Here is a 230,686-nt window from a genome sequence, read left to right as displayed (position 1 = left end):
AAATTATCTAACAACTTTTTATAATAGGCTTCATTCCTCAAATGAATCTCTTTTCGCTTCTCGGTTTTTTTCATCAAAAAGGAAAAAGGCGCTAATAATTCAGTTCCACCAAATTGGATCTCTACTCCCTTATTTTGCGCTGTTCGAATAGCCTGTTTTGTTGACTTAGAAAGTTTATCTTCTTCAAAATTTTCCTTGTATATTTTCGCCTGAATACGAGGTTGAATAGTGTCTCCCATTTCCTCCGTTTTTCCTGACCACCTTACTCCCATTTGTTGCAAACTATCAATAATAGCCAAATTTTCAGGATATTCTGTCTTTTCCTGATTGATTAAACTTTGAGATAGGCAAATACTTGGGTCAAAAGTCACAAAAACCGCTCTCTTACTGCGAGCATAAGACTTAATAGACTGCAGGACAAACTTTAAAAGTTCTGTATCCCTATAATCCAATATGGGACCTCTTGGAATATAAAACATTTTATACCCCAAAGGCAGAGACTTAATGAGAATACTAGCCACAGCCAGTAATGTTTTCCCTTCATAAACACCAAGTCTCTCATGATTCCAATCAGATTTCACTTTTTCCCAAGCACTACTTTGTAATATATTGACCAACTCATGTTGTTCGATAAATCGATCATGCTCTAACGAAGAAATACCAATTTGATAACGATACATATCTCACTCTCTTTCACCTAGTATCTCATTACTATTTTACTACTTTCAATTAAAAAGTCTAGTGAAAATAAACTCTCATTTTCATTTTTAACCTTAGAGAAATAGTCTATATTATTTTATCGATAAAAAACTAGCTCAATCTCTCTTCCAAAACAAAATCAATCGGCAGTGTAGCCAAAAACCGTTCCAATTGTTTTTCCCAATAATACCATTCATGAGTTCCTGCACTATGGCTATAGGTCACATCAAAACCAAGCCTTTTGAGGTTCTTCACCGCTAGGTTATTGGCAGCATACAAGAAATCTTGCTCGCCACACCAAACCCAGAGCTTGGTCTTCTTGTCTGACTTTTTAGCAAGGGTTTCAAGTGAATAAGGACTAGTTTCCCAGTTATCAAGCTTGCCAAAAACTCCTCGCCAGTAAGCAAGCGTTCCAAGATTTTGACTCTCTGGAGAAAACTCTTCGAAACTAAGAGCACCAGAAAAACTAGCTGCGTGTGAGAAACGATTGGTTGACAAAGCCAACTTGAAGGAACCGTAGCCTCCCATTGAAAGGCCAGCGATGAAAGTTTTTTCACGCTTGCTAGACATATTAGGGAAGAAACGTTTGAGCACTTTAGGCAGTTCTTCTGCTAGAGCTGTATAGTAGTTATAGCCATACTGAGTATCTGTATACCAACCGTTACTTGTATTAGGCATGACAACAATCAGATTGGTCCCTCGCACCAAGCGCTCTACATTGGTCCGTTTGAGCCAACTGTTGTGATTTCCTGACATCCCATGAAGGAGATAAAGAACAGGAATATCCGTAGAATCTGGCTCCTCAACCCGAGACGCATCAGGGTAGAGAACATTCACTCCCCACTCCATATCTAAAACTTCTGAGTAATACTCAATCTTCATTACTGCCATAACTTGCTCCTTATTCGTTTGAGATAAGAAAAAGCCGAAACTCGACTTTCTCTTGCTATTTGATCCTATTTTGCTTCCATGACTACTGGTAAGATAGCTGGGCGACGCTTGGTTTGGTCAAAGAGGAACTTGGCCAAATGATCACGTACCTTACCTTTGAGTTCTGCCCAATCAAACTCTTCACCTTTTAGATAGTCTTCTACTGTTTGATTGACTAACTCTGTACTTTCGCGCAAGATATCACGGCTCTTCTTGAGATAGACAAATCCACGCGTGTGCACTCGAGCTTTAGCAATGATTTTTTTCTCACGACGGTTAACAGTGATAGCCACGATGAAAATCCCATCTTCTGACAAGACCTTACGGTCACGAAGGACGACATTACCAACATCTCCGATGGCATTCCCATCAATCAAGACATCGCCTGCTGTAACTGCACCAGATGGGACAAAATCTCCATGCTCATAAGACATGGTTGTTCCCTTTTTAGGGATAAAAATACGTTCTGGCAACATACCAACTGCCATAGCAGCCTTGGCATGGGCATCCAACTCACGGTATTCTCCTTGGATTGGGAAGAGATATTTAGGTTGCAAGAGATTGATCATCAATTGCAAATCACGCGCATTCCCATGTCCTGACACACGCAAGCTATGAGTAATTGGCTTGACAATTCCACCTGCTTGGTAGACCATATTTTCCACGCGTGCCATCACTGCTTCCTTGGCGATTGATGGTGTTGTAACGATATAAACTAGGTCACCTTCTTTGATTTCAACATAACGGTGACGACCGATAGACATCTTGCGTAATCCGTTAATAGGTTCACCCATACGTCCAGTTTCAAGGATAATTAATTCATGATCTTCAAAACGCGACATATCTTTTGACTTAATCAAAAGATTTTCACTTGCTAGAGACAATTTTTTCAAGCGAATCGCTGTACGGACGATATTTTCAATGTCAAATCCTGTCAAGACAACACGACGCCCTGTCTCCGCAGCTGCATCAAATACCTGCTGAATACGAGAAAGATTACTTGCAACTGCAGCAACGATGATACGTCCATCCCAATCAGAGATAGTTTGCGTGATTTCTACACCAACTTCATTTTCACTAGCTACTTGGATATTGCTATCTGCATTTGCTGAGTCACTAAGCAAAGCCAAGACACCTTCGCGACCAATCTCTGCTAAACGCCCAAAGTCAGTGGCGTAAGATTCACTAGCCGTTTGGTCAAACTTGAAATCTCCTGTGTAAACAACATTTCCTTCAGACGTTTTTAAGACCACACCCAAACTTTCTGGGATAGAGTGAGTTGTACGGAAGAAGGATACTACCGTTCCGCCAAAATCAATCTCTGTATTTTCGTCAATAACATGGAAATCATCAAATTTCTTGACACTGTCATTTCCCTTAACAAAGAGTTTAGCCAGTTCGATGGTCAACTCTGAGCCAAATACAGGAACCTTAGCTTCTGCCAAGAGATATGGAAGGGCTCCAATCGCATCCGCATGCCCGTGTGTCAAGAAAACCCCAGCAATACGGTCACTATTTTCAAACAGATAGTCCATGTTGGGAATAACGACATCGACACCCAACTGTTCATTTTCAGGGTATTTCAAACCTGCATCTAATACAAAAATCGAGTCGTTAATTTCTGCGATGTACATGTTCTTACCATTTTCACGTACACCTCCAAGTGTTGTTAATTTAATAGTATTCATTTTTCCTCCGAATAGTCACTTCAACTGTTTGTAGAGCTTTAAATGCTCTCTTTTTCTGAAAGTCCAATTCACTTTCAGCCGAATCTTTTCCATTCATTATACCATTTTTTTACTAATTTTCAAAATGAATCTTACAGATAATCGCACTTCAACTACCTCTTTCCGTTCAATAACGGACAAAGCAGCACTAATATGAGGATCAAATGAGACAATTGGTGCTCCCATCCTGTCTAATCTTCAAATAAGTCAGCAACATTATAAAGCACTTCGCAGTCACAGTAGGCTCCATTTGCTTCTAAAAATCCCAAAATCACTTCCACTTCTAATACTCAATGAAAATCAAAGAGCAAACTAGGAAACTAGCCGCAGGCTGTACTTAAGTACGGCAAGGCGACGTTGACGCGGTTTGAATTTGATTTTCGAAGAGTATAAATCACGCCCTTTTAGAAAGGATATAGTCAAGGTAAAATCAGCAGGACAAGTCAGCGACTCTAACTCCTGATTCAAAAAATCAAACAAATCTAAAAAGGTCTCCCTTGGTATCGGTAAACTTGCTTCAAAATCTTTCTTCTGTTGCTGCTTATACTCTGCCAGTAATTTCTTTTTCTTCTCTTTTTCCATTTTCTACTCCGACTAACTTCTCTGGTACTTTTGATACTAATACTCAATGAAAATCAAAGAGCAAACTAGGAAGCTAGCCGCAGGTTGCTCAAAGCACCGCTTTGAGGTTGCAGATAAAGCTGACGTGGTTTGAAGAGATTTTCGAAGAGTATAACTTTCTTCAACAAGGTTCAACAGTCCTTCACTCCTCTCATTATAGCACTAAATCCCTTTCATTGATGTAGTTTTTGATACCAAACAAAAAGAGTCAGCAAGCCAACTCTTTCTATCTCTATTCATTTTTTTCCATTAAGAAATCATAGATTTCCTGAACTGTTCCAAGAGCCATAATCTCTTGATCTTTAACAGTTTGTTTCAGCTTTTGATAAATCTGACTCTCAGCTATATCACGCTTTTCAGCCTCTTTATTCACCCTCATGACACCATTTTCAATGGTCACAAAGCCAAGCTCTTCAAATATCTGAATCATTTTGACTAACAAGATTTGCTCAATCTTGAGATAGGCCGCCAAATCCTTGAGTTTATAGCGAATGTCAAACTCTGGAAACTGATAGATGGTTTTATACAATTTTGCAAACTGCTCTCTCGTTCCATATCCCGTCAAATAGTAAGCCTTGGCTATATCATTTTTAAAGTAAAGAGCTGAAAATTCCTGCTCCTGACAGATTTTCTTAAGGAGGGATATATCCTCAGGGATATTTTTTACGACAATAGCTGAACAAGAGGTCACATCAGGTAACTCTTGCGTAAAGTCCAAAACGGCTACCCCTTCTGGCAACAGGGCATTCTTACCACGGATGTTAAAGAGCTGGACACCTTCTACACGGGCATCAACCATCATCAACTGCAAGGTTGTTTGTCCATTCCATTGGTTGACAGAGAGAGTCACTGCTAGTTCCAGTTGCTTGGTCTGTGAGAATTCAGTCGCCCATTTCCCTTGACCAAAAGCGACTACCTCAAAACTGGCCTCACCTTTTGAAATTTTCAGCTTGAGATGAGCATTACCAGCCCCCATAACGCGAGCATTTTCAACTTGAAAATCTCGAATGTAGAAGACAGGTTTTTGGTTATCCATCCCAAAAGGAGCGAGACGTTCAAAACTTTTCACCGTCTCCAAACTCAAGGCCTCTAAATCCAGTTCTTCATCTAAAAATAGATTGTTTTTACCTTGGGCATCTGCGCCTTTTTCTCGGATATAGGTTTCCAAAACATCAGACAAGACTTCCAGCTTATCCACTTCAAGGGTCATCCCTGCAGCACCTGCGTGACCACCAAAGGCGATAAAAAGTTCTCGATGTGGGTCCAAGGCTTCAAAGATATCGACTGCTTCTATGCTTCGAGCACTTCCCTTGGCGCGTCCATCTTCGATATTTAGCACAATAACTGTCTGACCTAGTTCTTCCAACAAGCGTCCAGCTACAATTCCAAGAACTCCCGGATTCCAGCCTTCTTTAGCCAAAACTTGAACACTTTTATCAGGATCCACCATGCCCTTGGCTTCATCGTAAATCGACTGAACAACTTCCTTACGTTCTTCATTCTTTTGATGAATCAAAAGGGCGATTTCATGCACTTCCTCATCGTCAAATCCAGTCAACAAATCAATAGCTGGATTGGGATCATCCAAACGTCCTAGAGCATTTAAACGAGGTGCTAACTGAAAACCAACCGTCTCTTCTGTCACATCACTACTCGAAATCCCAGCGATTTCAATCATTTCTTGCAGGCCCATTCGTTGAGTATTGCGCAAGATTTCAAGACCATATTGGACCATGATGCGATTTTCGTCAGTCAAGCTGACCATATCGGCAATTGTACCGATAGCAACCAAGTCTAACAACTCAACCTGCACTTCTTCCAAAAGGGCACAAGCTAGCTTAAAAGCAACTCCACAACCCGCTAGATGCTTGAAAGGATAGTCCGCCCCTGGATGTTCAGGATGAATAATAGCATAGGCATCTGGTAAAACTTCAGGCATAGAATGGTGGTCGGTCACAATAACGTCCACTCCCATAGACTGAGCCAAATCAATGGCTTCATGCCCCGCCACACCATTGTCCACCGTCACAATCAAAGACACACCCTGCTGTTCGATAAAATATTTGTAGACACTGGCATTTGGACCATAACCATCTGTAAAGCGATTGGGAAGATAGACCAGGCACTCAGCACCTATCTGCTCTAAACTTTCCTTAACAATGGAAGCCGAAGTCATCCCATCCGCATCGTAGTCCCCGTAAATCAGAATCAGTTCCCCTTGCTCAATAGCATGGCGAATCCGCTCCACTGCCTTTTCCATATCATTTAAAAGGTAGGGATCATGTAATTCCTCCAAAGAAGGTTCTAAAAATTTTTTTAGACTAGTTTCATCCTTGATGCCTCGTTCAAATAACAAACGAGCTACTTCAGGTCCCAAACCAGCTTTCTTAGCTATCTTTGTAAAATCCGCATCCTCAACTTGCGGAGCGAATTGCCAATTATAAGTAGGAATTATCAAAAAAATCATCCACTCTTTCTTACGATTCTATCTTTTTATTATAACATGATTTCCAGTTTTTCTCTTGATTTTCTAACTAATTTGATGATTCTTCATCGCTCTAAACAGCCACTTATAAAACATATACATGCCAAAGTGTCATTCCTTTTTTTTTACTTGATTTTTGCAATTTTCCCTCAGATAAGGTATAATAATTGTATTGTCTTTTGGGGTCGTTACGGATTCGACAGGCATTATGAGGCATATTTTGCGACTCGTGTGGCGACGTAAACGCTCAGTTAAATATAACTGCAAAAAATAACACTTCTTACGCTCTAGCTGCCTAAAAACCAGCAGGCGTGACCCGATTTGGATTGCTCGTGTTCAATGACAGGTCTTATTATTAGCGAGATACGATCAAGCTTTGTCTAGCAGTTTGATAAGAGATTTATAGACTCGCAGTTTCTAGGCTTGAGTTATGTGTCGAGAGGCTGTTAAATCAATACATAACCTATGGTTGTAGACAAATATGTTAGCAGGTGTTTGGACGTGGGTTCGACTCCCACCGGCTCCATTATATTTTAAAAAGGCGGTGGGACAGAAATCGATAGACAAAGTCTCGATTTCGTAGTCCCAACCCCGCGAGGATGATTAGGAGCTTTTTGGAGTCTAAAAGACGAACAAAAAGTTCAATCAGCTACCGCGTCAAAGTTTGATTGCTAATAAAAAGTGAGGTCGGGATCTTTTATCCCAACCTCTTTTTTGTTTGCTTAGTTTACAAGGCTCTATCTCCATATTTTAAAAATAAATAGTTAACTTTTATTTTATAGCAATCATCCTAATGATACTCGATAGGAATTCTCCACTTTAATTTCTATAATTTTCTATCATTTTAGAAATTTACTTTTTACCACTTTTCCATTAAGTAGCCCAATCAAAAAACCGTAAGAATTTCTTCTTACGGTTTTTCTGGCAATCTCATAGAATCAAGATTCTTAGATTTGCTCTATTTGAGTAATGGCTTACTCTTCTTCCTTACGTTTTTTAGAGATAAGGAGTCCTCCTGTCACTGCTGCAAGAAGTGCTAGTCCAAGTGAAGCGTTAGATTGTTTAGTACCAGTGTTTGGCAATTCTTTCGCTCCTGCTTTCTTAGCTGGTGCTTGAGCAGGTGACTCTTTAGTTGCTTCCTTAACAACTTTATTAGCTGCAATTGTTGCTACTGATCCGTCCGCAAAGGTTACAACTACTGATCCGTCATTGTTAACCTTAACATCTGTCGCAGTTGGGTTAACTTTCTTAACTTCTTCAGCTACTTTAGCTTTTTCTGCGTCTGTCAAGTTGCTTGGATCTACTACTGGAGTAAGAACTGGTACTTTAGCATTATCAGCATCTTTACCACCTACATTAACTTTACTTACTGTTACTGTAGTTGTAGCTGATGTATTTCCTGCTTCGTCTGTTGTTGTTACAGAAACTGTATCTCCAGCATTCAAACCACTAACTGGAATACTGAATTTACCATCTTTATCTGCTTTCGCTGATACTTTAGTTCCATCTGGAAGAGTAACTTCTACTGTTGAACCTGCTTCGGCTGTACCTGTTACGGCTGTGTCACCAGCCTTAACTGGGTTCACAACTGGTGCATCTGGAGCTGTGATATCAGCTTGAGTAACTGTCTTATCACCTGTAAGTGTTGCTGTTGAGCCATCTGGGAACGTTACTTTCGTTGTTCCGTCTTGACCTACTTCTGCTTTTGAGCCTGGGTTCGCTGCTTCTACGGCTTCTTTAACTTTAGCTTTTTCCGCATCAGTCAAGTTCGCTGTATCTTTAACTGGTGTCTTAGTTGATGGAGCTTGAACGCCATTTGAATCTGCAGTCTTAACAGTTTGATCACCTGTAAGTGTTGCTGTTGAGCCATCTGGGAACGTTACTTTCGTTGTTCCGTCTTGACCTACTTCTGCTTTTGAGCCTGGGTTCGCTGCTTCTACGGCTTCTTTAACTTTAGCTTTTTCCGCATCAGTCAAGTTCGCTGTATCTTTAACTGGTGTCTTAGTTGATGGAGCTTGAACGCCATTTGAATCTGCAGTCTTAACAGTTTGATCACCTGTAAGTGTTGCTGTTGAGCCATCTGGGAACGTTACTTTCGTTGTTCCGTCTTGACCTACTTCTGCTTTAGAGCCTGGGTTCGCTGCTTCTACGGCTTCTTTAACTTTAGCTTTTTCTGCATCAGTCAAGTTCGCTGTATCTTTAACTGGTGTCTTAGTTGATGGAGCTTGAATGCCGTCTGCATCTGCAGTCTTAACAGTTTGATCACCTGTAAGTGTTGCTGTTGAACCATCTGGGAACGTTACTTTCGTTGTTCCATCTTGACCTACTTCTGCTTTAGATCCTGAGTTCGTTGCTTCTACGGCTTCTTTAACTTTTACTTTTTCTGCATCAGTCAAGTTTGCTGTATCTTTAACTGGTGTCTTAGTTGATGGAACTTGAACGCCATTTGAATCTGCAGTCTTAACAGTTTGATCACCTGTAAGTGTTGCTGTTGAGCCATCTGGGAATGTTACTGTTGTTGTTCCGTCTTGACCTACCTCTGCTTTAGATCCTGGGTTCGCTGCTTCTACGGCTTCTTTAACTTTAGCTTTTTCCGCAACAGTCAAGTTCGCTGTATCTTTAACCGGTGTCTTAGTTGATGGAGCTTGAACACCATTTGCATCTGCAGTCTTAACAGTTTGATCACCTGTAAGTGTTGCTGTTGAGCCATCTGGGAACGTTACTTTCGTTGTTCCGTCTTGACCTACTTCTGCTTTAGAGCCTGGGTTCGCTGCTTCTACGGCTTCTTTAACTTTAGCTTTTTCTGCATCAGTCAAGTTCGCTGTATCTTTAACTGGTGTCTTAGTTGATGGAGCTTGAATGCCGTCTGCATCCTTAACATCACGTTTACCAACTGTTTTCTCTGTTGGAGTTGATGCATTTCCTGATGCATCTTTTGCTACGGCAGTCACTTTATCTCCAGCTTTCAAGCCGCTAACTGGAACGCTGAAGTTACCATCTTGGTCAGCTGTTGCTGATGCTTTAGTGCCATCTGGAAGGGTTACTTCTACTGTTGAACCTGCTTCAGCTGTACCTGTGACTGCTGTGTCACCTGCTTTAACTGGGTTCACAACTGGTGCTGCTGGTGCTGTCTTATCATCAGCTTTCGCTACAGTTGCTGTAGTTGGAGTTGATGTATTGTTTGAAGCGTCTTTCGCTGTAACAGAGACTGTTTGACCTTCTTCCAAGCCGCTAACTGGAACGCTGAAGTTGCCATCTTGGTCAGCTGTTGCTGATGCTTTAGTGCCATCTGGAAGGGTTACTTCTACTGTTGATCCTGCTTCAGCTGTACCTGTGACTGCTGTGTCACCTGCTTTAACTGGGTTCACAACTGGTGCATCTGGAGCTGTCTTATCATCAGCTTTCGCTACAGTTGCTGTAGTTGGAGTTGATGTATTGTTTGAAGCGTCTTTCGCTGTAACAGAGACTGTTTGACCTTCTTCCAAGCCGCTAACTGGAACGCTGAAGTTACCATCTTGGTCAGCTGTTGCTGATGCTTTAGTGCCATCTGGAAGAGTGACTTCTACTGTTGAACCTGCTTCAGCTGTACCGGTTACTGCTGTGTCACCTGCTTTAACTGGGTTCACAACTGGTGCATCTGGAGCTGTCTTATCATCAGCTTTCGCTACAGTTGCTGTAGTTGGAGTTGATGTATTGTTTGAAGCGTCTTTCGCTGTAACAGAGACTGTTTGACCTTCTTCCAAGCCGCTAACTGGAACGCTGAAGTTGCCATCTTGGTCAGCTGTTGCTGAGGCTTTGGTGCCATCTAGAAGGGTTACTTCGACGGTTGATCCTGCTTCGGCTGTACCTGTGACTGCTGTGTCACCTGCTTTAACTGGGTTCACAACTGGTGCATCTGGAGCTGTCTTATCATCAGCTTTCGCTACAGTTGCTGTAGTTGGAGTTGATGTATTGTTTGAAGCGTCTTTCGCTGTAACAGAGACTGTTTGACCTTCTTCCAAGCCGCTAACTGGAACGCTGAAGTTACCATCTTGGTCAGCTGTTGCTGAGGCTTTAGTGCCATCTGGAAGGGTTACTTCTACTGTTGAACCAGCTTCGGCTGTTCCTGTTACTGCTGTGTCACCTGCTTTAACTGGGTTCACAACTGGTGCATCTGGAGCTGTCTTATCATCAGCTTTCGCTACAGTTGCTGTAGTTGGAGTTGATGTATTGTTTGAAGCGTCTTTCGCTGTAACAGAGACTGTTTGACCTTCTTCCAAGCCGCTAACTGGAACGCTGAAGTTGCCATCTTGGTCAGCTGTTGCTGAGGCTTTAGTGCCATCTGGAAGGGTTACTTCTACTGTTGAACCAGCTTCGGCTGTTCCTGTTACTGCTGTGTCACCTGCTTTAACTGGGTTCACAACTGGTGCTGCTGGAGCTGTCTTATCATCAGCTTTCGCTACAGTTGCTGTAGTTGGAGTTGATGTATTGTTTGAAGCGTCTTTCGCTGTAACAGAGACTGTTTGACCTTCTTCCAAGCCGCTAACTGGAACGCTGAAGTTACCATCTTGGTCAGCTGTTGCTGATGCTTTAGTGCCATCTGGAAGAGTGACTTCTACTGTTGAACCTGCTTCAGCTGTACCGGTTACTGCTGTGTCACCTGCTTTAACTGGGTTCACAACTGGTGCTGCTGGAGCTGTCTTATCATCAGCTTTCGCTACAGTTGCTGTAGTTGGAGTTGATGTATTGTTTGAAGCGTCTTTCGCTGTAACAGAGACTGTTTGACCTTCTTCCAAGCCGCTAACTGGAACGCTGAAGTTACCATCTTGGTCAGCTGTTGCTGATGCTTTAGTGCCATCTGGAAGAGTGACTTCTACTGTTGAACCTGCTTCAGCTGTACCGGTTACTGCTGTGTCACCTGCTTTAACTGGGTTCACAACTGGTGCATCTGGAGCTGTCTTATCATCAGCTTTCGCTACAGTTGCTGTAGTTGGAGTTGATGTATTGTTTGAAGCGTCTTTCGCTGTAACAGAGACTGTTTGACCTTCTTCCAAGCCGCTAACTGGAACGCTGAAGTTACCATCTTGGTCAGCTGTTGCTGATGCTTTAGTGCCATCTGGAAGAGTGACTTCTACTGTTGAACCTGCTTCAGCTGTACCGGTTACTGCTGTGTCACCTGCTTTAACTGGGTTCACAACTGGTGCATCTGGAGCTGTCTTATCATCAGCTTTCGCTACAGTTGCTGTAGTTGGAGTTGATGTATTGTTTGAAGCATCTTTCGCTGTAACAGAGACGGTTTGACCTTCTTCCAAGCCACTTACTGGAACGCTGAAGTTGCCATCTTGGTCAGCTGTTGCTGAGGCTTTAGTGCCATCTGGAAGGGTTACTTCTACTGTTGAACCTGCTTCGGCTGTTCCTGTTACTGCTGTGTCACCTGCTTTAACTGGGTTCACAACTGGTGCTGCTGGAGCTGTCTTATCATCAGCTTTCGCTACAGTTGCTGTAGTTGGAGTTGATGTATTGTTTGAAGCGTCTTTCGCTGTAACAGAGACTGTTTGACCTTCTTCCAAGCCGCTAACTGGAACGCTGAAGTTACCATCTTGGTCAGCTGTTGCTGATGCTTTAGTGCCATCTGGAAGGGTTACTTCTACTGTTGAACCTGCTTCAGCTGTACCGGTTACTGCTGTGTCACCTGCTTTAACTGGGTTCACAACTGGTGCTGCTGGAGCTGTCTTATCATCAGCTTTCGCTACAGTTGCTGTAGTTGGAGTTGATGTATTGTTTGAAGCGTCTTTCGCTGTAACAGAGACTGTTTGACCTTCTTCCAAGCCGCTAACTGGAACGCTGAAGTTACCATCTTGGTCAGCTGTTGCTGATGCTTTAGTGCCATCTGGAAGGGTTACTTCTACTGTTGATCCTGCTTCAGCTGTACCGGTTACTGCTGTGTCACCTGCTTTAACTGGGTTCACAACTGGTGCTGCTGGAGCTGTCTTATCATCAGCTTTCGCTACAGTTGCTGTAGTTGGAGTTGATGTATTGTTTGAAGCGTCTTTCGCTGTAACAGAGACTGTTTGACCTTCTTCCAAGCCGCTAACTGGAACGCTGAAGTTACCATCTTGGTCAGCTGTTGCTGATGCTTTAGTGCCATCTGGAAGAGTGACTTCTACTGTTGAACCTGCTTCAGCTGTACCGGTTACTGCTGTGTCACCTGCTTTAACTGGGTTCACAACTGGTGCTGCTGGAGCTGTCTTATCATCAGCTTTCGCTACAGTTGCTGTAGTTGGAGTTGATGTATTGTTTGAAGCGTCTTTCGCTGTAACAGAGACTGTTTGACCTTCTTCCAAGCCGCTAACTGGAACGCTGAAGTTACCATCTTGGTCAGCTGTTGCTGATGCTTTAGTGCCATCTGGAAGAGTGACTTCTACTGTTGAACCTGCTTCAGCTGTACCGGTTACTGCTGTGTCACCTGCTTTAACTGGGTTCACAACTGGTGCATCTGGAGCTGTCTTATCATCAGCTTTCGCTACAGTTGCTGTAGTTGGAGTTGATGTATTGTTTGAAGCGTCTTTCGCTGTAACAGAGACTGTTTGACCTTCTTCCAAGCCGCTAACTGGAACGCTGAAGTTGCCATCTTGGTCAGCTGTTGCTGATGCTTTAGTGCCATCTGGAAGAGTGACTTCTACTGTTGAACCTGCTTCAGCTGTACCGGTTACTGCTGTGTCACCTGCTTTAACTGGGTTCACAACTGGTGCATCTGGAGCTGTCTTATCATCAGCTTTCGCTACAGTTGCTGTAGTTGGAGTTGATGTATTGTTTGAAGCATCTTTCGCTGTAACAGAGACGGTTTGACCTTCTTCCAAGCCACTTACTGGAACGCTGAAGTTGCCATCTTGGTCAGCTGTTGCTGAGGCTTTAGTGCCATCTGGAAGGGTTACTTCTACTGTTGAACCTGCTTCGGCTGTTCCTGTTACTGCTGTGTCACCTGCTTTAACTGGGTTCACAACTGGTGCTGCTGGAGCTGTCTTATCATCAGCTTTCGCTACAGTTGCTGTAGTTGGAGTTGATGTATTGTTTGAAGCGTCTTTCGCTGTAACAGAGACTGTTTGACCTTCTTCCAAGCCGCTAACTGGAACGCTGAAGTTACCATCTTGGTCAGCTGTTGCTGAGGCTTTAGTGCCATCTGGAAGGGTTACTTCTACTGTTGATCCTGCTTCGGCTGTACCGGTTACGGCTGTGTCACCAGCCTTAACTGGGTTCACAACTGGTGCATCTGGAGCTGTCTTATCATCAGCTTCCTTAACAGTCTTATCGCCTGTAAGAGTTGCTGTTGATCCATCTGGGAACGTTACGGTTGCTGATCCATCGTTTCCTACTTCAACCTTAGTTGCTGTTGGGTTAGCGTCTTCTACTGCTTTCTTAACGGCATCTTTTTCTGGTTGAGTTAAGGCTGATGTGTTTTGAACTGGTGTCTTAGCAGCTGGTTCTTGAACACCTTTAGAATCTGCTTCCTTAACAGTCTTATCGCCTGTAAGAGTTGCTGTTGATCCATCTGGGAACGTTACGGTCGCTGATCCATCGTTTCCTACTTCAACCTTAGTTGCTGTTGGGTTAGCGTCTTCTACTGCTTTCTTAACGGCATCTTTTTCTGGTTGAGTTAAGGCTGATGTGTTTTGAACTGGTGTCTTAGCAGCTGGTTCTTGAACACCTTTAGAATCTGCTTCCTTAACAGTCTTATCGCCTGTAAGAGTTGCTGTTGATCCATCTGGGAACGTTACGGTCGCTGATCCATCGTTTCCTACTTCAACCTTAGTTGCTGTTGGGTTAGCGTCTTCTACTGCTTTCTTAACGGCATCTTTTTCTGGTTGAGTTAAGGCTGATGTGTTTTGAACTGGTGTCTTAGCAGCTGGTTCTTGAACACCTTTAGAATCTGCTTCCTTAACAGTCTTATCGCCTGTAAGAGTTGCTGTTGATCCATCTGGGAACGTTACGGTCGCTGATCCATCGTTTCCTACTTCAACCTTAGTTGCTGTTGGGTTAGCGTCTTCTACTGCTTTCTTAACGGCATCTTTTTCTGGTTGAGTTAAGGCTGATGTGTTTTGAACTGGTGTCTTAGCAGCTGGTTCTTGAACACCTTTAGAATCTGCTTCCTTAACAGTCTTATCGCCTGTAAGAGTTGCTGTTGATCCATCTGGGAACGTTACGGTCGCTGATCCATCGTTTCCTACTTCAACCTTAGTTGCTGTTGGGTTAGCGTCTTCTACTGCTTTCTTAACGGCATCTTTTTCTGGTTGAGTTAAGGCTGATGTGTTTTGAACTGGTGTCTTAGCAGCTGGTTCTTGAACACCTTTAGAATCTGCTTCCTTAACAGTCTTATCGCCTGGAAGGCTTGCTGTTGATCCATCTGGGAACGTTACGGTTGCTGATCCATCGTTTCCTACTTCAACTTTCGTTGCACTTGGGTTCGCTGTTTCTACTGCTTTCTTAACGGCATCTTTTTCTGGTTGAGTTAAGGCTGATGTGTTTTGAACTGGTGTCTTAGCAGCTGGTTCTTGAACGCCCTTAGAATCTGCTTCCTTAACAGTCTTAGCGCCTGGAAGGGTTGCTGTTGTGCCATCTGGGAACGTTACTGTTGTGTCACCATTGTCGCCTACTTCAACTTTCGTTGCACTTGGGTTCGCTGTTTCTACTGCTTTCTTAACGGCATCTTTTTCTGGTTGAGTTAAGGCTGATGTGTTTTGAACTGGTGTCTTAGCAGCTGGTTCTTGAACGCCCTTAGAATCTGCTTCCTTAACAGTCTTAGCGCCTGGAAGGGTTGCTGTTGTGCCATCTGGGAACGTTACTGTTGTGTCACCATTGTCGCCTACTTCAACTTTCGTTGCACTTGGGTTCGCTGTTTCTACTGCTTTCTTAACGGCATCTTTTTCTGGTTGAGTTAAGGCTGATGTGTTTTGAACTGGTGTCTTAGCAGCTGGTTCTTGAACGCCCTTAGAATCTGCTTCCTTAACAGTTTGTGCTGGTGTCAATTTAGCTGTTGATCCATTTGAGTAAGTTAATGTTGTTGAACCATCATTTCCAACTACTACTGTTGTCGCATCTGGGTTAGCCGTTCTTACTGCTGCTTCCACAGCTTGTTTTTCTGGCGTAGTTAAGGCTGATGTATTCTTAACTGGTGTTACTGTAGGTGCAGTTGGTACAATTTTGAATACTGAGTCTGCTGGAATGACATCTGTACTTCCATCCTTGTAAGTAACCTTAACATTAGTACCATCTACAGAAACACTTTCGATCTTGTCGCTGAAAGTTGGGTTAGCATCTTTAACAGCTTTTTCAATAGCACTCGCTTCTGGAACAGCACTTGCTGTAATAGGTGTTGATGGCGCTACTGCAGTATACTTGAACGTTTGTGGTTTCCACATAAAACGGATACGCCCGAGTTGTCCTGGTGTAGTCGCATCACCAACATGTTCATAACCTGTATTACCCGCCGCATCTTCAGCAAAGAGGTAACGAGTGAATTGTCCGTTACTTTCTGTGTAAGTGTTTTTAGGAACTTCACCAGTTACGCGAACGATAGCTGGAGTTGACTCTGTAGCAGGAGTTTCTACATGAATACCTTCACTCTTAAGATACAAACCACCTCTAGTTCTACCGTTTAAGAAGGTAGTGTCTTCTGCACCAAGCCCACTACGGTTATCTTGTGGCAAAGCTAGATAAGCTTTTACAATCTTACCTGAATTATCAGTTACCTTTAGCTCAATATTATTTTCTTCACCAGAGTAAACATAAATGGCTTGTGTCGCAGGATCATCATATGGAATGTGCAAGGTCGGACGAACATTCTCTTTTACAGTTACAGTTGTGGCATCTGATTTGTTGTCAGCAGCATCTGTTGCTGTAACACTAATTGTATCTCCTTCATTTAAACCTGAAACTGGGATAGTGAAGCTTCCATCTGCACCTGCTGTTGCAGTTGCTTTACTACCATTTGGTAATGTAGCTTCTACTTTAGAATTAGCTTCTGCTGTACCAGTAATACTAGTAGCACCTGCCTTAACGGCGTTTACAGTTGGTGCTGCTGGTGGTGTTGTGTCAGGTTTTGCTTCTACATTAATTTCTTTCCACCCAGTTGGACTTGAGTATTTAGTTTCTTTAATATTTGAAATGACCTTAGCTTTACCTGCTTGGATTTTATCCTTCATTTCAAGAACAACTGTATCAAAGAAACCATCACTAGAGTATGAGGTAACAACTGCTTTTGATTCGTCTTTTGAAGTCCATGCCCCAGGAATTGAATCGCGTTTAATAGCTACTTCACTTCTACCATTGTTTGCATTAGGGTAATCAAAGTAAGTAATTCCTGCATCATGAGGGACTTTTAATGTAACTGTCGTAGTTTCCGCAACAATACTTTGTTGATCTTTTGAATCAGTTGAAGGTTGCACACTTGATTCACCAAGTGCAACATCTACTGCTGCTTCTTCACTTTCACTGACACCTATTTTTTGTGTAACTACTAAACTGTTTTTTGGAACTAATTGATCTTGTGTCGTTACATTACTATTTAATCCAGTTGGAAGTGTCGCTGTCCACTTACCGTTACTTTCTACTGTTACGTTGTCTACAACTGTGTTTCCTGCAACTTTAATATTAATAGTTGCACCAGGTGTTCCTGTCCCTGATAATGTATTATCAGTTGATTTAATACCTCCATTTCGCAGCATACCACCATCTGAAGGTAATGTTTTAGTTACCTCTGGAGTAGGCACTGCAAATACATACTTCAGTAACTGTCCACCACTTCTAAGTGTTACAGTGTTGGCTCCCGAGTTATATGTTTCTGCTCTATCAGAATTAACTTCCTTAAGTGTATAGCCTTTAGCTGTTATTTTCGTAATAGCTTTTTGTACTGCTTCGATATTACTCAAATTAACAACTTGATCTCTATCTCCTGGGATCGCACTACTTGCTGCGAGCTCATTACCCGCTTCATCATAGAAGGCTACTTGTACAATTTGTGGTGCAGTAAACACAAATTTTTCAATTTGTACACGTTGCAAGTTGGTACCCGAACCCGTACTTCCTAAGAATGACAACGCATAAGTTGCATTTGAGTTGTTAAGAGCAGTCTTAGCAGTTGGTTCCATGATTGAAGCATTCGCAGTCTTCAAATTAGTTGACCATTTTTCAGAACCGTAAGTTACAATAAACTCTTTTGATTGACCTTTATATTCAATTTTAAAGTCTACCCATTGGCCACTTGGAGCTGGATTTAGAGCTTTTGCTGCTGAGCTACTTGTCGTTACCCTACCAGCATTATTTGATGAGTAGAATGAACCGAAGGCATTACTTCTCCATGCATTTCCACCATATCTTGGATCGGCTGATGCATTTTGGTTAGCATTTGGGTTAGAAGTGTTGTGCCATGAGTCTAGTTTGAAACCAAAGGCATTTTTGATAGTACCCATACCAATAGACGCTCCAGATTGTCCAATAGTATCTACCTTACCTGTATGGAAGACGAAACCGACTCCATCACCACCTGGACGACCAGCTACAGTATGACCTTCGTATTTATCACCAATATCTACCTTACCAGTAAAGGTGAAGTCTTCCTTAGGATCAATTTTAAAACGAAGGTAAGCACTACCAACTTGACCAGATACATCATCTGTTAATTTAATTGTGCCTGACGTTTCATCATAATTTGCCGTACCACCTTCTTTAAAGAAACTATCAAAGTTATCTTTCGTTACTGTAACACGATCAAGTCTCGATTCATCAACTGCACGTGATGTTCCTTCAGAAGTCGCACGTTTGTTTCTGACTTTAGGAGTTTCTGAAGAATCTGTAGTTTCTTCAGATGCTGCTTCAGTTGTTGTTTCAACTGTTGCTTCAGTAACTTCCTTCACACTTGCCACTGCTTGAGTCAAACGTTCAACACTTTGGTTGACTTGTTCTTGGCTTGCAGTTCCGTTCGCAACTAATGCTTCTGCTTCTGCAATTGCAGCTGCTACTTCAGCTTTAACTGATGCTTCTTGACCATCCAAATTTTTAGCTTTAGCTTGTGCCAAAACAGCTTCTAGTTGAGATTTGTCAGCTGAAACTGCAGTTGTTGCTGAATTTGCTTCTACTGTTTCAGTCGCAACTGGGCTAGTTGCAGCTGGTGCCGTATAGGTCGGCACCTCTGCAGTAGGTTCAGCTTGTGTTGTTGAAGTTGTAGTTTCTGCCTTAGCTTCTACACTGTCAGCATGGACTGCTGGAGTAGCTAAAGTCGCTCCAACTGCAAAGACTAGCGAACAACCAAACAAGAAATGTTTTCCTTTTTTGATCATTCGCCAGTTCTTTTGTTCCGCATTTTTACGGTTAAAATACATCGCGTATTCCCCTTTTTTATAATTATTATAGTGTTTTTTGCACACTGATTTATTATACGTTATTTACTTAAATATTTCAAATTATTTGATTTCTTTTTTCAAACGAACCATTTTATATAAATATATCACTAAAATCCTTTACATTTTGTGGATTTAGGTGCTTTTAAACCGTAATTTGATAATATTTGACATTAATAGGATGATAACAAAATGTGAAAAAATCTTGAAAATATCAATCACTTTAATTCTCTTTTACTTTTTTTGTTTCTTATATCTTTTATTTTAATTCATTTGTAAATATTTACTTGTTTTTTATAAAATGTCAATTTGTTCTTATTTTTAAAAATTATGAACTTTTTCTATTTAACATCGAAATAATATTCACTCCATAAAAAAGGCGGTGGGACAGAAATCGATAGACAAAGTCTCGATTTCGTAGTCCCAGCCCCGCGAGGATGATTAGGAGCTTTTTGAGTCCAAAAGGCGAACAAAAAGTTCAATCAGCTACCACGTCAAAGTTTGATTCCTAATAAAAAAAGAGGTCGGGATCTTTTGTCCCAACCTCCAGTATATAAAATTATTTAGCTTCAAATCCTTCAGCAACTGCTTCCGCAAAGTTTTCTTCAACGATACTTGCACAGTGGTCACAGATGATTGCATGGTAGTGACGTTCTGCTGTTGTTGGATCTATGCGACGGCAACGGTCACACACTTCACCAGATGCACGTTCTACAGTGAAAGCTACATCTTCAAAGGCTACTGCACCTTCTGGAGCTGCACCTTCTGCGATAGTCAATTCTGAGACGATCAAAAGTTGAGCAACATTGCTATCAACAGCTCCAAGAAGAGTTCTCACAACTTCGTTTGGATAAACTGTCAAATGAGCTTCAAGGGATTTACCGATGACTTTAGCATTACGAGCTTCTTCCAAGGCTTTTTGAGCTTGACCACGGAAGTCCATGAAGGCTGCCCATGTGTCCAAGATTTCCTCTTGGTTAGCAAATGTTTGAGCTTCTGGCAATTCTGACAATTGAACAAAGTCTTCGACTTCAAACTCAAGGTATGACCAGATTTCTTCCGCAGTGTGAGGAAGGATTGGAGTCAAGAGTTTGGTAATTTTTACAAGGATATCGTAGAAGACAGTTTGCATTTGACGGCGTTCCAATGATTTGGCTCCTTCGATGTAGACAACATCTTTGGCAAAATCAAGGTAGAAGGCTGACAAGTCAACATTGATAAAGTTAACAAGTGCTTTATAGATTGTCAAAAATTCAAAGTTAGCATAAGCATCACGAATTGTCTCAACAAGTTGGTTAAAGCGAATGGTCATGTACTTGTCTACTGAACGAAGCTCTTCGTAAGCAACTGCATCCTCAGCTGGATTAAAGTCCGATGTGTTAGCAATCAAGAAACGAAGAGTGTTACGGATCTTACGGTAAGTTTCAGAAACTTGGCTCAAGATATCCATAGAGATACGCACGTCATTGCTTGAGTCAACACTGGTTACCCAGAGACGCAAGATTTCCGCACCAAATTGTTTTTCAACATCGCTTGGAGCAATGGTATTTCCAAGAGATTTAGACATCTTCTCACCTTTACCGTCAAGGGCAAAACCTTGTGACAAGATTTGTTTGTATGGTGCAACCCCATGGTTAGCCACAGATGTGATGAGTGATGAGTTAAACCAACCACGGTATTGGTCAGAACCTTCAAGATAAAGATCTGCTGGATATTTAAGTTCTGGACGGTTAACCACGACACCATTCCATGATGAACCCGAGTCGAACCAAACGTCCATGATATCTGTTTCTTTCTTGAACTCGCCATTTGGTGAACCTGGATGGGTAAATCCTTCCGGCAAGAGGTCTTTGGCATCACGTTCCCACCAGATGATGGAACCATGCTCTTCAAAGAGTTGAGCTACATGCTCAATGGTTTCAGCTGTCATGATTGGTGTGCCGTCTTCTGCATAGAAGATCGGAAGTGGAACACCCCAAGCACGTTGACGAGAGATAACCCAGTCACCACGGTCACGAATCATGTTGTAAAGACGGACTTTACCCCATTCTGAATGGAATTTCACTTTTTCAATTTCATCCAAGATTTCTTGGCGGAATTTAGATACAGAAGCAAACCATTGAGGCACTGCACGCCAGATGATTGGTTTTTTCGTACGCCAGTCAAATGGGTATGAGTGAGAGATTTCTTCTTGAGCAAGAAGGAGGTTGCCTAGTTTCTCGATAACAGTTGGAACCACCTTGTCATAGAATTGACCTTCGAACTCAGCGCCAGCATTAGCCATCATGATTCCGCGTTCGTTAACTGTCACAGCAACTTCAAGACCATTAGCCACACCAACATTGTAGTCGTCCTCACCAAAACCTGGGGCTGTATGGACGATACCAGTACCTGAGTCTGTTGTAACGTGGTCACCAAGGATAACAAGTTCATCTACTGCAGTATCCCATGGGTGTTCTGTCACGATGTGGTTCAATTCTGAACCACGGTATGTAGCCAAAACTTGAACATCCGCCCAACCAAATTTTTCAGACAAGCTGTTCAACAATTCAGCAGCAACCACAAACTTACGAGCTTCACCAGCAGGTTGTACCAAAACGTAATCAATATCCGCACCAACAGTCAAACCACGAGAAGCAGTGATGGTGAATGGAGTTGTTGTCCAAACGACGATATAAGTATCTGTATCAAGAACACCTTTGCCATCTTTAACCTTGTTGGCATAGTAAAGTGATGTTGATACCAAGTCATGGTATTCAATTTCCGCTTCAGCAAGTGCTGACTCAGATGACCAAGACCAGTAAACTGGCTTAGCACCACGGTAGATGTAGCCCTTGTTAGCCATCTCACCGAAGACACGGATTTGCGCTGCTTCATAATCAGGTGTCAAAGTTACATATGGATTTTCCCAGTCACCAGAAACACCTAAACGTTTGAAGTCTTCGCGTTGTTTATCTACTTGAGAAAGAGCGTATTCACGGCAAAGTTTCAAGTATTCAACCAAATCCATCTCTTTGCGTTTGACACCTTGTTTGGCCAAAACTTGCTCGATTGGCAGACCATGTGTATCCCAACCTGGGATGTATGGTGCGTAAAATCCTGACATAGATTTAGAACGAACAATGATATCTTTTGAAATCTTGTTCATAGCATGACCAACGTGGATATTTCCGTTAGCGTACGGAGGTCCATCATGAAGAGTGAAGTGAGGTTTCCCTTCATTCAACTCTTGACGACGTTGATACAATTTTGCTTCTTCCCACTCTTTTTGCCAGACTGGCTCTTTGGTTGGAAGTCCTGCACGCATTGGGAAATCTGTTTTCCCTAGATTTAAAGTTTCTTTGAGTTTCATGATATCTCCTTTATGATATAGACAAAATAAAAACCACGACTCGCTAAAAAGGACGAAAATCGTGGTACCACCTTTGTTCGGAAAAAGAACTAGTCTTTCTCCCTCTTTTCCCGTAACGTGGGCAACGTCAAATCTTACTAACTTCAGACTTGATAACTTGAGAGGATAATCTCATCAACAGGGATTGTAGGACTTCCACCATCTCCTACTCGCTGAAAATATGTTAAATTAGATCTTGTTCTCAGATTTTCTTTCTTATAAAAGATTAATAGATTCTGTCAAGGGTGTTTGTTGAGAATCTTCTTGGTTTGAAGAATCAACTTCTTCTACTACTGAGCTAGCAGTAGCTGGCTTTTCTTCTTTTTGTGATTCAGCCAATTCTCTATTAGCTGCTTCAATGCGGGCTTGGAGCTCTGCTACTTCCTCAGGTGAAAACTGACGGGTCATATCAATCGGCTCTTCATCCTGATAGGTAGAAACATCTTCACCCAAAACTTCTCCAACAACTTCTTTAAAGGCTTCGTCACTTGTTTGAAGGTAAGTTGCTGTTGGACGCAAAATTTCTTCCCAGTCAGAAGAGTCTACAATAGCTAATTGACTCTCAATCGTAGATTTCAAACGTTGATGGAAGACACGGCTCTTATTCTTCAATTCTTCCGTCTCTACAGCAACCTTCTTAGCATTATCTGTAGCTTGACGCAAGATTTCATTAGCCTTATACTTAGCCTCATCAAGCAGACGCTGGGCATCTTGTTCAGCCTGTTTAAGGATATTTTGAGAGCGTTCATTAGCAGCTTGTTTGACACGTTCTGCAGTATCTTGAGCAATCAATACAGACTGGCTCAATGACTCCTTAATCTCATCAAAATAAGACAAACGTTCCTCTAAATTTTTAATGTGTTGTTCTTTTTCGTGATTGCTACGAACAAGTGTTTCATAGTCACGAACAACAATATCTAGAAATTCATCAACTTCTTCAGGATTAAAACCTCTGAATTTGGTACTAAAGGTTTTATCCTTGATTTCTAACGATGTAATTGGCATATTTTCCCCTCACTTACTTAATAATAGTTGAACTATCAATTTTTTCTTATCTTTTTTAGTCTGGCCATTTTCTTTGAGTAAGATCATTCGTCCAAAGCGTCTGACACTTACTAAATCACCAATCTGAACCTGATAATCAGATTTTTCAACCAGATGGTAATTTACCTGAACATATTTTCTTTCTAATAAATCGGCTGTCTGGGAGCGAGATAATTTCAGAACATTCGATAAGAAGGCATCCAAGCGCATGCTCGGAACTAAAACTTCTCTTTCCTGATAGTCATTTTTGGATTCTAATAATTCTTCAAAAGGCCTTACTTCTAGTTTTACAGGTAATCTAGCAACCTTTTGAATTCCATCCTGGAAGAGGGAAACAAATTTCCGGTCCACAATGATTTGCGCTCTATTCTCCGTTACTAATATATCACCAAATAACTTGCGATCAATTCCCAGACGATTCAGAACGGTTCCTAAAATCTTGGAATGAGTCAATTGGTCAAACTTACTAGAATAAACAATCTCGAGTAATTCCATTTCAAAATCCGCCAAAGTCGGTACGAAATAATCTGGTGCAAGAAGCACACGACTATACTCGCTAGGTACAAAATCATTGCTTGAAAAAACTTGAATCCCTTGATGATTCCCCAATGTCTTTAAAATAAAGACCTGATGGGGATTGATAAAGGGAGTTAGGATGGGAGCGTAGTGCTCTTCGACCTGCCTAAGCCACTCCAATCCTTTATCAATGAAAGGAATATCCTCGACTGAGAAATGCTGATAAATATCTTTTCTCATGCTAGTATATAAAGAAAACGGATCAAATAGTTTCCAAGTAAATGAACTAAAATGACAGCCACCCAAACTGAAAAATCAATACCACCAATACTTAGGGGCAGACGTCTCAAGGGTTGAAGGATCGGTTTGACTAAGCTAGTCAACAAACGACCTAGTGCTGTATCATAGGCATTGGGAAACCAAGATAATAGAGCAAAAGCTACAAGTATCCATGAATAGATAGTTGCAGCATTCTGAATAAAACGAATTAGAAAAATCATTACTTCACTCGATTTCTCTTCATATCAAAATCAAACTCTTCGCCATGACTTCCATCAGGTAAGCGAATGTCTTCAATATTAACAACAACTCCTACTGGTGTCAAAAGGTACATAGTATTTGCGACTTTCCTTAATTCACCAGCCAGCACATAACGAGCACCATCTAAGTAATCTAGACAACGACGCGCTTGTACTTCAGTCATATATTGGAAATCAATTAGAATACTTTCATTTCCTGTTAACAAATCAACAATATCAGTTGCATCTTCGTAGCGGCGAGGATAACGAACAGCAATGGTTACCTTTTCTGCACCTCGGTGACTCTGCATCGCCAATTCTTGTTGACGAGCGTGAAGACGGGTAATATTTTTTTCTTTCGAATTCACTTGTGAAGGTTGTGGTAACTGTTGAGCTCGTGGAAGTTCTTCCTTTGGAGCCGAAACTGAAGTTAAGGTTTGTTCAGACTTTAACTCAGCAACGTTCGGTGCCACCTCTTCTCCATCTTCAGTGAAATAATCTATAAACTTATCAAATTTATCTTTTAGTGACATGGTTATTTCCTATTTAAAAAATGCTGTACCGATTCGAACGAAAGTTGAACCACATTGAATCGCTTCTTTGAAGTCTCGACTCATACCCATACTTAGTTCTGTCATCGGCATATTGGGGAGATGTTTTTCTTGAATGGTTTTTTGCAATTCTTGCGTTTCTTTAAATATCTCTAGCAATTCTTGACTAGTCGCTTCAAATGGAGCCATGGTCATCAGACCCACATACTCAATCTGGTCTAATTCTGAAAGTTCTGGTAAGAGGGCTAACAATTCTTCTTTCGAAAAACCGTGCTTACTTTCTTCCTGAGAAATATTTACTTGCAAAAAGCACTTAATCTTGTGGTCCGCTCGTTTTTGAATTTCCTGAGCTAGTTTTAAGGAATCTAAAGCATGAAAATAATCCACATAAGAAATCACTTCCTTGACTTTACGTCTCTGTAAGGTTCCGATCAAATGCCAGGTAAGATTCTTATCACTTAGAGCATGATACTTGTCAAGAAATTTATCAACACGGTTCTCACCAATGTGTTGCACTCCTTGCGAAACCAAAGCTGAGGCTGTTTCAACATCTACATATTTGGTCACCGCAATCACAGAAACCGAATCGTTTTCACGACCGGCTTCCTGAACTGCATTCGATATCTGTTGAAAAACAAGGTTCGTATTTTCTTTTAAATTCATCTTCATTAACGATTTTTAAAGAATGGTGGTGTTTCCAACTCGTCTTCATCTGTCGCTACTGGAACTTCAAAACGTTCCACTGGAGAAACAACTGGTTCTCCTTGACGAACGATGGCATCGCGTCTCAAGTCCCAGTCACCAAAGGCTGATGTCTTTGGTGCTTCTTGACGGCGATAACTTGGAGTTGGAATTTCTACTGTATCAGCCATATCAAAATTTCGATCAAAAGTTTGTGCATGGCTAGTTCGAGCAGGTTCACGGTGGGTTGCTTGGCGTGGTTGAGCAGTTACAACTTTCTCAACTTTATCCTGACGTACTCCTGTCGCAACAACAGTCACGCGGATTTCGTCTTTCATTGTCTCATCAATAGATGTTCCAAGCCAGATGTTAACGCCATGACCAGCTGCTTGGTTAACAATTTCTGATGCTTCTTCAGCTTCAATCAAAGTCAAGTCCAAACCACCAGTTACGTTAACAATAACATCCTCAGCTCCATCGATAGTTGTTTCAAGAAGTGGTGAGTAGATTGCTTTACGAGCAGCTTCTACAACACGTTCTTCACCGCTACCGATACCAATCCCCATAAGGGCATTCCCTTTATTGGCCATAACAGTTTTAACGTCTGCAAAGTCCAAGTTGATCAAGCCAGGATTTGTAATCAAATCTGTAATCCCTTGAACACCTTGACGAAGAACGTTGTCTGCTTCACTCAATGCTTCAAGAAGTGGAGTCTTCTTGTCAACGATTTCTAGCAAGTTGTTGTTTGAGATAATCAAGAGTGTATCAACATGTTCACGAAGTTCGTTAATCCCTTCGATAGCAAATTGTCCACGTTTGCTTCCTTCAAAACCAAATGGACGAGTTACAACACCTACTGTCAAAGCTCCGAGGCTTTTTGCAATACGAGCGATAACTGGTGCAGCACCTGTACCAGAACCACCACCCATACCAGCAGTGATGAAGACCATATCAGCACCGCTGATTGCTTCTGTCAATACTTCTTCGCTTTCTTCTGCAGCTTTACGACCAACTTCAGGTTGACCTCCTGCACCAAGTCCGCGAGTCAATTTAGGACCGAGCTGAATAACTGTTTCAGCTTTTGTACTGCTCAAAGCCTGCACATCTGTATTGGCTGCGATAAATTCAACGCCGGAAACGCCTTCGTCAACCATACGGTTGATGGCATTTCCACCACCACCGCCGACACCGATTACTTTAATGACTGCACCTTGTGCAGCTGCTGTATCAAATGAAAATGTCATATTTATATTCCTCTATTTTATTCGTCAAACATGCTTCCAATCAAGCTACGGAAACGATCCGTTAATTTACCTTTGCTCTTTTCTTCTGATTGAAGAGGAGCTACTGGTTCAACAGATTGAGTTGTTTCAGGCTCGGGAGTTGTCACTGTATTAAATACTGGCCGTGGAGAAACAGGTGAAACTGGTTGAGCTGAACTTCTAAAGTCAATCGGTTGGTGGCGTAAACTTTCGTCACCTCGAATTGCTCGTTGTGCCAAAATATTCACTTCAGTAAGACTACCAGCGAATTCTGACAAGCTGATGACATGGGCAAAAGCAGGATTGCGAATACCTACTTGATTTGGTACGAATAACTTAACGCGTACTCCAAATACTTCTTGGGCCAATTCAACGACACCTGGAAGAAGAGCATTTCCACCAATCAAGACAATACCACCTGGCAAGTCTAATAGGTGACGTCTTTCCAAGTCTTGCTTAATTTGCTCAAAAATGTGCTTGATTCTTGCTGAAATAATCTCAGCCAAGTATTCTTCAGTCACTTCAACCGGTTCAACTTCACCGATCACTTCAACTTGGAAAGTTTCCTTGCTAGCTAGTGGTGGATAAGCTTCACCGTAGTTCAATTTTAGACCTTCTGCAATTTTCTTAGAAGTCTTGAGAACTTTTGAAATGTCTTTTGTGACATAATCGCCACCCTCTTGGTTGACATTTGTATATTGAAGTTCTTGGTTGCGAATAGTGGCGACAGTCGTTTGGCCACCACCCATGTCGATAACAGTCGCACCAAACTCACGTTCACCTTCATTCAAGACAGAGTGAACCATTGCAAGAGGTGAAATAATCACGTTCTCGACTTGAATGCCTACACGCTCAACAGTTTTACGAAGATTGTGGAGGATCGTACGTGGGCCAGTGTACAAGAGACCGCGCATTTCCAAACGCACACCCATCATGCCGCGAGGATCACGAATTCCTTGGAATCCATCAACGACAAATTCCTCTGGAATAAAGGTGATAACTTCACGATCTGGAGTCATACTTTTAGTCAAGGCTGATTTGACAACATTTTCGACATCTTGATCCGTAATTTCTCTTGTATCTGATGTCACTGGAATCATGCCTTGAGTTGGCTCCACTTGTAGCAAATTAGCTGGCAGGCCAACGTTTACAGACTTGATTGAAATTCCTGCTTTTTCTTCTGCTTGAGAAATTGCAGACTTAATAGCAGTCGCTGCTGCTTCGATGTCAACGATAATCCCATCTTTGACACCTTTACTTTTGGCATTGCTCACGCCAATTACATTTACTTCACCATTTACAAGCTCTGCAACCAACACTTTAATAGAGCTAGTTCCGATATCTAAGCCTGTAAAAAAACCATTTCTAGTCATTACACTGCGTCCTCTCTATCTTCCCAGTTTCACACTTCTATTTTTAATAGCTACACCAAGGCATAACTACTCACAAAATATTATAACACAAAAAAAACATTCGTGCTCGAATTTTCTAACATTTAAACAAGCTTTTTCTTGAATTTTTATAATTATCCGACGATTGCATAAACGAGTAAACAAAAAAGAAAGAGAAACCTTTTTCTCTCTCTTTGTGTAACCATTTTTTCTAAAGTAAGGCTATTTTTTAAGGTCTTGTTTATAAAATTCTTTCAAGGCATCTTGCCAAGTTGGGATGACAAATCCAGTAGCTTTGGCTTTAGCCAGACTCATTGTTGAGTTTAGTGGACGTTTAGCTTTTGCAGGAAATTGGCTCGAGTCTACTGGCTTGACTTCGACTTCTGTATCCTTCAAAATTTCAACCGCAAAGTCATACCAAGTTGTGTTTTCCTTCGCATCATTTGACAAATGGTAATAACCAAATTCCTTGCGATTTTCAGCTAGGAAAGTCATGAACTCAGCCAAGGTACGCGTCCAGGTTGGTCGACCATGTTGGTCATTTACAACTGTCAAAGTCTTATGAGTTTTAGCAAGATTTTGCATCGTGAAGACAAAGTTTTTGCCGTAATTTCCAAAAACCCAGGCAGTACGGATAATATAGAAGTTTGAAACGTGTTTTTCTACAAGCTCTTCTCCCATACGCTTAGTACGACCATATTCAGTTTGAGGATCTGGTTTGTCATCTACTTCCCACTCTTGCCCGACTGGTTTCTTACCGTCAAAGACATAATCTGTAGAGATGTAGACTAGAGTTGCACCATGCTTTTCGGATGCTTTTGCGACATTTTCTGTCCCCGTAACATTGATGGCAAAGTCCAGTTCTTTTCCTTCATCCTCAGCTGCATCAACAGCTGTGTAGGCTGCACAATGGTAAACTAAAGTCGGTTTCACCTCTTCAAAAACTTTCTCAACCATTTCTGCATCGGTAATATCCATCTCAGCCACATCAACAGCAACGTATTCTTCATTACGCTCATCTAATAAATAACGAAGTTCCGTTCCTAATTGACCATTTGCTCCTGTAATTAAAATCATTTTTCTTCCTTTCAACTGATTCACAATTCTTCGGTATAGCAATAAAAAGCAGAAAGTTTCTGCCTTTTATTTTTCAAGAACCTCTTGTGTTTTAGCGTAGTTGGCTTCAACAGCTTCTTTTTCTCCCTGCCACCATTCTTGGTTATCTTTGTACCATTGAATGGTTTCTTTGAGACCTTGTTCGAAGTTGGTGAATTCTGGTTTCCAGCCCAACTCATCACGGAGCTTGCTTGCGTCAATCGCATAACGAAGGTCATGTCCTGCACGGTCAGTCACATGATCATAGGCATCGGCAGGTTGTCCCATTTCCTTAAGGATTAGTTCCAAAACTTCCTTGTTGTTCTTTTCACCATCAGCACCAATCAAGTAGGTTTCACCAATTTGACCTTTTGTCAAGATTGTCCAAACACCTGAAGAATGGTCATTGGTATGAATCCAGTCACGAACGTTCTTTCCTTCACCATACAGTTTTGGCTTAATTCCACTTAGAATGTTGGTAATCTGACGTGGAATGAATTTTTCAATGTGCTGATAAGGACCGTAGTTATTTGAACAGTTAGAAATAGTCGCTTTGACACCAAATGATCGTACCCAGGCTTTCACAATCAAGTCCGAAGCTGCCTTAGTTGATGAGTAAGGAGAGCTTGGGTTATATTTAGTTTCAGCGGTAAATTTCTCACCTGGACCTTCACCATGACCTGGCAAATCCTCACGTAGAGGGAGATCCCCATAAACTTCATCTGTCGATACATGGTGGAAGCGAATATCATACTTACGAGCAGCTTCTAAAAGAGTATAGGTTCCGATGAAGTTAGTATGGATAAATGGTGATGGATCATTGAGCGAATTGTCATTGTGACTTTCCGCGGCATAGTGCACAATAGCATCTGCTTGAGCTGCTAACTTGTCTACCAACTCTGCATCCGCAATGTCACCAACAACTAATTCAACACGATCGCCTAAAATTTCCTCAATATTAGCGCGGTTCCCAGCATAAGTCAACTTGTCCAAGACTGTCACATGAACATCTGGAAAATTATTGTAAACATAGTGGACAAAGTTGGAACCGATAAAACCAGCTCCACCCGTCACGATAATTTTTTTGTATTCAGTCATATTCTTTCCTTTTTACAAATCTTCTTTTTTCAAAGGTTTTACATCCTTGAGTAGTGGATGATTTTTATCTGCTTCTGAAACCTCTGCTTCTGCAAGATTTTCCCATTCAATACCAAGGCTTAGATCAGCGTAGTTTACAAAGGCATACTTGGGTTTGAGTTCAAGAGCCCAGTAATCATTGACCAGATAACTATAAGAAACTGTATCTGATAGGACTTGGAAGCCATTGGCCACCCCTCGAGGAACAAAGATTCCCTTGCTAGCATCAATGACTGTCTGGTAGGTATTTCCGAAGGTTTCGCCCTCACGTAAATCAACCCAAGAACCTAGAACTTTCCCACCATCTGCCACAGAGATGTACTTATCCCAAGGTTCTGCGTGGAGACCACGAAGAACATTTTTGCGTGAGAAGGATACATTGTTTTGCAATTTTCCTTCTGCAAAGAAAGACTCTGGAAATCCAAGTGGAATCATTTTTTCCTTTTGGAAATTTTCTTTAAACCAGCCACGATTATCACCATGAACGGGGATATCAAACTCCAACATACCTGGAATTGCATCAACCTTGCGTGCTGCAAGCGTCTTACCGAAAAAATTATCTGTCATCTATGCTTCTCCAATCAAACGGAGCAGATACTGTCCGTATTCATTTTTCTTAAGCGGTTGAGCTAAGGCCAACACATCTTCTCGACTGATATAGCCCATACGGTAAGCAATTTCTTCCAAGTTTGCCACCTGAACATTTTGCATCCGTTGGACTGTTTCGATGTACTGTGAAGCCTCTAGCAAACTTTCATGAGTGCCAGTATCCAACCAAGCAAAGCCACGTCCCATAACCTCAACGGATAAATCTCCGCGATCTAGGTAAGCCTTGTTTACATCTGTAATTTCCAATTCCCCACGAGGGCTTGGTTTTATATTTTTTGCAATTTCTACTACATCATTATCATAGAAATAGAGGCCTGTAACTGCATAATTTGAGCGAGGGTGTTCTGGCTTTTCTTCGATAGAAATAGCGTTCATGTCATCATCAAACTCAACAACACCAAAACGTTCTGGATCCTTCACATGGTAGCCAAACACAGTTGCTCCTGACTCCTTGCTTGCGGCCTTTTGTAGCATCTTCGAAAGGCCAGGACCATGATAGATATTGTCACCTAAGATCAGAGCAACGCTATCATCGCCAATAAACTCTTCCCCAATGATAAAGGCTTGGGCCAAACCGTCTGGACTCGGTTGCTCCGCGTAAGAAAGTTTAATCCCGAACTCAGATCCGTCTTGAAGTAATTCTTTAAATCGAGGCAAATCTTGAGGAGTTGAGATAATCAAAATATCCCTAATACCAGCCAACATCAATGTTGAAAGTGGATAGTAAATCATCGGTTTATCATAAACCGGCATCAGTTGTTTTGATGCAGCTCGAGTCAAAGGATATAAACGTGTCCCCGAACCACCCGCGAGAATAATACCTTTCATAATAGGGTACCTTTCTATATTATTACTTTACCTAGCCTCGCTTAAATTCCGCGTAAAATACGAACTATCTGTTTACTAGCATCACCATTTCCATAAGGATTACTAGCTTGACTCATTTTTTTATATTCTTCAGAATCGTCTAAAAGCATCTTAAAGTTTTGATAAATAGTCTCTTCATCAGTTCCAACCAATTTCAATGTTCCGGCAGCTACTCCTTCTGGTCTTTCTGTCGTATCTCGCATGACCAATACAGGCTTTCCTAAAGAAGGAGCCTCTTCCTGAACTCCTCCTGAATCAGTTAAAATCATGTAACTGTGATTCATGAAATTATGAAAATCAAGAACATCCAAAGGTTCAATAATCTGAATACGTTCTGTGTCTCCAAAAATTTCCGCAGCTGTTTCACGCACCAAGGGATTTTTATGAATTGGATAAATTACCTTAACATCATCATATTCATTTAAAACTCGTTTAACAGCTCTAAACATGTGTTTCATAGGTTCTCCGAGATTTTCACGTCTATGAGCAGTTAGTAGAATAAGACGGGTGTCAACGTTTAAATCTAAATCAGGGTGTGTATAATCCTTTTGTACTGTAGTTGTAAGTGCATCAATAACTGTATTTCCAGTTACATAAACATTCTCTCTACCCTCTTTTAAAAGATTTTCTTTAGCCAATTCAGTTGGAGCAAAATGATAATTTGCAATAATAGAAGTCGATTGTCTATTAAATTCTTCTGGGAAGGGACTTTGCAGGTTGTAAGTTCGTAACCCAGCTTCAACATGGCCAACCTTAATTCCAAGATAAAATGCTGCCAAAGCTGCTGCATATGTTGTAGTAGTGTCACCGTGAACTAGAACAATATCTGGTTGTTCTTCTTCTAAAACAGGTTTAATTTTTTCTAAAATACTTGTTGTTATAGAGAACAAGGTTTGATTAGCTTTCATTATTTCTAAATCATAGTCTGGTTGAACTCCAAACAATTCCAAAACAGGGCTAACCATCTCCTTGTGCTGACCAGTTACACAAACAACTGTTTCCATATCTGCCTGTTTTTTCAACTCATTCACTAATGGACACATTTTTATCGCTTCTGGACGTGTACCAAAAACTAGCATTATCTTCATGATTTCCTCCTAAATCAATAATTAAATTCTTTATTTGTTTATACATTTCAATTTCTGACCAATTTACTTCTTCTTTGCAATAAGAGAAAATAATTGAATCGTCACTTCCTCCTTTAATAAAAGCAGAATTACTAAATATAATGAAAAGAAAGCAACACCTGCTAGCATTAGAGAATAAAATGGTATAGTTATCGTTATCAGCTGATTCAAAATGATTAGTGGTATTGTAGAAACAACTGTTGCAATTATCACATTAACCAAACTCTTTATCGATATATTTGATACTAAATATTCTTTTGAAAAATGTAGTTGTACCATCATCTGCGACAATTCCGCAAAAAGAGTTGCGACAGAAGCACCAATAATTCCAAACTTAGGCATTAACAGTAGATTCAAAATAAGATTAATCACAGCACCAATCGTTACTGCAACCATAAAATATTTTTCTCTATTCATTGGAATCAATATTTGATTTCCTGTAATATTCGAGAAACCAGAAATAAGTAAAATTGGCATAAGTATTTGCATGGCTAAAGTCGCAGGAAGATACTGACTTCCTCCTAGTAATAAGATACTATCTTTTGCCTCTACAATAAAGAATACCATCAATGGAATCGCAATAAAAAATATAACCGCAGATGACTCCTTTAATATTTTTCTAAAATTCGAGGTGTCATTTTTACTAATATAAAATGAAAGTCTCGGTAGTAAAACTGCACTAATAGATGTAATAAGAGAAAGCAAAATCCACTTAACCTTTGATGCCACAGAATAGTATCCCACAGCCTCATTACCATTAATAAAACCGAGCATAACTGTATCTAAATTAGTATAAATATTTACCGCAAGTAATGATGCAAATAAATACCACATTGGTTTAAAATGATGTTTAAATTGTAAATTTTTATATAATTTAATATTAATGAAATGTCGGCTATGCCATAGATTTAAGATATTTGAACTTAGAGAAGAAAACAATGAAATACTAGCAAAAACAATATAATCCTCTGGCCTTTTCACAAGTAGAAAAATCAATATTAATGATAGAATTTTAAACACTACTGACCGGGTAGTAATATAAGTATATTCTTCCATTCCACTATACAACCAATTTAAGGCAAAAGGAGAAGATAAAATTGTCCCACATGTGAGCAATAAGAGTGAAAATTCTTTATTCAATTGTGTTATAAATATAGTCAAAAATAATAGTATTGCAGTTGTTATTATAGACATAGCAACGTTTATAATCATTAACTCCTGCACTACCTTTGACAACTTGTCTCTATCATCTCTAACACTTGCTACTGCTTTGATACCATAAGTTGAAATTCCCAGAGAAGCAAGTAAAATACCATAATTCCCTATTGAACTAAAAAATGAAGTTAAACCTATACCAGTTGGATTCAATATTCTAGATATATAAGGAAAAGTGATTAATGGGAAGATGATATTTGATAGCGTCAGGACAATATTTAATAATGCATTCAACTTTATGGATTTATTCCCCATAATTTTTCAACCTCAATTTCAAATCTAAATATTTCAATAAAAATATAACTCTTGTATATAATTCTGGAATAAATAGGAAATTGACACCACCAAACAATCTATAAACGAAATCAACCCAAAGTAGATCGCTTTTCTCTCTTAATAATGTTTTTAAAGATTTTTTCGTAGTCTTAAGAGTTACTATCTCACCAAAATTTTCAACAACTTTTTCTTTTAAAGATTCAGAAAATGATTGTAACTTAGGTATATAAATACATTCTTTTTTTAGCGACATCATTAGCCATAGATTTTTTTGTTCAAAAGGGAGAAACTTCATTTTCTTATAAGCTTCCAAAATTTCTGAAAACCCAAATACTAACTCTTCTTGATAATCTTTAACTGCCTGATAAATACTCACATGTTTCTTATCATCTTCAAGAATAGGAATAATTTCACTATCTTTTTTATATTTCAAAACTGGACCATGATCTGCTACAAAAATATCTTCATAAAATTCAAAATTTCTACTCACAATATCATAAAATTCCGATTTATTTGGATAATCAGAAAATAATAAACCAGTTTTATCCGTTTTATTTTCTACTGAGTAAACATTAAGCATCAATCCTAGATAATAACCTACTATTCTCTTATCTGGAAGAGCCTTTTTGATACTATCTTGTATCGTTCCTTTCCAACCCACATCGACTAAATATACTTCATTTTGGTTTTTAGTTAAACGTTCTATATAATCACGTAGTAATTGACTGTCTTTTTTCTCTTTATTGAACTTCGTAATGAACTGAGGATGTTTTTTTAGTTTCTCTAATAAATGATCGTCTACTGTTAATACATATGTTGGTTTCTCTTTTAAATCTTGACAAATCAATATGATTTCATTATCAGAAAAGTTTAAATTTAACAAGAAATTTTGTAATGTAATTTTTTTATATTGGCGAAAAATCATCTCAAATTCTTCATCCTCTAAAGAAGTAAAAGAAGAATATAATGTCGATCGTCTAGAAACATAAAAATATTCTGTACAAATCTTTTGATTTTTCTCAAAAAAAGTATCTTGATATATATCAAAAAGTCTTTTCAATAACTGTCCTTCTCTTGAGCAAAAGAGTGCTATTTGAACATCATCTTGAATCATCTTTTTATGCAATTTCGAAATAAAGAATACGATGTCAGCTAAAAAAATATTAAACGGTGCTTTTTTACTGTTAGAAAATAAAATTTGATTATAGAGTCTTACCAACTCTTTCTCTGCTACTGTTGTATTTTTATCTATGTATTGTCTATAAATAGCATTTAATCCTAGAGAACGTGGCACTTCATAATCAGATTTATAATTATCTCCTATCATGGTAATTTCTATAGGTTTTAAGCCTAATTCTTTTAAAATTAACTTATATAAATTTCCTGTGGATTTACGGCAAGCTTTCTCACTCGAAATATAGATAGAAGAGAAATAATCCAAAATTTCAAACTTTTTTAATACAGTTTCTATTAATTCTTTATCAGTATAAAAATCAGAAACTAAAATAATCTGTTTTGAATCACTTTTCAATCTTTTTAAAACTTCTTGAATTTTCGAATCCAAGTAAATATGTTGTAATTCAATTTTCAACTCTAGAGTTTTAGCTCTATGAATAAACTCTTCTTTTGATAAAATTTTTATCTTATCTTTAATTTTATCGTATATTCCAGACAAAAGATCTGTATAACACATTTCTTCAGTGCCTAACTCTTTATTGTTTTCGACACTTTTTCTAATCTGGTATAATATTGCAGGAGATACATCAAAATTCAGCTCCAAAGCCATTTCCTTAGCCCACTGATACAAAGTTTGCTCAGGATGACAATTCCTATGTACAACAGTATCAAAAAAATCAAATGCAACTATTTTTGTTTTTATTTGAGATATATCAAACACTTCCATGTTTCACCTAACTATTTAAAATTATGATCCTATAATGACCACTCTATTTGCTTATTTAATCTAATTATCTTGGTACATCTACAGTTATAAGCAGTAACTCATTCGTTTATGAAAATAAATGGGTAGGATGGATCAATTCTATTAAACACACCATCTAAATATGATTTATACTTTCTTTTAGAACAATCCCTTCTCGAGAAACAATGATAAAGTTGTTGCATGAATAAATAGATCAAGAAAACAGTATACCTTAGTTTACTATTTACATTTCTACGAACAAATACAACTCTATTTCTCGCCATTAAATATTCTTGAAGTCCATTGACCGCTTTTATAGAGACCGAACCTTTATGATAAACATAACTTTGAGTAAGACATATATTCTTATAGCCTAATTTTTTAGCTCTATAACACCATTCTGTTTCTTCATAAAATAGAAAATAGCTTTCAGGTATATATCCAATAATTTTCAAGATAGAGGTTTTAAACATCAAACATGCTCCCCCAATATAGTCACTTTCGATTTTAGAAGGAAGTTTGTCTCTCTGAGCACCATGATTTTTTAAAGTTACAATTCCTCTATTAATAAAAATATCACCACCTGTAGATTGTACCAAGTTATTATTTTTATATTCAACTAACACTGGACTAACAAAAGCAACAGAGGAATCATCTTCTAGTTCTCGTTTACACGATTCCAAAAAATCAACTTCAATTAGTGTATCGTTGTTTAATATACAAATGTAATCATATCCATTATCCTCAGCATACTTTATTCCAATATTGTTTCCATTCGCATATCCTCTATTTTCTAAACTAGTAATAATCTTAATAGGGGATAGCGCCCTAGATAACTCTTTGACACTATCATTAACCGAATTATTATCTACAATCACGATGTCATACTCATTTGAATTTATAGTACTTCTCAAACTTTGTACACATTCAATCGTATCTTCATAATTATTATAATTGAGAATAACTATACATACTTTATCCATTATACACCTAATTTTCTATGTCATTTTTTAGCCTATAGTCATAGTAGAATATTAATGCAAGAACAATTGCCAATGAGAAACTTCTCTGCGCTCCAAAGATATTTAAAGAAATTGAAGTAATTATTAAATTAGTTAAGAGTGCAATAAAAAAGGCTCGGTCAACTCTATATTTATCATTTGACATTCTTAGAATTAAATTAATTATCTTATAAAATATATAACCATACATAAAAATTGCAGCCACACCAAATTGAACGAATAACTCTAAAAAACCTAAATCATCTAGATACATCTTAACGGCACCTGGCCCAGCCAAAATAAAATTACTATTTATGTTGCTTGATGTTAGAATTCCAACCCCAAGTTTCCATACATCATTAGCTAATAAACCAAGATAGTATTTCAACTCCCAGTATCTAAATCCTAACCCCATATCAAATGATCCAGTGTCGATATTTAAATATGCTTTAATATAATCCAATCCACCTCCATAAACGAATACTATAATTACAGTTATAAAACTTAAAGAGGTGAGCAATCTAGAAGTTCTTCTAGAATATACAAACATGAGAAAAATTGAAATCAAAACAGAAACCAGTAGCATCCTTGTCTGATTTACAAATGTTATATACATTAATATCGAGAATAAATAATAAAAGTATTTCCTATTTCCAAATTTAAAATAGAAAAAAGTGGAGATTAACAAACCTATTATAATTAATGGTGTTCCATCTATTCGTACAGAAAATTCATTTCGATACCACAAATCTCCGAATTCTCTTAAAATAGATGGAAATAGTTCAAATTGAAATACTGTATATAAAAACCATGTGAATGCTCTAATCCCAAGAGAAAACATAAAAATATTGAGTGTATTATCTAAAATTTTTCTCATGTTTTCTTGTTTGTTCTTAAAAAGGTAAATCAATACAAAAAATAGAAAAATCCATATATATTGTCGGGATGCCAAAAAAATATTACTCACACTATAATTATAAAGAGTTTTAGCTCTTGATATCTCGTATATAATACATATAGATAAAAAAGTACCATAGATAAAAGCTGATTTAGAAATTCTTTTAGCATTAACAATCAGTATAGGAATCATTAAAAATAAGAGTGCAATAGATAAAATAGTTAATAAGTTTCTGTGCCAATATAAGTTGAGGGAAAACATAAGAAACATTCCCACTGATAGCATCACTGTAAAATAGTATAGAATCTCTATAAATTCAAACTTCTGTCTCTTCATTCATCTCTCCACAAAAAATTACAACTGATTAATCAGCTGATGAATCATCTCCGCTCTTTTTTCCCAAGTATTACTTTTCAAAAAATCTTCTCTAGCTATACTGTCATATTTCAAATTATTATTTTCAATCAATTGCACCAGATTCATTTGGTAATCTGAATAATTTGAATACATGTATACAAATGGTTCAAATCTCAGAATTTCCTTATAACATACCGTAAGTATATTTTTGCTAAAGTTAATATATTCATATAACTTAACCGGATCCACTGCTTCAACAATATCATTAATTTGAAACGGCATAATAAGAACATCTGCATTCTCAATATACTGATAAATCTTCTCGTGTGGTACACTTCCTAAATAATGAATTCTATCATGTTCAGGAATAACAGCTTTGCTAATCGGACCAATCAACTTATATTCAATATTATCAAAATCTTCTAAACTTCGTAAAATGATATCAAAATCAAACCAATGACTGATAGTTCCAACATATGCAAGTACAAGCTTTTGGTTATTCTTTTTATGCTGAGTAGGAATGCTTAAGATTTTACCATTATAACCATTTCTAACCACCACTATTTTATCAACCTGTTCTTCCAAGTTATAATCAGAAATAATATTTTCTCTTAATTTCTCACTCGAAACTAAGATTAAATTAGCTCTATTGACCAGTTTCTCTTCTAAATCCTTTAATCGCTGGCGTTCTTCTCTATCTTCTATAAAAGCCACATGATAATCCATACAATCATATATTATTTTTTGTTCTGAATTGTCTACAAGAGATGCAAACTGCATTGGATTTGTCAAATATACATATTCTGGTTTAAAAGCCTTAACTTTTCTTCGAATATTCCAAGCAACAATTTTATCATTCAGTTGCTTTAGTTTAGGTGATCTATTAACAAAAGGTAAGGCATAAATACGTGATATATTTGTAATGTTAGTATTTCTATCCTCAGTCAATCCTTTTCTATTATACCAATAGCGATACAGAACTAGTATCTCATAAAAATTAGATAAGCTTTCTGCAATAAATTGTGGACGCTGTTTTATCCAATTCCAATCAACATTTGTCACATATAAAATTTTTTTCATCATTTTTTTATTCATTTTTAATAATTACCGACTAATTTTATTTTTCTCCATTAAAGTTAAAAAATAACTAGTGGATTCAAAGTTGCATTTGTTTGAAAACAAAGTTTTTTCTACTAAGTTTGTATAAACCTGATTAGTTGCAACATTTTGATGGTGCAATACCTTAATCTTCGGTGTGTAAATTCTCTTGTATCCTTTTAATTCAGCTTCATAATCTAATATCTCTGTTTCATAATAGAAGAAGGTGTTAGGGTTAAAAGCATACTCCTCTTTTTCGATAAAATCTCTCGAATATACAATAAACGAACCATGAAGAATTGGATTTTCTACCTGTTTTCTATAGTCTACTGATCCTTTTTTACGTCTATTTTGATAGATTGCTGTTCGAAGAGCTTTACTAGCTTTCAACCAACATTTGATTTTTAAAGCAAGACTAACTTGGCTCCCTTTTTTAAATTTTTCATTTAGAGCTTTAACTTCTTCATAAGTATAATGTGTCAACCGTTTTGGGTTTTGGTGAAGTTGGTAAGTAGTCGAGAAGATATCTGGCCCGAGCAAATGGAATTTCTCCTCACTATAGATATCTGTCACGATTTTTTCAAAATCTTCTGTTTCTATCTCAATATCGTTATTCATGATAACCATGAAATCGGGGTTATACTTTTCCTTAGCAAATTGATAAGCTACATTATTTCCACGAGCAAAACCAGCATTTTCATGGTTAATCAAAACATCAATTTCTGAATCTGATTCATAAAGCTCTTGTAGTTTTTCACCAGTACCATTATTAGAGAAATTATCAATAATAACGATTTGCTTTGCATTAGAATTGCCTTCTTTTATAGATTTAACACAAGAAATAGTTTCTTCTAAGACTTTGTAATGCAAAATAATATAACAAAACAAATTAGTGTCCTCCTAAATGCGATTTCTTTTCATCATCACTAGGCTCTTCGTGAAGATAGTTTTCTCCGTAAAGTCTTTTAAGGTAGCGGTCATACTCCGTTGGAACTTTAAAAAAGGTATCCTCAAAAGGCTTATCTACTCCTTCTCCCCAAATCTCTACCGGCATAACTTCTTTAGCAAATAAAGAAGCATTGATAGTCCCAGCATACTGCTGCTTTTTCCAATCATACTTTTTATAGAGATTATCTAAACGTCTGTATACAGAATTTTGAGGAAATAGTTTTGCAAATCCTAGTTTTTTAAAGAAACCAATAATTAGTTTTTGCTTAGCGGAATGCATATCCACATGGTCGCCAACATAGGTTGTTCCTAAACTTGCTAAAAAACGATACCAGTATACTTTACCAAAGTAAAGCTTTCTTAAAAACGAATGATTTGGGGCACCGTCCAAAGGAATGATATCAATCAAATGCAATCCTAAATTTGTATTTCGTGGCAAGCCCAAACGTTTTCTTTCATTTTCCAAAAGGAATAGGCGAGGAAAGTAGCAATGCAAAGTGTCGCAATATTGATAAGCAAGAACCTGATATTTGCCTGCGATAATTCTATCCTTAAAAATTTCCGGAAGTCTATCGTAGCCTTCACGAGGTACTGCGATATCCATATCGTCATCCCATGGAATAAAGCCATCGTATTTGACTGCCCCAAGTACACTACCTCCACGGAGGAAAAAGTCTATATTATTCTCTTTACAAATTTTTTGAAACTCTTTTATAGCATCTAATTCAACTTGCTGAATCAATTTTACCATTTCTGTTTGGTTCAATATTTTACACCTCTTTTTGCTTTTAAAACTTTTCCTATGAATGAAACATTCCCTACAAAATAACGCTTAAAGAGGCGTTTAGGCTCATTTGCTACACGAAACAACCACTCAAGGTTTGACTTTTGCATCCATAGAGGTGCTCGTTGGATATGACCAGACAAGACATCAAAACTACCACCAACTCCCATAAATACCGAATTGACACCGTTATCCATAAATTTTTGAATAATATATTCTTTTTTAGGAGACGTAATGCCAACAAACACAAAATCAGGGTTCTTTTCACGAATATCTTCTTGAATATCTTGCTCATCATCTGCAGAAAAATAACCATTTCTGTATCCAACAACTATCAAATTAGGATAATCATTCTTAAATGCTTTGAGCATATCTTGCAAAACCTCTTCTTTTGCTCCAAAAAAGTATACTGAATATCCTTTATTATTCGATAACTCTAAAAGAGATTGCATCAAATCAATCCCTGCTACTCGTTCAGGAACAGGTGTTCCTAAAAACTTACTTGCAAGAACAACGGAAGCGCCGTCGGCATTTATGATTCCTGAGTCATTAACAATTTTTTTGATTTTCTCATCTGTATGGCACTGATTAATTTTATCAGCATTAACTCCCATTAAGTGTAATGCTCTTTTCCCCAGTACGTATCGTTCAACAGCATCCACTGTTTCCCTCATCGTAAGAGGATCAATGTTAATACCTAAAACTTTGATTCTATTTGTCATCCCTTACTTCGCTCCATCTCTCATCAATACAACTTTTACAGTTTTTAGCAATATTTCAAAATCTTTCCAGATGGTCCAATCATCGATATAAGCCACATCCAGTTTCACGACTTCATCGAAGTTTGTAATTTCACTTCGACCACTAATTTGCCACAGACCTGTAATACCAGGTTTGAAACTGAGACGACGTTTTTGTTCAGGTGTGTATTTTTCGTACTCATCTACAGTTGGTGGGCGTGTACCGACCAGACTCATGTCTCCAATTAAAACATTCCAAAATTGTGGTAATTCATCCAGGCTGGTTTTTCGGATAAATTGTCCGATCTTAGTCACTCGAGGATCGTTATCGATTTTAAACATACCACCTTGCATGGTATTTTGATCCATCAACTGCTCCTTGATAGCTTCTGCATCGACTCGCATCGAGCGGAATTTATAAAAGGTAAAGTGACGACCATTTTTTCCGACACGAGTTTGTGAAAAGATTGCAGGTCCGCCATCTTTACGAATCATGGGAACTAGAAATAGACTAGCAATTCCACAAAGGATCAACCCAACGATAGCACCACAAATGTCAAGGATGCGTTTAGCAATCACATGGCTCGGATTGTAAAAATTTGTAGAAAATGTCACTACGTTCAAGCCCGCCATCTCATGGATTTGTTTATCACGACCTAAGTTTTTGTCGAAAGCATTGAGATTGACTGTGACAGCGATTCCCATGGTTTCAAACTGAGAAATAATGGCTCCAATGTCGTAGTCTTCACTTGGAAGATTGACAAAGACTTCATCCACTACCTCGTGCGTTGCATAAGAGATCAACTGTTCCCTCGGAACAACCGTCACCTTTTCATGAGTAAAGTCTGGCATGTCTAAAACACTGACTGCAACCAGTTTCCCTTGAACATCGTTAGCGGTTAACAAACGGTCCAACACTTTTTCAGTACGTGATGTCGCTGTGATCAACAAAATATTACGACTGCTCTTCAAATTATGGTTAAAGGTTTTCCAATAACGCTTCAAAAAGAAACAGAGGAGATAATTCAAAACACCATACAAAGAAAGTAAATAGAGCATCCCTCGTCTAGAAATCACAAATTTTTCTTTTAAGAAGAAACTTGAAAAACTAATCAACAAGGCATAAAAGAGGATGTATTTAATCGTTTCTACTAACTCAACATACTGGCCTCGTTTGAAAAAATCTTTACCATAATCACTAATGTAGAAGGCTGCAAAGTGAAGAAAAAATAAGACGAATACTGTATTTGGAACAATATCAGTTTCTGAAATTGCAATCAGTATATAAGCTAATACACTAACAAGTATACTCTGTAAGAATGCCAGAGTTACATTGTAGAAACCCCTTCCTTCCATACTGGACTCCCTAACTTCATTTTATCTTTTTTCATAATTGCCATAGCCACCATAAGAACCATATTTTTCACGTTGAACATCAAATTTATTCAAAACTACACCTAGAAATGGTTTTCCAGTGTGTTCTAACTGACTTTTAGCTTTTTGCACTTCTCTTCGTTTTGCTACACCAGCTTCTGCTACTAAAACGGATGCATCACATTTTTGGACAATAATGGCTGCATCAATTACAACCCCTATAGGGGCAGTATCAACGATGATATAATCAAAATATTTGCGTAAAGTCTCAATCATTCTTTCAAAGTTAGCGCTTTGTAAGAGAGCTGTTGGATTCGGTGAAACTGCTCCTGATTGAACTACAAATAAATTTTCAACGTCTGTTTCACAGAGACCATGTGACAAGTCCTGAGTCCCAGCTAGATAATCTGTCAAACCAGTGATTTTTTCTCTTGACTTGAATACTCCAGACATGACTGAATTTCGGATGTCGGCATCAATCAATAGCGTTTTGTAGCCTGCACGCGCAAAAGCCCAAGCGATATTTGTAGAAGTTGTAGATTTTCCTTCACTCGGATCGACCGATGTAACTGCAATAACCTTTAAGTTATTCCCACTCAGTTGTATATTTGTACGTAAAGCATTGTAATACTCTTCCGCCTTTTTTAAAGAGTTCAGTTTTTGTTGTGCTAATTCTAACTTTACCATATGTTCTCCCTTACTTTAATTTATCCAGGTCTGGAATGACTCCAAGGAGTGAGATTTTCATAACGTCTTCGATATCTTCTGGACGTTTAACACGGTCGTCTAGAAGTTCAACCAATAGAACCACGACAATCACCAAGCCTGCACCAGCACCGATTCCCATTAAGGTATTGCGACGGATATTTGGTGATGACGGACCAGTAGCTGGACGGGCCTCCTCCAGAGTCGTTACGTCCGAAACTCGAGTAACTGCGATAATTTTTTGTGCTGCAACGTCTCGCAGTGCATTTGCAATACGACTAGCTTCGTCAGGTTTATGATCACTAACTGAAATAGATACGATACGTGTATCTGCAGGGACCGTTACTTGAACCTTTTTAGCCAATGCTTTTGCATTAACGTTCAAGCCAAGATCAGCAACTACTTTCTCTAGGACATCTTGGGATAGAATGATTTCACGATAGTCCTTGACCAAGTAGGCCCCTGCTTGTAAGTCCTGATTTGTTAGTCCTGATTTATCGTTTTGATTTCGATTAACCACATAGATTCGCGTTGTACTTCTATACTCAGGTTTGACCACAAAACTACTATACGCAAAGGAAGCAGCTCCTGCTACGATGGCTACAAGAAGGATTAGCAGTTTCTTTTTCCATAGCGCCTTTAATAACTGAATAACGTTGATTTCAATAGTATCTTGTTCTTTCATTTTAACTCCTATATTATTTGATCTTTAATGACTTTTTCGGGATTTTTCACGAATAGTTCCCGAGCCTTATCTTGGCCATACCTTTTACTCACTATCTCATAAGCCTCTCGCATATAAGGTGGACGACTCTCTAGATTATGCATATCACTAGCAACTATATGAACCAAGTCCCTCTCCAAAAAATAGCGAGCACGCTTTTTCATGAATTTATAGGTGTCGCCAAACAGTTTTGGTTTGAGGACACTTGAACTATTGACCTGGGTATAACATCCCATGTTGATGAGGTCGTGCACCCTTTTTTCATTATTTTCCAAAGCATCATAACGTTCTATATGGGCAATAACAGGGGTTATTCCCAACATCAAAATATTGGTCAATGCGCTATGGATTTCACGATAAGGGGTATTCATACTAAATTCTATCAAGGCATAGCGAGTGCCATTTAATTGAGGAATCTGTTGATTCTCTAATTTGTTTAAAGCATCACTGCTGTAATAGATTTCTGCTCCATACAAGATGGTTAAGTCGGGAGCAATTTCTTTAGCCAATTCCTTGACAACTTTAAAATTTCTTGCAATGTCCTCTTCTGGTGTTTCAAACATCCCCTTCCGACGATGGGAAGTCGAAACGATGATACGGACTCCTTGAGCATAGGCTTCCTTCAGAAGCGCTATGCTTTCTGCCTTATCCTTAGGACCATCATCTACATCAAAAACTATGTGTGAATGGATGTCAATCATCTTATTTTCCTTCCATGATATCTTTAATTTCTGTTTTGAGTGTCTCTAAGCTATTTGGATCTACCTCTAACATATAAAGGCTGCTGTCAGGCATGGCATAGGAAGGAAGATCCATACGACCAGTTCCCTTTAGATCTCGAGTGATGACAGTATATTTCCCTCCACTTACTAGTTGGGCGTTCACTAAACTAACCATTGTTTCAGGAGGCATATTGGTTTGGACAGAATCCTGTAAACTTTGCATAATATCATCAAAATTTTTCAATGCTTCTGCCGAAGTTAGTTTCTGGACAATTGCAGAAATGACTTTCTGTTGATTGCGCCCACGGTCTCCATCGCCATTTGCTAATGAATACCGCTCGCGTACAAAGCCTAGGGCCTGCTCAGAGTCTAGATGAACATTTCCAACAGGAAAATGGTAATTACCATGAAGCGAGGTGAATTCTTGGTCATTATTAACATCGACACCACCTAAGAGATCAATTAATTTCAAGAAGGAAGTGAAGTTGAGTCGTGCATAGTAATTTAGGTCAATTCCATAAAGATTTTCCAAAGTATGAATCGAAGCATCCACACCATAAATACCTGCATGGGTCAATTTATCATTTTGGTTATTGCCTCCATCAGCTATGGGCACATAAGCATCCCTAGGCGTTGTTGTCAAGAGAATTTTCTTGGTTTCTTGATTAACCGTCATGATGATATTGACATCCGAACGAGAAACGGAGCTAATCGGTCCGTATGTGTCAATCCCACTAATATAGATATTAAAAGCCTTGTTTTGAGAAGACTTAGGTGCCTCAACAGTTTTGGTTAGTTCTTTGGTATAAATCTTCTTGATCTTTTTGGCATGATCTGGATACTCTTGTTCAATCAGATTTTCAAAGACACTATTCAAAACAATTGCCTTGGTCTCTCCAGCTAAGAGACTCTTATAAGCCGCAAGATACGAAGAACTATCCTCAACCTTTATGTCTTTATTCTGACTTGTCTTAATATCATCAAGCAATTTTTTGATATTCTCCGCATCTGTTTTTGTCGGAGCTGTCACACTGGATAGTTGGGACACATTACCAATCTCACTATCCGCCAAAACTGCAACACTGATGGAGTAACTAGAATAGTTAGATGTTGCATTTAAATGATTAGCCAAACTAACGAACTGATGAACTCCAACCAAGGCTAGTGAACTAGCTACAATAGATAGCAAGAGCATGATTAAAGTCAACTTCTTAGCTTTTCTATTTGATATTAAAAATAAAGCTACTAGCGCAATGAACACCATAATAGCTGCTAGAATAAGATTGAAATAACTAACGGCTAAGATATGATATCTGAATATTAAAAACAGCAAAAAACAAGTAAGCACTATATATAGAAACAACAAAATAATATTGAAACTTTGCTGAAACTTGCTCGTTTTGCTTCCTTTTGAATGTCTACTCAACTTACACCTCTACAAAGTATTTTTCATTTTCATTATATCACAAAGTATTGCTGGATACCATCAACACATGTTAAGTAACCGTTTTTATTCACCTTAAAAACATGAATAGTAAATTCCAATGATAAAATGGCTAAAATGTCGCTTGAAAGAGGTATCTAATCTAAAAAAGACGGGGTTATAAACTGTTAAATCAAACCTCGACTTCCTAGTTCCAAATCTACGATGTTTTAACAATCGACTGGGTTATCAAATATTGTAAGTAAGGAATACAAGATTTTCCCCCAAAAAAGATTTCTAGAATCCAAAAAATTAACAAAAAAATCCAACCAGCTGTCACATCGAAAACTTATCGCTAATAAAAAGTAAGGCTGGGATGTTTGTCCCAACCTCTTCTTATACTTATTTCACGTGACTTTCAAAGTCTTTTTGACTCTTTTCGACAGAATTTTTACGTTCTTGTTCCCATTTAGCCTTCGCTTCAGCAAATTGAGAGCTTGTAACAACATCTGTCTGCAATCTCATGTACTTGTAGTTACTTCCAGTTCCTTTGATACCAACTAGTGAGTAAGCGCGTGTAAATGGTGTCACACGAGTCACTGAAGCACCACCACCGTTTGACACAACTGGGATTAGAAGGGAACTATCAATCAACCAAGCTTGTGCGTCTGCATAGTTTTCATAGCGCTTAGCTACATCTGTATTTTCTGCATCTGCTGTTTTTAATTTTTGAGTAAATTGGTCCAAACCTAGACTAGTAATCTTATTTGCATCCTTGCTTGGATCAAGTCCCAAAATCTTGAGATAGAATCCATCTTCAGCGTTGAAAGGATTGAGGTAAGTTGAAGGATCTTGATAGTCAGCTGACCATCCATCCAAATTCAAATCATAGTCGTGATCTGCAGGAGTTGGTGCTTGAACTGTTGCGTTTGTATAATCATCCGTCGATAATTGGATAACGTCAACCACTACATTTTCAGAACCAAGTGTTGATTCAATTGATTGTTTGATTGAGTTTGTTCCAGAAAGCAAGGTCTTGTTAACCTGGTCTACAGGCAAGTCCAAATGAATTGGGAAGCTCACACCTTGGGCTTCTAATTCTTTTTTAGCTTCAGCAAACTTGGCTTGTGCTTTTTCTTTATTGAAATAACCGTCTTGAGCATCTTCAAGATTCATATTCGACCATTGTGTACCATAGTTGACCAATTTTGAAGCAACTGTTTCACCAAAAGTCTTGTCTCCAACTTGTACGAAAGTTGGTGGTACAAGCGAGTTACGAAGGGTGTTCTTAGCTGCTTCTTCACCATTTGATTGAGCTGAGTAGGCTGTACGATCAATGGCGAAGTTAATTGCCTGACGGAAGTTTTTATTCAAAACTGCAGCTTGAGTTGCTTGTTTTTGTTCATCGCTTGTTTTTGCAGTATGGCTATAAGCACCACGATTAACGTTAAAGTTATAGTACCAAGATGTTGCATCTTGCAAGCTATAAACGATATTGTCCTTGTATTTTTCCTTTGTCTTAGCAAAGTTTGAGCTATTTGGATAAACACCTGCAGATGAGTAAGCACCACTTTCAAAGTTACGAATTGTCAAGTCTTGGTCTGAACCATCAAAGTAGGCCAATTTTACCTTTTCAATCGTTACTTTTTCTTGGTCATAGTAATGTGGGTTTTTCACATATTCGATAGAAGACTTAGATGTAAAATCTTTTAACAAATATGGTCCGCTATAAAGAATGCTATCTGGTTTCAGGGTTCCGAAGTCTTTACCTTTAGAAGCAAGGAATTCTTCGTTTACAGGGAATAAGATACTGTTGGTTGTTTTTGAGTTCCAGAATGGCTCTGGACGAGTCAAGGTATATTGGACAGTATAGTCATCTAAGGCTTTGACACCAACATTTGAGAAGTCAGTATTTGCACCTGTTACATAATCATCCAAGCCCTTGATAGAGTTCTGAATCAAGTCCAAAGCTTGTCCCTTGTTGTCAGCAGCATACTTGATACCAGTTACAAAGTCTTGTGCTTTAAGGGGAGCGTATTCTTCACCGTCAGCTGTAAACCACTTGGCATCTTGGCGAAGTTTGTAGGTATAAGTTAAACCATCCTTAGAAACACTCCAATCTTCTGCAAGGGCAGGAATGAGGTTTCCGTAGTTATCATTTTCAAGCAAACCATCAATCAAGTTGGTTACAATAGCAGTGTTATCACCAGCGTAGTCCAAGAGATAGTTGAAGGTTGTTGGATCTGCACCAAAGGTAGACGAGTATGTCTTGCCGTCTGATGCTGACTGGCCACATGCTGTCAATAGGACCGCAGCAGCAAGTGTCAACCCCGCTCCAATCAAACGTTTTTTAAGTTTCATGTTTTATTTCTCCTCGTATGTTAGGTTTTGTAACATGGTTATATTTTAACAAATTTTGTCCAAAAAGTAAAGTTATATACTGATTTGACCTCTCATTGAAAATCAAAAAATAAAGAAATCCCGCTTCAAAACAGGATTTCTTTATTCATTACAAAAGACTATTTAACGTGATTTGCTAGTTCTTTTTGGTATTTGGCATTTGTTTCAATTTTCTCTTTTTGCCATTTCTTGAGAGCTTCTTCGTATTCTTTAGCTGTTACAATATCGTTTTGCAATTCTAAACCTTTAAATACAAATGGATCTCCCTTAATACCAACTTGAGAGTAAGCTTTTGTGAATGGCACTGTACGGCTAACTGTCGGAGAACCACCTGAAGAAGCTACAGGGATAAGAAGTGAGCTATCTGAAACCCAAGCTTGTGCTTTGGCATATTTTTCATAGCGTTTGTTAAGATCGCTTGTTTCTGATGCTGCATCATCCAAGAGTTTCTTGTACTCATCAAGTCCAACTTGAGCCATAACTTCTGAATCTTTACCTTTTGTGATACCCAAGTGTTTAAGAGCAGAACCCTTCTTAGCATCTAAGATATTGAGGTAGGTTGCTGGGTCTTGATAGTCTGGCCCCCAACCAGTTCCGTTCAAGTCATAGTCTTTTTGAGAAGGAACTTTAGCTTGAGATGTAATGCTCATTTTCTCATTGTCAGTCATTTGAAGTACATCGATGACAACATTTTCACTTCCAAGTGCTGCTTCGACAGACTGTTTGAGAGAGTTGGTTTGCTGTACAGCAATGACATCAGTCTGCTCAACTGGAATATCCAAATGGATTGGGAAGGTTACACCTTTAGCTTGCAATTCTGATTTTGCTTTTTCAAAAGCAGCTTTTGCTTTTGTTGGATTGTAAAGGGTATCTTTACCATCTGTCAAAGCTACATCCTTCCACTGGTCTCCGTATGTTACCAATTGTTCTTGAGCCAATTCACCGAAGGTCTTTTCACCAACTTGAACATAGTCATAAGGCACAAGGCTAGTACGGATAATCTTGTCTGCACCTTCTTCGCCATTCATCTGTGCAGAGTAAGCATGACGGTCAAGAGCGAAGTTGATAGCTTGACGGAAGTTTTTATTGAGAAGCGCTTCTTTAGTTGATGTTTTTTGGGCTTCATCTGTCTTAGCTGTTTTATTGTAAGACTGACGATTTACGTTGAAAGTAAAGTAATAGCTTGTCGCTTCTTGCGGACTATAAACGATCTTATCGCCGTATTCTTTCTTAGTTGAATCAAAGCTTGAGCTAGTTGGGAAGAGACGAGCTGTTGTATAGGCTCCTGATGAGAAACTACGAATCAATGATTCTTGGTCAGATCCATCGTAGAAAGTAAGTTTGACGTGGTCAATTTTAACATTGTCTTTGTCCCAATAATTTGGGTTCTTTTCGTACTCGATCACGGATTTTGAAGTGAAGTTTTTCAAAATATACGGACCATTGTAGAGAATACCTGAAGGAGCTGCCGCACCGTAATCTTTTCCTTGAGAATTTAAGAATTCTTCATTAACAGGGAGCATAGTCGCTGTTGTCACCTTAGAATTCCAGAAGCTTTCTGGTTGGTTCAAGGTGTATTGAACAGTGTAGTCGTCAATTGCTTTAACTCCAACTGTTGAGAAGTCATTTGTTTCACCGCTGACATACTCTGCCAAACCTTTGATAGAGTCTTGGATAAGAGTTAGGCCATCTGATTTACCATCTGCAGCATGCTTCAAACCTGTCACAAAGTCTTGGGCCTTTACTTCAGCATACTCTTCTCCTTCTGAAGTATACCATTTGACACCTTTACGTAGCTTGTAGGTGTAGGTCAAACCGTCCTGTGAAACAGACCAGTCTTCAGCAAGCGATGGAATCAAGTTCCCATATTTGTCATTTTCCAAGAGTCCGTCGACCAAGTTGGCAATGACGTCTGATGTTGAACTTTTACTAGTAACACTATAGTCCAATGTTGTTGGATCAATGGCATATACATACGAAAATGTTGTTGGAGCATCTGCTTTTTTCTCAGTCTTGCCACAAGCTGTCAAAAGAAGAGCTGCGCTCATCGTTATCCCTGCTACTGCGAGCCACTTTTTCGATTTCATCGGTATTCTCCTTTAAAATACTATTTTTCACCATTATACCCTATTTTTATATAAAAGCAAGGGTTTCAAGGTATTTTTTTAGAAAATTCAAACTAATATTTATTAAAGAAGTTTTTACACTTATTTTAGAAAAAAGCTCAAGCATCTTTGGACACTTGAGTTTTTATGGGTTTAATTTGTTAATTCAACACAGAAGGCATCCCAAGGAGCCAAGGTCTGTGTAGTCATAGCTTTTTCTACTGAGGTGTTTTCAATCAAGATAGACTTGACTGATTCTTCAACTGCGAACTCTTGCTTTTGGTTGGACAAGTTTGCCACAACTAGGAATCGACGGTCGCCATCTTTGCGGATGTATGCAAAGACTTTTTCAGCCGTTTCAAGGAGTTCAAAATCAGCTCTCACCAACCAGCTATTTCCCTTACGAATGTTTACCAATTTTTGATAAGTATAGAAAATAGAATCCGGGTTTGCCAGTGCTTCCTGAACGTTGATTGCTTCGTAGTTTGGATTAACAGCCAACCAAGGTTGTCCGTCTGAGAAACCAGCATTTTTTGTCTCATCCCACTGCATTGGAGTACGCGCATTGTCACGTCCAATCACACGAATGCTATCCATGATTGTTTCCATTGAAACACCTTTTTCAAGGGCTTCACGCGCATAGTTGAGGGATTCAATATCTTCTACTTGCTCCAAGTTTTCAAATGGGAAATTGGTCATCCCAATCTCCTCCCCTTGGTAAATATAAGGAGTCCCTCTCATGAGATGAAGCAAGATTGCATACGCTTTAGCAGATTTTTCGCGGTATTCTCGGTCATTTCCCCAGATTGAGACGATACGAGGGAGGTCATGGTTGTTCCAGAAGAGCGAATTCCAGCCGTCCTCAACTCCTAATTCTGTCTGCCATTTGTTGAAAATCTTTTTTAATTTCCCAACATTTAGCTCTTTTTGGTACTGCCACTTAGGTTGTCCTTCCTGATACTGAAGACAGATATGTTCAAACTGGAAGACCATAGACAGTTCTTGTCCTTTTGGATCTGAATAGAGTTTTGCGATTTCTGGTGTCGCTCCCCATGTCTCCCCTACTGTCAAGAGCTCTTTGTCGCCGAAAGTAGCCTGATTCATTTCCTTGAGATAAGGATGGAGCATAGGACCATTGTTGACAATCTTCTGATCAGGTATCTTCCCAATCATGTCAATAACGTCCATACGAAATCCACCGATCCCTTTATCAATCCAGAAATTCATCATTTCATAGATTTTTTGGCGTAGTTCTTCATTTTCCCAGTTAAGGTCTGGTTGTTTCTTACTGAAAAAGTGCAGATAATATTGACCAGCCTTTTCGTCATATTGCCAGGCAGAACCACTGAAAATTGACTCCAATTCGTTAGGTTCATCACGCCAGATATAGTAGTCTCGCTCAGGACTATCAGGATTTTCACAAGCTTCGATAAACCAAGCATGCTCATCTGATGTATGATTGACCACCAAATCCATAATGATTCGGATATCTCGTTTTTTAGCCTCAGCAATCAGCTCATCCATATCTTCCATGGTTCCAAAGATAGCCGCGATATCTTGATAATTGGCAATATCATAACCATTGTCATCCATGGGGCTATCATAGACTGGAGAAAGCCAGATCGCTGTGATCCCTAACTTAGCTAGATAGTCTAGCTTACTGGTAATTCCAGGTAAATCACCAATCCCATCTCCATTGCTATCCTTAAAACTTTTTGGATAGACCTGATAAACAACGGCATTGTGCCACCATTTTTCTTGCATCTTTTTTCCCCTTTTAACATTCACTTTATTCCATCATAGACCTTTTCTTAATTTTATGCAAGCGTTTGCTTTAATCTTTTTCCTTATTTCGAACCTCCGTTGTTTCTTATCTTCCATTTTTTTTATATAATAGAGATCAGAGGTAAAAAAATGAAAAAACAAGCTTTTAGTTCTGAACAATACTTAAATCTACAACGCGACCATATCTTGGAGCGCATCAACCAATTTGACGGCAAACTCTACTTGGAGTTTGGTGGCAAAATGTTAGAAGATTTCCACGCTGCTCGTGTCCTTCCTGGATATGAACCAGATAACAAAATCAAACTCTTACAAGAATTGAAGGAGCAAGTAGAGGTTGTTATCGCTATTAACGCTAGCAATATCGAGCACTCAAAAGCTCGTGGAGACTTGGGCATTTCTTATGACCAAGAAGTGCTTCGTTTGATCGATAAATTCAATGAACTCGGTATCTTTGTTGGTTCAGTCGTCATCACTCAATATGCAGGCCAACCGGCAGCTGATGCCTTCCGTAATCAATTAGAGAAAAATGGTATCGACTCTTATCTCCACTACCCTATCAAGGGGTATCCGACAGATATGGATCACATCATTTCTCCTGAAGGTATGGGGAAAAACGACTATATCAAAACTAGTCGTAACTTGATTGTCGTGACTGCTCCTGGGCCTGGTTCAGGTAAGTTGGCAACTTGTATGTCTAACATGTACCACGACCAAATCAATGGTATCAAGTCTGGTTATGCAAAATTTGAAACCTTCCCAGTTTGGAATCTCCCACTTCATCACCCAGTCAACTTGGCTTATGAAGCTGCTACAGCAGACCTAGATGATGTCAACATGATTGACCCATTCCATCTCCAAACTTATGGAGAAACCACAGTCAACTACAACCGCGACATTGAAATTTTCCCTGTTCTTAAGCGTATGCTGGAACGTATCTTGGGTGAGTCTCCTTATGCATCTCCAACTGACATGGGTGTTAATATGGTTGGTTTTGCAATCACTGATAACGACGCTGCCATTGAAGCATCTAAACAGGAAATTATCCGTCGCTACTATCAAACTGTTCTTGATTTCAAGGCTGAAAAAGTCGGTGAAACTGCCGTTAAGAAAATTGAGCTTCTCATGAATGACCTAGGTATCACACCCGCTGATAGAAAGGTTGCTGTTGCCGCACGTCAAAAAGCAGAAGAAACAGGCGGACCTGCTCTCGCTCTTGAATTACCTTCTGGTGAAATCGTTACTGGTAAGAACTCAGAACTCTTTGGTCCAACAGCCGCTGCTTTGATCAATGCAATCAAGAAATCAGCTAACATCGATGCTGAAACAAAATTAATCGAACCAGAAGTGGTGAAACCAATCCAAGGTTTGAAAATCAATCACTTGGGTAGCCGCAATCCCCGACTCCACTCAAATGAAATCCTTATCGCACTTGCAATCACAGCTATGCAGAATCCTGATGCTGACCGCGCCATGAAGGAGCTAGGAAATCTCAAGGGTAGCGAAGCTCATTCTACAATCATCCTGACAGATGAAGATAAAAACGTTCTTCGTAAACTAGGAATCAACGTAACCTTTGATCCTTACTACCAATACGATCGTTTGTATCGCAAATAAAGCATGACAAACTCTCTAAGAATTGGATACTTATCATCCAGCTCTTGGAGTTTTTTATATCTTGCAAGTCTTCCACAAGCATATCTTTCAAAAAGAATTCTCATTTTCATAGAAACTGGGATAACATTTAATTTTAGATTTATTTCTAATGAATCCTTAAAAGGAGTGATACTCAATGAAAATCAAAGAGCAAACTAGGAAACTAGCCGCAGGTTGCTCAAAGCACTGCTTTGAGGTTGTAGATGAAACTGACGAAGTCAGCTCAAAACACTGTTTTGAGGTTGTGGATAGAACTGACGAAGTCAGCTCAAAGCACTGTTTTGAAGTTGTGGATAGAACTGACGAAGTCAGTAACCATACCTACGGCAAGGCGACGTTGACGCGGTTTGAAGAGATTTTCGAAGAGTATGAATCAATCCTCTTCAATCTTGACTTGAACTACCTTGGCTGAGGTCTTGATCCGTTTTCTCTACAATATCAAATTGGTGTAATCAGACTGACTTCGTCACTCTTATCTAGAACCTCAAAGCGATGCTTGGAGACATCTACACAAGAGAACTAGTTTGGTCATTGATTTTCATTAAGTATACAAAAAAGTGAACAAGATAGCATTCTGATTTCCAGAAAACTATTTTGTTCACTTTTGCTTATGATTTAAACTTTGGGTTTATTCTACCGTTACTGACTTAGCAAGGTTACGTGGTTTGTCCACATCAAGTCCACGGTGTAGAGTTGCAAAGTAAGCGACCAATTGTGTTGGTACGACCATTGAGATTGGTGAGAGGTAAGGGTGTACGGTCGTAAGAACGATGTCGTCTGTATCTTTGGCAACATTTTCTTCTGCGATAGTGAGGACCTTAGCGCCACGCGCTGCCACTTCTTGGATATTTCCGCGAGTGTGATTAGCAAGAACCGGATCTGACAAGAGGGCCAATACAGGCGTTCCTTCTTCAATCAAAGCAATAGTTCCGTGCTTGAGCTCTCCAGCCGCAAAACCTTCACATTGGATATAAGAAATCTCTTTGAGTTTGAGACTGGCTTCCATGGCTACATAGTAATCTTGACCACGTCCGATATAAAAGGCGTTACGTGTTGTTTCAAGAAGATCACGAACCTTGCTATCAATCAATTCTTTTTCTGAGAGAGTTGATTCGATAGACTGAGCCACGATAGACAATTCGTGAACCAAATCGAAAGCTTTGGCTTTTTCATTGCCATTTGCTTCACCGACCGCTTTCGCAAGGAAGGCAAGAGCTGCGATTTGCGCAGTATATGCCTTGGTTGAAGCAACGGCAATTTCAGGACCTGCGTGAAGCAACATAGTATGGTTGGCTTCACGTGACAGAGTTGATCCTGGCACATTTGTCACTGTCAAGCTTGGAATTCCCATTTCATTGGCCTTGACCAAAACCTGACGGCTATCAGCTGTTTCACCAGATTGGCTGATAAAGATGAAGAGTGGTTTCTTGCTGAGTAGTGGCATACCGTAGCCCCACTCAGATGAGATACCAAGTTCAACTGGCGTATCTGTCAATTCTTCCAACATTTTCTTAGAAGCAAATCCTGCGTGGTAAGAAGTCCCAGCTGCTAGAATGTAGATGCGGTCTGAGTCTTGAACAGCCTTGATGATAGCAGGGTCCACCACTACTTGACCAGCCTCATCTGTATAGGCTTGGATCAACTTACGCATCACTGTTGGTTGCTCATCGATTTCTTTAAGCATGTAGTAAGGGTAAGTTCCCTTACCGATATCTGACAAGTCGAGCTCTGCAGTGTAGCTAGCACGCTCACGACTGTTGCCATCATAGTCTTGCACTTCAACGCTATCAGCTTTCACGATAACCAACTCTTGGTCATGGATCTCCATATATTGGTTAGTTTCACGAATCATAGCCATAGCATCTGAGCAGACCATATTGTAACCATCTCCAAGACCAATCAAAAGTGGTGATTTATTCTTAGCCACATAGATAACTTCAGGATCTTGTGAGTCAACCAAGGCAAAGGCATAAGAACCACGGATGATGTGAAGAGCTTTTTTGAAGGCTTCAAGTACTGACATGCCGTCTTCTTCAACAAATTTTCCAATCAAGTGTACAGCGATTTCTGTATCTGTTTGTCCCTTGAAGTGGTGTCCTGCAAGGTAGTCTTCCTTGATTTCAAGGTAATTTTCAATCACCCCATTGTGGACCAAGACAAAACGTCCTGTCTCAGAGCGATGTGGGTGAGCATTGTCTTCTGTTGGTTTACCGTGAGTGGCCCAACGAGTATGTCCAATACCAGTTGTCCCCTCAACGCCAGCAGTTTTAGCAGACAATTCTGCAATACGACCAACAGCCTTCACCAAATGGTTTTCAGCACCACCTAGGACAAAAATTCCCGCAGAATCATAACCACGGTATTCGAGCTTTTCAAGCCCTTGAATCAAAATATCAGTTGCATTTGTGTTTCCAACAACACCAACAATTCCACACATAGTATATACGACACAGACAAGCTGTGCTTTCCCCTTAAATTGGTATAGTCTAATTCTCGCTTTACAGAATCAGCAAAAACAGTATATACTTGTTTCTTTTCCTTGTCAAGAATAAAAATTGGTATAGCGTGATTCTGCAGATTCTATCTACTAAAAATCTATCATATTTCGCCTAATACTCAATGAAAATCAAAGAGCAAACTAGAAAGCTAGCCACAGGTTGCTCAAAGCACTGCTTTGAGGTTGTAGATGAAACTGACGAAGTCAGTAACCACACATACGGCAAGGCGAAGCTGACGTGGTTTGAAGAGATTTTTGAAGAGTATAAAGCAAGTATTTAAAAAGGGCTCTATCGCCCTTAATAACTACTATTTTGTAGCAAGCTTGTCTGCCTTTACTACTTCTTGAAAGGTTTTTTTATAATTTACTTTAATCGTCATTGTCATGTGAGAGTCCTCGTTTCTTTTTGATGAACCCAGTATAAAATCCCTTCCTAAAACATAGCTTATATTTTCCTTAGAAAAAACTAAAAGTAACTTCTGACTCAATGAAAACGAAAGAGCAAACTAGAAAGCTAGTTACAGGTTTCTCAAAGCACTGCTTTTAGATTGCCTGTTAAGACTAAGGTGTTGTTTGAAGTGATGTTGAAGTTTATACATTCAGTAAATCAAATGAACTTAAGCATTTTTCTAAATCCCGTACCTGAGAATCCCATACAAAAAGAGCGTTCGTTACCGCTCTTTTACTTAGTATTTAGGAGAAGGTGTTTGTTCCTGTTGAAACGTTTTTTGGTAATTTACTTTAATTGTCATTGTCATCTGAGAGTCCTCGTTTCTTTTTGATGACTCTAGTATAGGCAATAACCCTAAAAGCAAACTTAAGATTTTCTTAGAGAAAGCTTAGTCTAAATGTTCTTTCTTTTCTAGATTTAGGGCAATCATATGCCACTCTGGGTCCTCCTGCCAGTTAGGAAGAGAGCTGATATAACCAGCTACCTTACGCGCTTCCTCAAGAATAGGAAAATCTTCGATAATATCAGCCACTTGAAACTCTGGTAGACCTGACTGTCTGGTTCCAAAAATCTCACCAGAGCCACGCATTTTCAAATCTTCTTCTGCAAGGACAAATCCATTAGTCGTTTCCGTCATGATGCGCATGCGATCCTTTCCAGAGTCAGTTTTGGGATTGGCCACAAGTACCGCATAGGACTGCTTATCCCCACGACCTACACGACCCCGAAGCTGATGGAGTTGACTAAGCCCAAAACGATCAGCATCCATGATAATCATAACCGTCGCATTGGGAACATTGACCCCGACTTCGATAACCGTTGTCGAAACCAGAATATCTGTTTTTCTATCTTTGAACTCCTGCATAATCTGATCTTTTTCATCACTCTTCATCTTACCGTGTAAGAGAGCAACTTTTGCCTTTTCTGCAAAATGAGCCGTCAATTCTTCCGATAAAGCAATAGCATTTTTAAGATCCAGGGCTTCAGATTCTTCAATCAAGGGAGAAATAACATAGGCTTGTGAACCTTTCTGAATCTCACCCTCCAACCAAGTCAAGACCTGGGGCAGTTGTTCATGCTTGATCCAGCGTGTTACGATCGGTTTTCGTCCCGCTGGCATCTGGTCAATAATGGAAACATCCATATCTCCAAAAGCTGTGATGGCTAAGGTTCGTGGAATCGGAGTCGCCGTCATCATAAGGACATCTGGATTTTCTCCTTTTTCCCGTAAAATACGCCTTTGTCCCACACCAAATCGGTGTTGTTCATCGATGATAATCAAACCAAGTCGAGCGTATTCCACCCCATCCTGTATGAGGGCATGGGTACCGACGATCACATCAACCTCGCCCTTGGCAATCGTTTCCAAAACCGTGCGTTTTTCTGCAGCTTTCAGTGAACCTGTTAGGAGGGCTAGTTTCAAATCTGGAAAGAGACTCTCTAAACTTTCAAAATGCTGCTCTGCAAGGATCTCTGTGGGAACCATTAGAGCTGCCTGATAACCAGCCGTTACAGCCGCGTACATCGCTAAACCCGCAACCACTGTCTTCCCACTACCAACATCCCCTTGTAAGAGTCGATTCATGTGATGGTCCGACTTCATATCTGTTAGAATTTCTTGTAGGCTTTTTTCTTGGGCTTGGGTTAAGGCAAAAGGCAATTTCTCTTTAACGGCAGTTAGTTTTTCCTGGGACCAATTCAGGACCAATCCACTTCCGTGAATCTTATTTTCAGATTTGAGGGTCTGTAACTGCATTTGGAAATAAAAGAGCTCCTCAAACTTGATTCGACGAAGGGCCTGTTTGTATTCTGCTAAATCCTTAGGAAAATGCATGGCACGAACAGCCTGACAGCGAGACATGAGTTTGTATTTATCAAGCAAGGACTGAGGGATATTTTCCTCTATCAAGAGATCTAGACCCTGGTCAAAGGCGGTTTTAATGACTTTAACAAGGCCTGCTTGACTAACTCCTTGTGCGAGACGATAGACAGGTTGGAGATCATCCTCCACTTGGGCTAAAACCTTCATGCCTGTGAGACTAGCTTTAGCACGATCCCACTTTCCAAAGACAGCCAAGGTTGCTCCTAGTTCAATCTTGTCAGCCAGGTAGGGTTGGTTAAAGAAATTGACCGCAAACACAACTTCTCCCTGTTTAAGGCTAAAGCGAAGACGATTGCGCTTAAATCCATAATACTGAACACTAGCTGGCGTTACCACCTGACCAGATAGGACAGCCTTTTCACCATCTTCTAGTTCTAGCACCTGCTTGGTCTTAAAATCTTCATAACGGAAAGGAAAGTAGAGCAAGAGGTCTTGCAGATTTTCAATTCCTAGTTTGACATATTTTTCTGCTGATTTAGGTCCCACGCCTGGCAAGACATGCAAGGGTTGGTGTAAATTCATGCTACTCTCCTTTCCTTCTTTCTTTTAATGATATTCTCTCGGAATTCGATCACTGAGGAGACAAACCACCTCATAATTGATGGTTCCACGGTAAACCGCTACATCTGTTGCAGTAATCTCCTTGTCCCCGTTTGAGCCAATCAAGGTTACCTTGGTACCCAATGGATAAAGCTTAGGCAAACGAATGGTGATTTGGTCCATGGATACACGTCCTACGATGGGGCACAATTGTCCATCCACCAGAACTGAGAAATTCTGCATATCTCGTGTCCAACCATCTGCATAACCTATCGGTACCGTTGCAATGACTTGCTCACCGTCTGCTTGATAAGTTGCTCCGTAACCCATACAAGCCCCAGCTGGGACTGTTTTAACATGAACAATAGCTGACTCCAAAGTTAAGGCTGTTTTTAGTTCATAAGGCAATTCCAAAACTTGTCCACTTGGATTGAGACCATACATGGAATCTCCCATTCGAACAGCACTGAAAATAGTTTCTGCATGCCATAGAGTCGTTGCGGAGTTACTAGCATGAACCAATTCTGGTACTTCTTGCAAGCCAGCAAGTATTTCCTTGAAACACTCTAACTGTTCCTTAAAATAGCTATCCGACTCTTCATCAGCAGTTGCAAAGTGTGTAAAGATTCCCTCAACATTTGCTCCATGCTCCTTGAGTAAAGTTTGAGCTTCTTCAGCCTCGCTTGCACTTCTAAAACCAATTCGTCCCATACCTGAGTCAATTTTAAGGTGAACAGTTAAACCTGATAAGTCTGACTCTGTGGCTATGAGTTTCTGGATCCATTCCAATCCAGCCACTGTCAAGGTAATATCAAAGTCTTTAGCCAATGAAAGAGATTCAACCTCAGATACTCCTAAAATAAGAATCTTCTTAGAAATTCCTGCCTGACGAAGCTCGATGGCTTCATCGATATTAGAAACGCAAAAACCATCAACGTCACCCTGGATAGCCGTCGCAACAGCTACCGCTCCGTGTCCATAGGCATTGGCTTTCACAACCGCCCATTTTAGGGTATCTTTGGGAATATGCGCACCCATTTGTTGGATATTGTAGCGAATAGCACCCAGATCGATGAGGGCCTTGGTTGGTCTATGTGGACTAGTTTTCATAATCTTCCTCCAAAATAACACTAGCTGTCACAAACTGATCTGTATGGCTGATCGATAGCCACACTTTTCCTGAAAACGGGGATTTACTGAAGTAGGGTGCCCCTCTTTCATTGTTCAAAACTTCCAAATCCTGAAAACCTAATTTCCCAATTCCCGTTCCCATAGCCTTTGAGAAGGCTTCTTTAGCTGACCAACGCCCAGCCAAATACTCGATTTGTCTACGACCTTTGAGACTGGCAAAACGCTCCATTTCCTTGTCTGTCAAGACACGCCGTGCAAATCCTTCTCTTTTTTCAACTGCATTTTGTATGGAAGCTAATTCTTCAATATCAATTCCGTGTCCAACTATCATTTTCGTCAAAAGGAGTTGAGATACCCCCAACTCCATCCTTTTCACTTATTTTGTTAAGGTAGTATAGATTTCTTCTACCAAGGCTACTGTATTTTCCCATCCTAGACATGGGTCTGTAATGGAGCAACCAAAGATTTCTGGTTGGTTTTGGCGACCATCTGCCAAGTAGGATTCAATCATGAAACCTCGAACTGTTTTCTTAATCTTTTCATTCCAGTCACGATTGAGCAGAGCTTGACGAACAATTCGAACTTGCTCCATATATTGTTTCCCTGAATTATCATGGTTAGTATCAATCATGATAAAGGGATTTTCAAGCCCCATAGACTCGTAACGCCCGATAGCATTTAAGAGAGTTTCATAGTAGAAGTTTGGTTCATTTTTCCCATATTCATTCATAGCTCCACGAAGGATAACGTGAGCTAGGGGATTACCTGAAGTCTCAACTTCTTGTCCATGGTAAAGAAATGTTTGCTTGTTTTGTGCAGCATAGATGGCATTAAACATAACAGATAGATTTCCTGAGGTTGGATTTTTCATCCCCACTGGTGCATCAATCCCTGAAGCTACAAAACGGTGTTCTTGGTCTTCGACTGAACGCGCACCCACAGCATGATAACTGACTAAATCGTCAACTAAGACAAGATTGGATGGATAAAGCATTTCATCTGCTGTAGTCAATCCAGTTTCTGTAATCACTCGATAATGAAGCTGACGTACAGCCTGCAAACCATTAATCAAACTTGGTGCTTTAGAAGTATCTGGCTGATGAACCAAACCCTTGTAGCCATCTCCATTGGTGCGTGGCTTGGCTGTGTAAACACGCATGACCATGAAAATCTTATCCGCAACTTTTTTCTGCAAGTCTGCCAAACGGCGAGCATACTCAAGAACTGCTTCTTCATTGTCAGACGAACAAGGTCCAATGACCAACAAGATTCGGTCATCCTTTCCTGAAAGAATGTCTGCTAGTTCCTGGTCACGGCTTTCCTTATGTTGCAAGGCTTTTGCAGATAACTGTGTTTCCGCCTTAATCGCTTCAATATCGATTTCTTGACCTTTTTCAATAAATGCCATATTATTCTCCTAGTCTTTGGTAGATTTCGCGCACAAGAGACTCAGTATTTTCCCATCCTAGACATGGATCGGTGATAGATTTCCCAAAGACCTCTGGTTCATTTTGACGACCGTCTTCTAGATAAGACTCAATCATGAAACCACGAACATATTTTTTAATCTTTTCATTCCAATCGCGGTTAATCAAGGTCTGACGAACGATGCGAATCTGATCCATATACTGCTTGCCTGAGTTATCATGGTTGGTATCAATGATGATAAAGGGATTTTCAAGGCCCATCTTTTCATACTGGGCAATGGTATCCATCAAATTATCATAGTAGTAGTTAGGGATATTTTTCCCGTATTCATTGAGGGCACCACGGAGAATGGCATGTGATAGAGGATTTCCAGTAGTTTCGACTTCTTTTCCTAGGAAAAGAAAACTCTGCTTGTTTTGCGCTGCATAAATACCGTTGAACATGACATTGAGATTTCCAGACGTTGGATTTTTAAAACCTGTCGCAAAATCTGCTCCACTAGCTACAAAACGGTGTTGTTGGTCTTCAACCGAACGAGCTCCAACTGCCATATAAGAAATCAAATCATCTACCAAAGGAAGGTTCTCTGGGTACAACATTTCATCCGCTGTCGTCATTCCTGTTTCAGAAATCACACGGTAATGCAGGTGACGAACCGCCTTAATCCCATTGATGAGACTAGGTGCTTCTTTGGCATTTGGTTGGTGAATCAAGCCCTTATAGCCGTCACCATTAGTACGTGGTTTAGCAGTGTAGACGCGCATCACCATAAAGACGCGATCTTTGACTTCTTCTTGCAGTTTTGACAAACGCTTAGCATACTCAAGAACTGCTTCTTCATTGTCAGATGAACAAGGACCAATCACCAACAAAATTCGTTGATCTTCACCACGAATAATCGCTTCAAGTTCTTGATCGCGTTGTTGTTTATTGGCAAGTGCTTGTCCTTCTAATTTAGACAAACTACGAACTTCTTCAATATTAATTTTAGGGCTTTTGGCTGTAAATACCATGATTCATCCTCCTTATAAAGCAAACGGACGCCAAGCGAAAATTCACTTTTCACTAGGCATCCGCCTGAAAATTAGTCATTCTTAATGTCGTTTACCATGACAGTTTTTAAATTTCTTACCAGAACCACATGGGCACAAGTCGTTACGCTTAACTTGACTAAGATCCAAATCTGCAGGAAGCTCAGCCTGTTGCGCAGCGATATTACGAGTAGCTGTCGTACTGATATGACGCTCTGCTTGTGGACGCTCTTGTTCATGAATTTGTGCTTTCATCATCAAACGAGTCACATCAAACTCAATGGAACCAATCATATCATTAAACATACGGAAACCTTCTGCTTGATACTCAACGACAGGGTTATTCTGAGCATAACCACGGAGACCAACAGCATTACGCAACTGATCAAGAGCATCGATATGGTCTGTCCACTTGTTATCTACAACACGTAGGATCAAGACTTTTTGGAATTCTTTGACGGCTTCCTCATCACGAAGCTTAGCAACTTGACTATCGTAGACTTTCAAGGCACGTTGGTAAAGTTCATCTTTGATCACTTGGTCTGACAAACCTTCTAGGTCTGAAAGTGAAATTGAATCTTCTGGAAGCAAGTTATATCTTGCAAAATTCAAGATAGCTTCTAGTTTTTCATCTTGTTTAGCACGCGCATGATTATCAACAACACGATTAATAGTGCGTTTAATCATTGCATGAATCTCAGGAGCCAAGTCGCGATCAGCAGTGATGACATCGTAACGTTGTGAGTAGATAATCTCACGTTGCTCACGCATGACATCATCGTATTGAAGGACTTGTTTACGTGTGTCATAGTTGTTTCCTTCAACACGTTTTTGTGCTGCTTCAACCTGACGTGTCAACATACGAGATTTGATCGCTTCGTCTGACATATTGAGACGTTCAAAGACTCCCTTCAAGCGCTCTGAGCCGAAACGTTTCATCAAATCATCTTCCAGAGAAAGGTAGAATTGTGACTCCCCTGGGTCTCCTTGACGTCCTGAACGTCCACGAAGCTGGTTATCGATACGACGACTTTCATGGCGTTCTGTACCAATAACACAAAGTCCACCAAGTTCACGAACACCTTCACCAAGCTTAATATCAGTACCACGACCGGCCATGTTGGTCGCGATTGTAACTGCACCACGTTGGCCAGCATTCATGATAATTTGAGCTTCTTTGTAGTGGTTCTTAGCATTCAATACTTCGTGAGGAACGCCTGCGGCTACCAATTTTTTAGAAATATAATCACTGGTTTCAACAGCAACAGTACCTACCAAGACTGGTTGGCCTTTTTGGTAGCGAGCTTTTACATCTTCGACAACAGCCTTAAATTTAGCTTCAAGACTAGCAAAAAGTAAATCCGAATGGTCGATACGTTGAACTGGACGGTTTGTCGGGATTGGAATAACACGAATATTATAGATTTCGCGGAATTCTTCTTCCTCTGTCTTACCAGTACCTGTCATCCCTGACAATTTCTTATACATACGGAAAAGGTTTTGATAGGTAATGGAAGCTGAAGTCTTAGTTTCATCTTGGATTGGCACACCTTCTTTGGCTTCAATCGCTTGGTGCAAACCATCAGAATAACGACGACCTTCCATGGTACGACCTGTAAATTGGTCGACAATCAAGATTTCCTGCTCTTCGCTGACCACATAGTCAATATCAAGAATCATGATGTAGTTAGCACGAAGGGCATTGTCGATAAAGTGAGTCAAGGCTACGTTTTCGATATCGTAGAGATTTTCTAGTTTGAAGTAGCTTTCAGCCTTGTCAATACCAGAATCAGATAGACCAATTGTCTTAGACTGAATATCAATGATATAGTCATCCTTATCCAAAGACTTCACAAAATGGTCTGCCATATGGTAGAGTTGGCTAGTTTCAACTGCATTGGCTCCTGAAACGATCAAAGGAGTACGAGCTTCGTCAATCAAGATAGAGTCAACCTCATCGACCAAGGCATAGTTGAGTGGACGTTGAACCATATTCTCCGCACGAACAACCATGTTATCACGGAGGTAGTCAAATCCAATCTCTGAGTTTGTTGAATAAGTGATATCACACTCATAAGCTTCTTTTTTCTCCATTGGAGATTTGGCTGCCAAGTTAATCCCTACTGACAAACCAAGCCATGAGTACAACTCACCCATCTCAGTCGCGTCACGTTCTGATAGGTATTCATTGACCGTAACTACGTGAACCCCTTTACCTGAAAGAGCATTGAGGTATACAGGCATAGTCGCTGTCAAGGTTTTACCCTCACCTGTACGCATCTCAGGTACGTCACCATGGTGAAGAACGATCCCTCCCATAACCTGAACCTTATAAGGGAAGAGACCAAGAACACGCTTAGCTCCCTCGCGTACAACAGCAAACGCCTCATACAAAAGTTGGTCAAGAGTCTCACCATTTTGATAGCGTTGTTTGAATTCTTCTGTTTTTGCTTGCAATTGCTCGTCTGTTAACGCAGCCATTTCATCTTCATATCTTAAGACTTTGTCCGCCATCTTTTCCAAGCGACGGAGTTCGCCTTTATCATTTTCGATGATTGTTTTTAGTAAATTTGCCATTTTTTTCCTTACTTTAAATTCTGAATATTTTAGAATGTTCTTTTTATTGTAGCATATTTGCCCAATTTTTTCAAGAAATATTCCGTTTTCCCTTAGGGCAAAAAAGGGCTAATCATCAAGATTAGTTCCCTTTAAAATTCCTACTCTTAGCTTCATTTTCTCCTAATTTGAACTTCTACTTAACTTAGCATTGAGAAACGAATCATCTTCAGTTATTAGACAAGAATTTCCTCAGTTCTCTCAAGGAAGATTAGCCTTCTTCTTTTCCAACTTCAGTTTTTTCATAAATTTTAGACCAGTATAAACTATCCAGTCATTGAGTAAGGACAAAAGGACTAAAACTATCCATATCAACCACCTAGCTAGATCCTTGGGTTCTAGTAAAATAAAATTAAATAAGATTAGCGAAAAAAGAGTGAAAGCTAGACTAAACAAGGCCATGAGAGGTAAATAAATCCAGTAAAAATAGTAAAGGAGTGAAAAGTGCTTTCTTCCTGGTCGTGCCTTCCTTTGCCAACTAAAAAAGTAAAAATAGGGCACTAAAACTAGCAATTGTAGCAACTTCTCCATCTCCTCACCTCCAGAACTGTTTCCTATTTTTATTATAGCAAAAAGACCTGGAAAGTAGTTTCCAGATCTTGCAAGTCTTAGAAATAAACAACCAGTCTACTGTTTTGATGTAGAAGTACTAAAATCAACCTTTGGAACTGTCTTGGCTTCTTCGCTTTCTTTGAAGGTTTCTGCTTCTTTAAAGTTCATCATATTAGCAAAGAGAATAGTTGGGAAGCTTCTTAATTTTTGATTGTAGTCAGTTGCTGCCTGGTTGTAATCCTTGCGAGCTACAAAAATACGATTTTCGCTTCCAGCCAACTCCGTCATGAGTTGTTCCACATTTTGATTGCTCTTAAGTTCAGGATAGTTCTCCGTCAACACAAGCAGGCGTGAAATAGCTGAACTCAACTCACCTTGAGCCTCTTGGTTTTCCTTTGAAGTAACAGAGCCATTCCCAATTTTTGCACGTGCTTCTGCAATCTGGGTAAAGACCTCTGTCTCATGGTTCATTTGTCCCTTTACAGACTCTACCAGATTTCCAATCAAGTCTGAACGACGTTGAAGGGCTGTCGCTACATTTGCTTGAGCTTGTTCTACCTTGGTCTGTTCGGAGACAAGACCGTTATAAGTACCTACGACCGAGCAACCTCCCAGCAAGATAATTGCTAGTAAAATGCTCAATACATAAATGATTCCTTTATTTTTCATATCTAAACCTACTCATTTCTTTAAATTCAACACTAAAGAGAAAGAATTACCAATCATCAGATGAACCTCCACCATCAAAGCCACCACCGTCCCAGCCACCAGAAGAATCTGAGCCTGAGTCTGACCAAGACGAGTCCGAATCGGATGAGTCACTGAACCACCAGCCGCCATCAGAGGAGTCTCCTCCTCCGCCACCTCTACCTCTGATAATGGCAATAATGACTCCAATGAAATATATTACCGTCAGGAACATAAAGAAATCTTTTATGGGGTCATTTTTTTGTCGGCGACTTGATGAATCGCTTCTTTCTCGATTAGATTTTTTTCCACTGATGCTATCGGAGTAACGTCTGATTTTTGCAGAAGCATCTGCAAATGACGTATCATCAGATGAAAAGGTTCCAGTTCCCTTATAAAACTGATTATCCAAACCTTTGGCAATCGCTAGAATTCCCTTACTATAGTCCCCATTTTTAAAATCTGTACGACTGGCTGCCAACAATTGCTTGGTTTGGTAGTCCGTTATTCTAATTGCGGTATTATTACTGGTTTCAATTCTTGATTTACGATCTTGAACAGCTACCACAATCAAACTTCCAAAATTATCTCCTGAATAACCTACCTTCCAGGCTCTAGCCGTCTCATTAGCGACCGTTTCAATACTTTCTCCTTCAAGACTATCTACGATATAGACACCCACTTGAAGCTTTTCTGCCTTTTTACTATTGGCTTCATTCAAATCACGAATTTGTGTGATAGTGTCCTCTGTCAAATAATGATTTGGATCGTAGATACCATAGTCTGGTTTTTCAGGTGCGGTGAATGCTGATAGGAAGAGAAATACCATCAGCAATCCAAGCAGACGCGCCAAGAAAGGATTCTTAAACAATCTATATTTTTTCATAATAACCTCCCTGTTCAAGGAAAATTGTTTAGAGAATTATAGCATTTTGATTTTTACAAAGAAAGTACATTTTCATTACAAATCCATGACGCGAACTAAGAAAAAGATGTTATTTTGATGACAAATCGGACTCTCTAGAATGCATTAAATGGTCTAAATTTCCACCATATTGACTGCAACCTCTATAAGGAGCAAGCACAAGCACTCGGAACCAAGCTTAGATAAATTTCACATAGGGTGGATCTGTTGGCAAGTATTATTGCTTGGCATTATAGTTCAGAAGATTTGCATCTCTTGATATCGAAGGATGATCACACAACTCATGACAAAAGAGAGGATTTGAGAAGGAGGAATTCCTGAAGGTCGATTTTTTGCGCTTTTTTTACTGTTTTTTTCAAATAAAATGCCCAGCTACTAGAGCTGGGTTTTTGCGTTAACTCAAGATCAAATTGGCTACGATCGGACTTACAAATACGTAGAGAATACCTGTAACACCGATGGCTAGTCCTCCCATAGCACCTGCAACTGGTCCATAGCGAAAGGCCGTTCCAGTTCCAACGGCGTGACCTGTTCCACCCAGGGCTAGTCCAGCCGCTACTGGATCGTCTATTTTTAGCCACTTTAGAAGTGTTGGGCCGATAACGCTGGTCAAAATCCCCGTCGCTACTACAACTACTAGGGTCACGGTAGTCAAGCCTTGCAACTTTTCTGTAATTCCTACTGCCATAGCGGTCGTTACTGACTTAGGAAAGAGGGAAATGGCTAGGAAAAAGTCCATGCCAAAGATTTTTGCGACTAGGGCTGTAAAAGAGGTATTGACGATGACAGCTAAGAAACTCCCCAGCAAAATACTCCTAGCATGATGCTTCATCAAGTGGAAACTCTTATAGAGGGGAATTCCTAGAGCCACTGTTGAAGGAACAATCAAGTTATTAAGATAAACCCCACCTTGGTAGTAATCTTGGTAGGAAATGCCAGTCACCTTTAGAAAGATGATAATAAAAATAGCTGACAGCAACAAGGGAGTCGTTAAGGGATGAGGATAGCGTCTGAAAATCATCATTCCCCCAAGATAGGCTAAGATTGACAAGGCAATCCCAAATAGGGGATTGGATACAAATTCGCTCATTTAGCACCTCTTTCTTCGTAGTCACCTTCATAGCGTTTTTTGATAAATTGAACCACAAGCGCAATCAAGATGATATTGATTACTGCTGCAAAAAAGACAATCAAGACAATAGGTAGGAGATAGGGAGCAATCACATCAAACTTTTCCATAATTCCAACCGCAGGAGGTAGAAAGAGGATGGTCATGTTGGCCAGCAAAAAGTTCCCCACCATATTGACATGGCGGATACGCAGCCACTTGAACTGCAAGGCTAGAAACAGAATAATCAAGCCGATGATACTTCCAGGGATCGGCAAATGAAAAAAACTGGAGATTCCTTCACCGATTAAAGAAATCACAAAGAGAATCATTAACTGAACATATAACTTCATCGTAAACTCCACAAATAGACTTTCTGCATACCAGTTTACTCTTTTTTCAGAAAATTTCAAGGAAATATATAAGAAACATCCTTCTTGCTATCCAAACCAAAAAGGTGTATACTAATTGCGTGCGCAAGCATCATAGATGCACTAGTATGATTACACTATTATAGAGGGAAAGGAGATGGACATGACTTACTTAGAAAAATGGTTTGACTTCAACCGTAGGCAAGTAGAGCTAGAAGCTATTTTAGAAGAGACCATCGCTGAGCAGAGTGAACAAACCTTGACACTCAAGGAATTTTACCTCTTGCACTTTCTAAATCAGGCTGAAGGCAAATCCCTACGACAAATCGACTTGCCAGACAAACTCCACCTGAGTCCTAGTGCTGTTTCACGGATGGTGGCTCGCTTAGAAGCAAAAAACTGCGGTTTACTTAGTCGGAGATGCTGCGACCAGGACAAGCGAGCTAGTTTTATCTGCCTGACAAGCGAAGGACAGACTACCTTGGCTTATTTACAAACAGCTGTTGAAGAAAGCTTAGCAACAAAATCAAACTGGTTGGCCTAACATATTTTTTTAAAAAAACTTGCGTGCGCAATCATTTTTCTTGACATTCCTTTTTTCAAGGAGTAAAATGAAAACATGATTTAGCAAAGGAGAATCCTATGATTGAAATCACCTATCTTGATGCCAGCAAGCAAGAGAGAACCATGACCTTCGAGTCATACGAAGAATTTGAACGTTCTCAACAGGCCTGCTTGATCGGTGTCGCAGACTATTACCCCGTCCAAAAAGTAACCTACAAGGGGCATGATTTGGACTACCATGGGACTTACGGAGATGTCTTCTTCTATCTCATGAAACAAGATTTAAGCCAATATAACTAAAAAGGAGAAATACTATGGCAAAAGCAATTACAGACGCAACATTCGAACAAGAAACTAAAGACGGATTGGTCTTGGTAGACTTCTGGGCAACTTGGTGTGGCCCATGTCGTATGCAAGGTCCAATCTTAGACAAATTGTCTGAAGAACTTTCAGAAGATGTCTTGAAGATCGTTAAAATGGACGTTGATGAAAATCCAAACACAGCTCGTTCATTCGGTATCATGTCTATCCCTACTCTTCTTTTCAAAAAAGATGGACAAGTGGTGAAACAAGTTGCTGGTGTTCACACTGCAGAACAAATCAAGGCAATCGTTGCTGAATTGAGTTAATCATACTAGAGGCCAAGTGCATTCATTTGGTCTCTTTTTTCTTGTCCTTTGCCATTTTTCAAAAAATATGCTAGACTGTAGGTAGAATATTACGATGTTTGGGACATGCCATCGCTAAAAAAAACCTCTACTTGGTATTTTTTAGCTCCCTCATGGGAGCTTTTTGCGTGCTCTGAACATTTCCCATTTTGGAAGGAGTACTATGAAACGTCAATCAGCCTTGGTCGTCTTTAGCGGCGGTCAAGATTCCACAACCTGCCTCTTTTGGGCCAAAGAACACTATGAAACAGTCGAAGCTGTCACCTTTGCCTACGGTCAACGTCATCATCTCGAAATTCAAGTTGCCCAAGAAATCGCTAAGGAACAAGGCATTCGTCATCACATCTTAGATATGTCTCTGCTGGGGCAAATCACTGAAAATGCCTTGACCTCTGATATGGATATCGAGCAAAAAGAGGGAGAGGTTCCCAATACCTTTGTTGACGGTCGCAACCACCTCTTTCTATCCTTTGCGGCTGTTCTTGCCAAGCAACGTGGTATTAAAGACATCGTGACAGGTGTTTGCGAGACAGACTTCTCAGGCTACCCTGATTGTCGAGATGTCTTTGTCAAATCTCTCAATGTTACTCTCAACCTTGCCATGGATTACGACTTTGTTATCCAAACACCTCTCATGTGGCTAGACAAGGCTGAAACTTGGGAATTAGCCGACCAACTCGGTGCCTTTGACTATGTTCGCGAAAAGACCTTGACCTGCTACAATGGGATTATCGGAAGTGGCTGTGGAGATTGCCCAGCCTGCCACCTACGTCAGCATGGTTTAGATGTCTATCTCTCACAGAAAGGAGAGGTCTAATGTTTTTTGCACCCAAAGAAATCAAACAGGAAACAGGGGAGTCTCTTGTCTACAATCCTCACAGAACCTTGGTATCAAAAGAATTCACCTTCGATGCTGCCCACCACCTCTTTCACTATGAAGGAAAATGCAAATCCCTACACGGTCACACCTATCATCTGCAAATCGCGGTCAGTGGATTTTTAGATGAACGTGGCATGACCTACGATTTTGGGGATATCAAACAAATCTACAAGGACTACTTAGAGCCCCACTTGGATCATCGCTATCTCAATGAAACCCTGCCCTACATGAATACGACTGCTGAAAATATGGTTTACTGGATTTTCCAAACCATGAGCCAAGAGTTGCCAGAAGAGCGCGGTCTCCGTTTGGAATATGTTCGCCTCTATGAAACTCCGACTGCCTTTGCAGAGTTTAGACGGGAGTGGTTAGATGACTAAGGAACGTGTCCTCAAACTACCAGTTCTGGAAATTTTCGGCCCTACCTTTCAAGGCGAAGGTCGTGCTATCGGCCAAAAAACCATGTTTGTCCGCACTGCTGGTTGCGACTACCACTGCGACTGGTGCGACTCTGCCTTTACTTGGGATGGTTCTGAAAAACCAACTCGCATGACAGCTGATGAAGTAATCGCTGAGTTAGATAAACTAGGAAGCTACGACTATGTCACCCTATCTGGGGGAAATCCTGCTATCCTAGCAGCCAATATGGCTCAACTGGTCACCAAACTCAAGGAACGTGGGGTCACTCTAGCTGTTGAGACCCAGGGATCCCGCTGGCAAAATTGGTTAAAAGATATCGACCAAGTCACTCTGAGTCCTAAACCTCCTTCCTCCAAGATGGAAGTCAACTTTGAGACCTTGGACTTTATCGTTTCCCAACTAGACCCAGACAAAGTAACCTTTAAAATCCCTGTCTTTGATGATGCAGATCTGGCATTTGCCAAAGGTATTCAAGAACGCTACCAACCAGATGTCCTCTTCTTATCGGCAGGAAATCCTGAGCCCAAGGCTAGAGGCAATATTGTCCAAGACCAACTGGACCGCCTCAAAGAACTCTGGGAACGTGTCGCTGCCGACGATAGCTGGGGCAATGTCCGCGTCCTTCCTCAACTCCATACCCTCCTCTACGACAACCAACGTGGTGTTTAAGATTAGAAAGAAAAAATCATGTCACAACAAGAAGAAATGAAGAACCTAAGCCTACTGGGCAATAAAGAAACAACCTATATCTTTGACTATCAACCAGAAGTCCTGGAATCCTTTGACAATCGTCATGTGGAAAATGACTATTTCATCAAATTCAACTGCCCTGAATTTACCTCACTGTGTCCAATTACCGCTCAGCCAGACTTTGCAACGATTTATATTTCCTACATTCCTGACAAGCTCTGTGTCGAGTCAAAATCCCTCAAACTCTACCTCTTTAGCTATCGAAACCATGGAGATTTTCACGAAAACTGCATCAACACTATCGGAAAAGACTTGGTCAACTTGCTAGATCCTCGCTACTTAGAGGTTTGGGGGAAATTTACACCTCGCGGTGGTATTTCAATCGACCCTTACTACAACTACGGTAGACCTGGAACCAAGTATGAAGGATTGGCAGAACAACGCCTCTTCCAACATGATCTCTATCCAGAGAAAATTGACAACCGTTAAACTCATACTCAATGAAAATCAAAGAGCAAACTAGGAAGCTAGCCGCAGATTGCTCAAAGTACTGCTTTGAGGTTATAGATAAGACTGACGAAGTCAGCTCAAAACACTGTTTTGAGGTTGCAGATAGACGCTGACGTGGTTTGAAGAGATTTTCGAAGAGTATAATACGAAAAAGCCCTGTTCCTCAAGCTGAGGAGCAGGGCTTTTTGAGTTTCAATTATTCTTCAGTTCCAAGGAAGTTTTTAGCAACAAGAGCTGCAAGAACTCCACCAACGATTGGTGCAAGGATGAAAATCCAAACTTGTTGAAGAGCTGCGCCACCTACCAAGATAGCAGGTGCCAAGCTACGAGCGGGGTTTACTGAAAGTCCAGTGATGTTCAAGCCAGCTAAAATCAAAGCTGTCAATGATAAACCAATTACCAAACCAGCGATTGCACCATTACCTTTGCTTGCTGAAGTTACAGTCATAATCACCAAAACAAACAAGAAAGTTGCAATTGTTTCAAACAAGAAACCACCAAAGACAGTTACACCATTTGCCAAGGCATTTTCACCAAGACTTGCAGTTGACATTCCTGAGTTAGACAAGAGGAAGAATACCGCTGCTGACGCAAAGAAAGCACCAACCACTTGACCAAGGATGTAGTTTACAAGCTCTGAAGATGACAAACGTTTGTTTACAAACATAGCGATAGAAACAGCTGGGTTCAAGTGAGCACCTGAAACAGTTCCGATTGAGAAGGCTGCGACTACGATTGCCAAACCAAAAGCAAGAGCAATTCCAAGGTGTCCAAGTCCTTCAACACCATTTCCAAAAACAACAGCTCCTGTTCCAATGAACACAAGCATAAAAGTACCGATTAATTCAGCAACAAATTTTTTCATGTTAAATCTCCTTTTTTCAAACTATGTATTAGTCTATCAGAAGAAGGAAAGGGTTTCAAGAAATGTGCTTGGAACTTTTGTGCAAGTTTTCACATTTGATAATCAAAATCTAATATTGGAAAGATTGAATAGCTTCTTTCAAGTCATCTTGTAAACTATTTCTCTGGTCGAGTTGAACATAGACTTCTAAGAGACAGGATCTGAAATTGGAAAATTTATAAAAATCTTCCCTCTCTTCTATCGGGAAATCAAGTGATTTTATCCAAGAAGCCAGTGTCGCTTGCTCCACCTTTCCTTGCAAAATAGGTTCGTAAAGGACTCTGGCCAAGCGCCAGTCCTCATCATCTATAAACCGAATCGTAATTCTTTTAAATAGTTGGCCAAGTATGTCAAATACTTCATGAACTCTGTTTTTAGGAAAGTCTGGATGACAAACAACTTCAGTCAAAAGATCAGCCCCATGAGCAAAAGCATGCACCCAACCATATTGACTTGAAAAACCTGTCGTATCCTCTTCTTTTTCAAGGTAGTGCAACCCTTGATCGAGCAACGTATTTCTGATATCAGTTTTTAGCTCTCGATAAAAAAGAGAGTGTTGATTGCCATCAGCAGATAAGAGATAGGCATAAATAAGTGCCCTAAAAGAACGTTCAAGCGTGAGAACTCCGATCTTATCAAGCTCTTTATCTAGTCCACCATCAGAAACAATCACATCAGCGATCAACTGAAATTGCTCCTTGGTAAATAACTCTTCTTGAATCCCTCTAGCCAGACTAGTAAAAACCAATTCATCGCGAATCTCTGGACTAGTATCCCCTAAGTGCTCAAGCAACCACAGGATTTCTTCTTGACGATAACTCGGTTCTTCTTCTACTACTTTTCTTTTCAATTCTGGATACATCTGCCTACCTCCAATCATACACATCTATTATACAACATTCTTTTCTAGCTATCTTCATTATAAGAGATAAATATGTTAGTCTCAGATTTTTTTTCACTCTTAGAGGGTTAATTTTTTCCAAAAACCAAGTATTTGTTTGACACAAATTTCACAAAGGTGTATACTAAAACGTGATAGGACTTCTTTTAGAAACCTATCACGACTCACTTATAAACCTTTTGCTGTTCTTTTATGAACGTTTGAATGGTATCACAGATACCGAGGAGGAATCATATGTCTAAAGTAGCTATCGTTACAGGTGCAGGTCAAGGGATCGGTTTTGCAATCGCAAAACGCTTAGTTCAAGATGGTTTTAAGGTTGGAGTTTTAGACTACAACGCTGAAACAGCTGAGAAAGCAGTTGCTGAATTGTCAGCAGATAAAGCTTTTGCTGTTGTAGCTGATGTGTCTAAACAAGCAGAAGTTGCTGCAGCTTTCCAAAAAGTTGTCGATCATTTCGGAGACTTGAACGTTGTTGTAAACAATGCTGGTGTCGCTCCTACTACACCTCTGGATACAATTACAGAGGAACAATTCGCTCGCACATTTGCTATTAACGTCGGTGGTGTGATTTGGGGAGCACAAGCTGCTCAAGCTCAGTTCAAAGCACTTGGTCACGGTGGTAAAATCATCAATGCTACTTCTCAAGCAGGTGTTGTCGGAAATCCAAACTTGACTGTTTACGGCGGTACAAAATTCGCTGTTCGTGGTATTACTCAAACATTGGCGCGTGATTTAGCAGAGTCAGGTATCACTGTCAACGCCTATGCTCCAGGTATCGTTAAAACACCAATGATGTATGATATCGCTCATGAAGTTGGAAAAAATGCAGGAAAAGACGACGAGTGGGGTATGCAAACATTCGCAAAAGATATTACATTGAAACGCCTATCTGAACCAGAAGATGTAGCTGCAGCAGTTAGCTTCCTTGCTGGACCAGATTCAAACTACATTACAGGTCAAACCATTATCGTTGATGGTGGTATGCAATTCCATTAAGATTAAGAAAGTGAGGTTGGAAAAAAATCCAACCTCTTTTTTCATCTCTACGATTCCAATTTTCGGAGTCATTTTTTATCATTTATAAGAATTCTTCAGAACTATTCATTCTTTAAAAATGACAGTATTTCTTCAAGACTAGCAGTACTCCCCTGCTCTAAATAGCGTGATTTACTACCATTTTGATAGACTGAAAGATTCGGAACCGTTTGGATATCCATTTCTTTTGCAAAGGCTGTAATCTCATCCTTTTCATCAGAAGCACTATCCAAATAATAGACCGTCTGGTGACTTTTTTGAATCGCTAGAGCCAAATTGGGCACAAACTTTTGACAGTAAGGACAGGATTCTCTTCCAATGTAGACGACAAACTCGTCGCCATTTGCAAGTTTGGAGCGCATTTCTTTCATATTGATTGCTTTAGTATACTGAACAGCCTCCTGATAAGTTTTTGGAAGAACAGGTTGACTGAATTTCCAAATCATAAACAAAATCGGCATAGCAATTCCAATGATAAACAAGCTAAGTTTTTTATTGACACGCACTAGCATCTCCGTCCTTTTCTAAGTATTTTCCCCTAGTCTAATCGCCCACGACAAGATATAAAATCCAACCGATAGATCTATAATGATGCAGAGTCTGAAGACAAAGTCTTCAGCAAACTTTATGAAATAAATGTCATTCTAAAATCTCAACAATATAGCTCTATTGTTGCACTTTTATGATTTTACTCTCCCAACTGGGCACTGTAGGCGATAATTTGATCAACCGTGTCTGACAAGAATTGAATGGTATCACGGAGTGGTTTATCTGTTGAAATATCGGCTCCAATAATCATAGCTGACTCAAGTGGTGTTTTGCTACCTCCTGACTTGAGGAGATTGAGCCAGTCTTCAGCTCCAGTTTCTGATTGTTTCAGATGGAGATAGCCAGCAGTTGAAATTACAAGACCGGCAGAGTAGGTGTAGCTATACAAGCCCATGTAATAGTGAGCTTGGCGCATCCAAGTCAAGGCCGCATCATCATCAATCTCAATAGCATCTCCCCAGAAATCTGTCAAAACTTCCTTCATAATGCTGTTGAGCTTGCTTGCTCCAAAGGTTTCCCCTTCTTCAATCAGTGTATAAACCTTACGCTGAAAGGCTGCTTCCAAGAGGTGGGTGATGAAATTATGGAAGTAAGTATCTGTCAAGCGGTGAGCAAGGGCAAAACGTTTTTGACGTGGATCGTCAGACTGATGTTCCAAGTAATCACTTAAAAGCAATTCATTAAAGGTTGATGGTGCTTCGACATAGTAGGTCGACATGTGGGCGTTAAAATAGCTTTGGTGATTATCTGAAAAGATAAATTGACCAGAATGCCCGATTTCATGAATCAAGGTATAGACATCACTCAAACGACCTGTCCAGCTCATGAGAACATAAGGATGCACACGGTATGGATCAGCTGCATAGCCACCAGAATCCTTGCCACTATTGGCAGCAAAGTCCACCCAGCGTTCTTCTTGATAGCGAGCAACTTCCTGACAATATTCTTGTCCCAAAGGTTCTACCGACTTCATGACCAAATCATAGGCATCATCAATGCTAACCTCTGGATTCAGAGCACTATCCAAGTCCAATTTCCAATCAGCAAATGTCATCTTCTCAAGACCATTCACCTTGGCAACATGCTTGAGATATCGCTGAGCAACTGGCGCAAAGTCCTTCATGATGAGGTCAATCTGACGATCAAACATGGCACGGTCTACTTCTTGTTCAGCCAGAAGATAATCAAAAACTGAGCCGTATCCCTTCATATCTGCCAATAGTTTTTCAGACTTGACTTGAGCAAGGTAGTCTGCAGCTGCCGTATTTTGGTGCTTACGTAGTCCTTCTGAGAAAGAACGGAAGGATTTCTCACGAACCTCAGCGTCCTCGTGGTTTTGATAGAAGTTTTCATAGGTCACAAAACTGTTTTTATAGGTTTTTCCATGGGCTTCAAAATTGGCCATTTCAAAGTCCCCAGCTCGCATTTTAGTATAGATATCCTGTGGACTGTAGAAAACTTCACCCAGATTGGTCAAGGCCTTCTCCACATCAGCCCCAAGATAGTGGGCTTTTTTGATTTTGGCTTGACGAATGGCGGCCGTCAAATGTGGCAATTCACCCAAACGATCCAAGACTTCTTCATCTGCTTCTACCAAGGCATCATCAAAGAAGGTCAAAGCTACGCTGGCATCTGTCTCAAAGTCCATCCCAGCCTGAGCAATATTGGCAAAATCTTCATTACCATAGTCTGTCGTCTGAGGCATAAAGCTGTAATTGCCAATATGACTCATCTGAATGTATATTTGTTCCAATTCTGCAAAGGCCTTCTCGAAATCCTCAAAAGTGTGAAGATTTCCCTTGTAGTCACGGCTAAATTGATTGATGTCTTCACGCGCCTTCTCTATCGCACGCAAGAAATCCTCACGGTCTTGGTATAGGGCTGTTAAATCCCAAAGTTCCTTTTCAGGAAATTCTGAACGGTGTTTTTGTTCCATCTTCTTCCTCTTATTTCTCTAATTCTAGTAATACACTGATGGCTGATAAGGCATAAAGCGGGGCTGTTTCTGCTCGAAGAATACGAGGCCCAAGTCCTGCCAGAACAGCTCCTTTAGCCTCAAAACTTTCTATTTCCGCAGGTGAAAGGCCACCTTCTGGACCAAAGATGAAGAGAAGTTTTGCTCCTTTTTCCAGTCCAGCAACAGCTTGGATGAGGGCAGCTGCCTCTCCCTCTTTAGCCGACTCTTCATAGGCCACCACGATGCGGTCAAACTGGTCCAGTTGTGCTAGAAAATCTGCCTTTTTCTCAAAAAGGGTGATGCTTGGAACGAAGTTACGCTTGCTTTGCTCGGCTGCTCCAAGGGCGATTTTTTTTAATTTTTCAACCTTTTTGCCCAATTTTTTGCCATCCCATTTGGCAACGGACCAGTCAGCAGGGAAGGCCCAGATCTGGCTAGCACCTAGCTCTGTCACTTTTTGAGTGACGAACTCCAGCTTGTCTCCCTTGGGAAAGCCAGATGCGATGGTTACTTGGACTGGCAGTTCCACATTGTCAGCTAATTCCTCAATTACCTCAAACTGACGAGCCTCTACATTTACCACACGCGCCAAACGCTTAATGCCATCATCAAAGACCAATGTCACTTCATCGTCTTCTTTCAAGCGCATCACCTGAAACATGTGCTTACTGGTTTCCTTGTCCTCGATGGTGACTGGTGATGTGGCAAGACTTTTTACAAAATACTGTTGCATGCTAGCCTCCAATCACACCAGAAATATCCTTGGTCTTCTTGAAGACACAGGCATTCCACTCCCCTTGAATCATGTGAGTTTCAAGGAAAAATCCTGCTGACTCAGCCGACTCACGCACCATGTCCCACTTGTCCTTGATAATGCCACTCATGATGAGATAACCTTCATCCTTAACCAAACGATAAGCATCCTCTGTCAGATGAATGAGGATATCCGCCAAGATATTAGCCACGATAACATCTGCTTCAATCTCCACACCCTTAAGCAAATCGCCTGGGGCTACATGGATGTTTTCCATGCCCGGGTTGAGCTCAATGTTTTCCTGAGCGACACGAACCGCCACATCGTCGAGATCATAGGCAAAAATCTCCTTGGCACCAAGAAGAGAACTAGCAATAGAAAGAACACCAGAACCTGTCCCCACATCTAGCACTGTTTCGCCACCACGAAGGACCTGCTCCAAGGCAAAAAGGCTCATCTTGGTCGTCGGGTGAGTTCCTGTCCCAAAGGCCATCCCTGGATCTAGCTTGATAATTTTCTCGCCAGCAGTCGCTTCATAATCCGTCCATGACGGTACGATGGTCAGGTCATGGGTGATGCGTGCCGGTTCATAGTATTTCTTCCAGTTGTCGGCCCAGTCTTCCTCAGCCAAGGCAGTCGTGCCAATCTTGATTTCTCCTAGATCCATAAAGTCTGTCAATTCTGCTAAATGAGCCTGCAAATCTGCCTCAACCACTGCTACATCAACTGTGTCAGGGTAGTAGGCAGTCACCACGATTTCTTCCTGTTGCTCGACTTCTGGGAAAATCTCACCGAAGCGGTCCACATTTCCCACATAGTCCATGCTATCTTCAATTGCAACCCCTTGGGCGCCTAACTCGATCAAAAGGTTGGAAACCAACTCCTCCCCCTCACGCTTCACTGTAACTTTTAATTCTTGCCATGTTTCCATCATTAAGATACCAAGCCCTTAAAACACAAAGCCAAAATAGGAAACTCTCTTAAGACGCTTGTTTCTAAGAGAAGTTTATCTTTTTGGCACCGTGTTTAGGGCAGGTTCAGTTTAGAAATTTAACCGAACCATCCTTTCTATTTCTCTATCAATTTTTTCATGTAGACCATATCCATACCTTCTTTTTCAGGCTCGATATGGGTTTGACGGTAACCGTTTTTCTCATAAAAAGCAACCATGCCTGCATCCTGTAACACCGTACACAAATCCCATTGTCTAACGGTTGAAAATTCCTCTTCTAGCAGGCGCAATCCCTCAGAGCCATAACCTTTTCCTTGATACTGGGGCAAAATCGCTGCCGTTCCCACCCAAGCTTTCGTTAACTCGTCATTGGTCTGAATTCGTAGAAATCCGATTTTATCTTCGTTTTCTTTCACAAAGTAGTAATAGCTATTGGGACGCTCGACTAGTTTCCACTTAATTCGTTCACGGTCCTCCAGATAAGGATCGTATTCATCTTGATATTTGTCATAAACTGCTTTAAAACTAGCTCTTTGAATGGCAATAATGGTTTCTAAATCCTCTGTTCCTGCTCGTTCAAGTCTTATCATAAACTCTCCTCCAAATAATCCCTCAATCTCGCCTGTAGCTGAGGCACTGCCTGTTTAGAATTGAGAAATTCCTCAATGCTCATCAGTTTGTAAGTCTGTCCTTCATCTCCAAAGTTGATCTTGTCGAATTGTTCTTGACTTATCTGACTAACCATAAAGACAGACTGCTGACCTTCAAAGAGCATGCTGGGATAGACCTTGCTCCAGAGCAGGCAATCCTCATTTAAATGAATTCCCACTTCTTCATAAACTTCACGTGCCGCACACTCGAAAGGACTTTCATCCCCTTCACGGCCCCCACCTGGCAACTCCCACATATTGGGCCAAGGGATATTTTCCTTGTCATCACGCAAAATCGTCAGTAGCTTATCTCCACAAAATAGAGCAATTTTGCAGCCTGTGAAATCGAACTTTTTATTCAAGAATTCCATGATGTTTACTCTTTCCTATGATAACAACTAGAGTCTGTAAAAGACCGAACTAGCCTTCTGCTATTTCCTTTTGGCACTCTGCATCCCAGTACGCCTGCCATCTGCCATGTTTTTTAGCAAAATAAACCGTAAACTCATCATTGACATAATCTGCAACATAGCGAAGATTAGGAGGATTTTCATCAAAACTTAATATCCAAGGATGGAAGTAAAAGGTTTTCTCCCACCTCTTCTGAGTATAGCCGAGATTCTTGGCAAACTGAGGGATAGGTTGTTGCAACTCGCTTTCCAAATGGGACTGAATGGCATTGTCAAAACTATTCAAACGAGCTAATAGTTGCTTAAACTGATCTTCCTCCTCAATTTTGAAATCACCTATGAACTCAAATTCTGCAAAGTCTATAGAAAATTCAAATAATGTGATTTTACCATCCTCAACATAGTGCCCATCTTCATCAACACAACAACGAGTTCCTGACTTCAATACTCGCTCGAAATCTAGATCCGCAAAGCGATTTCGGGGAAGAAACGACTCACGTTCTTGAGATTCTTGGGATTTCTTACTAAATAACCGCTTAAATTTCTGAAGCATCGGACAGCTCCCTTTTCTATTTCTCAGCTAACCTGAGTCTCTTCTTCCTGTATGGCTTGTTCCAACTCATCTAACCACTGCTGGTAGTAGGCTTTCTCATCCCGCAGCATTCGGCTGCTATTCATTTTCTGTCTAGCAATCTTCATAGCCTTGTGAGTTTGAACTACATCTTTCTTTACCTTAAATTGATACCAAGCTTGAATGACCTGCATATCTGCTGTTTTTAGAGATAAAAAGGATTTGACTCCTCGAATGCTTGCATATTCTTCCGCTTTCTTATTATCTCCTTCTAGCAAGGTTACTTGAAGAAGGTATAACTGAGAAATTGTTCTAATCATTGAGTTATCTGTATTTTCAAGTAAAGTTTGCAAGTGCTTTTTAGCTGACTCAAGCTTACCCTCCATGATAAAAACTAATCCCTGTAGTGCTGATACACTACCAACAAAGCTCCCTTTTGCATCCTCAGGAACTGGTTGAACAAAATCTTTCAAATCATATTCTTGAGGAGCCAGCAAAGTTTGAGCAGAATGCCTCAACATCACATAAGCATAAGTCACATTCTCAGGATGCCGCATCATTTCTACTATTTTTGCTCCATCGGTGATGCCGACTGGCAAAATGTTATTTAGGAAGAAAGACAAATTAAGAAAAATCCAAGTCCCTGCAAAATACCAGCTTCTTGTCAAAAATCCAAACACTATCGCCAATAATATCAAGCTGAGATGAAGCATCAAGCCTCCTGAAAGCATCAGGATGATTCTTTGATCGTTTTCATCCTCTTTTAAACCAATGTATTGAGCGCCAACATTTTTGAGAACAGCTGTTCGGCTAAGATAAAACTTGCCTGACTTTTTAACCAAAAGAAAGTTGCCTAATCCAAAAGCTACTAGCCTATAGCCTGTCAAGTAACCACAAAAGGCATGTCCCAGCTCATGAAGAATAAAGATCACATACATGCTTAGAAGAGCGAAGGCATAACCAAAAGTAAAGGCTAAAACTGCGGAATATCCCAACTCTGCAAATGCGATGGTTCCACAAGCAAAAGCTAGCATAATAAAGGCAAAAGCTAGCACATAAACCAAATAAGTCCCAATTTTCTTCATAAAAATCTCCAACCAACTCCTAATATCTCGGATAAGGGTAAAATTCTCCCTCTTCCAAGCCTGCTTTTCCTTCTTCAAAGACTTCTTGGTTCCATTCCATGACGAATTCTTCTGCTTCTGGGTCTTCCAAAAAGTCCATGAGAGCATCAAGTCCAACCTCTGCAGTATCTTTGAGAAATAGGACAAAATAGGCTAAAAATTCACGAGAAAAACCTTTTTTAGGCAGATAAGGGATGACTGTGAGATAGTCTTCTGCATTAACTGTTGACTTGGCAGGGTTGTAAAAAAGTACCGCTTCTTCAAAAAGGATATCATCTGACGAAACCTCTCCATCTTCATCTAACATCTCCACCCCTGCAGCATTTTGCGCTTCTAGTAAAAAGCTCACTTCTACTGCATGATTGCGCTTGTCCCAGCTAATCTCATAATCAAAGGGAAAGTTCTTGTCCAACTCTTCTTGTAAAACATCTAAAAATCCGTATGTTGCCATTTTGTCCTCTTTCTATACGACTCTTAAATCGCCCCGAATACTCGGAAATATGCTAAAATAGATACTACCATATTACCACATTAGTATCAGAAAATCCATGTTAGAAAGGACTGCTATGCCAGACAATCTCGCGCTTCGTATGCGCCCCAAAACCATCGACCAGGTTATAGGTCAGGAGCATCTGGTAGGCCCAGGAAAAATCATCCGTCGCATGGTGGAGGCCAATCGACTGTCATCCATGATTCTCTATGGACCTCCAGGCATCGGAAAAACCAGTATCGCTTCAGCAATCGCTGGAACGACCAAGTATGCCTTTCGGACCTTTAATGCGACAGTTGATAGCAAAAAACGTCTCCAAGAAATTGCCGAGGAAGCTAAATTTTCAGGTGGTCTAGTTCTCCTACTAGACGAGATCCATCGTCTCGACAAAACCAAGCAAGACTTTCTCCTTCCTCTCTTAGAAAGCGGACTAGTCATCATGATTGGGGCAACAACTGAAAATCCTTTCTTTTCTGTCACCCCAGCCATCCGTAGTCGTGTTCAGATTTTTGAGTTGGAACCCTTGTCTAACCAAGATGTCAAAGAAGCCATTCAAATCGCCCTGACTGACCCTGAACGAGGTTTTGATTTCCCAGTTGAGTTAGATGCTGATGCCCTTAATTTTATCGCGACATCTACCAATGGAGATCTCCGTTCTGCCTTCAATTCGCTTGATTTGGCAGTTCTCTCCACCCCAGAAAATGATGACGGTGTCCGCCATATCACGCTCGATATTATGGAAAATAGTCTGCAGAGAAGCTACATTACTATGGACAAGGATGGAGATGGACATTACGACGTTCTCTCTGCTCTTCAGAAATCCATTCGAGGTTCGGATGTGGATGCTAGTCTCCACTATGCTGCTCGCCTGATAGAGGCTGGTGACCTACCTAGCCTGGCACGTCGTTTGACTGTGATTGCTTATGAAGATATTGGCTTGGCTAATCCCGATGCCCAGATCCATACCGTAACTGCTTTAGATGCTGCACAGAGGATTGGGTTTCCAGAAGCTCGAATTCTCATTGCCAATGTCGTCATTGATCTGGCACTCTCGCCCAAGTCAAACACAGCCTATGTGGCTATGGATAAGGCTCTGGCTGACCTTAAAACGTCTGGTCACTTACCAATCCCAAGACACCTGAGAGATGGTCACTACAGCGGTAGCAAGGAGCTAGGCAACGCTCAAAACTACCTCTATCCTCATAGCTATCCCGGCCACTGGGTTAAGCAAGATTATTTGCCAGAAAAAATTCGCGACCATAGCTACTTCTCACCAGAAGATACTGGGAAATACGAACGTGCCCTAGCTCAACGCAAGGAAACCATTGATAAATTACGAAAATTGTGAAATCCTTTCCAAATAATTACATTTACCCCTTGATTTTTTTTGAAAAAGTGGTATTATATAAACATAGAAACGCTGTGGTGTACGACCTCACACTTAAGTGTTGACCGACTATTTTTTGTATTATTAGGGAAACAAAAGTCTTCTAACAGCATGTAGGCCGTCTCACACGGAAACAGCTTCAGTTAGAGCGAGTTGCCCACCTGCTTAATTGCGCGGGTTCAATACAAACCGTGAAGTTTCGGCACCAATACAGCTTTTTTGTTTGCCTCCTTAGCTCAGCTGGCAGAGCAGCGGACTCTTAATCCGTGGGTCACAGGTTCGATCCCTGTAGGGGGCATCTAATACAACAGGAAAAAGCCTTGGGTTCAAGGTTTTTTTGTTCGGCATTAAAAATCTCATCTACAATTTTTACAATTCAAAAAGTGAGCCATCAGTTTGGCTCACTTCTTTTTTTCCATCCTTAGTTACGGTAAAAATGACTATCTTTGTATTTTGGTGATTGGCCAATTGCCAAGACGTATTGGCTTCTATCCTTACCTGTCAATTCATTTTGGACTCCAGCTGAGGTAAAAATCAGACGCGCACCCTCTCCACCATCGTGCGTATTGCTCGAGATAACTAACTTTTAACGCATATCATTCAAGACAATAGACAAAGCAACTGGTGCCCATTTTGTGAAAACTGATTTTGAATACAGAGCATTTAAGTACCGGCCTCTACGCTACTATTGGTGGTGTTCATCCCAACTCGATAATTTATCCGCTATCCATTAAAGATTCCTAACTTAAGCAGTCACCCAGAATTGTCTAGATTTCTTTTCCAACCATTTCAAGTTAGTTAAAAACTAATCTATTCAATAAATATATTAATAATTTTTAAATAGAACTAATTTAAATATCTAGAATAAAATCTTGATTCATTCTATATATATCAAGCTTCATCTTCTTTTTTACGTTTTGCAACCAAACCTAGACCTACAAGACCAAGCGCAGCACCAAGTGCAGCAACTCCAGATTTAGATTGTCCACCAGTGTTTGGCAACTCAGGACCTTTAGGTTTTTCTGGAGTTGGTGGTGTTGACAGTGTTGGCGGTGTTGGCGGTGTTGGCGGTGTTGGCGGTGTTGGCGGTGTTGGCGGTGTTGGCGGTGTTACCTTGTTGTTAAACTCAGTATCTTCCGGCATTTGTGAAGTAAGAGTCAACACTTTACCTTCTTTCGTCACAGTAACTCCAATGGTCGCAACCATCTTATCGTACTCAATTCCAGCCTCTGTACCTTTCACTTCTTCCACGTGATAGATATAAGTACCTTCTTGACCACGTCTGAATTCAAGAGCTGAGAACTTGATCTTACCTTCAGCATCGTTGCTCACATTTTCAATCACATTCCCTTTTTCGTCCTTCAGAACAAAACTAAACTCACCAGCTCTCAATTCACGACCATCAAGTTTCTTAGTAAAATTAAACTGTGCTTTAACTGGAGCTACAACGTAGTTATTGAAAATTTTGTCATCTGTACCAGTTGCTTCACCTCCCGATGCAGTCATTTCAGTCTTAGCACTTAAAAGACCTGTAGTAATATCTTTAGTAACAGTAACTTTTACTGCGATAGTCATACTATCATAATCAATGTCTGTATCTGTTCCAGCTACTTCACGAACGGTGTAAGTATAGGTTCCTTCTTTGTCATATGAAATGGCATCAAATTGGATGTTCCCATTAACGTCATTCTTCTTCGTTTGAATGGCAGTGCCATTTTCAAGCAATTCAAAGGTAAAGGCATCTGCTTCAAGCGTTTTTCCTTCCAATTTCTTAGTGAAATTGAATTGGGCACTTGTCGCTGCTGGTGTGAAGGTATTATTGAACTCAGTATCTGTTGGAAGGGCTTTGGTTGCTGTAAGGGTATGACCTGCTTTCGTTACAGTCACTGTAACCTCTGCCTTCATTGGATCATAAGTCATTCCTGCTTCTGAACCAGCGACTTCTTCTACTGTATACTTATGAACACCTACTTCCTTGTTCTTGTAAGTAAGAGCATCGAACGAAACTTTACCATCGGCGTCATTCTTCTTCGTTTGAAGAACCGTACCATTTTCATCTTTCAAGACAAAACTGAATTCACCATCTTTAAGGATACGGCCTGCAAGAGCCTTACTAAAGTCAAATTGGGCAGTGACTGGGGCTACAATGTAGTTATTGAAAGTTGTATCATCTGTACCAGTTGCTTCACCACCTGTTGATATCATTTCGGTTTGGGCAGTTAACAAACCAGAGTCTTCATCTTTTGTTACAGTCACCTTCACTGCGATAGTCATATCATCGTAGTCTACATCAGTCTTATCACCCTTCACTTCTTTAACAGTGTAGTTGTATACACCCACTTGATCAAACGACAATTCGTTGAAGTTAATCTTCCCATCAGCCTTGTTAGTCACCGTTTCATTAACATTGTTATCACCAATCAATGTAAAACTGAAATCCCCTGCATTTAAATTACCGTTCGAAAGCGCTTTATTGAATTCCAGATTTACTTTAACAGGAGATGATTTAAAGGTATTGTTGAACTCGGTATCAGTTGGCATAGTTGTTTGAGCTACATAGGAATCTCCACTAGCGCTTACCGTGATAATCACATCAGCTTTCATTTTATCGTAAGTCATACCAGTTTCAGAACCCGCCACTTCTTCAACCGTATAATGATAAGTTCCTGCAGAGTTGAACAACTGCGGAATAAAGGTTATATGTCCAAAACTATCATTTTTCTGAGTATCAACTACTTGACCCGTCTGATCTATTAAATTAAAGGTGAATTCACCAGCTTTTAACTTTCTTCCTTCAAGACTTTTTGTAAATGATAAATCGACTCTTGCTGGTTGTTTTGCTTTTGATGCTGAACCAGAACCACCCGCCTTAAATGCAAAAGTTGCTTGATAAGCTTGTTCCTCACCATTATTATAAGTTATTTTGATGTTATTACCATGTTTTTCTTGTAATTCCTCATTGGTATTTGGTACCTTTTTCAATCTCGTCATATAACGAATGTAAATAAGTTCATTTAATCGCGCTATCTTGAAAGAAAAGCCAGTTGGACTTTCTTTTATATTTTCTAATAACTGAATGGCGTTCCCTTTGGAAATCCACGGAGAAATCGACTGAACTCTTTCAGCTCTAAGAGCTTTTCCATTCCATAAATCTACATGATCTGAAGGAATAGATGCTGCACGACCTAAACGCCATGTTTCTTTCGTTTCTGCATCAAATTCGTCCAAAATAGGATCTCCATCTTGAACCAATTCTTGATCATCCGGAAGCGTATCAATTAATTGGTAATTAGTCAAAACCTGAGGAGCTACTAGACTACCTGAATTTAGACGAATGGTCCATTTGATTAGTTCAGGATGACCAATTACTGCCTCACCGTATTTTGTGACCTTGGTCTTTTCAACCGGTACAGGAGCACTCTCCGGTCCTACTGTTACTGTAATCTTTCGTCCGCTGAAATTAAGTTCCGTTGGTACATTTGGTTTAACATATGATTTCCAACCAGTACTAAATGTTAATGTGAATTGTTTAGCAACCTTGTTTTTCTCGAAATAATCTGTAAAAGTGGTTATCACTTTGTTACTAACTGAATCAAGAAGAACATTACCAATCACTTCTCCACTGGGACCAGTTACATCATAATGTAGGCTCGTAGGAATTCTAATTTCATCTGGAATATCAACAACGACCTTATCATTTTGTTTAATTTCTAGCTCATCGGGTATTTCCATATGAATGATAGTTTCTGTTGGAGCATATAAACTATTTCAATTTGGAAAATTGACTTCAACATCTGGATTTTGTACAGTAATCGTATCACCTGTTTTAACGTAGGTTGTTTCACTACCTGAAGAAGGCGTCTCCCTTTTAGTTCGTCTTAATTTTTCTGTAGATTGCGTCTCCGTCTTTATCTCACTATCTACATTTTCAGGATCTTCTGTAAACTTTTTAGACGATGTAGAATTCAACTCAGTAGGAGCAACACTATTGTTAGTAGTAATTACAGCCTCATTTGGTTGATTTTCATCCTTCTTTAATGTTGATATCTCATTTCGTTCAAGGTCATACTCTTTATTTTTATCTCCCTGATTTTCTGCTGTAACAATTGAGGTTTCTGTATTTGTAAGAGCCTTTACCTCATCCGCACAAACATTTCCTCCAGCAAATACCAGCGTTGACAATAAAACGGAAGCAACACCAACAGTATATTTACGGATCGAGAAACGTTCCTTTGATTCATAAAAGTTATTTTTCATCTATATTCTCCTGTTTTTATAGCTGCATTTCATTTTGATTATAACATTATTAGATTTATGATGCAATTTTTTTCTTATTTATTTGTTTTTAATTTATTTGAATAATTTAAAAATCTCTGGAAACATTCTAGTCAACAATTAATATTTATTTAAAAATTTATTCAAATGATTTTTCAAATTCTATAGTCAAGTTACATTCTCTGTCCTATATTTGCCCCACTCTGAAATAGTTGCACTCAAGGTAATCTCAATTGTTCTATTATTAGAACCCGTTAGAAAAGCTTTGAAACAGCGCTTCAGAATGTAGACCAATCCCATCCAGTAATTAAAGAATTTTCTTTTTGGAGGCAGCGAAAACTCTTAGAAATACTGAGGTATTTCTTTTTAAGATTTTTTATCTAGTAAAAGAAAAAGAATGAAGAAAATTGTCCAAAATGGACTTTTTCTTCATTCTGAAGCTTTGAATTTGGCTTGTTTGATATTGTCCTTATTATCTTTCAATTTTAAGTTGGCTTGTTCATTATCCAACTTAAACGTCGTATAAACTCGAATGATTTAAAATGTATGCTTCGAGAACATAAAAAAAGCAAGGGCGATTACGCACCCTTACTTCCAGTTCTCATGCTTAATTACGGTAAAAATGACTATCTTTGTCGCTTGGTGATTGGCCGATTGCCAAGACGTCTTGGCTACCATCCGTACCAGTCAATTCATTTGCTACACCTGCTGGTGTAAAGATGAGGCGTGCACCTTCTCCACCATCGACAAGATGGATTCCTGTTGAGTAGTAACCATCTTTTTCCTCTACTTGACCCATTTCATACTGGAAGGTTCCTTTTGAACTTTGAATAGTCACGATTCCATCCGCTGTAACTGTCGCAGTTGTTCCAGCATAGTTTTCCCACGTTCCAAGGAATTTTGCGTAAGCTTCTGGCGATTTTTTCTTCTCTTCCTTCTTATCCGTTTGAGTGCTTGCGGAACTTGATGGGCTCGTCTCAGACTTCTGCTCCTCTTTTTGACTAGCTCCTGTTTTACTTGATGATTCCTTAGTTACTTTAGAGGATGAAGCCTCTTTGCTTGAAGATGCTGTAGTTTTTTCAGTATTTCCTCCACAAGCAGCAAGTGTCACCGCAGCCAACAAGGCAAGAGCTGAAAGACTGGTGTAGTGCAATGTTTTTTTCATGATAATCTCCTTTTAAAATGATGATACAGTTTCATCTGCATCTAAAATAGCTAGCCTGAAATTACATATATTTTTGACGGCTAACCTGTAGTTTTCAGTGTATCATTTATTTCCATATAATTCAATAGCTATTTGACATCAAAAAAGGCTAATCCAATCAGGAATTAGCTCTTCTATTTTTAGTAGATAAACATGGCATCACCAAAGCTAAAGAAACGGTATTTTTCATCGATAGCATGCTGGTAGGCTTCGAGGACCAATTCACGCCCTGCAAAGGCAGAAACAAGCATGACCAAGGTAGACTTAGGCAAATGGAAATTAGTAGAAAAAGCATCCACAACCTTCCAGTCATATCCTGGCTTGATAAAGATATTGGTCCAACCAGAGTCTGCTTGGATCTGACCGTCAAACTTGCTTCCGATGGTCTCTAGCGTACGGATTGAGGTTGTCCCCACGGCAATCACGCGGCCACCATTTTCTTTGACCTGACGCAAGGTCGCAGCAGCTTCCTCAGACAATTGATAAAACTCTGAGTGCATCTCGTGTTCATCCAGGTTATCTACCGAAACAGGCCTAAAGGTTCCAAGCCCAACGTGCAAGGTCAAGTAAACTAGGTGAACTCCTTTTTGCTGGATTTCTTCTAGTAATTCTTTGGTAAAATGCAGACCTGCAGTTGGAGCAGCGGCTGAGCCACTTTCCTTGGCATAGACGGTCTGGTAACGTTCACGGTCATCCAACTTTTCGTGGATATAAGGAGGAAGCGGCATTTCTCCCAGACTTTCAAGTACCTCTAGGAAAATCCCCTCATACTCAAAGCGAACAATACGGCCTCCATGGGTTAACTCCTCGGTCACAACTGCGCTGAGGCGACCATCACCAAAGACAACACGGGCACCGACCTTGAGACGCTTAGCAGGTTTTGCCAAGACTTCCCATTCGTCTCCAGCTGTATTTTTCAAAAGTAAGAGTTCAACGTGGCCACCTGTTTCTTCCTTTTGACCATGAAGTCGAGCTGGCAGAACGCGTGTATCATTCATAACTAGAGCATCACCTGGCTCTAGCATTTCAATAATGGAGTGAAAATGGCTATCTTGAAATTCTCCTGTTTTGCGATTGACCATCAAAAGCTTAGAAGCATCGCGCTTTTCCAAAGGAGTTTGAGCAATTAGCTCCTCTGGCAAGTGAAAATCAAAATCATTGGTATTCATTGGTGTCATTTTTCCTTTTCTTTTCTAATAGAGTTGCATTAGCTGTCAAAGCGAACTTCTTCAAGAAGGTATTCGATGAAGCGTTCACCCATCTTAGACAAGCTTGTCTTTTCATGCTGGATATAAACCAGCTCAATCGGATCATCAATATCAAGTGGAATCGAAACGATATTGTCCCCATTAAGGTTACTATTGAGGATACCAGTCGCGATGGTATAGCCGTCCAAACCAATCAAGAGATTGAACAAGGTCGCACGGTCACTAACAACGATAGATTTCTTGTGGTGTTCCTGAGACAAAATCTCCTCTGAGAAATAGAAGGAATTATGGGTACCTTGGTCATAGCTCAAATATGGGAAGTCTTCTAGGTCTGCCAACTGCACCTTGTCTTTCTTAGCAAGAGGGTTGGACTTGCTGACAAAGATATGGGGTTGGGCTGTAAAGAGATGGTGGGCAACTAGATGGTTATCATCCAACATCTTAGAAAGGACATCACGGTTATAGCTATTTAAAAAGAGGACTCCCACTTCACTGCGGAAGTTCTTGACGTCGTCGATGATTTCCCAGGTTCTGGTTTCACGCAAAAAAAGCTCGTACTTTTCCATATCGCTTTTCTTAAGCAAGGAAACAAAAGCGTTAACCACAAAAGCATAGTGCTGCGAAGACACACTAAAAAGCTCGCGATGAGCGATTGGGTTCTTATAACGTTCTTCTAGGAGTTGGGTTTGTTCGACAACCTGACGGGCATAGGATAAAAACTCCATCCCATCACGTGTGAGGGTAATTCCCTTAGGATTTCGGATAAAAATCTCAATCCCCATCTCATTTTCTAGGTCACGAACTGCATTTGATAGACTGGGCTGCGTAATGAAGAGTTGCTTGGCAGCCTCATTCATCGACCCAGTCTCTACAATTTTGATAATATAGTGTAATTGTTGAATTCTCATGCTTTTATTGTACCATACTTGACGCAATATAAAAAGAACCAGTCACTGAAAGCTCTGTGGCTAAGCTTAGATGAGCGCTTTCAAAGGACTTTATAGAGCGGCCAAAAGAGAGAGGGGGGACAGAAATCGGTAATTCGTTAGAATTCGATTTCATCGTCCCACCTCCGCACAGTTGAGTAGGGCTGTAAAAGCTGATGAAATCAGCGTAGTAGAGGCCACTCAACCACTGCGTCTTGATCGACAATCCAAAGACAATTGAGAGGCTAGGAATTTTGTCCCAGCCTCTCTCTTATTCTTTAGAGTTAATCTGCCTTCTAAATCTAAACTTAGCTTCCTCTTTCCCAGAAGATGGCTAGCAAAATCATGGCACCGAGAACTGATGGGATAATGGCTGTACCGTTTAGGCTTGGTCCCCAAGAACCAAAGAGTAATTGTCCTAGAAAGGCACCAATCCAGCCGAGAAACATTTTCCCGAAGCATCCCATACGTTCGCCACGATTGGTGATAGCTCCTGCTAGTAGTCCGATTAAAAGACCGACAAACATACTTCCAAGCATAGATTCTCCTTAAATTGCCCAATCTCCATTGCGGAAGAGTGGTACGCGTGTTCCATCCTCACGGATACCATCGATATCCATTTGGTTAGAACCAATCATAAAGTCAACATGAACATCTGAACGGTTAAGCCCTGCAGCTTCAAGCTCTTCTTCGCTCATCTCTGCTCCACCAACAACGCTAGTTGCATAGGCTGCACCGATAGCCAAGTGGTTCGAAGCATTCTCATCGAAAAGAGTATTAAAGAAGGTAATACCTGACTGAGAAATTGGGCTTGGATCTGGTACCAAGGCACATTCACCCAAAGCACGCGCACCTGCATTCTTAAAGACAAGGTCCTTCATAACCTGGTCACCCTTCTCAGCTGTAATATCTACAATTTCTCCATTTTCAAAGGTTACTTTGATGCCTTCGATGATGTTTCCATTATAGCTAAGTGGTTTTGTTGAAGTCACATAACCATCTGCGCGACGGAAGTCAGGAGCTGTAAAGACTTCTTCTGTTGGCATATTTGGCAAGAATCCTTCACCTTGGGCATTGATGGCTCCAGCAGATTCCCAAACGTGGTTCTTAGGCAAGCCAAGTGTCAAATCAGTTCCAGGTGCTGTGTAGTGAAGAGCTGAGAATTGTTCTTTATTGAGCATTTCCGCCTTGCTCTTGAGGATAGCAGCATGTTCTTCCCAAGCCTTAACTGGGTCTTCTTCGTAGATACGGCAAGTCTTGAAGATTTGGTCCCAAAGGAGGTCCACTGCTTCTTCGTCACTCGCAGCATTTGGAAAGACCTTCTTAGCCCACTCGAGTCCAGCTGCAGCAGCAACAGTCCAACTAACCTTGTTGGATTGAGTTGCGATACGCATTGGTTTCATGGCAATTCCCATAGCTTTGGCAGAAGCTGAAAGTTTTTCTGCATCAACTCCGTTCAAGGCACCTGGGTCAGAAGAACGAACACCGAGACGACTTGCTTTGTTTTCAAGAAGGTAATTCATCTCAGCAATCTTGTATTCTGGTACATTGTCCAAACGCTCTAGTGGCGCGTGAAGGAATTTCTCACGATTCACAAAGTCGTCAGCCCATTGAACGATAACTTCGTGTGCACCAAGTGCATAAGCCTCTTTAACGATTAAGTGAGCCAACTCACGTTGCTCCACATCGATTGAGAGAGCCAAGGTATGACCAGGTTGCACATTTACACCGTTAGCAACCAACAACTTAGCATATTTTTCTAGATTTTCTTTAAAATTTGGTAAAACCATTTTGTTTTCTCTTTTCTATTTTTATTTTTCTTTCAAAGCAGAAAATAATCCTGCCAAAGCAATAGCACCTGACAAGAGTGCTGTCGATAGAAGAATTGTCTGATCAGCAAGCTCTAACTGATATTCAAAAACCTTTTGAGCAGGCTTGTCTTCCGCAAAAATTCTTAGTTTCATGAAATGTCCTCCGTTACTAGTATATCACATATGATGTAAATTTAAAAACAAGCCTAATAAAGCTTGTTTTTATTTAACTATCCAAGAATTGAGAATGTAATATACAGCTATATTGACACTCTTTATTTATATTGACATAAAAAATATAAGGTGATATTCTATAGATATACACTAAAAATACACAGGAGCGAAAGATAATGGACGAAATCTTTAACAATGAAATTGCAAAACAATTTACTAGTGCTATTCTGGATAAATACTTTTCACCTATTATTTCCAAAACAACTGACAAATTTAAAACGCTCTACAATGAAGCAAAAATTAATCTAGAGATTCCTTTCCAAGATTATTTAACAAATTCTTATGAAAAATACAGTAAAATCAAAACGATTATCTACGGAATCGAACCTAAAAGACTGTATGACTTTTTTGAAATCCCATTTTTAAAAAAAGGCTCAGACATCATCAAGCCCACTACAACAAGAGTACTAACTGATCTCTCAAAATTTTTAATCATTGAAGGTTCTGGTGGAATTGGTAAATCCACTCTCATGAAACACCTTTTTCTAAGTGAGTTAGAATTAAAAGACTATATTCCTATTTTTATTGAATTAAAAGATTTCAACGACGAGGAGCATTTAGACCTTGAAAAATTACTGTTAAAAAAGCTAAATCAATTTCACAATACATTTCAAGAAGAATACTTAGATTATGCACTTCAATCTGGATGCTTTTTATTCCTATTGGATGGCTATGATGAATTGTATAGCGAAAACCAAAAAGAATTTTTCAATAAGTTAAATGATTTTTGTGACAAATATCCTGAAAACCATTATATCCTTTCTTCCAGACCTTATAGCGAATCCGAATTCATTGAATTTCAACGTTTCACAGTTTTAAAAGCTGTTCCTTTTACTAAGGAACAAGCTATAAGTCTTATTACAAAAATTGAATATCCAGATGAGGAACTAAAAGATAAATTTATTCGTGATCTAGAGAGTATTTTATATGATAGACATAAATCCTTTGCTTCAAATCCTCTCTTACTAAATATTATGCTCTCCACTTACAATGACTATGCAGAAATCCCGCAAAAATTACACCTATTCTACTATCAAGCCTTTGATACCATGCTCTCGAAGCACGATGCTACGAAAAGTTATCGACGAAAAATGCTATCAGATTTAAGTTCAGATACTTTTAAAGAATGTTTTGCAATCTTCTGTTTTCTAACATACCAAAAAGCAAAAACAGAGTTTACCTTCCCAGAGATTGAGGAAATTTTTAAAAAATTTCCTCCTCGAATTAAAAAGATTCTCAATATACGCAATTTTATAGACGATTTAGAAAACTGCCTATGTGTACTATACAAGGAAGGAAACAGATACAAGTTCTCCCATCGTTCTTTCCAAGAATATTTTGTTGCTTACTTTCTAAATATACAAACGGATAGTAAGATGCAGGACTACAGCTTTCTTCTAATAGAATCGGGAAAATTTAGCATTCGTGCAGATTCAGTATTTTTTATGTTAGAGGATATGAGTACTCAACGCTTTAATAATAATATCTTAATCCCTTTATTAACTAAGTTTGAAGAAGCCAAATCTAAAGACGAGGACTTATTTGAATATTACATTCTCAATTTTCCAGTAAAAATTGAAATTTCTCCTAGACCTAGCGACTCATCTCTTGGATTAGGATTCTACGAACCAACAGGTAAACTTCAGAGTTTTATTTATTATTTTTTCGACAATACTATTGATTATACAGTCTACAGTACAAGTGATAATAATCCCCTAATATCATTCTGCGAAGATAATCATTTAATAGAAAAGGTTATAGGACCAGAAGACCTCATTAAAAACAAAGAATTATTGGACTTATTTAAAAAATCTTGGGTCGGTCAACATACACTCTCTCTGACTCATTATAAGCAGAATCTGATAGAAGACCTAAAAGAAGAGGATATAGTCTTAGAGGATTAGTAATCTAGCCGTTGTATATTTATGTTCACAATTAAAAAATAACAGGATTGTCCAATGTCCTGTTATTTTTTTAATTATCAAACATCTCTGTTAAATTGGGGCTAATCTGCCTTCTTAAAACAAATCATCAAACAGACTCAGCTGGTTATCCTCTGGCATATTGCCGAGAATCCCCATTTCATCCATCTTTTCAACCAAGGTTGATGAGAGCCCACCACGCTTGCGGAGTTCAGTTTTAGAGAGGAATTCACCCTCTTGACGAGCACGAACCAATTGCTTAGCAACGTTCTCTCCCAGTCCATCCATAGCAACAAACGGTGGGATGAGAGTATCTCCATCGATGATAAATTCAGTCGCATCACTACGGTAGAGATCCAACTTTCCAAATTTGAAGCCACGTTCCCACATCTCGTTAACAATTTCAAGCGTTGTATAGAGGTCAATTTCTACGTTGGAAGCTTCATTGTTCTTGCGCTTTTCAGTAATTTCTTGCATCTTGCGTTTGATAGCATCCAAGCCTGCACCCATGGTCTTGATATCAAAGGCCTTGGCACGGATGGAGAAGTAAGCACAGTAGTAATAAATCGGATGGTGAACCTTGAAGTAGGCTACACGCAAGGCCATCATAACGTAGGCTGCCGCGTGGGCTTTAGGGAACATGTACTTGATTTTTCCACAAGATTCGATATACCACTCAGGTACATTGTTAGCCTTCATAGCTTCGATATAACCATTGCGCTCTTCTTCAGAGATTTTGAGCCACATTCCCTTACGTACACGCTCCATAATAGTAAAGGCCATCTTTGGATCTAGACCAGCGTGCATGAGGTAAACCATGATGTCATCCCGACATCCGATAACAGTTGACAAGTCCGCAATTCCAGCCTTAATCAAGTCTTGGGCATTTCCCAACCAAACGTCGGTACCGTGAGACAGACCAGAAAGCTGAAGCAACTCCGCAAAGGTCGTCGGATGGGTTTCATCCACCATTCCACGAACAAAGTTGGTCCCAAACTCTGGAATACCAAGCATACCAGTTGAAGTCCCGATTTGCTCTGGCGTGACTCCTAGGATATCCGTACCTGAGAAGAGGGCCATGACACCTGGATCATCCATAGGGATATCGTTTGGATCAATACCTGACAAGTCTTGAAGTTTTCGAATCATGGTCGGATCATCATGACCAAGGACATCGAGCTTGAGGACGTTCTCATCGATATCGTGGAAGTTAAAGTGAGTAGTCTGCCATTCAGCAGTCACATCATCTGCAGGATACTGTACTGGTGTAAAATCATAGACATCCATATAGTTAGGGATAACAACGATTCCCCCTGGGTGCTGACCAGTCGTCCGTTTAACACCAGCAGCTCCTTGGGCTAGGCGCTCTACTTCGGCTTCACGGTAGAACTTGCCATAGTCACGCTCGTAACCCTTGACAAATCCATAGGCTGTCTTAGCAGCCACCGTACCTACCGTTCCTGCACGGAAGGCATATTCTTCCCCAAAGATATCACGTACATCCAAGTGGGCGCTCGGCTGATCCTCCCCTGAGAAGTTCAAATCGATATCGGGAACCTTATCCCCGTCAAAACCAAGGAAGGTCTCGAAAGGAATATCCTGTCCATTCTTGCTGAGTTTGTGGCCACAGTTTGGACAGTCTTTATTTGGCATATCAAAACCTGAACCGTAGGAACCATCCGTGATAAACTCACTGTACTGACACTGACCACAGACATAGTGAGGAGAGAGAGGATTGACCTCGGTAATCCCAATCATGGTCGCAACGAAACTGGATCCAACAGACCCACGGGAACCAACCAAGTAACCCCGTTCGTTGGAACGGTGCACTAGCATCTGTGAAGCCAGATAAATCACGGCAAAACCATTCCCTAGGATAGAAGTCAATTCCTTTTCAATCCGTAAATCAACAATATCTGGCAGTGGATTTCCATAAATTTCAAAAGCTTTTTTATAGGTTAATTCAGCAACTGTTTCTTCGGCTTGGTCAATGAAAGGTGTATACAAATCACCTTTAACGACCTCAACAGGCTCAAAGATTTCTGCCAAGGCATTGGTATTTTCAATGACAATCTTACGAGCCAAATCTTCCCCTAGAAAGGCAAATTCATCCAACATTTCATTGGTTGTTCTAAAGTGTGCCTTGGGTAGTGGAGCTGGTTGAGCAGCTTCTCCGTGGCCGATTGTTCGGTTAATCATGGCTCCCTGACCTAGACTGCGGACGATGATTTCACGATAAATTTCATCCTCAGGTTCGAGATAGTGGACATTTCCTGTCGCAAGAACTGGCTTGTCTAGACGATCTCCAACCTCTATCAAACTCTTGATAATGGTGTGGAGCTCCTCCATGTCCTTGACCTGCTCTTTGGCAATCAGAGGTGCATAGATTGCCGGAGGCATCACCTCGATAAAGTCATAGTATTTAGCAACTTCGACCGCTGCATCAACACCTTGTGATACGACTGCATCAAAGACTTCCCCTTCCGTACAAGCGGAGCCCAAGATTAACCCTTCTCGCTGGGCATCCAGTACCGTACGTGGAATCCGCGGTACTCCTTCAAAATACTGGGTATTAGAGAGGGAAACCAGCTTAAAGATATTTTTCAAGCCCACTTGATTTTTCACATAGATGGTTGCATGCTTGACACGAGCTTTTTTATATGAATCTGGACTGATTAAATCAAGGTTTAATCGTGCTAAGTCCGTCACACCGTGTTTTTCTGCTACTTCTTTGATAAAGATAAAGAGCAGACGGCCAGTTGCTTCCGCATCATAGTTGGCCATATGGTGGTGTTCTAGAGCTACACCAAAACGTTTGGTCAAGGGGCCCAAACCATGTCGCTTGTACTCTGGATAGAGATTTCTAGCGAACTCTAGCGTATCGATGACAGGTTGAGTAATTTTTGGAAGACCGTGACGCTCATAGTTGGCATTCATAAAGCCAACGTCAAAGGTCGCATTATGGGCTACCAGAACTGTATCTTTACAGAATTCTTGGAATTCTTTCAGAACTTGAACCAAGGGTTTAGCATTTTTTACATGGTCATCGGTAATACCTGTCAATTCCGTTGTAAAGGCTGATAAGGGATGTCCTGGATTGATAAATTCATCAAACTCAGCGATGATATTACCCTTATACATCTTTGAAGCGGCCACCTGAATCAAGTCATTATAGATAGCTGACAGACCTGTCGTTTCCACGTCAAAGACTACATAGGTAGCCTCAGAAAGATCCATCTCCACTTCGTTATAGACGATAGGAACACGATCCTCAACGATATTGGCTTCCATTCCATAAATGAGCTGAATACCAGCTTTCTTGGCAGCCTTATAGCCGTGAGGGAAGGACTGAACATTTCCATGGTCTGTGATTGCCACTGCTTTGTGTCCCCATTTGGCTGCTGTTCCAACGATTTCTTCGACCTCAGGAAGAGCATCCATGGTCGACATGTTGGTATGGGCATGAAATTCAACGCGACGCTCACCCTCTGGCATCAAGTCCTTACGCTCATAGTGGACTACTTCCTGCACATCTTGCACATTCATGGTCAAATCTCGTGTGAAATTATTAACCTCGACATTTCCTCGAACACGGAGCCAAGAGTTTTTCTTGATCATGTCAAATTTTTGGGCTTCTTCTTCATTCTTGACCCATTTTTGCATAGAGAAACTAGAAGTATAGTCCGTCATCTTGAAGTTAATCAAGACACGACCCGTTCTAGTCACCTTCTTCTCAATATCAAAGACAACTCCTTCAAAAACCAATCTATTTTCTTCGGTATTGACCTCGATCATAGGAGTAATCTCTGCCTTATCAAGTTTAGGCTTAGCAGCTGCCTTCTTGGCTTGAAAATCAAAGACAGGTTTCTCCTCAACTGGAGGAGGCGGTGCTATCTGTTCTAACTGTTCCATGGCTCGAAGTGTCTCGTCATTAGCAGCCTGAACAATCATTTGATTCTCTGTACGGAAGGCTTCTTGTTCTTCCCTTGTCAGCTCTTCATTTTTTTCTAAGATGCAAGAAAGTTTAGGAAAACCAAAAAGTTCCAGCTGTTTACTAAGATTCGGGAGATGATTTTTCTTAAAATGCTCTGTATCTGCAGCTTCAGAGGCTTCGATAATCAACTGATCATTTTCAAAGCGAACCTGAAAATTCTGATAAATAGAACGAAAACCTTGACTAGCACAAGGACCTTCCGAAAAAGCCTCTCGATAGTAGGCTTGTAAAAGTTCTCTAGAAAAATCTTGATTTCTCGTTTTTATCTCAAAACTAGCCTGATTTCCTGTTTTTGAAAATTCTTCCTTCAAACCTCTTTTTAACTCAAGAAATAGCTCAAAAGGTAAAATATTCTCAAAGACAAAACGGAATTCCCAAACCTTGCTTCGTTTGTGAACAATAACTTGTTCTATTTCAGCCTGAGAGAAGGCCTCATGTTTTCTCATTTCAGCGGGTATTCCCAACTGATTCATTAAAATTTCAAAAGTGGTTGACATCCATTTTCCTCACAATATACTCCTTCTATTTTACCATATTTGAGGCACTTTTACCTATTTCTACCAAACAGAAAAAGAAGCCACAAAGTGACTTCTTTTAAAGTGACGGTGAATTATTCTTCACCTTTGTTTTTCTTAATGATTTCTTCTTGTACTGACTTAGGTACATCTTCGTAGTGGTCGAATACCATCATGAATGTACCACGTCCTTGTGATGCAGAACGAAGAACTGTTGCGTAACCGAACATTTCAGCAAGTGGAACATAAGCACGAACGATTTGGCTGTTACCGTGTGCTTCCATACCATCTACACGTCCACGACGAGCAGTTACGTGACCCATAACATCACCAAGGTTTTCTTCTGGAACAGTGATTGTTACAAGCATCATTGGTTCAAGGATAGCTGGTTGTGCAGTCTTAGCAGCTTCTTTAAGTGCAAGAGATGCAGCGATCTTGAAGGCAGTTTCAGATGAGTCGACATCGTGGTATGAACCATCGTAAAGCTTAGCTTTAACGTCAACCATTGGGTAACCAGCAAGAACACCGTTAGCCATAGATTCTACCAAACCTTTTTCAACCGCTGGGATAAATTCACGAGGAACCACACCACCGACGATTGCGTTTTCGAATTCGAATCCTTTTCCTTCTTCGTTTGGAGTAAATTCAATCCATACATCACCGAACTGACCTTTACCACCAGACTGACGTTTGAAGAATCCACGTGCTTGAGTAGAAGCGCGGAATGTTTCACGGTAAGATACTTGAGGAGCACCTACGTTCGCTTCAACTTTGAACTCACGACGCATACGGTCAACAAGGACGTCAAGGTGAAGCTCACCCATACCAGAGATAACTGTTTCACCAGTTTCAACGTTAGTTTCAACGCGGAATGTTGGATCTTCTTCAGCCAATTTTTGAAGGGCGATACCCATCTTATCTTGGTCTGCTTTAGATTTAGGCTCAACCATCAATTGGATAACTGGTTCTGGAACGTTGATTGACTCAAGGATGATTTTAGCTTTTTCATCTGTCAATGAGTCACCAGTTGTAGTGTCTTTCAAACCAACGGCAGCAGCGATATCACCTGAGTAAACAGTGTCGATTTCTTGACGGCTGTTAGCGTGCATTTGAAGGATACGTCCGATACGTTCACGTTTACCTTTAGAAGTATTCAATACGTAAGAACCTGATTGAAGAACACCTGAGTAAACACGGAAGAATGTCAAACGACCTACGAATGGGTCAGTCATGATCTTGAAGGCAAGAGCTGCAAATGGCTCTTCATCAGATGCAGGACGAGTTTCTTCTTCATCTGTATCTGGGTTGATACCTTTGATCGCTGGGATGTCAAGTGGGCTTGGAAGGTAGTCGATAACCGCATCAAGCATCAATTGAACACCTTTGTTCTTGAAGGCAGAACCACACAATACTGGGAAGAATTCAACGTTGATAGTCGCTTTACGGATACCAGCTTTCAATTCTTCGTTAGTGATTTCTTCACCTTCGAGGTATTTCATCATCAATTCTTCATCAGTTTCAGCAACTGCTTCGATCAATTTTTCACGGTACTCTTGAGCTTGGTCAAGGTATTCAGCTGGAATGTCTTCTTCAAGGATATCTGTACCAAGGTCATTAGTATAGATTTCAGCTTTCATCTTGATCAAGTCGATGATACCACGGAAGTCATCTTCAGCACCGATTGGCAATTGAATTGGGTGTGCATTTGCTTGAAGACGATCGTGAAGTGTGCTTACTGAGTAAAGGAAGTCAGCACCGATTTTGTCCATTTTGTTGGCAAATACGATACGAGGAACTCCGTACTCAGTTGCTTGACGCCAAACTGTTTCAGTTTGAGGCTCAACACCTGATTGTGAGTCAAGAACTGTAACCGCACCGTCCAATACACGAAGAGAACGTTGTACTTCGATTGTGAAGTCCACGTGTCCTGGTGTGTCGATGATGTTTACGCGGTGGTTGTTCCATTGAGCTGTTGTCGCAGCAGATGTGATAGTGATACCACGTTCTTGCTCTTGCTCCATCCAGTCCATTTGTGACGCACCTTCGTGAGTTTCACCGATTTTGTGGATTTTACCAGTGTAGTAAAGGATACGCTCAGTTGTAGTTGTTTTACCAGCATCGACGTGAGCCATGATACCGATATTACGAGTTTTTTCAAGTGAAAATTCGCGTGCCATGAGGTTTGTTTCTCCTATATTTTTTTATTTCTATTCTATTAGAACACGATTTAATAAAAACGGATAGGCAGGACCTACCCGTTCTCAATGTTTTCATGTTATTGTTGGCTTCAACTTGTGGAATGGTAAGTTGAGTTGAACTTAAGAGCGGACCGAGCTCAATTGAACCCGGGCTAAAAGCTCAAGTTATCTGATTCGAACCCGAGCGAGGCCCGGTGCAAAAAAGATTAACTGCTTTGTGTTCACGGAACACTGCATCAGTTTCCTATTTTTGCCTTGGGCCTTTTCCGCTCTTGGTATCATTTTATTACCAACGGAAGTGTGCGAAGGCACGGTTAGCTTCAGCCATACGGTGAGTGTCTTCACGTTTCTTAACTGCTGCACCAGTGTTGTTAGCAGCATCCAAGATTTCTTTTGCAAGACGGTCTTGCATTGTGTGTTCACCACGAAGGCGAGCGATTGTTACCAACCAACGAAGTCCAAGTGTTGTACGACGTTCTGGACGAACTTCAACTGGGACTTGGTAGTTAGAACCACCAACACGACGTGCACGTACTTCAAGTACAGGCATGATGTTTTCCATAGCTGTTTCAAATACTTCAAGTGCATCGTTACCAGTAACTTCTTTGATTTGTTCAAAAGCACCGTAAACGATTGAAGCAGCTGTACCACGTTTACCGTCAAGCATAACGCGGTTGATAAGACGAGTAACTAATTGTGAATTGTAAAGCGGATCTGGCAATACGTCACGTTTTGGAGCTCTATTTTTACGACTCATTTCTCTTTATCCCCTTTCCTTATGCTTTTTTCGGACGTTTAGTACCGTATTTAGAACGGCCTTGTTTACGATCGTTAACACCTGCAGTATCAAGTGCACCACGGACGATATGGTAACGTACCCCTGGAAGGTCTTTTACACGTCCACCGCGAAGAAGCACCACACTGTGCTCTTGCAAGTTGTGTCCGATACCTGGGATGTAGGCAGTAACTTCGATAAGGTTGCTCAAACGTACACGAGCAAATTTACGAAGGGCAGAGTTAGGTTTTTTAGGTGTCATTGTTCCAACACGAGTTGCAACACCACGTTTTTGTGGTGAAGAAACGTTTGTTTGAACTTTTTTATGACTGTTGTAACCAACGTTCAAAGCTGGTGATTTAGATTTTTCTACTTTTGATTTACGCGGTTTGCGAACCAATTGGTTAATTGTAGGCATCTACATTCTCCTGTGTTTTTTTATTTTTGGTGATGATACACTTGGTGACAGCTATCATCTGTGTGTACTTTTGCAACATTTGTCAGCACGTCCCTGTACACTCTTGAGAGACCAAAAGTAAAAAGTACCGTCTGTTATTGTACCACGTTTTTTCTATTTTTGTCAATATATTTCTTCTTATTTTTTGACTTCTTTACTCTAAAAATTCTATGAAAACGGTCACCTGCCAGATAGACTCTTCAACCGACCACATAGACAAAGCTTCTTGTAATTGTCAACAAAATGGTGTTTAATAGATTTGTAAGTAAGAGATCTCTATTACAACTTTTACAAAGGAGAAAATATGAAAGTTAGACTTGACATTGATCAACAATACGCCGAAGAACAAATCATCATAGAAGCACCATCTTTGTCCCCTAGAGTTCAAAAAGTTCAAGACTTTGTTCAATCACTGGATCAAAACGAAACTCTTAAAGGAAAATTCCAAGACCAGGTCTACTTGATTCAGATTAGTAAGATTCAACGTATATATATTGAAAATCGCAAAGTCTTAGCTGAAACGGATAGCCAAACCTATGCGCTCGACATTCGTCTTTACCAAGCAAGTGAAATTTTACCTGCTTCCTTTATCCAAATTTCCCAATCGGAAATTGTCAACATCGATGCTATTAGTCATCTAAAACTAACCTCTAACGGCTTGATTGAAATCTATCTAAAAAATGACAGTTTCACCTACTCATCTCGCCGTTACCTCAAAGCTATTAAGGAGAAATTAGAACTATGAAAAAACAAATTTTCCACGATGCCACAACTGGTGTCCTCATCGGCCTCATCCTATCTATTATCTTTTCTTTTATCTATTCGCCAAGCAACTATGCACCACTTAGCCCCAACTCTTTGATTGGCCAATTCATGATCCAACAACAGGTACATGGCGCTCTAGTATTGCTCTACTGTTCTATCATCTGGGCAGCTATCGGAGTCCTCTTTAGTTTTGGTAGCCGTCTCTTTGCCAAAGACTGGAGCCTTCTTCGTGCTACTGTCACTCACTTCTTCCTCATGCTATTAGGTTTTGTTCCTCTAGCAATTCTGGCAGGTTGGTTTCCACTTCGCTGGACTTTCATCCTTCAACTCATCCCAGAATTTGCCATCGTCTATCTCATCATCTGGGCGATTCTCTATAAAAGAGAATCAAAGAAGGTTGCCCACATCAACCAATTATTGGCTCAGAAGAAATAATGAAACAGAAACCCACTCACAGGACTGAGTGGGTTTTGATTTATAATTTTTGTTTCCATTCTAACAAGAGATTCATGGCCTGCATCGGTGTCATATTGTACACATCTACTTTAGCCAATTCTGCTAGAATAGGATTTTCTTCCGCCGAGTCAAATAGGGAAATTTGTTCAGAAACTGCATGTGTTTGTTTCATTGGAGCAGGACTTTCCTGACCTTGACTCTCTAATTGAGTTAAAATTTCATCTGCTCTTTTCAGCAAGTCTACCGGTAAACCTGCAATCTTAGCAACGTGAATTCCGTATGATTTGTCTGCTGGTCCTGCTTCTATCTTATGAAGGAAGGTAACCTGACCATTTTGCTCAAGCGTAGCCACGTGAACGTTAACCAGATGTCCCAGACTAGTCTCCAAACTAGTCAATTCATGGTAATGAGTCGCAAAGAGAGTCTTGGCTCCGATATGTTCATGGATATACTCGATAATCGCTTGGGCCAAGGCCATGCCATCATAAGTTGCCGTTCCACGTCCCAACTCATCAAAGAGAATGAGAGAATTCTCAGTCGCGTGCGCAATGGCATTATTGGCTTCCATCATCTCGACCATAAAGGTTGACTGACCGGAAACCAAGTCATCTGCTGCCCCGATACGGGTAAAAATCGCATCAAAGATAGGCAAGTGAGCACTTTCTGCAGGAACATAAGATCCTATCTGGGCCATGACTGCTGTCATAGCTAGCTGACGCATATAGGTTGACTTCCCGCTCATATTAGGCCCTGTAATCAGCTGGATACTAGTATCTTCACCCATTTGGATGCTGTTGGGAATATAGGTTTGGGCTCCCATGACCTTCTCAACAACTGCGTGACGTCCCTTTTGGATGTCAATTCGTGAATCCTCTCCGAACTCTGGCCGAATCAAGTGCTGATTTTCTGCTACCACTGCCAAACCTTGTAAGACATCGACAGTAGCGATTCCTTGGGCTAGGGCTTGCAGGCGTTGGATATACTTGCCAACCTCCTCACGGATCCGCATAAAAATTTCGTATTCAAGATTGGCTGATTTCTCACGCGCTTCTAACATTTCTCCTTCGATACGCGCCAACTCCTCTGTCCCAAAACGCTCCGAGTTTTTCAGCGTAGCCTTACGGAAAAAGTGGGCTGGTACGTTACCAAGCTGCGAATTGGTCACATGGAAATAGTAGCCGTCTTTTTTATTGTAGTCAATCTTGAGCGTACTGATGCCAGAGTTTTCTCTTTCCTTGGCCTCAATCTCAGCAATCCAGCTGGTTCCTTCTCTCAGTACCCGACGATACTTATCCAAGGTCTCATCAAAGCCAGTCCGGATAATGCCACCCTCTGTAATTACATGAGGAGCTTCTGGAGCAATGGCTGCGCTAATGAGACTTTCCAACTCAGGAATAGGATCTAATTGTTCAATCAGACAGGCAAGAGCTGGTTGCTCCATTCCTTCTAAAATTGCTCGAATTCGTGGAACACTTCCCAAGGTAGTCGCTAATTGCAAGAGGTCTTTAGGATTACTTTTCCCAAAAGACACACGACTAGCCAGACGCTCGATATCGTAGACTCCCTTGAGGCTTTCTGTCAAATCACTACGTTCAAAGAAATAATCCAGAAAGACCTGTACAACCTCCTGACGTTCAAGGATACGATCCTTGTCAATCAAGGGACGGTGGATCCAAGAGCGCAAAAGACGCATTCCCATGGCAGTCTTGGTTTCATCTAGCAACCAGAAAAGACTGCCTTGTTTCTTGCCAGAACGAGCATTTTCTACTAGATCTAAACTAGCCTTGGTTGCATAATCCATCTGCAAGAAATCCTTAATTTCATAACGGACAACTGGCTTCAAGTGATTCAACTCTCTCATCTGAGTCCGATGAACGTACTGAAGAAGCTTACTGCTGGCAGCTTGTTCAATAGGCGCCAAGCGTGGATCCAACAGATGTATGTCTTCAAATGATTCTTTCTCATAAGAAAGCACCAAATTCATTTGACGGCTGAGAATCTGTTCTTCCTCTTCAGTTAAGGCATAGCCGATGACAACTTCTCTTGCCTTAAGATTTCGGATTTCACCACAGACCAGGGTAAAATCCAATAAACCTGTCACATAGAAATCACCCGTCACTAAGTCCATGTATGCCAAACCAAATTGCTGACCGTCACGGTCGATAGCCACCAAAAAGTTGTTTTGACTATCTGGTTTACTACTATCAACGACTGTACCTGGTGTAATCACCTGCACAACCTCACGCTTAACAACCCCTACTGCCTGCTTAGGATCCTCCATCTGCTCAGCAATGGCAACCTTGTAGCCACGCTCAACTAGGACATCAATATACTGTTGAGCAGAGTGATAGGGAACTCCAGCCATGGGAATAGGATTGTCAGCATTTTTATTGCGACTGGTTAGTGAAATTTCTAGTATCTGGGCAGCATTAACTGCATCTTCGTAAAATAACTCATAAAAATCACCCATACGAAAGAGCAAAAAAGCATCTGGATATTGTTTTTTAATATCCACATACTGTTGCATGCCAGGTGATAATTTTTCTGTCGTCATCCATTCTCTCCTTGTTAAAAATAGTCTTGAGAGAGACTCCCAAGACCTTATCTATCCTTCATCAAATCTAACAAACGATCTTCCATGAGTTTAGCGACATGCTGATCTCGGCAAATCACCAATAGGGTATTGGCACCAGCAACTGTCCCTAAAATCCATTCATCCTTGTTGGCATCGACAACATTGGCTAAAACTGCGGCTTCACCCAATTTTGTGTGCAAAACTAAGGTAAACTCAGCTCTTGCTACACCTTCCAAATGATGGGATAAAAACTCAACCAGGTCAATCTTCTCTGTCTCATTTGCTAGTACGTAGTAGACCTTATCATTTTTCTTAACCTTGGTCAAGCCCAGTTCGCGAAGGTCACGCGACAATGTCGTTTGCGTTACAAAAACATTGCGTGCTTCCAAACGATCTTGAATCTCCTTTTGAGTTCCTAATTTTTCCTCAGTGATCATTTGTTTGATTAACTGATGGCGTTCTCTTTTTCTCATAACATCCTCTCGAGTGAATATTTATAACATTTTACAACTATTTAATTAAGAACATTATACCAAAAAAACCGAATATTTCAAAAAAATTCTTATCATTCCTCAAAATTGTGATAAAATAGAAGAAAAGTCCAAAGGAGTTTATAATGAATACAAAACAATTGATTGCTAGCGAATTGGCTAGCGTCATTGAGAGCCTGGATCAAGAGGCTATTTTAAATTTACTAGAACAACCCAGAAACTCTGACATGGGAGACATCGCCTTCCCTGCCTTTACTCTAGCAAAAGTTGAGAGAAAAGCTCCACAAATGATTGCAGCAGATATCGCTGAAAAAATCAATAGCCAAGCCTTTGAAAAAGTCGTCGCTACTGGACCTTATGTTAACTTCTTCCTTGATAAAAATGCCATTTCTGCTCAAGTATTACAAGCTGTTATCACTGAAAAAGAACACTATGCTGACCAAAATATTGGTAAACAAGAAAATGTTGTTATCGACATGTCTAGTCCCAATATTGCTAAACCATTCTCTATTGGTCACCTGCGCTCAACTGTTATCGGAGATAGCTTGTCACATATCTTCCAAAAAATCGGCTATAAAACGGTCAAGGTCAACCATTTGGGAGACTGGGGTAAACAGTTTGGGATGCTGATCGTTGCCTACAAAAAATGGGGCGACGAAGAAGCTGTAAAAGCTCATCCGATTGATGAACTTCTTAAACTCTACGTTCGCATCAATGCTGAAGCTGAAAATGACCCTAGCTTGGATGAAGAAGCACGCGAATGGTTCCGTAAACTTGAAAATGGAGATGAGGAAGCTCTCGCACTTTGGCAATGGTTCCGTGATGAAAGTTTGGTGGAATTTAACCGCCTTTACAATGAATTGAAGGTTGAATTCGACAGCTACAACGGGGAAGCCTTTTACAATGACAAGATGGATGCAGTTGTAGATATCCTTTCTGAAAAAGGACTTTTGGTCGAATCAGAAGGTGCCCAAGTTGTTAATCTTGAAAAATATGGAATTGAACACCCAGCTCTTATCAAGAAATCTGACGGTGCAACTCTCTACATCACACGTGACTTGGCTGCAGCCCTTTACCGTAAAAACGAATATCAATTTGCCAAATCGATCTATGTCGTTGGTCAAGAACAATCTGCTCACTTTAAACAACTCAAGGCTGTCTTGCAAGAGATGGGTTACGATTGGAGTCAAGATATTGTCCATGTTCCTTTTGGATTGGTAACAAAAGAAGGGAAGAAACTCTCTACTCGTAAAGGGAATGTTATCTTGTTAGAGCCTACTGTCGCAGAAGCCATCAGTCGTGCCAAAGCGCAAATTGAAGCCAAAAATCCGGAACTTGAAAATAAAGACCAGGTTGCTCATGCTGTTGGAGTTGGAGCCATTAAATTCTATGACCTTAAAACTGACCGTACAAATGGATACGACTTCGATCTTGAAGCTATGGTATCCTTTGAAGGCGAGACTGGTCCTTATGTTCAATACGCCTATGCTCGTATCCAATCCATCTTGCGCAAAGCCGATTTCAAACCTGAAGCAGATGCCAACTATAGCTTGAATGATACTGAAAGCTGGGAAATCATTAAACTCATCCAAGATTTCCCACGTATTATCAACCGTGCGGCGGATAACTTTGAACCTTCTATCATTGCTAAATTTGCAATTAGCTTAGCCCAAGCCTTTAACAAATACTATGCCCACACTCGTATCTTGGATGAAAGTCCAGAACGCGACAGTCGTTTAGCCCTCAGCTATGCAACAGCAGTTGTCCTCAAAGAAGCCCTTCGTTTGTTGGGTGTAGAAGCACCAGAGAAGATGTAATTCGTTACAAGAGACTGGAACTAAAGTTCCTAGTCTCTTGACGGCAATCGCTATCGGGCGATTTGCCTAAACGCCTTACTAATGCATCCAAATAATTAATATCGATTTATTTGGATGCATGTCGTGATCTATTAAATTAATTTATTACTAAGCAGTCTAAGTAACTAACGCCAAATCCTATTCGGACTTTGGCTAGGTGCTTCACTAGTCTTTCGATAGAAATATGATCGATTTCTACCGAAAAAAGTCGCAATCTTAAAGTTACTGGAATTAAAGTTCCTAATTGTTGGACGCTAGCTGCTTTTATGCGGACTAGCTAACTGCTTCACTAGTCATGGCCCCTAAATATAATCGATTTAGGGGCCACGACGTCGTAAATGAGGCGATTTGCCTAAACGCTTCACTAATTCACCTAACCAAATAATATCGATTTGGTTAGGCTCATGTCGTAGGCTTTTAATCACTTTATTGTAATGCAGTCTAAGTAACTAACGCCAAATCCTATTCAGAGTTTGGCTAGGCGCTTCACTAGTCTTTCGATAGAAATATTATCGATTTCTACCGAAAGACGTCGCAATCTTAAAGTTACGGGATTACAGAGCGATTTAAGCAACCAATCCTAAACCTCTATGACTTTTATTTGGTACTAGGGGCGGAGGGCTTTACATCCACTATTTTAGATTAGCGATTACTTGCCTAGTTTTTATATTGTCATTACTTGAAAAGCGAAAAATCTTTTTCGCTTTTCTCTTGCTATTAATTTCTTTATCACTTAGGGAGAGATTTTATGAGCCAATATGCTTATATTTTAGTTGTCATCAGTCTTGTCGCTCTTTTTCTCATCAACAAATACGAAAAGGAAAAACTACAAAGACTTCTACAAGAACAGCTGTTAAAGGATGAAGCTTTTCGAGCTACTATCAAGGAAAAAATTCAAACAACAGAAAACATCAACGATGTCATCGACTACATCAATAAAGGATATCGTTTGGGAATCATGATTTCAAAGGAAATTGTGGAAGACATCAGAAAATGAAAAAGGATTCGAGATGCATTTCTCGAGTCTTTTTATTTATTTCTGACAGCTAAGATTTCTACCAGGATAACAATCCCTAAGGATACCATGGTTCCAAATGGTGCTGCATCTTCATCAAAAATTTTCTCAGAGAACAGTAGCAGAGCAATCGCTAATAGTAGCAAAGCACTGCATAGCATAATATCCTTGAAGCTTGGTTTGCGTTTTATATACTTTAAAAATGATTTCTGTAGTTTACTCATTTCGATTGTTCCCTTTTTAAGTAAATCCTTTATTCATGGAATAAAACTCTTCCTCAGAAAATCTGACCTCTTACAAAGCTTCTAATTCATAGAGTTCCGCAATAATCCCTGCGACCTTCTTGATATCTCCCAGCATTCCACGCATCTCAAAGTCTGCTAGAACGGGGAATCCGAAGCGTTGGCTGTATTGTTTAGCCGTCAAACAGTATTGGTTGTTGAAGTTACGATTGCCTGATCCTACGACACCAAAACACTTGCTGGCATTGTCACCGTAAGCGATAAAGTCCCCTACTGGAGTGGTCAAAATCTCCACATCACCATTGTCAACTCCATTGCCACCTTCTAGATAAGTTGGTAGGAAAGCGACATAAGGATTGGTCATCTCAAAGAAATTCTCCTCCTCCTTGACCAAATCTTTAATATGGATCTTTTCCACTTCAATATTCTCATACTGTTCTAATAAGTAAGCTTTCAGACGTGTGACGAAACTTTCCGTGTTTCCACTCAGACTGATATAGACTAAGGAAATTTTTTTCATGCTCTCCTCCTTCTTTTTTGAATTCAAAAAAATAACTACCAAGATTGTATCTTGATAGTTATCCTTTGTCAACTCTTAGGCCAGTTCTTCCTCTTCTTGAGCTTCTGTTAATTCTTTTTGCTGACGCCACATTTTATAGAAGACGATTGCTAGGAAGATAACATTGAGTACGATCCCAAAAATGGCTGAACCTTTGGCACCAAGCTCCGCTCCCATACGGATGTTAGGATCTGTAAAAAGTGAAACCGCATCCTGAACGCCGATAAAGTTGTAGATAGAACCAACGATGGCAACGAAGACATAAGCAAGATAAGTGTAGTTAGCCAATTGAAGGTTTTTACGAATAAGGAAAACCAAAGCCACAACAACTAGAATAACAGATAAGACAACCAAGAGAATGCTGAAGACAGAATGACCATGCTCCGATACCTTAATGGTGTAATCAACGAGCTCCTTAGCATAAGTAGCATTAACACCTGATGCTGATGTTTCTAGATTGCTCATACCCTCCGCAGTAGGTACTGGAGATATGATTCCAAATAGTGACATTGCTGAGAGTAAGGCTGAAAAAATCAGTAATACCCATAGATAGATTGGTTTCTTTTTCATCAAAGCAACCCCCTTATGTTTTTTTAGTTTATTATAGCATATTTTAACAAGCAAAACAAATGCTACAAGTTTGCTTCCACCTGTTTACGGTAGGCCTTAGGAGACTTCCCACATAGTTTTCGAAAGACCTTATAGAAATAGCCTACATTACTGTAACCAACCGTATAGCAAATATCCTCAATACTATCATTTGTAGATAGCAAGAGCTGCTGAGCTGCCTTGATACGTTGCTTATTGAGAAGCTCTGCAAAGGTGGAATTGGTTTCCTTCTTGATCAACTGCCCCAAATAAACGGGATTGATAAAGAGATCCTTGCTGATATCCTTGAGAGAAAGCTCTTTTTGGTAATCTCTACCAATAACTTCAAGTACACTGACCACATTTTCATTCATGCGGTATTGGCCAAAGAAGGCTGTCAAGGTTTCCTTGGTATAAGCGACTAAGTCCTCAAAAGTTGTAATGGCATGGATGTTTTTGACAATATCTGTCATGTCATCTGCCTTCAGATGTTCAAAAAGATGGAAGACATCCATGACAAACTGGGTAAAGAGTTGCTTTGTGATAGATACTCTCGGTGTGTTTTCAAGGACAATCTTCTCAAGCAAGGTCAATTCATCAATAATTTGCTGGAGATTTCCTTGAATAATCACTCGATAGATGGGCTCGTAATAAGAAAAGAGACTTTCAGACTGATCTAAATTGACCGATCCATAAAAGAGAGTCTTTTCAACATCACGCTTCCACTTTTCAAAGTTGATTTGATAAGGTGCTTCAAAAGGCATGACCAATAAGCCCTCAAATTCCTGATCTGCAAGGACGATCTGCCAATCCTGACCTAGAACATAGTAGGGAATAACAAAATCCCCTTGTTTTTCTTTTGAAAGTCCAATCCACCAGTTTTCTTTTTGGCTGAGATGAGTCTTGAAGGCTTCTTCATCGAGTTGCTGACTCAATATTTCGGGCTCATGAGATTTTTCACCAAGCTGACTGGCAATCTTTTCAAGCAAGCGTTCCAGTTCAACCTTATCGACTGGTTTGACCAGATAATCAACGACATTGAGATTCATGGCTTTTTTGACATAGTCAAATTCTTGGTAGCCTGAAAGGAGGATATAGTAAGCATTTGGCAACAACTCCTTCATCTCCCCAATCATTTCAAGTCCTGTCTTGTCAGGCATATTGACATCTGAAATAACAATATCGACGGAATGTTCTCGAACGTAGTCCAGAGCATCATCAGCATGATTGGCTGTTGCAACGACTTCCATATCCCACTTATCAAAAGGAATCAAACGTTTGAGACCTTCTGTAATCATGTACTCGTCGTCCACTAAAAGTACTTTATACATCTTTATCCTTTCTCTTCGTTTTGAATGGTGATTTGATAGCGAACACCTTCTTTTTCAACAGATTCTACACTGATATCATACCGGTCACTAAAGTAGAGCACAAAGCGCTCATGCACATTGACAATCCCAATGGACTGGCGTTTCCCACTATAATCCACTATATGTTCAAAGGTTCTTTGAGCTAATTTATCCTGGATCTCTGCTAATTTTTCGGCAGGCATTCCACGCCCATTATCGGTTACCAAAATCTCAACATAGCCTTCTTTTTTCAAGGCCTTGATACTGATAACATTATCCGTTCTTCTGTGGTCAACTCCGTGGGCAAAATAATTCTCCACCAAGGGTTGGAGGGTGAATTTTGGAATGCGCATTTCTTCCAAGTCAGGGTCGATCTTAAATCCGTAAGCAATGGATTTTGGATAGCGAACCATACAGAGATAACTGTACTTCCGACAAAACTCCACTTCTTGCTTTAATGTTGTTTCTCGCTCATCAGAGATGTTGTTGCGCAGGAGACTACTGAATTCGTAGATAATATCCGCTAGTTCATTTTGGTTTTCCATGACCGCGTACATCCGTATAAACTCGAGGGTATTGTACATGAAATGTGGATTTATCTGAGCTTGTAGAGCGCGCATATGGGCATCTTTTTGACTCAGTTCAAGCTGGTAAATATCATGGATATTTCTCTCCAGTCGGTCCAACATATCATTTGTCGTCTCAGCGATTAAAAGCAATTCCTGGTCTTTTTTCGTGAGATCAATTCTTTTACCCTGCTCCCCTTGCGCAATATCATGGATTGTTTCCACTAGGTCAACAACCTGTGTTTGATACTTCGAAAATGTTTTTTTCAAGGTTACATATAAAATAACGATAAAGAGGAGACTCAAAGCAAGAATAAAGACAGAGCTAGAGATACTGCCACTAAGGACATAACCTCGTGGAACAGCAACCTGAACCTGATAACCATGAGCAGTCTCATCTTGCAACCATTCCTCTCGATCACTTTTTTCACCTTGGTGAAACATTTCCGTTTCAAAAGGAGAGGTTATGTTCACAGCAATTGGGATATTTCCTCTGGTATTGTCAATAGCCTTATAAAAAACATCGGAAGATACAGAAACATAAATAACTCCAAGAGCTTGATCCGATACTGGATCGGATACGGGAACGGCAAAACTATTAGCATCTGGCTTAAAGGCATCTGCAGAAACCTTGTAACCACTACGATTGTCCCTAGTCGAAACATAAACTTCTGTTGAGTCTTGCAAGACAATGGCTACACCCGTTACAAAATCATTGCGCACATAAAGGTCATCGATATTTTCATAAATGGATACAGAAATATAGGGTGATGCTTTACGTTCCAGTTGCCAGTAAAAATAATCCGGTGTACTAAGGCTAAAATACTTATAAATCCCCTCGATTCGCGCTTGATTATCTACTAAACTTTGGGCTGAACGCGCTGATTCTCGATAATAATACTCAACCTCGCTCACCATCCGAGTCAAAACCCGCTGGGAAACCTGTCTTGCTTCTTTTTCGCGACTATCCCAGTTTACATAGGAGATCAAAAGAGCAAAACTAGCAATGATGACAATCATCACCCAACTATAGGTTCTAAGGAGCGAATGAAGCCAAAACTGTTTCATTCTATTTGGACGCCAATTTTTCATGAATGTTTTCATAAACAGGCTCCAATAAATCACTAATAAAGAAATGCCACATTCCAATCCCTACAAAAATAATGAGGGCTGGCATATAGAAGCCAATGATGGCTAACAAGACGCTACCAAGAAGAACCTTGGCCACTGCTGACAAGCTCATAAAAATTCCGATAAAGGCTAGCTTCAAGGTGTTTTGATAGGATAAGTCAAAATAAACTTGCAATTTTAAAGACACAGTATAGGCCAAAAATACCAAAGCTACCAAAAAGATATTTAAAAATGTTGCTGCCAAGTGGATAATGGTCTGATGCGGCAATTGGATCATGAGATATAAGCCATAAATCAAGATCAAGTCAAGTCCCATAAAGGTGTAGAAACTGAGATTGCTTTTAACAAAATTGCTCTTAAATAAAGCCCATGCTTCCTTGAAACGATAAGCACGGTAAGAATAGCCGTGTTCTGCAAATAAACTCATGAGAGTCGCACTAGCTGGTGCTATACCAAAGACTACTCCTCCTGCTAGTGTCAATAACCAAAAATAAACCGTTGCAATCATCCCCAAAAAGAAACGATGAAAGACTAGCTCAATAAAATTTCCCACGGTTTGCCTCCAAAAAAATAATCTAGAACTATTATAACATATTTCAAGCGCTCTCAAAAATAGGAGGAGAGAAAAGGCAGCGAGAGTTGAACTTGCTACCTGTTTACTAACTATATTTTTCGAAACTTAAAACCAATGGCCGAAACCATTGGTTTTAAGATGTTTAAAATAAGTTAACTCTTATTTAACTTCTGTTACAACAGACATTTTTCTTCAAGAAAACACTTATTTTTCGGAAAGTTTATAATCTATCCTTTGTATGGGGATGGTTTGATATCTTTGGATAGATAGAGTGGGTGATGAGGGGTTCCGTTTTTATTCCTCTTTAAGCAATGTAAGTTAGGTATCAATGAAATAACTTCTTTATCACGATCAAGAAGCCTTCCTGGATTTCCCCAGCAAGCAATAATTAAATCTGCTTCAGATGCAGACTTTAGGATATAAGCATCATTTTCTGGGCCGACTGGATCTAGTTGGTGATTAAGATTTTTTGGATCAGTACTTCTGAAAGCAAAAAGATTTGCCATTAGAATTTTTCCATAGCCCCAGTATTTGGCGTAGTTGATACACTTGCGAATTGTGGGATCATCTGTTTCTTCGTCAGCCGTAGATGGGTTCAAACCAATAAACAACACTGTAGGTTTTGCTTCATCCCAAGCACGGGAAAGTAAATAGCGATATTTCCTATCTTCAGATAGAAGAGCGTCTTTTTTCATAGTTTTCCTCCATTTTCTCTATTATAAACTATATTTAATGAATTGTATTAGTAACTGATAAGAGCCAAGTGATTATTTAGGAAATTTTCCAATTACAATCCACTTATCTGATTAGGTCTTACGAAAAAGGTAGAGATTGAACTGAAATATAGTGAAATGTATTGAAATTGAAAAAAAGAAAAAACGCTTAAAATCAGCGTTTTTCTTATGTATTGATTCGTATTGAATGCTTACTTCACTTCTGTAAGGAATACTTAAAATCTATTTTAGTTGCTAGAAACCTTATTAAATCAACGTTTAAGGATTGTTGGTTTTGATAAAACTATCAAAGGTTGCCAAAAAGGTTGCCACAGACTTAAGAGGTCAGCTCAGCTATTTTGTTTAAATAGATATCGACCGCCTGAGTTTGATTCTTAGGAGCAAGTTCAGCATAAATGTCCATTGTAGTCTTGATTGATTTGTGTCCCATCCGAACTTGTAATTCTTTCCAATTCATTCCAGCATTCAACATCATGGATGCGTGAGTGTGGCGGAATAAGTGAAAACCATAATCTGGCAGACTAGCTTCACGCAGTCGCTTTTTGAGTGTTGCACGTTCGTTTCTGTCGCACATATAGTTACCATAAATAGTAGGAAAGATTAACTTACTTTTTGGAAGATTATTTTTCTTGAAATAGAGATTCATCTCATCGTGGAAATTTTGAAGCTCCTCAATGATTTGGTACGGAACAGCTATTCGTCTGTTACCTGAATCAGATTTTGGTGTGTTTTTACAAACGACTTCGCCTTTCAAACCTAATTTTGGTTTTGCATTTTTCCAAACAAGTGTTTTATTAACTAGTATTTCGGAATTATCAAAATCAAGGTCATAGATAGTCAATGCTAATAGTTCATTGATTCTCATACCTGAAGCAAGTAAACTATCGCAAATAACTTTAAATCGGCGATTAGCCCTAGTATTAGGCAGACTATCAACGATGCTTAACCAAGTAGATAGATCCTCATCATGAAGGACCATAATACGTTTTTGGTTGCTTTTGGGCTTTGGCGGGATTTTGATAGACTGAGCGGGGTTAAATTTGAGCTCAAGATGTGTTATTCCAAAATCAAAAATATCACTTAATTTATGGGCAATAGCTCCAAAATCTTTAGCTGAACCCTTTTCAGCTCTCTTTATACCTGCATCCACAGATTCTTTAGATTTTTTTGCTAATTGGTTGATCCAAGTCTGTATATCTGACGAGGTAATTTTTTCAGGTTGATACTCTCCGAATCGTGGTAGTATATAGGTGTCAAGATAGTTCCTAACTCGGTTCAGTGTATTATCTGAACTAACCCATGTCTCATAATTTAAAAACCAAAGTTCTGCTAAGTCTGAGAAGGTAGCAACATTGAAAGTTTCTTTCCTTGTTGAGTCATTTTCCTCAAAGTCAATTTTAGCTTGAATAATTTTACGGTCTAAAGAACGTAAGGTTTTAGCGGTAATAGTTGTTTTGACTGGTTTTCCAGTTTTAGAATCAAGTCCTAAGTAGATACTTTTAGCTGAATAACTAATTTCGCCATTGTTCTTTATTCTCTTTAAAACACTTTTCCCTTTATGGATAATTTTTTCTGTATTCATGGTTGCTCTCTTCAATCAATCGAAGAATGAAAAAAGCTAAAATAGATTGTATCGCTCACTTTCTTTTTTGATACTCTTATTCTAGCATATTTCTCTTCTAGTTACAGCTTAGAAATTCGATGACATCACTGATACTGTAATATACTGTTCTAGTACCCTCAATGGGTGGTTCTAGTCGCTTTAGACCCTTACTTTCCCACGATTTAAGAGTATTGGGAGAAATGCTGAGTAGGGAAAGAAGTTCTTTTTGAGTATAGATACCTGACTTACTTTTCTCATTATTTAAGTGCTTTAGTAATTCAATGATGCTATGAAGCATGTGTTCAATTTGCTTAAATTCAAAATTATTACTAGCCATACTAGTCTCACTTTCTTTGGAAAAATTTATTGAAATATGAGATACTAGCAGTAGGGGTAAGCTACTGCCTATCTCTTAATTCTTATTTGCTACTACTTTCTGCTTTGGTCGGCTTTTGAGTAGTAGCTTTATTTTTTTGGTTGTTAATCGGAGTCATGGAATGATGAAAAGCATCTTGTTCAAAGTTATAGACTAGCTTTTCCCTGTTCCATTTATCAAACAAATAAGCATGTTGCTCAATTTGTTGTAGTGTATGGTTATCAAAGTCTTCAGAACTATAGGTTATTGATTTGTATAGAAATCTACCATCGTTTTCCTTGGTTTTGAAATGGTAGATTACTTTTGTAAGCCTACGCTGTAATTGTTCATAGGGATCAATTTCTTGTTGTCCCTCAGGAACCATTAAGTTATAAGCATGCTTGGGTGTGAAAATAGAAGCAATGTGTATTTCATTCCATAATGCTACAGTATTAGTGTAGCGGGCATGGAGTTGAGCTGGATAAACATCTGTTACCTTTAAGAACTCTTTGTATGCCATTCCTTTGAATTCATCCAGAAAGAGAATAGGTTCAGCACAATACAGGTCTAAACCACCATTATCATGGTCGGTCCATACATAGACATTTTCTCGACCATAAATTTGTTTTAGTTGAACTTGTGTATGAGACTTCCCAGAGCCACTATCACCAACATGCCAAACAACCTTCAATTCTTTGGTATCAGGAGTCTGAGATAATCTGTGCTGAAAGAAATGCTCACGAATCATCTTAGAGTATTTACGAAATTCCAGATTACCTCGCATAATCTCCTCAGGGGTTGCACCATTCTCAATCTGATTTTGAATAAAATGCAGTTCTGACCTAAATCCTTGGTTTCCAGCCCTCAATTCTCCGTGCACTTTCATGGGGACTACTATCGTATGGGCCTTTTCCTCATGCTTACCAGATTTTTCAAGATAAGTGATAACTTCTTCCTTGGTGCCTCGTGTCAGTTCGGCATGAATTGTAGGATAAAGTTTCTGTAAGGCAGAAAATCGAAAGGCTTTTTTATCTTCTAGTATCATGTGGCAATGGTGTGTGCCATTTTCACCAATTTCATAATTGACAGCACAAACAACATTTTCGTTGCGAGCAATCCATCGTTCCATTAAGAAATCAACGATTTCTTCAGGACTAAGAGGAACATCAGTATCTGGAAGAAGTTTACGGAACTCCTGAATTCGTCTTTTTGTTTTGAGCTTGAAATTGTCGTTGTCAAAAAAATCCGATTTTTTATCAAATAATTTGTCAACGTTATTTAACACGCAACAGAAGCTATTAGCACGATAATCTGATGAAATATTATTTGCTTTTGTCATGATTTTTCTCCTTTGTCATATATAAGTTGTGACAATTATAATGCTGAAACTTATTGATATATCAGTATTTAGTAGGTAATGTCATATTGTCATGAAGTCGGGGTAATACTAGCCCGACTTAGCCAGCTAAAGCTGGCGAGGCTGTAAGCCAAACCTCCGCCTAAGGGCTACGGGCAACAGCCTCATCAGTTAGTGGAAGTCCTCGACTAAGTAAGTCAGTAATTAATCGCTCCGCCTTATCCATATCCCTGATGATATATGTTCTAGCTTCAATAACGTGTTGACCATCAAATTGAATGTTAACCTCTCCCTGTCCTTTGTTCCGATTAACCTCATCATCGGGGAACAGCATCTGTTTGGCTTGAGGACTTAATCGCCCTATGGAGACTTTAGTAGAAAAGTTCTCGCGACCACCAGAAGGAAATACAATAGCATCTATCCGTTGACAAACACACAAAAAATGAAAATTGACCTGTCTCGATAGGCGTAATAAATTCCCTACCTTTTGTAAGAACTCCTCTTTATCGGCTTTTTTGGGAATACTTTCCACTGTGCTCTGATACTCTTCAAAAATCAAAAAGAACGGAGGGTACTTTTTATCAGGATTGGCTCTACGGTTTTCAAAGATGCTATAAGCTTGCCGAAAACCATTGTAAACGGAATCACCAAGATACACATTATCAAATTGTCTCCACTGCCAATAGTCTATCCCTTGTTTGTAATCAAGTATCATGATAGAAGCATCATCTGAATGGATTGTTAATATACTTAACATATATTTAACGAAGTAAGATTTCCCGCTATTTGTGGGTGCTGAAATGAGGAGATGTGGAAAGCGGTTGCAGTTCCATTCAATAGGTTCGTTGCTGCTTTCTTTTCTCAGTACATTCAATTTAAGTGTCATCAAATTTCTCCTTCGTCACTGTAGAGGGGTTTAGCCTGACTATGTTTAAGACGATTTAAATCTTCCTTAGTGATCAGATTAATTTTGAGTTTTAAATAAGGTTCTTCCTCTACCATGTTAAATATAACATCAAGGTTATCATTGTAACTACGTACCGTTTGACGTAGCTGAATTTTCCAATCATCAAAGTCTTGTTGAACTGGCATTTTTGATAACCAGAGATAGAAATCTTGACCCTCTCGTTGTATCCCATTTGGAAAATGAATTGTGTTCAGATATATGCTGAGCTTTGAAGCTTGATGTATAAGCTCAGCATGAAAATCTGAATAATAGTTTTGTTCTTCTTGAGAGTTAATAAATAACTTTAACAAATGTTGAATTTGCAAGTTTGTGTTTTTGATAGCTTTCGGAAGTAGCTCTTCGCTAGGCAATGTATAGATAAGAATAATCATATTAACAAATACAAACCCTGAGTATAGTATTGAAAAGATGGATATTAAGTAGAGTACTAACTGTAAAATGTATATCATTAAAGTTTATCTCCTGTTAAACGCATCGTTATACTCTAACGTAATGTTCAAACGTAACTTATCATCCGTCCACGCTTCAAAATCGTAATAAATTATCATCCCATAGGGGTAGCTATTCGTTTTATAAGAAACCAAATCATATAGTTTTTGAGCATGCTGTTGTTGAGCTGTTGTGATAAAAGGATTTTCTCTGTGTTTTAATAGCAGAGAGTCTTTTTTTACAGCATAACTAGGGACAAGTGCTTGTAAGTGTAGATATCCTTTGCTCTCATAAGATATATATTCAAACTTACTCACTAGATTCAAACGATCTTCTAGACTTAAGTTAACTAGTTGATCGCTCCCCAGTATTCCTAGCAACTTTTCACACTCTTTGACACATCGATCAAAAGTAATAGAAGGATTTTGTCTGATTGCTTCTTCAAAAATTGTTTTCATTTTTGCTCTCCTTGTAAATATTTTTTTGTCAGCACGAAATAACTTAAGCAGTTGGTGATCTAGCTCTTTTTAGAATCATACTTATTCCTCTACCGTTGCTTTCTCAGCTTTAATAGATAACGCTGCTCTATTATTAGATAGATAAGCTGAGAATGTTACATTTTGTAATCTCAGATTGATTTTTTCATCTAGATACGAAGTGTATTCTGAAACTGTCGAGTTGTTAACTTTTATGACTCTAGTAATATATTTTCCAGTATCATTTCGAAAACCAACGTCCAGTTTTACGTTTCCAGTTGCCTGCTTCGTTTCAAAGTCTAGTTCTTGACTCAAACCTAATAAAGTTACAGTTACAACAACCTCTTCACAAGAAATCATTCTTTTATTCCTTTCGCCGCAATCTTTAAATACTATTGCTTTGTGGGACTTGTTAAGCAATAATAATCACTAAGTAACAGAGTGTTAGGCTATTTTACATTGGAATCACCCCCTTTATAATCATTTTATGTTTGAATTAGTTAGCTAACTTATGACACTATTTTATACGAATAAAAACATTTATTCAATAAGGTTTTGTTATTGTTTGGTGTCGTAAAATACATTACTTTTGACACTTTTTTAAAAAGATGTTATAATGGTGAAAAAGGAGGAGATATATGTTTCATTTTTCTGATTTAAAGAAAGAAAAACAGATAGATTTTATCTCTAAAAATCTATCTGAAATTTTATTTAAGCAACGACATGAACTTAATCTATCACAAGAACAATTTTTAAAAAAATTCTTTGATTATAATATCTATACTAAAAAATCTGGTTATTTATCCTTATCACAATTAAAACGATATGAAAAAGAATATAAAAAGCAAGTTCCTTTCACTGTACCTAAAAAAAATAGTAAAATATTTGATATAATTCTAAATTTCTCTGTTGTAGATACGATATATAAAGAAAAAATATTTCAGGATTATTTAAAAGAAGATTCACTTAGATTTGCTAAGCAATTAGAAGAACTAGGTTTATTAGATTGTCTAGAAAAAGCAACTAGTGGGATAGTTGCAATGAATTATTACAATTCTCTAACAGGTAAAAATTATGATAAATATTTTCTATTGGATTGGTTATTCAATAATGCGAGACAAGGCTTGGCTGGGGAGCAGATACCTGAACTAATTTACGATGGTATTAAAACAAGGCATGATATAAAGGGAGCAACTAAAAACTAAATTAGCAAATTTAAAAAAGCCAAGTTCAAAAATGCTTGGCTTAATTTATTTGTTTCAATATATCTCTGAGAGCTTTTATAGTAGGTTCTCTTTTTTCTGTTGGTAGGTTTCTAATGTCTTCAATGAGTTGTGAAAACTCTCCGCTTTGATTTTGATTTTCAATATTAAAAAAAGTATTCATATCAACTTCAAGCGCTTGTATGATTTTTTCAATAGTTTCCAGCTTAACGTTTAATTGTTTATTTTCTAACCTATAAATATAGTTGAATCCCAGATCAGCTTTTTCTGCTAGATATTCCTGTGTCATTCCGCTTTTCAGTCTTAAAAGTCTGATTTGTTTTGCAACAAATTCTCTTAAATTTATTTTTTCAGTCATGATAGTACCTCATAACTATCATACAAGTTTATCTCATTGAATAAATCGTTATCAAAAGACTGAAATTCTTTAAAAAATAATATTTGAAAGACTGTAAAATATGGTATAATATTATTCATAAAACAGTCTTTTAAGACATAAAGGAGTTTACATGCTAGAATCAAACACTCAAGGTCACGGCACCATCAAGAAATTGCGCACAGGCGCTGTCGTTTCTACTTTAGCGCTTACAGCTTTTGGGGTATCTACTACGGTATCAGCTAATGAGACCGAAGTAGCCGTTAACGAACCTGCAACTAGGGTAGTTGCTAAGGACGAGGTAGTCCCTAAAGTTCCTACTCAATCGGACGTAGATAAGGCTAAGGCTGAATCAGATAAGGCTAGTCAGGACGTAGCTAAGCAAAAAGAAGTTGTTGCATCTACTGAAGCAAACATCACCACTGCTGAAAAGACTATCGCTGATACTAATAAAAAGATAGAAGAGGCTAAGGCGGTTACACCTGAAAAGGTAGCTGAGGCTAAGGCTGACGCTGACAAGAAGGCAGATGAATTGGCTACGGCTGAAAAGACTGTAGCTGACGCTGATAAGTCTGTATCTGCGACTGCTGAAAAGGTAGCTGACCAAACTAAGGTAGTATCTAATGCTGAGAAAACTGCCACTGATACTGCTAATAAGGTAGCTGACGCTGAGAAGAAAGTAGATACTCTTTCATCTAATACTGACACCACCCAACTTGAAAAAGAGGTAGCTACGCTTACTGACCAAGTTAAATCTGACACTCAAGCAGTAGCGACTGCTCAGACTAACCTTGATAACGCTAAAAAGGCTCAATCTAACAAAGACCAAGCTATCAAAGACGCCCAAAGTGGGGTATCTAGTGCTGAAACTAAACTTTCTCAAGCTACTACAGCCCTTGCTAATGCTAAAGCTGACCAATCTAACAAAGATAAGGCAGTTAACTCAGCTAAATCAGCTCTTGATGTAGCTAAACAAGGTGTTACTGAAACAACTACATCTTCTGAAACAATGTACGATGTTCCAAAGGCAACTTACTCTCCAGCCTTGTCTGATGAGTATATTCAGGCAATTAAAGCCCTTGCTAACGGTACAGGTACTGCAGATGCAGTCCGTAAGGCAGCTCTTAAGACACCTTATACGGACGAAGAAACTGGGGTAGGTGCTAAATCACTTCGTGATTTCAACTCTACAGGTAAGTACTCTACAGGTGGTTTAGATTTTGTCGCTTATGGTTCAGAAGACAAAGACGCAACTGAGATTGCTGACTTCCAACACCTTAATAAAGACCAACAAATCCGTTTGGCAATCTATGCAGCATCTATCGTTAATGATTTGCGTGCTAAGTTTGGTACTGCTCCTGTTACAGTAGGTGGTAGTTCTCTTAAATTGGCTGAAGCATTCAATAACTATGCTAATTCTTTCATCAATTCTAATAGTGCAGTTCATAGTGAACACAACCTTAAAAGCCTTAAAGAGAAGTTTGAGCTTGCTAAGGAAGAGTCTAATGTAACTACTCCATCTCTTGCAATCCGTTCTAAGATGATTCCAGACTTTTTGGAACTAAATCAAAAAGTAAATACTATGGCACGTATCAAACAAGTTATGTATCAGGGTATTGTCAATGCTTTAATGGGTGTTAATGAGAATACATCAAGCACAGAACAGTATAGTAGTGCACTTTCTCTTCTTGGATTGCGTGATGCTGATAAATCTAATATTGGTGTTGGTATTGGGCAAATGGGTAGCTACACAACTAAGGGCTACGAAGCATCAATTACCTTGTCAGTTCCTCAAGAAATTACTACAACTACCCAGAAGGTAGACACTAAGGCAGTAGAAACTGCTCAAAAAGCGTATGACGACGCACTCAAAGCCTCTGAAGAAGCTAAATCAACTGTCCAATTAGCCCAAACTGACTACACTAACGCTGAGACAGCTCTTGCTAATGCTCGTAAACAGCTCTCTGATTTGGTAGGTAACAAGATTGATGTTCCGTCACTTGAAAAGGCTCTTGCTGATGCTAAAGATAAACTAGCGCAGGACACTCAAGCTTTGCAAACTGCTAAGGAATCGCTTGCTCTAGCTAAATCAAATGCTACTGACAAAGCTAAGGCTCTTGCTGATGCTAAGACAGCTCTTGAGACTGCTAAGGAAGAACAATCAGATGCAGATAAGGCTCTTGCTACTGCTAAGGGTGAGTTGGAAGTACTTACTAAAGCTCATGATGTAGCAGTATTGGCTCGTAAGTCAGCTGGTCAAGACCTTGCTCGCAAACGTGAAGCATCTAAAGAGGCTACTGACACTCATACAGTACTTGAACTCGCTCTCTCACACCGTGATGAAGTTCTTAAAGCTTTGGATAAAGAGCTTACTGATGCTAATGCTAAACTTGGTGTACTCCGTGCTGAGTTGGAGACTGCTAAGGAAGAGTTGGCTCGTCTTGAGGGTATCGCAGAAGCTAAGGCTCGTGGGTATGAGAACTTTAAGCAACTTAAAGCCGACCATGACGCATACCTTGCTGAACAACAACGCTTGCAGGCTTTGAAAGACAGAGCAGAAGAAATCCATAATGCAGGTGGAGAGGTTAAACCTGTCCTTGACGCTAACGGTAAGGTAGTTGATGTTGTGGATGCTAAGGCTCAAAACAAACCTGTAAACGTGGCTATAGTAGGAACTAAAGACGATAAAACATATCAAGCTCCTGCACAAGCTACAAATGCAAAAGCAGAATCTAAGAAACAACTTCCAAATACAGGAACTAAGGGATCGATGCTAGGCTTATTAGGTTTGGGGTTACTAGCAGGTTTAGGATTAGGGTATACCAAAAAGAACTTAAGAAAGTAAAAATAAAAAATCTTCTTACTTATTGTAGGAAGATTTTTTTAGATTCCTAAAATTTATTGAAAAGACTACGCTATTCCAACAATTTTTAGGAATGAAAAAAGTCCTAGAAAATTCTTAGGACTTTACATTCTTCGATTGTTGACTTTCTTTTTTATTTCAAAAAAGGTTGCCAAAAAGGTTGCCATAGAACTGATTTCAAATGATTTGTAATGAAATTCAATATTTTAAAAATCGCATGAAATCAATGTTTTTCAGTATGTACTGAAATGTAATGAAACCTTATTTAACTTCTGTAAACACAACGTGTTTGCGAAGTTTTGGTGAGTATTTCTTCAATTGAAGACGGTCTGGAGTATTACGTTTGTTTTTAGAAGTAAGGTACAAGCGTTCACCAGATTCTTTGTGTTCAAGTGTAATATTTACGCGCATGGTATCTCCCTTCTATTATTCAGCTGATGCAGCTTTAGCGATCTTACGTCCTTTGTAGTATCCTTTAAGTGATACACGGTGAGAACGTGAGTAATCTCCAGTAGTTTCGTCAAAGTTTACAGATGGAGCTGTTACTTTGTAGTGTGTACGACGTTTGTTTTTCTTCGCTTTTGAAGTGCGACGTGCAGGTACTGCCATTTTGATTTCTCCTTTTAAGATATAAATTCAGTTAGGTTTGATTTTCATCAACTTTAATAGTATATCAAAACTTTTTTGTAAAGTAAAGTTACTTGACAAAAAAAGATTAAAAAATTTTCCTATCCAATCTTATGGATAGGAAAATACATTAAATATCAATCTCAAATGGTTCATCAATGGTTTCTGAGACGTATTTCCCGTCTTTCTTCCGTTGCTTGACACATTCTGTGAGAAGATATTCGATTTGCCCATTGACTGATCGGAAGTCATCTTCTGCCCATGATGCGAGTGCAGCATATAACTTATTCGAGAGTCGAAGGGGGATTTGCTTTTTTTTAGCTTCTGCCATTTCTAATAAAGGCTTCCTGTATTGACAATTGGTTGTGCATCATGATTGCCACAGAGAACGACTAGAAGATTTGAAACCATGGCAGCTTTACGCTCTTCATCTAGTTCAACCAACTCTCCTTCATTTAGACGTTCCAGTGCCATTTCAACCATTCCTACAGCGCCGTCTACAATCATCTTTCGTGCATCGATAATAGCAGATGCTTGTTGACGTTGAAGCATGACAGCAGCAATTTCTGGTGCATAAGCTAAGTAAGTAATACGTGCTTCAAGGATTTCCAGACCAGCATCCTCTACGCGACTTTGAATTTCCTCACGAATGCGACTAGCTACAATCTCACTAGAACCGCGGAGGCTTCCTTCATCAGCTTGCCCATCACCTGTAGTATCCACATTCGGAGACACATCGTAAGGATAGATGCGGACAATATTACGAAGGGCGCTATCACACTGCAATGAGAGATATTCTTTATAGTTATCAACGTTGAAGACTGCTTTGGCTGTATCGACAACTCTCCAAGTCACCGCGATTCCAATTTCAACTGGGTTCCCTAAGCAATCGTTAATCTTTTGACGAGAATTACTCAAAGTCATAACTTTGAGAGAAATCTGTTTCTTGCCAATCTCAATGTTTACATCATTGCCATTGGATGATTTCATCCCTGAAAAAGGAGATTTTGTGCTAACATCACCACTTTGACCAAGTCGAGTGTGGTTTGCAGGATTGACCGCTATACTGAAGGGATTGACAAAGTAAAAGCCAGGTTCTTTGATGGTACCTGTATAGTTACCAAAGAGGGTCAAAACCAGTGCTTCCTGAGGTTTGACAACTTTTAAACCAGCATGAGCTAGAGCTGCAATTAAGATTAATAAAAGCCCGATAATAATTCCAAAAACGTTTTCCGAACCAGCACCCATGATAAATATAAAGAAGCCAAGTACGAGTGCCAACTCAATGAGAATCAATGCTACTACACCATTTGGTTTTGAATTGATTAGTTTTTCAGTCATCAGAATGACCTCCTACATTTGATATCTAAATGATATCACTTTAATTTTAAATGTCAACAAAAATATGTAAAAATTATTAAGAGAATTTTAATGTATTGAATTTTCTGAAAATTCAAGAATTTTCTTCTGTTATTCAGGCGAAAATTGTGCTATAATGGTAAAAACTGAAATGGGAGGGAACTTAATGACAGAATTAGATAAACGTCACCGCAGCAGCATTTATGACAGCATGGTTAAATCACCAAACCGTGCCATGCTTCGTGCGACTGGTATGACAGATAAGGACTTTGAAACACCGATTGTGGGAGTCATTTCGACTTGGGCAGAAAATACACCATGTAATATCCACTTGCATGACTTCGGTAAGCTTGCAAAAGAAGGTGTCAAATCTGCTGGTGCTTGGCCGGTTCAATTTGGAACCATTACGGTAGCAGACGGGATTGCCATGGGAACGCCTGGTATGCGCTTCTCTCTAACGTCACGTGATATCATTGCGGATTCTATCGAAGCTGCTATGGGTGGTCACAACGTGGATGCCTTTGTGGCTATCGGTGGTTGTGACAAGAACATGCCTGGTTCTATGATTGCCATTGCCAATATGGATATCCCAGCTATTTTCGCTTACGGTGGTACTATCGCCCCTGGAAAACTGGATGGCAAAGACATCGACTTGGTTTCTGTATTTGAAGGAATCGGTAAATGGAACCACGGTGATATGACAGCTGAGGACGTGAAACGTCTGGAATGTAATGCCTGCCCTGGGCCTGGTGGTTGTGGTGGTATGTATACTGCCAATACTATGGCGACTGCTATCGAAGTTTTGGGGATGAGCTTGCCAGGTTCTTCTTCTCACCCAGCAGAATCTGCTGATAAGAAAGAAGACATTGAAGCAGCTGGACGTGCTGTTGTTAAGATGCTGGAGCTCGGTCTCAAACCGTCTGATATCTTGACTCGTGAAGCCTTTGAAGATGCCATTACTGTGACTATGGCTCTAGGTGGTTCTACAAATGCTACTCTTCACTTGCTCGCCATTGCCCACGCAGCTAATGTTGACTTGTCACTTGAGGACTTCAATACCATCCAAGAACGTGTGCCTCACTTGGCCGATTTGAAACCTTCTGGTCAATATGTCTTCCAAGATCTTTACGAGGTTGGTGGTGTACCTGCAGTTATGAAGTACTTGTTGGCAAATGGATTCCTTCACGGAGACCGTATCACATGTACTGGTAAGACTGTCGCTGAAAACTTGGCTGACTTTGCAGATCTTACTCCAGGTCAAAAAGTCATCATGCCACTTGAAAATCCAAAACGTGCAGACGGTCCGCTTATCATCTTGAACGGTAATCTTGCTCCTGACGGTGCAGTTGCCAAGGTGTCAGGTGTTAAAGTGCGTCGTCACGTTGGTCCAGCTAAGGTCTTTGACTCAGAAGAAGATGCTATCCAAGCTGTCTTGTCAGATGAAATCGTTGATGGCGACGTTGTCGTTGTTCGTTTCGTTGGACCTAAGGGTGGTCCTGGTATGCCTGAGATGCTATCACTTTCATCAATGATCGTTGGTAAGGGACAAGGAGACAAGGTTGCCCTCTTGACAGACGGACGCTTCTCTGGTGGTACTTATGGATTGGTTGTTGGACATATCGCTCCTGAAGCTCAGGATGGTGGACCAATTGCCTATCTCCGTACAGGCGATATCGTCACTGTCGACCAAGATACAAAAGAAATTTCCATGGCCGTTTCCGATGAAGAGCTTGAAAAACGCAAGGCAGAAACAACCTTGCCACCACTCTATAGCCGTGGTGTCCTTGGTAAGTATGCCCATACCGTATCTTCTGCATCACGTGGTGCCGTTACAGATTTCTGGAATATGGAACAATCGGGTAAAAAATAACTAGAAAATAAGCAGTCGCTAAATGACTGCTTTTTCTAGTTATTTGTATTTTCTCATAGAATGTTATAAAATCTTTGCTCTAACTATGATTACAAAGGAGAAATGATGTTTTCACAAAATACAGGAATTATGCTCTACGTAGATGATGTAGCAGTGGAGAGAGACTTTTGGTCTGCTTTCGGTTTTGAAATTGTGAACCACTCTGGAATCCTGGGATTTGAAACTTTTGAGATGAAACCTCACACTGACAGTACGCTGCCTTTCACTGTCTATGCTAAGGATTTTATTGGTCAAGTATCACCGGAGGTAGTCGATATGAAACCCAGCCTACTCTTTGAGTCAGCAGACCTTCACGGTCTTCATCAACGCCTAGCTACAGTGACTGATACCACTAGTTCGATCAATACTCAGCCTTTCCCTAACTTTAACTTTACAAATCCAAGCGGACACTATTTTGCAGTTAGAGGAATCTAATAACAAAAAGGAGCCTGGGACAAAAGTCCTAGCCTCTCAATTGTCGTTGGATTGTCGAGCAAGACGCAGTGGTTGAGTGGGCTCTACTACGCTGATTTCATCAGCTTTTACAGCCCTACTCAACTGTGCGGAGGTGGGACGACGAAATCGAATTCTAACGAATTACCGATTTCTGTCCCACTCTCTCTTGTTTTTTAGCGCGGTGGTAGTCCAAGTGCTATACGCCCATAACGACTAATACGTGTAATCTTCCAAGCAGGTGACCAGGTAACTTCAACCCTGACATCTTCAATCCCTTCAATCTGTTTTAAACCTGCAACGATTTCGATGGGTAAACTTTCTGCACAGTCACAGGCAGTATCGGTGAAGGTCATGACAATTGTACAAAGACCAGCCTCGTCCAAATGAATCTCGTAAATCAAGCCAAGATTATAGACATCTAGTTCCACATCTGTATCGTAAACTTTTTCTAGCTTGTCAATGATTTGATCCCCTAATGCTAAAGCACGATCATTGATTTTGATATCTTCTCTCATTGCATTCCCTCCATTTGTAAACTGCACCTATTTTCTCATAATTCTGACAATTTGGCAAGTCTTTCCCAATCAAGACTGGATACGACATAAAAACTACTGACTAGAAATTAGTCATAGTTTGGACCAAACTGCCCAAAAACCTAGCAACCCAGAGCAAGAGGATATTGGCATAGGTTAAAGAGATAAACTTAGAGAATGATTGAGCTTCTAAGAAATACTTTCTAAAAAGAAAAAGTAGAGAACAGTCATCTCTACTTTTTAAATATTATTTTGACTTCACAGGCTTATCTGCCAAGGCCTTGATAGCTGATGCTATCGTTTCTGCGTAGAGCTTAGCACCCTCTTCTAGTTTGGTATTATCACTTCCAAAGTGAACCTGGTCCGTTCCTTTCCAGATGTCTGGATGATCTTTAGACACCTGATTCCAGTCTGCAACCTCAATGTAAGGATACTTTTGAGCTACTTCACGCACATAGCTAGCATACTGTTCTACATAAGGCTGAGTTGCTTGAGTTTTGTCCCCTTCATAAGGTGTCACAAGTACAAGCTGATGGCCCTTAGGTAGATTTGTTATCAAAGAATCAATATCAGCCTTATAATCCTCAGGGTTATTCACTCCAGTAGCAATAACGACTATTTTAGGGAGGACTTTATTCTGACTGTGGTTGAGCATAATAGCATTGGCTTGCTTGGTATTTCTACTTACTTGACCATCTGTCTGAGCGTCTGGTAGAACCTCTTTAAGTCCAGGTGTTGCACGCAAGGTTACAGAATCTCCGATGATGGATACACCATCGGCAATATTGTAGCGACTTGCTTCTGCTTGATCCGCCATGGTTTTTGTACGGGTAATATTGGTTTGAGCTTGATTGAGGCCATTTACCATCAAATCCGTTTCAAAAGCGCCTACTTGGGGAGCAATAAGCATCACAATCAGTGTCAGCAAGCTAAGGAAACCGACGCTACCCGCAAAGATTGGTTGAATATGCGGAATTTCTTTTACCTTTTGCAATAAGCTACTGTTCTTCCCTGCAATGAAAGGTTCAATCACATAGAAAGAAAGGCTTGCAAAGAGATAAGAGAAGATAGTGGTGAGAATCACAGCTGGTAGATTGCTCATCAACTGAGAGAAAATGATATAAAACGGCCAGTGGAAAAGATAAACGGCATAGCTGGTGTCAGCTAAGAAGCTAATTACTTTTGGCTCTTCAATCGTCGGAGTTTTCTCATGCAAAAGTCGTGCTGCAACGATCATCAAAAGAGCAGCTAAACTTGCCAACAAGAAGCCAAGCAAGTAGGCAAAGAGATAATTGAATTTCACGAAGAAGGTCAATAAGAGTAAAACTCCGAGACCAGCTGAAAAAACTAACAAGGTCTGTTTCAAGTCCAAGGTTTGATTCAAACGTTTGAGAAGAGGTGTCGTATGACGGACCCCTATCAAGGTAGCTAGGACACTACCTAGGAAGAACGGATAAACATGAGTTAGACTTGAAAAGTAAAGCGTTGAGTAGGAAGAAACGATAAAGCTACCAATAAACATTGAAAGGAAGCTAACAACAAAGGTAATTGAAGATAGTAGAAAAACCATTCCCCGTAGTTGCCCACCTGTTTTGGCTTGCTTAGACATGAGCCAAATTGCCAAGCCCCACAAAATATAGTAATGAACTTCAACTGCTAAACTCCAGTTATGAACAAAGAGATGAGGAATGAACTGAGATTCATAACTTCCCCCTGTTAACATTTCATAGAAATTGGTCATAAAACCAAGGACACCAGCAATCTGACCACCAATCCCGGCTACATAATCCTGCCGAACCAAGAAAGTAAAGGGCATAACGACAAGGATCATCAAGACAACTGGTGGAAAAATCCGATAGAAACGTCTTCTGAAAAATCCTAGGATATCAATCTTACCTTTTTGTCCAAATTCTTCTAACAGGAGTGACGTAATTAGGAAACCTGAGAAGGTGAAGAAGACATCAACCCCGAAGAATCCTCCTGGAAAAATCGTCTGAAAGAAATGGTACAAAAGCACCAAGAGTAAGCCTGTAATCCTAATTAAGGAAAACCATTTAATACGCATACGAGTTTATTCTCCGTTCATTAGATTAGTAAAAAAAAACCATCTAATGTTCATTCCATATTACCTTTATTTTATCAAAAAAAGCAGAAAAATCCTAAGAGAAAACTTAGGATTTTAGCTTCAGCCTACTAAACTTAGAAATTGCGCCCGGACTTGTTATAGCCATATTTTTCAACAAAATGCTCACGGAATTCCAAGAGATTGTCATCCATAATAGCCTGACGAACCTGCTTCATCAGATTGAGCAAGAAGTAGAGATTATGGTAACTTGTCAAGCGGATACCAAAGGTTTCATCAGCCTTGAGCAAGTGACGAAGGTAGGCACGGGTGTAGTTCTTACATGTGTAGCAATCGCATTCAGGATCAAGTGGGGTAAAGTCCTCAGCAAACTGGGCATTCTTGACAACCAAACGTCCTTGGCTAGTCATACAAGTTCCGTTACGAGCGATACGAGTCGGCAAGACACAGTCAAACATATCCACACCACGAATCACTCCATCAATCAAGCTATCTGGTGCCCCTACCCCCATAAGATAGCGAGGTTTGTTTTCAGGAAGGAGTTGAGTGGTGAAGTCCAAAACTGCATTCATCTCTTCGTGAGTTTCTCCAACTGCCAACCCTCCGATAGAGTATCCTGGGAAATCCATGCTGACAAGGTCATGAGCTGACTGACGACGAAGATCTTCAAATCCTGCACCTTGTACAATCCCAAACAAACCTTGGTCATGGGGACGACAATGAGCTTTTAATCCACGCTCTGCCCAACGGCTGGTACGTTCGATTGACTTCTTCACATAATCATAAGGCTGATAAAATTGAGGGCATTCATCAAAGGACATCATGATATCTGAGCCCAGATTGTTCTGGATAGAAATAGCTTTTTCAGGTGATAGAAACATTTTAGAGCCATTGAGGTGGTTCTTGAAGGTCACCCCTTCTTCAGTAATATTTCTGCTATCAGCCAATGAATATACCTGGAAGCCACCACTATCTGTCAAGATAGGCTGATCCCAGTTCATGAACTTATGAAGCCCACCTGCTTGAGCAATCAACTCATCTCCAGGACGTAGCCACAAGTGATAGGTATTAGAGAGAATAATCCCTGACCCCATCTCTTTCAATTCTTCTGGCGATTGGGTTTTGACCGTTGCTTGAGTCCCAACCGGCATAAACATAGGAGTTGGGAAGGTTCCGTGTGGCGTGATAATCTCACCCAGACGAGCTCCCGTGTGTTTTTCTTTCTTAATCAAACGATATTTGATTGGTGAATCTGACATTTTTTACCTCCGAAGCTGGGAAAGACAGTCCCAGTTCTTACTTTGTGCCCAAGGGCATACTGTATGATTCTATCAAAAAAAACAGGAACTGTCACGAACTATGGTATAATGAAAGAATGAAATACCAAAAAATTGATTTAAAAGAAGTTCGTCAACAAGCTAAACAGTTTCAAGCTGAACATCCACGTTTATTGCTTGTCTTTTTATTACCAAGCATTTTCCTGATTCTATCCAGCTTCATAAGTCCGTTATCCCTACTTGATGAGGGGATTCTTGAGCAATCATTCTTTACTTTTTTGATGAGCTTGATCCAGTCTTCACTCTTTCCTCTAGCAGTTGGATTCACAAGTTCTATTATCCTAGCTGGTGCCCTTTTTACAACTATTAATCTTTACAGAATTTCTGAGATAGAGCTTTCTTTTAAAGATAGTCTGTCCTTACTTGACAATCGCTTCTTCACCCAGACCTTTCTGACTCTCTTGCTCAAGCGTTTCTATCTCTTTTTGTGGAGCATCCCTAATCTTTTTGGAGTTTACTTGCTCTTTTACAGCAGTGCCATGGCTCGTAAATTTGTAGAACTTCATCCCGAATTTCCAGCTGTCGACGTCACCAATTCAGATATCGAACATTTTCTGCTCACTTTTGCACTCTACTTCTTTGGTAGCGTCTTTCTGATGATTTTGGGAACCATTGCCTATCTGCCGCAATACTACGCTTATTCCCAAGTAGAGCTGCTCCTTTGTGATACCCTTGCAATTGGAATTGCCAAGCCAAGTCGCGTACTCAAAACCAGTCGCTTCCTTATGAAAGGCTATAAGTTCCAACGCTTCGTACTTGATTTACAACTCCTACCATGGTATCTTCTTATCTGGATCAGCTTTGGAATTGCGAGCATCCCTTCTTTCCCTTATATCTATAGTAGTCAATTCTTCTTCTATCAAAGATTACTCGAAATCAAGCGGAGAAAAGTTTAATGTGAATGATTAAAACCAGCACCTTCTATGGAAAGTGCTGGTTGTTTTTATTTTAAGAAAAGGATACTCAAGAGTGCTAGGATTGCTGGTCCGCCTTGCTTTAGAATGATTTTTTTATCTGCTGTTAAAGCACCATAAGTCGCTGCTCCTATGACAAACAACACAAAGATTGTTACGATTTCTAAGCTATGCGAGAAATAAATCCCATACAAGAGAAACACACCCAGCAAAGCATTATAAATCCCTTGGTTTTTAAACAGTGAGGTGACAGAGGGTCGAGTCAACTCTTCCTTGTCCATATTAAAGACTCAGCTGGTTGCATCTGATTGGGTTGCCATACTCTCCAAATAAAAGATATAAAAATGTTCGAGGGCAACAAGGGGCGCTAAAATAGTAGTAATGATTGACATCGTTTTCTCCTTAAAATTCTATTTTTTCTAGACCTGACACTAGTTTCGTCAGTAAAGTTGTTAGCTCTTTCTGCTCGGCTGTCGATAAGATGCTCTCCATCTGTTCCTTCACTCGCAAATGATGTTTAGGCGGACTGACTAAGAGTTGATTCTTGGCTTCTTGGGTTAATTCAACTAAGACTTCTCGCTGATTGATTGGATTACGCTTGCGACTGACATAGCCCTCTGACTCTAGTATCTTAAAATGACGGGTCAAGGCCGCCTGGTCGATTTGCAACTTCTCCTGAACGGCAATCTGGTTGCAGGGTGACTGCTGCAGTAAAAACTGCAGGATTTGATAGCGGGTCAAACTAATTCCCAATTGTTTCTCAAAAAGTTGAGTAATGGTCTGATCTACTAAATGGAGCTGGTAGAGTAATTCATTGATTTCTGACATTTCTATTCCCTTGTTAACATTTGATTTGTCAACTATTGACTAATCAAATATAATACAAGCAGATTAAAAACTCAACTATTTTGCTCACTCCGAAAAAATAGCCTCTTGGTTTCAATCCCAAAAGGCTATTATTTCTATATTCTAGATAAAATCCAGCACTAACCTACCAAATCTGCTCGAAGGATTTCTCCCTCTTTATCAATGACAACTTCTATGGCATGGCCTGCAAAAATTTCTTCACGATCATCATAGTAGAGGGTCAATTCTCCGTCTTCGTTAATCGATAGTTCACTCAAGGAAAGTGAGTTGGTAAAATACTCTTCTGTTAACTCCACATCATTTTCATCTGAATCTATCCAGTCTTGAGCTGTTTCCCACAGTTCTTTGACAATATAGTCTTTAATCCGAGTATCTTGAACTTGGAAAGTTCCCATAAATTTCTTTAGATCATCAAAAGAACTTGGAGGGAGACTTTCATCTGCACTCGCAGCAAAGATAGCATGAATCTTACCACCTTGATAGGTGATGAAGCCTTCAAACCAAGAATAGGCTCTGTTTAAGGTGAATTCGCCAATATCGTCTTGAATGATGACCGGTTTTTGATAGGTTTCAATCAAGGTCTCTAACCTAGAGTCTGAGGATTGGTCATCTAGGTATTCCAGCAAGTGGTAGCAGTTATTAGCTACTTCTGACATATATGGCTCTAACTCCATGAAGGGGCGTTTTTGGCATTTGATATGATGAATTTTGTAGGGTTCAAAACTAAAGCCCCATCTCTTTTCTTCAAATTCCTCAGGAGTCAATACCCATTCCAAACGTCCCTCACGTTCAGAGAAGTCCTGAGTTTCAACATTGATACTAGCTTTAAAATGAACGGACGGCATTTTACAACCATCTTTTAAAGAAGCAGCCCCATTTACATTTTGGAGGGTAAAAATCAAGAGCTCAACAATTTCTCCAGTAAATTCCTGTTCAAAATCATCTCTTGTTTTCTCAAATGGAGTTTTTAATCGATTTGTCATTCACTTCATCCTTTCTCTCTATGCTTAAAAGCGTTATCTTAATTTTGTATTCGCTTACATTCTAACATGTTTTAGATTTTATTTCACTTATCAATACTATTTTACACAAAAAGAAGCTACACTTTTAAATGTATAGCTTCTTATTACTCTTAGTTCATAGATACGTGAACGTGGTCATAGTGGTTTTCTGTGATACTACCACGGTCTGGCATTGGATTCCAAGTGTAAGCCGGTCCATATTTACTTGGGTATGGTGCGTAGAAACGTTGTTTCCAGATGATGTAGCTAATGCCACGGGTCGCCATGTTCTGGATCGCATAATCTGCAATTTGGTCTCCAAGAGCTGAGCTTACTGGAACCATAAAGTCAATTGCAAGGCCTTTTCCGTGGTCTCCGCTATCTCCAGGACGGTAGCCGCTAAATGATGTGATACCAAACAAGTTAGCAATTTCTTCTTTAAAGGCAGCCGTTTGTGGTTGTAGACCTGCATTTTCTGATTTTGAAGCTGCAATACTTGCATAATCAGGTGCTGCTGGTGCTGCATAAGTCGCTGATGAACCTTGACTTGCTTCAGCTTGGTAAGTTGATGGTGTTGATTGAGTCTCTGCTACAGTTTCTGTAACAGGGGCTTCTGTTGTAGTGGTTTCTTCCACTACAGGTGTTTCTGCTACTGCTTCTTCTGCTGGTGCTGAAACTTCTGCCGTAGTTTCTGTCACTGGTTCTGCTGCTGGTACTGAGGCTTCTGTTGTAGTTTCTGCTACTGCTTCTTCAGTCACTTGTGGTGCTACTGCTTCAACTTGAGCTTCTGTTTCTTCAACTGGTTGAGTTAAATCTTCAACCTGTACAGTTTGGTCATCTACAGTGACTTGGTTGGTTGTCAAATCTGCTCTTGCAGTTGTACCTTCACCTGCCTGAGCTGTGTCAGGGGTTTGGATTTCAACTTCCGTCACTTCTTCCTCATCATTAACAGTTGTAGTAAGCACTGTCTCAGGGAAAATCAGATCAATATTGCTGATCTTGTTCAAGTTAGCAAGAACGGTCACATCCACTCCCAAAGCTTCGGCAATGGTACTTAGAGTATCTCCATACTGAATCGTATAGCTTGTTTTATTCTCATTCTTAGTAACATCGTTTTGAATTTGCTCAACACTGCGCGCTGTCCATACTAGTTCTTCTGCTTGAGTTGCCAATACAGGGGCAAAGGACAAGGCTACTGTTGATGCTAAAATAATTCTTTTCTTCATACTATCAAACTCCTTTTCAAATGTAGTACCTGTCTATCATAACACAAAGAAAATAGAAAAAAAGCCCTTTTGGGGCTATTTAACAGAACTGTACATTCGTTGTAACAAATCACATTACTTGAAATAGTTTGTTAGTTTCTTGTCATCAGGCTGACACATTCTTCTTAAAGAAAGTTCTAGAAAGAAAGCGAGCTAATGTCTTCTAAATGCTCTATCTGTTGATTACAAGCTGCAGATGAGGCAAGGAAATTGATACTCTGAATTCCACTGTTTTGAGCAAATTCTATATCCAAAGTCCGATCGCCGATATAATAAGTCTGCTGAGGATTTAATCCATACTTATCTAAAAGATAAATCGCAGCTTCTGGACTAGGCTTCCGAGCAAAGCCACTTTGATTGGTTAAAATTTCTGTGAAATAGTGGGCCAAACCCAAATTCTCCAAAATTGTAAAAGCATTGTCCCCTTTATGGGTATAAACAAACTGCTCAATTCCTTGCTGGTCTGCCCAAGCTAAGATTTCACGCGCCCCTGGCATCAGAACCACTTGAGCATTCTTCTCAGCCAAGCTCTGAGCACGAACCTGATTGAGCATGTCTGCATCCAAGCCTCTTTCTTCTCCCACCTTTTCCAACAGATCTTGAACGGAAGTTTGTAGAATAAAGGCACGAACCTCAGCCTTATCATAAGGAATGTCAAACTGGGCAAAAGTCTCTTCGATTCCTGCTAAAATAGCCTCATAAGAGTCCAATAAAGTTCCATCTAAATCCCAGATAAATCCAATTTTTTTCATATGTCATCCTTTCAAAGAGATATATTGCTTATAACGATAGTGCAGGAAGAACCATCGAAAACCATTATCCAAAAGCGTTCCTGCCCAAATACCAGGCAAGCCCCAACCAAGAACAATTCCCATCAGATACCCTGTTCCGATACGGATACACCACATTCCGATACTTGTAGCATAAAAGGGGAGGCGTGCATTTCCCAAACCCTGCCAGACAGCTGTATAAATGACTGTTCCCGTCGTCATAGGGGTTCCTAGTAGAGAGAACAGCGTCACCATAACACTGGCTTCAATAGCCACAGGATCACTAGTGTAGAGGTGGCTTAGGGGCGTTCCGAGAGCATAGATACTAAGTGTTAAGGGCAACATAAGAAAGAGGGAAAGCCAAAAAGTTTGCTTACTTAAGTTGTCTACCCTTGCCCAATCATCTTCTCCAACTGCTCGAGCCACCTGCATGACAGTTGCTGTAGCGACACCAAAGGCTGGCATATAGTTAAACTGAGTCAAGACTTCACCGATAGCATTTCCTGCGACTGCCTCAGTTCCGAAAGAAACCACCAAGGCAATAATGACTACATCACCAGCCCTCATCATGAGACGTTCTCCCGCTGCAGGTAAAGCCAAAGTCAGCAAGTCTTTATCCAGTCCAAACCTTGGTCTCGTATATGGAAGTTTTAATTGTGACCACAAAATCACAACCCCGATCAAACGAGATAGGATGGTCCCCCAAGCAACACCAGCTATGCCCATATCAAGAACAAAAATAGCGATACTTGAAAAGACAATATTTAAGGCATTGGATAAAAGACTTACATAGAGAGGAAGCCGAGGATTATGAGTGGCGCGAATCAAGGCACCCAAACTAGTCATCAAGCCCAAGAGGACGATTGTCCCACCGACCAAAGCTAGGTATAGTCCACCACTCTCAGCTACAGACGCTTCTGTCCCCAAAAGACCTATCATCTCTTGTCCTACAAAGATGGACAAGCCCCCTAAAACTAAACTCAGTAGTAGGGTAATCTTAAGTGCTTCTGTCACATGATAGGCTAGTCTAGATTGATCTTTCTGTCCCACACTTTTTGAAATGACACTGGAAATAGCCGCTCCCAAAGCAATAAAAATCGCTTGGTAAATGGTGATAATATTGCCCGCTACAGATACACCCGAAATGGCTATCAAACCTAGATGGGCTACCAGATAGCTGTCCACCATTCCCATGAGCATCTGCAAGAAATTTTCACCCATGGCTGGCAGAGCTATGTCGAGAATGTCTTTATATTTCTTAAACAATCCTTCCTCCTGATGAAAAGAAACTCAGTTAGTTTCCCAACCGAGTTTACTTCCTCTCTTTTAAAGTCCTAGATAAGATTCTACTGCAGTCTGCATCTCTGCTGCTGCAACAGTTGTCTTGTGACGAACTGGAGCTGTTTCAAGGCCATCCACTGCTGGTGGCACTGCTACTCCTGAAATTTCGTGTAATTGAGCCAAGGCTTCAAAGTCGCTAAGGCCTGATTTTCCTGTCACAGCTTCTACTGCAACGACTGGGAATTTGTAAGGACTAGCTGTTGAAGCAATCACCGTCTTAGTCACATCGCCTGTTGCTGCTTGGTATTTTTTATAAACTGCTGAAGCAACTGCTGTATGAGGGTCCTCGATATAAGAATCTGACTCGTAGACACGCTTGATTTCTGCTGCTGTTTCTGCTTCAGTCGCATACTCTGCTGCAAAGAGGTCCAAGATCTCTGTATCAAAATCTGTCAATTCATACTGACCTTGAGTGTTCAAAGCATCCATGAGTTCAGCTGTCTTAACCGCATCATTACCCAAAAGGTGGAAAATCAAGCGCTCCAAGTTTGAAGATACCAAGATATCCATAGACGGACTAGTGGTAACCTTAAACTCACGCTTCTTGTCATAGACACGAGTTTTAAAGAAGTCTGTCAAAACATTGTTGTCATTTGAAGCACAGATCAGTTTCCCAACTGGTAGACCGATTTGCTTAGCGTAAAAGGCAGCCAAGATATTTCCAAAGTTTCCTGTCGGAACGGTGAAGTTGACCTTGTCACCAGCCTTAATCTCACCAGTTTTAACAAGCTGAGCGTAAGCATACACATAATAGACAATCTGTGGTACCAAACGGCCAATATTCATAGAGTTGGCTGATGAGAACTGGAGCTTGTTAGCTGCTAATTTTTCACGAAGGGCCACATCGTTGAACATATGCTTGACGTTGGTTTGAGCATCGTCAAAGTTTCCATCGATAGCGATAACATGAGTGTTGTCCCCAGTTTGAGTGGTCATTTGCAACTCTTGTACCTTGCTGACACCATCTTTTGGATAAAAGACGATAATTTCAGTTCCAGGAACATCCGCAAATCCTGCCATAGCAGCTTTCCCAGTGTCCCCAGATGTCGCTGTCAAAATGACAATCTTGTTTTCCAAGCCATGTTTCTTAGCTGCCGTTGTCATAAAGTATGGCAAGATAGACAAGGCCATATCCTTAAAGGCAATGGTTGAACCGTGGAAAAGTTCCAAGTTGTATTGGCCATCAAGTTTGACAAGAGGAGCAATAGCTGGTGTATCAAACTTGCTGTCATAGGCGTTGGTAATACAGTAGTCCAACTCCTCTGCTGTAAAGTCATCCAAGAAAGCTGACAAGACCAGCTTAGCCACTTCTTGGTAAGAAGCATCTTTTAATGTGTCAAAATCCAAATCTACCTTTGGATAACTAACCGGAGTAAATAAGCCTCCATCTGTTGCCAAACCTTGCAAAATCGCCTGGCTGGCTGTTACGGTATTTTTTGCGTCTCGCGTTGATTGATAAACTAATGTCATAAATCTCTATCCTTTATCTATAGTCTCATCCATTATAACATGATTTTTCAGAAAATTCTTCCTTTATAAGAAAATTATAGAGTCAATTTTTCTTTCAAAGGCTCTAAATAGGTTGTTTCTTGCTGACCTCTCATTTCAAGACCTTGCTCTGCTATAGCTAGCAAATCTTTTGAGAATTGAACAATTCCAGCTGTCTCCTCATCTGAAAGCTGTTTCTGAGAAAACTGGCGTCTCAATGACTTGTAGTCACGACCAAAGTGTTCAAAGAAAGGAGCTGTCTCTAGGTAAGCTTCAAGCTTGTCTAGATTTACCAACAAACCTAGATGAAAGGCTGCTGAAGCAAAGGTTCGGTCTAGGGGTTGCGTACAAACACTACGGAATTCAACCGTCCCTCGAGTTGTTAGGTCTTGATATTGGTAACTACGGTGCGTTTGAAAATCCTTCTCTTGAGGAACAAGCAGAGTTTCTTTTCCATTTAGAGTATAGGCCGAAACTTCCTCAGTAGCTAGGTAATCTCTAGCCCGAATCGGAGAAAAATAGTAGGTTTCCCCATCTCGTTCTGCTGTAAAAATCGCAGAGCGGTCTAGATAATCAAAGAAATCATCCTCATCTTTGAAGAGTTTTGCATTGACACCAACATTCTCTGGATAAATCCCATGCATGGAAGCTTCCCAAAAAATATCCCGTGAAATCTTAGTATCCCATTCTGCTCCCGAAAACTCAGAATTGGCAAATAAGTAAGCTTTTGCTGCTTCAATCTGAGTGAAAGCATTGATAACTCGTAGGTAGTTAACAGTCGATACATCCAACTGAACTTGACTCCCACAGATAAAAGCACCGTATTGTGGAAAGTCATGCAAATCAGCTCTATCTTGGCGACTTCCCATCTGTAGGTAATCCATCAGCATCTGGTAGCGTGGATAAGCCACCGGTCGATTGTCATTGATATCCCAGTTTGGATGAATTCCCCACCCCTGGATAGCATGATCCTTTTGGCCTAGTTTTTCCTGAATGACCTTCATATAAGCTTGAAATCGTCCTTCGACCTCTTGGATTTTCTGGGCTCTACCAAAGGCAAACTCCAAGGTCGTGTAGGAAACCTCAAACAGAATCCGATCCTGACTTTTTGGTTCTACAAGTTGAATCGGATTTCCGTCCTGGTCCTCCTTTTCAACTTCCAAGCTGAGAGCATCCACCAGAAAGCGCATCAAGTCCTTACTGACTTCAATGTCTGTCGCTTGCCCATTTACATGAACGATAGGAAACTCCAACTCAATCCCAATATAGAGATCTGGATTTTCTTTTATATTTTTTAAATAACGGTTTTTCAATAACTGAACAGAAGGGGACATAGATACCTCTCACTCTAAATTCTCTTACTAGAAAGATCAATTGCTTTCTATATTATACCAAAATCCCCTCGAGAAGAAACTCAGAAAATTTGCTGAAAACCTTAAAGAGGCGATCTAAAGTCAACTTTTCTAGTATTTATAGGTATTTACTCGTCAATGCATCAATCTTACTTGTTCAATTTTCACAGTCTTATCAACCGGTTAAGCGATTACATGGTTTTTTACCTCAAAACCATTGTACTATAGTAAATATAGTGATATACTTCACATATAAGTAAATAAGAGGGCAGTTCAAATTCGACTTCACTTGAAAACCTCTCAAGCCAAGCCCCTTTTCCACTGCACCTTAACGACTAATCAAGGAGGATAGCTATGAAAGCTGTTGTTGTAAATCCAGAAGGCACTGGTGTTGCTATTGAAGAAAAAGTTCTCCGTCCACTCGAAAATGGGGAAGCTCTTGTAGAAGTTGAGTACTGTGGTGTCTGCCACACTGACCTCCACGTTGCCCATGGTGACTTTGGTAAAGTTCCAGGACGCGTTCTCGGTCACGAAGGTATCGGTATCGTCAAAGAAGTTGCTCCTGATGTAAAAAGCCTCAAAGTTGGCGACCGTGTCAGCGTAGCTTGGTTCTTTGAAGGCTGTGGTATGTGTGAATACTGTACAACCGGACGAGAAACTCTTTGCCGTTCCGTAAAAAATGCAGGCTACTCAGTTGACGGCGGTATGGCTGAACAATGTATCGTAACTGCAGATTATGCTGTTAAGGTTCCAGATGGTCTCGATCCAGCCCAAGCTTCTTCTATCACTTGTGCCGGTGTTACTACATACAAGGCTATCAAAGAAGCAAAAGTTGAACCAGGCCAATGGGTTGTCCTCTATGGTGCTGGAGGCCTTGGTAACTTGGCTGTCCAATACGCTAAAAAAGTATTCAACGCTCACGTTATCGCAGTTGATATTAACAATGATAAACTTGCCCTAGCTAAAGAAGTTGGTGCAGATATCGTGATTAACGGTCTTGAAGTCGAAGACGTTCCAGGTCTTATCAAAGAAAAAACAAACGGTGGTGCTCACTCAGCTGTCGTAACAGCTGTATCAAAAGTTGCCTTCAACCAAGCAGTTGACTCTGTTCGTGCAGGTGGTCGTGTAGTAGCTGTTGGACTCCCATCTGAAATGATGGATCTAAGCATCGTCAAAACAGTTCTTGACGGTATTCAAGTCATCGGATCCCTTGTTGGAACACGTAAAGACTTGGAAGAAGCCTTCCAATTTGGTGCTGAAGGTCTTGTTGTTCCAGTCGTTCAAAAACGCCCTGTGGAAGATGCCATTGCTGTCTTTGATGAAATGGCTGCTGGAACCATCCAAGGTCGTATGGTTCTAGACTTTACTCACTAAGATAGAAATTAAGCAAAGAATCGAGGTCGGGACAGAAAATCCCACCTCGTTTTTTTGTAATAAAATTTTGACACGACAACTAATTGGACTTGGGGCATTTTTTAGACGCCCAAGAGCACTACTGACGTAAACTTCCTAGTCCCTCTGCTTTTTTATATTAAATTTTTTTACCATTTTATAGATGATTTTATAAAAAATTGATATATCAATATTTGTAAAAATGAAAATTTGAGATTTTTTTCACTCTTTATTATAATTAGTTGCTTTTTTTCTGAAATCGATTTATACTTAAGGAGTCTTAAAGTTTTCTTAAACTACAAGTCAAACATTTTATAAGGAGGAATGACAATAATGAGTATCGGAATCATTATTGCGAGCCACGGTGAATTTGCTGCGGGTATTCATCAGTCAGGATCTATGATCTTTGGTGAACAAGAAAAGGTTCAAGTTGTAACCTTTATGCCAAACGAAGGTCCAGATGATTTATACGCCAAGTTCAACAATGCTGTGGCTGCATTTGACGCAGAAGATGAGGTTCTAGTCTTGGCTGACCTTTGGAGTGGTTCTCCATTTAACCAAGCTAGCCGCGTAATGGGAGAAAACCCTGAGCGTAAATTTGCCATCATCACAGGACTTAACTTGCCGATGTTGATTCAAGCCTACACAGAGCGCCTTATGGATGCTAATGCTGGAGTGGATAAAGTCGCTGCGAACATCATTAAAGAAGCCAAAGATGGCATCAAGGCTCTTCCAGAAGAGCTAAACCCAGCTGAGGAAGTTACAACTGCTGCAGCTGCTCCTGTAGCCCAAGCTGCTATTCCAGAAGGAACAGTTATCGGAGACGGTAAATTGAAAATCAATCTTGCTCGTCTTGACACACGTCTTCTTCATGGACAAGTCGCAACTGCTTGGACACCAGATTCAAAAGCTAACCGTATCATCGTTGCTTCAGATAACGTTGCAAACGACGATCTTCGTAAAGAGTTGATCAAACAAGCTGCTCCTAACGGAGTAAAAGCTAACGTTGTACCAATCAAAAAATTGATTGAGGTTGCAAAAGATCCTCGTTTTGGTGAAACACACGCCCTTATCTTGTTTGAAACACCTCAAGATGCCCTTCGTGCTATCGAAGGCGGTGTGCCAATCAAGACTCTTAACGTTGGTTCAATGGCTCACTCAACTGGTAAAACAATGGTCAATAACGTATTGTCAATGGACAAAGACGACGTTGCTACATTTGAAAAAATGCGCGACCTTGGCGTTGAATTTGATGTACGTAAAGTACCAAACGACACTAAAAAAGATTTGTTTGACTTGATTAGCAAAGCTAACGTTCAATAATTAAAACTAAATAGAAAAGGAATAAAACCATGTCAGATATTTCATTCATTTCTGCTATCTTGGTTGTAGTTGTTGCCTTCTTCGCAGGTCTTGAAGGTATCCTCGACCAATTCCAATTCCATCAACCAATCGTAGCATGTACCCTTATCGGTCTTGTAACTGGTAACCTCGAAGCAGGGGTTATGCTTGGTGGATCACTTCAAATGATCGCCCTTGGTTGGGCTAACATCGGAGCTGCCGTAGCTCCTGACGCTGCCCTTGCCTCTGTTGCTGCTGCAATCATCATGATCAAAGGTGGTAACTTTACTACTGAAGGTATCGCAGTCGCAACTGCAACTGCAATCCCTCTTGCCGTAGCTGGACTTTTCTTGACTATGATCGTTCGTACAATCTCAGTTGGTTTGGTTCACACTGCTGACGCTGCTGCTAAAGAAGGAAACATTGCTGCTGTTGAACGCGCTCACTACTTTGCCCTTGCTCTTCAAGGTCTACGTATTGCTATCCCAGCTGCACTCTTGCTTGCAATGCCAACTGAAGCCGTTCAAGGCGTATTGGAACTTATGCCAGAATGGCTTAAAGGTGGTATGGCTGTCGGTGGTGCTATGGTCGTTGCCGTTGGTTACGCTTTGGTTATCAACATGATGGCTACTCGTGAAGTATGGCCATTCTTCGCTATCGGTTTTGCTCTTGCAGCAATCTCTCAATTGACTTTGATTGCCCTTGGTGTCATCGGTGTTGCCCTTGCCTTCATCTACCTCAACCTTTCTAAACAAGGTGGAAACGGAGGAGGAGGAGCTGCAACTTCTAACGATCCAATCGGTGATATCCTAGAAGACTACTAGAAAGGGGAACAATCATGGCTGAAAAAATTCAATTATCAAAATCAGATCGCCAAAAAGTTTGGTGGCGTTCACAATTCCTTCAAGGTTCTTGGAACTACGAACGTATGCAAAACTTGGGTTGGGCTTACTCTTTGATCCCAGCTATCAAGAAACTTTACACTAAAAAAGAAGACCAAGCTGCTGCTCTTGAACGTCACCTTGAGTTCTTCAACACTCACCCATACGTAGCTGCTCCAATCATGGGGGTTACTCTTGCACTTGAAGAAGAACGCGCAAACGGTACTGATATCGATGACGCTGCTATCCAAGGTGTTAAGATTGGTATGATGGGACCTCTTGCTGGTATCGGTGACCCAGTCTTCTGGTTTACAGTACGTCCTATCCTCGGTGCCCTTGGTGCATCACTTGCTGCGACTGGTAATATCGTCGGACCACTTCTCTTCTTCTTTGGATGGAATGCAATCCGTATGTCTTTCCTTTGGTATACACAAGAGTTTGGTTACAAGGCTGGATCTGAAATCACTAAAGACATGTCAGGTGGTATCTTGAAAGACATCACTAAAGGAGCTTCTATCCTTGGTATGTTCATCCTTGCCGTTCTTGTACAACGTTGGGTGTCAATCAACTTCACTATCAACCTTCCGGGTAAACAATTGTCAGAAGGTGCCTACATCGTCTTCCCAGAAGGTCCTGTTACAGGTGGAGAATTGAAGGGAATCCTCGGCCAAGCACTTAGCGGATTGAGCTTGGATAGCGTTCAACCACAAACCCTTCAAGGACAGTTGAACTCATTGATCCCAGGATTGATGGGACTTCTCCTTACTTTCCTTTGCATGTGGTTGCTTAAGAAAAAAGTATCTCCAATCACAATCATTCTTGCCCTCTTTGTAGTTGGTATCGCAGCTCGTTTCTTCGGTATCATGTAATCTCGGTGAGAATTTACAAACAAAAAAAGAATCAGGTTTATCACCTGATTCTTTTGGCTCTTTGTCAAATAGTGTTGATGAAGAACCTAATGAAAAAAGAATCCAACAAAAATTGGACTACCTGTCTCCGGTTGGATACCGAAGACGGTAGCCCTAGGGTGTTTTTATTAAATTCTCACTTTTTGGGGTCAGTCCCTAAGCCTGATAGTAATTTTTTGTTCATACTATTCCCCTTTAGTCATTTACTACTTTAAGTTGCATTGCTTTAGCTACTTCTTCTGCCTTTGATCCCTTAGGTGTATGGATTTCTACATCTGGGTTACAGTTATCCACAAAATAGAAGTATTCTGTAATTTCTGTTACACTTGCTGGAATTGTAATAGATTTAATTGATGATGTCCCCCAGAATACTAATGTTCCAATACTCTTTGTTCCTTCTGGGAATACAACTGATTCTAATGAACTGTCAGAGTTGAAAACATCATCTTCTACTGTTTCTATTGACTTACCAAAGTGGACATACTTTAACTTATTGTCAATCGTAAACGCACCTTTTCCAATATATCGTACTGTATCTGGTAAAACGATTGCCTCACAATGTTTCAAGTTCGCAAGACCACGTTCTCCAATTGCGATAACAGGTTTACCTTTAATTTCCTTTGGTACACGAACAACCTTATCGTCAGAAGTACAACTATAGATGACATAACCTTCTTCCCATAAATATACGCATGTTAATATATTAATATCTTTAAGGATTTATAACTATAGTTCCTTAATTTTCCCAGTAAAAAAACGAAAGGCACCACAAGTTATTTATGTGTTTTCTTTAAACGATTCATGTACTTCTGTCGCAACTTCTCACCCGCCTTTAATTGCGGTTGCGATAGATTGAGGACCTAAATATGCATCCCCTGTTATTAGTTCATTTCTATTGTATTCTGATGTTGACCGAAAGTCAAATTTTTACCTTTCATCTAGAACACTAAAGTCTACTTTTGTTCAATTGCTGCAACGACAAGGTCACATGGAATAATATGTTCACTACCTGCCACTTCATGCGTTGATCTTCTTCCACTTTCATCTGATTCACCAAGTTCCATTGTAATAACCTTTACACCAGTTACTTTCCCACTCTCATCACGCAATACTTCTTTAATATTCTCTAAGAAATGGAATGTAACACCTTCATTGTGTGCATCTTTGATTTGTAGTGTAGCTTCTAGTATATTGTTCATATGGTCATCATTCTTTTGTTTTAGGTTTCAGCGCTTTTAATATAATGGATGTTGGCCTTTTTGTATACACTAAAATAGGGTTGGTGGAAAATTTCCATCAACCCTAAAAATTATAGAACCACACAAAACCCTGACCAGAGATGGCCAGGGTTTTGTATTTCAAAAATTATTCTGTAAATTCTATAGTTACTTTTACTTCAGAATCCATTGAAGAAAATATTGTTTTATAATAATTGATTGCAGATTCTTTAATTTCACTCTTAAATTTATCTAAATACTCTGCTTGTTTATCACTAGAAAGTTGGTTAGCGACCAATTTCCCAGTATCAATATCTTCTGTAGTTCCACTTAATAACTCTCCATGACTATCATATAAATCATAAGGATTATCTTTTGAAAGTTCAACACCAATTACTTCCAATTTTGGAACAATAACCTTATATTCTTTTTCGCTTATTTGTTCAACCTTTACACTACTTTTAATTCCAAATTTAGCTTTATAATTTAAAATTACTAATGCTGCTTTTTTAGAGAACGGCACATCAAACCCAAAAACTTGAGTTGTTTTTGTTTCAGAAATAATTTCATTAATTCCCGCATTCAAAAATACAACTTCATTCACTTTTTCAATACTTTCGATATTAATTGACGATTTGACTTCTGATTTATGTTCCTTAGGTAAGAAAAATAGCACTCCAATAGCTATAATAGCTATTAATACCACATTCAATAGTACACTAAACATATTAACTTTCTTCTTTAATATAGACAAGATAAAAAAACCTCACTTTAAATAATCTATCTAAATTTTACACATTCTAAAGAAAATAGTCAATATTTTTTCGTACTATCTTCTAAAATTAATTGTGCCTATTAAAAATGAAATTAGTTTGTTGCATTTGATTATATTTTTTGAACACCAAATCCATTTAAAATTGAGTGCTATTTTGAGCACTAAAAAAGGGCTCTTTGTCAAATAGTGTTGATGAAGAAATTTAGGAAGGGATTAAGCAACTAATTGTTGCTTAATTCCTTTTTGTTTTGGGCCAAACATTTTTGTTATTAAAATAATCCTATTTCTAAAATGGTAATAGTTTCTAAAGCCGTAGGCATTTCTTTTAAGCACTTTTATTTTATTGTTTATTCCTTCAATAGGGCCATTTGTTCTAGTTGGATACTCACAAGTATTTTGAATATATGGCAAGTAAGTCATAAGAGTCTTTAATACTCTTTTTAAACCAGGAGATAGGTCTAATTGCGTAGCTGCTTCAATCGTTTCCTTGAATTCTATATAATCTCTATCCTGTATACATTCACGAAGTGAATGTACAACCTCATAATCATTTTTAAGAGATGGATTTTTTTCTAAGATATAATCTACGATTCCTTTACTTGTTATGAAGCTTTCAAAAAGCTTATAACGATTATATTTATAGTTCTGAAGTTCATTAGAGTTCTTTAAAATTAACTTCCAATAATGTTTTAACTTTCGATATAATTTAGAGTCTTTATAGCGATGCTTATTCATGACACGTACCCGAGTTCGATTTAATTCTCTATTTAAGGCTTGTACGATATGAAAAGGATCAATGATAATTTTAGCGTTAGGAAACATTTCTTTTATTAATTGAATGTACGGTAAGTACATGTCGATGGAGATAGTTTTTACCTTTAATCTAGTCTTAGGCTCAAAACGATGAAAATACTTTTTCAAGCTGTAAGATTTTCTATCTCGTACAACATCGACCAGCTTGTGTGTAGTGCTATCACAAATAATGAAGCTCATATTACTATCGGAAGATTTGACGGATTTAAATTCATCAAAACACAAATGCTCAGGTAAATCGTGTAATGGTTTAATCTTTAGTAAACGTGTTGTATCATCTATGATACGTCTTACCGTATGAACTGAAACATTTGTTTCTTTTGCGATATAGGTTTCAGATACTGTTTCACTTATTTTTGATTTAATTTCGTTTTTTAAGCGTTTAGAGATATGACAGTGTTTTTCTACGATTCGACTAGTGTCTGCGGTAAATGAAGAGCCGCATTCTCTACAGAGAAATCTCTGCTTGCGTAGATTTAAGTAGGCCGCTAGGCCTGAAACAGAACAGAGAGTGATACGAGATGTTTTCGTGCCGTTTTTAACGATATTATTATTTCGGCTAACACACCCACAAACGGTACAAAATTCTGGTTTATGCGTATAAGTAGCTGCATAAAATAAAGATTTTCTCTTTTTAAATATCTTCTCTTGAACTTTATTATCCCAAATAATGTTTTTATCTTTGATTTGTAGTGTAGCTTCTAGTATATTGTTCATATGGTCATCATCCTTTTGTTTTAGGTTTCAGCGCTTTTAATATAATGGATGTTGGCCTTTTTGTATACACTAAAATAGGGTTGGTGGAAAATTTCCATCAACCCTAAAAATTATAGAACCGTTCTTTTTATATCTCATTTATTCAGCCAAGGCACCCATTGGATCCCATGGTGCAAGGACGATTGGTTCTGCTTCATAGGCAGCTTGTTCTTCTGCTGTTAGTAATTCTTTACGAACAACGATTTGGTAAGTGTATTCGTCCATCCAGGCATCTGAGGCAACAAAGTAACCATCTGTCCCAACCTTGTCTCCCCAAGAGTTTTCAACTTTCCACTTGATTGATTTACCATTTTCATCCAAATCAACACCTGTCAAGACCATGGCGTGAGTCATCAAGCTCTCGCTGTAGTCCAAACGTCCTGCCTTGTCTTGAGTGAGTTGAATGTCCATGCTTGATTCAAAGTCATAGACATCTGTCGCAAGGATTCCGGCTTTACGGTTGCTGAGCTGGCCAACATCTGAACCAAACCAAACAGTTTCTCCTGTCTGCATTTGGGCAATCGCCAATTCTTTCAAGCGTTCCATCGGTACGTTAATGTAACGAACTGCAAGGCTACCAACCACATTTCCCAACATCTCAACTGTATAAGATTTACCGTAAGGTTTATCAGCAGTTGGAGCATTGATCACAGAAACATAGTCTTCTAGTGGAAGGTCAACGTATTTCTTGTAAAATTCTTGTGGAGTGATGCCTTTTTCGCTTTGGTAGTTGTTGTCCTTATCACGATAAGCAAAGTCAAATTTACGTGGTGGAAGACCTAGTGACATAGCAAGGAAGTTAAAGATTTCTTGCAAGAGGTCTTCTTTCTTAGCTTGAACAGTCGCTTGGTCTGCACCAGAAGCGAGCAAGTCACGCAAGATTTGAGCATCTTGACGAAGCAATTTGTTAAGAATTGCATTGAGCTCACGGCTGTTGCTAGATGAAACTGACTCAGGATAAACAGACTTGGGAACGACACCGTATTTCTCAAAGAGGGCAACCACCATATCCCACTGTCCACCGTCTTGTTGAGGGGTTTGAAGTAGGAAGCTAACCTTGCGGCTTGTCAATTCTTGGTCTGCAGTCGCAATGACTTGCTCCAAGAACCAGTTTGATTTTTCATACTTGTCCCAGAAGAAGGTGTGGGCTTGTGACAATTCAAAGTTTTCAAGTTTGTATTGAGAGATGAGTTTGTGACGGAAAGTGTTGAGGGCCGCAAACATCCAGCAACGACCAGAAGCCTTCTGGTTAGTGACCTTGTCCTTTGTCAAATCAAGTGAGAAAACAGGTGTGTTATCTACATGGCTTTGACGACGCTCAAGGGCTGAAAAAATTCCATTGTGGCTGGCAGCATTTTCGATAGCTTGGTATTTGACATTTGCTTCATAATTAGCAAATAATTTATCTGTAAATGATTCTTGAATCGCGTTCATAAAATCCTCCTTTTATTCTACAGTCTATTATAACTCTTTTCACAAAGGAAGCAACCAAAAACTGAAAAAGGTAAGGATATTTTCCTCACCTTTTTCAAAGATTACACAGTTTACCCAACACTTTCGAGCAAACCTTCTAATTCCTCTTTGGTCAAGCGACGCCATTCCCCACGCTTCAGATTTTCATCCAAGGTCAAAGTTCCCATGGTCAGACGTTGCAAGTCCACGACTTCCTTACCGCAGTATGCCACCATACGCTTGACCTGATGAAACTTCCCTTCTGCAATGGTCACACGGATTTGGCTTTGATTCTTTTCTGTATCTATGGTTACAAGCTCCAGTCTAGCAGGTTGGCAGGTAAAGTCTTTCAGCGGAATCCCCTGAGCAAATTTCTCTACATCCTCTTGGGTCATGATTCCCTTGACCTGTGCCAGATAAGTCTTATCCACATGACGTTTAGGAGAAAGAAGAGCATGAGCTAACTTGCCATCATTGGTCAAGAGTAAGAGTCCATGCGTATCAATGTCCAAACGCCCCACTGGGAAAACTTCCTTTGAACGAGCTAAATCATCCAACAAATCCAAAACAGTCTTGTGTTTAGGATCTTCAGTTGCTGAAATAACACCCTGGGGCTTGTTCATCATATAGTAAACAAACTCCTCGTAGTCTAACTTTTGCCCATCAAAACAAATCTCGTCTGTGTCTTCATTGACTTGCAGCTTGGCAGATTTTTCCTTTTTGCCATTGACCGTCACGCGCCCAGCCTTTAGAAAGTTTTTGACCTCTGTCCGACTTCCTACGGCGCAGGCAACCAAATATTTATCTAATCTCATAAAGATATTATACCATGAAAAATCTTAATCTTATACTCTTCGAAAATCTCTTCAAACCACGTCATCGTCCCCTTGCCGTACTCAAGTACAGCCTGCGGCTAGCTTCCTAGTTTGCTCTTTGATTTTCATTGAGTATTAGTACAAAAATAAGCCGCCTGATTGGGCGACTTGATTTTTTATAGGGAGATTATTATGAAAAATTTTTAGGAGTTAAAGTTAAGTTCTCCTTAACTTATGCTTATAGTATAAACTAGATTCCTAAAAGTTTTCTTAAAATTTTCTCCTCAAACTTAAATTTCTTTAAATCTTCACTGTTAAAATCAAACGTTCTAGCAATACAGTTAACGATTAGTTAAAAGTTAAAACCATAAAGAGGAGCAACAACACAAATAGTGATATGCTAACAAGCAAGGTTAAGACTTTAACAAGCGTATTGCTTTGCCAATAGCTTGGCTTTCCGATATTACTAGTAGCATCCATAGAAAAGATTTGAGTTTGCCTTGGTTGAATGGTTACAAGAATAATTAAGAAAATAGCTAGTATAATGGTTAAAATTATCAATAATTCAGTCATTTAACTACCTCAAAAGTCCTATCAAGGTAAATAATAAACCTATCAAAATAACTAACCCCAACAAGAAGGAGAAAGTTTTACTAATCTTTTCACCACGTGTAGCTTTTTCTTTTTTGATGGGTTGTTGTTTCATCTCTTCCATACGACCTTCAACATCCTCATAAAATAAATCTTTTTTAGTCATGGCTTTCTCCTAAAATCGTTTGCATCCTATCTTGGTATGTAATTGGATCTACATAATTAGCATAATATCCTTGCTTACCTAGCGCCTGTCCCATCTCTGTAACGTTAGAAAGAGCTAACTCAATGGTTTGAATCATGTCATCAACTGATTCCTTAGCGAAAATATGATTTGGGGCAATATAGCGACGATTATGCGCTGTTTCTTCAAAGGCTAGAATCAGTTGGTTGTTCTCAAAGGCCTGGCGAACAGCCTGGAGAAGTTCATTACCGTAGTTGATATCCAAATAGATATCTGATAACTGATAAAGCTCCTGAATCTTTTGGGGACTGGCATTTTGATAGAGTACGACATTGGGGTAGCGGATCATATCCAGTAACTTGGTCGACATTTCTGTTACTGCTGCGATTCGGAAAGTAACCTTTGGCAGACTTTCCACTAGCTTTTCGACTTGCTCTAGTTGATCCGAATTGGTCACTATCAAGGCATCAGGACGAACAAAATTATCGCGCTTAAAGTGATAATGATAACCCAAGTGACTAAACTTATGATGGAATTTTTCATCCGTCAATTGCAGAGCGCGTTCATAAGTCGCATAATCTGGAATGATAATGGTCTTAGCTCGAAGTTGATCATTCTCCAAGATCAGTTGCATATTTCCTGGTATATCATTATGCAATGGTTCTTGCCAAACCAGGATATCCTGACCTGATTTTTCTGGAAAATGGAAGGAAGTCAAAAACGATGTAGATAGGGTATTAAAGAGAATATGGTCAAGATTCACCCTCAAACCTTGCAAGAAGTCTATGATAAAGGCCACTCGACCAGAAAAATGGCGCAATCCTTGACCTTCCAAGGTCAAAAGAATATCACCTGTGACATGGTTTTCCAAAATAACTTCTTTTTGATCTACGTTCCGATAAGAAGTCATAATAGCTTGACCAGATCCATCAAAGGTAGTCTTAGCAAAGCAAACTCCAAAACGATTGTAGTGATCTACTTGAAAGATTCGGCCTGCTGGTGTTTTCCATTCGACTTTTTTCACCAAACGAGCCTGTAAGCCATCTGCAAAATGAATCACTGCTCGTTCTTGATTGAGGTCATTGATGGTCCCAAATTGATTATTCCCTGCAATCTCCCAAAAATCTGGAACGGGAACTTGGTTAAAGTACAAGGGTTTACCACTGTCATACCCCAAATAATAGGTGAAAGGTGAGACAACTCCATCTGGTAAAAATCCATCGGGTTCAATAACCACAGCCAAATCAGACAGTCCTGCTTCAGTCAGACTATAGTGCAAATCTTGGCTTTCTTGATTGTATACATCAAATAACTGAATCATCCACTACCTCCTTGATTGTATTTTCCCATTTGTTCAAAATCTCTTGAGTCAAGAATTTCTCAGCAATCTGGTAGGATTTTTCTCTCATACTTCCCAAACGATTTTCCAAATACAATTGGCAGATTTTTTCTGCATAAGCTTTCTTGATTTCATCTTCTACATGGTCAAATGAGCTTGGAATCAAGTAACCATTTTCGCCATCTTCGATGAAGGTTTGATTTCCATAAGGAACATCAAAACCAATCAATGGCAAGCCAGAACCAATTGCTTCCATGAGTGTCAAACCAAATCCTTCACTTGTAGAAGCGGTTAGATAAACTTCATACTGTGAATAGATTTGAGAAAGTTCTGCATGGCCCTTGAGTTTAATATACTCTTCTGCCTGACCTGCAGCAATAATCTCATGTAGACGTCCTTCTTCGCCACCACTACCGTAGATATCAAAGGTTAATTCTGGCAATTCCTTATGAGCCTCAATCACAGCCTTGACAAGCCAGTCAATATGCTTTTCCTTGGCTAGACGCGAAGCTGTAATGAGAGAAAATGGTTTCCGACTCTTTTGTGGTTTTATTAATTGGTCAACACTTCCAACTGGAATGGTCACAATCTTAGGAGCATGTGTGGTATAGTGAGCAAACTGTTGCTCTAAAACTTCCTTTTGACGATCCGTTGAAACGATAAAAAGATCGACCTTATCTGCATTGGTAAACTGGTAATCATAATAGTTGTTCCAAAGGATATAATCATCATTGGTCGCATTTTCACTGTAATGCTCCGCATGAACAACTACCGCTAGATGCGCCGCCTGCGCTTCCTCAAAGACCACCTGCCCAATACCTGTCTCACGATCTAAAATCACTAGATCTGATTTACTTAACTGAAGTGTCTGCATGAAGTAACGGAGCAAGGCAGGCTTCCCGTATAAAATGCGATCCTTGAAACGGTAGACTTCCTCAGTCCCTTGATTCATGAACATCTCATAAGCTGGAGTCCCATCTTCATTGTAGAAGGTTCTTTGGTAGAGATTCGCTGCATTGTCTTTAGGAGCAAAATACTCTGTGCAGTAGCGTGTATATGAGAAGTAATCCTTGCGGATCAATTTGCCAGCATACACATACTCCACATGTTGGACAAAATCTTTTTCCTCATCTACCAAATAACAAGTGATAAACTTGTCTTCATCTGAGAAGAAGATTCGTTCAATTTTCCCGTTTCTTTCACGACGGCTTTCTACACCTTCAAAATAAGCCAAAACATCATCTACAGTCACACTGGTCGGTGCAATCTTGATGTCTGTGAAGTGAGTGTAAAGCCAGATGATCTGATCATCATCAAAACCGATATTTGCGGTTAAATGCTGGATATTATCGCCCAAAATCATGTCTGTAAAGATAAACTTCGACGGCAGATTCAGGCTGCGAAAAATACCCGCACGATAAGCTTGGGCATATTCAACACCACTGCTGGCCCAACCAATTCCTAAATTTATATTGTAAATTGTCATATTGTCCCCTTTTTATGGAAAATAAGTCATAATTTCCCCATCAGGCGAAATGTCTACTCGACTCAATAGAAGATTTCGAACCATATCCTTCTTGACCTGCTTTTTCATCTCTTCAAAGCCATTGTAAGCTTCTTGATAATACTCAACGATAGGATTCTTTTGAGCAGCTGATTGACCACCAATCGCTAGACTCAATTGTTGCAGGTAGTCTACCTGCTCTACCCAGTTATCATCTATTGCTTTTAGCAATGCTAAACGCTGAAAATGAGAAAAGAGATCAAGTGTTTCTAGAAGTGTTCGTTTCTCTTGTAGACTCTTTTGAACTGTTGTCTCCAGAACTAGCTTAATCGCATCCTTATCCGTCATATCTAACTCTCGCGGAACTGCATGGTAAAGAAAACTGATATTTTTAACGATAAAATGATACAGTTCTTCTCTACTTTCAAAGGATTCTTCTGACAAGCTTTTTCTTACGAACTCATCTAGTACATCTACCACAAAACCATCTAGATCCTCAGTTCCATCAATCAAGCGGTTTCTTTGACTATAGACCATCTCTCTTTGGATATTCATGCTCTCAGCATACTCTAAAGTTTGACTCCTTGATGATCTAGCAGCGCTATCGCTTGCTTTCTGCGCTTTTTCTACTAATTTTCGATAGCGTCTTCCTTCTAGGGGTTCAGGACTTATCTGTTGGTTTACTGTATAATCCTTATACATCTTATGCACCCAAGGAGGGCCAAACTTCTTGATAACATCGTCTTCTAGTGAGACAAAAAATTTTGATAAACCAGGATCTCCCTGCCGACCAGAACGTCCTCTAATCTGTAAGTCAATACGTTTACTATTCATCCGTTCTGTACCAATGACAACTAATCCACCAAGCTCAGCAACTCCTGGACCAAGCTTAATATCGGTTCCACGACCAGCCATAGATGTCGCAACTGTCACCGCTCCCATGCGACCAGACTCTGCAATCATCTGAGCTTCACGCGCCGCATTATGGGCATTTAAAACGTTATGAGCAATTCCTTCCCGTAACAATAGGGAGGAGTAGAGTTCAGACATTTCTACGGATCCAACAAAAATCAATAAAGGATTACCCTTTTCATGATAATATTTAATCTCAGCAAGTGAGGCATACACTTTTTCAGGTAGGGTAACATAGAGATTATCTGGATAATCAATTCTCTGATTCGGACGATTTGTAGGAATTCGAATGACTGACATCCCATAAGTTTCTAAAAACTCTTTCTCTGCAACCTTTCCTGTTCCAGTCATCCCAGAAATTTTTTTAAACTTCTTGAATAAGCTTTGATAGGTAATTGAGGCCATTGCCCGAGTTTCTTCAGACAAAGAAACATGCTCTTTTGCCTCAATGGCTTGGTGTAACCCACCCTGTAATTTGGTCATTTCTAATAAACGTCCCGTACCTTGATCTAGCAATACAAGTTCTTCGTCTTTCTCGCCCTTACGAATAATATAGTCTTTATCCCTTTTAAATAAGGTATGAGCTCGTAGAGCAAAGATTAAGTGTCTTGCTAGTACGCTATGCTCTTCGGAATAGAGATTATCAATACCTAAAAAGCTCTCCGTAGTTTTAGCGCCCTTAGTAGTGAGCCATACTTCTTTTTTCTCTTCTTTAAAGATATAGTCTTGGCCCTCAACTAGAGTTGTCATCAAGGTATCAATAATTTCATAGAAATTAGACTGTACTCTAGGTGAGCCTGAAATAACAAGTGGTATTTGAGCGCTATCTAGCAAGACTGCATCAACTTCATCTATGATGACAAAGTTAAATTCGGGCATATATTTTTTATCCTCACTAGAAGCTAGATTATCAAGCAAATAGTCAAAACCAAGACCACTGTTGGTAGTATAAACCACATCTGCACTATAAACTTCCCGCTTATCCTCTGGTGTTAACTCTTCATCATCATCTTCTTCAGGAAAAGGAATCCGAATCGTCAATCCTAGGAATTCGTAGACTTGTCCCATTTCTTCTGCATCACGCTTAGCAAGATAGTCGTTAGTAGTCACTAGCATGACACCTTGCCCTGACAAAGCATTGAGGTAAACCGGCATCGTAGCAGTCAGAGTTTTACCCTCACCTGTATTCATTTCAGCTACATTCCCTTGATGGATGACAATCCCACCCATGACTTGTACATCATAGGGGAACATCCCCAAGATTCGCTTATCAGCCTCTCTGACAACCGCAAAAGCCTCTACTAGAATATCATCTAAGCTTTCTCCAGCAGTTAATCTCTCTTTAAATTCTTGTGTTTTACCTGCTAATTCATCATCTGTTAGCGAGGCCATCTCTTCTTTTTTTAGATTGATTTGATGCAAGATTTTTTTCACCTTGCTCAATTGTCTATTGTTATTCCACATCTTGTTTAGAATAATCCTCTTCTATTGAAAATGAATGAAAGTCAACTGATTGAAAACCTGCGCTCAACAGCTGTACTTTGTAATGATAGGCCTCTTCTGGATAGGTAAAGGTGAAATCAAAATCTTTTTCAATCACTTGATCGACCTGCTTATCATAACGATCCATAAAAATGAGTCTAAAATATAAACCATTTTGAGGTTGAACAGTCATCTGACTAGACAAACGGTAACGATAGCCCCTTTTTAAAAGAGGTAATGTTGGGGTTAAGCGATTTCCTTGAAAGTTAAAACTTGATGTCCACTCATGAATCATAGTACCAGAATTCACCATACTATTTTCAAAATAAACATGATCACGTGAATGGTAGATAACAACTGAACCATATAAAAAGCTATTCTCTGCTAAAACTCCTAAGCTGGCCCCTCTAAATTCTCCCCAATAAATTTCTTTATTCCGTTTGATAATCATTAAAACTTTCTCCCAAAATTTTGCTCTAATACTATCTTATAAAAATTCATAAACCATGTTGTACTTGTAGCACTATCATCGTTATGGCGACCCGAAGTACCTTTTACCATGATGTGAGCCCCCGAATGATAAAGGGCCTCTACTAATCCCTCAAAAGCGCGTGGATCATAATCTTCCTCTTTCATATATGAGAGTCCAAAAATTGTTTGGCTAAAATCTGCTTTTTTAAAGGCAGTCCAAAAGCGGTCATCCAGTGCTCTCATGGCATCTATGCTAGCATCCCCCTTAGAATGATGACGTAAGATATCAAAAGCAGTCGGGAAAAGTCCAGGTGCTTCGAGTCTACCTCTTTCAGCTATCAAGCCAAGATTGGTTAAGGGTTTAGCAACTATAACTGCTCGGGGTTCAAAAAAAGAGCTATAATACATAGAACCATAGGTCCCCATAGACATCCCTGAAAGGATTAATTCCTTATTTGAAAATCCTAACAAATCTAAATACTCTTGAATAACATTTCGAATCCCATTTTCAAGATATTCATCGCCTAAATAGAAGGCTCCACCATCTATTCGAGGATCAGAAAATAAGATAAAAGGGGCTCCCAAATATTTCATAATACCGAAACCTTCAAACCCTTCTGCTCGTCGATAACCAGAAAAGTAGATATTCAAAGGTGGCTTAAAGTCTCCTGGATAGAAGAAGTAATTGATTTCCTCACGCTTGTCATTATGAATAATGCCACCACCAAGAACATACTTACCAAATTGGTAGCGCGTTAAACGCTGGTGAAGAGCTCCTATTTTCAGACGTCCTGCACCTCTAGCTTCTAAAGAAACGCTGATAAATGAAGAAAAATCATCATCCAGTACTAGGGCAGACTTCATATCTTCAACTGTGAAAACTCGTTCTTTGACAAAATTAGCAGTAGATCCATCTTGAATATTTCTAACAATGAGGCGAATGTCACAAGTTAAATCCTTCTCATATTCTAGCCAGAGCTCAACTGGATTGAAATCACTAGCTCGGATATTATACTTCCAGCTGATTAAGGGGCGGAAGTCGTCACCGTACTTCCCTAATAGTTCTAAATTTTCATAACCATTATAACGAACCTGCCCCGTAAAAGCAGGATTGACAATCATATCAATCGCAACTAACTTATCCCCATACTGACCTCTAAACAAGGCCTTAGATAAAAGTCGTAAAAGTTCTGCTGGATTTGAAAAATCTGTTGCTTGAGCACAAGTTTTTTTCAAAAAATCTTGAACATCTTCTGATTGAGGTTCAGCTGTATCGGGATAGAAAATAGTATAAGGAGTCACCATTCTCATCAAAGGAAGCAAATCAGATAGATGCTCAGGATTTTCAACTAAAACAGCTGAAAAAGTCTTTAATCCTTCCATTTTCATGACCTTCCTTATGGCAGTCGTTGATCCTGGCCAAAAGAAATGCCAGTCCATATTCTCAGGAAGTTCATAGTCATGGCTCCAATTTTTAGTTCCTATCTGCAAAATCTGTAATTTATTACTCACTATTTGCCTCCTCTAACCATTTTTCCCACTTATCTATAAATTGATCACCTGTATTTTGTCGAATCTTATCAATTGAATAAATTAAGGCTTGATTCCAATATTCCAAGGTATCTAAAAAGTAGTGTCCCGCTTTACTAAACTCTGATAAATCCGATAAGATATAACCATTTTGTAAATGGGTAACATATTCTGACTCTGAAAAATTGATTTGAGGAATTCCTGCGCTAATCCCTGCAATCTGAGTGTAAATATTAGCGACTGGATTTAAATCAACAATTAAACGAGTGTACTCTAACTCTCGAATCAAACCCATCTCATCATTTAGATTGATAATCTTAAAGCGATAATCATCTCTAGTATTTTCCTCTAGTGTATTTTCTGCATCAGATAGCACAGAATCTTTTAATAGATCCCTTGGGTTAAGACGTTCCATAATCAGCGAATCAAGTTGCTTCTCCAGAGCTTCTATTTGATAACCTTCTGCATTGAATAATGAAAAAACAACCTCCGTCAAAGGATTTTTCGAGACAAAATGTAAGATTTCATACAAAACTTTTGGATCTTGTTGCATCTGTACATCTAATTGGACATAAATTTTTGATTCCTTTAATCGTTGACTAACTCCTAATTTCAAACGCGTATCAAAAGAAGGTAAATGATGCATTTTTGAAGTAAATTGGGGATAAGTCTCTTGTAATCGCTCAAGAAAATCTTTTCGATCACTAATCAAAAATCTGGACTTCTCCACTACCTGACGATGATCTTGTAAATTATCTGCTTGATTTCTTTCAATAAAGAAACTTATAATTTTAGGAGCCTCTTCTGGCAATCTTTCTAACAATTGATTTTGAAACTTGGTGTTAGCTGCCAAAACAAATGAATCTCCAACCTCATAATCTCGATTTAAAAATTTTGTTAAGAATTCCCAGATAACTTCATCTATACTATCATAAGTTAATTTCCCAAAACGGTAGCCTACTGCTGGATTTACCTTTACAATCGGCTGTTCTCCTTGCAAATTTTCCCTTAATTGCCACTGACCTTTGGCGTTGTAATAATAACGAGTAGCTGGTCTTTGATCCCTATACTCTAGAATACTAGACAAAAAACCACGGTCATCAAAATAGCAAATAAAATCAACTTGGTTATCTTTAAAATACGTGATATAGCTGATAAATCCTTCTGAACCATATTCAATTTCAGCATAAAGTGCCCCTTGCTGTTTAACTGCAATTACAAAGGGAGTATAGATAAAGTCACAATCTTCATCCCACGCTAAATCCTTTAATTGTAAAGGATGCATCTCCTCGTTTTCAATATTTTGGATAGCATCAAAAACCGAAAAAACTTCCGACTCCAATAGATCTTGTCTATGTAGCAAATAACGCAGATGAGGATGATAAGTCAACCATAGTATCTTAGATTCTAGGTCTTGGCGTTTAAAAATTCGAATTTGGTGCAACACATCATCAAATTCTAAGCGATAGGGAGTCCTATACCAAGGTACAATACTTGCCTGCCAAGATTGATTGTTATTTTCTAAAAAAGGGATGAAATAATACATATATCCTCCTCACAATTATGAATCAATTTCTAAGAGTGGTCTATAATTCTCATTTAATGTCAAGGCATCAATTTCTTCCTTGATATTAAACACCATGCCATTAAAAATAAAGAATAATCCTGGAAGCATCGTTAGTTGCATATAGCGCGGATCATATAATACAATCAACATTGGTAATCCTGCCATCAGAACAGTATAAGTAGAGCCAATAACTGCAAAACGCAAGATCAACCAATTGATATAACGGCTTGTTTCTTCTCCTGGATATATATTATAGATATACTCCCCAGATTTTTTCATCTTCTCAGCAATTTCTTCTCCATTCATATTAATAAAAGAGAAAGCAAGTCCCAATATAAACAGTACCACAATATATGTATACAGCCAGACCGGTCGTCCAATTGCAAATTGGCCTATCCAATCCTGTATCCAGGAAGTATTTGGAAAAATAACTTGGAGTAACATTAGAAAATACTGCGGAATAGATACCAAGGACATGGCGTACATAAAAGGCATTCCCCCTGCAGGATTTAGCTGAATATCCAAATAAGAATAGCGTTTAAAACGATTGTGAATCGTAATCTTATTCACTAAAATGCGGTAGCGTGCCCTTTGCATGATGACAGAAATATATAAAAAAGTAAGAGAAAGTATAAGCAATAGTCCAACAAATAAAGGGCCAACCTGTAATTCTATAATGCTATTGAGTATATTTTGTGGCATACTAGCTACCATACTAGACATCAAGATAACTAGAGAGCCCCCTACACCAAACAAAGAATTCAGATCCGATAACCAGACTAAGAAAAAAGTTCCTGAAATTAAGAGTAAAACGTTCAAAATCAATACTAACCCATAATTCACCCCTGACTGAATTGGGAGATTTAGGGTAATGGCTAACGATTGGATCAAAGCTATTACAAAAGTTAAGATCATTTTTCTTCGATCTTGAACTTCAATTGGTAAACTCCCCAATCCAAGTTTTTTAGACATGCTAAACATTTGCCACAAAATCATAGCCGACATCCATGGAGACAGTCCAACTGAAAATAGGGAAAGACTCCGAAGATTGCCACCTGTTATAGCAGTTGAAAAGGCTAAGAAAGCTGTAGTTCCACCCAAAAAATTCGTGTCATTTACGTTTACAAAGGGAAGAGTCAATCTACTTCCTAGAACATAAATGAATAAGAAAGAAATCGTCCACATGACTCTTTTAACGACGACCGATGTCAATTTTTTCTTCAAATTTTTCTCCTACTTTATTTAACCAATGAAATGTTCTAATAAAAATGGCTAAATCTATAAATAAATCTTTTCCAATAATGATATTCCCTCATCCTAATGGATGAGGGCAATCCATAACGATCATGCTCTAGATATCCAAAACCTGCATCACTGCATCAATCAATAGTTTTTTTGTAAAGTAGCCTTGTTTCAAGGCATAACTAACTTTATATACATTTTCAACCATGTGTTGATAAGCTTCTGCTGTCGTTTCTTCTACTAGACGATTGGCCTCTTCCAAACTATCCACTACATAACCTAAGCCTTTTTCCCTTATGAAACTGGCATTTGAGAGATAGGATGGCACTACTACTGGAATTCCAGCAGCAAGATAGGTGCTAACTTTATGAGAGATATTCAAGCGATAGTAGTCTGCCTCATCCGCTGGATTTTCGCTGGTTCCCCATACTAAACCAAATCCTCCCTCTGACAAAGCAAGAAGCAACTCTGGATCGGTTTTCCAACCTTTAAAGGAAACTGTTGGGTTACTATTCTCTTGATTTGATTCTGAGAAAATATCGAGAGGGGTTGAGTAAGCCCAGTTGGATAAGTGCTCAAAACGCTCCACACTACCCGCAAAAGATAGTTTTTTCTGAAAAGCAGGTTGTCTCAAAGGATAGTCATGAACATGGTCCCACATGCCTTGGATAACAATTTTTTGAACTGTCAATCCTTCCTGAATGAGCCGTTCCTTCATTTGTTCTGATGGAACAACTACTAGATCCGATTGATTGTACATTTCAATGTACTCAGGCATCAAGTAATAATTTGATGGGAACATAAGGGGTGGAACATCATGAATGAAGGTAATAATTTTCGTATTTAAAATCTTACATTTTCTAATAAAATTTTGATCGTACTCCCTACCATTCCACGATGGAGATTGATAAACGACAATATCACCGTAACCCACTCGAGCCATGACACCATCTAAACGGCTATTCAACTCACCTTGACTATCACTATAAATATCGTAAAAGTAAAAACCAAGCTCGTGAAAGTCTAACTTTCTTGCAATTTTAACGGTTTCATTCTGGGCGATCAAAGCTGTACTCTGACCAGACATACCGTAAATATTTGTAATATTTATCTTCATAATCCTATTTAAATCCTTACGACAACTTGCTTATTATAAATTTCATCCTCAACTAGCTGAATTTCTTGATCAAAATTATGCTCTGCGGTATGCTTATGTGAGAATTTTACTTTTGAAGTTGCTCCCATCTTAAACCACTCATATTCGGAATCAATATGACCTAAATCAATCGCTTGTATACCTTTTTTGCTTAAATGATAAGCCAAAACCTTAGCTGTAGGACCAAGCATCAAGAATACTACTTTACCATCGGCATGCTTCTCTATCGCTTCTTGAATTGACTGAACTTTACTGTAGGCATTTCTAGAAGGGCAGATAATACGCTCAACTGACTGAGCATTGTCAAAAAGGTCATTACCAACTCCTGAACGTGAATTTTCACCTTCGACGATCAAGATATCTCGTTTATCCCAAAGTTTCTTTAATTTTTCAAAGTGAGCCACTGAAGCAGACTTATCTTTGAGGTCCATATAAGGACGAGATATAAAAGTCGAACCATAAAAGCTTGCTGTACAAAATCTATGATAAGCTTCTTTATATTGTTCCAAATGCGTTTGCCAAAAATTGACAGCTTCTGACTTGTAGCGTTCTAAGTCTTCAAAAACATCTGAAAGACAAACTAGCAATTCTGGTGAACTTTCTAGTTGGATCATATTTCTAAGCTGTTCTGCCAGTGTCACATCGTAGTCTTGATAAGGAATCCCGTGTCCCATCATGATATCCATTTCTCCATCCCCATAGCGAATAACAGAAGAATGATGTTCTAGTATATAATCAAGACTCTGCTGGATATCCAGTACCTTTGGATAGGTTTGAAGCTTTTTTATAGGTAGCTCTCCGTTTTGACAGTAGGTTTCAATAGCTAGGGCCATCTCTTCCGGATGCGCTTGGTCATAAAGAATCTGACCTTGTTCACCATGGGCTACACTCTCAAAAGCAAATACTGGTTTTCCAGCTTCTTGGAAGCGCCTAATGATCCCGTCAACTTCGATATCAGCATTAATATCCAGTAAGAAGTCACAGCCTTCAACTAAACTATCAATCAAAGCTGGTTGCCCAGCTATATCCGATAAGACAGAGACATTGGGGTAGGCTAGTAAAGCTGTAATACTATCAGCTACCATGACTGGGGCAGCTACATAAAACTTGACATCTGGTAGATTTTCAATCAAGTATCCCATATTTCTCAAGTCACTTGAGAAGGTATAGACTAGTGCTGAATGTTGAATCCCTGTGTAGTGATTCACCTGTTCTTGTGTCAAATAAGGAGTTACCTCGTTCATGTCCGACCAATCTTGGGCATTGTAATACCACCAAACATTTCGATAAATGGAGCGTTCATACAGTCCCCATGGTTTTCTCTCTGTCAAATAATGAATAATCGGTGGATAAGTCCCAGGTTCTGGTCGATAATCTGAAAAATGCATGTGCAAGGTACTACAATTATATTTAAAGTCTAAAGCCAACCAATGGTCTTTAAATAAGATATTCAAGATACTTTGAACATCTTGAGCAACCTTGTCATGCAACTCATTGATCATTTCAATTAGCTGCTTGCGTATTTCTTCTTGTTTCCAAAGACGATTATTGATTAGCATCACACCTGAATTAAAAATATGTTGACCAAAATAAATTTGTCCACCCAAATCTTTAACAGCACCCAAGGGATAGTCTCCCAATTCGACAGCAAACAGGGAACTTAGGTCTCTTGTGACAACCAAATCACAGTCCAGATATAGGACCTTATCTTCCTCAACAAAATCCGAAATAAAACAAGGTAAAAATGCTTCTTTATGAACATTTGTCACATATTGGTTGAGATGGGAACCATTAACACGAGCATTGACAATGTCACAGTCTAGTTTCTTTAATTTACGATTAAGATTATAAAACCATTCTGTCGGAAAATCGCTGTTCATCAGATAAAATCGAAGCCCTCGATTATGACAACAGATTGATTTGATTGTCGTTAGCACCTGATCAGCAGATTGATAATTAGCGGCTAATGCAATTGCTTTTTTTTCAACTTTTTTTCTCTGTAACTCTTTTATGGCTTCTATCATTTCCAGAGGAGATTGAGAAGGAACCACTGTTCTCTTTAACTGATTTTTATTGGTCACATCAAAAGTCAATACCGGTTTTCCTGCACTGATATAGCGATTGACAATAAATTCCATCGGACTTCCCTTATGAATATCCAGATAAGCATCTGACTTCTCAATCATCTCATCAATCACCACTCCTACCATATTAGGGTACAAATAAACATTTGGATACTGATCAAAAGACAGAAGAATGTCCCCCATATCTGTATAGGTACCAATATGGAAAGCAACCTCTGGAAGTGACTGAACCAATTCCTCCATATAGAGTAAATCCTGACTATCTGTAAATATAAACAGATTAGTATCGTGGCGTTCATAAACTCTTTTAATGGTAAAACGTCCTACATAATGGGCAGCAATCTGATCATAACTAACATCTCGAAAAGCCCACCATAAATCCCAGTAACGATAACCAATTAACGTTTTCCATGGTTTTTGATGAGTTGTGTAATGGATAATAAGTGGTTCTTTATCCAATTCAAAATGTGAATCCCAGTGACTATAAAAAGCAACCAAATCATGGCCTACTTGAAGATTGAAACTTTTATCCAACTCCAACCAACGATGTTGAAAAACCAAATTAAAGATTGTCTGATCTCCATTAAAGCCTTCAGGAGTAGCTTGTTCAATACCTGACATATACTCTACTGTCTTATCAAACAGCATAGTGGTAATATCCTTCTCCCTCCACTTTGGGCTATCAATGACCAACATTCCAGAGTTAAAACCGTTTCCATCCGCATCTCTCACTGCTGCTAAAGAGCAGTCACCTAAATCTAACTCAAATAGTGGACTCAAATCTCCATGGACAATGATATCACTATCTAAATAGACTACTCTCTCTTCTGTAATCAAGCGTGGAATTAAGTATCGAGCATAAGCTATCGGTGAAATGTGCGCACGAGTTTTCCACTCAGAATCAATCGTATCACCAATATAAACATCCTCTACAATACTTCCTAACTTCTCCACTTGAATTTTAAGTTCATGGAACCAATCACTAGGAATATTCTGATGCAGAATATAAATTTTAACCTGTTGATTATAATACAAAATAGACTTTATCGTCGTAAGCATTGGAGTAAGATAATTCTTATCTCCAGCAAGAACAATTGCTTTCATATAAATCCTTTTATGAGTTTCCTAGTATAAGTATGCTTTTTTTTACAAAATTCATTAAAAAATAGTTTCTAATATTCTTCCACACTAGATTTCTGACAACTACTTTGCCACCTTATTTAATTGAATAATGTTCAAGAAAATATACATTTTCCCTAATACGTCGGGCAGTTTCCGTAGATTCCAAATCATTTTCTCCTGCTTCGTATAATGAAAATTTCAATCCTTCCAAATACCAACGGGCATGCTCACTAATATCATACCCTAAGGCTGCTAATATAGCTAAACGCTCCATTCGTGCTTCGGGAGCAAAACTAAGTTTTTCTTCTGACATTTTGCAACCTGTTTGACTAGTATCGTGCTTACGATAGGTGTAAAGACTTTTCTTTATAAAAATTATTTTTCTACATTGTAAAAACAATTTATACATGATAAATGCATCTTCAGCCAACTTATTTTCGGGGAATCTAACATGATTAAATAATTTCTTTTTAAACAATTTTCCCCAAGGAGATACAAATGACAAATCAATTTTTTCCAATTCTGGAATCTTCATGATCAGTTCATCACGTCCATAAAGTTGCTCTACATAGTCTTCATCCGTAAAGTGTATGTAAAAGCAGCCGTCTTTTTCAGAATATTGATGATAGCTCCCAATGGCTATATCTGCATCATATTCCTTCAATTTATTAAAAAGGATTTCTAATTGATGCTCATTTACAATATCATCTCCATCTACAAAAGCCACAAAATCTCCATTTGCAATGTCGATTCCAAAATTACGAGCAGAGGATACTCCTCCATTTTCTTTTTTAAAATAGCGAAAACGTGAATCTTTGGCAACATATTCTTTACAAATCTCTGCCGACTTATCTGGAGAACCATCATCGATTAACAAGCATTCAAAATTTTCATAGGTTTGATGGTGAATACTATTCAAACATTCTCGAAGATAATTCTCCACGTTAAAAATGGGAACGATAATACTGACCAATTCATTTTCCATTCAGTTTTTCTCCTACTCAATCGTCATATCACTTCAACTATTATCTCCAACCATCAACTACTATAATGAAAAGATGGTTCTTTCATAGTCAATATTTTTTGAATAAAAATCAAATTAGTTTTTCTTAAATTTTTAATTAAACGAACACAGTCTTGATCGGTTAAAGTGTTGCACAGTATAGTTATCTGGTGACATATAATCTACTCATCACATCTCACCTCATCCATTGATAAGAGAAAGTCCAGTTCCTCTAAACGATGTGTTTCGCGGCTATCTAAAAATCCCTCTGCGATAGCATATCCATGCCAAGTTTTTAAATAATGTTTATGTTGCTCCAAATAGTTACTAATATCGTATCCTTTTAGAGCTACCAAAGCAATTCGTTCCATACGAGCATCTAAATCATCTCGCATTATTTTCTCTGTAAATGATTCATGAGATAGACTTGTATCTCTAAGACGATAGCAATAAAGATTTTTATGGGTATAGACTATTTTACTAGCCTGCATAAAACACTTATAATTAGTCCCAAGATCTTCACAAAGCTTTCCTTCCGGAAAAGAAATATGCTCAAACAATTCTCTCTTAAACAAGATTCCCCAAGGCGTTTGGAAACTGAGTGTATCACCTTCTAATAACGGTAATTTTTCTATCAATTCCTTAGTAGTGTATGTTTTATCATACTCCTCACCATAGGTAAAGAAAAGGTACATTTCCTTTTCTTCATCATAGATACAATAACAAGAAACAACAATATCCGCAGTATACTGGAGCATCTTAGCATATAAGTTTTCTAGACTATGCCACTCCAACCAATCATCAGAATCAACAAAAGTAATATAAGATCCAGTCGCTTGTGCAATTCCAAAATTACGGGCAGAGGATACTCCTCCATTTTCTTTTTTAAAATAACGAAATCGTGAATCTTTGGCAACATATTCTTTACAAATCTCTGCCGACTTATCTGGAGAACCATCATCGATTAACAAGCATTCAAAATTTTCGTAGGTTTGATGGTGAATACTATCCAAACACATTCCTAGATAGTTTTCAACATTGTAGATGGGAACTACTATACTGATTAATTCATTTTCCATTCAGCTTTTCTCCTAAAAATTTTCGAATTTCCTCTACCATTTTCTCTGGTTCAGCAGATGAAAAAATCTGACTTCTTCCGCTTGAGTCATGACTGGTAGTGTCGAAAGCGAAGATTGGTTTGTTTTTGTCATGAATTTCTTCGATAATAGTCCCTACAACCCCACCATGATTGATATCCAAATAGAAATCCATCTTATCCAAGGTCTCCTTCTTGTTAAAAGGACTAAAGTTTGGATAAATTGAAAGATTCAAAAATCGTTGCATATCAACTACACTCTCAGCAAAATCTGTTGGAGCTAATATCGTAACATGAACTTCTGGCAATTCAGATAATAGGTATTCTATTGATTCTAGACCAGCACTATTTGTGAAAATACAAGTATGATACAAGGGAGCCTTCACCAGTTCTGTAAATGAACGACTGATGATATCTGTTTCTAACAATACATCATTCCAGTTCAAACCATAATAAAACCACCATAACTTACGAAAACGTGTCAGGGTCAAATGAGTCCATGGTTTAAATTCTGTGGTATAGTGGATAATCTTTGGTTCACAATTTCCGTAATAGTTAGACTGATACCATTCCCCATTCCCACTTAAATGGAGAAATTGATCCAAGCCAACCATGAAATTGTATTCTTTATCCAAATGTAGCCACTGGTCACCGAAATGCATATTGAGAATTCCTTGGTCTCCATAGACATGTTCATGGTGTTGGGCAGTCAACTCTAGCAGACTTTGTGTCAACCGATTTTCTCGCCATTTCTTTGCATCAATCACCATCACACCTGAATTAAAGGTTGTTAACCAACCACTCTGATCAAAATCCTGAACAGCTGCGATAGCGTATCCCTGTAAATCCAAGTAGAATAAGTCATCTAGTTTTGCATTGACAATCGTATCCGAGTCTAAGTAGAGAACCCTATCTTCTAGCACTTCATCTGCAATGAAATATCTAAAGAAAGCCGCATAGGACAGGATTGCATTCGGCAAGTGGAAATCGCGAAGATTATGAGCTGTTTTTTTGACATTGACAATCTCAGAACCAATAACCTTCAAACGATTTCTCATCAACAAAAACCATTCACTAGGCAAATCGTCATTAAACACATAAAATTTCACTTTATGATTATGAACCGATACTGACTTTATCACGGTTTCTACCTTATCAAGGTAATGAATATCAGCTCCAAGAGCGATCACTTTTTGATACATTGTTATCTCCACCTTCTTCTATTTTTCTAATCAATTCATCTATCTCACCAACTGTAAAGATCGTGCTTTCCCCGTGAGAAAAATGATTGGTAGAATCAAATGAGTAGATCGTCTTACCTTGTCGTACCATCTCCTGTAGCACTTGGTCCATAGCTGGTCCGTAGTTAATATCTAGATAGACATCTGTTTTATCTATGATGTCTTGCTTCATTTTAGGATCGGCACATGGATAAATGTAACAATTTGAATAGCGTTGCAATTCGATAACATTAGGAGAAAAATATGTTGGAGCTACAATATGAAATTGGACATCTGGTAATTTTTCAAGTAAATAACCTATACTCTCGATGTCTCCTGTATTGGTAAAAACACTCACATGTTGGGAGATGGGGGAAATCAAGTTTTCGAATTGTTCTTGCAAGACATAAGAATCCAAGAGGATATCATTCCAATTCAAGCCATAATAAAACCACCAAATTTCTCGAAAACGATTAAAGCGAAAATGCTTCCATGGTTTATTTTCCGTCGTGTAGTGGATAATATTAGGAATACCATCAAATAGTCCGTACCATCCAAAATCTCCCAAATAGTGTCTATGAGCATCTTGACCTACTTGTAAATTGTAGGTTAGATCCAAACGTTTCCATCTATCTTTAAACAGTATATTGAAAATGCCCTGATCTCCGTATACATGTTCATGATGAGCTATAGTTAATTCAAACAACTGGCTGGAAATGTTTTCTTTACGCCACATATCCGTATCAATTAGTAGCACGCCTGAATTAAACTCCTCATCAGTAGTCGGAATATCTGGAACAGCTCCAAGTGGGTAGCCATCCAAATCAATATCAAACAATGCTGTCAAACTAGAGGTTACGATGATATCACTATCAAGATAGAGGGCCTTCTTTTCAAAAACAAAATTTGGAATAAAATATCGAAGATAGGCAGCAGAACTAAGATGGGGCGTAGGAAGATGGAAGTGACTGATTGTATCATCTGTGATTTTTACATTGACAATCTCCGAATTTAATACAGACAGTCTTTTGTTCATCAATTGAAACCACTCTGTGGGAAAATCACTGTTAAAAATATAAAATCTTATATCCCTATTATGGCTACAGACTGACTTTACAGTTGTTTCTACCTTATCCATATAATTGCTATCGGCTCCAAGTACGATAGCTCTTTTTGGGTTAGTGATATCCCCCTGCATTTTACTCTCCTCTATCTTTCATTTTTCATTTAAAGGGTACTCATCCCCCTTATAGTTCCGCATAGCTTTCTTATTTACTATCAATTTGGCTTTCAAGCCTATTTCTCACACAAATCTAATCTAAACAAAATCTCTCTATACTCATCAGTATCTGTAAGATTATAAGTTTCACATAAGTATTTATATTCATTCAGGATATTTATAAAACGAGTTCTCATAACACTGGTATCAATACCAGCAAGAACAAGATCCGCAAGTTTTAAACTAAATACTTGCAAGATATCCTGTACCCAAGATAGATCAAATTGCGAAGTCATGATACTACCTTGTCTAACACGATAGATATAAAGATTATCATTTACAAAAATTGTTTTCTGACTTTTTATAAACAACCTATGAATAGTTGCCTCATCGTCAAAACGCCGACCATTCGTAAACGGGACTTGCAAGAGCAAGTCTTTTTTAAACAGCTTAAACATAGGCATAATAAAGGCTGAAGCATTTAGATGCCAATAACCCGCTTGACGATCAATTAATTCTTGAGCTGATAATTCTTCAATACAAAAATCTCTTTCTAGTACATAGAATTTACACTGTCCATCATTCTCATCATAAATAAAATAATTGCCGATTACGATATCTGCCCCAGTTTCTTCCACTTGTCTATGCAAAGTATCTACCATTCTTTTTTCATCGATATCATCTGAGTCTACAAAAAGGACATACTCCCCAAGTGCTTGAGTAACACCGAAATTTTTAGCCAGAGCCGCACCCCTATTTTCTGTGTGGAACACACGAACTCGACTATCCAATTCAGCAAATCTATCACATATTTCCGCTGAAGCATCTGTAGAACCGTCGTTTACTAGAACTATATCCAGATTTGTATAGGTCTGATTCAGAACACTTTGAATGCACTCTTCCAAATAATTTTCCACATTATACACAGGTATAACAACACTAATTAGATGTTCCAATTCTACTCCTTTATCCTTGTTTCAAAATTTATTCATAAGCATATTTTCTAAAAGTCGAAACTCTTATTGTTAAAAACTATCATCATACATTATACCATTTTTTAGGCTATTTCACAAAGCATGGCAACTATGGCATCTCACTTTTGAAGAACATAAAAACCTCCAAAAGTTAAAAACTTTTGGAGGTTTTACGACAACCTAATCAGTCTATTTCGGCTATCTAAAGCAAGATTTATTCTTCATCACGTTTACGACGTTTAGCTACCAAACCTAATCCTGTTAGACCTGCTACAACTCCGAGGAGAGCAGATGAGATTGATGAAGTTTCACCAGTATTTGGTAATTGCTTACGTGTCTTAGTGGTTTCAGTTTGAGGAGCTTGACTAGCTGAAGTCGAATGAATCGTTGATGTTGAAGCACTTGCACTTGTTGAAGCCGAATGAGGCATTGATGTTGAGGTGCTTGCACTTGTTGAAGTAGAATGAGGCATTGATTGACTAATGCTTGTTGACAATGATAGTGATAGTGATTGTGATACTGATGTACTAATTGAATCCGATGTAATAATACTATCAATATCTAAGCTATCAAGTGACAAGCTTTCTGGCATTCCCTTACTTGTAACAACAGATGAACTTGCTGATGTGCTTGCGCTCGTTGAAGCGGATGTGCTTGCTGATGTGCTTGCACTTGTTGAAGCTGACGTGCTTGCACTTGTTGATGCAGATGTACTTGCTGACGTACTTGCGCTCGTTGATGCAGATGTACTTGCACTTGTTGACGCTGACGTGCTAGCCGATGTACTTGCACTTGTTGATGCTGACGTGCTTGCCGATGTGCTTGCGCTTGTTGAGGCAGACGTACTTGCGCTTGTTGAGGCTGATGTGCTAGCCGATGTACTTGCGCTCGTTGATGCTGATGTACTTGCTGACGTGCTTGCACTTGTTGATGCGGACGTGCTTGCCGATGTGCTTGCGCTTGTTGAGGCTGATGTACTTGCTGACGTGCTTGCACTTGTTGAGGCTGATGTACTTGCTGATGTGCTTGCGCTTGTTGAGGCTGACGTACTTGCACTTGTTGATGCGGATGTACTTGCTGACGTACTTGCACTTGTTGATGCGGATGTACTTGCTGATGTACTTGCACTTGTTGATGCAGATGTACTTGCTGACGTACTTGCGCTCGTTGATGCTGATGTACTTGCTGACGTGCTTGCGCTTGTTGATGCTGACGTGCTTGCACTTGTTGAGGCCGATGTACTTGCTGAGGTACTTGCACTTGTTGATGCAGATGTACTTGCTGACGTACTTGCGCTCGTTGATTCCGACGTACTTGCTGACGTACTTGCACTTGTTGAAGCCGATGTACTTGCTGACGTACTTGCACTTGTTGAGGCTGACGTACTTGCTGACGTGCTTGCACTTGTTGACGCTGACGTGCTTGCGCTCGTTGAAGCAGATGTACTTGCTGACGTGCTTGCGCTCGTTGATGCCGATGTGCTTGCTGACGTGCTTGCGCTCGTTGATGCTGATGTACTTGCTGACGTGCTTGCGCTCGTTGAAGCAGATGTACTTGCTGACGTGCTTGCGCTCGTTGATGCCGATGTGCTTGCTGACGTGCTTGCGCTTGTTGATGCTGACGTGCTTGCCGATGTACTTGCACTTGTTGAAGCGGATGTACTTGCTGATGTACTTGCACTTGTTGAAGCAGATGTGCTTGCTGACGTGCTTGCACTTGTTGATGCCGACGTACTTGCTGACGTGCTTGCGCTCGTTGATGCTGATGTACTTGCTGATGTGCTTGCGCTTGTTGAAGCGGATGTACTTGCTGAAGTACTTGCACTTGTTGAAGCGGATGTACTTGCTGATGTACTTGCACTTGTTGAAGCAGATGTACTTGCTGACGTGCTTGCACTTGTTGAAGCGGATGTACTTGCTGATGTGCTTGCTGACGTGCTTGCTGACGTACTTGCTGACGTGCTTGCGCTCGTTGATGCCGACGTACTTGCTGATGTACTTGCACTTGTTGAGGCTGACGTGCTAGCCGATGTGCTTGCGCTCGTTGATGCCGACGTACTTGCTGACGTGCTTGCACTTGTTGATGCCGACGTACTTGCTGACGTGCTTGCGCTCGTTGATGCTGATGTACTTGCTGATGTACTTGCACTTGTTGATGCCGATGTGCTTGCTGAAGTACTTGCTGATGTGCTTGCTGACGTGCTTGCTGAAGTACTTGCTGACGTGCTTGCGCTTGTTGAAGCGGATGTACTTGCTGACGTGCTTGCGCTCGTTGAAGCCGACGTACTTGCTGACGTGCTTGCACTTGTTGACGCTGACGTGCTTGCGCTCGTTGAAGCAGATGTACTTGCTGACGTGCTTGCGCTCGTTGATGCCGATGTGCTTGCTGACGTGCTTGCACTTGTTGACGCTGACGTGCTTGCCGATGTACTTGCACTTGTTGAAGCGGATGTACTTGCTGATGTACTTGCACTTGTTGAAGCAGATGTGCTTGCTGACGTGCTTGCACTTGTTGACGCGGATGTACTTGCTGACGTGCTTGCGCTTGTTGATGCTGACGTGCTAGCTGATGTACTTGCTGACGTGCTTGCACTTGTTGACGCGGATGTACTTGCTGATGTGCTTGCACTTGTTGAAGCAGATGTGCTTGCTGACGTGCTTGCACTTGTTGAAGCCGATGTACTTGCTGACGTGCTAGCACTTGTTGATGCGGATGTACTTGCTGATGTGCTTGCGCTCGTTGAAGCTGACGTACTTGCTGACGTGCTTGCACTTGTTGAGGCTGACGTACTTGCTGATGTGCTTGCACTTGTTGAAGCGGATGTACTTGCTGATGTACTTGCTGACGTGCTAGCAGATGTACTTGCACTTGTTGATGCTGATGTACTTGCTGACGTACTTGCACTTGTTGAGGCTGACGTGCTAGCAGATGTGCTTGCGCTGGTTGATGCTGACGTGCTAGCAGATGTACTTGCACTTGTTGATGCTGATGTACTTGCTGACGTACTTGCACTTGTTGAGGCTGACGTGCTAGCCGATGTGCTTGCGCTCGTTGAAGCGGATGTACTTGCACTTGTTGAGGCTGACGTACTTGCTGACGTGCTTGCACTTGTTGATGCCGACGTGCTTGCTGACGTACTTGCGCTCATTGATGCAGATGTGCTTGCTGACGTGCTTGCTGACGTACTTGCTGACGTGCTTGCGCTCGTTGATGCCGACGTACTTGCTGATGTACTTGCACTTGTTGAGGCTGACGTGCTAGCCGATGTGCTTGCGTTCGTTGATGCCGATGTGCTTGCTGACGTGCTTGCACTTGTTGATGCCGACGTACTTGCTGACGTGCTTGCGCTCGTTGATGCTGATGTACTTGCTGATGTACTTGCACTTGTTGATGCCGATGTGCTTGCTGAAGTACTTGCTGATGTGCTTGCTGACGTGCTTGCGCTCGTTGAGGCTGACGTACTTGCTGACGTGCTTGCGCTCGTTGAAGCCGACGTACTTGCTGATGTACTTGCGCTCGTTGATGCAGATGTACTTGCTGAAGTACTTGCGCTCGTTGATGCTGACGTACTTGCTGATGTACTTGCACTTGTTGAGGCTGACGTGCTTGCACTTGTTGAAGCAGATGTACTTGCTGATGTGCTTGCACTTGTTGAAGCAGATGTACTTGCTGACGTGCTTGCACTTGTTGAAGCGGATGTACTTGCTGATGTACTTGCGCTCGTTGAAGCGGATGTACTTGCTGACGTACTTGCACTTGTTGAAGCAGATGTGCTTGCACTTGTTGAAGCAGATGTGCTTGCACTTGTTGATGCCGATGTGCTTGCTGACGTACTTGCACTTGTTGAGGCTGACGTACTTGCTGATGTGCTTGCACTTGTTGAAGCGGATGTACTTGCTGATGTGCTTGCTGATGTGCTTGCGCTTGTTGATGCGGATGTACTTGCTGACGTGCTTGCGCTCGTTGATGCTGACGTGCTAGCAGATGTACTTGCGCTGGTTGACGCGGACGTACTTGCTGACGTGCTTGCACTTGTTGATGCCGACGTGCTTGCTGACGTGCTTGCGCTCGTTGATGCTGACGTGCTTGCTGACGTGCTTGCACTTGTTGATGCGGATGTACTTGCTGATGTACTTGCACTTGTTGAAGCAGATGTGCTTGCTGACGTGCTTGCACTTGTTGACGCGGATGTACTTGCTGACGTACTTGCACTTGTTGATGCTGACGTACTTGCTGACGTGCTTGCACTTGTTGACGCTGAAGTGCTTGCTGATGTACTTGCACTTGTTGATGCGGATGTACTTGCTGATGTGCTTGCACTTGTTGAAGCAGATGTACTTGCTGACGTGCTTGCGCTCGTTGAAGCTGACGTACTTGCACTTGTTGATGCAGATGTGCTTGCTGACGTGCTTGCGCTCGTTGAAGCCGATGTACTTGCTGACGTGCTTGCGCTCGTTGATGCGGACGTACTTGCTGACGTGCTTGCACTTGTTGACGCGGATGTACTTGCTGACGTACTTGCACTTGTTGATGCTGACGTACTTGCTGACGTGCTTGCACTTGTTGACGCTGAAGTGCTTGCTGATGTACTTGCACTTGTTGATGCGGATGTACTTGCTGATGTGCTTGCACTTGTTGAAGCAGATGTACTTGCTGACGTGCTTGCGCTTGTTGAAGCCGACGTACTTGCTGAGGTGCTTGCACTTGTTGATGCCGACGTGCTTGCTGACGTGCTTGCGCTCGTTGATGCTGACGTGCTAGCTGACGTGCTTGCACTTGTTGAGGCTGATGTACTTGCTGATGTACTTGCACTTGTTGAAGCAGATGTGCTTGCTGACGTGCTTGCACTTGTTGAGGCTGACGTACTTGCACTTGTTGAAGCAGATGTGCTTGCACTTGTTGAGGCTGATGTACTTGCTGACGTGCTTGCGCTCGTTGATGCTGACGTGCTAGCAGATGTACTTGCCGATGTGCTTGCACTTGTTGACGCTGATGTACTTGCGCTTGTTGAAGCAGATGTGCTAGCCGATGTACTTGCACTTGTTGAGGCTGACGTACTTGCTGACGTGCTTGCACTTGTTGACGCTGAAGTACTTGCTGACGTGCTTGCGCTCGTTGATGCGGATGTACTTGCTGAAGTACTTGCACTTGTTGAAGCAGATGTGCTTGCTGATGTGCTTGCACTTGTTGAAGCCGACGTACTTGCTGACGTGCTTGCGCTTGTTGAAGCAGATGTGCTTGCTGAAGTACTTGCACTTGTTGAAGCAGATGTGCTTGCTGACGTACTTGCACTTGTTGAGGCTGACGTACTTGCTGATGTGCTTGCACTTGTTGAAGCGGATGTACTTGCTGATGTGCTTGCTGATGTGCTTGCGCTTGTTGATGCGGATGTACTTGCTGACGTGCTTGCGCTCGTTGATGCTGACGTGCTAGCAGATGTACTTGCGCTGGTTGACGCGGACGTACTTGCTGACGTGCTTGCACTTGTTGATGCCGACGTGCTTGCTGACGTGCTTGCGCTCGTTGATGCTGACGTGCTTGCTGACGTGCTTGCACTTGTTGATGCGGATGTACTTGCTGATGTACTTGCACTTGTTGAAGCAGATGTGCTTGCTGACGTGCTTGCACTTGTTGACGCGGATGTACTTGCTGACGTACTTGCACTTGTTGATGCTGACGTACTTGCTGACGTGCTTGCACTTGTTGACGCTGAAGTGCTTGCTGATGTACTTGCACTTGTTGATGCGGATGTACTTGCTGATGTGCTTGCACTTGTTGAAGCAGATGTACTTGCTGACGTGCTTGCGCTCGTTGAAGCTGACGTACTTGCACTTGTTGATGCAGATGTGCTTGCTGACGTGCTTGCGCTCGTTGAAGCCGATGTACTTGCTGACGTGCTTGCGCTCGTTGATGCGGACGTACTTGCTGACGTGCTTGCACTTGTTGACGCGGATGTACTTGCTGACGTACTTGCACTTGTTGATGCTGACGTACTTGCTGACGTGCTTGCACTTGTTGACGCTGAAGTGCTTGCTGATGTACTTGCACTTGTTGATGCGGATGTACTTGCTGATGTGCTTGCTGATGTGCTTGCGCTTGTTGATGCGGATGTACTTGCTGACGTGCTTGCGCTCGTTGATGCTGACGTGCTTGCAGATGTACTTGCCGATGTGCTTGCACTTGTTGACGCTGATGTGCTTGCGCTTGTTGATGCGGATGTACTTGCTGACGTGCTTGCGCTTGTTGAGGCTGATGTACTTGCACTTGTTGACGCTGACGTACTTGCTGACGTACTTGCCGATGTGCTTGCACTTGTTGAAGCGGATGTGCTAGCCGATGTACTTGCGCTTGTTGAAGCTGACGTGCTAGCTGATGTACTTGCGCTCGTTGACGCTGATGTACTTGCTGACGTGCTTGCACTTGTTGAAGCGGATGTACTTGCACTTGTTGACGCTGAGGTACTTGCTGACGTGCTTGCGCTTGTTGAAGCGGATGTACTTGCACTTGTTGAAGCGGACGTACTTGCTGATGTGCTTGCACTTGTTGAAGCGGACGTACTTGCTGACGTGCTTGCACTTGTTGAAGCAGATGTACTTGCTGATGTACTTGCACTTGTTGACGCTGATGTGCTTGCTGATGTGCTTGCACTTGTTGAGGCTGACGTGCTTGCCGATGTGCTTGCACTTGTTGAGGCTGACGTACTTGCTGACGTACTTACACTTGTTGAGGCTGATGTACTTGCTGATGTGCTTGCACTTGTTGAAGCGGACGTACTTGCTGACGTGCTTGCACTTGTTGAAGCAGATGTACTTGCTGACGTGCTTGCACTTGTTGACGCTGATGTGCTTGCTGATGTGCTTGCACTTGTTGAGGCTGACGTGCTTGCCGATGTGCTTGCGCTCGTTGATGCAGATGTACTTGCTGACGTACTTGCACTTGTTGAGGCTGATGTACTTGCTGATGTGCTTGCACTTGTTGAGGCTGACGTACTTGCTGACGTACTTGCGCTTGTTGAAGCCGATGTACTTGCCGACGTACTTGCACTTGTTGAAGCGGACGTACTTGCCGATGTGCTTGCGCTTGTTGAAGCCGATGTACTTGCTGATGTGCTTGCACTTGTTGAAGCTGACGTGCTTGCGCTCGTTGATGCAGATGTACTTGCACTTGTTGATGCGGACGTGCTTGCGCTCGTTGATGCAGACGTACTTGCTGATGTACTTGCTGATGTGCTTGCGCTCGTTGAGGCAGATGTACTTGCGGACGTGCTTGCACTTGTTGAGGCTGACGTACTTGCTGACGTACTTGCACTTGTTGAGGCAGACGTACTTGCTGATGTACTTGCGCTCGTTGACGCTGACGTGCTTGCAGATGTGCTTGCGCTCGTTGACGCTGACGTGCTTGCAGATGTGCTTGCGCTCGTTGACGCTGACGTGCTTGCAGATGTGCTTGCACTTGTTGAGGCTGACGTGCTTGCTGATGTACTTGCGCTTGTTGAAGCAGATGTGCTTGCTGATGTACTTGCGCTCGTTGAAGCTGACGTACTTGCTGATGCACTTGCACTTATTGAGTCAGATGTACTTGCACTCGTTGAGGCTGATGCACTCGTTGAAGCCGACTCTGATGCAGATGTACTTGCACTTGTTGAGGCGGACGTACTTGCTGACGTGCTTGCACTTGTTGAGGCTGACGTGCTTGCTGATGTACTTGCTGACGTGCTTGCACTTGTTGAAGCAGATGTGCTTGCTGATGTACTTGCACTTGTTGATGCCGACGTGCTAGCAGATGTACTTGCACTTGTTGATGCTGACGTACTTGCTGAAGTGCTTGCGCTTGTTGAAGCCGATGTACTTGCTGACGTACTTGCACTTGTTGATGCCGACGTGCTAGCAGATGTACTTGCTGATGTGCTTGCGCTCGTTGATGCTGACGTGCTAGCAGATGTACTTGCACTTGTTGATGCGGATGTACTTGCTGATGTGCTTGCGCTTGTTGATGCTGACGTGCTTGCACTTGTTGAAGCCGATGTACTTGCTGAGGTACTTGCACTTGTTGAGGCTGACGTACTTGCTGAAGTGCTTGCGCTTGTTGAGGCCGACGTACTTGCTGACGTGCTTGCACTTGTTGATGCTGACGTACTTGCTGACGTGCTTGCACTTGTTGATGCGGATGTACTTGCTGATGTACTTGCACTTGTTGATGCTGACGTACTTGCTGATGTGCTTGCGCTCGTTGAGGCTGATGTACTTACTGACGTACTTGCGCTTGTTGAGGCTGACGTACTTGCTGAAGTGCTAGCCGATGTGCTTGCGCTCGTTGAGGCGGATGTACTTGCCGACGTACTTGCACTTGTTGACGCGGACGTACTTGCTGACGTGCTTGCACTTGTTGAAGCCGACGTACTTGCTGACGTGCTTGCGCTTGTTGATGCTGACGTGCTTGCTGATGTGCTTGCACTTGTTGAAGCAGATGTACTTGCTGACGTGCTTGCACTTGTTGATGCTGACGTACTTGCTGACGTGCTTGCACTTGTTGATGCGGATGTACTTGCTGACGTGCTTGCGCTTGTTGAAGCGGATGTACTTGCTGACGTGCTTGCGCTTGTTGATGCTGACGTACTTGCTGACGTGCTTGCACTTGTTGACGCTGACGTGCTAGCCGATGTACTTGCGCTGGTTGACGCTGACGTACTTGCCGATGTGCTTGCACTTGTTGATGCTGACGTGCTAGCCGATGTGCTTGCACTTGTTGACGCTGACGTGCTTGCTGACGTGCTTGCACTTGTTGAGGCTGACGTACTTGCTGACGTGCTTGCACTTGTTGACGCTGACGTACTTACTGATGTACTTGCGCTTGTTGAAGCAGATGTGCTTGCTGATGTACTTGCGCTCGTTGAAGCTGACGTACTTGCTGATGCACTTGCACTTATTGAGTCAGATGTACTTGCACTCGTTGAGGCTGATGCACTCGTTGAAGCCGACTCTGATGCAGATGTACTTGCACTTGTTGAGGCGGACGTACTTGCTGATTCTGACTTGTGATCCGAATCTGACAAATCTGGAGTTACTGTGTTTTTTGTTCCATCTTTGTAGGTAATTGTCACAGTTCCATTGCTATCAATATCGTACGATTTAATACGGAAATCTGACTCAGGGTTGACTGCCTTCACTGCAGCAAGAATCTTATCAAGATCATCTTGAGTCAATGAAGTTAGATTAGAAACTTGGATAGCACTACTTGGTTTAATACCCGGGAATTTTTCATTCAATTTCCCTTGTGCTACTACAGCTGTGACTCTACCTGTATTATCTGATAAATCTATAGCACTAGTTCCACGGGTCCATTTATTACCATCTGCATACTGTACATTTTCTCCATAAGTAGCAGTGTACTCTAGGACTTTCGGATTAGTTGCTGAAGCTTCAGTAGGAGTATCCTTAATTCCTGGTGCAGCATCATCTGAAGAATAACCATCTTGGAAAATGTGATCTTTATCAGAAGTTCCATCGTTTAATTTCAGAGTTTTAATCTTACCACTATTATCTTTAGCAGTTAAAACAACTTTAATCTTGTCGCCTGCGAAGACTTCGTAACCACTGACTCCTGGACGAACATTATTCTTGATCGTTTGTTTTTCCCATAGGCCAGTCTTATCGTTCTTGACATAAAGTTCAAAGGTAGCTTCTGGACTTTCAGTTTCCTTGGTAATCGTCTTCGTCGTTGTAGCTGAAGTCAAGGTTTCAGTTCCACCACCCGGTAGACTGACTGTCTTCTCTTGCTTAACAGTTACATCGCCTGTTGGAAGAAGACCGTTATTGCCATCATAAGCATCCTGCAAATCAGCGGCTTCAAAGGTTACGCTTGTTTCATTATCTTTAGCAGTCTTAGTAAATGTATGACCAGCTAATGTAAGTGTCACCACAGCTCCTGGCGTCACATTTGTTACAGTGATTGCCTTGTTCGGAAGGCCACCTGTATTTGTCACTTGATTATCTGCGATCTGTGGCGCTTGTGGGTTAACTGTATAAGTGATTGGAACGCGCTGTTTGACACGTACACCAGATCCGTCTACTGGCAATTCAACTTCTACATCTTTTGTAAATCGACCAACAGTTGAAAGGTCTGGAGCCCCATCAACCCATCTGAAATTCGTATTATTTACATTATAGTCAGGGCTACCTGTCACCTTGGTGATAGAATCTCTTGGATTTGCAACCACTTGTTGGTAAGCCGCATCACTTGTCTGACCTTGAGTAAAGATATAAGAACGATTAGACTCAAACTTGTAGACATTATGAATAACGTCTACGGTCTTGCTAAGCAATTTCGCACTATCTGTCTCACCCAGACGACCTTTAGGGAACGTAAAGGTTAGTTTGAAGCGTTGTTGTCCAGCCTCTGTCGTAGTGATAGGAGCATTTGACAAGCGAGTTCCATGTTCATCTGTCCATGTTTGTTGAGAGCCACTTGGGAACCAATCATCTCCCGCTTGAAATGCATAGTTAAGCCAGTTTGAACCATCCCCATTATGAGGAGCTGTTCCTTGGATGTCATTGATCGGAGCTTTTGGCGCGATTGAGGTCATGGTACTGTAGGTAACAGTAACATCATCTGTAGAACCATCTGAGTATGTGACTGTTGCTACAGCTGTTTTATTATTTCCAGAGTTAGTTGTGTCAATTGGCGTCTTCCAAGTAACAGTAGCACCTTGCGGTAGTTGCTTGCCACCTTCAAGCTGTACAAAGTTAGCCGCATTTGACAAATCATCTGCCGTTTCACCTACATAAGTATAGACTGTTTGCACCTTAGCTACAGCAGTATATTTATCAGTCTGGCTTTTGATTACAAACTTGACATAACCATTGTCGGTAATCCCATTTTTAGCATGGTCACTATCAGATGTGTTTTTATCATCTGTTGCCATTAAATAGCGTTCAAATGGCCCTAACGGTACAGTTTTACCTAGAGTTCCTGTAAGGGTAATCCTTGCATCCGCTTGATTCGTTAAGCTAGTGATCGGATTTGAACGATTCATTCCGCTATAGCCAGCATAGTTAGTCCCACTAGCGTTATCAGCGGTTCGCTGCATTTCAAACTTCAATGAAGAAATCTTGCCAGAATCATCGGTTGCACTAAAGGTTACATTAACTTCTTCCCCGCGGTATAGATATATTTCCTTAGTTGTAGCATTATCATATGGAATCACCAGTTTTGGACGTTCATTGACTGTCACTGACTGTGGAATTGGATTACTATGTGTACCATCTTTGTAGACAATCGTTGCTGTACCGTTGTTTGTAACTTCAATATCTTTGATACGGTGAGTTACTTGATTATTCTTAGCATAGATAGCATTCTTGACATCTGTCTTTTCACCTTCTGTCAGATTGTTTTTATTCACAACCGGTGTAAAGTCAGGATTTGTGACTGCCAGACGGTCTTTCAGTTGTCCTTGGGTGATGCGAACATTACCTAGAGCTGCAGGAGTATTTTGATTGCCTGCTAGGTCAGTAGCCGCCGCATTCCGTTGCCATGTATTACCTGAACTATATTGCAAGTCATCTTTAAGATGGGCTCTGACAACGATATGAGATGGATTGCTCTCAGGAGCATCGATGTTACCAGTTAGGTGGGCAACTGTACCTGTACCATACTCATTTCCTGTACCAGAATCTCCTTGGAAGAAGTTACTGGTTAGCGCAGGTCTACTAAGGTCAGCTTTTGAGACAATCTTAAATTCTTTTAGTTTTCCACTACTATCAGATGCAGTAAAGTCAACTGTAAAATCATCACCTGCGTAGACGATATGCTCGTTTCCACGGGAAGCATCTGGACTCGGAGTGGCTGGGATTGGCTGACCATCGCGGGTCACTGTTACACCAACTCTTGGACGTTCATCAACTGTATCCGTTGGTTGAAGTGTATTAGCCGTACCATCTTTATAGGTAATAGTCGCCGTACCATTGCTTGAAACATCAATTGTATTGATGCGGTGAGTATCTTGGGGATTTTTGTCAAAGATAGCTTTCTCAACAGCCTTTTTCTCAGTTTCTGACAGATTGTTTCGGTCACCAACAGTTGTTTTGGCTGGATTTACAACAGGCAAACGGTCCTTGAGCTGTCCTTGGGTAATACGGACGTTACCAGGACTGTTATCTCCAGTATTGTTGACGTTTCCTACTTGGTCAGTTGCAACTGCATTCCGTTGCCAAGTATTCTTATAACCTTCTACCCATTGTAAATCATCCTTGAGGTGAGCACTAACAGTAATACGAGCAGGATTTTCCGATGTTGCAGTGATATCCCCTGTTAGATTGCTAACATCACCAGTGCCATACTGAGTTCCTCCAAAGAAATTGCCAGTGAGTGCTGGGACAGAACCATCCGCTCTAGGAACAATCTTAAACTCTTTTAACTTACCACTATTATCAGTTGCAGTGAAGTCAATTGTGAAGTTATCACCTGCATAAACAACATACTCCTTTCCAACTCTTCCAGGTGTTGCAGGGATAGCTTGGCCATCACGCGTCACGGTAACAGCAGGAACCGGAACTACAGTTTCAGCTATTGTACTTGCTTGGACGACATCCACAGTATTATCACGGTAGGTGATGGTGATTTCACCTGTTTCTGACACAGTAATGTTACCCGTCACACCATCTTTTGTGAAGTCTGAACCAGAAAGGATATTTTTGTTTGCTGTTTTGAAGTTTTCAAGAATTTGAGTTCTTTCAGTCTCGCTCAACTTAGACGGATTGTTAACTGTAACAGCGGCACCACTCACAGGATTGTTCCGTTCGTTGAAACCTCTGATGTAAACAGTCATTGTCGCTCTTGTCTCATTATTGCTTGAATCCGTCACTCCAAACTCAAGAGTATAACTTCCCGTGGGCATAGGATTCCATCGACCATCAGATAGTTCTCGACCGATTGTACCATCTATAGTAGCAGTCCAAGACTTCGCCCATCCCTTAAATCTATTGTTTCCGTCAAACACCTGAAACAAATTATTTTTCGGGAAGTGACCATTCAAACCAGTAATCTCTGGAGATGGGTAAGCAATAAATCTCCTCAATTGGAAATCATCGGAGAACTTTAAAGCTACAGGTTCATTCGGTGCCGTTTCAAACTTGTCATCATTAAAGAAAGTAAGATAAGATGGTAACTCAATTTTTGGCGCTCTATCTGATGTTGCTCCTGTTGTAACAGTATTCGTCATTACAGAAGTGTAGTTACCAGGAGGGTTACTTGCTGAAAACTCCTTACTACTTGTCGCAACTTGTGCATTCAAGGTCGCCTGAGTTGAGCTATTATTGACTGTTGCAAAAATCTCAATAGTAGCATCCAAATTTCTATTGTAACCATGACGATTCTGGAAAATATACTCATTGTTGGATTGACTTTGCAAGTCCATTCTCACACCATTTAGATAGGCTGCTGTGATTGTCGTATTCGGGTCAACCCTAGCAATCAAACCTGCATAGGTGAGAGCACTCTGGGCATTCATCCAGATCGTCCATTTAACTTCACGACTAGTAGGCGCAAAAGTTCCAGATACTATACTAGCTGTTGTTTGTTCATTCTGAGTTCGAGGCGAGAATCCTCTGAGACCATCCCCTGTTGGCATAGCTTGCCCGTTACGGCTATCACGTTGACCTGAATTTGCACGTAAAACAGCATTGGCGATAGAGTTACGAGCTGAAGTTGCTCTTTGCACCACTGCTGTCAAATCACCAGTTGGATCTGCAAGTGCTTTTTCAATCTCTACTACAGCAGCATTCACCTTAGTGATGGCTGAATCGGTATTTGGTAGACCAGCAACCTTAGCCAGATATTCACCCATCTCGGCAGAAAGAGCAGCTAGTTTCTTACGGTCTTCTGCTTGCTTTTTAGCGCTGACTTCTGCTGTCGTTGTCGCAGCAAGAGTCGCTGTTGTGGTTGCTGTCAGACTCGCATTTTGACTTGTGAAGTTTTCTGCAGTTGACAGAGCACTAGAAAGGCTAGGATTGACCTTAATATCGCTAGCCTTAACTGTGGCTCCGGATGCTCCGTCATTACTGATAGCATCTTCGCTAGGAGCCGTCTGTGAACCTTCTACATGCGAAGCCTCAGAGAGGGAACTGCTTGCAACAGTCGAAGCACTAGCCGATGTTGAGGTAGAATCACTCAATGAAGCCGAAGTACTAGCAGAAGTTGAAGATGACACACTAGCACTAGTACTAGCTGAGGTTGAGGCACTTACGGACTCTGATGCACTTGTTGAGGCCGAAATCGAGGCACTTGTAGAAGCAGAGATTGAGAGACTCTCACTGACAGAGGTAGATGTTGAAACAGAAGTCTGTTGCTCATCATCTTTATTGACCGTTCCCAAAACAACCTGATCAGAATTGACTAGGTTGTCGGTTCCATCAACCACCTTCTCTACAGCAACCTGTTCATTGGCATGGACTTGCGTGTGAGTGGCAACTCCCCCACCAACCACTGCCCCTGCGGCAGCTATCCCCTTGAGGATATCTAGTCCAGTGATGGAGGTAGATACATGATCGTCTACAACCTCAGTTGTTATCTGGGCTGTATCAATACCACCACGAAGAACTTTAAACAAGCCAAATAGAGACGTTGAGGCACGCAACCAATGTTTTCCCGATTTAATCAACTTATATCGGGTAACACGATCTGTTTCTCTATATCGCCCTTCTTGACGTCTAAAAAACATGTTTTTTCTCCTTGAGATCTTTTTTTATAAAAAATAAAATTATCAAAATGTTTTTCAAGATAAACTAGCCTTATATTGGAAAATCAGATCATCCCCAACATCTAAATTAGTGTTAAAGTTTAAAATATTCTGATATAGATTATTCTCTAAAACACTTTATTATATCACATTTTATTCCTTATTGTCCAAATATTTGAGTAGATATCTATATTAATACAAATTATCATACATTTTATGGAATTCGTATGTATCTAAAGTTTGTTTTTTGTACAATAATCATTTATCCTCCTTTTTAAAAACACAAATCGTACAGTTGATACTCTTCGAAAATCAAATTCAAACCACGTCAGCTTCACCTTGCCATACTCAAGTACAGCCTGCGGCTAGCTTCCTAGTTTGCTCTTTGATTTTCATTGAGTATGAGAATGCCACACGGAGATATAGAGAATTATCAATCCAGCAAAAAAAGCCGCCTGATTGGGCGACTTAATTTTTATAGGGAGATTATTATGAAAAAGTTTTAGGAGTATAAGTTAAGTTCTTCTTAACTTATGAGATAAGTATACAGCTCCTAACTTAAAGTTTCCTTAAGTATTTTTAAATGTGAGATTTTTCCATTTTTCTCGCCAGTTTTTCTTAGATAAACGCTTTTGATAGAGCTTCATTCGGTCTTGATTTTCTAAAAAATGAGGAGTTGGACGAACTTGAAAGCTCAAAATATCCTCCAAGCCATAAGGCGCAAAGAGCTCTAAAGTTGTATCTGTATGCAAGCGAATACCTATCGCCGTACAACGTTCAGGATATTTACTCATGGCATCGCAGGAATTCACATAGGGAGGCGTATGGGGACTATGCTGATGCATATAGACTTGATTTTTCAGCTCCCATTGATACTGGGGAAAGTCCTCTTTCAACTTGTTCTCTATAGCCAGTGTTTCTTCGTAACTCACATCTGGGGCAAAGAAAATCACATCCACATCCGTTTCACGGTCAAAGGATGGCTTATCTGACAAGAGATTCCAGATAAAATTTCGGACCGAACCAGCCGCCAACCAGGAATCTTTCAACTCCAAGTCACGGATGATAGTCAGAATAGCCATCATATCAGGATTTTCTCTGAAAGAATCTAAAATTTCAGCCTTATTTTTCAATGTATTCATACCCCAAATGTTCGTAAGCCTTAGCTGTCGCGACCCGTCCTGAACGAGTTCGCATGATAAAGCCTTTCTGGATCAGGTAAGGTTCGTACATATCCTCTACCGTCTCACGCTCTTCGGCGATATTCACCGAAAGGGTACCTAGACCGACAGGACCTCCACCGTACATCTCAATCATGGTGCGGAGAATTTTCTGGTCCACATAGTCCAAACCTTCATGGTCTACATCCAGCATAGTCAAAGCCTTATCCGTAATCACATCATCAATCAAGCCATCGCCCATAATCTGCGCAAAGTCGCGCACGCGCTTGAGGAGACGATTGGCGATACGAGGAGTCCCACGACTACGCAAAGCCAACTCGGAAGCTGCCTCATGGGTGATTTCCATCTCAAAAATATCTGCCGTCCGCTCGACAATCTCTGTCAAGTCATCATGGGCATAATACTCCATGTGGCCAGTAATTCCAAAACGTGCACGAAGTGGATTTGAAAGCATCCCTGCTCGTGTCGTCGCACCAATCAAGGTAAAAGGCGGCAATTCCAGATGGACACTGCGACTACCTTCCCCCGCACCAATCATGATGTCGATGTAGAAGTCTTCCATAGCACTGTAAAGCACCTCTTCCACCGACATAGGCAAGCGATGGATCTCATCAATGAAGAGCACATCTCCAGGCTCCAAGTCATTCAAAATCGCAACCAAATCACCGGCTTTTTCGATAACGGGACCAGACGTTTGCTTGAGATTGACTCCCAGTTCATTGGCAATGACAAAAGCCATGGTTGTTTTCCCGAGACCTGGAGGGCCAAACAAAAGAACATGGTCCAGCGCCTCATCACGCATTTTTGCAGCTTCGATAAAGATTTTAAGCTGATCCTTGACCTTGTCCTGACCGATATATTCACGTAAATATTGGGGACGAAGGGTACGTTCTACCAACTCCTCATCACCCATGATTTCATTATCTAAAATTCTACTCATGCTCCTATTATAGCAAAAATCCAGCCCACAAACAAAAAAGCCACCGAATTGGGTGACTTCATTAGGGAGATTATTATGAAAAAGAAAAGTTTAGGATTTCTATTAAATAAAGTTAGGAGGTCTTTATTTAATAACTACATGATATAAGAGAAGACTTAAAGTTTGCTTAACCTATAAATTTTATTTTTTTGCTAGAGATTTTAACTACTACCAACCAAAGCAGAAAGGTTAGGAGGCAGATACTCACCACTATTAAGTATGTTTCTTCCTTTGTTAAAAGGTTCTGCCAATTAAGCCGGATTCCTAATTTTTCTTGAAACTCTTCTAATAAGCTACTATTCCCCATAAATGTAGTTTCTAATTGCTCCTTCATTAAGACCTGTCTATAGAGAGAAGCAAGATAGGTAGCCGGTGTGCACTTCATGAGAACTTGAGCGAAGTTAGGAAGAATTCCCATTGGTACATAAGTTCCTACTAAAAATCCTGAAGCTGTACCTACAATGGTAGCCAATTTACCCAGACTATCTACTGACTGGAAATGGTAAATCAAGAGTGCATTTACCAATGTTGAAAGGAGACTACTTAGCAGCATGATTAAACTTATTTCAAATAGCTTACTCATTGCTGGAATTTCTTGAAAATAAAGGCTCATAACAATAAGCATAAAGGCTTGCATAACAAAGGAAATGATAAGGCTACTAATAAGATAAGACAGTTGCAAGCCCCAGCTCCCTAAGTCTGTCAAAAAGAGATCCTGATCCACTTGATTTTCACGATCTTGTACCATCTGGGTCAAAGCTGTAAAACTGGTTGTAATCCCAGTCACAGCCAAGGTTCCACCCATCAGCCAGTTATTTAATAGACTCTTATTATCAGGAAGTTGGGACCAGGCATCCATCAAATTTTTCTGCAAAAAAATGATATAGAGTAGAAAGGAAATCAAAGCTCCCAGTAATGAGAAAAAGACTCCTGAACGATTTCGAAAATACAACAAAAAATCACGTTTTAATAAGGCTAACATTAGCGCACCTCTCTTCCTGTAAGGGCTATGAAGGCATCATCCATAGTTCCTGGACGAAATTCAAAGCTAGCAATCTTCTCACGAACTTGGGTCAAATAATCAATAGCTTCCAATTGGCTCTTAGGATAAAGACTATACTCAAACTCATTTTCCTTTTCCACAGGCATATTTTTAGGTAAGAATTTCTCCACCTGCTTGTCTTTAAAACAAATTTTTAAAAGATTGGAAGCGTACTCACTTTTAATTTCAGCAGCAGAACCTTGGGCAATAACCTTTCCATGATCTATAATATAAAGTTGATCTGCCTCATCTGCTTCATCCAGATAATGAGTCGTTAAGATAATAGTCATCCCTTCATCTCTTTGTAGACGATACAATAAATCCCAAATGGATTTGCGAGTCTGAATATCTAGTCCAGTCGTAGGCTCATCTAGAAATAAAATATCGGGATTGGATAGGAGAGCCCGAGCAATGTCAACTCGACGTTTCTGTCCTCCTGATAAAGTCCCATAAAGTTGTTTCTGAAAAGCAGGCAACCCTAGTTGATTGATTAAATCTTCCACACGACCACCTTTAATCCCCTTATACTGCTGGGCGCGAATGGCTAGGTTTTCTTTGACCGTCAACTTTTCATCCAATACACTTGCTTGAAAAACAACTCCAATCCGAGTATTGGGCGCATAGATGATTTGACCATTAGTTGCTCTTTTAAGTCCGATTAACATTGAAATCGTGGTCGATTTGCCAGCCCCATTAGGTCCTAAGATTGCGTTAAAACTTCCTTTTTTAAACTCTAAATTTATATCTTTTACTGCTGTATGGTCTCCATAGTTCTTAGTGAGGCCTTTTGCTTGTAAAATCATATTTCCTTCCTCCTTTTTACACCTTCAGTCTAACAAAAAGGAAAAAGAAAAAATATAGTTTGGTGCTATGTGGTCGAAATGGATGATTATGTGGTCAATTCTACCTTAAAACTTCTGCATTTGAACATAAAAAAAGCCACCTGATTTGGTGGCTTCTTTAGGGAGATTATTATGAAAAAGAAAAGTTAGGATTTCTATTAAATAAAGTTAGGAGGTCTTTACTTAACGATTACATGATACATGAGTAAACTTAAAGTTAACTTAAGATAAAAGAATTATTTAAATTTTTTTCGATCCACCCAAATCATTCCTGTACAATCATAAGTAGATAAGGTTTCAAACCCCAGAGAACGGTAAAAACCCAAGGTTTTTTCTGTCTGTTCAGTCGCTAGTTGTATTTGATAGGCATCCTTATAGTCAGCTAAGGCTTCTTTCATCAAGTTACTACCAATTCCTTGGCGCTGATAGCTAGGCAAAACAATCAAATCCTGGACAAAAACGGATGAAAAACCATCTCCAACCAGACGCACTAAACCAATGATTTCCTCACCGTCACGGGCAAGATAAGTCGCTAGCGAATGAGACAAGGCCTGCTCCAACATCTGTGACTGATTGGTATAGTTTGTCCAACCAACTGCCTGGTAGAGATGCAAAACATCTTCTAGCTTGACAATTTCTTGCTTTTTAATAGTAATCATCTCAACACCTCTTAAAGCTCTCTCAAGCTCTTGTACTGCCGTCCATTTTTATCAAAGTTTTTAGGAGCCAACCACGCTTCCAAGCGAGCTCTGACTTGAGGCCAGTCCTTATCGATCATGGACAACCAATCCGTATCTCTGGTACGCCCTTTATAAATAACAGCTTGGCGGAAGGTTCCCTCGTAGATAAAGCCCAAACGCTCTGCTGCTTTTCTAGATGGAAGATTGAGGGCGTCGCACTTCCACTCATAGCGGCGATAGTTGAGTTCTTCAAAAACATAACGAGCTAGCAAATAGTGAGCTTCTGTTCCCATCCTGGTCTGTTTGAGAGCCGGAGAAAAGGTCACTGCACCAACTTCAATGGTGCGATTGGCTTGGTCAATACGCATGAGAGAAAAAGTCCCCAACGCCTTTCCAGTCACTTTATCGATAATCGTATAATAGAAGCGATCCTTGCGCTCAATCATCTGCTTCAAAGCTACGATTAATTCTTCGAGATTTTCTACTGGCTCCTGAAAGAGGTAGGTCCACATCTCCCGAGGGCTATCTGGGCCATAAACAGCTAACAAATCTTTCGCGTGCTTTTCCACTGAAAGAGCTTCTAGAGTCGTATACTGTCCTTCTATCCGTACAAGTGACGGTAAAACTCCAGGTGTGTCGTCTACAGGTTCACCAATCATCTGACCATATTCATTTACAGACATAGTTTTCTCCTTGTCTTACTCTTATAAGTTTAAAGATGTGAATAGTATATCACATATTGCAGGTAATCTACAAAAAATCCTCCAGATTCTACTCTGAAGGATTCATTTCTTATTTAACAACGATATTAACGAGTTTAGTTGACTCAAACAGTTTGGGAAACTTGTTTGAGGTTGAGTACGAACAAATAAATCGGTTATTTCACAACAATGTTGACAAGTTTGTTCGGTACCGCAATCACCTTAACAATTTCCTTGCCATCAATCTCTGCTTTGACTTTTTCGTTAGCAAGAGCTACTTCTTGCAACTCTTCGCGTGAAAGATCTTTAGCTACCATCAATTTAGCACGGACTTTACCTTTGATTTGGACGACGATTTCGACTTCGTCTTCAACCAATTTGCTTTCGTCCCATGTTGGCCAAGCTACATAAGAGATTGACTCACCTGTTGATGCCACTGTTTGCCAGAGCTCTTCTGCCAAGTGAGGTGCAAATGGGGCAATCAATTGGATAAAGCCTTTGGCGTAGTCCACGTAGAGTTTGTCTTCCTTGTTAGCTGCATTGACAAAGACCATGAGCTGGGCAATGGCTGTGTTGAACTTCATCGACTCGATTTGCTCTGTGACAGCTTTAACGGTTTCGTTATAAACCTTGTCTAGAGCACCATTGTTTTCCACAACGATTTCTTTACTTGTAATCAAACGGTAAACACGGTCGAGGAACTTACGACTTCCTTCCAGACCTTCTTCTGACCAAGCGATAGAAGCATCGAGTGGCCCCATGAACATTTCATAGACACGAAGGGTATCGGCACCGTATTGTTCCACCACATCATCAGGGTTGACTACGTTCTTGAGAGATTTAGACATCTTGGCTGGTGCTTGCTCCAATTCTTCTCCTGTTTCCACATGGAAGAAGGAACCGTCACGTTTTTCAACCTTGTCAGTCGCCACAAGAGCACCACGGTGGTCACGGTAACTTGTGCCCAAAATCATTCCTTGGTTAAAGAGTTTTTGGAACGGTTCTTTAGTCGGTACAACACCGATATCATAGAGGAATTTGTGCCAGAAACGAGCGTAAAGCAAGTGAAGCACGGCATGTTCTGCACCACCCACGTAAATATCTACTGGCAACCATTGTTTGAGGAGGTCCTCATCGGCCAATTTCTCTGTGTTATGTGGATCGATATAGCGGAGGTAGTACCAGCTTGAACCTGCCCATTGTGGCATAGTGTTGGTTTCACGACGACCTTTGACCCCATCTTCACGAGTGACTTCTAGCCAGTCGGTCAAGTTAGCTAGTGGGCTTTCACCAGTACCTGAAGGGCGGATGTCCTTGGTGACTGGCAAGACAAGTGGCAAGTCACTTTCTGGAACAGCTGTTGAAGTTCCATCTTCCCAATGGATGATTGGGATTGGTTCACCCCAGTAACGTTGACGGCTAAAGAGCCAGTCGCGGAGGCGGTAAGTCACTTTCTCTTGACCACAACCTTTTTCTTCCAACCAAGCCACAATTTTGGCAATGGCGTCTTCTTTGTTAAGACCGTTCAAGAAGTCAGAGTTAACGTGAAGTCCATCTTCTATGTAGGCAGCTTCAGCTACGTTTCCACCTTCCAGCACTTCTACGATTGGAAGTCCAAACTGTTTGGCAAATTCCCAGTCACGTTGATCGTGGGCAGGTACAGCCATAACAGCACCTGTTCCGTAGCTAGCAAGAACGTAGTCGGCAATCCAGATTGGAATTTCTTTGCCGTTTACAGGGTTGATCGCATAGGCACCAGTCCAAACCCCTGTTTTTTCCTTGGCAAGGTCTGTACGAGCCAAGTCTGATTTGAGGCTGGCTTGGTGTTTGTAGTCTGCTACGGCTTCTGCTTGTTCTGGACTCGTGATGGCATCTACTAGTTCATGCTCAGGCGCTAAGACTGTGAAGGTCGCTCCGAAAAGGGTATCTGGACGAGTCGTAAAGACTGTGAATTCCTTATCTGTTCCCTTCACTTTGAAAGTGACATTGGCACCAGTTGATTTCCCAATCCAGTTGCGTTGCATGTCCTTGATAGACTCTGGCCAGTCAAGATCATCCAAGTCATTGAGCAAGCGCTCTGCATAGGCCGTGATTTTAAGCATCCATTGGCGCATTGGTTTGCGGACAACTGGATAGCCTCCACGCTCAGATGTTCCATCTGGAAGAACTTCTTCGTTGGCGATAGCTGTTCCTAGTTCCTCAACCCAGTTTACTGGCACTTCTGCTTCATAGGCCAAGCCTTTTTCGTAAAGCTTGGTGAAGATCCATTGTGTCCATTTGTAATAGTTTGGATCTGTTGTATTTACCTCACGGTCCCAGTCGTAAGAGAATCCAAGCGCATTGATTTGGCGTTTGAAGTTGGCAATGTTTTCCGCTGTGAATTCCGCTGGGTCATTCCCTGTATCCATAGCGTATTGCTCTGCAGGCAAACCAAAGGCATCCCATCCCATTGGGTGAAGGACATTGTAGCCTTGTGCACGTTTGAAACGGCTGAGGATATCAGTCGCTGTGTATCCTTCTGGGTGTCCTACGTGAAGACCTGCTCCAGATGGATAAGGGAACATGTCGAGTGCATAAAACTTCGGTTTTGAAGCGTCTGTTCCTGTCTTAAACGTGTGATTGTCAGCCCAGTATTTTTGCCACTTAGGCTCGATTTCTTTATGATTGTAAAAACTCATGCTGTCTCTCCAATTTTCGTGATGCTCCTATTATACCATTTTTAGGGGAATTTAGTCTCTTTCTTTTCAACTCTTTTCTCTTTTCACCTTGCCTTCCATTTTTAATACTGCTATACTTACTTTAGCAAGCTCTTTATAAGAGGTGATTTATGGCTCATTCTTTCAAACATTCTCTCCAAAAAGAGATTCTTCACCGTAGTTCTTTGGCTGCTTTAGCGACCTCGTTTTTACTCCTCATTCTCTTGTTTGGTTTTTCCTATTTCCTTCAAAAGCAACAGCTCACCAAAGACACTCAACAGATTGTCCAACATGTTCGTAATATGAAACAAGCGAACTATCAATTACTGGAGACCATGAATCAAAAAATGGTCCCAGAATTTTTAGAGGGTAAACACACCGACCGAGAACTCTTTAGTCTATTTTATGAAACAAAAGCTCAACTAAAACTCAGTTCTGATTTTATCATCCTTGATAACACAGGAGAACTGCTCTTTAGTACCAATCGCAACCATCAAGAAACTATTTTAGCTCCTTATTATTTAAAATTGTTAATTCAAAATCCGATTCAAGGAGCCATTACAGAAAAGGTTGCTTTGTCAATAGATAAGCAACATTACGCACTATTCATTATGCCTATCGTTCAAAATCAACGAGTTAAGGCTTATAGCATTTCTTTTGTAAATGAAAATGAATTTGTGTCCAGTATCCCTCTCATCAATTCAAAATACGCCATTACAGATACTTTTGGAAACATCTACTCTAGCAATACCAATCAATTTACACAATCGACTCTGGAAAAATTTGATGAAAAGTTACTCCAATCTAAAACCCATTGGTATGTTGAAAATCCACTTCTGATTGAAAAACGTAAAATTGAACCGATTTTCTCAATCTACGCCTTTCAATCTTTCTTTCCCATTCCGAGTTTACTGGGACTTGCTTCCGTCTTAACACTCTGTATCTTTCTGTTATACTTCTGGCAGGCGAGACGAATTGCTTATAAAATTGCGACGCACAATGCCGGCCCTATTGAAAGTCTGGTCTATCAACTGCAGGAAATTCCTAAGAAAAAGGACAAGAAGCTGATCCTCCAGACAGGAGACGAATTTGAACTGATTGCTGAGAAAATCACCGATATGCTCCAAGAGTTGGATGAACTCCATCAAAAGATGTTGACCATTGAGAAGGAAAAGTGGATCTTTGAAAGAAAGATGCTGGAAGCTCAGTTTAATCCTCACTTCCTCTACAATACCTTGGAAACTATTAAAATCACGAGTATGATTGATGCTAGTATTACTCAAGAACTTATTCAAAATCTCACACGCATCCTGCGATATAGTGTAACTGAACTAGAAAAGGAAACGACTCTTGGACGGGACCTAGAGATTATCGAAGCTTATCTGAAAATCCATCAGATTCGATTTGAACATTTTTCTTATCAGATTGACTGTTCTGAGAATCTACATTCCCAAACTATTCCGAAACTTTTCCTATTACCACTTGTGGAAAATGCTCTAAAATACGGAAGGCAGTATCGTATCGACCTTGCCATCTCTATCCAAATCACTCAAGAGCAGGAAGCACTGACCTTTATCGTTGAGGATAATGCTGGTGGTCTAACCAAACAAGAACGTCTACATATCTTAGAATCCTTGGACAGCCCACATACACAGCACGGTATTGTCAATAGTTACAAACGATTGAATAATTTTTTTGAAAATGTAGAATTAGATTTGGGAGTCAACTCCAAAGGGGAAACCTGGGTAAAATTTGTCACGAAAGGAAGAACGCATGTTTAAGTTAATCATTGTCGAAGACGAACACCTGATCCGAAAATGGCTTGAAATCGCCGTAGACTACTCAGCCTTAGGTATTCAAGTTGTTGGAACTGCAAGTCACGGACAAGAAGGCATGGAATTGATTCAAAAAGAGAAACCACACATCGTCCTGACAGATATTACCATGCCCATCATGGATGCTTTTATGATGTTTGAAGCGACCCGTTCACTCTCTTATGAAAAAGTAATCCTCTCAGGCTATAATGATTTCCAAAATGCTAAAAAGGCCATGCAATTTGGAGCAGTGGACTTCCTCCCAAAACCCATAAATGTCGCAGAATTAACAGAGTGTTTAGAAAAAATAACTCTACGCCTCAAGATGGATCAACACCAAACCAATCCATTTTTACAAGACTATCAGACTTTTGTAACATCTCTTCAAAAAATCAATCCTCAAAACCAATTGATTCAACAAATTCTCGAATTTGTGCACCAACACTACTCCCAACACTTTACAATTTCTACCATTGCAGAGAATCTAGGTTATAGCGAAAGTTATCTCTACAAGGTTATCAAGGAGGATTTTCCTATCACCTTGAACGAATACATTCTTCAGTATCGTTTAAAACAAGCCGTTGAAAAGATGAGCCAGTATCCTGATTCTCCTCTTAGTCAAATCGCTGAACAAGTCGGCTTCTCAGACTATAAATATTTTGGTAAAGTTTTTAAGAAATACTTTCATATCTCTCCAAAAGAGTTAAAAGCCATTGGAAGAATAGTTTAGACACTATTCTTCTTTTTTGTAGAGAATTTTACCCCATTAGGATAGAATTTTAAGTTTTAAAAACGCTTTCATTACTTTACAATAGAGGTAACAAAATTATGGAGGTATCCATCATGAAAAAGAAATGGATGTATTTTGCTGCTTGTGGACTTGCTATTTTAGGACTAACTGCCTGCTCTTCTGACGACGCTTCGGGAGAAAAGGCAACTGAAAATGGAGGAAGCGATACTCTAGTGGTCTACTCCCCAAACTCAGAGGGATTGATTGGAGCAACTATTCCTGCTTTTGAAGAAAAGTATGGTATCAAGGTTGAACTCATTCAAGCAGGAACAGGTGAACTCTTTAAAAAACTAGAATCTGAAAAAGAAGCCCCTGTGGCAGATATCATCTTTGGTGGTTCCTATACCCAATATGCTACCCACGGGGAACTTTTTGAAAATTACGTATCAACGGAAAACGATAATGTAATCAAAGAATATCAAAATACAACTGGCTACTCAACTCCTTATACATTGGATGGTAGTGTTTTGATCGTTAACCCTGACTTAACTAAGGGGATGAATATTGAAGGTTATAGCGACCTCATCAAACCAGAACTCAAAGGAAAAATCGCAACTGCAGACCCAGCCAACTCTTCTAGCGCCTTTGCTCAACTAACAAACATGTTACAAGCTGAGGGCGGCTATACAGACGACAAAGCTTGGACTTATGTCAAAGATCTCTTTACTTTGATTGATGGTAAAATCGGCTCAAGTTCATCTGGCGTTTACAAGGCCGTAGCAGATGGAGAAATGGCTGTTGGTCTTTCTTACGAAGACCCCGCAGTGAAACTTCTAAACGACGGAGCAAACATTAAGGTTGTTTATCCAAAAGAAGGTACTGTCTTCCTACCGGCTAGCGCTGCTATTATTAAAAACGCTAAGAACATGGAAAACGCTAAGAAATTTATCGATTTCATCATTTCTCAAGAAGTCCAAGACACTCTTGGTACAACAACCACTAACCGTCCTGTTCGTAAAAATGCTAAAACTAGCGAAAATATGAAACCAATCGAACAAATTAAAACACTAACTGAAGACTATGACTATGTCATCAAAAATAAATCAGATATCGTTAAAAAATACAACGAAATCTTTACAGATATCCAATCTAAACAGTAAAAGAGGTTGACCATGAGTGAGATCAAGATTATTAATGCCAAGAAAATTTACCACGATGTAGCTGTTATCGAAAACCTAAACGTTACTATTCCTAAGGGGAGCCTTTTCACCCTCCTTGGGCCTTCAGGATGTGGGAAAACAACCTTGCTTCGTATGATTGCAGGTTTCAATAGCATCGAAGGAGGAGAGTTCTACTTCGACGATACTAAAATCAACAACATGGAACCTAGCAAACGAAACATTGGGATGGTTTTCCAAAACTATGCGATTTTCCCACATTTGACAGTGCGTGATAACGTAGCGTTCGGACTCAAGCAAAAGAAAGTTCCAAAAGACGAACTCATCGAACAAACAAATAAATACCTTGAGTTGATGCAAATTGCCCAGTATGCAGACCGAAAACCAGATAAACTTAGTGGTGGTCAGCAACAACGGGTTGCCCTAGCACGTGCCTTGGCAGTTAATCCTAGCGTTCTCCTCATGGACGAACCCCTCAGTAACCTAGATGCCAAACTTCGATTGGATATGCGTCAAGCTATTCGTGAAATCCAACACGAAGTTGGTATCACAACAGTCTACGTAACTCACGACCAAGAAGAAGCTATGGCCATTTCTGACCAAATCGCCGTTATGAAAGATGGTGTTATCCAACAAACCGGACGCCCGAAAGAACTTTACCACAAGCCAGCAAATGAATTTGTCGCAACCTTTATTGGTAGAACAAACATAATCCCTGCTCGTTTGGAAAAGCAAGCTGACGGAGCTTACATCGTCTTTGAAGATGGTTACTCTCTTCGTATGCCAGCATTAGACCAGGTGGAAGAACAAGCTATTCATGTCAGCATTCGTCCTGAAGAATTTATTCGTGACGAAAATGGACCAATCGACGGTACAATTAGTGATAGTGTCTATCTTGGACTCAATACTGAATACTTCATCGAGACAGGGTTTGCTTCAAAAATCCAAGTAAGTGAAGAATCTACATTTGAAGAAGATTTGAAAAAAGGAGATCGCGTTCGTTTGCGTATCAACACTCAAAAACTCAATGTCTTCTCTGAAGATGGTTCTCGTAATCTCATAAAAGGAGTCGGCCATGGAGCGTAAAAAACTAAATATCTGGACTGCGTCTTCCTTCTTCATCTTCCTTGCTTATCTTGTTTTTCTGGTCTATCCAATTGTTACGGTATTAAAACAGGCACTGGTACATGAAGGTCATTTCTCATTAGAAAATTTTGTGACTTTCTTTAGCAAGTCTTACTATTCTGAAACCCTTATCAACAGTTTCAAGGTTTCTGTAACTGCCACAATTACCTCTGTCGTTGTTGGTACCTTGCTAGCTTATCTTTTTTCCATGTATGATTTCAAGGGAAAGAAGTTTTTACAAATTTTAATCATCATTGCATCCATGTCAGCTCCCTTTGTAGGTGCCTATTCTTGGATTCTACTTCTTGGTAGAAACGGAGTAATCACAAAGTTTCTAACCAACACACTTCACTTGCCAGGTCTTGATATCTACGGTTTCAAAGGTATTGTACTTGTCTTTACACTTCAACTTTTCCCTCTCGTATTTCTTTACGTAGCGGGGACTATGAAGAGCATCGACAATTCTCTCCTAGAAGCTGCTGAAAGTATGGGATCTTTCGGTCTAAAACGAATTGTAACAGTCGTTTTACCTCTCTTGGTTCCAACCTTACTAGCAGCTGCACTCCTCGTCTTTATGAGAGCCTTCTCGGACTTTGGTACTCCGATGTTGATTGGTGAGGGATATCGTACCTTCCCAGTCTTGATCTATACACAGTTTATCAGTGAGGTAGGGGGTAACTCTGCCTTCGCATCAGCCTTAGCAATTATGGCGATTACAATCGCCCTAGTTATCTTCCTCATCCAAAAATACGTTTCAAATCGCTACAGTTTCAGTATGAACTCGCTTCATCCAATTGAACCTAAGAAAACGACAAAAGGTAAGATGGCTGCTATTTATGTGACAGTTTATGGCATTATCTTATTCTCTGTTTTGCCTCAAGTTTACTTGATTTATACATCCTTCCTAAAAACATCCGGAATGGTTTTCGTCAAAGGATATTCACTAAACAGCTATAAGACTGCTTTTAACCGCATGGGCTCTGCTATTTTTAATACCATTCGTATCCCTCTCCTTGCCTTGGTTCTCGTTGTTGTCTTTGCGACCTTCATATCCTATCTTGCAGTTCGCAAACGCAACCTATTTACCAACTTAATCGATAGTCTTAGTATGGTACCTTATATCGTACCAGGAACTGTACTTGGTATTGCCTTTATCTCTTCATTCAATACAGGCCTCTTCGGAAGTGGTTTCCTGATGATTACAGGAACAGCCTTCATCTTGATTATGTCCTTATCTGTAAGAAGACTTCCTTATACTATCCGCTCTTCAGTTGCTAGTTTGCAACAAATTGCCCCTAGTATCGAAGAAGCAGCAGAAAGCTTGGGAAGTAGCCGTCTCAATACCTTTACTAAAATCACAACCCCAATGATGCTTTCAGGTATCATCTCAGGAGCAATCCTTTCATGGGTAACAATGATTTCGGAACTATCTACTTCCATTCTCTTGTATAATGTTAAAACTAGAACAATGACCGTAGCTATCTACACTGAAGTACTTCGTGGTAACTATGGTGTGGCAGCAGCCTTGTCTACTATCCTCACCATCTTAACAGTTACTTCCTTGTTACTATTTATGAAAATTTCTAAAAATAACAGCATTACGCTCTAGTTTTTTTCCTACTAAAACAGCCAATTCCCCCTGGCTGTTTTTTTATATCTCTACTTTTGATTTTCCCGAATCATCATCTTCGATAAATACAGATTCCTATCAATAGGACATATCTTAGCTAGTTATATAGATGCATGATAGTCCTTTTTATGGTAGAATATAGGAAAGTGCTTTCTCAGAAGGAGGAAAATATGAACAAACAAACCATCGCTGTTTTAGGGCCTGGTTCTTGGGGTACTGCGCTGTCACAAGTTCTAAATGACAACGGACACCAAGTGCGTATCTGGGGAAATATTCCTGATCAAATTGACGAAATCAATACACAACATACTAACAAACGCTATTTTAAGGATACTGTATTAGACGAAAAAATTGTTGCCTATCATGATTTGGCAGAAGCCTTGAAGGGTGTTGATGCTGTCTTGTTTGTGGTGCCAACCAAGGTGACCAGATTGGTAACTCAACAAGTGGCTGCTGTTTTGGATCATAAAGTCGTCATCATGCATGCTTCAAAAGGCCTCGAACCCAATAGCCACAAACGCCTTTCAACCATTCTAGAAGAAGAAATCCCTGAAGAATTGCGTAGTGAGATTGTGGTTGTATCTGGTCCTAGCCATGCAGAAGAAACGATTGTACGTGATATTACCTTGATTACAGCTGCTTCTAAAGATTTACAGACTGCTCAATATGTTCAAAAACTCTTTAGCAACCACTACTTCCGCCTTTATACCAATACAGATGTGATCGGAGTGGAAACAGCTGGTGCTCTTAAAAATATCATTGCCGTTGGTGCAGGTGCCCTTCATGGACTTGGATTCGGGGATAATGCAAAAGCTGCTATTATCACGCGTGGTCTGGCAGAAATTACTCGTCTGGGGGTTAAACTTGGAGCAAATCCATTAACATACAGTGGTCTTTCTGGAGTTGGGGATTTAATCGTTACAGGAACTTCTGTCCACTCACGTAACTGGCGTGCTGGAGATGCTCTTGGTCGCGGTGAAGCCTTGGCAGATATCGAAGCAAATATGGGAATGGTCATTGAAGGTATTTCAACAACCAAAGCTGCTTACGAATTGGCGCAAGAACTCGGAGTTTATATGCCTATTACTCAAGCCATCTACCAAGTTATTTATGAAAATGTTAATATTAAGGATGCCGTTTCTGAACTCATGAGCAATGAGTTCAAGGCAGAGAACGAGTGGTCTTAGTCACCGTTAGAAAGGAAGCTCATGAAGCAAAAAGTTAGAAAAGCCGTTATCCCTGCTGCGGGACTTGGAACTCGTTTCCTACCTGCAACTAAAGCTTTGGCCAAAGAAATGTTGCCAATCGTGGATAAACCAACCATCCAGTTCATCGTCGAAGAAGCTCTTAAGTCTGGAATTGAGGACATTCTTGTGGTAACAGGAAAGTCAAAACGCTCTATCGAAGATCACTTTGACTCAAACTTTGAGTTGGAATACAATCTCAAGGAAAAAGGAAAAACCGACCTTTTGAAACTAGTTGACGAAACAACTGGCATGCGACTTCACTTCATCCGTCAAACACACCCACGTGGACTTGGAGATGCCGTTTTACAAGCCAAAGCATTCGTTGGGAATGAACCTTTTGTGGTTATGCTTGGAGATGACCTCATGGATATCACAGATGACAAGGCTGTTCCACTGACCAAGCAACTCATGAACGATTATGAGGAAACTCATGCTTCTACTATCGCCGTGATGCCTGTACCGCATGATGAAGTTTCTTCATACGGTGTCATCGCTCCTCAAGGTGAAGGAAAGGACGGTCTGTACAGTGTTGAAACCTTCGTTGAAAAACCAGCTCCTGAAGATGCACCAAGTGATTTAGCTATCATCGGTCGTTATCTCCTCACACCAGAGATTTTCGGCATCCTCGAAAGTCAAAAACCTGGTGCGGGAAATGAAATCCAGCTAACAGATGCTATCGATACACTCAACAAAACTCAACGTGTATTTGCTCGCGAGTTTAAAGGTTCTCGTTACGATGTTGGCAACAAGTTTGGGTTTATGAAAACTTCCATCGAATACGCTCTTAAACATCCACAAGTCAAAGACCACTTGAAGGACTACTTGATTGATCTTGGAAAAGAACTTTCAGGAGAAAAATAAACAATTTGTCAAATAGTCAGATTTAGCTTAAATCTGGCTTTTTTCAATGTCTAAATTTCGAACTCCAATCCCTATCCAAAGCCCTGTTCTAAGCCTAATTTCTTGCAAGAGATGCTTTTATGGTATAATAATAAAGAGTGAGGAATTCTATGAACAAACATGTAACAAGGATAAAACAAAAAGGACTGGCCTTACTTCGGTCTCTAAAATTAACAGCTTCTAAAATGAATGCAAAGAAAAAGAGTGGAAAAAACTCTAAGCAGAAAAAGAAAACTCAAACACCATTCGATATCTGGACTCTATTGACCAATATCTTACTTGGTATAAAGGCAACTTTTAACACACTTTTCATCCTAGCTTTTATTGGCGGTCTCCTTGGAACAGGGGTTGCCTTGGGTTATGCTGTTTCTCTCTTTGATCAAGTTAGTGTCCCTCAAACGGAGGATTTGATCAAGCAGGTCAATAATATTTCATCCATCTCTGAAATTCGCTATGCAGATGGTTCCATGATTAGCGCTATTGAAAGCGATCTACTTCGCACATCTGTGTCATCAGATGCCATTTCAGATAATCTCAAGCAAGCTATCGTTGCAACCGAGGATGAACACTTTGCAGAGCACAACGGTGTTGTTCCTAAAGCGGTTATTCGCGCCAGTCTAGGAAAATTCATCGGACTTGGTTCTTCCAGTGGAGGATCTACCCTAACACAACAGCTCATCAAACAACAAGTGGTTGGTGATGCTCCTACACTTGCTCGTAAAGCCAGTGAAATCGTGGATGCCTTGGCCTTAGAAAGAGCCATGAGCAAGGACGAAATCCTAACAACCTATCTCAATGTTGCTCCTTTTGGTCGTAACAATAAAGGTCAAAATATCGCAGGTGCTCAACAAGCTGCCAAAGGGATTTTTGGGGTGGATGCAAGCAAACTAACCATTCCTCAAGCGGCTTTCCTAGCAGGTTTACCACAAAGCCCTATTTCCTACTCACCTTATGAATCTACTGGTGAGATGAAAAGCGAAGAAGATATTAAACTCGGTATTAAGCGCTCAAAAGATGTACTCTACAATATGTATCGAACAGGAGTCCTCAGCCAGGAAGACTATGAAACCTACAAGGCTTATGACATTAAGCAAGATTTCTTGCCATCAGAAAATGCTAGCGTTACCTCTAAAGGCTTCCTCTACTTCACTGCACTCGATGAGGCTACCAAGATTATGTATGATTATCTGGTGCAAAAGGACAATGTTTCTGACCAAGAACTACAGAACGAATCTATCCGAAAATCTTATCAAGAATTGGCTGAAAAAGAAATTCAAAACGGTGGTTACCGTATTACAACTACCATCGATAAAACGATTCATACTGCTATGCAAAATGCCGTAACAAACTACGGATACCTTCTAAATGATAGCTCGGGTCAACCTGAAGTCGGGAATGTCTTGATGGACAATCAAACTGGTGCGATTTTAGGGTTTGTAGGTGGACGAGATTATCAGACCAATCAAAACAATCACGCCTTTGATACCAAACGTTCCCCTGCCTCCACTACCAAGCCACTCTTGGCCTACGGTATTGCTATCGACCAAGGGCTTATGGGAAGTGCTAGCATCCTCTCAAACTATCCAACAAACTTCTCTAACGGAACTCCGATCATGCATGTCAACAGTCCTGGAACAGCCATGATAGACCTTAAAGAAGCTCTGAACTATTCTTGGAACATCCCAGCCTACTGTACCTACAGAATGCTCCGTGAAAAAGGGGTTGACGTCCGTTCTTATATGGAAAAAATGGGCTATGAAATCCCAGAATATGGCATTGAAAGTCTTCCAATGGGAGGAGGAATTGAAGTTACTGTAGCCCAGCACACCAATGGCTACCAAACGCTAGCTAACAATGGTACCTATCATAAGAAATACATGATCTCAAAAATTGAGAAAACGAGTGGTGAGGTTCTCTATGAACATCAGGCTAAACCCATCCAAGTTTACTCTAAAGCTACTGCAACCATTATGCAGAGTTTGCTAAGAGATGTGCTTTCATCTCGAGTCACTACAAGCTTCCAAACGGATCTGACTTCTATCAATTCCAGTCTAGCAGGTGCTGACTGGATCGGAAAAACTGGTACAACCAATGAAGAAGGGGATATGTGGCTAATGGTCTCTACTCCAAGATTAACCCTTGGAGGCTGGGTTGGACATGACGACAACAGTTCTCTAGCCCAGGGAGCATACTACCGCAATGCAAAATACATGGCTCATCTGGTAAATGCCATCCAGCAAGCATCTCCTTCTGCTTGGGGTTCAGAACGTTTCAAACTCGATTCAAGTGTCACTTCATCACAAGTCCTCAAATCAACTGGTCAAAAGCCAGGAAAGGTGACTATCAATGGGAAAGAAATTAATCTAAGCGGAGAAACGGTGACTAGCTACTGGGCTAACCAAGCTGGCGCGCCGACTACCACTTATAAATTCGCTATTGGTGGAAGCGATTCTGACTACCAAAATGCTTGGAACACCATTTTAGGAAGTCTGCCAAAAGTATCTTCTTCCTCATCAAACAATAGCAGTAACAATAACAACAATAATAATAGTAATAATCGTAATAATACTTCTAATAGTAACGGGAACAATAATAGTAGCTCTAGTTCCAATAACAGAAGTAGCAATCAACGGCGCTAACTAGCACAATCATTGAGAGTGGGAAAGAAATGATTTTTCTCCACTCTCTTTTTTCTTTCTTCCTTTCATGGTACAATAGCAGCATGAATAACTATCAAAAGAATATTTTTAAGGGAACCATTTATTCTCTCCTATCTGGCTTGATCTGGGGGATCTGCGGAATTTTAGGAGAGTACTTTTTTTCACATTATCAAGTATCTTCAGGGTGGATTACTTCTATGCGTCTACTCGTCGCTGGTAGTTTCGTAATCGTCTTATCTAGTATAAAACTCCGGTTCCAGCTTTTCGAGATCTGGAGAAATCGAAACAATTACCTTCTTTTTCTGGCCTATGCTATCTTAGGGATCTTCTCCGTTCAGTATTTCTTCTATCTCTGTGTGGAGTACTCCAACGCTACAACTGCAACCATCCTACAATTTATCAGTCCTGTCTTTATCCTCTTTTTCAATCGCATCATCTACAAGAAAAAAGCTTCTAAAAGTGCTATTTTTTATGTCTTGGTCGCTATGGTTGGGGTCTTTTTGATGGCTACCAAAGGAGATCTATCCAAATTATCTATTACACCACTTGCTTTACTGACAGGACTTCTCAGTGCACTAGGTGTCATGTTCAATGTCATCTTACCCCAACGCTTTGCTAAAAAATACGGTTTTGTGCCTACTGTTGGCTGGGGGATGATTATTGCGGGGATTTTTAGTAATTTTCTCTACCCTGTTTATAAGATTAGCTTCCAGGTTGATGCCATCAGTATCTGTATTTGTTTGACTATTGCCTTTTTGGGAACAGCCTTTGCTTTCTTCCTATCGATGAAGGCTGTATCGCTCGTATCACCATTGGTGGTGTCAGTCGTCAGTGCAAGCGAACCTTTATCATCTGCTATTCTAAGCGTTCTCTTTCTAGGTTTAGTCTTGGATGAGTATCTGCTACTGGCTATGATTTTGATTATCATCCCAATGATTTTTCTATCCATTGAAGAATCAAAAAACAAAATGAAAGAATCTTCTTTTAACACTTAAGGCTTCAAAATTGAAGCCTTTTTTGGTAGAATAGTAAGCATTACAAAGAGTGAGGAGACACCTATGACTGCTACAAAAATGAATGCACAAGAAATTATCCAATTTATCGCAAATGCTGAGAAAAAAACAAGTGTAAAAGTGACCTTTGAAGGACAACTTGCCGGAGCTATCCCTGCCTCTGTTATCAAGCTTGGGAATGTTCTCTTTGGAGACTGGAAGGATATTGCTCCACTTCTTGAAGGACTAACAGAAAATAAAGATTATGTTGTTGAGCAAGACGCTCGCAACTCAGCTGTACCTCTCCTTGATAAACGCGACATCAATGCTCGTATCGAACCAGGGGCTATCATCCGTGACCAGGTTGAGATTGGCGACAACGCTGTTATCATGATGGGAGCTGTGATCAATATTGGTGCTGAAATCGGTGCTGGCACTATGATTGACATGGGTGCTATTCTAGGTGGACGTGCTATTGTTGGTAAAAATAGTCACGTGGGTGCGGGAGCTGTTCTTGCAGGTGTTATCGAACCAGCTAGTGCAGAGCCTGTCCGTGTCGGTGATAATGTTCTCATCGGTGCTAACGCTGTGGTTATCGAAGGTGTTCAAATTGGTAGCGGTTCTGTTGTTGCAGCAGGCGCTATCGTCACTCAAGATGTTCCAGAAAATGTTGTGGTGGCTGGGGTCCCAGCTCGTGTTATCAAGGAAATCGATAGCCAAACCCAACAAAAAACAGCGCTAGAGGATGCGCTTCGCACCTTGTAATTAGTAACAGAGGCTGAAATATTTCCAGCCTCTTTATCGTATCAATAGAAGGAAATTAACTATGTTAGATTTGATTCAAACTCGACGCGATCTTCACCAAATTCCCGAGATTGGTTTAGAAGAATTCAAGACTCACGCTTATTTACTCAATGTCATTGAAACATTAACGGCTGGTAAGGATTTTGTTCAGATTCGTACTTGGCGAACAGGTATTTTAGTTTACTTGCAGGGAAGTCAGCCAGAACGTACCATTGGCTGGCGGACAGACATCGACGGACTCCCAATCGTTGAACAAACAGGCCTTCCTTTTGCCTCTCAGCACCCAGACCGCATGCATGCTTGTGGACACGATTTTCACATGACCATTGCCCTAGGAAGTCTCGAACGTGCATTAGAAAAACAACCCAAAAACAATCTCCTCTTTCTCTTCCAACCTGCAGAAGAAAATGAAGCAGGTGGCATGCTCATGTATGAAGATAGTGCTTTTGGCGACTGGTTACCTGACCAATTCTATGGACTCCATGTTCGTCCAGACCTAAAAGTTGGACAGATTGCGACCAATACCCATACACTCTTTGCTGGAACATGCGAGGTCAAGATTCGCTTTAAGGGTAAAGGCGGACACGCTGCCTTTCCACATGAAGCCGACGACGCTCTGGTTGCAGCTAGCTATTTTGTGACCCAAGTCCAGTCAGTCGTCAGCCGTAATGTCGATCCTATCGAGGGAGCTGTTGTCACTTTCGGTGTTTTTCAAGCTGGTACAACCAATAATGTTATCGCTGATACAGCCTTCTTGCATGGAACCATTCGAGCTCTTACACACAGCATGAGCCTCTTGGTTCAAAAACGTGTCAAAGCTATTGCTGAAGGTGTGGCAGCTGCCTTTGATATGGATGTAGAGATCGAACTCAAGCAGGGAGGTTATTTGCCAGTCGAAAATAACCCTGAGTTAGCCAGAGAATTGATGACCTTCTTTGATGAAAAAGAAGGGATTGAACTTATCGATATTGAACCTGCTATGACAGGGGAAGACTTTGGTTATCTTCTCTCTAAGGTTCCTGGTGTCATGTTCTGGCTAGGTATTGATAGTCCCTACGCCCTTCACCATCCAAAGATGAGCCCTAAAGAAGAAGCTCTAGCTATCGGTGTCGAAGCTGTATCAAGCTTCTTAGCCAAGAAAGCTGCGGAGTAAACGATGAAAAAAAACTTACGCAAGCAGGTCTTGCAAGAACTCAAATCTCTATCAGCCGAAGAAAAGGAAGTCATGGACACTTGGTTGACTGAGCAACTACTTCTACATCCCTTATATAAGGAAGCAAAAACCATCGCCACTTACCTGTCTTTTCCTCATGAATTTCAGACAGCTAGACTGATCGAACAAGCTCAAAAAGATGGGAAGACACTCCTCATTCCCAAAACCTATCCACAAGGGAAAATGGACTTTGTGCTCTATGAACCAGAGAAACTCGAAAGAAATTCTTTTGGACTTCTTGAACCTCAAGGAGACTTCACAATCCTTGAACCCTCTCAGATTGACCTGATTCATGTTCCTGGTTTGGCTTTCAATCCTTCTGCTTATCGGATTGGCTACGGTGGTGGTTATTATGATCGCTACTTAGAGCATTTCCTAGGTCACACCATTAGTACACTTTATCCTTGTCAGATTCAGGATTTCCATCCTGATCCACACGATATTCCCGTTGAGGAGGTACTCATCTATGAAAGAAATTTTTAATCGTCGTTATCCTGTTACGAGCTTCTTTCTTCTCGTGACCACCCTGGTTTTTATACTCATGTTTCTAACCAGTGGTTTCAATTACACAAGCGCAGCTACCTTGTATAAATTCGGAGCTGTTTATCCCCCAGCAATCAAGGCCATGCCTGAACAAATCTGGCGCCTATTCTCAGCAACCTTTGTCCACATTGGCTTGGAGCACTTTTTAGTCAATATGCTATCCCTTTACTTCTTGGGACGTCAGATGGAACAAATCTTTGGCTCTAAACAGTTTTTCTTTATCTACCTTCTATCAGGTATGATGGGAAATCTCTTTGTCCTCGTTTTTAGTCCCGATACCATTACTGCTGGTGCTTCAACTGCCCTCTACGGGATGTTCGCCTCTATTGTCGTTCTTCGTTATGCTTCACGCAATCCCTATCTCCAACAGCTCGGTCAATCTTACCTCTCCCTCTTGGTCATCAACCTAGTAGGTAGCGTTTTAATGCCAGGAATCAGCTTTGCTGGACACGTAGGTGGAGCTGTCGGTGGCGCATTACTAGCTATCGTCTTCCCAGTTCGAGGAGAACGAAAGATATACAGCCCAGGCCAACGTGGTCTAGCAACCCTAGCCTTTATTGCTTTGTCAGCCTTGTTGCTTTTTGTGGGCTTGTCCTAAGATAGTCTCATATAGGGAGTATCTTTATTTTCAACAAAGATTAATTCACTAATCTCATATATAAAAGAAACTCTGAAAAGCTTGTTTTTATTAGCTTTCCAGAGTTTCTTTTATTTCTAGTTTTTTAAAGATCAGACGGGTATATAGATTTTTTATCAATTTGATTGAATTTTTTTATAACCCTTCTTTCATGGCAAAGTAAGCACGCACTTTTGGTGCCACTTGCGTTCCAAAGAGTTCAATGGCTTTGAGAACTTGATCATGCGGCATAGAACCAAGTGGTAGGTGCAACATAAAGCGATTCAAGTCTAAATCCTCAATCATACGAATCAACTTTTCTGCTATCTGATCTGGATTTCCCACAAACATAGCGCCATTTGGGCCCACCTGCTCAAGATATTGCTCATAACGCAATTCCTGCCAGTGTGGTCGGTCTTTGGAAATCGCATCTACCACTTGCTTGGTCGGATGGAAATAATCTTTCACTGCCTGCTCGCCATCTTCAGCAATCCATCCCCAAGAATGTGCTCCCACTTTCAAGTCTTTGTCAGCATGACCAGATTCACTTCCAATCTCACGATAAGCCTGAATCAACTTTTTAAAATAGTGAGGATTGCCACCGATAATCGCATAGACAATCGGCAAACCAGCACGAGCAATCTTGACTGTTGACTCTACATGACCACCTGTCGCCACCCACAATGGCAATTTGTCCTGAACAGGACGAGGATAAACTTCTTTTCCAGCAATACTTTGGGTCAATTCTCCACGCCAGTTCACCTTGGTGTTTTCATTTGCTAGCTGGAGCAGGTCCAATTTTTCATCAAAGAGGGCTTCATAGTCTTTCAAGTCATATCCAAACAGTGGAAAGGACTCGGTGAATGAACCACGCCCAGCCATAATCTCTGCACGACCGTTTGAAAGGGCGTCGATGGTCGCATATTGTTGGAACAAACGGATGGGATCCATACTTGAGAGGATACTGACAGCACTGGTCAAACGAATCTTCTTGGTATTCACCGCACCAGCTGCAAGGACAATCTCTGGCGCTGATACCGCAAAGTCCTCCCGATGATGCTCCCCAATGCCATACACCTCCAATCCAACCTTATCAGCCAGCTCAATTTCTGCCACCAACTGACGGATTCGTTCATCATGACTGTAAACTTGTCCAGTCCCCTCTAAGGCTGTTGTTTCACCAAATGTTGAAATTCCTAGTTCTACCATACTGATTTCCTCGTTTTATTATTAGTTATCTGGGTATTTTATCACTAGTCAGTTATAGTTGCAACGAATTTGCTCATTAGAAATGGCCTTGATTAAGTAGACATTTTTAGTTCCTTGTGTGGCGGTGAGAGGTGAGGGTAAATCGTTGTAAAGACGATACCATCTATATCCCTTGCAACATTCTCTTCTGTGATGGTGAGAGCTTGGTGATGATTCTATAAGAAAAATGAGATGAAAATCATCTCACTCTTCTTATTCTTAAAATCCATTATTGTCACTGAGTTTTTTGAACCAGTGGCCTGATTTTTTCAGACGGCGTTCTTGCGTTTCAAGGTCAAGCTCGACCAAACCATAGCGATTTTTGTAACTATTGAGCCATGACCAGCAATCGATAAAGGTCCAGATCAAGTATCCTTTACAGTTAGCACCGTCTTCAATAGCGCGATGGAGTTCACGAAGGTGACCTTTGACAAAGTCAATACGGTAGTCATCCTGAATCATGCCATTTTCACGGAATTTGTCTTCACCTTCAACACCCATCCCATTTTCTGTCAACATCCACTCAATATTACCGTAGTTTTCCTTGATGTTTTGGGCAATGTCATAAATCCCTTGCTCGTAGATTTCCCAACCACGGTGCGGATTGATCTTACGACCAGGCATGACATAAGGCTCATAGAAATGCTCAGGCAAGAGTGGGCTATCAGGATGCTTAGCAAAACGCGGCGCCATAACACGCAAAGGTTGGTAGTAGTTGACTCCTAGGAAGTCAACCGTATGATCGCGAATGAGTTCCAACTCTTCGGCTGTGTATTCTGGTAACAAGTCATGCTCAGACAAAATTTCCACTAACTCTTCTGGATAAGCTCCTAAAACAGACGGATCTAGGAAAGATTGTGCCTGGAAGAGGTCAGCAATGCAAGCAGCTTTCACGTCTGCAGGATGTTGGCTACGTGGATATGCTGGTGTCAAGTTGAGGACAATCCCAATCTTAGAGCCTGGCAAGACTTCATGACAAGCCTTAACTGCAAGAGTGCTCGCCAGTTGTGTATGATAGGCAACCTTAACCGCTGCTTTGGCATCCACCTTATGTGGATAATGGGCATCATAAAAATAGCCAAACTCTACAGGAACGATAGGCTCATTGAAGGTAATCCATTGATCCACAAGGTCACCGTAGGTCTCAAAACAGAAACGAGCATAGTCTTCATAAGCCTTAATAGTTGCTTTATTTTCCCAACCATCCCCATCTTCTTGAAGGGCAAAAGGCAGGTCAAAGTGATAAAGATTGACTAAAAGGCGAATACCCTTGGCCTTGATGGCTTCAAATACCTGACGGTAGAAAGCCACCCCTTGAGGGTTGACTTCTCCACGGCCCTGTGGGAAAATACGAGACCACTGGATAGAAGTTCGAAAGGCTGTGTGGCCAGTTTCTAACAAGAGTTCGATATCCTTTTCCCAGTTTTCATAGAAGGTCGACGTTTTGTCTGGTCCAATACCATTGTAGTAACGGTTTGGCTCTACTTGGTACCAATAATCCCAGAGATTATCTCCCTTGCCATCACCAGGCACTCGTCCTTCTGTCTGTGGTCCAGAAGTTGAGGAACCCCAGACAAAATCCTTTGGAAATTTTAGCATAGTACTACCTCTTTTTACTCTTTTAATGTTTATACTCTTCGAAAATCAAATTCAAACCGCGTCAACGTCGCCTTGCCGTACTCAAGTACAGCCTGCGGCTAGTTTCCTAGTTTGCTCTTTGATTTTCATTGAGTCTTACTTTCTCTCATTATACAGAAAAAACAAGGCAAAAACTAGTTACATTTTTGTCTTGTTTTTCTTCTGATTATAGATTTTATTTGTTGGTTAAGATTTCAAGGGTTTCAAGCAAGTTATCTGCGTGAACTTCGATTGTATCTCCTGTCGCCTTGATCTTCACTTCTACGATACCGTCAGCTGCTTTCTTACCAACAGTGATACGAATTGGAAGACCAATCAAGTCGCTATCGCTGAATTTAACTCCGACACGTTCGTTACGGTCATCTGTCAAGACTTCATAGCCTTTATTGACTAAGGCTTCTTCGATACGATTAGTCAATTCAAGACTTGCTTCGTCCTTAACATTGACCGGAATCAAGTGCACATCAAATGGTGCCAATTCTTTAGGGAAATTGATACCCCAAGCGTAACGATATTCCCCTTTAGGTGTTTTGTTAACAAAGAGGCGAGCGTGTTGCTCCATAACCGCTGAAAGGAGACGACTAACACCGATACCGTAGCATCCCATGATGATTGGCACAGCACGACCATTTTCATCCAAGACATCTGCACCCATACTTGCTGAGTAACGAGTTCCCAGTTTAAAGATGTGACCGATTTCGATACCACGCGCAAAGTTAAGAATACCTTGTCCGTCTGGAGAAATTTCACCTTCACGAACTTCACGGATATCCACATACTCGGCAATGAAGTCACGACCTGGGTTGACACCAGTCAAGTGGTAACCATCTTCATTGGCACCAACAACAGCATTGCGACTATCTTGTACCTTGCGGTCTGCGATGATTTTAACATTTTCTGGAAGATCTACTGGGCCAAGGGAACCAAAGTCCGCTCCCAACAATTCTTTCACTTCTGCCTCAGTTGCAGGTTCCAAGAAATCTGCTCCAAGGTAGTTTTTCAATTTCACTTCGTTGAGTTGGTCATTGCCAACGAGTAGGGCAACAACTGGCTCCTCATCTGCAATATAAACCAAGGTCTTGATTGTTTGTTCTTCAGAGACATTCAAGAAAGCAGCCACTTCATCAATCGATTTGACACCTGGTGTTTCCACGCGAGCCACTTCATCTTCAGTCACAACACGATTGCTTGGTTTGTACTCGTTGGTTGCCATTTCCAAGTTAGCCGCATAGCTTGACTCGCTTGAGTAGGCAATGGTATCCTCACCAGAAACCATCCATTTGAGCAATTCTGCCTTGATTTCTTCTTGCACTTGATCAGGAATTTCGTCAAATGATGCAACAGACTTGTCTAAAACAACCCAACGGTCAAGGTCTGTACGAGCAGGTGTGATGGCCATAAACTCTTGGCTATCCTTACCACCCATGGCTCCACCGTCACCGATGATTGCTTTGAAGTCCAAACCACTACGAGTGAAGATACGCTCATAGGCTGCCTTGTACTCATCATAAGTTACATCCAAGCTATCATAGTTAGCATGGAAGCTATAACCATCTTTCATGATGAATTCACGCGTACGAAGAAGTCCATTACGCGGACGTTTTTCATCACGGTACTTAGGCTGGATTTGGTACAAGTTCAGTGGCAATTGCTTGTAAGACTTGACAGAATCACGGACAATCGCTGTGAAGGTTTCTTCGTGAGTTGGCCCCAAGATAAAGTCTGACTTCTCACGGTTTTTCAATTTGTACAAGTCCTCACCGTAAGTTTCATAACGACCAGATTCACGCCAAAGGTCAGCACTGAGAAGGGCTGGAGCCAACATCTCAACAGCACCAATCTTGTCAAACTCTTGACGCATGATCTTCTTGGCTTTTTCGATAACACGGTTAGCAAGTGGTAGGTATGAGTAAACACCTGCTGATACTTGACGAACATAACCAGCACGCAACATAAGGGCGTGACTGATAACTTGAGCATCGCTTGGCATTTCGCGAAGCGTTGGGATAAGCATTTTACTTTGTTTCATAATGACTCCTCTATTTCTTAAAAGAAGGTACGCATGATGTCGTTCCATGTCACGGCGAGCATCAAGACGACCATAATGACAACTCCAACCAGAGTGACATAGGTTTCAATTTCTTGTTTTAGTGGTTTGCGGCGAATAGCTTCAATGATGTTAAGCACGATTTTTCCACCGTCGAGCGCAGGGATTGGAATCAGATTGAAAATCCCGATATTGATGGAAATCATAGCCAAGAAGTACAAGACATTTTCCAGTCCATTCTTGGCAGCATCGCTACTTGCCTTAAAGATAGCAACAGGACCGCCCAGCTTATTCAAATCTGGTTGAAAGATCAAGCTTTTCAAAGCATTGAGAATTCGCAAGGCTGAATCAGCTGCAGTTGTAAATCCGCCCATAAACATAGACCAGATATCTGATTTGAGTCTCGGCTGAACACCCAAGATATAGCGTCCTTGGCTTTCTTCAGGTGTCACACTCACTTGTTTTTCAGTTCCATTTTCAGAGACTGTCACATCCAAAACGGGCGCTGTTTTGTCCTTGGTTTCTGCATCAACCGCCTGGATCAGATCTGACCAGTTTGAAATCTCATAACTTCCGACCTTAGTGATTTGGGCCGTATTTTCAACTCCAACCTTAGCCAAAGCGCTATCTGGAATAATGCTGAAATTGTTCGTTTGCGCATCACGAACGCCACCTTGCATGAAAATCAAGATCCAGAAGACGATAACTCCTAGGATAAAGTTATTCATAGGACCAGCAAAGTTGGTAATCAATTTCCCCCAGACAGTCGCATTTTGATATTGGACGTCTAATGGAGCGATACGAACTTCCGTTCCATCAGCTTCCACAATGGTCGCATCATGGTCTACTGAGAAAGTCTTTTCCTCTTCCAAGACCAAGCCTCTAATAAAGAGTTTATCCTCAAAATCAAACTGAGTGACCTGCATGGGTAAAGCAGTCTGGTCAACCTTTTTCCCAGAGAGATTGATACGCTTGACCTTACCATCTCCTGCCAATGTTAGACTTGCAGGGGTTCCAGTCTTAATCTCTGTCGTATCTTCACCCCAGCCTGCCATACGAACGTAACCACCCAGTGGCAGGAGACGAATAGTATAAGCAGTCCCATCTTTTCCGATATGGGCAAAGATTTTGGGACCCATACCAATGGCAAACTCACGAACCAAAATCCCGGACTTCTTAGCAAAGTAAAAATGCCCGAACTCGTGAACTACCACGATAATCCCGAAAACTAGGATAAATGTTAGTAATCCTATCATTTAATTTCTATTTACCTTTCCTTAAAATAAGCCAAAGAGGTGCATAATCGGGAACACAGCTAGCATGCAATCAAAACGATCCAATACCCCACCATGGCCTGGGATAAACTTACCTGAGTCTTTGACACCAAAGTGACGTTTCATAGCACTTTCGATCAAATCCCCCAACTGACCAGCTATACTAAAGAAAATAGCAAAGACCATCATTTTGTAAATCCCATAAGGTAAAGCAACGGTACTATCAACTAGCATAAAGATTAAGGTTACGAGCATAGCAGCCAAGATACCTCCCATAGCACCCTCTATGGTCTTGTTAGGGGAAACTCTCGGAGCTAGCTTTCTCTTACCAAACTTCATTCCTACTAGATAGGCGCCACTATCGGTTGCCCAGACCATACAAAGTCCCAAAAGTGCCTTATCCAAACCTGCAATACGAGCATCGACCAAAGCATTAAAGCCAAAGCCAACATAAAAACTCATGGCAATCGGAAAAACAGCATCCTCAATAGTATAGTTCTTGCTAAAAACCGTTGCTCCTAGCAAGATGAGAATCACGACACTATAAGCAACAACGTTCCCATCCACGGGCAAAAACTTCAGGTAGTTTTCCAAAGGAATAGTCAGAAAAAAGGTTGCTAGTAAAGTCAAGAGCCCTTCAGGCGTCATGGTATTTAACCCCTTCATACGAAGCAACTCATGTACTCCCAACATAGCCACAATCCCCATGGCAATCTGGAGCCATAAGCCACCAATCGCCAAGATTGGGATAAAGATAGCCAAGGCCAAGATAGCAAAAAGGGTTCTTTTTTGTAAATCCTGTATCATAATATCTCCTACACTCCTCCAAAACGACGGTTGCGACGATTGTACTCGATGATAGCTTCTTTCAAGGCATCCTCATCAAAGTCAGGCCACAAGACATCCGTGAAATAGAGCTCGCTATAAGCAGCCTGCCATGGCAAGAAATTACTCAAACGAAGTTCACCGCTGGTCCGAATAATCAAGTCAGGATCCCGCAATACTTTTGGCAAATGACCCGTAAAGAGGTATTCCCCAATCAATTCCTCGGTAATATCACCAGGATTGATCTTAGCATCTAAAACATCCTGTGCAATCAACTTGACCGCTTGTGTAATCTCAGCTCGTCCACCATAATTAAGGGCAAAATTGAGAATCAATCCTGTATTTAACTTAGTCAGCTCCTCTGCCTTTTTCAAGGCATCAAAAGTCTGCTTCGGCAAACGATCAGTCTCCCCAATCATTTGAATTTTCATGTTCTTCTGATGCAATTCAGGAACAAACTTATCATAGAATTCAACTGGCAGGTTCATGATAAATTTGACTTCCTGATCTGGACGGGTCCAGTTTTCAGTTGAAAAGGCATAGACTGTCAAGGCTTTGACGCCCATATTACTAGCAGCAATAGCTACCTTTCTCAAAGCATCCATCCCAGCCTTATGGCCAAAGACTCGTGGCTGCATCCGTTTTTTAGCCCAACGGCCATTCCCATCCATGATCACACCGATGTGGTCTGGCACCATTGTGGGAGCTTCTGTTGCTTTATCTTTTTTTAAAAATCCAAACATGATTGTATTCCCATTCAAAAATCTATCGTTTCATTATACCATATTTTTCACTTTTCTTCTATTATCGCCTATCATTCTACGGCGAAATTTCCCATATGTCTCCTATATTTCCAGTATATCAAGCCTTGCAATTCCTAAAGAAAGTTGATACAATAAAACCATAGAGATTCGATCCTTGTTCAGCCACAGGGATTTTTTATTGAAAGGATTTTATCATGTCAAAGACACTCCAACGTAAAAAACAATTAAGAAACAGCCTTCGTCGCTCAGGTGCATTTTCAAACACTGTAAACAAGGTTGTCGAAGAAACAAAAAAAGTTGTGAAACATGCTGAAAAAGCAGCAAGCGATGCAGGTAAAGTTGTCTCTAAAAAGGTTGAAAAAACTGTAGAAGCAACCAAAGAGCAAGCTCAAAAAGTTGCTACTTCTGTAGAAGATTTCGCAGCCAACCTAGGTGGACTTTCAGTGGACCGCGCTAAGACTTTCTACGATGAAGGTATCAAGTCTGCTGCTGACTTCAAAAACTGGACAGAAAAAGAACTCCTTGCCTTGAAAGGAATCGGTCCAGCAACAATCAAGAAATTAAAAGAAAACGGCATTAAGTTCAAGTAATCTTTCTTGTTCCTTGCTTTTCCGTCAAAAACTTGTTAAAATAAAGCCATTAGAGGTGTTTTGAGTCCCACATTTTACAGAAAGTGGCGGTGCTGAGAAGTCCACAAATGTGTCAAAACTGGTTGCTAATGGATGAAATTAAAAATTGAAATATAAATCTTTTTGTTTCCTTTTAGGACTAGACAGCGAATTGCAGGCTGTACTCAAGTACGCTAAAGCGAGCTAACGACGTCATAAAAGAGAAACAAGAAGATTAAAGTTGCGGGCATCTGCCCGAAATTGGGTGGTACCGCGGATTAACACATTCGTCCCTGTCAGATTGATGGCAGGGACGATTTTTCTTTTACCCCCCTAGCTAAAGGAGGTTGTCATGAAACAATCTTTTAACACCAGTAAACTCTACTATGGTTTTCCAATCTTCATCTTGGGCTATCAGGACCAGAACTTTGAGCACAATATCACGACCTGTAGCTCCTCTTATAGCCTGGGAGATTGGCTGGTCATTGGTGTTGGTGCTGAGGAAAATGCAGCTGACCAGATTAAGCATTACCAACAGTTCACTGTGAACATCCCTGACGAAAACCTCATGCTTGAGATGGAACAGGCTGGCTTCATTAGCCATCGGGAGAAATTGAAACACCTGGGCCTTGACTATGAGATTTCTGAACGAACTCAGGCACCGATTTTAAAGGCCTGTCCAGTCGTTTTGGATTGCCAGGCTGATCGGATTATCGAGGAAGATGGCATCTGTCATATCTTTGCCAAAATTCTCGAGCGACTGGCTGACCAAGAGCTCTTGGATGACAAGGGACATTTTAAAAATGACCGCTTTGCGCCGACTTACTTTATGGGGGACGGCCATCAGCGCGTTTACCGTTATCTAGATGACCGAGTCGATCCCATGGGAAGCTTCATCAAGAAAGCGAGGCAGAAGAATGACAAGAGCTGAACTGCCAGAACGAACCGAAACGGAGCGACTGGTCTTGCGAGCCCGAACAGTGGCGGATGTAGAGGATATCTTTGACTATGCCAGTCGTCCAGAAGTCTCTTACCCAGCAGGTTTTCCACCTGTCAAGACCTTGGAAGATGAGATTTATTACCTAAAACATATCCTTCCCGAGCGCAATCAAAAGGATAATCTCCCAGCAGGCTATGGAATTGTGATTAAAGGGACCGATACAATCATTGGTTCTGTCGATTTCCCCCATCGCCACGAAGATGATGTGCTAGAGATTGGCTATACCTTGCACCCAGACTATTGGGGCCGAGGTTATGTGCCAGAAGCAGCCCGTGCCTTGATTGATTTAGCTTTTAAAGAATTGAACCTACACAAGATTGAACTAACTTGTTTTGGTTACAATGTCCAAAGTCAACGAGTCGCTGAGAAACTTGGTTTCACCCTTGAAGCTCGCATAAGGGATCGCAAAGATGCCCAAGGCAATCGTTGTGATGATTTGAGATATGGCTTGCTGAGGAGTGAGTGGGAGGCGGATTGATGCATGTTTTCATCATTGGAGCTCCAGCCTCAGGGAAAATGACCATTGGTCAGGAACTTTCAAAACTCACCAGTGCGACTCTCTTTTTCAACCATCAACCAATAGATTTCGCACTCGAAATCTATCAGGATTTTACGGAAGAAATGTGGGAATTTGTTCGTAGCGTTAACTTTTCTTTTCTTGGAACAAGCGCCAGGCATCATCGGTCGGTGATTTTAACAGGTGTAACTGATTTTTCAAATCAATACCATCTGATGTATTTGAAGGATATTCAAGATTTATTAAATGAGTATCATCAAGAGATTCTCTTTGTTGAATTAGAAACGTCTCTTGAGGAGCGCTTACGTCGCAATCGGACAGAGAATCGGTTGAAATACAAACCCTTGAAACGGAATTTTGAGGTATCTGAAAGAGAAATTTTAGAGACTGATAAAACAAATCAACTTAATTCTCAAAAGCAACCGAGTGGTCTTCACCACTACCTGAAAATTGATAATACGAATCTGTCTGCAGAAGAAGTCGCAAAGCAGATTCAAGAAAAAATGAAAACAATAGAGAAAGGACACACACATGTCTAAAGAACTTTCACCTAAATACAATCCAGCCGAGGTTGAGGCTGGTCGTTACCAAAAATGGCTTGACGAAGATGTTTTCAAGCCTTCAGGCGATAAAAAGGCTAAGCCTTATTCAATCGTGATTCCACCACCAAACGTAACTGGGAAACTCCACCTTGGTCACGCTTGGGATACAACTTTGCAAGATATCATCATCCGTCAAAAACGCATGCAAGGCTTTGATACGCTTTGGCTTCCAGGGATGGACCACGCTGGGATTGCAACTCAGGCTAAGGTTGAGGAGCGCTTGCGTGGCGAGGGCATCAGCCGTTACGACCTTGGTCGTGAGAAATTCCTCGAGAAAGTCTGGGAATGGAAAGATGAATATGCGACTACTATCAAGGAACAATGGGGCAAGATGGGGCTCTCTGTTGACTACTCTCGCGAGCGTTTCACTCTTGACGAAGGTTTGTCAAAAGCAGTTCGCAAGGTCTTTGTGGACCTTTACAAGAAAGGCTGGATCTACCGTGGTGAGTTTATCATCAACTGGGACCCAGCGGCTCGCACAGCCCTTTCGGATATCGAGGTTATTCACAAGGACGTTGAAGGTGCCTTCTACCACATGAACTACATGCTAGAAGATGGTTCACGCGCTCTTGAAGTTGCGACCACTCGTCCAGAGACCATGTTTGGGGACGTTGCCGTTGCGGTCAATCCAGAAGACCCACGCTACAAGGACTTGATTGGTAAAAACGTCATCCTTCCAATCGCTAATAAATTGATTCCAATCGTTGGAGATGAACACGCAGATCCTGAGTTTGGTACTGGTGTCGTGAAAATCACTCCTGCCCACGATCCAAACGACTTCTTGGTTGGTCAACGCCATAACTTGCCACAAGTTAACGTCATGAACGATGACGGGACTATGAATGACTTGGCCTTCGAATTTGCAGGCATGGACCGTTTTGAAGCTCGTAAAGCAGTCGTTGCTAAGTTGGAAGAAATCGGTGCCCTTGTTAAAATCGAAAAACGTGTTCACAGTGTTGGTCACTCAGAGCGTACAGGTGTCGTGGTTGAACCACGCTTGTCTACGCAATGGTTCGTCAAGATGGACCAATTGGCCAAGAATGCCATTGCCAACCAAGACACTGAGGACAAGGTAGAATTCTACCCACCTCGTTTCAATGATACCTTCCTTCAATGGATGGAAAATGTCCACGACTGGGTAATCTCGCGTCAGCTCTGGTGGGGTCACCAAATCCCTGCTTGGTACAATGCTGAGGGTGAAATGTACGTCGGTGAAGAAGCTCCAGAAGGCGATGGATGGACTCAGGACGAAGACGTTTTGGATACTTGGTTCAGTTCTGCCCTTTGGCCATTCTCAACCATGGGTTGGCCAGATGTTGACTCAGAAGACTTCAAACGTTACTTCCCAACTTCAACCTTGGTAACAGGTTACGACATCATCTTTTTCTGGGTGTCTCGTATGATCTTCCAATCATTGGAATTCACAGGCCGTCAGCCATTCCAAAACGTTCTTATCCACGGTCTTATCCGTGATGAGCAAGGACGTAAGATGTCTAAATCTCTCGGTAACGGGATTGATCCGATGGATGTCATCGAGAAATACGGTGCCGATGCCCTTCGTTGGTTCCTTTCAAACGGTTCTGCACCAGGACAAGACGTGCGCTTCTCTTATGAGAAAATGGATGCTTCATGGAATTTCATTAACAAGATTTGGAACATCTCTCGCTACATCCTCATGAACAATGAAGGCTTGACTCTTGAGCAAGCAACGGCTAATGTGGAAAAAGTGGTTAATAAGGAAGCTGGAAATGTCACTGACCGCTGGATTCTCCATAACCTCAATGAAACGATTGGAAAAGTCACTGAAAACTTTGATAAGTTTGAGTTTGGTGTAGCTGGCCACATCCTCTACAACTTCATCTGGGACGAGTTCGCGGACTGGTACGTTGAGTTGACCAAGGAAGTCCTTTATAGCGATAACGAAGAAGAGAAAGTCATCACACGTTCTGTTCTCCTTTACACTTTGGACAAGATCCTACGTCTCCTTCACCCAATCATGCCATTCGTAACAGAGGAAATCTTTGGACAAATCTCAGAAGGGTCTATCGTCACAGCTGCTTATCCAACTGTTAACCCAGCTTTTGAAGACCTTGTTGCCCACACTGGTGTCGAAAGTCTCAAAGACTTGATCCGTGCCGTTCGTAATGCGCGTGCAGAAGTAAACGTAGCACCAAGCAAACCAATCACGATTCTTGTTAAGACAAGCGATAGCGACTTGGAAGCTTTCTTTAACAGCAATGTCAACTACATCAAACGCTTTACAAATCCAGAACACTTGGAAATCGCATCAAACATCCCTGCACCTGAACTCGCTATGTCAAGCGTCATCACAGGAGCAGAAATCTACCTGCCGCTCGCAGACCTCCTCAATGTCGAAGAAGAACTGGCTCGCCTCGACAAGGAACTGGCTAAATGGCAAAAAGAACTGGATATGGTCGGCAAAAAGCTCTCTAACGAACGCTTCGTAGCCAACGCCAAACCAGAAGTCGTCCAAAAAGAACGCGACAAACAAGCCGACTACCAAGCCAAATACGACGCGACCGTAGCGCGTATTGATGAGATGAAGAAGTTGGTGAAATAAAATCGAGTAGCGGCTAAGACTAACCCCACTCACACCATGGTACATGCCGTTCAAGGTAGTAAACCAAGTAAGAAACCAGTCCGCGCTTTTCGAGGACTGGTTTTTATATATCATGTTTAAGTACCGACTTCTGAGCCCTAATTGATAGTGATCACCCCAGCTAGATACCTTATCTCCATTTAGGAAACCCTAGCTTAAGTAGATTTCTTCTTCCACCGCTTCTAGATAATCACTCGTAGGCTAGTACGCGAGCGCTCATCTATGATGATGACTATGCGCTTCATATTCCCTAGTAAGAAATAGTTATACATCCCCGAATGGACAAATTCAGTTGCTCAAAAGTTCACTGGTAGTGTGTGTTCTACGGAGGACTTCCACCTTAGATGTACGACATGTCCATCATACCAAAAACGGCAAATCCCTCAATTTGAGATTTGCCTTTTTTATATATTTTCATCTTGCAAATCTAGTTGCTTCACTCTAGCAATATAGTATGCCATGATCAAAAACAAATTGAAGCTGACAATCCAGATAGACCATTCATGAAAAAAATGCATAGATACAGCCAAGCTAATAGCGCCCACTATGAAACTGCCTACAACAATGCCATAGTTCAAGGCTTGACGACGATATTCTTGAACATCTCCTTCTCCTCTAACGATGCGATACAAAGCAGTCAACATTTTTCGGTAATTCCCAGACGTCATAAAAATGACATAGGGATGATCTTCAATCAAACTACCCGTAAATGTTAGCATCATCATTCCAGTTCCAAAAGCAATAAAAGGTACTTCTAGTAAAGGAAATCGAGAAAAGAAGGGCAAAACAAGGGTCCCGATAAATAAGGGAAGTAGCATCTTAACCCGCCAATAGGCTGTTTTGCGATATTCTTTCACGTGTAAGGCAAAAAGAAATCCTAGGGAAAAGAATATAATAGAACAGAATCTCAACATAGTATTGATGACATGTGAATCGTGCCAATCTGATATCAGCAGGAGAATGTTCCCTGTCTGCGTTGCCACCAAACTATGGTACTGGATATGACAGAACACATCCAAAGAACCACCGATAAAGCCAAGGAACACTCCCATGAGTCGTGTATTTTGAGGTAAAATTAATTTATCTGGCATTGATTCATCACTCGTTTCCCTTTGATTTTTTCATTATACCACTTTCTCTGAAAGAAACTAAGTGAAAAACGGTCAGTTCAGGTAGACATGATTACATATATTCCTATGTTGGTCTCGTCTCTGGGGTTCATTTATGACTTCTTATCAAATCGGAATACTATAGTACTCCTCAGCTGAACTATTTTTAAACAAATTATTTCTGTACTGAAGTCTATGGCTTAATCAAAGTAACACTTGAAACAGTACCATCTGCACCTGTTGTAATTTGGATGACTTTTCCACCACCTACTTCAGCATTGTATTTTCCATCATCAAGGGTATAAGAATAGCTTTGAATAGAGTAGTTTTCTTTCTTGCCATCAGCAGATTCTACTGTAAATTGACCGCCTGATGAGACAGTGATCGTTTCACCATTCGCACCCTTCCAATTTCCAGCCGCAGCCGAAAAATCTTTGTCCACCATAGTCAAGACACCTTTATAACGTTTGTTATGTTCTGCCTGCTTGTCTTGAAGTTTGCGATCAGTTGCTGGATCATAAGCCGACTGATTCTGTTTTGCTTGTGTTCCTTGTTGATTGGATGGGGCTTGAGAAGGGGTTTGCTCAGCAGAAGGTTCTTGGTTTTGTTTTGTTTCTGGTGCTGGTGTTGCTTGCGATTGATTAGCAGTAGTCGTTGACTGATCAGAAGATGATGATTTAGCTTTTTCTGATGAAGTTGAACTTGAGGATTTCTGAGTCTTGTTCTCTTTACTTGAAAAACTGGCCTTAGAACTAGAAGATGCTTGTGTTGTCTTGCTAGAACTATCGCTTGTGGTATTTTCTTTCTTATTACCACAAGCCCCCAATAGTAATGTTGAAGCAAGTACAGTTACGGCCATTAATTTGATAGAAGTTTTATTTTTCATTTTATGCTCCTTTGTAACATTTTTGAAATGTTAAGAAATATTTTTGTAACATTATTGTAATATTTGTTTTTAAATCTGTCAACTATTTATCTAAAATTTTTTAGAATTATTTTTTAGTACATTTATTTTCTTACTCCTCCTATATCTTTTATTCGTAAAGAATTAAAAAAAACACAAAAGTTCTTCCTGGTAAAGTGCTATATTTTAAAGTGTAATCGTTTGCATTTTTATTCTTGAAGGGCTATAATAAAATTGAAATAGGATATTGGGGGTGTAGGTTTATGTCAAAGAAATATTACAAATATCTTCCTTGGATGATTATTGGTGCTTTCTCTTCTTATGGGGTTGCTACTCATTACGCTCAAACAACATTTGATCTGTTCTACTTAACCACAATCTTCATGATTGTTTATGTGGCTCTAATGTACTTACACGAACATTATTTAAAATATAAATACAAGGATTTATTCATTCGAATCATGAGCAATTCAAAGAAAGATAAACATCCTTAAACAAAAAATAACAACAAAAAGAGGCCGGGAAGAATCCCGACCTCGCTTTTTTATGAATAATAAACCTTTGACACGATAGCTGACTTGGCTTGTGACGCAAACTTTATTTTCTCTATTCTCAAGCTTCAACCAGCCATCGGATTTGTTGAAACTTCTCAGGACTGAGACTAGGAAATCGAGACTTGGTCTATCGATTTCTGTCCCAAAGCTTTTTATTTCAATCGATAGGTTTTTCTTGGTTTCTTTTTAGGCACTCGTTTGAGCCCAACTTCTTCTACATACTCACCATATTTCACGAGAAAGTTATTGCTGACGATTGGTCGTCCTGGGTTGATGAGATTGACTAATTCGGTTCCTTCATAGACAGTGAACTCCTCCTCCAGCAGATAGAGGAAGGTAGGATTCCAGTCAAGACGCCCTTGGATTCGTTTAATAGACTCTTGGATAATGGCATAATGGTCAAAGGCAAAGGCGTGCTCCTCCAGCTCTAGTCCCTCTAGGAAGCACTTGCCCGTCTGAAAATCAA

Annotated in this window: 188 protein-coding genes, 1 tRNA gene, 1 other RNA gene and 4 pseudogenes (2 of these 194 cut by a window edge); 49 read left to right on the top strand and 145 right to left on the bottom strand. The window is 40.4% G+C overall.

Translation table 11 applies throughout. From position 1 onward, the window contains the following. The 6 genes from AAFQ93_RS03705 to recJ form a co-directional block, all read right to left on the bottom strand. Positions 1 to 680, bottom strand: partial view of an aminoacyltransferase gene (locus AAFQ93_RS03705; RefSeq protein ID WP_225750723.1) — the 5' portion only. Its footprint begins 541 nt before the window's first position; the window shows 680 of its 1,221 coding nt (coding positions 1–680); the start codon lies at positions 678 to 680; the stop codon falls past the left edge of the window. 130 nt (positions 681 to 810) lie between these two features. Continuing rightward, complete coding sequence (locus AAFQ93_RS03700; protein ID WP_049494140.1) at positions 811 to 1,590, bottom strand: alpha/beta hydrolase family protein; 780 nt, start codon at positions 1,588 to 1,590, stop codon at positions 811 to 813. A 65-nt stretch (positions 1,591 to 1,655) separates the two neighbouring features. Next, on the bottom strand, positions 1,656 to 3,317 hold the full coding sequence (locus tag AAFQ93_RS03695) for a ribonuclease J (RefSeq protein WP_375555652.1): 1,662 nt from the start codon (positions 3,315 to 3,317) through the stop codon (positions 1,656 to 1,658). Positions 3,318 to 3,547: 230 nt separating this feature from the next. Beyond that, a complete protein-coding gene (locus AAFQ93_RS03690) occupies positions 3,548 to 3,637 on the bottom strand; it encodes a DUF2695 domain-containing protein (RefSeq protein WP_083500971.1) in 90 nt (29 codons plus the stop codon). A 31-nt stretch (positions 3,638 to 3,668) separates the two neighbouring features. Further along, the gene (locus AAFQ93_RS03685; protein WP_375555650.1) at positions 3,669 to 3,938 is read right to left on the bottom strand and encodes a DUF2695 domain-containing protein; all 270 of its coding nucleotides are present in this window, start codon (positions 3,936 to 3,938) and stop codon (positions 3,669 to 3,671) included. A 271-nt stretch (positions 3,939 to 4,209) separates the two neighbouring features. Then, entirely contained in the window at positions 4,210 to 6,435 is a 2,226-nt protein-coding gene (recJ, locus tag AAFQ93_RS03680; RefSeq protein ID WP_375555771.1) for a single-stranded-DNA-specific exonuclease RecJ, read from the bottom strand. A gap of 208 nt (positions 6,436 to 6,643) precedes the next feature. Between recJ and ssrA the strand changes: the two genes are divergently transcribed. After that, positions 6,644 to 6,991, top strand: a transfer-messenger RNA (tmRNA) gene (gene ssrA, locus AAFQ93_RS03675). Between the two features lie 445 nt (positions 6,992 to 7,436). Here ssrA and AAFQ93_RS03670 read toward each other — a convergent pair. The 30 genes from AAFQ93_RS03670 to AAFQ93_RS03525 all read right to left on the bottom strand — a co-directional run bounded on the left by AAFQ93_RS03670 (position 7,437) and on the right by AAFQ93_RS03525 (position 53,477). After that, entirely contained in the window at positions 7,437 to 18,773 is an 11,337-nt protein-coding gene (locus AAFQ93_RS03670) for an Ig-like domain-containing protein (RefSeq protein WP_375555649.1), read from the bottom strand. A gap of 619 nt (positions 18,774 to 19,392) precedes the next feature. Continuing rightward, on the bottom strand, positions 19,393 to 22,185 hold the full coding sequence (ileS, locus tag AAFQ93_RS03665; protein ID WP_375555648.1) for an isoleucine--tRNA ligase: 2,793 nt from the start codon (positions 22,183 to 22,185) through the stop codon (positions 19,393 to 19,395). A 255-nt stretch (positions 22,186 to 22,440) separates the two neighbouring features. After that, positions 22,441 to 23,229 (bottom strand): DivIVA domain-containing protein, encoded by a 789-nt coding sequence (locus tag AAFQ93_RS03660; RefSeq protein WP_223140561.1) that lies wholly within the window; start codon positions 23,227 to 23,229, stop codon positions 22,441 to 22,443. A gap of 9 nt (positions 23,230 to 23,238) precedes the next feature. Further along, positions 23,239 to 24,024 carry an RNA-binding protein gene (locus tag AAFQ93_RS03655; protein WP_223140560.1) on the bottom strand — a complete coding sequence of 262 codons (786 nt, stop codon included), beginning with the start codon at positions 24,022 to 24,024 and terminating at the stop codon, positions 23,239 to 23,241. After that, positions 24,021 to 24,284, bottom strand: coding sequence for a YggT family protein (locus tag AAFQ93_RS03650; RefSeq protein ID WP_000576492.1), 264 nt, complete (start codon positions 24,282 to 24,284; stop codon positions 24,021 to 24,023). Before AAFQ93_RS03650 ends, AAFQ93_RS03655 begins: the two co-directional genes overlap by 4 nt. Then, positions 24,284 to 24,835 carry a cell division protein SepF gene (locus AAFQ93_RS03645; RefSeq protein WP_223140559.1) on the bottom strand — a complete coding sequence of 184 codons (552 nt, stop codon included), beginning with the start codon at positions 24,833 to 24,835 and terminating at the stop codon, positions 24,284 to 24,286. Before AAFQ93_RS03645 ends, AAFQ93_RS03650 begins: the two co-directional genes overlap by 1 nt. 9 nt (positions 24,836 to 24,844) lie before the next feature. Next, a complete protein-coding gene (locus AAFQ93_RS03640) occupies positions 24,845 to 25,516 on the bottom strand; it encodes a YggS family pyridoxal phosphate-dependent enzyme (RefSeq protein WP_049530599.1) in 672 nt (223 codons plus the stop codon). 5 nt (positions 25,517 to 25,521) lie between these two features. Beyond that, entirely contained in the window at positions 25,522 to 26,778 is a 1,257-nt protein-coding gene (gene ftsZ / locus AAFQ93_RS03635) for a cell division protein FtsZ (RefSeq protein WP_223140558.1), read from the bottom strand. Positions 26,779 to 26,795: 17 nt separating this feature from the next. Then, positions 26,796 to 28,169 (bottom strand): cell division protein FtsA, encoded by a 1,374-nt coding sequence (gene ftsA / locus AAFQ93_RS03630; RefSeq protein ID WP_223140557.1) that lies wholly within the window; start codon positions 28,167 to 28,169, stop codon positions 26,796 to 26,798. A gap of 240 nt (positions 28,170 to 28,409) precedes the next feature. After that, positions 28,410 to 29,264, bottom strand: a complete 855-nt coding sequence (gene rfbD / locus AAFQ93_RS03625) for a dTDP-4-dehydrorhamnose reductase (protein ID WP_223140556.1) — start codon at positions 29,262 to 29,264, stop codon at positions 28,410 to 28,412. A gap of 66 nt (positions 29,265 to 29,330) precedes the next feature. Next, a complete protein-coding gene (gene rfbB, locus AAFQ93_RS03620; RefSeq protein ID WP_223140555.1) occupies positions 29,331 to 30,380 on the bottom strand; it encodes a dTDP-glucose 4,6-dehydratase in 1,050 nt (349 codons plus the stop codon). 12 nt (positions 30,381 to 30,392) lie between these two features. Further along, positions 30,393 to 30,986, bottom strand: a complete 594-nt coding sequence (locus AAFQ93_RS03615; protein ID WP_223140554.1) for a dTDP-4-dehydrorhamnose 3,5-epimerase family protein — start codon at positions 30,984 to 30,986, stop codon at positions 30,393 to 30,395. Further along, complete coding sequence (gene rfbA / locus AAFQ93_RS03610) at positions 30,987 to 31,856, bottom strand: glucose-1-phosphate thymidylyltransferase RfbA (protein ID WP_375555647.1); 870 nt, start codon at positions 31,854 to 31,856, stop codon at positions 30,987 to 30,989. 41 nt (positions 31,857 to 31,897) lie between these two features. Then, positions 31,898 to 32,986 carry a non-hydrolyzing UDP-N-acetylglucosamine 2-epimerase gene (gene wecB / locus AAFQ93_RS03605; RefSeq protein WP_049530524.1) on the bottom strand — a complete coding sequence of 363 codons (1,089 nt, stop codon included), beginning with the start codon at positions 32,984 to 32,986 and terminating at the stop codon, positions 31,898 to 31,900. Between the two features lie 60 nt (positions 32,987 to 33,046). Further along, positions 33,047 to 34,492 (bottom strand): flippase, encoded by a 1,446-nt coding sequence (locus tag AAFQ93_RS03600; protein WP_223140552.1) that lies wholly within the window; start codon positions 34,490 to 34,492, stop codon positions 33,047 to 33,049. Beyond that, positions 34,482 to 36,416 (bottom strand): HAD-IA family hydrolase, encoded by a 1,935-nt coding sequence (locus tag AAFQ93_RS03595; RefSeq protein WP_223140551.1) that lies wholly within the window; start codon positions 36,414 to 36,416, stop codon positions 34,482 to 34,484. Before AAFQ93_RS03595 ends, AAFQ93_RS03600 begins: the two co-directional genes overlap by 11 nt. Positions 36,417 to 36,514: 98 nt before the next feature. After that, the gene (locus tag AAFQ93_RS03590; protein WP_223140550.1) at positions 36,515 to 37,417 is read right to left on the bottom strand and encodes a glycosyltransferase family 2 protein; all 903 of its coding nucleotides are present in this window, start codon (positions 37,415 to 37,417) and stop codon (positions 36,515 to 36,517) included. 7 nt (positions 37,418 to 37,424) lie between these two features. Continuing rightward, complete coding sequence (locus AAFQ93_RS03585; RefSeq protein WP_223140549.1) at positions 37,425 to 38,669, bottom strand: polymerase; 1,245 nt, start codon at positions 38,667 to 38,669, stop codon at positions 37,425 to 37,427. 18 nt (positions 38,670 to 38,687) lie between these two features. After that, positions 38,688 to 39,785, bottom strand: a complete 1,098-nt coding sequence (locus AAFQ93_RS03580; protein WP_375555645.1) for a glycosyltransferase — start codon at positions 39,783 to 39,785, stop codon at positions 38,688 to 38,690. A gap of 9 nt (positions 39,786 to 39,794) precedes the next feature. Further along, a complete protein-coding gene (locus AAFQ93_RS03575; protein WP_049530530.1) occupies positions 39,795 to 40,676 on the bottom strand; it encodes a glycosyltransferase in 882 nt (293 codons plus the stop codon). Position 40,677: 1 nt separating this feature from the next. Next, on the bottom strand, positions 40,678 to 41,502 hold the full coding sequence (locus tag AAFQ93_RS03570; protein ID WP_223140548.1) for a LicD family protein: 825 nt from the start codon (positions 41,500 to 41,502) through the stop codon (positions 40,678 to 40,680). After that, complete coding sequence (locus AAFQ93_RS03565; protein ID WP_223140547.1) at positions 41,499 to 42,242, bottom strand: WecB/TagA/CpsF family glycosyltransferase; 744 nt, start codon at positions 42,240 to 42,242, stop codon at positions 41,499 to 41,501. Before AAFQ93_RS03565 ends, AAFQ93_RS03570 begins: the two co-directional genes overlap by 4 nt. Positions 42,243 to 42,245: 3 nt before the next feature. Further along, positions 42,246 to 43,616 (bottom strand): sugar transferase, encoded by a 1,371-nt coding sequence (locus AAFQ93_RS03560; protein ID WP_375555644.1) that lies wholly within the window; start codon positions 43,614 to 43,616, stop codon positions 42,246 to 42,248. 21 nt (positions 43,617 to 43,637) lie between these two features. Beyond that, positions 43,638 to 44,321 (bottom strand): tyrosine-protein kinase, encoded by a 684-nt coding sequence (locus tag AAFQ93_RS03555; RefSeq protein WP_223140545.1) that lies wholly within the window; start codon positions 44,319 to 44,321, stop codon positions 43,638 to 43,640. Positions 44,322 to 44,331: 10 nt separating this feature from the next. After that, the gene (locus tag AAFQ93_RS03550) at positions 44,332 to 45,024 is read right to left on the bottom strand and encodes a CspC family polysaccharide chain length determinant protein (protein WP_375555642.1); all 693 of its coding nucleotides are present in this window, start codon (positions 45,022 to 45,024) and stop codon (positions 44,332 to 44,334) included. A gap of 8 nt (positions 45,025 to 45,032) precedes the next feature. Then, positions 45,033 to 45,764, bottom strand: coding sequence for a capsular polysaccharide biosynthesis protein Cps4B (gene cps4B / locus AAFQ93_RS03545; protein ID WP_375555640.1), 732 nt, complete (start codon positions 45,762 to 45,764; stop codon positions 45,033 to 45,035). Between the two features lies 1 nt (position 45,765). Next, on the bottom strand, positions 45,766 to 47,211 hold the full coding sequence (locus AAFQ93_RS03540; RefSeq protein WP_375555638.1) for an LCP family protein: 1,446 nt from the start codon (positions 47,209 to 47,211) through the stop codon (positions 45,766 to 45,768). Positions 47,212 to 47,610: 399 nt separating this feature from the next. Beyond that, complete coding sequence (locus tag AAFQ93_RS03535; RefSeq protein WP_223140541.1) at positions 47,611 to 49,569, bottom strand: peptide ABC transporter substrate-binding protein; 1,959 nt, start codon at positions 49,567 to 49,569, stop codon at positions 47,611 to 47,613. Positions 49,570 to 49,727: 158 nt separating this feature from the next. Then, positions 49,728 to 51,695 (bottom strand): peptide ABC transporter substrate-binding protein, encoded by a 1,968-nt coding sequence (locus AAFQ93_RS03530; RefSeq protein WP_223140540.1) that lies wholly within the window; start codon positions 51,693 to 51,695, stop codon positions 49,728 to 49,730. 171 nt (positions 51,696 to 51,866) lie between these two features. Then, complete coding sequence (locus AAFQ93_RS03525; RefSeq protein ID WP_375555636.1) at positions 51,867 to 53,477, bottom strand: alpha-glucosidase; 1,611 nt, start codon at positions 53,475 to 53,477, stop codon at positions 51,867 to 51,869. Between the two features lie 150 nt (positions 53,478 to 53,627). Here AAFQ93_RS03525 and AAFQ93_RS03520 point away from each other — a divergent pair, with 150 nt between their 5' ends. Both AAFQ93_RS03520 and AAFQ93_RS03515 read left to right on the top strand, forming a co-directional pair. Continuing rightward, positions 53,628 to 55,112 carry a DUF1846 domain-containing protein gene (locus AAFQ93_RS03520; RefSeq protein ID WP_045762827.1) on the top strand — a complete coding sequence of 495 codons (1,485 nt, stop codon included), beginning with the start codon at positions 53,628 to 53,630 and terminating at the stop codon, positions 55,110 to 55,112. Positions 55,113 to 55,287: 175 nt separating this feature from the next. After that, the gene (locus AAFQ93_RS03515; protein ID WP_045762826.1) at positions 55,288 to 55,563 is read left to right on the top strand and encodes a hypothetical protein; all 276 of its coding nucleotides are present in this window, start codon (positions 55,288 to 55,290) and stop codon (positions 55,561 to 55,563) included. Between the two features lie 216 nt (positions 55,564 to 55,779). Here AAFQ93_RS03515 and glmS read toward each other — a convergent pair whose 3' ends face one another. Then, positions 55,780 to 57,588: a glutamine--fructose-6-phosphate transaminase (isomerizing) gene (gene glmS, locus AAFQ93_RS03510; RefSeq protein WP_375555634.1), complete on the bottom strand. Its 1,809-nt coding sequence runs from the start codon at positions 57,586 to 57,588 to the stop codon at positions 55,780 to 55,782. 182 nt (positions 57,589 to 57,770) lie between these two features. On the opposite strand from glmS, the gene AAFQ93_RS03505 reads away from it, so the two are divergent. Continuing rightward, positions 57,771 to 57,929: a hypothetical protein gene (locus tag AAFQ93_RS03505; protein WP_061863835.1), complete on the top strand. Its 159-nt coding sequence runs from the start codon at positions 57,771 to 57,773 to the stop codon at positions 57,927 to 57,929. 558 nt (positions 57,930 to 58,487) lie between these two features. On the opposite strand, the gene recG is transcribed toward AAFQ93_RS03505, so the two are convergent. From recG to AAFQ93_RS03455, 10 genes are all read right to left on the bottom strand, one after another. Further along, positions 58,488 to 60,503 carry an ATP-dependent DNA helicase RecG gene (recG, locus tag AAFQ93_RS03500; protein WP_375555633.1) on the bottom strand — a complete coding sequence of 672 codons (2,016 nt, stop codon included), beginning with the start codon at positions 60,501 to 60,503 and terminating at the stop codon, positions 58,488 to 58,490. A gap of 24 nt (positions 60,504 to 60,527) precedes the next feature. Continuing rightward, entirely contained in the window at positions 60,528 to 61,631 is a 1,104-nt protein-coding gene (gene alr / locus AAFQ93_RS03495) for an alanine racemase (protein ID WP_375555632.1), read from the bottom strand. Next, the gene (gene acpS, locus AAFQ93_RS03490; protein ID WP_248035617.1) at positions 61,621 to 61,983 is read right to left on the bottom strand and encodes a holo-ACP synthase; all 363 of its coding nucleotides are present in this window, start codon (positions 61,981 to 61,983) and stop codon (positions 61,621 to 61,623) included. Before acpS ends, alr begins: the two co-directional genes overlap by 11 nt. A gap of 45 nt (positions 61,984 to 62,028) precedes the next feature. After that, the gene (locus tag AAFQ93_RS03485; RefSeq protein WP_061863833.1) at positions 62,029 to 63,060 is read right to left on the bottom strand and encodes a 3-deoxy-7-phosphoheptulonate synthase; all 1,032 of its coding nucleotides are present in this window, start codon (positions 63,058 to 63,060) and stop codon (positions 62,029 to 62,031) included. Between the two features lies 1 nt (position 63,061). After that, entirely contained in the window at positions 63,062 to 64,093 is a 1,032-nt protein-coding gene (locus AAFQ93_RS03480; protein WP_375555630.1) for a 3-deoxy-7-phosphoheptulonate synthase, read from the bottom strand. An 81-nt stretch (positions 64,094 to 64,174) separates the two neighbouring features. Further along, positions 64,175 to 66,688 carry a preprotein translocase subunit SecA gene (secA, locus tag AAFQ93_RS03475; RefSeq protein WP_375555628.1) on the bottom strand — a complete coding sequence of 838 codons (2,514 nt, stop codon included), beginning with the start codon at positions 66,686 to 66,688 and terminating at the stop codon, positions 64,175 to 64,177. A gap of 666 nt (positions 66,689 to 67,354) precedes the next feature. Beyond that, positions 67,355 to 67,948 (bottom strand): LemA family protein, encoded by a 594-nt coding sequence (locus AAFQ93_RS03470; RefSeq protein WP_375555626.1) that lies wholly within the window; start codon positions 67,946 to 67,948, stop codon positions 67,355 to 67,357. Positions 67,949 to 67,994: 46 nt separating this feature from the next. After that, a complete protein-coding gene (locus AAFQ93_RS03465) occupies positions 67,995 to 68,852 on the bottom strand; it encodes a TPM domain-containing protein (RefSeq protein ID WP_375555625.1) in 858 nt (285 codons plus the stop codon). 433 nt (positions 68,853 to 69,285) lie between these two features. After that, a complete protein-coding gene (locus tag AAFQ93_RS03460; RefSeq protein WP_375555624.1) occupies positions 69,286 to 69,981 on the bottom strand; it encodes an LrgB family protein in 696 nt (231 codons plus the stop codon). Beyond that, complete coding sequence (locus AAFQ93_RS03455; RefSeq protein WP_000781321.1) at positions 69,978 to 70,352, bottom strand: CidA/LrgA family protein; 375 nt, start codon at positions 70,350 to 70,352, stop codon at positions 69,978 to 69,980. The genes AAFQ93_RS03460 and AAFQ93_RS03455 overlap by 4 nt, the downstream gene beginning before the upstream one ends. Positions 70,353 to 70,533: 181 nt before the next feature. On the opposite strand from AAFQ93_RS03455, the gene AAFQ93_RS03450 reads away from it, so the two are divergent. The 7 genes from AAFQ93_RS03450 to queF all read left to right on the top strand — a co-directional run bounded on the left by AAFQ93_RS03450 (position 70,534) and on the right by queF (position 74,081). After that, complete coding sequence (locus AAFQ93_RS03450; RefSeq protein ID WP_045762814.1) at positions 70,534 to 70,914, top strand: MarR family winged helix-turn-helix transcriptional regulator; 381 nt, start codon at positions 70,534 to 70,536, stop codon at positions 70,912 to 70,914. A 98-nt stretch (positions 70,915 to 71,012) separates the two neighbouring features. Beyond that, the gene (locus AAFQ93_RS03445) at positions 71,013 to 71,234 is read left to right on the top strand and encodes a DUF4649 family protein (protein WP_000570260.1); all 222 of its coding nucleotides are present in this window, start codon (positions 71,013 to 71,015) and stop codon (positions 71,232 to 71,234) included. Positions 71,235 to 71,248: 14 nt separating this feature from the next. Then, positions 71,249 to 71,563 (top strand): thioredoxin, encoded by a 315-nt coding sequence (trxA, locus tag AAFQ93_RS03440; RefSeq protein WP_001029584.1) that lies wholly within the window; start codon positions 71,249 to 71,251, stop codon positions 71,561 to 71,563. A gap of 202 nt (positions 71,564 to 71,765) precedes the next feature. Next, positions 71,766 to 72,419: a 7-cyano-7-deazaguanine synthase QueC gene (gene queC / locus AAFQ93_RS03435; protein WP_375555622.1), complete on the top strand. Its 654-nt coding sequence runs from the start codon at positions 71,766 to 71,768 to the stop codon at positions 72,417 to 72,419. Then, the gene (gene queD / locus AAFQ93_RS03430) at positions 72,419 to 72,862 is read left to right on the top strand and encodes a 6-carboxytetrahydropterin synthase QueD (protein WP_375555620.1); all 444 of its coding nucleotides are present in this window, start codon (positions 72,419 to 72,421) and stop codon (positions 72,860 to 72,862) included. The genes queC and queD overlap by 1 nt, the downstream gene beginning before the upstream one ends. Further along, entirely contained in the window at positions 72,855 to 73,571 is a 717-nt protein-coding gene (gene queE / locus AAFQ93_RS03425; protein ID WP_375555618.1) for a 7-carboxy-7-deazaguanine synthase QueE, read from the top strand. Before queD ends, queE begins: the two co-directional genes overlap by 8 nt. A gap of 18 nt (positions 73,572 to 73,589) precedes the next feature. Beyond that, the gene (gene queF / locus AAFQ93_RS03420) at positions 73,590 to 74,081 is read left to right on the top strand and encodes a preQ(1) synthase (protein ID WP_000082591.1); all 492 of its coding nucleotides are present in this window, start codon (positions 73,590 to 73,592) and stop codon (positions 74,079 to 74,081) included. A 217-nt stretch (positions 74,082 to 74,298) separates the two neighbouring features. On the opposite strand, the gene AAFQ93_RS03415 is transcribed toward queF, so the two are convergent. Then, positions 74,299 to 74,967 carry an MIP/aquaporin family protein gene (locus tag AAFQ93_RS03415; protein ID WP_375555617.1) on the bottom strand — a complete coding sequence of 223 codons (669 nt, stop codon included), beginning with the start codon at positions 74,965 to 74,967 and terminating at the stop codon, positions 74,299 to 74,301. A 109-nt stretch (positions 74,968 to 75,076) separates the two neighbouring features. Then, positions 75,077 to 75,868 (bottom strand): DUF2785 domain-containing protein, encoded by a 792-nt coding sequence (locus tag AAFQ93_RS03410; protein WP_375555615.1) that lies wholly within the window; start codon positions 75,866 to 75,868, stop codon positions 75,077 to 75,079. A 273-nt stretch (positions 75,869 to 76,141) separates the two neighbouring features. Between AAFQ93_RS03410 and AAFQ93_RS03405 the strand changes: the two genes are divergently transcribed. Beyond that, positions 76,142 to 76,906, top strand: a complete 765-nt coding sequence (locus AAFQ93_RS03405) for a (S)-acetoin forming diacetyl reductase (RefSeq protein ID WP_000048146.1) — start codon at positions 76,142 to 76,144, stop codon at positions 76,904 to 76,906. Between the two features lie 101 nt (positions 76,907 to 77,007). On the opposite strand, the gene AAFQ93_RS03400 is transcribed toward AAFQ93_RS03405, so the two are convergent. The 9 genes from AAFQ93_RS03400 to AAFQ93_RS03360 all read right to left on the bottom strand — a co-directional run bounded on the left by AAFQ93_RS03400 (position 77,008) and on the right by AAFQ93_RS03360 (position 84,363). Continuing rightward, positions 77,008 to 77,457 carry a thioredoxin domain-containing protein gene (locus tag AAFQ93_RS03400; RefSeq protein WP_375555614.1) on the bottom strand — a complete coding sequence of 150 codons (450 nt, stop codon included), beginning with the start codon at positions 77,455 to 77,457 and terminating at the stop codon, positions 77,008 to 77,010. Between the two features lie 176 nt (positions 77,458 to 77,633). Beyond that, a complete protein-coding gene (gene pepF, locus AAFQ93_RS03395; RefSeq protein WP_375555613.1) occupies positions 77,634 to 79,430 on the bottom strand; it encodes an oligoendopeptidase F in 1,797 nt (598 codons plus the stop codon). Positions 79,431 to 79,440: 10 nt separating this feature from the next. Next, a complete protein-coding gene (locus AAFQ93_RS03390) occupies positions 79,441 to 80,184 on the bottom strand; it encodes a 16S rRNA (uracil(1498)-N(3))-methyltransferase (RefSeq protein ID WP_045762806.1) in 744 nt (247 codons plus the stop codon). A gap of 1 nt (position 80,185) precedes the next feature. Then, positions 80,186 to 81,136: a 50S ribosomal protein L11 methyltransferase gene (prmA, locus tag AAFQ93_RS03385; RefSeq protein ID WP_142322010.1), complete on the bottom strand. Its 951-nt coding sequence runs from the start codon at positions 81,134 to 81,136 to the stop codon at positions 80,186 to 80,188. Positions 81,137 to 81,273: 137 nt separating this feature from the next. After that, complete coding sequence (locus AAFQ93_RS03380; RefSeq protein ID WP_045762804.1) at positions 81,274 to 81,747, bottom strand: GNAT family N-acetyltransferase; 474 nt, start codon at positions 81,745 to 81,747, stop codon at positions 81,274 to 81,276. Continuing rightward, the gene (locus AAFQ93_RS03375; protein WP_375555612.1) at positions 81,744 to 82,178 is read right to left on the bottom strand and encodes an NUDIX hydrolase; all 435 of its coding nucleotides are present in this window, start codon (positions 82,176 to 82,178) and stop codon (positions 81,744 to 81,746) included. Before AAFQ93_RS03375 ends, AAFQ93_RS03380 begins: the two co-directional genes overlap by 4 nt. Before the next feature lie 49 nt (positions 82,179 to 82,227). Next, positions 82,228 to 82,770 carry a hypothetical protein gene (locus tag AAFQ93_RS03370; RefSeq protein ID WP_045762802.1) on the bottom strand — a complete coding sequence of 181 codons (543 nt, stop codon included), beginning with the start codon at positions 82,768 to 82,770 and terminating at the stop codon, positions 82,228 to 82,230. Between the two features lie 23 nt (positions 82,771 to 82,793). Beyond that, positions 82,794 to 83,873 (bottom strand): M50 family metallopeptidase, encoded by a 1,080-nt coding sequence (locus tag AAFQ93_RS03365; protein ID WP_223140524.1) that lies wholly within the window; start codon positions 83,871 to 83,873, stop codon positions 82,794 to 82,796. A gap of 19 nt (positions 83,874 to 83,892) precedes the next feature. Beyond that, positions 83,893 to 84,363: a DUF3013 family protein gene (locus AAFQ93_RS03360; protein ID WP_045762800.1), complete on the bottom strand. Its 471-nt coding sequence runs from the start codon at positions 84,361 to 84,363 to the stop codon at positions 83,893 to 83,895. Between the two features lie 115 nt (positions 84,364 to 84,478). Here AAFQ93_RS03360 and AAFQ93_RS03355 point away from each other — a divergent pair, with 115 nt between their 5' ends. Both AAFQ93_RS03355 and AAFQ93_RS03350 read left to right on the top strand, forming a co-directional pair. Beyond that, entirely contained in the window at positions 84,479 to 85,750 is a 1,272-nt protein-coding gene (locus tag AAFQ93_RS03355; RefSeq protein WP_045762799.1) for a replication-associated recombination protein A, read from the top strand. 264 nt (positions 85,751 to 86,014) lie between these two features. After that, positions 86,015 to 86,087: transfer RNA gene (locus AAFQ93_RS03350), tRNA-Lys, on the top strand. Positions 86,088 to 86,680: 593 nt separating this feature from the next. Here the strand turns inward: AAFQ93_RS03350 and AAFQ93_RS03345 are convergent. From AAFQ93_RS03345 to AAFQ93_RS03315, 8 genes are all read right to left on the bottom strand, one after another. After that, positions 86,681 to 89,521 (bottom strand): Spy0128 family protein, encoded by a 2,841-nt coding sequence (locus tag AAFQ93_RS03345; protein WP_405053856.1) that lies wholly within the window; start codon positions 89,519 to 89,521, stop codon positions 86,681 to 86,683. Positions 89,522 to 89,557: 36 nt separating this feature from the next. Next, positions 89,558 to 90,046 carry a YSIRK-type signal peptide-containing protein gene (locus tag AAFQ93_RS09670; protein ID WP_405053855.1) on the bottom strand — a complete coding sequence of 163 codons (489 nt, stop codon included), beginning with the start codon at positions 90,044 to 90,046 and terminating at the stop codon, positions 89,558 to 89,560. Between the two features lie 625 nt (positions 90,047 to 90,671). Beyond that, the gene (locus tag AAFQ93_RS03340; protein ID WP_375555610.1) at positions 90,672 to 91,229 is read right to left on the bottom strand and encodes an ABC transporter substrate-binding protein; all 558 of its coding nucleotides are present in this window, start codon (positions 91,227 to 91,229) and stop codon (positions 90,672 to 90,674) included. A gap of 179 nt (positions 91,230 to 91,408) precedes the next feature. Continuing rightward, the gene (queA, locus tag AAFQ93_RS03335) at positions 91,409 to 92,437 is read right to left on the bottom strand and encodes a tRNA preQ1(34) S-adenosylmethionine ribosyltransferase-isomerase QueA (protein ID WP_223141141.1); all 1,029 of its coding nucleotides are present in this window, start codon (positions 92,435 to 92,437) and stop codon (positions 91,409 to 91,411) included. 38 nt (positions 92,438 to 92,475) lie between these two features. Then, a complete protein-coding gene (locus AAFQ93_RS03330; protein WP_049548400.1) occupies positions 92,476 to 93,384 on the bottom strand; it encodes a LysR family transcriptional regulator in 909 nt (302 codons plus the stop codon). A gap of 326 nt (positions 93,385 to 93,710) precedes the next feature. Further along, positions 93,711 to 93,941 (bottom strand): GlsB/YeaQ/YmgE family stress response membrane protein, encoded by a 231-nt coding sequence (locus tag AAFQ93_RS03325; RefSeq protein WP_223140522.1) that lies wholly within the window; start codon positions 93,939 to 93,941, stop codon positions 93,711 to 93,713. A 9-nt stretch (positions 93,942 to 93,950) separates the two neighbouring features. Next, positions 93,951 to 95,192 carry an aminopeptidase gene (locus tag AAFQ93_RS03320; RefSeq protein ID WP_223140521.1) on the bottom strand — a complete coding sequence of 414 codons (1,242 nt, stop codon included), beginning with the start codon at positions 95,190 to 95,192 and terminating at the stop codon, positions 93,951 to 93,953. A 21-nt stretch (positions 95,193 to 95,213) separates the two neighbouring features. Beyond that, entirely contained in the window at positions 95,214 to 95,366 is a 153-nt protein-coding gene (locus AAFQ93_RS03315; RefSeq protein WP_223140520.1) for a hypothetical protein, read from the bottom strand. A gap of 197 nt (positions 95,367 to 95,563) precedes the next feature. On the opposite strand from AAFQ93_RS03315, the gene AAFQ93_RS03310 reads away from it, so the two are divergent. Beyond that, positions 95,564 to 97,351, top strand: coding sequence for an NACHT domain-containing protein (locus tag AAFQ93_RS03310; RefSeq protein WP_375555609.1), 1,788 nt, complete (start codon positions 95,564 to 95,566; stop codon positions 97,349 to 97,351). 114 nt (positions 97,352 to 97,465) lie between these two features. Here the strand turns inward: AAFQ93_RS03310 and AAFQ93_RS03305 are convergent, their stop codons facing one another. The 4 genes from AAFQ93_RS03305 to rpsL form a co-directional block, all read right to left on the bottom strand. Further along, entirely contained in the window at positions 97,466 to 101,860 is a 4,395-nt protein-coding gene (locus AAFQ93_RS03305) for a PolC-type DNA polymerase III (RefSeq protein ID WP_375555608.1), read from the bottom strand. Positions 101,861 to 101,973: 113 nt separating this feature from the next. Next, positions 101,974 to 104,055, bottom strand: coding sequence for an elongation factor G (fusA, locus tag AAFQ93_RS03300; RefSeq protein WP_000090332.1), 2,082 nt, complete (start codon positions 104,053 to 104,055; stop codon positions 101,974 to 101,976). A gap of 307 nt (positions 104,056 to 104,362) precedes the next feature. Then, positions 104,363 to 104,833, bottom strand: a complete 471-nt coding sequence (rpsG, locus tag AAFQ93_RS03295; protein ID WP_000087876.1) for a 30S ribosomal protein S7 — start codon at positions 104,831 to 104,833, stop codon at positions 104,363 to 104,365. 19 nt (positions 104,834 to 104,852) lie between these two features. Beyond that, the gene (gene rpsL / locus AAFQ93_RS03290; RefSeq protein WP_001142333.1) at positions 104,853 to 105,269 is read right to left on the bottom strand and encodes a 30S ribosomal protein S12; all 417 of its coding nucleotides are present in this window, start codon (positions 105,267 to 105,269) and stop codon (positions 104,853 to 104,855) included. A 343-nt stretch (positions 105,270 to 105,612) separates the two neighbouring features. Between rpsL and AAFQ93_RS03285 the strand changes: the two genes are divergently transcribed. Both AAFQ93_RS03285 and AAFQ93_RS03280 read left to right on the top strand, forming a co-directional pair. Further along, positions 105,613 to 106,053 carry a LytTR family DNA-binding domain-containing protein gene (locus tag AAFQ93_RS03285; protein ID WP_060955207.1) on the top strand — a complete coding sequence of 147 codons (441 nt, stop codon included), beginning with the start codon at positions 105,613 to 105,615 and terminating at the stop codon, positions 106,051 to 106,053. Then, a complete protein-coding gene (locus tag AAFQ93_RS03280; RefSeq protein ID WP_049508734.1) occupies positions 106,050 to 106,508 on the top strand; it encodes a DUF3021 domain-containing protein in 459 nt (152 codons plus the stop codon). The genes AAFQ93_RS03285 and AAFQ93_RS03280 overlap by 4 nt, the downstream gene beginning before the upstream one ends. Before the next feature lie 40 nt (positions 106,509 to 106,548). Here AAFQ93_RS03280 and mutS read toward each other — a convergent pair whose 3' ends face one another. Together mutS and argR are read right to left on the bottom strand one after the other, a co-directional pair. Next, a complete protein-coding gene (gene mutS, locus AAFQ93_RS03275; RefSeq protein ID WP_375555607.1) occupies positions 106,549 to 109,083 on the bottom strand; it encodes a DNA mismatch repair protein MutS in 2,535 nt (844 codons plus the stop codon). Positions 109,084 to 109,130: 47 nt separating this feature from the next. Next, positions 109,131 to 109,577, bottom strand: a complete 447-nt coding sequence (gene argR / locus AAFQ93_RS03270; protein WP_001231485.1) for an arginine repressor — start codon at positions 109,575 to 109,577, stop codon at positions 109,131 to 109,133. A gap of 143 nt (positions 109,578 to 109,720) precedes the next feature. On the opposite strand from argR, the gene argS reads away from it, so the two are divergent. Continuing rightward, entirely contained in the window at positions 109,721 to 111,412 is a 1,692-nt protein-coding gene (gene argS, locus AAFQ93_RS03265; protein WP_375555605.1) for an arginine--tRNA ligase, read from the top strand. A gap of 787 nt (positions 111,413 to 112,199) precedes the next feature. Continuing rightward, the gene (locus tag AAFQ93_RS03260) at positions 112,200 to 112,448 is read left to right on the top strand and encodes a hypothetical protein (RefSeq protein WP_049504447.1); all 249 of its coding nucleotides are present in this window, start codon (positions 112,200 to 112,202) and stop codon (positions 112,446 to 112,448) included. 32 nt (positions 112,449 to 112,480) lie between these two features. On the opposite strand, the gene AAFQ93_RS03255 is transcribed toward AAFQ93_RS03260, so the two are convergent. From AAFQ93_RS03255 to AAFQ93_RS03190, 14 genes are all read right to left on the bottom strand, one after another. Further along, positions 112,481 to 112,690 (bottom strand): hypothetical protein, encoded by a 210-nt coding sequence (locus AAFQ93_RS03255; protein WP_000040887.1) that lies wholly within the window; start codon positions 112,688 to 112,690, stop codon positions 112,481 to 112,483. 70 nt (positions 112,691 to 112,760) lie between these two features. After that, a complete protein-coding gene (gene nrdI, locus AAFQ93_RS03250; protein ID WP_375555604.1) occupies positions 112,761 to 113,228 on the bottom strand; it encodes a class Ib ribonucleoside-diphosphate reductase assembly flavoprotein NrdI in 468 nt (155 codons plus the stop codon). A 75-nt stretch (positions 113,229 to 113,303) separates the two neighbouring features. Continuing rightward, positions 113,304 to 113,837, bottom strand: coding sequence for a hypothetical protein (locus AAFQ93_RS03245; RefSeq protein WP_000729010.1), 534 nt, complete (start codon positions 113,835 to 113,837; stop codon positions 113,304 to 113,306). A 62-nt stretch (positions 113,838 to 113,899) separates the two neighbouring features. Continuing rightward, a complete protein-coding gene (locus AAFQ93_RS03240; protein ID WP_375555603.1) occupies positions 113,900 to 115,186 on the bottom strand; it encodes a response regulator in 1,287 nt (428 codons plus the stop codon). Between the two features lie 2 nt (positions 115,187 to 115,188). Further along, a complete protein-coding gene (locus tag AAFQ93_RS03235) occupies positions 115,189 to 116,862 on the bottom strand; it encodes a sensor histidine kinase (RefSeq protein ID WP_375555770.1) in 1,674 nt (557 codons plus the stop codon). Continuing rightward, positions 116,840 to 117,454 (bottom strand): YesL family protein, encoded by a 615-nt coding sequence (locus AAFQ93_RS03230; protein WP_060955200.1) that lies wholly within the window; start codon positions 117,452 to 117,454, stop codon positions 116,840 to 116,842. The genes AAFQ93_RS03235 and AAFQ93_RS03230 overlap by 23 nt, the downstream gene beginning before the upstream one ends. Before the next feature lie 248 nt (positions 117,455 to 117,702). Beyond that, positions 117,703 to 118,170, bottom strand: coding sequence for a DUF1643 domain-containing protein (locus AAFQ93_RS03225; RefSeq protein WP_375555602.1), 468 nt, complete (start codon positions 118,168 to 118,170; stop codon positions 117,703 to 117,705). A gap of 355 nt (positions 118,171 to 118,525) precedes the next feature. Next, entirely contained in the window at positions 118,526 to 119,791 is a 1,266-nt protein-coding gene (locus AAFQ93_RS03220) for a site-specific integrase (RefSeq protein ID WP_248035854.1), read from the bottom strand. A 97-nt stretch (positions 119,792 to 119,888) separates the two neighbouring features. Further along, complete coding sequence (locus AAFQ93_RS03215; protein WP_248035855.1) at positions 119,889 to 120,149, bottom strand: AlpA family transcriptional regulator; 261 nt, start codon at positions 120,147 to 120,149, stop codon at positions 119,889 to 119,891. An 82-nt stretch (positions 120,150 to 120,231) separates the two neighbouring features. Beyond that, entirely contained in the window at positions 120,232 to 121,506 is a 1,275-nt protein-coding gene (locus tag AAFQ93_RS03210) for a replication protein RepA (protein WP_248035857.1), read from the bottom strand. A 160-nt stretch (positions 121,507 to 121,666) separates the two neighbouring features. Next, on the bottom strand, positions 121,667 to 122,410 hold the full coding sequence (locus AAFQ93_RS03205; RefSeq protein ID WP_375555601.1) for a helicase HerA domain-containing protein: 744 nt from the start codon (positions 122,408 to 122,410) through the stop codon (positions 121,667 to 121,669). Further along, positions 122,410 to 122,940 (bottom strand): hypothetical protein, encoded by a 531-nt coding sequence (locus AAFQ93_RS03200; RefSeq protein ID WP_375555600.1) that lies wholly within the window; start codon positions 122,938 to 122,940, stop codon positions 122,410 to 122,412. Before AAFQ93_RS03200 ends, AAFQ93_RS03205 begins: the two co-directional genes overlap by 1 nt. A 6-nt stretch (positions 122,941 to 122,946) precedes the next feature. Then, on the bottom strand, positions 122,947 to 123,378 hold the full coding sequence (locus AAFQ93_RS03195; protein WP_125450496.1) for a hypothetical protein: 432 nt from the start codon (positions 123,376 to 123,378) through the stop codon (positions 122,947 to 122,949). Positions 123,379 to 123,459: 81 nt separating this feature from the next. After that, the gene (locus AAFQ93_RS03190; RefSeq protein WP_248035862.1) at positions 123,460 to 123,756 is read right to left on the bottom strand and encodes a hypothetical protein; all 297 of its coding nucleotides are present in this window, start codon (positions 123,754 to 123,756) and stop codon (positions 123,460 to 123,462) included. Positions 123,757 to 124,034: 278 nt separating this feature from the next. Here AAFQ93_RS03190 and AAFQ93_RS03185 point away from each other — a divergent pair, with 278 nt between their 5' ends. Beyond that, positions 124,035 to 124,601 carry a hypothetical protein gene (locus AAFQ93_RS03185; protein WP_125450495.1) on the top strand — a complete coding sequence of 189 codons (567 nt, stop codon included), beginning with the start codon at positions 124,035 to 124,037 and terminating at the stop codon, positions 124,599 to 124,601. A gap of 40 nt (positions 124,602 to 124,641) precedes the next feature. Here the strand turns inward: AAFQ93_RS03185 and AAFQ93_RS03180 are convergent, their stop codons facing one another. After that, positions 124,642 to 124,977, bottom strand: a complete 336-nt coding sequence (locus tag AAFQ93_RS03180) for a helix-turn-helix domain-containing protein (protein ID WP_047206714.1) — start codon at positions 124,975 to 124,977, stop codon at positions 124,642 to 124,644. A 151-nt stretch (positions 124,978 to 125,128) separates the two neighbouring features. On the opposite strand from AAFQ93_RS03180, the gene AAFQ93_RS03175 reads away from it, so the two are divergent. Further along, positions 125,129 to 127,840: an SEC10/PgrA surface exclusion domain-containing protein gene (locus AAFQ93_RS03175; RefSeq protein ID WP_375555599.1), complete on the top strand. Its 2,712-nt coding sequence runs from the start codon at positions 125,129 to 125,131 to the stop codon at positions 127,838 to 127,840. A 279-nt stretch (positions 127,841 to 128,119) separates the two neighbouring features. On the opposite strand, the gene rpmG is transcribed toward AAFQ93_RS03175, so the two are convergent. The 4 genes from rpmG to AAFQ93_RS03155 all read right to left on the bottom strand — a co-directional run bounded on the left by rpmG (position 128,120) and on the right by AAFQ93_RS03155 (position 129,826). Further along, positions 128,120 to 128,269 carry a 50S ribosomal protein L33 gene (gene rpmG, locus AAFQ93_RS03170; protein WP_001265622.1) on the bottom strand — a complete coding sequence of 50 codons (150 nt, stop codon included), beginning with the start codon at positions 128,267 to 128,269 and terminating at the stop codon, positions 128,120 to 128,122. A gap of 15 nt (positions 128,270 to 128,284) precedes the next feature. Then, positions 128,285 to 128,467, bottom strand: a complete 183-nt coding sequence (gene rpmF / locus AAFQ93_RS03165; RefSeq protein WP_000290417.1) for a 50S ribosomal protein L32 — start codon at positions 128,465 to 128,467, stop codon at positions 128,285 to 128,287. Positions 128,468 to 128,615: 148 nt separating this feature from the next. After that, on the bottom strand, positions 128,616 to 128,816 hold the full coding sequence (locus AAFQ93_RS03160; protein ID WP_000796543.1) for a PTS ascorbate transporter subunit IIC: 201 nt from the start codon (positions 128,814 to 128,816) through the stop codon (positions 128,616 to 128,618). Positions 128,817 to 128,818: 2 nt separating this feature from the next. After that, positions 128,819 to 129,826 (bottom strand): SPFH domain-containing protein, encoded by a 1,008-nt coding sequence (locus AAFQ93_RS03155; protein WP_375555576.1) that lies wholly within the window; start codon positions 129,824 to 129,826, stop codon positions 128,819 to 128,821. 184 nt (positions 129,827 to 130,010) lie between these two features. On the opposite strand from AAFQ93_RS03155, the gene ilvD reads away from it, so the two are divergent. Both ilvD and AAFQ93_RS03145 read left to right on the top strand, forming a co-directional pair. Then, positions 130,011 to 131,714, top strand: coding sequence for a dihydroxy-acid dehydratase (gene ilvD / locus AAFQ93_RS03150; RefSeq protein WP_316108055.1), 1,704 nt, complete (start codon positions 130,011 to 130,013; stop codon positions 131,712 to 131,714). Between the two features lie 105 nt (positions 131,715 to 131,819). Continuing rightward, on the top strand, positions 131,820 to 132,188 hold the full coding sequence (locus tag AAFQ93_RS03145) for a glyoxalase (RefSeq protein ID WP_375555575.1): 369 nt from the start codon (positions 131,820 to 131,822) through the stop codon (positions 132,186 to 132,188). A gap of 194 nt (positions 132,189 to 132,382) precedes the next feature. Here the strand turns inward: AAFQ93_RS03145 and AAFQ93_RS03140 are convergent, their stop codons facing one another. From AAFQ93_RS03140 to tgt, 3 genes are all read right to left on the bottom strand, one after another. Next, positions 132,383 to 132,724: a metal-sulfur cluster assembly factor gene (locus AAFQ93_RS03140; protein ID WP_153225650.1), complete on the bottom strand. Its 342-nt coding sequence runs from the start codon at positions 132,722 to 132,724 to the stop codon at positions 132,383 to 132,385. 265 nt (positions 132,725 to 132,989) lie between these two features. Continuing rightward, complete coding sequence (locus AAFQ93_RS03135; RefSeq protein WP_301559861.1) at positions 132,990 to 134,807, bottom strand: acyltransferase family protein; 1,818 nt, start codon at positions 134,805 to 134,807, stop codon at positions 132,990 to 132,992. 134 nt (positions 134,808 to 134,941) lie between these two features. Then, positions 134,942 to 136,084 carry a tRNA guanosine(34) transglycosylase Tgt gene (tgt, locus tag AAFQ93_RS03130; protein ID WP_375555574.1) on the bottom strand — a complete coding sequence of 381 codons (1,143 nt, stop codon included), beginning with the start codon at positions 136,082 to 136,084 and terminating at the stop codon, positions 134,942 to 134,944. A gap of 116 nt (positions 136,085 to 136,200) precedes the next feature. Here tgt and AAFQ93_RS03125 point away from each other — a divergent pair, with 116 nt between their 5' ends. After that, positions 136,201 to 137,058: a DUF975 family protein gene (locus tag AAFQ93_RS03125; RefSeq protein WP_070458777.1), complete on the top strand. Its 858-nt coding sequence runs from the start codon at positions 136,201 to 136,203 to the stop codon at positions 137,056 to 137,058. A gap of 47 nt (positions 137,059 to 137,105) precedes the next feature. Here the strand turns inward: AAFQ93_RS03125 and AAFQ93_RS03120 are convergent. From AAFQ93_RS03120 to AAFQ93_RS03085, 8 genes and pseudogenes are all read right to left on the bottom strand, one after another. Then, positions 137,106 to 137,468 (bottom strand): annotated as a pseudogene (locus tag AAFQ93_RS03120) (DUF1304 domain-containing protein). Positions 137,469 to 137,478: 10 nt separating this feature from the next. Beyond that, positions 137,479 to 137,904 (bottom strand): MarR family winged helix-turn-helix transcriptional regulator, encoded by a 426-nt coding sequence (locus tag AAFQ93_RS03115; protein WP_375555572.1) that lies wholly within the window; start codon positions 137,902 to 137,904, stop codon positions 137,479 to 137,481. 158 nt (positions 137,905 to 138,062) lie between these two features. Next, entirely contained in the window at positions 138,063 to 138,926 is an 864-nt protein-coding gene (locus AAFQ93_RS03110) for a DUF2262 domain-containing protein (RefSeq protein WP_375555571.1), read from the bottom strand. Between the two features lie 149 nt (positions 138,927 to 139,075). Then, a complete protein-coding gene (locus AAFQ93_RS03105; protein ID WP_375555570.1) occupies positions 139,076 to 140,170 on the bottom strand; it encodes a LysM peptidoglycan-binding domain-containing protein in 1,095 nt (364 codons plus the stop codon). A 176-nt stretch (positions 140,171 to 140,346) separates the two neighbouring features. Beyond that, a complete protein-coding gene (locus AAFQ93_RS03100; RefSeq protein ID WP_375555569.1) occupies positions 140,347 to 140,961 on the bottom strand; it encodes an HAD-IA family hydrolase in 615 nt (204 codons plus the stop codon). Between the two features lie 3 nt (positions 140,962 to 140,964). Continuing rightward, positions 140,965 to 142,245, bottom strand: a complete 1,281-nt coding sequence (locus AAFQ93_RS03095; RefSeq protein ID WP_375555568.1) for an MATE family efflux transporter — start codon at positions 142,243 to 142,245, stop codon at positions 140,965 to 140,967. A 60-nt stretch (positions 142,246 to 142,305) separates the two neighbouring features. Further along, positions 142,306 to 143,790 carry a threonine synthase gene (thrC, locus tag AAFQ93_RS03090; protein WP_223140489.1) on the bottom strand — a complete coding sequence of 495 codons (1,485 nt, stop codon included), beginning with the start codon at positions 143,788 to 143,790 and terminating at the stop codon, positions 142,306 to 142,308. Between the two features lie 74 nt (positions 143,791 to 143,864). Further along, on the bottom strand, positions 143,865 to 145,142 hold the full coding sequence (locus AAFQ93_RS03085) for a glutamyl-tRNA synthetase (RefSeq protein ID WP_045763032.1): 1,278 nt from the start codon (positions 145,140 to 145,142) through the stop codon (positions 143,865 to 143,867). Positions 145,143 to 145,514: 372 nt separating this feature from the next. Here AAFQ93_RS03085 and adhP point away from each other — a divergent pair, with 372 nt between their 5' ends. The 4 genes from adhP to AAFQ93_RS03065 all read left to right on the top strand — a co-directional run bounded on the left by adhP (position 145,515) and on the right by AAFQ93_RS03065 (position 149,643). Continuing rightward, positions 145,515 to 146,534 carry an alcohol dehydrogenase AdhP gene (adhP, locus tag AAFQ93_RS03080; protein WP_223140488.1) on the top strand — a complete coding sequence of 340 codons (1,020 nt, stop codon included), beginning with the start codon at positions 145,515 to 145,517 and terminating at the stop codon, positions 146,532 to 146,534. A 351-nt stretch (positions 146,535 to 146,885) separates the two neighbouring features. Continuing rightward, positions 146,886 to 147,875: a PTS sugar transporter subunit IIB gene (locus AAFQ93_RS03075; RefSeq protein ID WP_070458794.1), complete on the top strand. Its 990-nt coding sequence runs from the start codon at positions 146,886 to 146,888 to the stop codon at positions 147,873 to 147,875. A gap of 29 nt (positions 147,876 to 147,904) precedes the next feature. Further along, positions 147,905 to 148,717, top strand: a complete 813-nt coding sequence (locus AAFQ93_RS03070; RefSeq protein ID WP_001280303.1) for a PTS mannose/fructose/sorbose transporter subunit IIC — start codon at positions 147,905 to 147,907, stop codon at positions 148,715 to 148,717. Positions 148,718 to 148,731: 14 nt separating this feature from the next. Beyond that, entirely contained in the window at positions 148,732 to 149,643 is a 912-nt protein-coding gene (locus AAFQ93_RS03065; protein WP_000818311.1) for a PTS system mannose/fructose/sorbose family transporter subunit IID, read from the top strand. A gap of 234 nt (positions 149,644 to 149,877) precedes the next feature. Here AAFQ93_RS03065 and AAFQ93_RS03060 read toward each other — a convergent pair whose 3' ends face one another. From AAFQ93_RS03060 to AAFQ93_RS02950, 23 genes are all read right to left on the bottom strand, one after another. Next, positions 149,878 to 150,273, bottom strand: a complete 396-nt coding sequence (locus AAFQ93_RS03060; RefSeq protein ID WP_075230488.1) for a leucine-rich repeat domain-containing protein — start codon at positions 150,271 to 150,273, stop codon at positions 149,878 to 149,880. Between the two features lie 362 nt (positions 150,274 to 150,635). Beyond that, positions 150,636 to 150,881: a hypothetical protein gene (locus tag AAFQ93_RS03055; RefSeq protein ID WP_004238875.1), complete on the bottom strand. Its 246-nt coding sequence runs from the start codon at positions 150,879 to 150,881 to the stop codon at positions 150,636 to 150,638. Positions 150,882 to 151,047: 166 nt separating this feature from the next. Further along, positions 151,048 to 151,626 carry a DUF4230 domain-containing protein gene (locus AAFQ93_RS03050; RefSeq protein WP_000493216.1) on the bottom strand — a complete coding sequence of 193 codons (579 nt, stop codon included), beginning with the start codon at positions 151,624 to 151,626 and terminating at the stop codon, positions 151,048 to 151,050. Positions 151,627 to 151,887: 261 nt separating this feature from the next. After that, positions 151,888 to 153,204 (bottom strand): ISL3 family transposase, encoded by a 1,317-nt coding sequence (locus tag AAFQ93_RS03045; protein ID WP_001059646.1) that lies wholly within the window; start codon positions 153,202 to 153,204, stop codon positions 151,888 to 151,890. A 138-nt stretch (positions 153,205 to 153,342) separates the two neighbouring features. Further along, complete coding sequence (gene pepC, locus AAFQ93_RS03040) at positions 153,343 to 154,677, bottom strand: aminopeptidase C (protein WP_375555567.1); 1,335 nt, start codon at positions 154,675 to 154,677, stop codon at positions 153,343 to 153,345. A gap of 110 nt (positions 154,678 to 154,787) precedes the next feature. Further along, positions 154,788 to 155,510 carry a pseudouridine synthase gene (locus AAFQ93_RS03035; protein WP_301560172.1) on the bottom strand — a complete coding sequence of 241 codons (723 nt, stop codon included), beginning with the start codon at positions 155,508 to 155,510 and terminating at the stop codon, positions 154,788 to 154,790. 348 nt (positions 155,511 to 155,858) lie between these two features. Continuing rightward, positions 155,859 to 156,083 carry an accessory secretory protein Asp5 gene (locus tag AAFQ93_RS03030; protein ID WP_375555566.1) on the bottom strand — a complete coding sequence of 75 codons (225 nt, stop codon included), beginning with the start codon at positions 156,081 to 156,083 and terminating at the stop codon, positions 155,859 to 155,861. A gap of 4 nt (positions 156,084 to 156,087) precedes the next feature. Next, the gene (asp4, locus tag AAFQ93_RS03025; RefSeq protein ID WP_045763912.1) at positions 156,088 to 156,267 is read right to left on the bottom strand and encodes an accessory secretory system protein Asp4; all 180 of its coding nucleotides are present in this window, start codon (positions 156,265 to 156,267) and stop codon (positions 156,088 to 156,090) included. Further along, positions 156,260 to 157,606 (bottom strand): accessory Sec system glycosylation chaperone GtfB, encoded by a 1,347-nt coding sequence (gtfB, locus tag AAFQ93_RS03020; protein WP_375555565.1) that lies wholly within the window; start codon positions 157,604 to 157,606, stop codon positions 156,260 to 156,262. Before gtfB ends, asp4 begins: the two co-directional genes overlap by 8 nt. Next, a complete protein-coding gene (gene gtfA / locus AAFQ93_RS03015) occupies positions 157,590 to 159,110 on the bottom strand; it encodes an accessory Sec system glycosyltransferase GtfA (RefSeq protein WP_223140483.1) in 1,521 nt (506 codons plus the stop codon). Before gtfA ends, gtfB begins: the two co-directional genes overlap by 17 nt. 12 nt (positions 159,111 to 159,122) lie before the next feature. Further along, entirely contained in the window at positions 159,123 to 161,504 is a 2,382-nt protein-coding gene (gene secA2, locus AAFQ93_RS03010; RefSeq protein ID WP_301560169.1) for an accessory Sec system translocase SecA2, read from the bottom strand. Beyond that, entirely contained in the window at positions 161,494 to 161,973 is a 480-nt protein-coding gene (asp3, locus tag AAFQ93_RS03005; RefSeq protein ID WP_375555563.1) for an accessory Sec system protein Asp3, read from the bottom strand. Before asp3 ends, secA2 begins: the two co-directional genes overlap by 11 nt. After that, on the bottom strand, positions 161,973 to 163,505 hold the full coding sequence (asp2, locus tag AAFQ93_RS03000) for an accessory Sec system protein Asp2 (protein ID WP_045763917.1): 1,533 nt from the start codon (positions 163,503 to 163,505) through the stop codon (positions 161,973 to 161,975). Before asp2 ends, asp3 begins: the two co-directional genes overlap by 1 nt. Beyond that, positions 163,498 to 165,069, bottom strand: coding sequence for an accessory Sec system protein Asp1 (asp1, locus tag AAFQ93_RS02995; protein ID WP_375555561.1), 1,572 nt, complete (start codon positions 165,067 to 165,069; stop codon positions 163,498 to 163,500). Before asp1 ends, asp2 begins: the two co-directional genes overlap by 8 nt. A gap of 15 nt (positions 165,070 to 165,084) precedes the next feature. After that, complete coding sequence (secY2, locus tag AAFQ93_RS02990) at positions 165,085 to 166,314, bottom strand: accessory Sec system protein translocase subunit SecY2 (RefSeq protein WP_375555559.1); 1,230 nt, start codon at positions 166,312 to 166,314, stop codon at positions 165,085 to 165,087. Between the two features lie 127 nt (positions 166,315 to 166,441). Then, a complete protein-coding gene (locus AAFQ93_RS02985; RefSeq protein WP_375555557.1) occupies positions 166,442 to 167,449 on the bottom strand; it encodes a sugar transferase in 1,008 nt (335 codons plus the stop codon). 8 nt (positions 167,450 to 167,457) lie between these two features. Beyond that, positions 167,458 to 170,676, bottom strand: coding sequence for an SP_1767 family glycosyltransferase (locus AAFQ93_RS02980; protein WP_375555556.1), 3,219 nt, complete (start codon positions 170,674 to 170,676; stop codon positions 167,458 to 167,460). Positions 170,677 to 170,788: 112 nt separating this feature from the next. Then, entirely contained in the window at positions 170,789 to 171,679 is an 891-nt protein-coding gene (locus AAFQ93_RS02975; protein ID WP_375555555.1) for a glycosyltransferase family 2 protein, read from the bottom strand. Between the two features lie 200 nt (positions 171,680 to 171,879). Then, a complete protein-coding gene (locus tag AAFQ93_RS02970) occupies positions 171,880 to 172,776 on the bottom strand; it encodes a glycosyltransferase family 2 protein (RefSeq protein WP_375555554.1) in 897 nt (298 codons plus the stop codon). Further along, on the bottom strand, positions 172,766 to 173,995 hold the full coding sequence (locus AAFQ93_RS02965; protein ID WP_375555553.1) for a glycosyltransferase: 1,230 nt from the start codon (positions 173,993 to 173,995) through the stop codon (positions 172,766 to 172,768). The genes AAFQ93_RS02970 and AAFQ93_RS02965 overlap by 11 nt, the downstream gene beginning before the upstream one ends. Continuing rightward, complete coding sequence (locus AAFQ93_RS02960) at positions 173,964 to 175,211, bottom strand: glycosyltransferase family 8 protein (protein ID WP_375555552.1); 1,248 nt, start codon at positions 175,209 to 175,211, stop codon at positions 173,964 to 173,966. Before AAFQ93_RS02960 ends, AAFQ93_RS02965 begins: the two co-directional genes overlap by 32 nt. A gap of 98 nt (positions 175,212 to 175,309) precedes the next feature. Beyond that, positions 175,310 to 176,188 carry a glycosyltransferase family 2 protein gene (locus tag AAFQ93_RS02955; RefSeq protein WP_375555551.1) on the bottom strand — a complete coding sequence of 293 codons (879 nt, stop codon included), beginning with the start codon at positions 176,186 to 176,188 and terminating at the stop codon, positions 175,310 to 175,312. A gap of 232 nt (positions 176,189 to 176,420) precedes the next feature. After that, positions 176,421 to 176,678: an LPXTG cell wall anchor domain-containing protein gene (locus AAFQ93_RS02950; RefSeq protein WP_375555769.1), complete on the bottom strand. Its 258-nt coding sequence runs from the start codon at positions 176,676 to 176,678 to the stop codon at positions 176,421 to 176,423. A 10-nt stretch (positions 176,679 to 176,688) separates the two neighbouring features. On the opposite strand from AAFQ93_RS02950, the gene AAFQ93_RS02945 reads away from it, so the two are divergent. Continuing rightward, positions 176,689 to 185,244, top strand: a complete 8,556-nt coding sequence (locus AAFQ93_RS02945) for a hypothetical protein (RefSeq protein ID WP_375555550.1) — start codon at positions 176,689 to 176,691, stop codon at positions 185,242 to 185,244. Positions 185,245 to 185,321: 77 nt separating this feature from the next. Here the strand turns inward: AAFQ93_RS02945 and AAFQ93_RS09665 are convergent. From AAFQ93_RS09665 to AAFQ93_RS02930, 3 genes and pseudogenes are all read right to left on the bottom strand, one after another. After that, a pseudogene (locus tag AAFQ93_RS09665) lies at positions 185,322 to 185,387 on the bottom strand (hypothetical protein); the annotation flags it as partial. A gap of 1,187 nt (positions 185,388 to 186,574) precedes the next feature. Beyond that, positions 186,575 to 186,757 (bottom strand): hypothetical protein, encoded by a 183-nt coding sequence (locus AAFQ93_RS02935; RefSeq protein WP_375555549.1) that lies wholly within the window; start codon positions 186,755 to 186,757, stop codon positions 186,575 to 186,577. A 52-nt stretch (positions 186,758 to 186,809) separates the two neighbouring features. Beyond that, a pseudogene (locus tag AAFQ93_RS02930) lies at positions 186,810 to 189,617 on the bottom strand (sialoglycan-binding domain-containing protein); the annotation flags it as partial. Between the two features lie 592 nt (positions 189,618 to 190,209). Between AAFQ93_RS02930 and AAFQ93_RS02925 the strand changes: the two are divergent. Then, positions 190,210 to 190,584: a hypothetical protein gene (locus tag AAFQ93_RS02925; RefSeq protein WP_375555547.1), complete on the top strand. Its 375-nt coding sequence runs from the start codon at positions 190,210 to 190,212 to the stop codon at positions 190,582 to 190,584. Between the two features lie 140 nt (positions 190,585 to 190,724). Here the strand turns inward: AAFQ93_RS02925 and AAFQ93_RS02920 are convergent. From AAFQ93_RS02920 to leuS, 8 genes and pseudogenes are all read right to left on the bottom strand, one after another. Next, positions 190,725 to 190,919 (bottom strand): annotated as a pseudogene (locus AAFQ93_RS02920) (accessory Sec-dependent serine-rich glycoprotein adhesin); the annotation flags it as partial. Between the two features lie 587 nt (positions 190,920 to 191,506). Further along, positions 191,507 to 192,079: a nucleotidyltransferase family protein gene (locus AAFQ93_RS02915; protein WP_375555546.1), complete on the bottom strand. Its 573-nt coding sequence runs from the start codon at positions 192,077 to 192,079 to the stop codon at positions 191,507 to 191,509. Then, on the bottom strand, positions 192,060 to 193,058 hold the full coding sequence (gene ruvB, locus AAFQ93_RS02910) for a Holliday junction branch migration DNA helicase RuvB (RefSeq protein ID WP_375555545.1): 999 nt from the start codon (positions 193,056 to 193,058) through the stop codon (positions 192,060 to 192,062). The genes AAFQ93_RS02915 and ruvB overlap by 20 nt, the downstream gene beginning before the upstream one ends. 166 nt (positions 193,059 to 193,224) lie before the next feature. Then, positions 193,225 to 194,079: an ABC transporter permease gene (locus tag AAFQ93_RS02905; protein ID WP_006153138.1), complete on the bottom strand. Its 855-nt coding sequence runs from the start codon at positions 194,077 to 194,079 to the stop codon at positions 193,225 to 193,227. Next, complete coding sequence (locus tag AAFQ93_RS02900) at positions 194,079 to 194,942, bottom strand: ABC transporter ATP-binding protein (RefSeq protein WP_375555544.1); 864 nt, start codon at positions 194,940 to 194,942, stop codon at positions 194,079 to 194,081. Before AAFQ93_RS02900 ends, AAFQ93_RS02905 begins: the two co-directional genes overlap by 1 nt. Before the next feature lie 275 nt (positions 194,943 to 195,217). Further along, positions 195,218 to 195,640 (bottom strand): GNAT family N-acetyltransferase, encoded by a 423-nt coding sequence (locus AAFQ93_RS02895; protein WP_375555543.1) that lies wholly within the window; start codon positions 195,638 to 195,640, stop codon positions 195,218 to 195,220. A gap of 11 nt (positions 195,641 to 195,651) precedes the next feature. Continuing rightward, entirely contained in the window at positions 195,652 to 196,344 is a 693-nt protein-coding gene (locus tag AAFQ93_RS02890; protein WP_375555541.1) for a GNAT family N-acetyltransferase, read from the bottom strand. Positions 196,345 to 196,538: 194 nt separating this feature from the next. Beyond that, positions 196,539 to 199,040, bottom strand: a complete 2,502-nt coding sequence (leuS, locus tag AAFQ93_RS02885) for a leucine--tRNA ligase (protein ID WP_375555540.1) — start codon at positions 199,038 to 199,040, stop codon at positions 196,539 to 196,541. 149 nt (positions 199,041 to 199,189) lie between these two features. On the opposite strand from leuS, the gene AAFQ93_RS02880 reads away from it, so the two are divergent. The 13 genes from AAFQ93_RS02880 (at position 199,190) to AAFQ93_RS02820 (ending at position 214,492) form a co-directional block, all read left to right on the top strand. Then, complete coding sequence (locus AAFQ93_RS02880) at positions 199,190 to 200,839, top strand: sensor histidine kinase (protein WP_375555539.1); 1,650 nt, start codon at positions 199,190 to 199,192, stop codon at positions 200,837 to 200,839. Beyond that, positions 200,832 to 201,602 (top strand): response regulator, encoded by a 771-nt coding sequence (locus tag AAFQ93_RS02875; RefSeq protein ID WP_375555538.1) that lies wholly within the window; start codon positions 200,832 to 200,834, stop codon positions 201,600 to 201,602. The genes AAFQ93_RS02880 and AAFQ93_RS02875 overlap by 8 nt, the downstream gene beginning before the upstream one ends. 113 nt (positions 201,603 to 201,715) lie before the next feature. After that, on the top strand, positions 201,716 to 202,762 hold the full coding sequence (locus tag AAFQ93_RS02870) for an extracellular solute-binding protein (RefSeq protein ID WP_375555537.1): 1,047 nt from the start codon (positions 201,716 to 201,718) through the stop codon (positions 202,760 to 202,762). A gap of 12 nt (positions 202,763 to 202,774) precedes the next feature. After that, positions 202,775 to 203,866: an ABC transporter ATP-binding protein gene (locus AAFQ93_RS02865; RefSeq protein ID WP_375555536.1), complete on the top strand. Its 1,092-nt coding sequence runs from the start codon at positions 202,775 to 202,777 to the stop codon at positions 203,864 to 203,866. Further along, complete coding sequence (locus AAFQ93_RS02860) at positions 203,856 to 205,514, top strand: ABC transporter permease (RefSeq protein WP_375555535.1); 1,659 nt, start codon at positions 203,856 to 203,858, stop codon at positions 205,512 to 205,514. Before AAFQ93_RS02865 ends, AAFQ93_RS02860 begins: the two co-directional genes overlap by 11 nt. Before the next feature lie 191 nt (positions 205,515 to 205,705). Continuing rightward, on the top strand, positions 205,706 to 206,722 hold the full coding sequence (locus AAFQ93_RS02855) for an NAD(P)H-dependent glycerol-3-phosphate dehydrogenase (protein WP_375555533.1): 1,017 nt from the start codon (positions 205,706 to 205,708) through the stop codon (positions 206,720 to 206,722). Positions 206,723 to 206,743: 21 nt separating this feature from the next. Further along, on the top strand, positions 206,744 to 207,643 hold the full coding sequence (gene galU / locus AAFQ93_RS02850; RefSeq protein WP_375555532.1) for a UTP--glucose-1-phosphate uridylyltransferase GalU: 900 nt from the start codon (positions 206,744 to 206,746) through the stop codon (positions 207,641 to 207,643). A gap of 149 nt (positions 207,644 to 207,792) precedes the next feature. Then, a complete protein-coding gene (gene pbp1b, locus AAFQ93_RS02845) occupies positions 207,793 to 210,321 on the top strand; it encodes a penicillin-binding protein PBP1B (RefSeq protein WP_375555531.1) in 2,529 nt (842 codons plus the stop codon). Positions 210,322 to 210,404: 83 nt separating this feature from the next. Beyond that, a complete protein-coding gene (locus tag AAFQ93_RS02840) occupies positions 210,405 to 211,337 on the top strand; it encodes a DMT family transporter (RefSeq protein ID WP_375555530.1) in 933 nt (310 codons plus the stop codon). A 63-nt stretch (positions 211,338 to 211,400) separates the two neighbouring features. After that, the gene (dapD, locus tag AAFQ93_RS02835; protein WP_045762757.1) at positions 211,401 to 212,099 is read left to right on the top strand and encodes a 2,3,4,5-tetrahydropyridine-2,6-dicarboxylate N-acetyltransferase; all 699 of its coding nucleotides are present in this window, start codon (positions 211,401 to 211,403) and stop codon (positions 212,097 to 212,099) included. A gap of 61 nt (positions 212,100 to 212,160) precedes the next feature. Beyond that, positions 212,161 to 213,291: an N-acetyldiaminopimelate deacetylase gene (locus tag AAFQ93_RS02830; protein ID WP_375555529.1), complete on the top strand. Its 1,131-nt coding sequence runs from the start codon at positions 212,161 to 212,163 to the stop codon at positions 213,289 to 213,291. 3 nt (positions 213,292 to 213,294) lie between these two features. After that, a complete protein-coding gene (locus AAFQ93_RS02825) occupies positions 213,295 to 213,834 on the top strand; it encodes a 5-formyltetrahydrofolate cyclo-ligase (protein ID WP_375555528.1) in 540 nt (179 codons plus the stop codon). After that, on the top strand, positions 213,818 to 214,492 hold the full coding sequence (locus AAFQ93_RS02820; RefSeq protein ID WP_375555527.1) for a rhomboid family intramembrane serine protease: 675 nt from the start codon (positions 213,818 to 213,820) through the stop codon (positions 214,490 to 214,492). Before AAFQ93_RS02825 ends, AAFQ93_RS02820 begins: the two co-directional genes overlap by 17 nt. 174 nt (positions 214,493 to 214,666) lie before the next feature. Here the strand turns inward: AAFQ93_RS02820 and AAFQ93_RS02815 are convergent, their stop codons facing one another. From AAFQ93_RS02815 to AAFQ93_RS02790, 6 genes are all read right to left on the bottom strand, one after another. Further along, a complete protein-coding gene (locus AAFQ93_RS02815) occupies positions 214,667 to 215,719 on the bottom strand; it encodes an LLM class flavin-dependent oxidoreductase (protein WP_375555525.1) in 1,053 nt (350 codons plus the stop codon). Positions 215,720 to 215,977: 258 nt separating this feature from the next. Continuing rightward, positions 215,978 to 217,357 carry a glycoside hydrolase family 1 protein gene (locus AAFQ93_RS02810; protein ID WP_375555523.1) on the bottom strand — a complete coding sequence of 460 codons (1,380 nt, stop codon included), beginning with the start codon at positions 217,355 to 217,357 and terminating at the stop codon, positions 215,978 to 215,980. Positions 217,358 to 217,571: 214 nt separating this feature from the next. Then, positions 217,572 to 219,425 (bottom strand): proline--tRNA ligase, encoded by a 1,854-nt coding sequence (locus AAFQ93_RS02805; protein WP_375555522.1) that lies wholly within the window; start codon positions 219,423 to 219,425, stop codon positions 217,572 to 217,574. A 17-nt stretch (positions 219,426 to 219,442) separates the two neighbouring features. Further along, positions 219,443 to 220,699, bottom strand: a complete 1,257-nt coding sequence (gene rseP / locus AAFQ93_RS02800) for an RIP metalloprotease RseP (RefSeq protein WP_375555521.1) — start codon at positions 220,697 to 220,699, stop codon at positions 219,443 to 219,445. A 21-nt stretch (positions 220,700 to 220,720) separates the two neighbouring features. Beyond that, a complete protein-coding gene (locus tag AAFQ93_RS02795; protein ID WP_000613843.1) occupies positions 220,721 to 221,524 on the bottom strand; it encodes a phosphatidate cytidylyltransferase in 804 nt (267 codons plus the stop codon). Between the two features lie 8 nt (positions 221,525 to 221,532). Further along, positions 221,533 to 222,285, bottom strand: a complete 753-nt coding sequence (locus AAFQ93_RS02790) for an isoprenyl transferase (protein ID WP_375555520.1) — start codon at positions 222,283 to 222,285, stop codon at positions 221,533 to 221,535. Positions 222,286 to 222,500: 215 nt separating this feature from the next. Here AAFQ93_RS02790 and AAFQ93_RS02785 point away from each other — a divergent pair, with 215 nt between their 5' ends. The 5 genes from AAFQ93_RS02785 to AAFQ93_RS02765 all read left to right on the top strand — a co-directional run bounded on the left by AAFQ93_RS02785 (position 222,501) and on the right by AAFQ93_RS02765 (position 227,614). Beyond that, positions 222,501 to 222,896 carry a helix-hairpin-helix domain-containing protein gene (locus AAFQ93_RS02785; RefSeq protein ID WP_223140451.1) on the top strand — a complete coding sequence of 132 codons (396 nt, stop codon included), beginning with the start codon at positions 222,501 to 222,503 and terminating at the stop codon, positions 222,894 to 222,896. Between the two features lie 370 nt (positions 222,897 to 223,266). After that, entirely contained in the window at positions 223,267 to 223,845 is a 579-nt protein-coding gene (locus AAFQ93_RS02780; protein ID WP_223140450.1) for a flavin reductase family protein, read from the top strand. Next, on the top strand, positions 223,832 to 224,392 hold the full coding sequence (locus AAFQ93_RS02775; RefSeq protein ID WP_223140449.1) for a GNAT family N-acetyltransferase: 561 nt from the start codon (positions 223,832 to 223,834) through the stop codon (positions 224,390 to 224,392). The genes AAFQ93_RS02780 and AAFQ93_RS02775 overlap by 14 nt, the downstream gene beginning before the upstream one ends. Beyond that, entirely contained in the window at positions 224,392 to 224,970 is a 579-nt protein-coding gene (locus AAFQ93_RS02770) for an AAA family ATPase (protein ID WP_153225263.1), read from the top strand. Before AAFQ93_RS02775 ends, AAFQ93_RS02770 begins: the two co-directional genes overlap by 1 nt. Then, a complete protein-coding gene (locus AAFQ93_RS02765; RefSeq protein ID WP_223140448.1) occupies positions 224,963 to 227,614 on the top strand; it encodes a valine--tRNA ligase in 2,652 nt (883 codons plus the stop codon). Before AAFQ93_RS02770 ends, AAFQ93_RS02765 begins: the two co-directional genes overlap by 8 nt. Positions 227,615 to 228,057: 443 nt before the next feature. Here the strand turns inward: AAFQ93_RS02765 and AAFQ93_RS02760 are convergent, their stop codons facing one another. Next, positions 228,058 to 228,744, bottom strand: a complete 687-nt coding sequence (locus AAFQ93_RS02760) for a YoaK family protein (protein WP_375555519.1) — start codon at positions 228,742 to 228,744, stop codon at positions 228,058 to 228,060. Between the two features lie 211 nt (positions 228,745 to 228,955). Further along, entirely contained in the window at positions 228,956 to 229,648 is a 693-nt protein-coding gene (locus AAFQ93_RS02755; protein ID WP_375555518.1) for a hypothetical protein, read from the bottom strand. Positions 229,649 to 229,929: 281 nt separating this feature from the next. Between AAFQ93_RS02755 and AAFQ93_RS02750 the strand changes: the two genes are divergently transcribed. Next, entirely contained in the window at positions 229,930 to 230,160 is a 231-nt protein-coding gene (locus AAFQ93_RS02750) for a hypothetical protein (protein ID WP_375555517.1), read from the top strand. 212 nt (positions 230,161 to 230,372) lie between these two features. Here AAFQ93_RS02750 and AAFQ93_RS02745 read toward each other — a convergent pair whose 3' ends face one another. Then, positions 230,373 to 230,686, bottom strand: the end of a protein-coding gene (locus AAFQ93_RS02745) for an NUDIX hydrolase (protein ID WP_223140445.1). Its footprint extends 460 nt past the window's final position; the window shows 314 of its 774 coding nt (coding positions 461–774); the start codon falls outside the window, past its right edge; it ends in the stop codon at positions 230,373 to 230,375.

Origin of the sequence: Streptococcus nidrosiense (genome assembly GCF_042140045.1) — a bacterium.
Classification (GTDB): Bacteria; Bacillota; Bacilli; order Lactobacillales; family Streptococcaceae; genus Streptococcus; species Streptococcus nidrosiense.
This window is presented reverse-complemented; position numbering and strand designations above follow the sequence as displayed.

Coding starts and splice junctions, on each gene's coding strand:
- AAFQ93_RS02890 (WP_375555541.1), bottom strand. CDS start 196,344: ATGTCTGTAAATGAATATGGTCAGATGATTGGTGAACCTGTAGACGAC.
- asp1 (WP_375555561.1), bottom strand. CDS start 165,069: ATGTATTATTTCATCCCTTTTTTAGAAAATAACAATCAATCTTGGCAG.
- AAFQ93_RS03185 (WP_125450495.1), top strand. CDS start 124,035: ATGTTTCATTTTTCTGATTTAAAGAAAGAAAAACAGATAGATTTTATC.
- AAFQ93_RS03480 (WP_375555630.1), bottom strand. CDS start 64,093: ATGGTATTTACAGCCAAAAGCCCTAAAATTAATATTGAAGAAGTTCGT.
- AAFQ93_RS02865 (WP_375555536.1), top strand. CDS start 202,775: ATGAGTGAGATCAAGATTATTAATGCCAAGAAAATTTACCACGATGTA.
- AAFQ93_RS02785 (WP_223140451.1), top strand. CDS start 222,501: ATGTCAAAGACACTCCAACGTAAAAAACAATTAAGAAACAGCCTTCGT.
- AAFQ93_RS03175 (WP_375555599.1), top strand. CDS start 125,129: ATGCTAGAATCAAACACTCAAGGTCACGGCACCATCAAGAAATTGCGC.
- AAFQ93_RS02780 (WP_223140450.1), top strand. CDS start 223,267: ATGAAACAATCTTTTAACACCAGTAAACTCTACTATGGTTTTCCAATC.
- AAFQ93_RS03125 (WP_070458777.1), top strand. CDS start 136,201: ATGAAATACCAAAAAATTGATTTAAAAGAAGTTCGTCAACAAGCTAAA.
- AAFQ93_RS02840 (WP_375555530.1), top strand. CDS start 210,405: ATGAATAACTATCAAAAGAATATTTTTAAGGGAACCATTTATTCTCTC.
- AAFQ93_RS03340 (WP_375555610.1), bottom strand. CDS start 91,229: ATGAAAAAAACATTGCACTACACCAGTCTTTCAGCTCTTGCCTTGTTG.
- AAFQ93_RS03650 (WP_000576492.1), bottom strand. CDS start 24,284: ATGATTTTTCTAATTCGTTTTATTCAGAATGCTGCAACTATCTATTCA.
- asp3 (WP_375555563.1), bottom strand. CDS start 161,973: ATGATTATCAAACGGAATAAAGAAATTTATTGGGGAGAATTTAGAGGG.
- ilvD (WP_316108055.1), top strand. CDS start 130,011: ATGACAGAATTAGATAAACGTCACCGCAGCAGCATTTATGACAGCATG.
- AAFQ93_RS03700 (WP_049494140.1), bottom strand. CDS start 1,590: ATGGCAGTAATGAAGATTGAGTATTACTCAGAAGTTTTAGATATGGAG.
- AAFQ93_RS03320 (WP_223140521.1), bottom strand. CDS start 95,192: ATGGTTTTACCAAATTTTAAAGAAAATCTAGAAAAATATGCTAAGTTG.
- AAFQ93_RS02760 (WP_375555519.1), bottom strand. CDS start 228,744: ATGCCAGATAAATTAATTTTACCTCAAAATACACGACTCATGGGAGTG.
- pbp1b (WP_375555531.1), top strand. CDS start 207,793: ATGAACAAACATGTAACAAGGATAAAACAAAAAGGACTGGCCTTACTT.
- AAFQ93_RS02775 (WP_223140449.1), top strand. CDS start 223,832: ATGACAAGAGCTGAACTGCCAGAACGAACCGAAACGGAGCGACTGGTC.
- leuS (WP_375555540.1), bottom strand. CDS start 199,040: ATGAGTTTTTACAATCATAAAGAAATCGAGCCTAAGTGGCAAAAATAC.
- AAFQ93_RS03580 (WP_375555645.1), bottom strand. CDS start 39,785: ATGAATAAAAAAATGATGAAAAAAATTTTATATGTGACAAATGTTGAT.
- rpsG (WP_000087876.1), bottom strand. CDS start 104,833: ATGAGTCGTAAAAATAGAGCTCCAAAACGTGACGTATTGCCAGATCCG.
- AAFQ93_RS02905 (WP_006153138.1), bottom strand. CDS start 194,079: ATGTTAGCCTTATTAAAACGTGATTTTTTGTTGTATTTTCGAAATCGT.
- AAFQ93_RS03520 (WP_045762827.1), top strand. CDS start 53,628: ATGAAAAAACAAGCTTTTAGTTCTGAACAATACTTAAATCTACAACGC.
- AAFQ93_RS03255 (WP_000040887.1), bottom strand. CDS start 112,690: ATGAGTAAACTACAGAAATCATTTTTAAAGTATATAAAACGCAAACCA.
- AAFQ93_RS03460 (WP_375555624.1), bottom strand. CDS start 69,981: ATGAGCGAATTTGTATCCAATCCCCTATTTGGGATTGCCTTGTCAATC.
- AAFQ93_RS03310 (WP_375555609.1), top strand. CDS start 95,564: ATGGACGAAATCTTTAACAATGAAATTGCAAAACAATTTACTAGTGCT.
- AAFQ93_RS03370 (WP_045762802.1), bottom strand. CDS start 82,770: ATGCTTCAGAAATTTAAGCGGTTATTTAGTAAGAAATCCCAAGAATCT.
- AAFQ93_RS03105 (WP_375555570.1), bottom strand. CDS start 140,170: ATGAAGAAAAGAATTATTTTAGCATCAACAGTAGCCTTGTCCTTTGCC.
- AAFQ93_RS02975 (WP_375555555.1), bottom strand. CDS start 171,679: ATGGAAAATGAATTGGTCAGTATTATCGTTCCCATTTTTAACGTGGAG.
- AAFQ93_RS03305 (WP_375555608.1), bottom strand. CDS start 101,860: ATGTCAACCACTTTTGAAATTTTAATGAATCAGTTGGGAATACCCGCT.
- AAFQ93_RS03380 (WP_045762804.1), bottom strand. CDS start 81,747: ATGATAAGACTTGAACGAGCAGGAACAGAGGATTTAGAAACCATTATT.
- cps4B (WP_375555640.1), bottom strand. CDS start 45,764: ATGATTGACATCCATTCACACATAGTTTTTGATGTAGATGATGGTCCT.
- AAFQ93_RS02790 (WP_375555520.1), bottom strand. CDS start 222,285: ATGTTTGGATTTTTAAAAAAAGATAAAGCAACAGAAGCTCCCACAATG.
- AAFQ93_RS03360 (WP_045762800.1), bottom strand. CDS start 84,363: ATGGCAACATACGGATTTTTAGATGTTTTACAAGAAGAGTTGGACAAG.
- ftsZ (WP_223140558.1), bottom strand. CDS start 26,778: ATGACATTTTCATTTGATACAGCAGCTGCACAAGGTGCAGTCATTAAA.
- AAFQ93_RS03645 (WP_223140559.1), bottom strand. CDS start 24,835: ATGTCACTAAAAGATAAATTTGATAAGTTTATAGATTATTTCACTGAA.
- AAFQ93_RS03195 (WP_125450496.1), bottom strand. CDS start 123,378: ATGAAAACAATTTTTGAAGAAGCAATCAGACAAAATCCTTCTATTACT.
- AAFQ93_RS03455 (WP_000781321.1), bottom strand. CDS start 70,352: ATGAAGTTATATGTTCAGTTAATGATTCTCTTTGTGATTTCTTTAATC.
- acpS (WP_248035617.1), bottom strand. CDS start 61,983: ATGATAGTTGGACACGGAATTGATATTGAAGAATTAGCTTCCATACAA.
- AAFQ93_RS03365 (WP_223140524.1), bottom strand. CDS start 83,873: ATGAAGAAAATTGGGACTTATTTGGTTTATGTGCTAGCTTTTGCCTTT.
- AAFQ93_RS03070 (WP_001280303.1), top strand. CDS start 147,905: ATGTCAGATATTTCATTCATTTCTGCTATCTTGGTTGTAGTTGTTGCC.
- AAFQ93_RS03100 (WP_375555569.1), bottom strand. CDS start 140,961: ATGAAAAAAATTGGATTTATCTGGGATTTAGATGGAACTTTATTGGAC.
- AAFQ93_RS09670 (WP_405053855.1), bottom strand. CDS start 90,046: ATGAAAAATAACTTTTATGAATCAAAGGAACGTTTCTCGATCCGTAAA.
- AAFQ93_RS03400 (WP_375555614.1), bottom strand. CDS start 77,457: ATGCTAGTGCGTGTCAATAAAAAACTTAGCTTGTTTATCATTGGAATT.
- AAFQ93_RS03050 (WP_000493216.1), bottom strand. CDS start 151,626: ATGTTTAGTGTACTATTGAATGTGGTATTAATAGCTATTATAGCTATT.
- AAFQ93_RS02915 (WP_375555546.1), bottom strand. CDS start 192,079: ATGAATACATTGAAAAATAAGGCTGAAATTTTAGATTCTTTCAGAGAA.
- glmS (WP_375555634.1), bottom strand. CDS start 57,588: ATGTGTGGAATTGTTGGTGTTGTTGGAAACACAAATGCAACTGATATT.
- AAFQ93_RS03260 (WP_049504447.1), top strand. CDS start 112,200: ATGAGCCAATATGCTTATATTTTAGTTGTCATCAGTCTTGTCGCTCTT.
- AAFQ93_RS02965 (WP_375555553.1), bottom strand. CDS start 173,995: ATGTATCAAAAAGTGATCGCTCTTGGAGCTGATATTCATTACCTTGAT.
- AAFQ93_RS03135 (WP_301559861.1), bottom strand. CDS start 134,807: ATGCGTATTAAATGGTTTTCCTTAATTAGGATTACAGGCTTACTCTTG.
- AAFQ93_RS03345 (WP_405053856.1), bottom strand. CDS start 89,521: ATGGAAATACCCGATGAGCTAGAAATTAAACAAAATGATAAGGTCGTT.
- AAFQ93_RS03200 (WP_375555600.1), bottom strand. CDS start 122,940: ATGATATACATTTTACAGTTAGTACTCTACTTAATATCCATCTTTTCA.
- pepF (WP_375555613.1), bottom strand. CDS start 79,430: ATGGAACAAAAACACCGTTCAGAATTTCCTGAAAAGGAACTTTGGGAT.
- AAFQ93_RS02815 (WP_375555525.1), bottom strand. CDS start 215,719: ATGGTAGAACTAGGAATTTCAACATTTGGTGAAACAACAGCCTTAGAG.
- AAFQ93_RS03685 (WP_375555650.1), bottom strand. CDS start 3,938: ATGGAAAAAGAGAAGAAAAAGAAATTACTGGCAGAGTATAAGCAGCAA.
- AAFQ93_RS02980 (WP_375555556.1), bottom strand. CDS start 170,676: ATGAAAGCAATTGTTCTTGCTGGAGATAAGAATTATCTTACTCCAATG.
- AAFQ93_RS03205 (WP_375555601.1), bottom strand. CDS start 122,410: ATGACACTTAAATTGAATGTACTGAGAAAAGAAAGCAGCAACGAACCT.
- AAFQ93_RS03470 (WP_375555626.1), bottom strand. CDS start 67,948: ATGAAAAATAAAGGAATCATTTATGTATTGAGCATTTTACTAGCAATT.
- AAFQ93_RS03065 (WP_000818311.1), top strand. CDS start 148,732: ATGGCTGAAAAAATTCAATTATCAAAATCAGATCGCCAAAAAGTTTGG.
- AAFQ93_RS03640 (WP_049530599.1), bottom strand. CDS start 25,516: ATGAATTTAAAAGAAAATACGAACCTTGTTTTTCAACAGATATCGAAT.
- nrdI (WP_375555604.1), bottom strand. CDS start 113,228: ATGAAAAAAATTTCCTTAGTCTATATCAGTCTGAGTGGAAACACGGAA.
- AAFQ93_RS03190 (WP_248035862.1), bottom strand. CDS start 123,756: ATGATTTCTTGTGAAGAGGTTGTTGTAACTGTAACTTTATTAGGTTTG.
- tgt (WP_375555574.1), bottom strand. CDS start 136,084: ATGTCAGATTCACCAATCAAATATCGTTTGATTAAGAAAGAAAAACAC.
- AAFQ93_RS03075 (WP_070458794.1), top strand. CDS start 146,886: ATGAGTATCGGAATCATTATTGCGAGCCACGGTGAATTTGCTGCGGGT.
- secA (WP_375555628.1), bottom strand. CDS start 66,688: ATGGCAAATTTACTAAAAACAATCATCGAAAATGATAAAGGCGAACTC.
- AAFQ93_RS02855 (WP_375555533.1), top strand. CDS start 205,706: ATGAACAAACAAACCATCGCTGTTTTAGGGCCTGGTTCTTGGGGTACT.
- trxA (WP_001029584.1), top strand. CDS start 71,249: ATGGCAAAAGCAATTACAGACGCAACATTCGAACAAGAAACTAAAGAC.
- gtfA (WP_223140483.1), bottom strand. CDS start 159,110: ATGACAATTTACAATATAAATTTAGGAATTGGTTGGGCCAGCAGTGGT.
- ruvB (WP_375555545.1), bottom strand. CDS start 193,058: ATGAGTAGAATTTTAGATAATGAAATCATGGGTGATGAGGAGTTGGTA.
- AAFQ93_RS02825 (WP_375555528.1), top strand. CDS start 213,295: ATGAAAAAAAACTTACGCAAGCAGGTCTTGCAAGAACTCAAATCTCTA.
- argR (WP_001231485.1), bottom strand. CDS start 109,577: ATGAGAAAAAGAGAACGCCATCAGTTAATCAAACAAATGATCACTGAG.
- AAFQ93_RS02810 (WP_375555523.1), bottom strand. CDS start 217,357: ATGCTAAAATTTCCAAAGGATTTTGTCTGGGGTTCCTCAACTTCTGGA.
- rfbB (WP_223140555.1), bottom strand. CDS start 30,380: ATGACTGAATACAAAAAAATTATCGTGACGGGTGGAGCTGGTTTTATC.
- queA (WP_223141141.1), bottom strand. CDS start 92,437: ATGAATACCAATGATTTTGATTTTCACTTGCCAGAGGAGCTAATTGCT.
- AAFQ93_RS03180 (WP_047206714.1), bottom strand. CDS start 124,977: ATGACTGAAAAAATAAATTTAAGAGAATTTGTTGCAAAACAAATCAGA.
- AAFQ93_RS03530 (WP_223140540.1), bottom strand. CDS start 51,695: ATGAAATCGAAAAAGTGGCTCGCAGTAGCAGGGATAACGATGAGCGCA.
- AAFQ93_RS03220 (WP_248035854.1), bottom strand. CDS start 119,791: ATGAATACAGAAAAAATTATCCATAAAGGGAAAAGTGTTTTAAAGAGA.
- AAFQ93_RS03450 (WP_045762814.1), top strand. CDS start 70,534: ATGACTTACTTAGAAAAATGGTTTGACTTCAACCGTAGGCAAGTAGAG.
- AAFQ93_RS03660 (WP_223140561.1), bottom strand. CDS start 23,229: ATGCCAATTACATCGTTAGAAATCAAGGATAAAACCTTTAGTACCAAA.
- AAFQ93_RS03445 (WP_000570260.1), top strand. CDS start 71,013: ATGATTGAAATCACCTATCTTGATGCCAGCAAGCAAGAGAGAACCATG.
- AAFQ93_RS03415 (WP_375555617.1), bottom strand. CDS start 74,967: ATGAAAAAATTTGTTGCTGAATTAATCGGTACTTTTATGCTTGTGTTC.
- AAFQ93_RS02895 (WP_375555543.1), bottom strand. CDS start 195,640: ATGATTACTATTAAAAAGCAAGAAATTGTCAAGCTAGAAGATGTTTTG.
- rpmF (WP_000290417.1), bottom strand. CDS start 128,467: ATGGCAGTACCTGCACGTCGCACTTCAAAAGCGAAGAAAAACAAACGT.
- AAFQ93_RS02875 (WP_375555538.1), top strand. CDS start 200,832: ATGTTTAAGTTAATCATTGTCGAAGACGAACACCTGATCCGAAAATGG.
- AAFQ93_RS03110 (WP_375555571.1), bottom strand. CDS start 138,926: ATGACAAATCGATTAAAAACTCCATTTGAGAAAACAAGAGATGATTTT.
- AAFQ93_RS02830 (WP_375555529.1), top strand. CDS start 212,161: ATGTTAGATTTGATTCAAACTCGACGCGATCTTCACCAAATTCCCGAG.
- AAFQ93_RS03550 (WP_375555642.1), bottom strand. CDS start 45,024: ATGAAAGAACAAGATACTATTGAAATCAACGTTATTCAGTTATTAAAG.
- mutS (WP_375555607.1), bottom strand. CDS start 109,083: ATGACGACAGAAAAATTATCACCTGGCATGCAACAGTATGTGGATATT.
- AAFQ93_RS03160 (WP_000796543.1), bottom strand. CDS start 128,816: ATGGCAGAAGCTAAAAAAAAGCAAATCCCCCTTCGACTCTCGAATAAG.
- AAFQ93_RS03225 (WP_375555602.1), bottom strand. CDS start 118,170: ATGAAAAAAGACGCTCTTCTATCTGAAGATAGGAAATATCGCTATTTA.
- AAFQ93_RS03325 (WP_223140522.1), bottom strand. CDS start 93,941: ATGCTTGGAAGTATGTTTGTCGGTCTTTTAATCGGACTACTAGCAGGA.
- AAFQ93_RS03280 (WP_049508734.1), top strand. CDS start 106,050: ATGAAAAAACAAATTTTCCACGATGCCACAACTGGTGTCCTCATCGGC.
- rseP (WP_375555521.1), bottom strand. CDS start 220,699: ATGATAGGATTACTAACATTTATCCTAGTTTTCGGGATTATCGTGGTA.
- AAFQ93_RS03670 (WP_375555649.1), bottom strand. CDS start 18,773: ATGATCAAAAAAGGAAAACATTTCTTGTTTGGTTGTTCGCTAGTCTTT.
- AAFQ93_RS03465 (WP_375555625.1), bottom strand. CDS start 68,852: ATGAAAAAATATAGATTGTTTAAGAATCCTTTCTTGGCGCGTCTGCTT.
- AAFQ93_RS02765 (WP_223140448.1), top strand. CDS start 224,963: ATGTCTAAAGAACTTTCACCTAAATACAATCCAGCCGAGGTTGAGGCT.
- AAFQ93_RS03215 (WP_248035855.1), bottom strand. CDS start 120,149: ATGGCTAGTAATAATTTTGAATTTAAGCAAATTGAACACATGCTTCAT.
- dapD (WP_045762757.1), top strand. CDS start 211,401: ATGACTGCTACAAAAATGAATGCACAAGAAATTATCCAATTTATCGCA.
- queF (WP_000082591.1), top strand. CDS start 73,590: ATGTCACAACAAGAAGAAATGAAGAACCTAAGCCTACTGGGCAATAAA.
- AAFQ93_RS03375 (WP_375555612.1), bottom strand. CDS start 82,178: ATGGAATTCTTGAATAAAAAGTTCGATTTCACAGGCTGCAAAATTGCT.
- thrC (WP_223140489.1), bottom strand. CDS start 143,790: ATGACATTAGTTTATCAATCAACGCGAGACGCAAAAAATACCGTAACA.
- AAFQ93_RS03245 (WP_000729010.1), bottom strand. CDS start 113,837: ATGAAAAAGAAACCAATCTATCTATGGGTATTACTGATTTTTTCAGCC.
- adhP (WP_223140488.1), top strand. CDS start 145,515: ATGAAAGCTGTTGTTGTAAATCCAGAAGGCACTGGTGTTGCTATTGAA.
- gtfB (WP_375555565.1), bottom strand. CDS start 157,606: ATGATTCAGTTATTTGATGTATACAATCAAGAAAGCCAAGATTTGCAC.
- AAFQ93_RS03285 (WP_060955207.1), top strand. CDS start 105,613: ATGAAAGTTAGACTTGACATTGATCAACAATACGCCGAAGAACAAATC.
- AAFQ93_RS02820 (WP_375555527.1), top strand. CDS start 213,818: ATGAAAGAAATTTTTAATCGTCGTTATCCTGTTACGAGCTTCTTTCTT.
- secA2 (WP_301560169.1), bottom strand. CDS start 161,504: ATGTGGAATAACAATAGACAATTGAGCAAGGTGAAAAAAATCTTGCAT.
- AAFQ93_RS03565 (WP_223140547.1), bottom strand. CDS start 42,242: ATGACAAATAGAATCAAAGTTTTAGGTATTAACATTGATCCTCTTACG.
- AAFQ93_RS03410 (WP_375555615.1), bottom strand. CDS start 75,868: ATGTATCCAGAATTGAAAAGAAAAGTAGTAGAAGAAGAACCGAGTTAT.
- ileS (WP_375555648.1), bottom strand. CDS start 22,185: ATGAAACTCAAAGAAACTTTAAATCTAGGGAAAACAGATTTCCCAATG.
- AAFQ93_RS03485 (WP_061863833.1), bottom strand. CDS start 63,060: ATGGCATTTATTGAAAAAGGTCAAGAAATCGATATTGAAGCGATTAAG.
- recG (WP_375555633.1), bottom strand. CDS start 60,503: ATGAATTTACACCAACCCTTGCATGTCTTGCCAGGCGTGGGACCTAAA.
- AAFQ93_RS02900 (WP_375555544.1), bottom strand. CDS start 194,942: ATGATTTTACAAGCAAAAGGCCTCACTAAGAACTATGGAGACCATACA.
- AAFQ93_RS03515 (WP_045762826.1), top strand. CDS start 55,288: ATGAAAATCAAAGAGCAAACTAGGAAACTAGCCGCAGGTTGCTCAAAG.
- AAFQ93_RS03115 (WP_375555572.1), bottom strand. CDS start 137,904: ATGTCAGAAATCAATGAATTACTCTACCAGCTCCATTTAGTAGATCAG.
- rfbA (WP_375555647.1), bottom strand. CDS start 31,856: ATGAAAGGTATTATTCTCGCGGGTGGTTCGGGGACACGTTTATATCCT.
- rpmG (WP_001265622.1), bottom strand. CDS start 128,269: ATGCGCGTAAATATTACACTTGAACACAAAGAATCTGGTGAACGCTTG.
- AAFQ93_RS02945 (WP_375555550.1), top strand. CDS start 176,689: ATGCTTGTTGACAATGATAGTGATAGTGATTGTGATACTGATGTACTA.
- AAFQ93_RS03585 (WP_223140549.1), bottom strand. CDS start 38,669: ATGAAGAGACAGAAGTTTGAATTTATAGAGATTCTATACTATTTTACA.
- AAFQ93_RS02880 (WP_375555539.1), top strand. CDS start 199,190: ATGGCTCATTCTTTCAAACATTCTCTCCAAAAAGAGATTCTTCACCGT.
- AAFQ93_RS02970 (WP_375555554.1), bottom strand. CDS start 172,776: ATGGAAAATGAATTAATCAGTATAGTAGTTCCCATCTACAATGTTGAA.
- AAFQ93_RS03525 (WP_375555636.1), bottom strand. CDS start 53,477: ATGCAAGAAAAATGGTGGCACAATGCCGTTGTTTATCAGGTCTATCCA.
- galU (WP_375555532.1), top strand. CDS start 206,744: ATGAAGCAAAAAGTTAGAAAAGCCGTTATCCCTGCTGCGGGACTTGGA.
- AAFQ93_RS03140 (WP_153225650.1), bottom strand. CDS start 132,724: ATGAGAGAAGATATCAAAATCAATGATCGTGCTTTAGCATTAGGGGAT.
- rfbD (WP_223140556.1), bottom strand. CDS start 29,264: ATGATTTTAATTACAGGAGCAAATGGTCAATTAGGAACGGAACTTCGT.
- AAFQ93_RS02795 (WP_000613843.1), bottom strand. CDS start 221,524: ATGATACAGGATTTACAAAAAAGAACCCTTTTTGCTATCTTGGCCTTG.
- ftsA (WP_223140557.1), bottom strand. CDS start 28,169: ATGACTAGAAATGGTTTTTTTACAGGCTTAGATATCGGAACTAGCTCT.
- AAFQ93_RS03590 (WP_223140550.1), bottom strand. CDS start 37,417: ATGGATAAAGTATGTATAGTTATTCTCAATTATAATAATTATGAAGAT.
- AAFQ93_RS03330 (WP_049548400.1), bottom strand. CDS start 93,384: ATGAGAATTCAACAATTACACTATATTATCAAAATTGTAGAGACTGGG.
- rpsL (WP_001142333.1), bottom strand. CDS start 105,269: ATGCCTACAATTAACCAATTGGTTCGCAAACCGCGTAAATCAAAAGTA.
- AAFQ93_RS03695 (WP_375555652.1), bottom strand. CDS start 3,317: ATGAATACTATTAAATTAACAACACTTGGAGGTGTACGTGAAAATGGT.
- AAFQ93_RS03615 (WP_223140554.1), bottom strand. CDS start 30,986: ATGACAGATAATTTTTTCGGTAAGACGCTTGCAGCACGCAAGGTTGAT.
- AAFQ93_RS03315 (WP_223140520.1), bottom strand. CDS start 95,366: ATGAAACTAAGAATTTTTGCGGAAGACAAGCCTGCTCAAAAGGTTTTT.
- AAFQ93_RS02960 (WP_375555552.1), bottom strand. CDS start 175,211: ATGCAGGGGGATATCACTAACCCAAAAAGAGCTATCGTACTTGGAGCC.
- AAFQ93_RS02770 (WP_153225263.1), top strand. CDS start 224,392: ATGCATGTTTTCATCATTGGAGCTCCAGCCTCAGGGAAAATGACCATT.
- AAFQ93_RS03505 (WP_061863835.1), top strand. CDS start 57,771: ATGAAAATCAAAGAGCAAACTAGAAAGCTAGCCACAGGTTGCTCAAAG.
- AAFQ93_RS03560 (WP_375555644.1), bottom strand. CDS start 43,616: ATGGAAGGAAGGGGTTTCTACAATGTAACTCTGGCATTCTTACAGAGT.
- AAFQ93_RS03390 (WP_045762806.1), bottom strand. CDS start 80,184: ATGCAACAGTATTTTGTAAAAAGTCTTGCCACATCACCAGTCACCATC.
- AAFQ93_RS02935 (WP_375555549.1), bottom strand. CDS start 186,757: ATGACATCCAAGGAACAGCTCCTCATAATGGGGATGGTTCAAACTGGC.
- AAFQ93_RS03035 (WP_301560172.1), bottom strand. CDS start 155,510: ATGAGATTAGATAAATATTTGGTTGCCTGCGCCGTAGGAAGTCGGACA.
- AAFQ93_RS03535 (WP_223140541.1), bottom strand. CDS start 49,569: ATGAAACTTAAAAAACGTTTGATTGGAGCGGGGTTGACACTTGCTGCT.
- AAFQ93_RS02755 (WP_375555518.1), bottom strand. CDS start 229,648: ATGAAAAATAAAACTTCTATCAAATTAATGGCCGTAACTGTACTTGCT.
- alr (WP_375555632.1), bottom strand. CDS start 61,631: ATGAAAACTAGTCCACATAGACCAACCAAGGCCCTCATCGATCTGGGT.
- queD (WP_375555620.1), top strand. CDS start 72,419: ATGTTTTTTGCACCCAAAGAAATCAAACAGGAAACAGGGGAGTCTCTT.
- pepC (WP_375555567.1), bottom strand. CDS start 154,677: ATGAACGCGATTCAAGAATCATTTACAGATAAATTATTTGCTAATTAT.
- asp4 (WP_045763912.1), bottom strand. CDS start 156,267: ATGACTAAAAAAGATTTATTTTATGAGGATGTTGAAGGTCGTATGGAA.
- prmA (WP_142322010.1), bottom strand. CDS start 81,136: ATGGAAACATGGCAAGAATTAAAAGTTACAGTGAAGCGTGAGGGGGAG.
- AAFQ93_RS03355 (WP_045762799.1), top strand. CDS start 84,479: ATGCCAGACAATCTCGCGCTTCGTATGCGCCCCAAAACCATCGACCAG.
- AAFQ93_RS02750 (WP_375555517.1), top strand. CDS start 229,930: ATGTCAAAGAAATATTACAAATATCTTCCTTGGATGATTATTGGTGCT.
- AAFQ93_RS03030 (WP_375555566.1), bottom strand. CDS start 156,083: ATGACTGAATTATTGATAATTTTAACCATTATACTAGCTATTTTCTTA.
- AAFQ93_RS02870 (WP_375555537.1), top strand. CDS start 201,716: ATGAAAAAGAAATGGATGTATTTTGCTGCTTGTGGACTTGCTATTTTA.
- AAFQ93_RS03085 (WP_045763032.1), bottom strand. CDS start 145,142: ATGTCCCCTTCTGTTCAGTTATTGAAAAACCGTTATTTAAAAAATATA.
- AAFQ93_RS03145 (WP_375555575.1), top strand. CDS start 131,820: ATGTTTTCACAAAATACAGGAATTATGCTCTACGTAGATGATGTAGCA.
- AAFQ93_RS03045 (WP_001059646.1), bottom strand. CDS start 153,204: ATGAACAATATACTAGAAGCTACACTACAAATCAAAGATAAAAACATT.
- queE (WP_375555618.1), top strand. CDS start 72,855: ATGACTAAGGAACGTGTCCTCAAACTACCAGTTCTGGAAATTTTCGGC.
- AAFQ93_RS02805 (WP_375555522.1), bottom strand. CDS start 219,425: ATGAAACAAAGTAAAATGCTTATCCCAACGCTTCGCGAAATGCCAAGC.
- AAFQ93_RS03655 (WP_223140560.1), bottom strand. CDS start 24,024: ATGAGAAAAGATATTTATCAGCATTTCTCAGTCGAGGATATTCCTTTC.
- AAFQ93_RS03155 (WP_375555576.1), bottom strand. CDS start 129,826: ATGACTGAAAAACTAATCAATTCAAAACCAAATGGTGTAGTAGCATTG.
- AAFQ93_RS03595 (WP_223140551.1), bottom strand. CDS start 36,416: ATGGAAGTGTTTGATATATCTCAAATAAAAACAAAAATAGTTGCATTT.
- AAFQ93_RS02950 (WP_375555769.1), bottom strand. CDS start 176,678: ATGCCTCATTCTACTTCAACAAGTGCAAGCACCTCAACATCAATGCCT.
- queC (WP_375555622.1), top strand. CDS start 71,766: ATGAAACGTCAATCAGCCTTGGTCGTCTTTAGCGGCGGTCAAGATTCC.
- argS (WP_375555605.1), top strand. CDS start 109,721: ATGAATACAAAACAATTGATTGCTAGCGAATTGGCTAGCGTCATTGAG.
- fusA (WP_000090332.1), bottom strand. CDS start 104,055: ATGGCACGCGAATTTTCACTTGAAAAAACTCGTAATATCGGTATCATG.
- AAFQ93_RS03235 (WP_375555770.1), bottom strand. CDS start 116,862: ATGAAAAATTGGCGTCCAAATAGAATGAAACAGTTTTGGCTTCATTCG.
- AAFQ93_RS03600 (WP_223140552.1), bottom strand. CDS start 34,492: ATGGGGAATAAATCCATAAAGTTGAATGCATTATTAAATATTGTCCTG.
- AAFQ93_RS03405 (WP_000048146.1), top strand. CDS start 76,142: ATGTCTAAAGTAGCTATCGTTACAGGTGCAGGTCAAGGGATCGGTTTT.
- AAFQ93_RS02985 (WP_375555557.1), bottom strand. CDS start 167,449: ATGAAGATAAATATTACAAATATTTACGGTATGTCTGGTCAGAGTACA.
- AAFQ93_RS02860 (WP_375555535.1), top strand. CDS start 203,856: ATGGAGCGTAAAAAACTAAATATCTGGACTGCGTCTTCCTTCTTCATC.
- AAFQ93_RS03555 (WP_223140545.1), bottom strand. CDS start 44,321: ATGGTAAAGTTAGAATTAGCACAACAAAAACTGAACTCTTTAAAAAAG.
- AAFQ93_RS03210 (WP_248035857.1), bottom strand. CDS start 121,506: ATGACAAAAGCAAATAATATTTCATCAGATTATCGTGCTAATAGCTTC.
- AAFQ93_RS03055 (WP_004238875.1), bottom strand. CDS start 150,881: ATGAACAATATACTAGAAGCTACACTACAAATCAAAGATGCACACAAT.
- AAFQ93_RS03240 (WP_375555603.1), bottom strand. CDS start 115,186: ATGTATAAAGTACTTTTAGTGGACGACGAGTACATGATTACAGAAGGT.